Below are 228,868 nucleotides of genomic sequence, written 5' to 3'. Positions count from 1 at the left end.
TCGGCGGCTTTCCAGCGCAAGCAGCTGCTCTACCTGGGGTGCCGGTCCTACGCCAGGTGCCCGGCGGCCACCCGGGCGTCGCCGGAGTTCCACGTCACCTCGGACACCGCGCCGTTCTTCATCGGCCACTCCACCGACGAGTTCATCCCGATGTGGGAGTCACAGGAGTTCGCCGCGACGCTCCGGTCCCACGACGTCCCGGTGACGTTCGTGGCGGTCGAGGGCACGGCGCACTCGATCGCCCAGCTCGACGAGGCGATGAGCCGCCGGGTGGTCACGTTCCTGCGGACGCAGTTGGGCTGACCGCACGGTCGCTCGACGGGCTGGCAGCGCGATCGGCCGACCGGCTGCCGGCGCCGGCGACCGACCGCGTGCCCCGGGTGGGTGCCACCCGGAGTCGGGACTGCCGCTGCCGCGCCCCCGGCCGCAGACTTCGGGGGTGACCGACACCTCGACCCGCCCTGCCCGCGCCGCTGCGACCCGCTGGGACCGCCCGGCGCTGCAGACGTTCGGGGAGCTGCTGCTCGGGCTGTCGTTCGTCGCAGCGGTGGCCTTCGGCGGGTACGCCTCGGTCACCGGGCAGCTGGCCGTCGTGTCGCAGGGCGCCGCCGTGGTGTTCCTCGTGACGCTGACCCTGGTGCTGGTGTCGTGGTTCCGGGCCGTCGAGCGCGAAGAGCGAGCCGAGCGCGTCGTCGTCTCGCCCCTCGCCGCGATCGACGCCGAGTACCGCCGCTAGGCAGCGCCGCCGGATCGCGCCGCCCGTCGCCGCTGTCGTTCCTGCCGGAGCTGCGCGCGTTCCTGGCGTCGCTCAGCGCGCGCCTGTTTGCGGGTCTTCCCCGCGGCGATCCGGTCGTCGTTGCGTTCGCGAGCCCGCTCGACCACGAAGTACAGCGCTGGCAGCACCACGAGCGTCAGCAGCGTCGAGGACACCAGGCCACCGATCACGACCAGTGCCAGCGGCTGCGAGATGAAGCCGGACTTGCCGGTCAGCCCGATCGCCATCGGCAGCAGCGCGAAGATCGTCGCCATCGCCGTCATCAGGATCGGACGGAGGCGTCGGGTGGCCCCCTCGATCAGGGCCTCGCGCACCCGCAACCCGCGCCGTCGGTACTGGTTGACGAGGTCGATGAGCACGATCGCGTTCGTCACGACGATGCCGACGAGCATGAGCAGCCCGATCAGCGACGCGACGCCGATCGGAACACCCGAGGCGATCTGCAGCAGGATCGCGCCCGTCGCCGCGAACGGCACCGACACGAGCAGCAGCAGCGGCTGGAGCAGACTCCGGAACGTCGCGACCATGATCACGTAGACGATCAACACGGCGACCAGCACCGCGAGCCCGAGCTGCGAGAACGCCGACGACTGGCTGGCGGCGACGCCACCGATCGAGGCGGTCGCCCCCTTCGGCAGGTCGAGCTCGTCGACGGCGGTCGTGACGGACTGCACGGCCGCACCGAGGTTCGTCGCGTCCGGCGTCACGGTGATCGTGGCGGTACGGGCCGCGTTCGTCGTGGTGACGGTGGTGGGGCCCTCGGACTCCTCGACCGTGGCGACGTCGGACAGCGGGACCGTGCCGGTGCTCGTCGGCACGTCGAGGGCACGGAGTGCGGCGATGGTCGTCGGCGGCTCCGGGTCGGCGATGTAGACGTCGAGCGTCGCGTCGTCGATCTCGATGCTGCCGGTGTCCCGCGGCGAGACCGCTGCGGCGACGAGGCCACCCACCTGGGTCTCGGTCAGGCCGAGTGACGCGGCCTTCTGGCGGTCGACCCGGACGGCGAGGAACGGCTCCGCGGCGGACAGGTTGCTCGTGGCGCCCGTGGTGTCCGGGACCGACTGCATGGTCCTCAGCACCTGGCGCGACGCCGTCTCGAGCTGTGACTGGGTGGGCGCGGTGACGTCCACCTCGATGTCGCTGCTGCCACCGAACCCACCACCGGAGGACGCGATGGTGACCTCGCCGACGTCCTCGATCGCCCCGATCGTCTTCCGGGCGTCGGCCTGGACCGTCGGCTGGTCGGCCTCGGCGTCGGTCGTCACGGCGTACTGCACCGAGGCGCTGCCGCCCCCGCCGAACGCCGCCTGGATCGACTGGCCGCTCGTGCCGATGGTGGTCTGCACGGTCTCGACGCCGTCGACGTCCTGCAAGGCCCGCTCGACCTTGCGTGCGGACTCGGACTGGACGGCGAGGCTCGAACCGGCCTTCAGGTCCTGCGTGACCGTGAACGTGTTCTGCCCCGAGTCGCCGAGGTAGTTCGTGGTGACGAACGGCAGCGTGGCGGCCGTGCCGCCGAGCACGATCACGGCGAGCAGGATGACGACGACCGGCTTGCGGACGACCCAACGGAGCACCGGCAGGTAGACACGGCGCAGGCGGTCGACCCGGTCGGCGTCGTGCAGGTCCGCGGCGGAGGCGAGCGCACCCTCGGAGCGATCGCGGTCGGCATCGGCAGCCGACGGCGCTGCGTCCACCCCTGCATCCGCTGCCACCGTCGCGTCGCCCGGCTTCGCCTTCGGCGGGCGCAGCCACCAGTACGCCAGCACCGGCACGATCGTGAGCGAGACGAACAGCGACGCGACGAGCGCCAGGGTGACCGTCACGGCGAACGGTCGGAACAGCTCCCCCACGAGTTCGGCGACGAAGGCGACCGGCAGGAACACCGCGACGGTGGTCAGGGTCGAGGCGGTGACGGCACCGGCGACCTCGCGAACGGCGTCCCGCACGGCCTGGCCGCGGTCGACGCCCGGGAGCATGTGCCGCTTGATGTTCTCGATGACGACGATCGAGTCGTCGACGACGCGGCCGATCGCGATCGTCAGGGCGGCCAGCGTGATGATGTTGAGCGTGTACCCGGCGGCGCGCATGCCGATCGCGGCGAGGAGCACCGACGTCGGGATGGAGATCGCGGTGACGAGCGTGGAGCGCCACGACAGCAGGAACACCAGGATGACGAGCACCGCGAAGGCGAGCCCGAGCAGGCCTTCCTCGGCCAGGGAGTCGATCGACTGCTGGATGTAGGGCGCCTGGTCGAAGACGACGGTGAAGCGGGGGTCGCCCTCGATCTTGTCCTCGATCCCGGGCAGGGCGTCGCGAACGGTGTTCGAGACGTCGACGGTGTTCGCTTCCTGCGTCTTCGTGATCGAGATCGTCAGCGCCTGCTGCCCGTCCACACGGCTGATGGAGGTGCGCGGCGACTCGGTGATGGCGACCTTCGCGACGTCGCCCAGGGTGGTGTCCGTCGCCGCGGCCGCGGCCGTCGACCCGTCCGTCGCGGCGTCTCCGGTGGGCGCGGGACCGGCCGCACCCGTGCCGGTACCGGCCGCACCGGCGCCGGTCGCCCCCGTGCCGGTCGCCCCCGTGCCGGTCGCCCCCGTGTCGGTGGCACCCGCAGCCGTGCCGTCACCGGACGTCGCAGTCCCGTCGGCACCGGCGACACCCGACCCGGAGCCGTCCGACCCCGACGAACTCGACGAGCTCGACGAACTCGACGAGCTCGACGAGCTCGACAGCGGCAGGGCGCGGATGTCCTCGAGCGAAGCGATCCGCTCGCCCGTCTGCACCGACAGGGTCGAGCCGTCCTCGGTGATCGTGCCGCCGGGGATCAGGGTGCCGTTGTCGTCGAGCGCGTCTGAGATCGCGGTCTGGCTCAGGCCGCGCGCGGCGAGCTCGTCCGGGTCCGGCGTGATGACGACGCGTCGTCCCGGGTTGCCGAAGACGTCCGCCTGCCGAACACCGTCGAGCTTCTCGAGGTCGGGGATCGCCGAGGCCTGCAGCCGGTCGACGAGCTGCTCCTGGTTGCCGGACGCCGACACGGCGACCTGCAGCACCGGCAGGTCGTCGAAGGAACCGGTGACGATCTGCGTCTGCACCGAGTCGGGCAGCGACAGCGCGTTCACCGCGGTCTGGATCTTGTCCTCGGCGCTGGCCAGGTTCGAGCCGTACTGGAACGACGCCGACACCACGCTCTGCCCGGTCGACGACGTCGCACTGGTCGACTCGAGGTCCGGGACGACCTGGATCGCCTGCTCGATCTTGGTCGAGACGTCGTTCGACACGACCTCCGGCGTGGCTCCGGGGTACGCGCTGACGATCGCGACCTGCGGGAACTCGACACTGGGGATCAGCTCCTGCTTGAGGCTCGAGAGCGCGATGCCGCCGAAGACCGCGACCACGATCGTGACGAGCGCGATGAGGGCCCGGTTGCGCAGGCTGAAGACCGAGAGGAGGTGCACGTCATCGATCCTCGCAGGACCGACCGACGAACGCTCGGCTGGCTGCCAGAACCCGCCGTCGGATCAGGACCGAGGGACCAGGACCCGCCGTCTGATCAGGACCGACGGATCAGGAGCCGCCGAGCACCAGGTACGCCCCGAGCACCGCGACGGTCCCGACCACCCCGGTACCGAGCGCCACCACGCGCCCCACGGGCGACCGTGTGCCGAGCACCCCGATGCCCAGGAGCGCCACCCCGACGACGATCTCGACGACCCAGGTGCCGTGCCCCGTCGTCACGGCGACCTGCAGCAGCCCGCGGATCCCCTCCCCGACGAGCACCGCGGCCGTCACACCGAGCGCCCCCGCGCGCCACCGGGCATCGCGGGACCGCACCGCCACGGCGGCCGCTCCGGCCAGCAGCCCGGCCGGCACCCCGAGCAGCACCCAGGGGTTCGTGATCGACAGCACGTCGGGGAACCCGCGCAGGACCGTCGCGGCCCAGTACCCGACGTGCATGAGCTCGAGGAGCACGACGCCGAGCACCATCGCCAGCGGCAGGGCGACCCGGCCCCCTCGCACTCCGGCCACCAGGCACAGCAGCGCGGCGACGAGGAACCACGGTCCGGCCGAGTTCGACACGGCGGCGAGAGCGGGCACCGCCTGCCCGAACGAGGTCAGGACGCCCGCCAGGAACGCCCCGCTCAGCGCGATGGTGACCCGCACCACGGCGGGGACCGCCGCGGGCGGATCGACGGGCGTCGGCACAGCGGAGGGGGTTCCGGCGGACAGGGTGGCGTTCATGGCACCAGCCTCGCCGGACCCCACCGACGCCGCATCACCCCGAGGAGCGAGAACCCCCGACCGGACCTCACCCCGGAGGATGACCTCTCAGACCACCGCCGCCAACGACCCCCGCACGCCGCTCGACTCGCCGCCCACCCGTTCCCACGACCGCAACAGCACGTCGACCAACCGCCCCCGGTCGGCCGGGGCCATCGTGAACGGCACCCGCAGGAACCGCTCGAACCCGCCGTCCGGCCCGAACACCCCGCCCGAGGCCAGCACCACGCCCTCGGCCCGCGCGGCGAGCACGAGCGCGCTCGACACCGGCCGACCGAGACCCACCCACGTCGTCAACCCGCCCGCCGGTGCCGGGACGTCCCACTCCGGGAGCCGCGCCCGGAGCGCCCCCACGACCGCGTCGCGACCTTCGCGCAGGGATGCACGCCGCGCCTCCAGGACGGCCGCCGTCCGCGGGACCAGCTCGCGCACGACCAGCTGGTCGAGCACGGGGGTGCCGAGGTCGCCCGTCGGGCGGGCGAGTAGCAGCCGCTGCAGCAGCGCCGGATCGGCGCGGATCCAGCCGATCCGCAGCCCGCCCCAGAACACCTTCGCGGCGGAACCGATCATCACGACCGATGCCCCCGACGGGTCCGCCGACGCCAAGGGCGGTGACGGCGATCCGTCGATCCGGAGCTCCCCCATCGTCTCGTCCGCGATGACGATCGTGCCGACCGAGGACGCGACCGACAGCAGGAGCTGGCGGGTCGACGCGGACATGGTCGCACCGGTCGGGTTGTGGAGCTCGGGCATGACGTACGCGACGGAGGGCGCGGTGCGACGCAGCGTCGTCTCGAGCGCGGCGGCGTCCCACCCCGTCCGCGCGTCGACGGGGACGCCGACCAGTCGGCCGCCGACCTCGCGGAAGGCCTCGTGCGCGTGCGGGTAGGTCGGGGACTCGACGAGCACGGCGTCGCCGCGGCGGACGAGCACCCGCGCGAGCAGGGCGATCGCGTGCTGCGCGCCGATCGTGACGATGACCTGGGTGGGCTCGGTCGGCAGTCCGCGCTCGGTGTAGCGCGCGGCGATCGCGGCGCGGAGGCCGGGGTCGCCGACGGTGTCGTAGCCGATCCCGGCGAGCGCCGCCGGGACGTGCCGGACCGCCCGCTCGACCGCCTCGTCGATGCCGGGGGCCGCGTGCAGGGCCGCCTTGCGCAGGTCGAGCAGGCCCCCCTCGACGACCCCGCCCAGGCGTTCGGGGTCGGGCCGGCCGACCAGGTCACGGGGCAGGTGGACCACGCTGCCGGAGCCACGGACGGACACCAGGAACCCGTCGGAGCGCAGCCGGGCGTAGGCGTTCGCGACGGTGGTGCGCGAGACGCCGAGGGCCGCGGCCAGGCCGCGCTCGGCCGGCAGCCGGACACCCTGGGCGACCCGCCCGTCGATGACGAGGACCCGGAGGGCGTCGGCGAGCGCCTCGTACGCGGGGGCGTCGGTGCCGGCGCGCCAGTCGGTCAGCAGGTGGGAGGCGGCGCGGGCACTGATCAGGACAGGGGGCACGGGTCCACGGTAGCGCGATTGGCTCTCGACCAGCAGGCCAATCTCTCGGGACGATGGCCACATGCCCCGCCGCACCGCCCGTACCCTGCGCTTCGTCCAGCTCCTCGTCGGACTGTTCCTCTACGGCGCCTCGACCGCACTGCAGGTCCGCGCGGTGGTCGGTGTGAGCTCGTGGACCGTGCTGACCCAGGGGCTCGAGAACGTCGTGCCGTGGTCGTTCGGCGTCATCACGGTGGTGTCGAGCGGCGTCATCCTGCTGCTGTGGATCCCGCTGCGCCAGAAGCCGGGCATCGGGACGCTGCTGAACGCCCTGGCGATCGGGCCGAGCGCCGACCTGGTGCTCTGGCTCGTGCCGGAGCCGTCCGGACTGCTCGCCCGGATCGCCCTGTTCGCCGCGGGCCTGGCGCTGCTCGCCGTGGCGACGGCGTTCTACATCGGAGCGGGGTTCGGCACTGGCGCGCGTGACGGCCTGATGGTCGGGCTGCACGAGCGCTTCGGCTGGCCGCTCTGGCTCGCGCGCACCCTGGTCGAGGTGTCGGTGGTCATCGTGGGCTGGGTCCTCGGCGGGAACGTCGGCGCCGGCACCGTCATCGCCGCCTTCGCGATCGGCCCGATGGTCCAGCCGCTCATGCCGCACTTCCGCCGGTTCCCGTGGAGCCCCGAGCACACGGCAGCAGCGCCCGCACCGAGCGTCGCCGCACCGGCCCGGGAGGCTCGCCCCACCCCCGACACGCCCGCTTCGTGAGCAGGAACGGTCGGGTCCACGACCCCGGCCCGACCATTCCTGCTCACGATCCCGCGCGACCCCTTGCGGCGGCGCGGAACGCGATATAGCGTGATCAGCACAGACGCGATACATCGCGAGTTCCAGGAGGCAACATGGCGCAGGAGAAGTGGCTCGTCGACGAGCCCAAGGTCATCGACACCGGCATCGTGCGCACCGTGCGTGTCGGCCTCGTCGGCGGGCAGGTGGACGTCGTCGCGCACGACGAACCCACGGCCCGGGTCGAGATCCACAGCGTGTCCGGCAAGCAGATGCTCATCGAGGTCGACGGCGACACCCTCACCGTCGACCACCCCCAGGTCCGGTGGGACGACCCCATCGGGTTCCTGAAGTCCTTCCGCGGCAAGGCCCACGCGGACGTCAGCATCCTGGTCCCCCGCGACGCCGGCATCACGCTCGGTGTCGTCTCGGCCGGTGCGCTGCTGTCCGGCACGAACCGCGGGGCGACGCTCAACACGGTGTCCGGCGACCTGGTCGTCGACGGCGTCGCGGGTGACGTCACGGTCAACGCCGTCTCGGGAGCCACCACGATCCGCGACCTCGACGGCGCGCTCGCGGTGCACACCGTCTCCGGCGACGTCGTGGCCACCGGCGAGATCCCGCGGTTCCAGGCCGACGGCGTCTCGGCCGACGTCGTGCTCGACCTGCACGAGGTCCCCGAGTCCGCCCGCGTCAACACGGTGTCCGGGTCGGTGAGCGTCCGCCTGGCGGACGGCGTCGCCTACAAGTGCACGGTGAACACCGCGACCGGCAAGCTGCAGTTCGACGACGCCGAGATCCGCGGGGTGCGCGGTTCGTACGTCAAGCAGGGCGGCGAGCTGTCCGGCCAGTGGCTCGACCTGCGGGTGAACTCGGTCTCCGGCGACATCGCCGTGCTGCACGCCCCGCCGGTCGCCGAGTCGACACCCCCGACGACGCCGACCACGCCGCCGACCACCCCGACGAACGAGAGCGAGGTGCCCGAATGAGCCCCGTCTTCGCCCACGGCCACCTGCGCCTCTACCTGCTCGTCCTGCTGGCCGACCACCCGATGCACGGCTACGAGCTCATCCAGGCACTCGGCGACCGCTTCGGCGGCACCTACGTGCCGAGCGCCGGCACCGTCTACCCCCGGCTCGCCAAGCTCGAGGACGACGGACTGGTCACGAAGACCGCCGACGGCCGCAAGACCGTCTACGCGATCACGGACGCCGGCCGTGCCGAGCTCGCGGCGCGTGCCGACGAGATCGCCGCGGTCGAGTCCGGCGTGAGCGACTCGGTCAAGTCGTTGGCCGACGGCGTGCGAGCCTCGGTCGGCGAGGCCATGCGGTCGCTCCGTGCCGACCTGGCCGCCGCCGCCGAGAGTCCGGCGACCGGTTCCGCCGAGGAGCCCGTGTCCGTGCCGTCGGACAGCGCCCGCGCCCTGCGCGAGCTCGAGATGGCCCTGTCGTCGTTCCGGCAGCAGGTGCGAGCGGACCTGCGCCGTCGAGCGACCCGCGGGACGCTCGGTGCGGACACCGTGACGCGTCTGCGTGACGGCCTGGAGGCCCTGCGCAAGTCGCTCTGACCGCCGGCGGCCGACAGGCGGTGGCGACCAGGGCCTCCCGGCCGTCGTCCGCACCGTCTGTCGGCCCGCTGCGTGCGGGGGCGCCGCCGACGCATCAGGAAGCCGGCAGCCGTGTCGGCGGGAAGCCGGCGAACGCGTCGGCCGCCGTCAGGTCCTCCCCGCGTTCGACGCGCGCCACGGTGGTGCGCACGGCCGCGAGCTGCCGGGCCAGTCGGTCCCGTTCGTGCTCGAGCCACGTCAGGTGTGCCGTGAGCGCCGCGACGTCGTCGGCCTCGTCGTCGAGTCGTCGGGCGATCTCGGGCAGCCCGAGTCCGAGCCCGCGCAGCAGCAGGATGCGCTGCAACCGGACGAGCGCACGGTCGTCGTAACGCCGGAGCCCGCCCGCGCCGACGGCCGTGGCCGGCAGCAGCCCGACGGCCTCGTAGTGCCGCAGGGTCCGACTGGACACACCGGCGGAACGCGCCATCTCCGTGATGGCGTGGGGAGCTTTCGCAGCTGCGCCGTCCGGGCCTGTCGATGCGCTCATGCTGGCGACTGTAGTGCTTGACGCCGCGTCAACTGCAAAGGGTGTGCGACACCCAGGGTGGAGCGCCCGCAGCCGACCGGGAATGTGCGGCAGGCGAACCGTGTTGACTCGCGCCCGGAACTGAGTAGGTTTGCCGCTCGTGACGAACGAGATCCGGTCGTTGAAAGCGCGACTGATCGGGGATCCCCTCCCCTCCGAGAAGCTCGAAGGACAGCTCCTCCCGAAGCACCTGGCCCTGCCGATCTTCGCGAGTGACCCACTGTCCTCTGTCGCGTACGCGCCGCAGGAACTCCTGATGATCCTGCTGCTCGGCGGCATGGCCTTCCTGACGTTCGCACCGTGGGTCGCCGCACTCGTCGTGCTGCTGCTCGTGGTCGTCGTCGCCTCGTACCGGCAGCTCATCAAGGCGTACCCATCCGGCGGCGGCGACTACGAGGTGGCGCACCGGAACCTCGGCGAGAAGGCCGGGCTGGTCGTCGCGAGTGCGCTGCTCGTCGACTACGTGATGACGGTGGCCGTGTCGGTCGCCTCCGGCGTCGACAACATCATCTCGGCGCTCCCGATGCTCGACCACTTCCGCGTCGAGCTCGCGCTGCTGTTCGTCGTGCTGCTCGCCGCCGCCAACCTGCGCGGTGTGCGGGAGTCGAGCAAGGCGTTCGCGATCCCGACCTACCTGTTCGTGGCGAGCGTCTTCGTGATGGTCGTGACCGGGCTCGTCCGGGTGGCCGCCGGCAACGCCCCGGTCGCCGAGTCCGCGGCCTACACCGTGCAGAACGTCGAGCACACCACGCAGGCGGCGTTCATCCTGCTGCTCCTCCGCGCCTTCGCCTCGGGCTGCTCGGCCCTGACCGGCGTCGAGGCCATCGCCAACGGCGTCCAGGCGTTCCGCCGTCCGAAGATCAAGAACGCGCAGGCCACCCTGGTCGCGATGGGCGGCATCGCGATCGTCCTGTTCGTCGGGCTCATCACCCTGGCGCTCGTGTCGCACGTGCACTACGCCGAGCGCGCCTGCGACCTGCAGGGCTTCGCGAACTGTGCCACCACGCCGCAGCGCTCGCTCATCGCGCAGATCGCAGCGGCGACGTTCGGCAACAACTCGGTGCTGTTCTTCGTGATCCAGGCGACGACGGCCGCGGTCCTGCTCCTCGCGGCGAACACGGCCTTCAACGGGTTCCCGCTGCTCGGCTCGATCCTGGCGCGCGACTCGTACGCCCCGAAGGCGCTGTCGACCCGCGGCGACCGGCTCATCTACTCGAACGGTGTCATCGTCCTGGCCCTCGTCGCCGCGGCGCTGCTCGTGGTCTACCGGTCGAACGTCACGAGCCTGATCCAGCTCTACATCATCGGTGTCTTCGTGTCGTTCACGCTCGGACAGACGGGCATGGTCGTGCACTGGACGCGGCTGCTGCGGGCCGACCGCGACCGCGACGGGGCGCCCGCGGCCGACGGCGAGCCACCCGTGAACCGCGGGCAGGTCGTCCGCTCCCGCACGATCAACGCGATCGGTGCGACCTTCACCCTCGTGGTGCTCGTCATCGTCACGATCACGAAGTTCACCCACGGCGCCTGGCTCGTGTTCCTGATCATGCCGGTGCTGTACGTGCTCATGCTCGGCGTGAACCGCTACTACCGCGACGTCTCGCACGAGATCGAGGCCGACGTCGAGACGAAGTTCGGCGCCACCGGGGACCACGCCATCGTCCTGGTGAACAAGCTGCAGAAGCCCGTGCTCAAGGCGCTCGACTACGCGGTCGCCGCCGAGCACGCGAGCATCGAGGCGGTGCACGTCGCGATCGACGACGCCGAGTCCCAACGCCTGCGCGACCAGTGGGCGGAGTACGGCATCCAGGTGCCACTGACGATCGTGCCGAGCCCGTACCGCGACATCTCGATGCCCCTGATCAAGTACATCAAGGCACACCGGGCCGAGCACGGATCCGAGGTCGTCACCGTCTACACCCCGATCTTCATCGTCGGGCACTGGTGGGAGGGCCTGCTCCACAACCACCGCGGCCGCCGCATCCGCAAGAAGCTGCTGCTCGTGCACGGCGTCACCGTGGCCCTGGTGCCGTGGCTGCTCGACTCGTCCGAGCTGCTGTACGGCCGCCGTTCCCGCCCGCTGCCCGGCCAGGAGCGCCGCGGCGAGCCCGTCCGACCCCCGCTTCGCCGCCCGGCGCAGCCCGGGTCGTCGGCCGAGGCCGCAGCCGAGGACCGCCTCCTCCGGTCCGCCGAGCGCAACAGCATCCAGCCGCGCCGCGCGACCCGTCCGGCCGGCCCCGCCGACGGCGTCGACCCCGCACTCTGCACGGGCGAGATCCACGCCCTCGTGCCCTCCCCGCCGCGACGGGGAGCCGACGAGTCGTAGCATGTGGCCCCATGACCATCAGTGACCTGCGGACGTTCGCCACGTTCGACGGACACGGCGGCAAGGTCTCGAAGCGCGTCGAGGTGCTCGACCACGAGCCGCCGGCCGGCAGCCCGCTCGAAGGACTCGTCGCCGTGCGTGGCGAGCACCCCCTCGGCGCGCGCGACGAGCGCGCCGCCGACGCGTCCGCCGCGCTCTCCCGCGGCGTCCCGAGCGTCGGCTGGGTGGACCCGGCCGCGCTCCGCGACTGGTACCGCCCGGACCGCGTCGTCCTCACCCGGCTCGAGGCGCGGCAGTCCGGCATCGAGCCCGGTGTCTACGCCGATTCCCGTGGGCGCGGTCGCGTCCGGATCGACGGCCTGGAGGCCCACCTCGCCCCCGACGGTCGGCCCGCCTTCCGCGCACTGGCCGGCCCCACCGCCGAGCCCGTCGTCGACGTGCCGCTGCCGACCGACCAGGCCGTCCGCCTGGTGGCGGTGACCGCGGTCGACGAGGGACTCGAGGTCGTCACCGCTCCGGTGTCACCGTTCCTGCAGCCCGGAGAGCACCCGGCGTACGGCGACGACGTGGTCGGGTTGCCGCCACGTCCGGCGAGCGGCCGGGTCCGGGTCACGGCGTCGGTGCTCCTCGACGGCGAGCTGCACGAGGTCGACCGGATCGACGAGCGTGCGGCGACCATCTGGATCCGGCGGGCCGACCGCGTCGTGCCGATCGCCACGAGTGCCGTCGGGCCCGATCTGGTGCGGTACGCGGCGGCGGCCGTCTGAGCCGCTCCGGCGCGGATGCGTGCCGGTGTGCACTGTGCCGCCCCGGTGCAGATGCGGGCCGCTGTGCGCGGCGGACCGCTCTCCCGCTGTGGCGCTTCGGGGGACGCCGCTGCTGCGTGTCGTGACGGGGGTGCGGCGTACCGTCGCGGACATGAGTGACGCAGACCGCGACCAGCAGCAGACCCCGGACGCACCGATCCAGGGCGAGACCCTCGGCGGCCCCCGACCCGACCCCTCCACCGACGCGAGCAAGGACCCCGAGCAGTGGGTCACCGGCGACGAACCGATGACGGGACCGCAGCGCAGCTACCTCGACACCCTGGCCCGTGAAGCCGGCGAGGAGCTCCCCGCTGACCTCACCAAGGCGCAGGCGTCGGAGCACATCGACCGCCTCCAGCAGCAGACCGGCCGCGGCGCCGATTCCTGAGGAGCAGTCCGCCCTTCGGCGGACCGCTGTCTGGGCATGCTCTGGGCATGTTCTGGCGAAGCGCGGTCAGTCCCCTGTTCGAGGATGATCGATGACGCGTCACCGGCTACCTTCGTGGCCATGCGAACGACATCGACCTCCATCGGCCTGACCGCGCTCCGCATCGTCCTCGGGGTGGTGTTCATCGCCCACGGCGCACAGAAGTTCGCCCAGGGCATCCCCAACGTGGTGCAGGGCTTCTCGGGCATGGGCGTCCCCCTCGCCGAGGTCGCAGCACCCCTCGTCGCCGGCCTCGAGCTCGTCGGCGGCATCCTGCTCGTGCTCGGCGTCGCGACCCGCGTCGTCGGTGTGCTCCTGGCCGTCGACATGGTCGTCGCCGGGTTCCTGGCGCACGGCACCTCGGGCTTCTACTCGCAGGACGGCGGGTTCGAGTACGTGCTCGTCCTCGCCGTGGCGTCGCTCGCCGTGGCGCTGACCGGGCCCGGGCGGTTCTCGCTCGACGCCATGGTGCTCAAGTCCTCGCGCCGTCGTCGTGGCGTCGAGGAGCCCCTGCCCGCCTGAGCCGCGCGTTCCAGTCCGTCCGGTGCGAGGTTCCGTCGCCCGTGCGAGCTCAAGAGGCCCGCACCGGGAACGGAACCTCGCACCGTTCATGCGGTCCCTCGCACCGTGCGAGGGACCGCGCGGCCGCTCAGCCCGCCAGCGCGTCCACGACCTGGCGGGCGATGCGTCGGCCAGCCCGGTTCGCACCGATGGTCGACGCCTGGGGCCCGTAGCCGGCCAGGAACAACCGCGGCTCCTCGGTCGACCGGCCGTCCTCGACCACCACCCCGCCCGCCGTGGTCCGCAGGTGCAGCGGTGCGAGGTGCCGCAGGTCGGCGCGGAACCCCGTCGCCCAGATCACGGCGTCGGCGTGCACGTGGGTGCCGCCCGCCGTCACCACGCCGGTCTCGTCCATCCGCGTGAACATCGGCTCGTCGCGCAGCACGCCGCGATCGATGCCGGCACGGATCCGTCGCGACACCGGGACCCCGGTGCCGCTGACGATGCTCGGCAGGACCTCGCCGGCACGGGCGGCGCGGTCCTGTTCGTCGACGGCGGCCACCGCGGACTCGACGTCGAGCGACGCGGTCCCGGCCCAGACCATCGGGCGCCGGGTGAACCACCGTGTCGAACGGGCGACGCCGTCGAGTTCGAGCAGGAACCCGATCGCGCTCGTCCCACCGCCGACCACCACGACGTCCTGACGGGCGAAGTCGGTGGCGCTGCGGTACTCGGTCGTGTCCACCTGACGCCCGCGGAACACGTCGCGCCCCGGGTACCACGGCACGAACGGGGTGCCCCACGTGCCGGACGCGTTCACCACGACCTCGGTACGGATGCGCGTGACGGTGCCGTCGGCGCTCCGGGTCGTGACGCACAGCCCGCCGTCCGCCGGGGCGTCGCGTGCCACGCCGCCGTCGCCGTGGATGCGTGAGACGGACGTCACCGTGACCGGGCGCCGCACCCGCAGGTCGTAGTGCTGCTCGAACCGCCGGTAGTACTCACCGACGACGTCACGCGCGGGTCGTGACCGGTCGGCGTCGTCGAACTCCAGCCCCATCGCGCGCATGCCGGGCAGGTCGTGCACCCGGTGCGCCGCCCCGAGCCGCAGGGCCTCCCACCGGAACTGCCACGCCCCACCGGTGCTCGGCGCACGGTCGAGGATCACCAGGTCGCTGCCGGGGACGAGCCCGAGGCGACGCAGGTGGTATCCCACCGAGAGCCCCGCCTGCCCCGCACCGATCACCACCACGCGGGCGTGCTGGTCGACCGGGGTCTCGAGGGGTTCCTTCATCACTTCGATTCTGCTGTGCGGGCCAGCCGTCGCGCGACGTCCAGATCGAGGTACATGGTAGAGTGATCGGCAGATTTCAAACCACGAACCGTCTGGTTCCCCGAGTGATCCTCCGTCATTCGCCAGGACCGGACCAGAGCCGAACGAGGGGGTCACGCATGGGGCGCGGCCGTCAGAAGGCGAAGCACACCAAGGTCGCCCGCGAGCTGAAGTACTTCAGCCCGCAGACGAACTACGGTGCGCTCGAGCAGGAGCTCTCCGCCGGACAACACTCCGACGAGGACTACGTCGACCGTTGGGCGGACCAGTACGGTCCGGAACCGGCGGAAGACGAAGACGAGTTCGAGACCCAGGCAGACCAGAACAAGTCCGCCTGACCTCTCTCGCAGTGACGCCGCGCAGCCCTCGGGCAGCGCGGCGTTTCCGCGTGCCCGGACACCTGTCGGAGCGCTCGGGTTCCGGCGGCGAGTGGTCACGACTCGCCGCGCGCATGACGCCGAGTGGTCAGGAACCGTCGGTTGCAGGCCCGCCAGGCGACGATTCGTGACCACTCACCGCACGCACCACGGCGCGGCGCGGCGCAGGACGGTGCGACCGCAGCCCCGCCCCGCAGCCGCCGAGCGGGTCAGCCCGCGTAGCTCCCGACGAGCCGGACCGCGCCGCCGTCGACACCCTTCGCGCCCTGCTCGAACCCGGTCAGGTCCCGCGCGGACGTGGCGATCGTGCCGACGGGCCACGTGGGCAGACCGGCGGCACCGAGTGCGGCGATGACCTCGGCAGCGGCACCGGCCGAGACGACGGCGAACATGCCGATGCCCAGGTTCCAGGTGCCCTCGGTGTCCTCGATCGGGGTGCCGGCCATGTCGGCCAGGACCCGGAAGACGGGGAGCGGCTGCCAGGTGGAACGGTCGACCTCGACCCAGGAGCCGACGGGCAGCACGCGCGCCAGGTTCGCGGCGATGCCACCACCGGTCACGTGCGAGAGCGAGTGCACCGCGCCCGGGTGCTGCTCGAGGAGCGCCAGGAGCGGTGCGGTGTACAGGCGGGTCGGCTCGAGCAGGGCTTCGCCGACGGAGACCGCACCGCCGAACCCGACGCCGCTCAGCTCGGGCAGCTGGTCCGTGAAGCCGACGCCGCGCGACGCCAGGATGTGCCGCACGAGCGAGTAGCCGTTGGAGTGCAGGCCCGACGACTCGATCGCCAGGACCACGTCGCCGTCCTGCACCAGGTGCGCGCCGAGCTGCGCGTCGGCTTCGACGACACCCGTCGCCGCACCGGCCACGTCGTAGTCGTCCGGCCCGAGCAGCCCCGGGTGCTCGGCGGTCTCGCCGCCGACCAGGGCGGTGCCGGTCTCCGAGCAGCCGCGGGCGATGCCGGCGACGATGTCGGCGATCCGGCCGGGCACCACGCGACCGCACGCGATGTAGTCGGTCATGAACAGCGGCTTCGCGCCGACCACGACGATGTCGTCGACGACCATGCCGACCAGGTCCTGCCCGATGGTGTCGTGCTTGTCGATCGCCTGCGCGATGGCGACCTTGGTGCCGACGCCGTCGGTGGAGGTCGCGAGCAACGGGTGTGCGAAGTCCTTCAGGAACGAGACGTCGTAGAGCCCGGCGAACCCGCCGACGCCGCCGAGGACCGAGGAGTTGTGGGTGGCCGCGACCGCGGACTTCATGAGCTCGACGGCCAGGTCACCGGCAGCGGTGTCCACTCCGGCTTCGGCGTACGGGTTGGGCATGCGGAGTCCTTCGCGGTGACATGGCAGACTTGTTCGGTACCCCCCGATTCTACTGATCTGGAGCACACCCGCGAATGTGCGGCATCGTCGGCCTTGTTGCGCAGGGCCCAGCCAACCAATCCATCTACGACGCACTGCTCCTCCTGCAGCACCGCGGGCAGGACTCGACGGGCATCGCCACGGTCGAGGGTCACGTGCACCACATGCACAAGACCCGCGGGCACGTGCGCGAGGCGTTCCGCACCCGCGACATGCGTGCCCTCCTCGGCACCATGGGGCTCGGACACGTCCGCTACGCCACCAAGGGCGCCGCGACGAACGAAGAAGAGGCCCAGCCGTTCTACGTGAACGCGCCGTACGGCATCGTCCTCGTCCACAACGGCAACCTCACCAACACGCGGGAACTCACGCGTGAACTGTTCGACATCGACCGTCGGCACCTGAACACGACGAGCGACACCGAGCTCCTGGTGAACGTGCTGGCGCACGAGCTGCAGGGCCAGGTCCGCGGCGCGAACCTCGATCCGGGTCAGGTCTTCGACGCCGTCGAGCGCGTGCACGAGCGGGTCGAGGGCTCCTACGCCACGATCGCGACCATCGCCGGGCACGGACTGCTGGCCTTCCGCGACCCGTTCGGCATCCGCCCGCTGATCCTCGGCCACAAGTTCGACGAGGCCGGGCAGCCGGAGTGGGTCGTCGCGAGTGAGTCGCTCGTGCTCGAGTCCGGCGGCTACGAGATCGTCCGCGACATCGCCCCGGGCGAGGCGGTCTTCATCGAGATGAACGGCCAGATGCACGCCCGCCAGTGCGCGAAGAACCCGCGCCTGGTGCCGTGCTCGTTCGAGTACGTCTACCTGGCACGTCCCGACTCCGTGATGAACGGCATCTCGGTCTACGACGCGCGTCTGCGCCTCGGCAACCGCCTCGCCGACACCATCGAGCAGTACGCGCCGACCGGTGACATCGACGTGGTCATGCCGATCCCGGACTCGAGCCGTCCGGCGGCGATGCAGGTCGCCCGGAAGCTCGGCATCGAGTACCGCGAGGGCTTCTACAAGAACCGCTACGTCGGCCGCACCTTCATCATGCCGGGGCAGGCGGAGCGCAAGCGTTCGGTGCGCCAGAAGCTCAACGCGATGTCGTCCGAGTTCAAGGGCAAGAACATCCTGATCGTCGACGACTCGATCGTCCGTGGCACCACGAGCCGCGAGATCGTCGAGATGGCCCGGGCGGCCGGCGCGAACGAGGTCACGTTCACGAGCGCTGCTCCCCCTGTCCGGTTCCCGCACGTCTACGGCATCAACATGCCGACACGTGCGGAGCTCATCGCGCACGACCGGAAGATCCCGGACATCAACCGAGTGCTCGGCAGCGACCACCTGATCTACCAGGAGGTCGGGGACATGCGGGACGCCATCATCGAGGGCTCGGACGTGACCGACCTCGAGATGAGCTGCTTCACGGGCGAGTACGTCACGGGCACCGTGAGCCCGGAGTACCTGTCCTGGGTCGAGGCGAACCAGCTCAGCTAGGCCGCGCCCGAGGCGCGACCAGCAGACGGACAGGAGGCCCGTGGCGACACCGCCACGGGCCTCCTGTCCATCTGCTGCTCGCGGCTACGGCCGCGGGTCACCGTGGTCGTCGAGCTCGCCGTCGACCGTCTCGGGCGGCAGTTCGACCTCCACGCGCTCCGCCGTCAGGCGGGCCGACCGCCGGGCGTAGACCCGGTCGAACACGACGGCGACGACCGCACCGACGAAGGCGCCGATCGTGACGCCCCACAGGCTGAAGTAGCCGACCAGGCTGCCGAAGCTGGTCTGGTCCCGCTGGCCGCCGAGGTTCATGGTGAGGGCGACCACGACCAGGGTCGCGAGGAACCCGAGCACGGCACCGCCGACGATGAACACGCCGAACTTCGGTGCACGGCGGATGGTGACCTCGTCGGGGCTGGCGACCGCGCTGGGAGCCGGTGCCGGCGTGGGGAGCGGCTGCTCGTCGGGTTGATCGGTGGTGCTCACCCGTCCATTGTCCCCCACTGTGGGACGTCCCGCGGCCTGTGCGCGGCGGTCGTTCCGGGAGAGGATGGTCGCTACTGGTCGGTATCCCAAGCGGAGGAGGTGTGTCGGATGCGTGAACGAACCGCACCCGCTCGCCGACGCCGACCGGCCGCACCCGCCCGCGTGGCCTGGCCCGTCGCGCAGCGCGCGGAAGAGGACCGCGCCGTCTCCGTCGTCGCCGAGCACCGGTGGAGTGTCGCGCTCGTCGGTGCCCCCGGCATCGGCAAGAGCACCGCCGCGGCGCGGGTCACCGACCGCGTCGCCGGTCGCGACGGCACCGGCCGCACGGTCGTCGTGCCGATCACGGCGGTCGCCGCGAGCCGGTCGATGCCCTTCGGCGCCGTCGCCGAGCGCTTCGGCGAGCTGCCCGCGTCCATCTCGGAGCTGTCCGACGACACCGGTGCCGAGCAGCGCTTCCGGGCGATCGAGGACCTCGTCGACCGTGACGTGCTGCTCCGCGTCGACGACGCCGACCACCTCGACGCGATCTCCGCGCGGTACGTCGCGTGGCTGGTCCGCCGACAGGGCGCCCGGCTGGTCCTGACCTGCCGCGACTTCACGGCGCTCCCCGAGCCGCTCCGCGCGCTGTGGCAGGACGACCTGCTCGAGCGCATCGACCTGCAGCCACTCGCGCTGCACGAGACCGCCGCGCTCGTGGCCGAGGCGCTGGGCTCGCCGCTCGAGAACGCTTCAGCCGAGCGCGTCCACCGCGCCACCGCCGGCAATCCGCTGTACCTGCGCGAGGTGGTCCGTGCGGCGCGGGTCTCCGGCGCCCTCGACCACACCGCGACCGGGTGGTACTGGCGCGGGCGGGTGACCGCGTCGGACAGCCTCGCCGACATGTACCGCACGGAACTCGGTTCGCTGCCGGAGGACCTGCGCGACGTCGTCGACATCGTCGCCCTCGCCGACCCCATCCCGCTCGCCCGCCTGCTCGGCCTGGTCAGCGGCGGGGACGTCGACCGGGTCGTCGCGCTCGGCCTGGTCCGGATCGACTCGCTCGAGGACGGCGCCGCGGTCGTCCGGCCGTCGCACCCGCTCGTCGGCGAGGTCATCCGGACGCTGGTGCCGGTCGCCCGACGCACGGCACTCTTCGCCCGCGCGAACGCGTTCCGCACCGACCGTCCCGAGGGCGCACCGCCCGCGGCACGCCTGCGTGCCGCGCTGTGGTCGCTCGAGTGCGGCGTCCTGCCGTCGGTCGACCAGCTGCTCGACGCGGCGCAGGTCGCCGTGCGGCTGCAGGAGCACGAGAGCGGGATCGCCCTGGCCTCGGCGGCGCTCCGCACGACGCTCACGCCGACCGAGCAGGTCACGGCGCACTGCCTCCGCTCGCTCGCGTACTCGTACTCGGACGGCCGTGAGGCCGGCCGCGCCGACGCCGAAGCGGCCTGGGGTGTGGCGAAGCGGCACGTCGGCGACGTCACCGACGAGGCCGTCATCGAAGCGTGCGAGACCCTGGCGAACATCCGTCAGTTCCACGACGACGACGTCGCTGCGGCGGTCGCCCTGGCCGATGCCGCCACACGTCTGGTGGTGTCCGACGAGGCCGTCGAACGGCTGCGGCTGCTGCGGATGGCGCACCAGGGGTGGGGCGGGGACTTCGCCGAGGTCCGAGCCGAGATCGAGCGCAGCGGCATCGTGCACGCCCCGACCATGCCGATGTCGTTCCTCGCCGTCGCACCGTGCGCCGTGATGGCGTTGGCGACCGCCGGCCGACTGGACGACGCGTCCGCGCTCGGTCGCCGTGCCCTGGCCACCGCGGTGGCGCACGTCGAGGCAGCCCCGTGGAGCGTCGGCGAGAACTCCTCCGTCCTGCACCAGGTGCAGATGTGGCGCGGCGACCTGGACGACCTGATCACCGAGGTGCCGGCGGGCCGGTCCAGCCCGTACCTGAAGTACGACTTCACGCTCGAGCTCATCGGCCAGGGCAACCTGGCGATCGCGCAGCGCCGCTGGGACGACGCCGTCGCCGCGTTCTCGGCGGCGTGCGAACGCTACGACATCGCCGACCACGGCGGGTTCGCGGCCTACCCCTGGGCGCGGCTGGCCCTGGCGCTCGCGTACGGCGGACGACCGGAAGAAGCCTCCAACGCGCTCGAACGTGCCCGGACCACGCCCCAGCGGGCGATGCGGATCACCGGCGAACAGGTCGCCGTGTCGATCGCCTGGACCGAGGCCGTGCTCGGCAACCCGGCCGGGCTGCAGCACGCCGACGACATCATCGAACGCAGCACGGCCAACGGCTCGTGGACGCACGTCATGTACGGGTACGCGCTGCACCACGCGGTCGGCATGCTGCAGGGGCGCGACTCGGCGTCCTCGCTCGACCGGATGCGCGAGGCCGCGACCCGCGTCGACGGCCCGCTCGCAGCCGCGGTCATCGAGTACGCCGACGCCGTCCGTGCCGACGACCGGACGCGGGTGATCGCGGCGCAGGGCGTGCTCTCGGCGCACGGCGTCTCGGTGACCGCCGGGCGCTCGAAACCACCGCTGACCAAGCGCGAGTACGAGGTCGCCGAGCTCGCCGCGCAGGGGTTGAGCAACCGGCGGATCGCGGAGTCCCTCGGGCTGTCGACGCGGACGATCGACGCGCACCTGTCGCGCGTCTTCGCGAAGTGGGACCTGCACGCGCGGTCGGAGCTCAGCGAACTGCTCTGAGGTGCTCGGCGTTCGGCATCGGCTGTCGCGCACGCAAGAACGTTGCGGATTGCAGCACGACGCGCCGCTGCGATTGACACGTTGTGTGGAACATCGCGTACCTTGGTGCCTGTCGCCGGGTTCGGACCCGTTCGGGTCGGGTCCGAATCCCGGCGACTTCAAGCTTAGGAACCGGGTCGATGCGGGCGCATCGGTAGGGACTACCTAATTCGCGCGGGGCTTCTCCGCGGATGGCCCCGCCACGTGCGGCCCGGTGCCGGCGGTTCGCCGGGTCAGGCGCCGGGGGCGGGCAGCCGGACCGGCAGGAACGCCGTCAGGTCGGCGCGCGAGCCCGAGGCACTGACGCGCGACTGCGCGACCGCCTCGGCCCAGGTCAGCTCGCCGGACGAGAGTGCCAGCCACGTGGTGGCATCGGTCTCGACCACGTTCGGCGGCGTGCCACGGGTGTGCCGGGGTCCGGGCACGGCCTGGACAGCGGCGAACGGCGGCACCCGCACCTCGACGCTGTTGCCCGGGACCTCGTCCGCCAGGCACTGCAACGTCCACCGCACCGCGGTCGCGACGGCCGGTCGAGCCGTCTCCCCACGACGCACGGCAGCAAGTGCCGCACGCCCGTCGGCGTCCTCGATCCTCCTGGGTGGCATCTCCACAGGCTAGCCCTCGCATCGCGGGCGGCGAGTCGGGCTGGGTAGGGTGATCGGGTGCGAATCCTCGTCCTCGGTTCCGGTGCCCGCGAGCACGCGATCATCACGGCCCTCCTCGCTGAGCATGCGGGTCACGTCATCACGGCAGCGCCCGGCAACGCCGGCATCGCCGCCGACGTCGAGACCGTCTCCCTCGACCCCACGAACGGCGCGCTCGTCGCCGAGTACGCGATCGAGAACGACGTCGAGCTCGTCGTCGTCGGCCCCGAGGCCCCGCTCATCGCCGGTGTGGCCGACCCGGTGCGCACCCGCGGCATCCCGGTGTTCGGGCCGGGCAAGGCCGCCGCGCAGCTCGAGGGCTCGAAGGCGTTCGCCAAGCGGATCATGGGCGAGGCCGGTGTGCCCACCGGGCGTCCGGTCTACGCGGGCACGGCGGACGAAGCCGTCGCCGCGATCGACGAGCTCGGCGCCCCGTACGTGGTCAAGGCCGACGGGCTCGCCGCAGGCAAGGGCGTGCTCGTGACCGACGACCGCCAGGCCGCGATCGACCACGCCACCTACTGGCTCCAGCACGGACACGTCGTGGTCGAGGAGTTCCTCGACGGCGAAGAGGTCTCGTTGTTCTTCCTGAGCGACGGGCACGACGTCCGCGCGCTCAGCCCCGCGCAGGACTACAAGCGCCTGGCCGACGGTGACCTCGGACCGAACACCGGCGGCATGGGCGCGTACTCGCCGCTGCCGTGGCTCGCCGACCGCTGGCCGTCCGAGCAGGCCTTCGTCGACGAGGTCACGGAGCTCGTCGCGCTGCCGACCGTCCGCCGCCTCGAGCACGAGGGCACGCCGTTCGTCGGGCTCCTGTACTGCGGCCTCATCGTCACCGAGCAAGGCGTCCGTGTGATCGAGTTCAACGCTCGCTTCGGCGACCCGGAGACGCAGGTCGTGCTCCCCCGCCTGGCCACGCCGCTCAGCGAGCTCCTGCTGGCCGCCGCCACCGGGCAGCTCGGCGCGGTGCCCGCACCCGTGTTCCACGACGAGGTCGCCGTGACCGTCGTCCTGGCGAGCGAGGGCTACCCGGAGAACCCGCAGACCGGTCGACCGATCACCGGCATCGACGACGCGAACGCCCGCGACGGCGTCTCGGTCGCGCACGCCGCCACCGGCGTCCTCGACGACACGCTCGTGGCCACGGGTGGCCGGGTGCTCAGCGTCGTGGCGACCGGGTCGGACTTCGCCCAGGCCCGCGAGCGTGCCTACGCCGGGCTCGGGGACATCACGCTCGACGGCGCACAGTTCCGCACCGACATCGCCGCGAAGGTCGCGAAGTGACCGCCGCCGCCCCGATCGCCGGCTGGCGGCACGTCTCGTCCGGCAAGGTGCGCGAGCTCTACGTGCCCGAGGGCACCGCCGACCTGGCGAGCGCGTCCGAGCTGCTGCTCGTCGCCTCGGACCGGGTCAGCGCGTACGACTTCGCGCTCGAGCCGCCGATCCCGGGCAAGGGCGAACTGCTGACCCGCCTGTCGCGGTTCTGGTTCACCCAGCTGAGCGACGTCCCGAACCACATCATCGGCCCGTCCTCCGGTGGCACCCCGGTGCCCGCCGACGTCGAGGCACGGTCGATGCACGTCATGCCGCTGAGGATGTTCCCCGTCGAGTGCGTCGTGCGCGGGTACTTGGTCGGCAGTGGCTGGGCCGAGTACCAGGAGACCGGCAGCGTGTGCGGCGTCCCGCTCCCCGCCGGGCTGTCCAACGGTGACCGCCTGCCGGAACCGATCTACACGCCGGCGTACAAGGCAGCCCAGGGCGAGCACGACGAGAACATCTCGTACGAGCAGACCGTCGACCTGGTCGGTGCCGAGACCGCGGCCACCCTGCGCGAGCTCTCGCTGCACGTCTACACCGAGGCCGCGGCCATCGCCCTCGAACGGGACGTCGTGATCGCGGACACGAAGTTCGAGTTCGGGCAGGACGCCACCGGCCGGATCCGCATCGCCGACGAGGTCCTGACGAGCGACTCCAGCCGCTACTGGGACGCCCGCTCCGCCGACCGCACCGACTCGTTCGACAAGCAGATCGTGCGGGACTGGCTCAGCGCGCACTGGGACCGTCAGGGCACGCCACCGGTGCTGCCGGACGAGATCGTCGAGCGCACGGCTGCGCGGTACGCCGAGCTGATCGAGCGCCTCGGCGCCTGACGCCGCGCCCGCCGGCGCCTACCGGTGCTGGCGGTGCTGGCGGCGCCTGTCCAGCGGTCACGACACCCCGCTCCGGTCCAGCGACCGGTCACGAACCGTCGCCCGAGGCCCCGCCAACCGACGGTTCGCGACCACTCGGCGGCCGACGCACGACACGTCGCGACCACTCGCCGCGTGACCCGCCGACGAGCCAGCCGACAGTTCCCGACCGCTCAGGCCTCGACGGACTCGACTGCCTCGACTGCCTCGACGGACTCGCGAGCCACCACGACGACGGTCAGGTCGTCGCCCGGGTCGTGCTCGACGACACGGGCGCGCACCCGCTGCAGGAACGTCTCGACGTCCGGGGACTCCCGGTACAGCGATCCCAGCTCCGACAGCGACGCGAGCGTGGAGTCCCAGAGCTCGAGCGCGCCGTCGGTCACGACGATGAGCACGTCACCGGGCCGGAGCACGAGTGACCCGGCCGCGCGGGGCATCCCGGCGGGGTGCAGCCCGATCGGCAGGTCCGACGACCGCAGGATCCGCTCGGCACCGTCGTCCCGGAGCTGCAGCACGAGCCCGTGTCCGGCGTCGGCGAAGTCGAGTCGCCCGGTGGACGGGGTCAGTCGGCCGTGGAACATCGTCGCGAAGGACTCGGCGCGGCTGAGCTCGGGTGCGACCTGTGCCTCGAGTCCGGCGACGGCGACGCCCGGGTCCTGGTCGCCGCGGGCGAGCAGGCCTCCGCGGATGTTCGCGGCGAGGAGCCCGGCGGACATCCCCTTGCCCATGACGTCCGACACGGTCAGGTGGATCGAGTCCTCGCCGGAACGGTGCCAGTCGTGGAAGTCGCCGGAGACGAGCCCGTGCGGGATCGACATCCCCGTGATCCGGTAGCCGGGAACCTGCACCTCGGCTGGCTGCAGGCCGTTGAGCACGGTGCGCAGGCGGTCCTCGTCGGCTCCGGCGAGCAGTTCACGCTCCGCCCAGATGCCGAGTTCCTGCAGGAGTTCGAGTTCGTCGGCGTCGAGGGTGCGCGGCTCGGGGTCGATCAGGCAGAGGGTGCCGACCTTCAGGTCGTCGTCGCCGGCACGGAGCCCGACGCCGGCGTAGAACCGGACGTTCGGGTCGCCGAGCACCATCGGCAGGTCCGCGTACCGGGCGTCCACGCGGGCGTCCGGGACGACCACGGGCCCCTGCTCGCCCAGGGTCCGTCCGCAGAACGTGTCCTGCAGCGGGATGACCGGGCCGAAGACGGCGTCGCTCTGCTGCGACTTGATCGTCAGCGTGGTCTCGCCCGCCAGGTTGAGGAACGAGCCGGAGACCCCGAGGGCCTCGCGTGCGATCCGGGTGATCCGTTCGAACCGTTCCTCGACCCCGCCGTCGACCACGTCGAGTGCCGCGATCAGCGCGGCTCGCCGGACCGCATCGGCCCCCGTCGGCGCGGGCACGGACATCGCGGTTTCCGGCTGCATGCTCCCACGGTAACGCGCGGAACGGACAGGGCCTGTCCCCAGTCCGGAGGGCGCAGGTCGTCCGGCGCGTCGGCGTACCCTGGTCGTCGTGCTCCGAGTCGTCCCCGCAACCGTCCTCGGCGTGGCCGCGCTCCTGGCCCTCGCCGGCTGTGGCGCCCACGACTCCACCGGCCAGGTGTCGGTCACGGTGTCGTCGAACGCCGCCGACCACCCCTACGAGGTCAAGGTGTTCGCCTCGACCGGCAAGCTCTCCGAGCACCAGCGGGTGTTCCCGGGCGGTACGGCCGACTTCGCGGGCGTTCCCCTCGGCCAGGTCACGGTCCGCGCCGGCGACCTCTGCCCGCAGACGACCAAGGTGTCCGACGGCACGGTCGCGACGGTCACCCTGACGACGACGGGCTGCTGACCCCGCGACTCGCCGGCGACCCCGCACACCGACGGATCGACAGGTCGTCGTCCCCGCCGGTCTCGGAGCGGAAGCCCTCGTCCTCCGCGGTCACGGCGTCGGGACCCGGTCCCACTCGTCGCCGTACCGGGACAGCACCGACCAGCGCGAGACGGGCCACGTGGTCACGAAGGCGCGCCCGACGACGTCGTCGACCGGCACGGTGCCGTGCACGCGTGAGTCGGCGGAGTCGTACCGGTTGTCGCCCATCACCCAGATGCGCCCCTCCGGCACGGTGATCTCGAAGTCCTTCCCGGCGACACGGTCCGACCCGCGTTCGAGCACGACGTAGGGCTCGTCGACCGCGTGCCCGTTCACCGACAGGCGGCCCTCGGCGTCGCAGCACGACACCGTGTCACCCGGCAGGCCGATGACCCGTTTGATCAGGTCGTCGCCCTGGCCCATGCCGAGCCAGCCGCCGGGGTCCTGGAACACCACGACGTCACCACGCTGCAGCGGCACCACCCCGGGCACGAGCTCGTTGACGAGCACCCGGTCCCCGACGAGCAGCGTGTTCTGCATCGAGGCCGAGGGGATGTAGAACGAACGGACCAGGTAGGCCTTGACCAGGAAGGACGCCAGCAGCGCCACGACGACGATGATGACGAGGTCGCGCAGGAACCGCAGGCCCCCGCGCTCCGGCTCGCTCTCGGCGGCGGGTTCGGCGTGCGGTTCGGCGTGGGGGTGCGTGCCGCTCAATGCGTCAGCACCACCTTGACGAGACCGATCACGAACGCCACCGCGGCCAGCACGATCCCGCCCCACAGCCCGAGGAACGTCGGCTGCTTGCCGCTGAACCGCTGCATGAACACGCCCACCAGCCCGATGCGCACGACCAGGATCGCCGTCGCCGCGATCTGCGCCCACTCCGCCGGCAGCCACCCGACCCATGCAGCCGCGTAGAGGACCGCCGGGATCAGCCCCGAGGTCGCGATCGGGTTGGCGTTCCGGACGATCGTCGCGACCGAGTCGCGGCGCGCAGCGCGGTCCTCGGCGGAATCCTCGCCGTCGTCGCCGAGCCCGTGCGCGACCAGGTGCGCGAGCACGTGGGCCAGGTACGTGAGCACCGCGGTCGCCAGGACGGTCGCCACCGCGGCGCCGTGGTGGATCTGCTCCGGGTTCACCGCGATCGCGACGGCGAGCACCGTGATGTTGCCGTAGATGTACGACGACATCCGGTCGCGGACGTGCTCGAGCGGCAGGTCGCGGGGGTCGGGGCGACCGCCGCGGGGTCCGCGCCCCGGTCGGGAGGGCCGTCGTGTGCGTGGCATCCGTCCATCTTGGCCCCCGCGGTCGGCCGTCCGCCGACAGGACACCGGCTGCGATGCTCACGCGGGCGGCCGGTTCCGGCAGACTGGGTGCCGATCGGTGCGACGGAGCGCCGGACAGGAGGCACGCATGACGTCCGCACGACCACTCGCCCTGGTGACCGGGGTGGGCCGCAGAGCCGGCATCGGTGCAGCGCTCGCCACCCGGCTGGCGACCGACGGCTGGGACCTCGCCATCTCGTGGTGGGGGCCCTACGACGACCGCGTGAGCGGCGGGGCGGACCCGGACGGGGTCGAGTCGGTGGTGCAGGAGTGCGAGGCGGCGGGAGCACGGGTGACGCGCCTCCCGGTCGACCTGGAGGACCCGGAGCAGGCGGCCGCACTCGTCGACCGCGCCGAGGCGGAAGCCGGCGCGCCCGTCACCGCGCTCGTCATGTCGCACTGCGAGTCCGTCGACTCCGACCTGCGCACCACCACGGTCGAGTCGTGGGACCGCCACTTCGCCGTGAACGCCCGCGCGCCGTTCCTGCTCGTGCAGGCCTACGCGGCCGGGCTCGAGCGCGCCGGGGACGCCGCACCGCGCAACCGACGCCGGATCGTCGCCCTGACGAGCGACCACATCGCGTACAACCTGCCGTACGGGGCGTCGAAGGGGGCGCTCGACCGGATCGTGTTCGGCGCCGCGAAGGAGCTCGGCAGCCTCGGCGTCAGCGCCAACGTGGTGAACCCGGGTCCGAACGACACCGGCTGGATGTCCGACGAGGTCAAGGGGTGGGCTGTCGAGGGCACGCCGCTCGGCCGGCTCGGACGCCCGTCGGACACCGCCGCGCTCGTCGGGTTCCTCTGCTCGGAACAGGGCGCCTGGGTGAACGGGCAGCTGCTGACGTCCGACGGCGGGATCTCGAACCGCGCCTGATGCACCGGATTGGTTGACGCGTCATCAAATTGGTTGACGCGTCAACCAATCGGGCGCAGACTGGGTGCATGCACACGCACGAACTGCTCGCCGCCGACACCGGGATGGGCGCCGTCACGCTCCGCGTCGCCGACCTCGACGCGATGATCCGGTACTACCGCGACGGCGTGCGGTTGTCGCTGCTCTCCCACGACGGCGGCGTGGCCGTGCTCGGTCGAGGCAGCACGCCGATCGTGGTCCTCGAGCACGCCCCCGCGATGCGGCACGCCGGACCCCGCGAGGCCGGCCTGTTCCACACGGCGATCCTGTTCGACACCCGCGCCGACCTGGCCGCCGCGCTCTACTCGGTCTCCACGCAGTACCCGGCGGGCTTCACCGGCAGTGCCGACCACCTGGTGAGCAACGCCTTCTACTTCACGGATCCCGAGGGCAACGGCGTGGAACTGTACTGGGACCGCGACCGCACCGAGTGGTCGTGGACGCACGGCATGGTCGACATGGACACGAAGTACGTCGACCCGAACGCGTTCCTGCAGTCCCACCTGACGCAGGACGCCCTGGACACCGCCACGGCGCGCCCGGGCAAGGTCGGCCACGTGCACCTGTCCGTCGGCGACGTCGCCACCGCACGCTCCTTCTACGTGGACACCCTCGGCTTCGAGACCACCGCCGGCTTCGGCGAGGCGCTGTTCGTCAGCGCCGGCGGGTACCACCACCACATGGCGATGAACACCTGGAACTCCCGCGGCGCCGGGCGGCGACAGCTCGCACTCGGCCTGGGGCTCGTGCGGATCGAGGTCCCGGGCACCGACGACCTCGGCGCCCTGACCGAGCGCATGCGGCACGGCGGCGTGGAGCTCGCCGACGACGGCCGGACCGTGGCGTTCGACGACCCCTGGGCGAACCGCATCGAGGTGACCACGCCCGCTCGCGGCTGACGCGTCGCGACACGTCGCACTGACCGACCCCACGCGCGGCCGGACCCGCGCGGTGTCGCCCAGCGCGGAACTCGCCACACCGGCCGCCGGACCGGCAGGATGGACCCGTGACTGACGACATCCGGTGGGAGGTGGTCGAGGAGAGCACGCTGTCGCTCCCCGACCACGAAGCGATCGCAGCGCTGCTCGGGCAGGCCTTCCCCGACTGGTCGCACTGGTACGTGGGCGGCCGGAGCTGGTCCGGCATGCAGCCGGAACGCCGGGTGCTCGCGCACGACGCCGACGGGGTCGTCCTGGCCCACGTCGGCATCCGCCGCATGTACATCTCCGTCGGCGGACAGGACGTCCTGGTCGGCGACACCGGCCTGGTCGCCGTCGCACCCCGTCTGCAGGGCACCGGCGTCGGCCGCGAGCTGATGACCCGGACCGCGGCGGTCCTCGAGGGACTCCGCGTCCCCTTCGGGTTCCTCGGCGCGGGCGAGGACCGCATCCCGTTCTACTCGAAGCTCGGCTGGCACGAGTTCCCCGAGGCCGTCGGCACCTTCTCGGCGTTCACGGCCGAGGGCGCGGGCGTCAGCAACACCGAGCAGGGCGGCTGGATGGCGCTGCCGGTGGCAGCGCAGCTCGAGGACTGGCCCGCTGGGCCGATCTGGCTGAACGGCCAGCAGGTCTAGAACCGCTTCAGACCGACGGACGGGAGGCCCGGTACCAGCTGGTACCGGGCCTCCCGTCCGTCAGGTGGTGGAGCGGGGCTTACGCCTCGACCGCGACCTTCTCCGGGTCCTCGTTGGAGCCCGGCGCGCTCGGCGTGACCGCGGCGCGCACGCGCGCACCCAGGTCGGCGTCGACGTTCGTCCAGTAGGCGAACACGCGCTCGCGCAGGTCGTCGCGCGTCACCTTCGAGACGTGGCCGGCGATGTTGCCGACCAGGCGCTCACGGGCGGCGTCGTCCAGGACCTCACGGACGAGCGTGCCGGCCTGGCCGAAGTCGTCGTCCTCCGGGTGCAGGGTCGCGGCGGAACGCTGCAGCGCACCGTCGGACTCCCAGCCCGGGGCGTCGTCGGTCGCGTTCGGGTCGGCGTGCGCACCACCGAGCGAGTTCGGCGCGTACACCGGCACCTCGGACTTCTGGAAGTCGAAGCGCATGCCGCCGTCCTTCGAGTACGAGTGGACCTCGTTCTTCGGGGCGTTCACCGGCAGCTGGGCGTGGTTCGTGCCGACACGGTAGCGGTGGGCGTCCGCGTAGCTGAAGATGCGCGCCAGGAGCATCTTGTCAGGGCTCGCCGCGATGCCGGGCACGAAGTTCGAGGGGGCGAACGTCGCCTGCTCGATCTGCGCGAAGTAGTTCTCCGGGTTGCGGTTGAGCTCCATCGTGCCGACCTCGATGAGGGGGTAGTCCGCGTGCGGCCACACCTTCGTCAGGTCGAACGGGTTGAAGCGGTAGGTCGCGGCGTCCTCGTAGGGCATGACCTGCACCTTGAGGGTCCACCGCGGGAAGTCCTGACGCTCGATCGCGGCGTGCAGGTCGCGGATGTGGAAGTCCGCGTCCTCGCCGGCGATGCGGTCGGCGTCCTCCTGCGTCAGGGTCTTGTGGCCCTGCTCGGTGATGAAGTGGTACTTCACCCAGAAGCGCTCGCCCTCGGCGTTGATCCACTGGTAGGTGTGCGAGCCGAAACCGTCCATCTCGCGCCAGCTCGCCGGCAGGCCGCGGTCGCCCATCAGCCACGTGACCTGGTGCGCCGACTCGGGCGACAGGGTCCAGAAGTCCCACTGCATGTCGTGGTCGCGCAGGTGCGAACCGGGCAGGCGCTTCTGCGAGCGGATGAAGTCGGGGAACTTGATGCCGTCGCGGATGAAGAACACCGGGGTGTTGTTGCCGACCAGGTCGTAGTTGCCCTCGGTCGTGTAGAACTTCAGCGCGAAGCCGCGGGGGTCGCGCCACGTGTCGGGGGAACCCTGCTCACCGGCGACGCTCGAGAACCGGGCGAGCATCTCGGTGGTCTGCCCGGGCTGCAGGAACGCGGCTCGGGTGAAGCGCGAGACGTCCTGCGTGACGGTGAAGGTACCGAAGGCGCCGCCACCCTTGGCGTGCACGACCCGCTCCGGGACACGCTCGCGGTTGAACTGGGCGAGCTTCTCGACCAGGTAGTGGTCGTGCAGCGCGAGGGGGCCGTCGGCCCCGACGCCCATCGAGTGCTCGTCGCTCGAGACGGGTGCGCCGCTGTTGGTCGTGGTGGTCGGGGTGCCGGTCGGCGTGTTCTGGTCGGACACGGTTCCTCCTTGAGGTGGGACGTTGGTTCGGTCAGGGGTGCTCGGGTGGTTCGGGATCCGGCGCGTCGTGCGGCCGGTGCGGTGGGCGGTCGCCGTCAGGCGGGCGCGGGGGCGACGTCCGGGTCGTCGTGCTCCACACCGTCGCGCTCTGCCGCTGCGCAGCGCTCGCAGATGCCCCAGTAGGTGACCTCCGCGGTGGTGACCGCGAAGCCGTGGGTCTCGGACGGCGTCAGGCAGGGCGAGTGGCCGACCGCACAGTCGACGTCCTCGATGGCGCCGCACAGGGTGCAGACGATGTGGTGGTGGTTGTCACCGGTGCGGCGCTCGTACCGCGCGGGGCTGCCGGCCGGTTCGATGCGGCGGACGAGCCCGACGCCGGTCAGGGCGTTCAGCACGCCGTAGACGGCCTGGTGACTCGTGGTCGGCAACTCCACGGCGAGCGCGGTGACGATGTCGTCCGCGGTGGCGTGCGGCATCGAGTCGGTCGCGCGGAGCACCGCGAGTCGCGGGGTCGTGACCCGGAGCCCCGAGGAACGGAGCAGATCGGCGTCGGCGTCCATGCTGAGCCTTTCTTTTGCAGGAATCAAGACAACGTGTTCACTGTACACGAGCTTCTGCTGCCGGCCATCGAAGGACGCATGCTGCTACCGGAATACGAAGTGTCACGATCCGGTCGCGATCCGCGGGGACGCCGCTGGACCGACGATCCGCACGCTAACGTCCGGACATGTCCACGAGCCAGGGTCTGCCTGAACAGGCGAACAGCACCGAGGACGTCCGGGGGATCATCGCGAAGCGGGACCTGGTCGTCGACCTCATCCGGACGGCCTGCGTCGTCCTCGTCGTCATCGTGCACGTCACGATGGTCGGCGTCGCCGCCGACGACCAGGGGGTGCGGGTCACGAGCCCGCTGCAGGAACTCCCCTGGTACGTCGCCGCCACCTGGGTCGGGCAGGTGATGCCGCTGTTCTTCGTGGTCGGCGGGTTCGCGAGCGCCGTCGGCTGGCGCAGCACCGTCGCCCGAGGCGCACCGAGCCCCGCCCGCGACTTCCTGGCCACCCGACTGGTGCGGCTGTTCCGGCCCGCGGTGCCGCTGTTCGTGTTCCTCGCGCTCGGGCTCGGGGTCGCCACGGCCGCGGGGACGCCGCCGGAGCTCCTGGCCGAGGTCGCGTTCGGCATCGGTTCGCCGCTCTGGTTCCTGGCCGCCTACGGCATCACCCAGTGCTGCGTGCCCGTGATGATGCGCCTGCACGAACGAGCACCCTGGGCCACCCTCGCCGTGCTGCTCGTGCTCGCCGGAGCGGTCGACGCCGTCCGCCTGGCCACCGGTGTCGCCGAGGTCGGGCTGCTCAACCTCGGGCCGGTGTGGCTCTTCGCGCAGCAGCTCGGCTTCCTCTGGGCCGACGGCTGGTTCGCTCGCCGGTCGAAGGTGCTCCTGCTGGGCATCGCCGTCGCCGCCTACGCCGTGCTCGTACCGATGACCTCGGTCGGGCTCTGGGCACCCGACATGCTGCAGGACCTCAACCCGCCGATGCTCCCGTTGGCGTTCCTGGCGATCGCGCAGGCCTGCCTGGTCCAGCTCGTGCACGCTCCGCTCTCCCGACTGATGCGCACCCGGGCCGCCCTCGGGGCAGTGTTCGTGCTCGGCCGGGACGGCATGACCATCTACCTGTGGCACCTGCCGCTCTTCATCGCGCTGAACGGCGTCGCCCTGCTCGTCGGACTGCCGTTCCCGACGCCGGGTTCCGGTCCGTGGTGGGCGTCCCGGGTCGTCGCACTCGTGGTGGTGCTCGCCGTCGCGCTCGGGGTGGCCAGGGCTCTGCGCTGGTTCGACCGGCCGCTCCCCCGGCTGTTGCCGTCGGCCGACCGTCCATCGTGGCCGGTCGTCGCGCTCGCCGCCCTCTGCACGATCGGCCCGGCGTTCCTCGTGATGCAGCTGCACCTGTCGTTCGGCGTCGCGCTCGTCGGTGCAGTGGCCGTGCCGATCGGCGTCTGGCTGCTGTCGCGGACCGTCCCGGCACGCGGGGTCGCCCGGATCTGAACCGGTTCTCACCGTCCCAGGGCCAGCCGGGCCCCCGGCGGACGTCGGGCGGACGGAGGATGGCTCCGGCGGCGCGGAGGACGAGCCCGCCTGATCCCCAGGAGGCTCCCCACGCCGTCGACACCCGAGTTCTGGAGCACCTGGCGGTTCGATCCCCTGGCGGCGGTGCTCCTCGTCGTCGCCGCGGTCGCCTACTGCCGGTGGGTCGGCGGCGCGGCGCGACGGGGTGCCCGCTGGCCGTGGTGGCGCACGCTCGCCTTCGCCACGGCGCTCGTGCTGTTCGGCGTCCTGCAGTTCGGCATCGTCGGCGTCGACGACGAGCGGTTGCGCTGGGCCTTCGTCCTGCGGGCCGCCCTGCTGTTCTTCGCGGTCCCCACCTTCGCCGCGCTCGGTGCGCCCGTCGCACTGCTCCGGATCGGCGGCCCGGGTCGCCTCGCGCAGGTCGCCGACGCGGTCATGGGGTCACGTCCGGTGCGCCTGCTCGGCAACGCGATCGTCGCGCCGCTGGTCGCGCTCGCGCTGTTCGCCGTCCTGCTCACCCCGTTCTCGGCGGTGATCCGGGAGTCCCCCGCATGGGCGGCTGTCATCACCGTGGCCGTGCCGGCGCTCGGGTTCGGCCTGCTCGCGCCCCTGTCCGAGGTCGGCGTGCTCGTCTCGTCGACGTTCGCCACGGCCGAGTTCCTGCTGGCGTTCGTCGAGCTGGTCGTCGACGCGGTCCCCGGCATCGTGCTGCGGATCACGAACCACGTGCTCGACGGGTCCCTCGTGCCGGTGGTCGGGCGGGCCTGGTACCCGTCGCCGCTGCAGGACCAGCACCTGGCGGGCGACCTGCTGTGGTTCATCGCCGAGGTGGCGGACATCCCCGTGCTCGTCGCCCTGTTCATCCGGTGGCAGCGGACCGACCGCCGCGAGGCCCGGGCCGTCGACGCCCTGACCGACGAGCAGATGGACGAGCTGACCCGAGCGCACCTGCGGCGCCGCGGCTGAGCGTCGGGACGCCCCTCGTTCCACTTCGTGAGCAGCAATGGTCGGGTCGCCTTCGGGCACCCGACCATTGCTGCTCACGAAGTGCGTTCGTGCCCTACTTCGACGGGGCCCCGGCGGGCTCGGCGTCGGGCTGCGTGGTCACCGAGCCGGTCTGCTGCCACGCGACGGTCTGCTTCGGCTTCGCCAGGAACAGCGCCGCGACGATGGCCACGACGAGCACGATCGCGGGCAGGTAGAGCGACTCACCCATGGCCTTCGAGAACGGCTCGAGCAGGAAGCCCGGCAGCGCGCCGACCTGCTGCTCCGCACCACCGGCCGAGGCCCCACCGGACGACGCCGGGAAGTTCGCGGTGATCCGGGCCTCCATCAGGGCGGCGATGCCGGCCGAACCGAGCACCGCACCGATCTGGCGGGTGGTGTTGTAGACGCCCGAGCCGGCACCGGCCAGCTTCGGCGGCAGGTTGCGCGTCGCCGAGACGGACAGCGGTCCCCACATGCAGGCGTTGGCGAGACCGAGGAGCGCGCTCGGCAGGAGCACCCAGCCCCACTCGGCACCGCTCGACAGCAGGGCGCCGAACCAGAACAGGCCGGCCGAGAAGCAGGCGAGGCCGAACGCGGCGACCCAGCGCGGGTTCCAGCGGTTCAGGTTCTTGCCGACGATCGGGGCCAGTGCCGCCGACAGCACGGCCTGCGGCACGAGGAGCAGCGCGGCCTGGGTGGGCGAGAAGCGCAGGACGTCCTGGGCCCACAGCATGATCGGCAGGGCGAACGACGCGATCGCGACACCGACGGCCGTGATGGCGACGTTGGCCAGGGTGAAGTTGCGGTCGCGGAACAGGCCGAGCGGCAGCAGCGGCTCACCCTTCTGCACGCCCTGCCAGACGACGAACCCGGCGAGCACGACGAGGCCGACGATGATGAGCGCCCAGACCGAGATCGGGCCCGCGATGGTGCCCCAGTCGTAGGTCTCGCCCTCCTGGATGCCGAAGACGAGCAGGAACAGGCCGACCGCGCTCAGCACGATGCCCAGGTAGTCGAAGCGGTGCCCGTGCCGGTCGAACGACGGCACGAAGCGCTGCGCGAGCACGAACGCGACGACACCGACGGGGACGTTCACGAAGAAGATCCACTCCCAGCCGAAGCCGTCGACGAGCAGGCCGCCCACGATCGGGCCGACGAGCGACGCGACACCGGCGACGGCGCCCCAGAGGCCCATCGCTGCGCCGCGGTTCTGCGGCGGGAAGATGCGCGTGATGACCGACATGGTCTGCGGGCTCATCATCGCGGCGCCGAGACCCTGCACGACGCGGGCGACGATCAGCACCTCGATCGAGCCGGCCAGGCCGCACCACAGGCTGGCGAGCGTGAAGACCACGAGGCCGATCTGGTACATGACCTTCGGGCCGAAGCGGTCACCGAGCCGGCCGGTGATGAGCAGCGGCACGGCGTAGGCGAGCAGGTAGGCGCTCGTCACCCAGATCACGGAGTTGATGTCCGCGTCGAGCTCCTGGGCGATGGTGGGGGTGGCGACCGACACGATGGTCGAGTCGACGAGGATCATGAAGAACCCGACGACGAGTGCCCACAGGGCGGGCCACGGCTTCTTCTCGGTCGTCCGCGGAGGCGTGACGGTGGTCATCGAGTGGTTTCCTTGCTGTTCGTGGTGGTGTCTTCGGACGCGGCGGGGGCGTCCCAGGAGATGTGGCCGGCGGCGATCCGGTCGGCCGTGGCGACGAGCCACTCGATCTGCGTCGTGAGGATGGCACGCACGTACGACACGTCGAGCCAGTACCGCTCGGGCAGGTCCTTGGCACGGACGACCCCGAGGATCTCGTCCGCCTCGTCGCGCTGGGCCTGGAGTGCGACGGCCCGTGCCCGGAGGGCGGACTCGGCCTCGTCGACCGACAGGTTCTCGATCTCGGCGACGGCCAGGTGGAAGACGGGGTACTCCTCGGCCGGTTCGGCGATCAGCCGGACGAGCCCGTCGTGCAGGGCCGTCCACCCGTCGTCCGTGATCGCGTAGGTGGTGCGTTCCGGACGGTTGCCCGCCCGGTCGGTCCCCACGACCTCGGCGAGGCCGAGCTCCACCAGGCGGCCGACCTGGTGGTACAGGGTGCCGGGCCGGACCTTGACGTTCCGGCCGTCCCGGCGGTGCGTCATCGTCTGGAACATCTCGTAGGGATGCGTCGGCCCCTCGGCCAGGAGCCCGAGCGCGGCGAACGCGAGTGGCGTGAGCGACGGCACACGTGCCTCCAGTCCGCTTGTTCGTTGTTGACTATTCGAAGTGGAATATACGCATTGGAACATGCATGAGCAACCGCACAGCAACGGCCGGCCAGGAGGCCCGTGGCCGTCCCGGCGTGTCGCGCGCGCCCCGTAGACTGGTCGCGTCCCCCCACCCCTGAAGTGCTGGAGAGAACACGTGCCAACGATCGTCGTCGAGGTCATGCCCAAGGCCGAGATCCTCGACCCCCAGGGGAAGGCCGTGGGCAACGCCCTGGCCCGCCTCGGCAAGGCCGACCTGACCAACGTCCGCATCGGCAAGCGCTTCGAGGTGACCGTCGACGGCCCCGTCGACGACGCCAAGCTCGCCGAGGTCCGTGACATCGCAGCCGACGTCTTCTCGAACGCGGTCATCGAGGACGTCGTGTCCGTGACCGTCGAAGGCCAGTGACCCGGATGCGCATCGGCGTCATCACGTTCCCCGGCTCGCTCGACGACCGCGACGCCCAGCGCGCCGTCCGTCTCGCCGGCGCCGACCCCGTCGCCCTGTGGCACGGGGACCACGACCTGCAGGGCGTCGACGCCATCGTGCTGCCCGGTGGGTTCTCGTACGGCGACTACCTGCGTGCCGGCGCGATCGCCGCGAAGGCCCCGATCATGGCCGAGGTCATCGACGCCGCCGGCAAGGGCATGCCCGTGCTCGGCATCTGCAACGGTTTCCAGATGTTGGCCGAGGCCCGTCTGGTCCCCGGAGCGCACACCCGCAACGCGCACCAGCAGTTCATCCGCCGCGACCAGAAGCTCCGCGTCGAGACCACCGCCACCGCCTGGACCTCCGGCTTCAGCGCCCAGCAGGAGATCACCATCCCGCTGAAGAACGCCGACGGCCGCTTCGTCGCGGACGCCGACACCATCAAGCGCATCGAGGACAACGGCCAGGTCGTGTTCCGCTACGTCGGTGTGAACCCGAACGGCTCCATCGACGACATCGCCGGCGTCTCGAACGAGCGCGGCAACGTCGTCGGCCTCATGCCGCACCCGGAGCACGCGACCGAGGCCGGTTTCGGCCCGGACACCCCCGCTGCGATGGCCTCGGGCACCGACGGCCTGACCTTCTTCACCTCCGTGATCGAGCACGCGCTCGTCAAGTGACAGGGAACAACGACACCGTGACGACACCCGTTCGCCCGAAGCCCGACACCGTGCAGGACGCGGCAGCCACCCCCGACAAGGAGCAGCCGTACGACGCGCTGGGCCTGAAGCCGGACGAGTACGCCCGCATCAAGGAGATCCTCGGCCGCCGCCCCACCTCGGGCGAGCTGGCGATGTACTCGGTGATGTGGAGCGAGCACTGCTCCTACAAGTCCTCGAAGAACTACCTCCGTCAGTTCGGCAAGAAGGTCACGCCGGAGATGACGAAGAACCTGATGGTCGGCATGGGCGAGAACGCCGGAGTCGTCGACGTCGGCAACGGCTGGGCGGTGACCTTCAAGGTCGAGTCGCACAACCACCCGTCCTACGTCGAGCCGTACCAGGGCGCGGCCACCGGTGTCGGCGGCATCGTCCGCGACATCATCTCGATGGGCGCCCGCCCCGTCGCCGTGATGGACCAGCTCCGCTTCGGCGCGATCGACCACGAGGACACCGCACGCGTCGTGCACGGCGTCGTCGGTGGCATCTCGTTCTACGGCAACTGCCTCGGCCTGCCGAACATCGGCGGCGAGACCTACTTCGACCCGGTGTACCAGGGCAACCCGCTGGTCAACGCCCTCGCGGTCGGCGTCCTGCGCCACGAGGACCTGCACCTGGCGAACGCGTCCGGCGCCGGCAACAAGGTCGTCCTGTTCGGTGCCCGTACCGGTGGCGACGGCATCGGCGGCGCGTCGATCCTGGCGTCCGACACCTTCACCGAGGGCGGCCCGACCAAGCGTCCGGCCGTGCAGGTCGGCGACCCCTTCGCCGAGAAGGTCCTGATCGAGTGCTGCCTCGAGCTGTTCCAGAAGGACCTGGTCGAGGGCATCCAGGACCTCGGCGCCGCGGGCATCTCCTGCGCCACCTCGGAGCTCGCGAGCAACGGTGACGGCGGCATGCACATCTCGCTCGACGACGTCCTGCTCCGCGACCCCACGCTCACCGCCGAAGAGATCCTGATGTCGGAGAGCCAGGAGCGCATGATGGCGGTCGTCCGCCCCGACAAGCTCGACGAGTTCCTGAGCGTCGTCGGCAAGTGGGAGGTCGAGACCAGCGTGCTGGGCGAGGTCACCGGCACCGGCCGACTCGTCATCGACTGGCAGGGGCAGGAGATCGTGAACGTCGACCCGCGCACCGTCGCCGTCGACGGCCCGGTCTACGACCGCCCGGTCGCCTACCCGACCTGGATCGACGCGCTGCAGGCCGACACCGCCGCCTCGCTCGACCGGCCGGCCGACGGCCCCGCGCTGAAGGCACAGTTCCTCAGCCTGCTCGGTTCGCCGAACCTGGCGTCGAAGAACTGGGTCACGAACCAGTACGACACCTACGTGCTCGGCAACACCGCGCTGTCCTTCCCCGACGACGGCGGCATGATCCGCGTCGACGAGGAGACGGGGCTCGGTGTCGCCATCGCCACCGACGCCAACGGTCGTTACTGCCAGCTCGACCCGAAGCAGGGTGCACGCCTGGCCCTGGCCGAGGCCTACCGCAACGTCGCCGTCACCGGTGCCGTCCCCGCCGCCGTCACCGACTGCCTGAACTTCGGCTCTCCGGAGAACCCCGAGGTCATGTGGCAGTTCTCCGAGGCGGTCGAGGGCCTGGCCGACGGCTGCATGGAGCTCGGCATCCCGGTCACCGGCGGCAACGTGTCGTTCTACAACCAGACCGGCACGACCCCGATCCACCCGACGCCCGTCGTCGGCGTGCTCGGCATCATCGACGACGTCGCCAAGCGCGTGCCGTCGGGGTGGCAGGACGACGGCCACAACATCTACCTGCTCGGCACCACGAGCCTCGAGCTCGACGGCTCCGCGTGGGCCGGCACCGTGCACGGGCACCTGGGCGGGCGTCCGCCGGCGGTGGACCTCGAGCGCGAGAAGGCCCTCGCCGAGCTGCTGTACGCGGCGTCCGGCGAGCAGCTGCTCACCAGCGCGCACGACCTGGCGGACGGCGGCCTCGGCCAGTCGCTCGCCGAGTCCGTGCTCCGCTTCGGCATCGGCGCACGCGTGGTCCTCGACGAGCTCGAGGCCCGCGACGGCATCGACACCGCGACGGCGCTGTTCTCCGAGTCGACCGGTCGCGTCATCGTGACCGTCCGCCGCGAGGACGACGTGCGGTTCCAGGGCATGTGCGACGGCCGGGGGTTCCCGGTGCTGCGCATCGGCGTGACCGACGCGACGTCGAGCACGCTCGAGGTCCAGGGCGCGTTCGAGGCCACGGTCGACGAGCTGCGCGGCACCCACGCCGCGACGCTGCCTGCCCGCTTCGGCGACGTGATCGTCGAGGACGTCACCGAGGGGTACGTCGGCCGCGGGCCGCTCGACTCCGACGGTGCCTTCTCGCCGCGCACCGACGCCTAGGTCCGGGTCGCCGATGCCGATCGTCACCCTGCCCTTCGCCGAGCTCGTCGACCGGTTCGGCCCCGTGCCGGACGGCATCGAGCTGGACGTCTGGGACGTCGAGTCGCCGTACGGTCGCCCGGACGACGTCGCGATCACGTTCCTGCCGTTCTACTTCGAGGGGCGGCACCGCTGGCAGTTCGTGCACGACCTGCCCGAGCTCCAGCTGCTGCAGCTGCCGAGCGCCGGGTACGAGCACGCCGTCCCGCACGTGCCCGGACACGCGCAGCTGGCGAACGGTCGTGGCATCCACGACGACGAGACCGCCGAGCTCGCCGTCGGCCTCGCGCTGACGTCACTCCGCGAGATCTCGGCGTTCCAGGTCGACCGTGCGAACGGCGTCTGGGACTCCCGCGAGACCCGATCGCTCGCCGACCGCCGGGTGACCGTCGTCGGCTACGGGGCGATCGGGTCCGCGATCGCCACCCGGTTCGAGGCGTTCCGCACCGAGGTGACCGTGGTCGCCCGGACCGCACGCGAGCAGGACGGCCGGCACGTGCACGCGTTCGCTGAGCTGCCCGACCTGGCTCCGATGACCGACGTGCTCGTGCTCATCGCCCCCCTCACCGCCGAGACCGAGCGCCTGGTCGACGCGGAGCTGCTCGCGGCGCTGCCGGACGGCGCCCTCGTGGTGAACGTGGCGCGCGGCAAGGTCGTCGACACCGACGCCCTGGTCGCCGAGCTGCGGTCGGAGCGGCTGTTCGCGGCCCTCGACGTCACCGACCCGGAGCCCCTGCCCGCCGGACACCCGCTGTGGACGACCCCGAACACCGTGCTCACCCCGCACGTCGGCGGCAACACCGACCTGAGCGTGCCGCGGTCGATCGAGCTGATGCGCAAACAGGTCGCCGCGCTGGCCGAGGGTCGCCCGTTCGAGAACCTGATCGAGTTCTGACGAGCGAGCGGAACCGCGGCGTCACTCGAGTCGCAGCGCCATCCCCAGGCTCGGCGCGACGTCCTCGAAGCCGAGGGACCGGTAGAGCCGCTGCCCCGGCGGGTCTCCGACGAGCGTGACGTACGCGCCCGCAGGTGCACGGTCGCGGACGTCCGCCAGCAACCACTCGACGACCCGACGGCCGAGACCCTGCCGCTGGTGTGCGGGATCGGTGGCGATGTCGGCGATGTGGAAGTACCACCCGCCGTCGCCGATCGTGCGACCCATCGCGACGGGCGTGCCGTGCTCGTCCACCACGTGGCACGCCGACCAGCTGCCCGCGATCGCTCCGGCACCCTGGGCGGGGTCCTTCGGGGACAGACCGGAGTCCCGGCGTAGCCGCAGGTAGTCCTCGAGCGGCGGTGCACCGACGATGATGCGGTACTCGGGCTGTTCCTTCCCGGCGGTCACGGTCAGAGCGGGACGACGCAGGTCGGGGTGCCGACCGGGATCTGCGCGACGGCTTCGCCGGGCACGCCCTCGGTGTCGAGCGGCAGCACGGCGACGGCGTCGGACATCTGGTTCGCCACCAGGACGAACCCGGGCACGCGAGCGAAGTGCCGCGGCCAGACCCCACCGCAGGGCACCGACCCGACGACGACGAGCCCGCCGTCACGCGCGTCGAGCACCACGAGCAGGTCCCGCCCGCGCACCGCCACGTACACGCGGCCGGCCTCGTCGACCTCGATGTGGCTGAGCAGCGACTCCCCCACGGCACCGTCGAACGTCGGCGCGGCGGCGATCGTCACGAACGAGCCGGAGTGGTCGCGACGCAGGCGGTGCACGTGCCCGTCGAGTTCACCGGCGACGAGCAGGTCACCGTCGATCCAGGCCATGTGCCTCGGGCCGGCGCCCGGTGTCACGTGGTGCACGCGGAGCGCCTCGATGTCGGGGACCCCGTCGGCCGACACCGACACGCGGAACTCGTGCAGGGCGTCGCCGCCGAGGTCGGCGACGAGCACCGTGCCGTCCGGAGTCGCGATCGACTGGTGGGCGTGCGGGCCGTCCTGGCGGTCTTCGTCGGGACCGGTCGCGTCGGGCAGCACGGCGACCGCGACGGCCTCGGCCGGCACGGAGCGCTGGTCGGCGTCCGCGTGCAGTACCACGCCGTCGCTGGCGGTCACCGAGGCGGCGTGCGACTCGGCCGGGGCGAGGGAGATCGCTGTGACCGTGCCGGAGACGTAGTTCGTGACGACGAGCGCACCCGAGGGGTCGACCCGCACGTGGCACGGGGCGTCTCCGCCGGCGGGGGCGTCCCACAGGTGCTCGAGTGCGCCGCCCTGCAGCCGGAAGGCCGACACTGCGCCGTCGTTCGTCTCGGAGACCGCGTAGACCCGGTCAGCCGAGACCGCCAGGAACGAGGGGTCGTCGAGCACCGCGACGGTCCGAGGCGCCGGAACGGCTTCGACCGGTCCGGCGTCGACCAGCGAGATGCCCGTGGCGTTCCCGCCGCCGGTCGCCGTGTACGACCCGATGAGCAGCGACGGCAGCTCGGCGCTCATTCGTCGCGGCCCGCGATGCGCTCGTGGTGGTGGATGACCTCGGCGACGATGAAGTTGAGGAACTTCTCGGCGAACGCGGGATCGAGGTGGGAGTCGGCGGCGAGCGACCGGAGCCGTGCGACCTGGATCCGTTCGCGGTCCGGGTCGGCGGCCGGCATGCCCGACTCGGCCTTCAGGTGTCCCACGCGCTGCGTGTACTTGAAGCGTTCCGCGAGCATGTGGATCACGGCGGCGTCGATGTTGTCGATGCTCTGCCGGATGCTCCGCAGTTCGGCGACGGCGCTCGCGTCGGCCTCGGGCGGGGTGACGTCGTCGTTCATGGTCCGAGCCTACTGGCGGACGTGCAGCGGAACCCGGCCCGCTGCTGCGAGAATGTGCACATGTCGGTCCTGCTGGTGATCTCGGGTGTCTGCGCGGTCCTCGCGGGCCTCGTCCACGTGTACATCTTCTTCCTCGAATCGGTCATCTGGACCAGTCCGCAGGCACGCCGGATCTTCGGCATCGCTTCCGAGACCGAAGCCGTGGCGACCCGTTCGCTCGCCTTCAACCAGGGCTTCTACAACCTGTTCCTGGCGATCGGGGCGATCCTCGGCGTCGTGCTCGTCCTCGCCGGCAACACCGTGAGCGGCTGGACCCTCGTGGTGTTCTCGACCGCGAGCATGCTCGGTGCCGCGGTGATCCTGCTCGGCACGGGTCGCAAGTACGTCAACTCCGCCTTCAAGCAGGGCACGCTCCCCCTGATCGCGCTGCTCTTCGCGCTGCTGGGCTCCACCGTCGGCGCCTAGCCCACCGCTCCTCCCCCCCCCCCCCCCCGAACTGCGAAAGCGACAGGGTGCCACCGGACATCGGTGGCACCCTGTCGCTTTCGCGGTACTGACCGGCGGAACCGGGCCAGCAGCAACGACCAGCTCTAGCCGAGCTTCTCCTCGAACTGCGCCGGCAGCTTGTCGAGCGCCCACTCGATCGCAGCCGTGGTGCCCATCGAGAACGCGGACGACACGTCCTTGTCGTCGAAGACGATCGCGTGCCCGGCCTCGACCGACGGCACCTTCTGGAACAGCTTGTTCGACGACGCTTCCGACGCGTCGACGTAGATCGGCAGGATGAGCGTCAGGTCGGCGTCGAGCAGGTCGAGGTTCTCGTCGGACAGGTGCACGGAGAACTCCTTGCCGGCCTGCTCGTCGATGGCCTTCGGGATCTCGAAGCCCAGGTTCCGCATGAAGGTCGAACGGCTGTCGGTGGAGGCGTACGCCCCGAAGCCCTCGGAACTGTAGGCACCGACGACGGCCGTCTTGCCCTCGAAGTCCGGGTGCGCCTTGCGTGCTGCGGCGTAGGCGTCGTCGAGGCCCGAGAGCAGCTTCTTGCCCTCGGACTCCTTGCCGAGTGCCTTGGCGATCATGGTCGTCTGCTGCTCGGTCGAGGCGAGGTAGTTCTCGCCGCCCTTCGGGATCGCCACGGTCGGCGCGATCGCGGACAGCTTGTCGTACCGCTCCTTGTCACCCGAGGACTTCACGTCGAGGATCACGTCGGGGTCGAGCTTGAGGATGTCCTCGTAACTCGGCTCGAGCGTCTGGATGATCTTCGGCGACTCGTCGTACGCACCCTTGAGCCACGGACCGACACCGTCGCCACCGAAGGCGAGCCAGTCGCTCGCGCCGACCGGCTGGACGCCGAGCTCGAGCGCGGTCTCGGCGTCGCCCCACCCGAGCGCGACGACGCGCTTGGGCGCCGACTCGATGGTGGTGGTGCCGAGGCCGGTCGTGATCGAGACCGGGAACGCGGCGTCGGACGACCCCGACGACGCCGAGTCGGTCGAGGAGCCGGAGCCGGACGCGCAGCCGGCGAGGACGAGGGACGCTGCGACGACGGCGCCGGCTGCGGCGAGCACGCGTCGGAGACGCAAGGGAGAACGGTTCACGAAGGGTAGCCTAACCTAACGGAGTGCTCAGGAACACGGCTGGCTAGGCTGGGTGACCGTGGCGTTCACCGATCCAGGCCGTACGCACCTCGCGGTGCTCGGCTCCCCCATCGCGCACTCGCTCTCCCCCACGCTCCACGCAGCGGCCTACGACGCGCTCGACCTGCCCTTCACGTACGGAAGGCACGAGGTCGCGTCCGGCGAGCTCGCCGCGTTCGTCGCGGGGCTGGGTCCGGAATGGCGTGGGCTGAGCCTCACGATGCCGCTCAAGCGCGAGGTGCTGCCGCTGCTCGACCGCACCACCCCGCTCGTCGACGAGCTCGGGGTCGCCAACACGGTCGCATTCCGCCACGAGGGCTCGACGATCGTCCGAGCCGGCGCGAACACCGACGTGCAGGGGCTCGTCCGCCCGGTCGAGGCGCTCGGACACCTGCCCGGCGAGGCCACGATCCTGGGCGGCGGAGCCACCGCGGCGAGCGCACTGACCGCTGCCGTCCGGCTCGGGGCGTCGCTCGTCCGGGTGTTCGTCCGTGACACCGCGAAGACGCACGCGCTCGTCGACCTGGCCGTCCGGCTCGGTGTGACGCTCGAGGTGCACCCGCTGACCGAACTCGCCGGCACGCACCACGGGTTCGTCCTGTCGACGCTGCCGGGTGGTGCCGCCGATCCCCTCGAGTTCCGTCCGTCGGGGCCCGACGCCGTGCTGTTCGACGTCGCCTACGAACCGTGGCCCACCGCGGTCGCCAGCCGGTGGACCGAGACCGGGGGCCGCGTGCTGAACGGCCTCGACATGCTCACCGAGCAGGCGATCGGGCAGATCCGGTTCTTCCTGACCGGTGACGAGGACGAGCTGCTCCCCGACGAGGCCGGCGTCCGCCGCGCGATGCGCACCGCGGTCGGCCTGCCGGCGGTCATCGGCCGCTAGCCCCGGAGGCGACGGCGACGACGTCCGTCAGGCGACCACGCCGTCCACGTAGAACCATCGTCCCTGTTCGCGGACGAAGTCGCTCGTCTCCTCGAGCGTGCCGCGCTCGTCGTCGGAACGCCACCACGCGCGGAACGTGACGGTGCCGTGGGAGTCGAACGGGCCTCCCGAGGTGGTCGCCAGCACGTCCAGACGGGTCCAGCGCTGGGACGGGTCCAACTCGAGCCCGGCCGGCCGGGTGCGCGGGTGCCAGGTGAGCAGCAGGTACTCCGGCAGGCCCAGCGCGAAGGCGCTGAAGCGGGAGCGCATGAGCCGTTCCGCGGTCGGTGCCACGGCCCCGGCGTGCAGGGGGCCGCAGCACTCCCCGTAGGGGTTGCCGCTCAGGCAGGGGCAGCGCGTCGCGTCGGTGACCACCGGCGGAACGCTAGTCGACGATGGACAGGGTCACGGTGATGTTGCCGCGGGTGGCGTTCGAGTACGGGCAGATCTCGTGTGCACGCTCGGCCAGGCGCTGCCGCTGCTCCTGCGGGGCGTTCGGGGCGTAGACGTCGAGCTCGACGGCGAGGCCGAAGGCGCCGTTGCCGGCGCCGCCGATGCCGACCTCGGCGGAGACCTCGGCGCCGGTGGTGTCCACCTCGAGCTCCTTGCCGGCGGCGTGCAGGGCACCGAGGAAGCACGCGGCGTACCCGGCGGCGAAGAGCTGCTCGGGGTTCGTGCCCTCGCCGCTGCCGCCCATCTCCTCGGGCGGGCGGGTGTCGAGGTCGAGCCGGTCGTCCTCGCTGCGGACGTGCCCGTCGCGGCCGCCCCCGGTGGCGTGGGCAGCGGCGGTGTAGACGATGTCGAGACTCATGCTCCGAGGCCACCGTGCTCGCCTGGGCGAACCCTGAGCGGCAGCACCACGTCGCGGGTGCGGCGGCTCCGGGCGGGAACGCTCGGGCGTGTCCGGGTGGGGGCTGCGGGGCCGGCGCGCGATGCACGATGCATCGAGTGAGCAGAAGGTGTCGAGTCCCCCGCCCGCACCCGACATCTCCTGCTCACGAACACGAGCGTCCGGGCGCCCTGCACCCCCCACCGGGTAGACATGACGGGTGTTCAAGATCGGCTGGCAGGTGTTCCGGGAGCGGTTCCCCGCACTCATCGGGCCGCGGTACCGCCGTCGTGTCGTGGTCGTCGCCGCCGTCGTCGCAGTGGTCGCCTTCGTCGTGTTCCAGGCGGTCGCGCTGCTCGTCGACGACGGTTCGGTCCCCCTCGCGGTGTGGCTGGTCGCATCGGCGCTGTTCGCAACCGGCGTCGGCGGCATCGTTTCGTGCTTCGTCCCGATCGGCCCGAAGGGGTGGGCGGTCCCGCCGATCCCCGGCATCGGATGGCGCGCACAGGAGGCCGTCGCCCGCTACTACCGCCGCAATCCGCCTCCGGTCGACCCGGAACACCGTGACGCCGTACTCGACCGCATGCCCGAGACCCGCGACCTGATCGTCCGCAACGCGTTCCGGGGCTTCCTGCTGCTCGGCGGTTGGGCCCTGGCGCTCGTCGCGACCGTGGTGGTCAACGTCGCCACCGTGCCGGCCGGCGACGGGCTCGTCGGGCTGTCCGCCTTCTGGATCGTCGTGCCCCTGACCGGCGCCGTCACCGCGATCGGCGGCCTGCGCACCCTCGGCCGCCAGGAGCAGCTCCGCGTCGAGGCCGAAGCGCTCCCGCCGGTTCCCCCGCCCCTGCCACCCCGCGGCCGTCCCGGCGCACGGAGCGGCAGCAAGCTCGCCCTGCCGGAGGAGTGACCCGTGTTCACGCTCGGCTGGCAGGTCTTCCGCCGCCACGTCACGGACGTGCTGGATCCGGCACGCGTCCGTCGCGCTGCCCGGTGGTCCGGGTCCGCGGCGGTGGTCGCGTTGGTCGGCATGGCCGTCCTGGAGGCCCGGGTCGACTGGACGGGGACCACCCCGGTCCGCAGCGCGGTCGCGATGGTGCTGCTGGCGCTCGGCATCGGACTGCTCACCTTCGCGTGCATCCCGACGTGGCAGCCGCCGGACCCCTCGAGCACGATCAACGGTCGGCAGGTGCGGCCCTCGTGGCAACTCGCCGCGCGGGGTGCCGCGCAGCTGTACGTGCAGCGTCGGCCGGTGCCGGTCCTGCCGGAACACCGCGAGATCGTCCGCGCCGACACCGTCCTGCTGCGGCGGGGGCTGATCGGTACGCTCGCCCGGACGGCACCGTTGCTCGGTTCGGGTCTCGTCGCCGTCCTCGGGGCGTTCGTCCTCGGGCCCGCCAGCTGGTTCCACGTGCTCTGGATCGCGGTGTACACGGTCGGGCTGTCGGAGTACGTCGTCCGCCTCGGCCGCTCCGAACGCGCCCGCCTGTCCGCCGAGTCCCTCGAGCCCGCACCCGGGACGTCCGCTCGCCCCATCGAGTGAGCAGAAGACGTCGGGTCGCGCAGTCGCACCCGACGTCTTCTGCTCACTCGGCGAACCGACGAGCCCGAACCGCTCCCGAACCGGCACCCGCACCACTGTCGGCGGCGACGGGCACACTGGGCGCATGTGTGGAAGGTTCGTCGTCTCCGACACCACGGCCGATCTGTTGCCCGAGCTCATGGGCGAGCTCGCCGCCCGGACCGAGCACGTCGACGAGGACACCGGCGAGGTGCACCCCGGCCTCGCCCCGAGCTGGAACGTCGCCCCGACCGACCCCGTGTACGCCGTCCGCCAGCGGCACGGTGAACGGGAGCTGCCGCAGATCAGCTGGGGCTTCGTGCCGAGCTGGGCGAAGGACTTCCAGAAGCAGCGGCCGAAGCCGATCAACGCCCGCATCGAGACGGTCGCGACGAGCGGCATGTTCAAGCGCGCCTTCGCCACGAACCGCTGCATCGTCCCGGCACAGGGGTACTACGAGTGGGTGGTGCGCGAGGACGGCAAGGAACCCCACTTCGTGCACGAACCCGGCGGCGCCCTGGCGATGGCCGGCGTCGTGAGCGCCTGGCCCGACCCCACGAAGCCCGAGGGCGACCCGGACAAGTGGCGGCTGTCGCTCGCGATCATCACCCGTGACGCCCACGTCGCCCCGGGCGAGGTCCACGACCGCATGCCGGCGTTCCTGACGCCCGACGGCTACGACGACTGGCTCGGTGGCGACCTGCACGCCGACGACCTGCTGGCCCTGCTCGACCACGAGTCGCTGACGGTGGCCGCGGGGCTCGAGCAGTACGAGGTCTCCCGCACGGTGAACAGCGTGCGGAACGACGGACCGCAGCTCATCGCGCCCGTCGCGTAGGCGGTCGCGCCCCGCGCGCAGACGGGAGGCCCGGATCACCGCAGCGGGTCTGCTGCGGTGATCCGGGCCTCCAGTCCGGTGCTCCGTTACGGACGTGCGCTGCGGCGGATGCCCGGCACGACGCGGACCGCGATCCGTCGTCGGGTCACCAGGAGCACGCCCGCCAGCACGAGCGCGAGCGCCGCGAGCCCGAGGCCCACCAGCCCGGTCACGCCCGTGAAGGCGAGCTCGGTGCCGTGGACGATCGCGGCGAGCCCGGTCGGGAACGTGACCGTGACGGTCGCGGTGACCGTCTGTCCCGCGCTGTCGGTGACCGCGTAACCGACGAAGGCGGTTCCAGCGAAACCGTCCCGAGGGGTGAAGACGACCCGGCCGTCGCGGACGGTCCACGTGCCCTGGTCGGCGGCGACCACGCGGTCGGTCGGCGTGCCGGACTCCGGGTCGAGCAGGTGCAGCGTGCCCGGCTCGAACGTGGCGCCGCCGGTGGCGGAGTCGTTGTCGAGCGGATCCACGACGACCCGGTGTCCGACGATCCCGGTGGCGGAGTCGTCGGTGGCGACCGCCGCGGCGACCACGGTCATGGTCGCGGTGGCGGTGGCCGTCTGCCCCGAGGCGTCCGTCACCGTGTAGGTGAAGGTGTCCTTGCCGGTGAAGCCGGCGGCCGGGGTGTAGACGTACGCGCCGTTCCGCTGGATCGTCACGGTGCCGTGGGCGGGCTTCCGGCCCGGGGCGGCGGTGAGGCCGGTGCCCTGGTCGTCGGCGAGCAGGCCGTGGCGGGCGTCACGGGCCACGGGCGTGCCGGACACGGTGTGCCCGGAGTCGTCCGCCGCGGCGATGCCGACCGTGATCGTGACGGTGGCGTCGACCTGCTGCTCCATCGAGTCCTGCGCACGGTACGTGACGGTGTCGGTGCCCGAGAAGCCCTTCGACGGGGTGTAGACGAACGTTCCGTCGGCGGCGATCGAAGCCGAGCCGTGACGGGCCTGACCCACCGCGACGACCGTCAGGGCGTCACCGTGGTCGTTGCCGAGCACGCCGTGGCCGGCGACCCGGACCGTCTTGCCGGCCGTGGTCGTGGCCTTGTCGTCCTTCGCGGCCGGAGCGACGTCGATGACGACGCGCGCGAACGCCGCGGTGCCGTCGGCGTCGTTGGCCGAGTAGGTGAACCAGTCACGTCCGGACCAGTTCGCCGTGGGCGTGTAGACGTACGAGCCGTCCTTCTCGAGCGACAGCGTGCCGTTGAACGGCTTCGTCTCCATGGCGGCCCAGAGCCCACGACCGGAGTCGCCGACCAGCACGCCCCTGTCGGCGGCCATGCGCATGCTGCGGTTGGTCGACATGGTGTGCCAGTGGTCGACCGCGGCGACGCCGACGACGACCGTGACCGTCGCGGTCGACGTCCGTCCGGCGCCGTCGGTCACCGTGTACACGAACGTGTCCGCGCCGGAGAAGCCCTTGGCCGGGGTGTAGACGAGTGAGCCGGGCTCGGTGCCCTCGGTCACGGTGCCGTGCTCGGCGCGGCCGTGCGCGGTGACGGTGAGGCCGGCGCCGCGGTCGTTGCCGGTCAGGGTCGCGCCGCTGATCGGCAGCGCGGTGTTCGCCGCGGTGCGCAGGGCGTCGGCGACCGCGGTCGGCGTGACGGTCACGGTGACGGTCGCCGTCGCGCTGCCACCGGTCGGGTCGGTCACCGTGTAGGTGAACGTGTCCGTGCCGGAGAACTCGTCAGCGGGCGTGTACGTGACCGAGCTGGCTCCGGCCGTCGTGCTGCCGGTGGTCGTGGCGGTGCCGTGGCCGGGGTGCGACACCGCGGTGACGGCGAGCGCCGTGCCCGAGTCGTTGCCGGTGACGGCGACGTCGACCGGGGTCGCGGCGCTCGTCGTCGCGGTGTCAGCGGCGGCCTTCGGGGCGACGACGATCGTCACGGTGCCCGTGGTCGTCCCGCCGGAGCCGTCGGTGACCGTGTAGTCGAACCCGTCCGGGCCGGAGTAGCCCGGCTCGGGCTTGTACGTGTACGAGCCGTCCTCGTCGACCGTGACCTCGCCGTGCGAGGGCTTCGTGTGGTCGGTGACCGCCAGGTCGGTGCCCTTCGCACCGTCGAGCAGGCCGGTGCCGGCCGGCACGGTGGTGGTGGCGTCGGCCTCGGCCGAGGTCGACCCACCGCCGGCGACCGGGGTGACGGTGACCGTCACGGTGCCGGTGTTCGTGGCACCCGACGGGTCCGTCACCGTGTAGGTGACGGTGTCCGTGCCGGAGAAGCCGTCCTTCGGCGTGTACGTGACCGTGCCGTCGTCGTTGCGGGTCGCGGTGCCGTTCTTCCCGCCGGTGACGGACACGACGGTCAGGCCGGTGCCGTGGTCGTTGGCCGTCAGGGCGCCGGAGGTGACCGTGGTGCTGCCACCCGCCGCGACGGTGACGGTGTCGGGCTCCGTGCCGGGACGGACCGTGACCGTCACGGTGCCGGTGGCGGTGCGGCCTGCGGGGTCCGTCGCCGTGTAGGTGAAGGTGTCCGTCCCCGAGAAGCCGTCCTTCGGCGTGTACGTGTACGAGCCGTTCGCCGCGAGCTCGACCGTGCCGTGTGCGGGCTGCTGGTCGACGACCGCGGTCAGGCCGGTGCCCCGGTCGTTCGCGAGCACGCCGTCGCCCTTCGCGACGGTCAGCGTCGAGCCGGCCGTGGCGGTGGCGGTGTCGGCCGTGGCGCGGGGGCCGACGACGACCGTGACCGTGCCGGCGGTGGAGCGGCCGGCGGTGTCGGTCACCGTGTAGGTGAAGGTGTCCGTCCCCGAGAAGCCGTCGGCCGGGGTGTAGACGACGTGGCCGGTGGCACGGTCGAGGGTGACGGTGCCGTGAGCGGCGTCACCGTCGCCAGAGCCAGAGCCAGAGCCGGTGCCGGTGCCGGTGCCAGAGCCGGTGCCGGTGCCGGCGGCCCCGCCTGCGGTCACGTCGGTCACGGTCAGCCCCGTGCCCCGGTCGTTGCCGGTCAGGGTGGCGGCGTCGATCGTCAGCGCCTCGTCGGCCCGGGTCGACACCGTGTCGGCCGTCGCGACGGGCCGCACGGTGATCGTGACGGTCGCCGCACCGGTGGTGACACCGCTGCCGTCGGTCACCGTGTAGGCGAACGAGTCGCTGCCGGACGTGCCGGCGGTCGGCGTGTACTCGACCGAGCCGTCCGCTGCGGCGACGGCCGTGCCGTGGGACGGGCCGGTGACGATCGTGGTCTCGAGGTCCGAACCACGGTCGTTGACCTGCACGTCGATCGTCACCGGGGTGCCGGCGTCCGTCGACGCGGAGTCGGCCCCGATGGTCGGGTTGACCGTGATCGAGACGGTCGCGGTGCTCGGCGAACCGGAGCGGTCGACCGCCGTGTACGTGAACGCGTCGGGGCCGGAGTACCCCTCGGTCGGCGTGTACGTGAACGTGCCGGTGGCCTGGTCGAGCGTCAGCGCACCGTGCGAGGGGGACGTGTTCGACGCCACCGTGAGCCCGGTGCCGGAGTCGTTGCCGAGCACGCCGGTCGCCCGGGTGCCGGCGGTGGCCGTGCCGCCCGCGGCGACCTTGACCGTGTCGTCCTGTGCGGCCGGGGCGACCTGCACGGTGACCGTGACGGTGTCGGTCCCGCCGCTGCCGTCGGTCACGGTGTACGTGAAGGAGTCGGTGCCGGAGAACCCGGCGGCGGGCGTGTACGAGTACGAGCCGTCCGGACGCACCGTCGCCGAACCGTGCGCGGGGGTGCTGCTGCCGGTGACCGTCAGGCCGGTGCCCAGGTCGTTCGCCAGCAGGTCGCCGGTCGTCGTCGACCCGGCCGTCGCGGTGACGGCATCGGCCGACGCGGTGGGCAGCACGGTGAGCCGCACGGTCGCGGTGACGGTCGCGCCGGCGCCGTCCGTCGCGGTGTACGTGAAGGAGTCCGGCCCGGAGAAGCCCGTGTCGGCACCGTAGGAGAACGACCCGTCGGGCCCGGTCTTCACGAGACCGTGCGACGGCTGGCCGTGGCCCGTGAGGGTCAGGTCCGACCCGCGGTCGTTCGACAGGACGCCGTCCGCGGCGTTCACCTTCAGCACGGTGCCCGCGTGCACGCTGTACGCGTCGTCGGAGCCCTTCGGTGCGACGGTGACCGTCACGGTGCTGGTGGAGGTCTGCCCGGACGAGTCCTTCGCCGTGTACTGGAACGTGTCCGAGCCGGAGAACCCGCCGGCCGGAGTGTACGTGTAGGAGCCGTCCGCGGCGACCGTGGCGGTGCCGTGCGCCGGCGTGGTGTTCGAGACCACGGACAGGCCGGTCCCCTGGTCGTTCGCGAGAACGCCCGATGCTGCGGGCACCGACAGCGCCGTGCCGGTGGGGGTCGTGGCGGTGTCGCTGCTGGTGGTCACGTGCGTGGCCTTCAGCGTGTTGGTGAACGTGACCAGGACATCCGTACCGTCGGCGGTGGTGGCGGCCGGGAACGTGAAGGTCCCCGCGGTGCCGGAGCCGCTGGCGACGGTCGTGCCGGTCGTCTGGTCGACCGCCTTCCACGTGGTGTCGTAGTTCGCCAGGTCGGTGGTGCCCGCGGCGGTCTGCTCGACCGTGTAGTCCTTGTTCGGCGTCGTCAGGACGGCGCCGGCCTTCTGCGCCTGCACGCCCGTGGCGGAGCCGGTCGTGGTGCCGGAGACGCCCGCGGTCGCCGGGTCGATGCCGCCCCCGCTGATGGCCAGGGTGAACTGGTCGCCGCTGCCCCAGCGCTGGTCGACGCTCGCCGCACCCGTGACGGTGTCGGCGTAGTTGCAGCTCGCCAGGTCACTCGCGGCGTAGTTGCCGACGATGGGGAAGCTGCGGACCTCCTTGCCCGAGGTCGGGTCGAGCTGGTAGATCGTGGTCGTCGCGACGCTGTTGGTCGTCACGGTGTTGGAGACGTAGAGGTAGCCGTCCGACGAGAACGCGATGCCGGGGCTGTTCGTGCTCGCCGGCAGGGTCGCGATCTCGGTGGTGCTCATCGCCGTGGTGCCCGCGGTCGCCGGCACCTGGTCGACGTTGACGCGGTAGACCTTGTTCGCCGCGACGACGAAGAACAGGCCGCGCGAGCTGAACGCGAAGTCACCGTTGGCGTTCGCGGTGTCCGCGGCGTTGCGCTTCGTGAGCCCGTTGATCTGACCGACCTGGCCGAGGTACTTGCCCGTCGACGGGTCGTACGCACCGAGCCACCCGGCGTTGTCGCCGTAGTAGTAGATCCCCGTCACCGGGTTGACCGCGCCCCGGATGACGGTGCGCGTCTTGTCCGTCGCGACCGGGTCGGACGCGACACCGGTCTTCGGGTCGAACTGCCGCAGGGTCGCCGTCTGGTTGTTCGACGCCGCGAACATCGAGACGCCCTCGCGCGAGATGCCGAGACCGTTGTTCGCGCCGGTACCGAGGTTCGTGACGTCGGCGGTCGTCCCCCGTGAGGCCCCGGTGCTGATGTCCACCGCGACGACCTTGCCGGTGCCGTCGATCGCGTACAGCGTCTCCTGCGGGGTGCAGACCATGGCGCCGTCCTTCGTGGCGCTGACGGCCGAGGCCGGCGCGGCCGCGACGACCGCTGATGTGGCGGTCAGCCCGGTGCCCACCAGGAGCGCCGCGCCGAGCACGGCGACGGCGCGCAGGCCGGGTCGGCGGGTGGCACGGGTGCCGACAGGACGGTCCGGACCGTCGGTGGGCACAGCGGTGCCCGGGTTCGTACGCTGCATGATCACTTTCGGGTCGAGACGATGCGGGCGCCGAGACCGACCGGAGGATCAGGGAGAACGGTCGTTGGCGCCAGGTTGATCCTGGCAGTTCCTCGTGTTCGGATGGGGACAGTACGGGTCCCCAATAGGGGGGACCACTCGTTCAGGGGTCACGCCGCAGCCCGGCACGCCACGGCGCTCGACAACCCGCCGCCGCGACCCGTGCGCGCCCCGGGCACACGGAAGAACCCCCGCCGGCAGGCCGGCGGGGGTTCGAGGATCAGCGAGCGATCAGCAGCGGATCACACGGTCGGACGGATCACGTCCGGCAGCAGCACGTGCAGGCGCTCGGCCAGGCGTGCCTTCGCCTCATCGAGGGAGCGGAAGTCTCCGACGTACTCACCGAAGGTGTCGGCGACGAAGAAGTGGGTGCCCTGACGGTCGACGGTGCCGCCGTAGTAGCCGCCGTAGTTCGCGACCCACAGGCCCGTGTCGGCCTGGGCCCACGAGATGCGGACGGGGGCCGCCTGCACGGGAGCCACGACCTGGGCCTCGATCTCGGCGATGACCTCGATCGTCTGGGTGTCCAGGGTCACCTCGGCCTGCTGGCGGTGGGCGACGGTCGTGCTCATGGTCCTGCTCCTTCGTGCGGTGCTGCGTGCTGGGTGGTGCCGGTGGTTCCGGGTGGTGCGGGCGTCGCGGTCGACGCCGGTGGAGCTGGTGTCCGCTGTCGTCACTCGACCGGCCGGATGACCGGCGGGAGCATGACGTGCAGCTGGTCCTCGAGCTTGGTCTGCGCCTCTTCGAGGGACGAGAACTCGCCCACGACGAGCCCGAAGGTGTCGGAGGCCACGTACCGGTCGTCGCGCTTGTCGACGCTGCCGCCGAAGTACCCGCCGTAACCGGCGATCCACTCGCCCTGGTCTTCCTGCACCCAGGTGACCTTGGCGCGCTTGGGGCGCGAGGAGAGCGCTGCGTCGGCCTCGAGGATCGCGATGGTGTCCACGGTGTCGGTGTCGAGGGTGACCTCGGCCTGCGTCGCGTTGTTCACGGTGATGCTCATGTCGCTGTCCTTCACGATCCGGGGTACATCTGCTGACACCAGAACGCTACGAGAAGTACCGAGGGGATCGCCAGCCAGGCCCGTCGATTCACGGGTTTCGTCAATGCCATCCGTCGGGCAGCCCCGGATTTCCGGGCAGGTGCGTCGCACTTCCGGGGTACAGCGCCAGGATCGGGGTACTCGTTTTCCGGATCGCCGCGTTCGGGGGACGAGATGGTTCGGACACCTGCCTGGAGGCGCGACTCGCTAGCGTCGGCACGTGACCTCCGACAAGCCCCGCGTCGACGACCGCGCCCCGGCCACCTGGCGCAGCCGTCGGTTCGCGACGGGGCTGGCGATCGCCTACGGCGTCGCCCTGGCGCTCGTCGGGTTCTGGGGCTCCCCCGTCGACGCTGCAGGGGCCCGGTGGCTCACCCGTGTCCTCGCAGCAGCGCACCGTCACGGCCTGCCGGAGCGCATCGACTACGCCGCCGTGGAGTCCCTGGCGAACGTGGTCTACTTCGTGCCGCTCGGCCTGCTCGTGGTGCTGCTCGCCGGTGCGCGGTGGTGGTGGGCCGCCATCGCCGCGGGGCTCGTCGTCAGCGCGTGCATCGAGACCGGTCAGGCGCTGTTCCTGCCCGCCCGCACCGCGACCATCGACGACGTCGTCGCGAACGGCGTGGGGGCACTCCTGGGCGCGGTTGTGGGTGTGCTGCTGCTCAGCCGGGCGGCTCGACGACGCTGAGGACGATCTCCAGACACGAAGAAGCCCCCGGAGCAGATGCTCCGGGGGCTTCGTTCAGTGTGTCGAGACTCAGACGGACTCGCGCTGGCGACGGACCGAGCCGCGGACCAGCAGGAGGCCACCACCGAGGACGACTGCGCCGCCGGCGACCCAGAGGGCCAGGGCGGAGACGGTCGAACCCGTGAAGGCCAGCGTGCCGTCGGTGCCGGTGCCGGCGCCCGCGCCAGCGGCGGGGACAGCAGCAGCGTCAGCCGGGGCGACGGTGAAGGCCGCGAAGCCGACGACGCCCGAGGTGGCGCCGGTGGCGGTCAGGTTGTAGGTGCCCGAGGCGCCCTGGGGGAACGTGACGTTGACGTCGAGCGAACCATCCGAAGCGGCCGTGTAGGTCTTCGAGACGGTCGTGGTCGGCAGCGCGCCGAGCGTGACCGCACCGGCACCGGTGACCTGGACGTTGACGGTCTCGTTGTCCTGGAACGCGCCCTCGGTGAAGTTCACCGAAGCGGTGCCACCGGCGACGGCGGAGCCGGAGACGGAGACGTCGGAGTCAGGCGTGTAGCCGGCGGCGTTGGCGACGGCCGGCGTGGCGAGCAGTGCGGCGCCAGCCAGCACCACCGCTGCGATGAGCTTCTTCATGAATGGTTCCCCTAAAGATCTGATGATCCAGACCCTGACACCCAGAGCCCGCTGATCCGCCGGTGGTTGACCCCAGCCATGGAAATGGCGGTTGTGATGGCGAAGTTGTCTCAATCTAGCGGAGTTTCCCAGCTTGGTACCAGATCACGTGGATTTTGGTCATTGGTCGACGTGTGTTCACCCGTTCTCTCGGCGAGTCGATGTGTCCCGTCGCGGACACGCCGTAGCTGCTCGCGAGAGAAACCCCAGATGAGAGCCGCTCAGTAGTGTGCGTGCCGCACACTGTGCGGCGGCTCAAGAGGCTTTGGCCCCGGACAGGTTCGTCTACTGCCCCTCGGAGTGGGGGCATTCTTCTGGTTCGCTTTGCGGAGCTTCCGACCTCAGCCAGCGGCGAGTGGCCGCTCGCAATCGAACGTCAGAGGCTTCGCCTCGGCCTGCCGGACGCCAGGGGTCGAGGTCGCCTGCACCGCTGCCTTCGCGTACTTCGCTTCACCCAGGAAGGCGACACGGTAGGTCAGGCTCTCGCCGGGGGCGAGCAGGGTCTGCAGCTGGGCCACGGGGTGCCCGCCGTCGGTTGCCGTCTGCACGGCCGTCGTCTTGCCGTCCTTGGTGGCACCGAGGAAGATCGCGCCCTCAGGTGCGTACGCCGCGAGCAGGGTCTTGATCCTGCCCGGCTCCACGCCGAAGTCCCCACCCCCGGTGACGTACCGCGGCAAGCTCGTCGCGGCGTCGGCCGGTGCCGTGTTCTTCAGGGTGATCTCGACGACCGACGTCGGGCGGCCGTCCTTCCGGCACACCGAGCTGCCGACGGAAACGCTCTTGTCGAGGTAGTAGTCCATTTTCGAGCCGGTGCCGTCGTTCAGGTAGACGACGAACTGGCTCGAGTCGGCGGTCGCCGTCGGCAGCTCGCCGGCGATCGGCGTCCCGCTGATCCGGCGCTGCTCGGCCTTCTCGGCGCTCCAGAGGCGCAGGCGGCCCTCGTCAGCGCTCTGGGTCAGCGCAGACACGAACGCCTTCGTGTCGAACCCGCCCGACGCGACCTTGTCGAACACCGTGCTGGCGGCGGACGCGAAGAACGCGTCCTGCACGACCGGGTCGGGGTACTTCACGTACACGTCGCTCAAGAGCAGCTTGACCGCGTTCTCGGACGTCAGGGTGTCGCCGGTCGGCAGCTGCACGGGACCCGTGGCCCTGAGCAGGTAGCTCAAGGTCACTGGGTCCATGGCGAGCACGCCGTCGACCTGCTGCCCGGATCTCTGCTTCCACATCTCGCGAGCCAGCTTCGCCGATACGTCGAAGCGTGGGGTGAGGGTGACGTCCTGCATGTACTGGCCAGTTATCTCTCCGTAGAGACCACGCGTGTCGGCCGTCAGCGGCAGGACCGGTTGGTCGTAGGGTCCGAAGTCACCGCTCGAAGCCTGCGCTGACAGATGGAGTGCCCCGTCCTTGGCGTCGAGCTCCGCCACCGCGCCAGGTATCCCGCCTCCGGCTCGCAGTTCCGCGTTGTTCTGGAACAGCAGCAGGTAGTTCCGGTCCCCGTCGTGCCCGAGCATCGCCGGCGCGAGCTGCACGATGCGGTTCGCCGCGACCGCCTGGTCGGACGCAGAGGACAACGCGTTCCGCAGCTGTCCCACGGCGGTGGTGACCGGCGACAGCGTCCCACTGGTGTCGATCCGTGCCGCGTCGGCGCGTGCCTGCTGGAGCGTCTTCGTGGCCTCGGCGACCGCCGGCTGCGCGTCCTCGATCGGTTGGAGGTCGATCCTGCCGTTCTTCGGTGCGAACGAGTCCGACCCGAGGCCGTCGATGACGCCGGCGACGGGACTGACGGCGTCGCTGGCGACGTCGTCGACGATCACCGAGACGTCCCGCACGGCCCGCAGGTTGGTCCCGAAGAACGGTACGGACTGTGCCGCGCCCCAGACCGGGTCGCCGGTCAGCGACCGAGCCGACGCGGCCTCGTCCTCGAGGTGCCTCGCGGTCTTCTGCGCTGCGGCGGTGTCACCGCCGGTCAGCTGGGACCGGAGGGTGTCCACGTCCCCGACAGCCCGCTCCAGGTGCCCCTTCGCGAGCATGCCGCGGACACCGACCCAGGCGACGGCGAGGATCAGCAGCAGGACTAGGGCGAGGACGACCCACAGGACGATCCGGGCCCTGGACCCCCGGCGTACTGCAGTGCGTCGCGACTCGGGCTGGTCGGACATGAGGCGATCCTACGGTTCCGTACGTCCCAGACCCCTCACTGACGGACGGAATCCGCGTGTTCGCGGTACCAGTCGATGGTGCTGCGGAGCCCGTCCTCGAGGCCGATCTGCGCCGTCCATCCGGCGTCCGCCAGCTTCGACACGTCGAGCAGCTTCTGCGGGGTCCCGTCCGGCTTCGTCGTGTCCCAGACCGTCTCGCCCTCGAACCCGACGATCTTGCCGATCGTCTCCGCGATCTCCCTGATCGTGACGTCCGACCCGGTACCGACGTTGACCTGGTCAGGGCCGTCGTAGTGCTCCATGAGGTGGAACACCGCAGCCGCCATGTCGTCGACGTGCAGGAACTCACGACGGGGCGACCCGGTCCCCCAGTTCTCGACTGTCGATGCACCGCTGCGAGCGGCTTCGTCGTACCGGCGGATGAGCGCCGGCAGGACATGGGAGCCGGTCGGCGAGAAGTTGTCACCCGGGCCGTAGAGGTTGGTCGGCATGGCCGAGATCCACGGACGGCCGAACTGTCGACGGACGGCCTGCACCTGCAGGATGCCGGCGATCTTGGCGATGGCGTAGGCGTCGTTCGTCGGCTCGAGGTGGCCCGTGAGCAGTGCGTCCTCGTGGATGGGCTGCTCGGCCATCTTCGGGTAGATGCAGGACGAGCCGAGGAACACGAGCCGTTCGACACCGTGCTCCACCGCGGCGTCCATCACGTTGACCTGGATCTGCAGGTTCTCGCTGAGGAAGTCGTGCGGGTAGGTGTTGTTCGCCATGATCCCGCCCACCTTGGCGGCGGCGAGCACGACGTGCTTCGGCTCCTGGTCCGCGAAGAAGGCGAAGACCGCGCCGCGGTCCTTCAGGTCGAGCTCGGACGAGGTCCGTCCGACCACGTCGGTGAAGCCCTCCGACTCGAGCTTGCGCCAGACCGCCGAACCCACCAGGCCGCGGTGTCCCGCGACGTAGACGCGGTCAGCTCGATCGATCGGACCGGGGGTGAAGTCGGTCGTGGTCATCAGGAACCCCAGCTCTCGAGACGGACGGTGTCGATCCAGGGACGGCCCTCGTGCTCAAGGGCGGAGATGTCGGCGTCGACCATGATCCTCGCCAGCTCGGCTGTGTCGACGGTCGCCTCCCAACCGAGCTTCTCCTTGGCCTTCGAAGCGTCACCGACGAGGGCGTCCACCTCGCTCGGTCGCAGGTACCGCTCGTCGAACCGCACGTGGTCTTCCCAGTTCAACCCAGCGTGCGAGAACGCCGTCGTCAGGAAGTCCTTGACCGTGAAGTCACCACCGGTCGCGAGCACGAAGTCGTCCGGTTCGTCGGCCTGCAGCATCCGCCACATGCCCTCGACGTACTCGGCGGCGTACCCCCAGTCGCGGACGGAGTCGAGGTTGCCGAGGTACACGTGGTCCTCCAGGCCGGCCTTGATCCGAGCGACTGCGCGGGTGATCTTCCGGGTGACGAACGTCTCACCGCGACGCGGCGACTCGTGGTTGAACAGGATCCCGTTCACGGCGAACATCCCGTAGGCCTCGCGGTAGTTCCGGGTCACCCAGTAGCTGTAGACCTTCGCGGCGCCGTAGGGAGAACGGGGCCAGAACGGCGTCTCCTCGTTCTGCGGCGGCGGGGTGGCACCGAACATCTCGGAGGAGGACGCCTGGTAGAAGCGCGTGTGGATACCGGACACGCGGACCGCCTCGAGCATGCGCATCGTGCCCACACCCGTCACGTCGCCGGTGTGTTCCGGCTCGTCGAACGACACCCGCACGTGTGACTGCGCGGCGAGGTTGTAGACCTCGTCGGGCTTCAGCTCGCTGAGCAGGCTGACGAGCCGCGCGCCGTCGCCCAGGTCCCCGTAGTGCAGGAACAGCCTGGCGTCCGGGTTGTGCGGGTCCACGTACAGGTGGTCGATCCGCGAGGTGTTGAACGTGGACGCACGACGGATGAGCCCGTGCACCTCGTACCCCTTCCGCAGCAGCAGCTCGGCCAGGTACGACCCGTCCTGTCCGGTGATGCCCGTAATGAGTGCGCGCTTCGTCATGTCTCCCCAGCTCAGGCGCCAGCCCTCGGGGAACCGCCCCGAGACGTGGTTGGACGCAACAATTTTTCAGCATAACGGCTGCTCACGACTCAAGCGGCGGCGAGTTCGGCTCAGGCCGGCCCTCGGAGCTCCAGCTGATCGCCGAAGGGCGCCAACCAAGTCTCGGCGTAGGCGGAAAGCTTTCCGTAGTTGTTGTCCTCAGCGATCACGCGGCGCCCCATCTGCAGCGCGATGAGCATCGCGTGGAGACGATCAGTAACGATTGTTTCCCCTCGCGACAGAAAGCGCACGCCACGCTGAAGGCGCCGTTCCGCCTTCGACATCCAGACGTCTGGCGCGTGTCGGAACACGGACTTGAGCGGCGGAAACTGCTGGGTGCGGTTGGACCACCACCGGTGCCAATCAAGATCCCACGGGTCTGCAGGCCAGTCTGCTCCGTCGGAGAGATGACCAGTCGACTCGCCGTCGTTCCTGACGAGAGTCACCACGTCCGCTACTGGCGCGGGCGCCGGGATCTCGCCGAGCATGTGCACAGCGTCAGGACTGATCACGACTCCGGCCATCATGCCATCCACTGCTCGAGCCGACTGCTGGTCCCGGACAGCCAACCGGGTGTTCGGACGCGCTCCGAACCTCCGCGCAAAATCGGACTTCGAAGTCTCCGAAGAAAAATGAACGGTCTGAGGCTCTTGGATCAGCAACGTTTCCTGATCGAGACCTTCCGCAAGACGGTAGCGATGAAGGTCGGCGTCCGGGTAGAGCCCGCCGATGTTCCCCCCGCCATGGATGGCGACTGGCGTCCTTGTTCTCAGCGTCGCTCGATCCAGAGTCGAACGGCTGCTGACCTTCGTCAGAACGATTCCTGCCTCAGCCCAGAAACTGCGCTGACCCAGAACGATCGCGGAGTCACCGATGTTGGCATGGTCCGGGAAGTCTGTAAGCGTGACTTCCGCAACACCCGTATGCAGCTGTGAAAGGCTCGTCCAGGTCTGCTCGCGCAGCGTTGCAACCGGGTTACTCACACGTGAAGAGTGTCCGAAGCGTGCCCATACTTCAAGGATTCACAGCACAATATCCCCGATCGGTACGCAAAGTGAACGATCCCTGCACAGCTGGGCCTGCAGTGGCGTCACGGGGCACGTCACCCACCGTCTAAGCGTGACCAGGCAGGTCCGCGAGCAACGATCCCCGATCGCGCCCGCCACTGTCAGAGGGACCGCCGTGGCCTCACCCGGAACTCCAGTACCATCACACCGAGTCCGTCCGCAGCACGCCTGAGTAGCACCTGGAAGCCATCGATGCGCTTGTCCGTCCTCATGCCCGCCCGGAATGCCGCCAACACCATCACGGCGAGCCTCAGATCGACCCTTCGCGCGCTTCCGAAGGACGCCGAGGTCCTCGTCCTTGACGACGCAAGCAGCGATCAGACGGCGACAATCGCGAGCGAAATGAAAGATTCGCGGATCAAGGTACTCCGCTCTCCATCCCCATCGGGAGTAGCAGGCGCTTTGAACGTGCTGCTGGCGGACGCTCGCGGCGAGTTCGTAGCAAGAATGGACGCGGACGACATCGTTCTGCCGGGGAGGTTCAAGTACCAGCTGGCTCGATTCAACCGCCCTTTTGACATCATCTTCGGCGGAGTGCTCCACTTCGGCGAACGTGTCAGGATCCCCTACCCCTCACCCCCACTCACCATCGGACCAGAGGCTTTTCCGTCGGCACTGCTGATCGACAATCCAGTCGCACACTCAACGATGATGGCGCGTCGCGGCCTCCTCCTGGAGATCGGTGGCTATCGCAAATGCCTTGCCGAAGACTACGATCTTTGGCTGCGTGCCGCGGCTCGAGGCGCGCGTATTGCCCGTCTCGGGCCACCAGTCACCGCACTGAGAAGGCACGGCAATCAGGTAACGGCGAATAAAGGATGGGCGGAGAAAGCAAGCAGTGAGCCCGAGTGGCAAGAGTCGTACGCAGCACTGGCTGAGGTGACGGGTCAGTTTGCTGGAGATACCGAGCTGCTCACCAAGGTGAACGCGGCGTTGACGATCGGGGAAAAGCGTGCTCTTCTCCTGCCCGGGATCTCGCGCACTATGAACGATCTCAGCGCGCGCGACGCCCTCGCGTTGAAGATCCTGATGAGGCGCGGTCGCTCAGCCCATCGCAACGCGGCGCGGGAACTTTAGCCGGGAGGCCACGCGCTTCGCTACGAGGTGAGCCGGTCGTTCGACGAGCCGGAAGAAGATGTAGGCGACTGCGATAGAAACAGGGATGCAGACGAGCGGCGTCAACCACGCCAGGCCGACTGGCAGGAGCGTCCCGATGGATACCACAATCGGATCGTGCGTGAGGTAAAGGCTGAACGAGATCCTCCCCAACCACTGCACCACTGGTCGTTCCAGGAACGACCGGGCACCCTGCCACCTGACGGCTGCGACAACGACCCCAAGAGCCGAAAGCAGCACGATCGGCAGTGTGACCGCGTCATCAGCGGGGACCGGGGACCCGAGCCACCATGTGCAGGTGATGCCGATGAGGCTCGCTCCCATGATCCATGGCCATCTTCGGTTAGTCGAGGCCTCAGCTTGAGAGAGCACGGGTGCAAGGAGCGCACCGATCAAGAACATCGGAAGGTAAATCAGCAGACCTTTGTCCTCGATCAAGGTTCCGAAAGCACTCAGCGCAATAGCTCCGACTAGGAACGGCAATCTCCATCGCGCGCAACGCAGAGCGATGAAGACGTAGAGAGGGAGCAACACCGAGAACGCTACTTCCCAGCGCAACGACCACAGAGGCGGGTTCAGCCAATCTGGCGAGATCAGTGTCGCATTCCGGACCAGAGCGAAGAGGGAGGGCGCTTGATCATGGTTCTCCATCCACGTCCCGCGTCCAGCGGTGCCCGCACGAGGAACCGCCAGCGACAGGACGAGCGCGAAGAGCACGGCAACGACGACGGGCACGTAGAGCCGAATCAGTCGGGACGGGTAGTACGCCTTCCAGTCGTAACGCCTGCGAAGCGCGGGCAGCGTGAGCACGAGTCCACTCAAGATGAAGAAGACGTAGACCGCTTCGGGGCCTGCCCAGACGAGATGGATTGGGGACGCGACCAACCATGTCAGCGCCGCCGACGGCGGCTTGTCGAAGTAGACATCACCGAGGGGTGCTATCGAGACGAATGAGTGATGGATGAGAACGACCAGAGCAGCAATCCCACGAAGTCCATCTAATGCGCCAATCCTGTTGGCAGACTCTTCCACGGTGCGCGAGCCTACAACTTACCGTCATCAAATGCCAGCGCGACGCTCATCAGATTCTCTCTTTTGCGAGCTGCAGCCTTTGCCCTACGCACACCTCGAGGTTCGAATTCCCGAGGCCAACGACGCTCCTCAAGGCTAGTGGCCAGCAGATGGAGTGACCGTCTCTCTCGAAGGCACAGCCGTTCGCCGGTCGACACCTTCGATCCTTCGCGGTGCGATGGCGAGAATGATCCCGGCCGACCACCAGAATGGCACCGCTCCGAACGGGGATTCGAGGACAACCCCGAGTGACGCGACCGGCAGGATCGCGATGATAGTCATGGCCGCTGTGGCGACGACGTCATCTCGGGCGGCGACACGCAGCCGCCGGAATAGCGTGATCACAAGTGAGAGCACCACCGCCGCAGCAAGTACCAGGCCGACTGCACCCATGCGGGCGTAGATACCGACGAAGTAGTTGTGCGGACTCCGCACGTTGTCGTAGGTCGTGCCCTCGAGGAAGGACAGCGTTCCAGATTCCGTCAGGAAGTCGTTCCCGAATCCGCTGCCGATGATCTGTCGGGACGGGGATCCGTTCGTCCAAGCGATCACCTGCGACCAAACCAATCTTCGGGCATTCTCCGTACCCTTCGCGCTCAACTGGCCCTGCGTGGTGGCCGCTGAGGTATCGATCGTGGCGATGATTCGCTGTCCCGCGCCGGTCAACGGCAAGACAAGCATGAGAACAGCAATGGCAATCGGCACGAGCATCTGGGAGAACAGGCGACGGCCGCTACGAGCAGGAGTGCTCACGTAGAAGATCAGGTAGGCGACGAACATGGAGGCGACGACGCTGATCAACCCAGCACGCGACTGAAGCGAGAAGACGTCGACCAGAGAAACGACGATCGCCAAGATGGACCAGAAACGCTTCGTCGTGCGGAACGCGCGGAGCAAGAACGTTCCAGCCCCGATTCCGAGGATCGCCATGTCGATGTCCGGCCGAATCTGAAAGATCCCCGCAGCGCCGCCCGGAAGCGGGATGCCCGTGAACCCCGTGAAGATCGAAACGGTGGCCCACGCGAGATGGAAGGCCAACGCAACCCTGAAGATACGAGCGGTCCTGTCCCGGGCACTCTTCGTCGAGCGCGCGATCGATGCCGCGCTGACGTAAGCAATGAAGACATAGATGAACGGGGCTGAATCCCGGATCCAGTCGCTCACTGGCTCGCCCTGTGTCAGCGAAAACGCAACTCGGATGATGATGTAGCCGAAGAAGAGGTGCAGGGCGAGCCCGGGCTGGTCACGAGCGAACAGATCGTCGCGCAACTGCTGGCCCCGCATGTGTCGCGAGATGAACCACTGCGCCAGCCCGAGGAACAGAAGAACGTCGGTCAGGAAGAGTGGGGGGACGCCGATGTACGAGCCCCAGCGACTCGCCGCGAGGATCAACGCCACGGCACTCGTACCAACGACGACTCGGGTCGACTGGCGCTGGAAGTCCCCCGAAGCCATGTGGGAAAGCTAGCACGGTCGGTGCATGCATCGGCCTGCTGGTCGGACGTCTCCGCCATCCGACGGAAGCAGCGACGCGACGAGTGCTCTCCCCGCCAGGACTTGCCTCCGGCTCAGAGAGGGGGCATCTCGCTCAACCGAGCTGGCTGAGAGCGCCGAGCGCCGCCCCGAGTGCAACCGTAAGCAAGAAACTCAACCCGACGGCTCGATACGGAGTTGCGCGGCCACAACCGAACGCGAGGAGCACGAGGAGCACGAGTTCCCGGCCGAGGTAGACCCACGCGGCAGATTCGACGCTGTGCGCTGCAGCAACGGCGATCGGAATCGCCAGAACGACGCCCACTGCCTTGATCGGCGTGCCCCAGGCGAGCCTTCCGCGTGCCATCAGAACCGGGGCGAGCGACCAGGTGATCGTCGTCACGAGGATGCTGAGGGAAGCTGGGTAGACGGCATCGAGCGGCTTCGTCCAGGCCGGGCCGAGGAACGGGCGCAGTATGAATTCCGTACCGACGTTGAGCACCACGACCAGAGCGGCCGACAGGAGGGCGGCTCTCACGAGGAGCACGTTGGCCGCACCTCTCACATCGTCGACGCCATCGGCCTTGTCAAGCCGGACCCGGAGCACGTTGGCTGTTGAAGAGGACACCGCGTCGCCCGGGTTCCGTGCCACTGCCATCGCCAGATTGTACGAACCGAGGGCAGCCGTGCCAGCAATCGCGCCGAGCAGAATGCGATCAGCTTGCCCTTGTAACCAACCGAGGATGAAGAATCCGGACGAGTGACGAAACTCCCTGGTGAGGGTAGTGCCTGCACCTAGTGCCTCAACGTGAGCGGGTAAGCCCAGTCGGGCGGCAGCCCGGTGAGCGAGTACCGCAAACAGGAGCTCTGCGAGCAGAACCTGCAGTGACGCAGCCGCGAGGCTGCGCGTGAGAAAAAGCATCGGGACGGACACGACGAGCGAGAGGCCAGACACCAGCAGCTGCAGGTTTGCCAGGCGGCGCCATTCATCGCCCCGCTGTAGGAATCCGAGCGGGATGATCGAGTACGAATTCGCAATTGGCACCGCGACGAGCGGGAGCAGGGCGAAGATCTGGGTGTGCAGGTCTTCGGGGAAGATGAACCAGAGAAGCCCGATGGTGACGAGCATTGCAACGACTCCGCCGATGCTTGCCCATCTCCGGTATTGAACGAGGAATTGGTACGAGGCCCTGTTGGCCAGACTCGGCACAACGACCTGACGGATCGCGCCGTCTAGGGCCGAGTAGTAGAAGGTGAGGACGAGCATCGGCCAGGCGTAGAGTCCGATGACGACCGGCGTCACGTACTGTGCCAGCAACACCATCAACAGGGCGCTGGCAAGCCTCGGAAACACCCGTTCAATGAGCGACCAGATCAGACTGCGCATCGCTTAGCTCGCCGAGACCGAGATCGCAGTGGCCGCTTCGGTCCTGCCGACAGCGCCGACCCACTTCTCCCCGCCGGCTCGGACATTGCGTCGCTCTTCGAAGAACTGCCGAGCGTGGACCCCGTATTGCTGCACTGCTTCGCGATCTGACACGAGCTTCGAGACGGTCGTCGAAATGAGGGATACAGACTCAGGCGGCGCCACCAGCCCGGCGTCCGCTGCGAGGACGTCTCGAGCTGCCTGCCCGGAGCCTGAGCCGAGGTAGAGCACTCCTCGCCCGGATGCCATGGCGGCGTACACCTTCGACGGAACGCACGTGCCCGTCGCGCTCTCGGCGAGTGAGACGACGTGGATGTCGGCAGCTGCGTACGCTGCTTCCAGTTGCGATTCGTCGACAAAACCACCTATCCGGACATTGCTAGCCGGAGTGCCTGCCAAGTACGCGGCGACACGATCGACCTCGCTTCCGGAGCCGTTGATCGAGAGCTCGACATCACGCCGGTCCGCTATAGCCCTCACCAAGGGCAGTAGCGGGTGAAGGTCACGAGCAGAACCTGAGTAGAGGAGCTGCAGCGGGCCACCGCGATCGCCGACCGGCGTTGCAGCTATGTCACGGTGCCACAGCGGGATCGTGCTCACCTTGCCAGCGGTGACCGCGGAGAGAGTGTCTGCCATGCACTCTCCGATCGTGACGACCTTCCCACTGCTTCGGAGCGCTGCGCGCTCAAGGGCAGCTCTGGCCTTCGACAGAGGCCCGCCTTGATCACGCGTCAGTCGGTAGAGGTCCATGACCCAGGCAACATCCGTGACCCGACCACGACTGAGACGTCGTGCTAGGGCTCCGACGAACGGGATCCCCGACGGCACATCTACGGTGATCACGACGCGGATTGCGCGCCTGCGACGCCAGACGAATCTGGCCGCAGATCCGAGAAAACGGATCTCTGACAAGAGACGTCTCGCCTTCGCTGCGGCGTTGCCGCCGGAGAGGACGATTTTCTCTGGGCGGATCGCGATGACAGCGACTCTCTCGCCGCGCCGCCGCAGCTCACCGGCCAAATCATGGACGGCCTTTGCGACTGCGTCGCGCTCGGACGCGGCATACCCGTAGGCAACAACGACGAGGTCGTTGTGAGAGCGGCGCGCTGTGCTCACCGGCGCACGCTCCTCGCTGGGTTCCCGACCACGGTGTCCCCGTCGGGCACGTCCCGGACAACAACCGCGCCAGCTCCGACGTTGGCGCTCCGTCCCACGGTCACCGCGCCAATGATCAGCGCTGCGGCTCCGACATCAACCCCATCGCGTACGAAGGGCGCGCGCTCGCCCGGTCGTTTGTGCCCGATCACGACGCCGTTACGCAGCGTCACTCCCGAACCGATCAGCGCGTGGTCGTTCACCACCAGGCCGGTTCCGTGAAAAATGGTCAGTCCGGGGCCCACCATCGTCTTCGGGCGGAGTTCGATCCCGAGCACGAACTCCGTTGCAAGGCGGTACAAGATCACCGCCGGCAACGATCTCCTCCGCGGTCGAGCGCGGCTCCGCATCAAGAGTTGGCAAACGCGCAGCCCGGTGAGCACGAGTTGTGACTTGACATCACCACGGTTAGCCCGCAGATCGGCGCGCAATGTCCTGCGGAAGCCTGCGAACGACTCGAACGGCAGCAACGCGGCCTGCGCCTCCGCGGTCCCACCGCCCAGAACTAATTCGTCCGTCACCATGCCGCTACTTCCTCACGCTCGAGATAACACGGGCCCAGCCAGCGCGGAATGCGTCTCGCGAATGCTGCTCGTCGAAGGTTCGCCGAGCACCTTCGGCAAGTCGATCCGACGTCGAGGCGTCGCGGGTGATGCTCTGAACAGCGGCGGACACGGAGTCGACGTTAGCCGCCCCGACCAGCCGCCCGTTGAAGTCATCGTCAACGAGCTCGCCGATCGCGCCGAGGTCGGACGCGACAACCGGCACACCGATGCTGAACGCCTCGATAATCGTGAGCGGTTGCGCCTCGAACCGGTACCGAGACGGGAACACCAGCAGCTCCGCCGATGCCAGTGCAGCCCATTTCTCTTCGCCGAAGAGCGGTCCACGGAACACAATCCTGTCGGACAACCCGACTCGAGCGACGCGGTCGCGGAGTGAGGAAGTCACAGCCTCGTCGACCGTCGGGCCGATCAACGAGAACGTCTCCTCGCCGGGGCCAGTGGATATCTCGATCGCCATCTCCACGAAGATGTCAGCACCCTTCTCCTCCAGGAGGTTGGACAGGAAGATGACGTGCCCGCGTCGTCGGGGCGCGCGTCTCGTCGGCGGCGTCTCAACGGTGTTCTTGATGATCGTGATCGACCCCGCGGGGACGAAGTCGACGATGTCGGCCACCAGGGATTCCCCGAGGCAAACAGTGACCTTGCCACCTCCGAGCAATCGGCTCACAAGAAAGCGCCACACTTTGCCGCGCTGTGCAAGTTCCCTGTAACCCCTCGTATGGACGTAGTTGACGGTTGGCACACGGAACAGCCGCAGCAACTCGCCGAGAACGACATCCACGAGGAACGAGAACGGCCGGTTCGTGCAGAAGAACACACAGGCACCTGGGCGTTGGAACAGCGCGATCAGGAGCCGTCCGGCAAGGGCCGGGGCCGCACTGATCTTCCGAAGCGACACTGAGCCGACTTCACCGATGTCCCGACTGAAGCGCCGGTCGACGAGGATGGGCGTCTCCCCGAGCTCGCCGAGTACCTCGAAGAGGATCTTGGTGATCAGTGTCGAGCCGTGCATCGGCGGCGGCACCTGACTGATCACGACGATCCGGCGACCCGACATCATCAGCGGTTCCTGATCACGGCCGCAATGAACACGAAGTTGCCGATGAGGTACCGCCGCCAAAGCCGCTTGGGCTCCGACAAGAGACGGAATACCCACTCCACGCCGAGAGTCGTCATCCATCTCGGCGCTTCACGCTTCGTACCCGCGGTGAAGTCGAACGCAGCGCCGACAGCGCATGCAACAACCGTCAGCGACGTGGCGAGGCGACGGACCTCGAGATCCTGTTTCGGCGTTCCGAGACCGACCCACACGATGTCAGCCCGTGCATCCCGGATCAGCTCATCCTGAGCGATGATTTCTCCCGGCGACATTGGTCGAAAGGGTGGGCTGTACGCCCCGGCGATGACCACCCCGGGGTGCCGAGCCTCCAGATTCCGCTGCAACCTGACCAACAACTCCTCTGACCCACCAAGGAGGAAGTGTCGGACGCGGGACTCCCGGCCCTGATCCATGACGTCGTGAAAGAACTGCGGACCACGAACCTGCCAGAGTCGGTGCTTGGACAGTCGTGTCACCCAGCTGAGCGGTTTGCCGTCGGGGAAGTTGTACGCGTCGCCCGAAAGCGAATCGCGGAACACCCCATCGCTCTGAGCAAGAGCGATCGAATAGGCATTGACGAGATGGACCGCGGCACCGGTCGCCGAATCAGACTGAGCCGCCTGGATCACAGCGGATGCAGCCTCCGCGGGCGTGGCAGCGACGATCGGAAGGCCACCGAGTCGGCGCCGAGGTAGTGATTCCATAACTGGCGCTGCGTGAGCGGTCATGACGACCTTCCTTGTGCGGTGAGGGGGACCAGGACGACATAGCGTGGTCAGTAGGCACCACGCGAAGCGACGACGGCCTTGGCAGTCCGCCAGAGGACCACGAGATCGCCCGTGATCGACCAGTTCTCCACGTAGTACAGATCGAGCCGCACCGAATCCTCCCACGACAGGTCGGAACGACCACTGACCTGCCACAGGCCGGTCATGCCGGGCTTCACCAGGAACCGACGGTGGACGTGTGTGTCGTAGCGAGCGACCTCTCGAGCCAGCGGCGGTCGGGGTCCGACGAGGGACATGCTGCCGGCCAGGACGTTGAACAGCTGCGGCACCTCGTCCAGGCTGTAGCGGCGCATGAAGCCGCCGACCCGGGTGACGCGGGGGTCGTTCCGCATCTTGAACAGGACGTCATTGCCCTCGGCCCGGTCGAGAGCGCTGAGCTCCTGCAGACGTTCCTCGGCGTCGACGACCATCGATCGGAACTTGATCATCCGGAAGGTGCAGCCGTTCAGGCCGACGCGCTCCTGCCGGAAGAAGACCGGACCGGTCGAGGTGGTCTTCACCAGCACGGCGAGCACGAGCAGCAGCGGCGACAGGACGACGACGAGCAGCGCGGCACCGATCAGGTCGAAGGCCCGCTTCGTGTAGAGCTTGCGCCCCGAGTACGTCGGCGTCTCGACGTGGATGAGCGGCAGGCCCTGCACCGGCCGGGTGTGGATGCGGGGACCACCGATGTCGGTCAGGCTCGGCGCGACCACCAGGTGCTGCCGGCCCGGCTCGAGCGACCAGCTGAGTTCGCGGACGCGCTCCGGCGGCAGGTCGTCGGAGCTGGTGATCACGACCGTGTCGGCGCCGGTCTCGCGGAGCGCGGAGCCGACGTCGTCGAAGCCGCCGTGGCTCTGGATGGTCGAACCCGTCAGCAGACCTCGGTGGTTCGTCGACACGACCGCCCCGACCACGCGGTAGCCGGCTTCGGGGGAACGCGCGAGTTCGCGGCCGATGTGCAGCACACTGGCCGGGGACCCGACGAGCAGCACGGTCGCCGAGTACGCGCCCTGCTGACGCTGGGCCACGAGCCACTGGCGCCAGATCCACCGCGACAGCAGGAGGACGAGGATCCCGATCGGGAACGCGATGAGCACGTAGCCACGGGCCAGGTCGACGTGCAACAGGAACGCTGCGATCGCGAGCAGGCCGAACACGCGGACGCTGGAGTCTGCGACCAGGCGGTACTCGGTGCTGCCGACACCGATCACCCGCGCACCGCGGGTGTCGTACAGGGCGAGCGCGCTCATCCACACGACGATCACGACGATGGAGATCGCGGAGTAGCTCAGCCGCAGGTCGGCGGTGTTGGTCGCCAGGTTCGACTCGAGTCCGAGCCAGGCGATCTGCACACCGAAGACGACCCAGATCAGCGCCAGCAGGTCGGTGAAGAGCACGCGGCGCGAGTACGTGCGGCTCCACTCGTCGGTGGCGCCCACGGCGCGCGGTGCGCGGAGCGCGTCCGCTGTCACGAGGACGACCCGGTCACCACGTCGCGCCACCGTCCGACGAGACCCGGACGGTCGTGCCGTCCCACAGCCACACGTCCTGGCCTGCGCGGTCGATGGTGACGGTGTCGTCGGTGTCCGCGCCGTCGGCACAGCCGATCGGCGTGGTCGACGACGAGGGCGTCACGTCCGACGCGGACATGGTCTCGATCTGCACGCCGTCGCACGCTGCTGCGCCGACCCGGGCGAGGGTGTAGTTGCCACCGTCGACGCCGATCGACCGGATGCCGCCCATCGGCACGTCGACCCACGCGGCATCGCCGGTGCGCCACTCGAGCTGGCCGTCGCAGATGACGACCGCGGTCTGCTCACCCTGGAACGCGTCGATCGGGTCGGCGCACGGCGCCTGCTCCGTGCCGCTCGCGAGTACGACGCCGTCGGTGCTGATGCCGGCGCCGGCGGCGCCGGGCGCCCCGGCTTCCCACGTCACGCCGGCGTCGGTGCTGGTCCGCGCCGTCGTGGTGCAGTCGTCGCCGACGCCCGCCAGGATCGAGAGCTCCGCACTGGAGGCCCGGATCGCCATGAGCGATCCGACATCCGTCCCGAGTCCCACCGGGACCCACGTCGCCCCGCCGTCCACGGAGTGCTCCAGCACCGGCCGTGGGCCGCCGCACGACCCACCGGACGCGCGCCACGCCTCCTGGCCGTCGACCGCTGCCAACAGGCGGCGACCCTGCTGCTTGGTCGCAGCGGCGTCTGCGTCGGCAGACGCGCTCGGTCGCGGTGTCTCGCGCCGGTCCGGCGTCCCCGAGAAGGTGGGGATGGGGCCGGCGGGTCCGTTCTCCTCGGGGGCCGTGCGGCCCAGGGCGAGCGCCACGAGCACGACGTCGACGACGATCAGCGCCACCACCACCACGGCGACCAGGATGAGCGTGGTCCGGGGCAGTGCGCGGCCGAGGCTTCGGGTCCCCCGGCGAGTCTTCATGTGGGTGTCCCCGTTCAGCGTCCGGCGCGGCGGAGCACGCCGAGCTTCTTGCCGACCCGCTTCGGCGGGTTGACCGTCGGGGTCGTGTCCTCGTCCTGACCGTAGCCGTACCCGTAGCCGTAGCGTCCGTAGCCGTAGGCGCCGGGGCCCTTGAGCGGCATCTTCGTGATGACGAAGCCGGAGATCGGGGCGCCGACGTTCTCGAGCGTCGCGACGGCGGCGGCCAGCTGGCCCTTCAGCGTCTGCCCCGAGGCGACCGCGACGATCGCGCCGGAGGCCTTCTTGGCCAGGATCGCCGCGTCGGTGACGGGCAGCAGCGGCGGGGCGTCGAACAGCACGTAGTCGAACTGCTGCTCGAGCCGTTCGATCAGGTCCTGCATGGCGCGGGACCCGAGCAGCTCGGACGGGTTCGGCGGGATCGGTCCGGCGGGCAGGACGACGAGCTTGCCGCGACCCCACGGGTGGGCGACGTCCTCCAGGTCGGCGCGGCCGATGAGCACGTCCGTCAGACCGGCGTTGCCCTCAACGTCCATGTACTCGGCAACGCGGGGGCGGCGCAGGTCGGCGTCGATCAGGATGACCCGGAACCCGGCGCTGTCCAGGGCGATCGCCAGGTTCGCGACGGTGGTGCTCTTGCCCTCGGACTGCATCGACGACGTCATGACGAAGGTGCGGGCACCGCTGCCGATGTCGAGGAACTGCAGGTTGGTGCGGAGCGTGCGGAACGACTCGGCACGGGGGCTGCGCGGGTCGACCTGCACGATGAGCGGGCGTTCGGCGGCCTTGGCGTCGAAGGCGATCCCACCCACGACCGGCTTGTCGCTGATCTTCTCGACGTCGAGCTCGGTGCGCACCCGGTTGTCCAGGGTCTCGCGCAGCACGGCGATGCCGACGCCCAGCGCGAGGCCGACGAGCAGCCCGAGCGCGACGTTGACGGGCACGTTCGGGCTGACCGGGACGCTCGGCACGTCGGCCTGCTTCACGCGGGTGAGCTTGACCGTGCTCTTGCCGCTCGCGTCGGTGGCCTCGATGTCCTGCACGACGTTGGTCAGGCTCTGCGAGGTCGCGTTCGCGATGTCGGCGGCCTGCACCGGGTCGGTGCCCTCCACCGAGATGGAGATGAGGGTGGTGCTCGTCGGCGCCGTCGCCGACACCATCGTCGCGAGCTGGTCGGCGTTCATGTCGAGCCCGAGCGACGAGATGACCGGCAGCAGCACGATCGGCGTCGACACCAGGTTCGAGTAGGTCAGCACCCGCTGCTGGGTGAACGTGTTGCCCTGGGCCAGGTCGCTCGCGCTGCCGGACGTCTCCGTGGAGACGAAGACCTGCGCCGATGCCGAGTAGACCGGCTTCTTCAGCAGGGAGAACCCTGCGGCTGCGGCAACTCCCACCAGGGCGAGTACGACGATCAGTACCCATCCCTTGCGGAGCACCGTGATGTAGTCGCGGAGTTCCACGCCTTTGCCTTCCCCGATCATGGCCGTCCCCCGTGGTCCCGACACAGGCGCGCCGGGGTACTCCCAGTGCACGGCATACAAATAGTGCCACAGGAACGAGCACTCCTCGGGGGAAGTCGCCATCCGGCGCGCGGTGTCCTCTACGGTGGCCCCATGCGCTCCGAGTCGGCCATGCCCACCACCGAGCCCAGCGTGCGGCGGCAGCGGGACCTCGTCGTCATCCTCGTCGCACTCGGCGTCGCCGTGATCCTGACCCGGATCGTCGGACAGGTCACCCGGACTGGGGGCATCCCCTCGCCGGTCCTGCAGGTGCTCGCCGCGGACGCCGCCGTGTGGGTGCCGCTCGTCGTCGCGGCCGCCGTGGTGCTCCGTCGGACCCCGCGATCGGCGATGGTGTCGCGGCTGCGGCTCGACCTGGGGATCGTGGTCTTCGCGATCGGCATCGTGATCGTGTGCCGCGCGGTGGACGTCTTCCTGTCGATCGCGTTCACCGGGTCGACCGGGCTGGTCCCCGCACCGTCCCTCGGCACGCCCGACGTCGGGCTGCTGCTCGTGTCGGCGATCGGCATCGTCGTCGTCAGCCCGGTGCTCGAGGAAGTGGTGTTCCGCGGGCTGTTCCAGCGCCGGCTCGCCGCCGAGCTCACGCCCCGCACCCGGTTCCTGGCGGTGGTGGTCACGGCGTTCCTGTTCGCGCTGCTCCACCTGCTGCTCGGCGCTGGTGGCACGTCGCTCGGCGGCTTCCAGGTGTTCGTGACGACGTTCCTGCTCGGCCTGCTCACCGGCACCCTCGTCGCGATGACCGATCGCATCGGCGGCGCGATCCTGGCGCACGTGCTGTTCAACGCGGTCGCGGTCGTCGCCACCTGGCCGCGCTGAACGGTCACGAGCCCACCCCCAGATCGAGGCGACGACGGACTTCCGCAGGCTCGGACCACTAGCCTGCACTGAGCATGACTCGCCCAACCAGCATCGTCGAATCACCCCTCGTCCGTCAGGCTCCGATCAGTGGCCTGCTGGTGGTGTCGGCTGTGCTCACGGTGGTCGTGCCGACGCTCGAGATCACCTCGGCGGAGCTCTTCCTCGCGAGCCTGATCGGTACGGCGGTCGCCACGGTGATGAGCGCGGTCCCCCTCGTCCTGCCCCGCGCCGGAGCGCTCGTGCCGGTGTTGCTGTGCCTGGACTTCGTGACCATCGCGCTGCTGCGCACCGGGACCGGCTCCGGCGCGTCGGTCTTCACCTCGCTCGTGGTGCTGCCCGTCGTCTGGTGGTCGTCGCTCGACGGCCGCCGCAACGTGGTCTTCTCGCTCCTGGGCGTCGCCGCCGTCATCCTCGCCCCCTACGTCCTGACGCCGGACGACGCCCCCGCGGTGAGCGAGCTCGCTCGGCTGACGATCACGGTCGCGGTGTTCGGCACGGTCGCGGTGGTGGTGCACGAGCTCTCGAGACGCGCACGCCGGAGCGTCCGGGTCGCGCAGGACCGCGAGGGCAAGGTCCGCGCCGAGATCGACCGGGCCGCCGCGGTGCAACGATCGCTGCTCCCGACGACGACCGGCCGCATCACCGAGGACGTCGTCGTCGCGGGTGCCTGCCTGCCGGCCCGGAGTGTGGGCGGCGACTTCTTCGACTGGTACCCGACCCCGACCGGTGTCGCGGTGACCCTCGGCGACGTCATGGGGAAGGGCGTCGGCGCGGGTCTGATCGCGGCCGCGGTGCGATCGACCCTGCGCAGTGCCCGGACGGTCGAGGACCCCGCCGAGGCGCTGAAGCGGGCGTCCGACGGCCTGTCCGCGGAGGGCATCGGGCCCGACCTCGCCTTCACCACGCTGTTCCACGCCCGGATCTCCGACGACGGCACGCTCCGTTGGTCGGACGCCGGGCACGGGCTGAGCTTCGTCCTGCGCGCCGACGGAAACGTCGACCGGCTGCGGTCCGGTGACATGCCGCTCGGGCTCGGCATCCGCGAGGAGTGGGCGACGGCGGACGGTGCGCTCGAACCGGGTGACCTGCTCGTCTCGTTCAGCGACGGCGTGCTCGATCTGTACGACGACCTGGACGACACGATCGACTCCGTCGCGGCGATCGCGCGCGCCGGCCGCGACCCGCACGCGGTCGTCCTCGCGCTGTCGGCCCGCGCCGACGAGGTGCCGCACGACGACGACGTCACGGTGATCGCGATCCGCCGGCAGCCGGTCGAGGTGGACACGGAGCGACCGCTCGCGATGCACGCGGACTGACGGCGCGGAACGAGCGCACGGCGACCGTCGAGCGGTGCGGAACGCACGGACACCTGCAGAGATTGGTACGCGCCGCCGCTCGAACCCGAATCGTGCGGCGACGCGTGCAGACGGTGAGCGTCTGCCCTCGGACGCCCTAGCGTCCTCGGTCTGTGGGGAGTGACCAGCCGGGTCACCCCGGCGGCTCAGTGGACCAGGTCGAGGTCCCAGACGGGCGGCACGTAGGCGCGGGACCAGCCCTCGCGCAGACGCGTCACGGCGCGGTCGAAGGCCTCGAGCAGGTCCATCTCCGGCCGCACCATCGACTGCAGCTGCAGTCCCTCGTAGGTCGCGAGCAACTGCTCCGATCCTCGGGCCGGCTCCATCGTCCCGGGCTCCCGCCCGAGCATCACGTCGCGCTCGAGCGCGTGCTGCACGAAGGCGTGGAAACGACGCCACCGGGCGTGCAGCATCGGCGCGAGCGGGTGCTCGGGCGACGCCGCGATGTTCAGCGTCGCCGTCAGGAACCGCATGAGCGACGGGTCGGCCACGTTCGCGGTGACGATCGCACGGAGGAACCGGATGGTGCCGTGCTGCTCGGCCAGGGGCATGAGCGGCACGGTGCGATCCTCGTTCCACCGATCGATGGTGGCGAGCAGCAGGCCGTCCCAGCTCGGGAACGTGCGGTCGACGACGTCGATGGGTACGCCAGCCGCGGCCGCGACGACCTCGGGGGTCACCTCGTGCAGCGGTCGGGAGCGCAGCGCGGTGATCATCCCGTGGATGACCTCGCCACGGAGGGCGGTGTCGTCGAGGACGGGCATCGGCGGCGTTTCGATGTGCATGTATACACCTCACCAGCCCGACGCGCCCGTGCACAGTCCCCCGAACGGGAACGCGCGTTCCCCGGACAGTGCCACGCATGGTCCGGCGCGGTGTCCCCCCACCTGGGGGAAGATGAGCCGCCGTACAGGTTCTAGGGTGGTTTGGTTCGCACCCGAAACGAAAGATCACGTTGCCGCGCCTCCAGTTCCTCACCAGCGTCCCCTTCCTCGCCGCGGCAGCAACGCTCGCCGTCGCCGCCGGCTCAGTGCTCACCCCGAGTCCTGCCCCGACCCCGACAGGGACACCGGCTCCGGTGACAACGCCGACGGCAGCCGTCACCCCTGCTGCGCCGGAGACCGCGGTCGGCAGCACGGCCGCTGCAGCCGCAGCCCCGACGAAGTTGACGTGGACGTACGCCGGCGACTCGATCACCGAGATGCCGAAGTCGTGGATGCGGCAGCTGAAGGACTCGTCGATGACCAACGTCGGCGGCACGGCCATCGGCAGCGCGACGACGACCAAGATCCTCGCCAACACCGCCCACCACGGTGCCGACGTGCTGGTCGTCATGGCCGGCACGAACGACCTGCGCTACCAGCGCAGTTCCGCGTCCATCCTGCAGAACATCGACAAGATCGCCGCGCGGGCCGGCGCCGATCACGTCGTGATCTCGGCGATCGCGCCGTCGAACACCACGAACTACGGCAAGAGCCACATCGACCGCCGCAAGCTCGGCGAGATCCTGAACCGCGACCTGCAGAACCACGCGCTCACCCGCGGTTGGATGTTCGTCGACCCGTGGGCAGCCGACCGCCGGCTCGACGGCGGCTGGCCGTCCTCGCGCACGTACGACGGCGTCCACCCGACGGTCGCGATGTCCAAGAAGGTCTCGGTCCGGATGCAGCAGGCGATCCACATCGCCGCCGAGGGCGCGAAGGGTGCAGCGGGCTAGCACCCGTTCGTGTCGTGAGCCATACTCGCCCCATGCAGTGGGGACGGATGGCACCGGTCGTGGCACTCGTCGTGGTGCTCGGCGGCACCCTGGCGGGCTGTGGCAGCGAGAGCCGGGTGCAGTCGGTCAACGACGACGGCCTGCAGAGCACCGGGTGCACCGACTACGTCCAGCTGGGGACGCCGGCCGAACGCCGCGACGCAGCTGAGCTCGTCGTCGACGCCGACGTCACCAAGACCGACCGCACCGTGGAACCGCAGGGCATCTACCGGGTGTACGAGGCGACGGTCACCGACGTCACGAAGGGCGATGCCGCCGCCCCCGGCGACACGATCCAGGTCATCAGCACCTCGGACCAGTGCGAGACGAGCGGCGAACCGGTCGAGTACCTCTCGGGCGACCCCCTCGCCGACGAGGGCACCTTCCGCCTGTACCTCTCCCACGACGGAGACGACGACGTCTGGCAGCTCGTCGTCCCCGGCGCCGCCGAGCCGCGGCCCGCCGGCTGACACCGGAGCTGCTACGGCTGCTCCGGCACCGTCACGATCCGGTTCTGGTACGCCCACACCACGGCCTGCAGCCGCGACCGCACGCCGAGCTTCGGCAGCATCCGTGCCAGGTGCGACTTCACGGTCGACACCTCGAGCACGAGCGCAGCGGCGATCTCCTCGTTCGACATGCCCTGTGCCAGCAGCAGGAGCACCTCGCGCTCGCGGGCGGTCAGCACGCCGTCGGCCCGGTCGCCGGAGACCGGCTGCAGGCTCCGCCGTGACACGAACTCGCGCAGCACCCGCCGGGTCAGGGCCTGGTCGAGCGTGCCGTTGCCGGCGGCGACCTGCCGCACGGCGTCGACGATGGTGTCCGGCTCGGCGTCCTTGAGCAGGAACCCGGAAGCACCGGCCTCGAGCGCCCCGAACACGTAGTCGTCCAGGTCGAACGTCGTCAGCATGAGCGCGGGGATCGCCGGATCGGCGTCCGGTGCACAGAAGATCCGGGCGAGTTCGATGCCGTTCATCACCGGCATCCGGATGTCCAGGCAGGCGACGTCGGGTCGTGTCTCGCGCGCCAGCGCGAGCGCCTCGCCGCCGTCGGCGGCCACGCCGACCACCTCGATGTCCGGCTCCGCACCGAGGAGCGCGGACACCCCGGCGCGGACCAGGGGCTGGTCGTCCGCGACCAGCACGCGGATCACGCGACCACCCCGGTGCCGTCGGCGGCCTGCGTGGGTGCGGCAGGTGCCTCCCGGCCGAGCGCCAGCTCCACCAGCCATCCGCCGGTCGCGGTCGGGCCGGTCTGGAGGCGCGCCCCGACCAGGTCCGCCCGCTCGCGCATCCCCCGCAGGCCGTTGCCGCCCGAGGGAGAGGTCCCCGCTGCCGGGACGGTGGCCGGTGCGTTCTCCACCCGGATCACCACCCGGGTCGCGTCGCGGTCGTCGATGGTGACGGTGCACGGGGCGGACGGGGCGTGCAGGGCGGCGTTGGCCAGTGCCTCCTGGACGGTGCGGTAGGCGGCGAGCTGCGCGAGCGGGCCGACGCCGTCGGCCAGCGGGCGGTCCCCCGGCAGCACGTCGAGCCGGACGTCGCTGCGGAACCGGGCACGTTCGGCCAGGTCGACGATGCCGGCGACCGTCTCGACGGCGCGCTCGGCTGGGGCGTCGTCGCGGAGCAGGCCGACCAGGCGGCGCAGGTCCTCGAGCACGGCGGTGCTCTGCTCACGGACCTGGCGGGCGCCCTCGTGGGCGCGCTGCGGGTCCGCGTCGATCTGCCGGTCGATGACGGCGGCCATCAGGGCGATGCCTGACAGGTGGTGCGCGGCGATGTCGTGGAGTTCACGGGCCATCGCGGCACGTTCGCGGGACACCGCGGCGTCGACCAGGGCGTCCTGTTCACGGTTCACAGCGCTGGCCTCGGCGGTTCGGGCGACACGGACCTCGCGGCGGGACTGCACCAGCAGAGTGACCAGCAGGGGCAGGCCGACCGCGCCGATCGCCTGCAGCACGCCCTGCCCGAGCGAGCCGGCGAGGCCCGTCGAGAAGTCACCGCGGAAGGCGCCACCGGCGACGGCGGCCAGCACCGCGCTGCCGGCGGCGACGAGCGCACCGGCGAGCAGGAGCGTCGGCCACAGGCGGGCCAGCGGGACGCGGAGTGCGGCGAGGACGACCGCGACGACCACGGGCAGCGCGGTGAGGCCGAACAGGTCGGACGACTGCGGGGCGAGCGCCGCGACCACCACCGGCAGGGCGGCGACCACGATCAGCACGGTGCGCGGCGCGCGACGGGCGGCGAGGAGGGCGGCCGACTGGGCCAGCAGGCCGAGGGCCAGGACGGTCCACGCCAGGGTGAACGGTGCGGGGACACGCAGGGCCAGGGCGGCACCGTCGGGCTCGAGGGCGTCCAGGGGCGGCAGACCGAGCAGCAGCCCGACGGCGACGACGGCCGTGCCGAGGGCGACGAAGACGTCGACGCGGCGGTCGCGCTGTGCGGGGTGGGCCGGCCGCGCGGGCTGCGCTGCCGGCTCGGCCGGTGCGCGCAGCGCGTCGTGCTCAGCGGAGGCCATCGTTGGATCCTACGAGACGGGCGTCACCGGGGACCGGGGCGTCGAGGGGCAGGGCGCGTCGCGCGGGGTCGTAGCCCAGGCGGCCACGGGTCGCGATCAGGAGCACCGCGGCGGCGATCGTCGACATGATCGTCAGGCCGATCATCAGCGTGCCGGCGGTCATGCTCGGGTACATCTCGGGGAACAGCGTCGAGATCGTGTTGTTCACGCCGACGTGCAGCAGCAGGGCCAGGGGCAGGCTCTCGCGGGTCTTGTTGAAGACCTGGATCATCACGACGTTGAAGGTGATGGTGAACAGGGCGAACACGACGGGCTCGCTCCAGTGCGCGTTCGGCCAGCCGCCCCAGTCGCTGAAGTACAGCGGCATGTGCCAGAGCGCCCAGATCGGGCCGAGGATCGCGGCGGCGCCGAGGCCCCCGAAGCGGTGCTGCAGGCGGGGCAGGGCGAAGTCGCGCCAGCCGGGCTCCTCGCTCAGGCCGGTCGAGAACAGCTGGATGATCAGCCCGGGCACGAGCATGGCGAACGCCAGGGCCGAGGGTGCCCGCACGTCACCACCGGCGAAGGGCAGCGCGGACACGACGATCAGGGCCGGCACGACGACGAGCGCCAGTGCGTACCAGTACCAGGCGACCCGCCAGCGGAACAGCCGTCCCACCCAACGGCGGAGCCCCGCGCGACCGTCGGCGACCGCCGTGACGATGAACGCGCTGCCCAACGGGCCGAGGAGCGCCCCGGGCAGGACGCCCGTGAACTGTCCGCTGCCCAGGACCTCGGGGAAGTGGATGTCCCACACGCCCATGCCGTGCGGGGACAGGATGTACGGCACCCACGCGAGCCAGCTCAGGCCGAGTGCCATGGTGAAGAAGGACACGAGCGGGTGCCGGGCGATGAGGCCGCGGACACCCCCTCGGTCACGGGCTGCGGTGCCGGCGGTGGGCCGGACTTCGGTGGTGTTCGTCATGCACACGACGCTAGGAACCAGCGCGCTCGGGAACGACCCGCTTCGGGACGCACCTGCGGGAGTTCCATCGAAGGATGCAAGCGCCGTTCGGTCGGTTCGGCACTCCTGCACACGCCGTCGTCATCGCTCGACGCCGCGTCGTCCGAACCGACGAGCAGCCGCACGACACCGGCGTCTCGCGGGTCCGGTCAGGCGGCGCGCTGGGTGGCCACGTGGGCCAGGACGACGGGGTCCTCGCAGCCGCGGGCGAACCCCAGGATGCGCCGGTCGATGTCCCGCTGCAAGACCAGCACGCCGATCCTCTCGGCGATCGGCGCGAGCCACTGCGGCCGGCAGGTGAAGTTGTAGCGCCAGATCGCGAGGGTGTGCCCGGGCTGCCCCTCCGCCGCTTGGAAGCGCCATCCTCCGCCCATGCGCTCGAAGAACCACGAGCCCTTCGTCATCTTCATCCCCACGTTCGACGGCGGGTGGTACGAGACGTACTCGCTCTCCATCGCCAGCCCGAACCGCTGCACCGTGTACGTCCGGACGCCCTTCGCCGGCACGGACGCGCCGTCCAACAGGTGCTGGCGGCGGATGAAGGGGTCCCACCGCTTCCGGATCGCGCCCTGCGTCTGCGAGACGGCGAAGGCCACCGACGGCTCGACCGGGACGACGCAGCGGGACTCGACGACGGGCATGAGCCATCCTCGCACGTGCACGGTGCTGCGCGCTCCGACCCGTGCGAGCGTCGCCGGACTCGCACCGTGCGGTGCCCCTCGGCCTGTGCGAGCTTGCTCGCTCCGTGCGCCGCTGCAGCCCTGCACCAGGCCGCCGACATCGCACCGGGCGAGCAACCGCGCACCGTGCGCAACGTCAGCGCAGCGTTGCCCGGAGTGCGTCGGCGATGAGCGCGAGCGCCGCACCGAGCTCGTCCGCGACGCGCTGGTGGGTCGCCGTCGAGCGACGGTAGGGGTCGTCCACGTCGTCGTCGGCCGGGTCGGCGGGCGGCGGGACCGTTCCGCGCAGCCGGGCGACGCGCTCGACGAGCTGCTGCGGGGTCGTCACGTCGGCCAGGTCACCGGGCTCGAGGCCGGCGAGCACCCGCGCGAACTGCTTGATCGTGAACGTCCGCTTGGACGCCCGGGGCGCCAGGGAGACGGCGGCTGCACGGTGCGATCGCTCGGCGGTCAGCACCAGGTCGGCGCGCTCGACGATCTCGGCCGTCAGGTACCGCGACCGGTGGGCCGAGGGGTCGCCGCCGAGCCGGACGGACTGCTCGGCCGCGGCAGCGTCCATCGGGGCGCCGTCGTCGGCGATGGTGCCAGCCGACTCGACCACGAACGCGGGAGCGTCCGGGCCGAGTCGTGCCGTCAGGACCTGCGCGCCGAGCGGGGACCGGCAGATGTTGCCGCTGCAGACGAACAGGATCCGCATCGTCACGCTGCGTCGGTGCGCTCGCCGGCGCGCTGGTCGGCACGCTCGTCGTCGCCGAGCAGGTCGTGCCGCACGACGATGGCGTCACGGCCGGGTCCGACACCGATCGCCGAGATCCGTGCGCCGGACATCGCCTCGATCGCCAGGACGTAGTCCTGCGCGTTCTTCGGCAGGTCGTCGAAGGTACGGGCCCCGGTGATGTCCTCGGTCCAGCCGGGGAACTCCTGGTACACCGGCTTCGCGTGGTGGAAGTCGGACTGGTTGACCGGGACCTCGTCGACGCGGACGCCGTCGACCTCGTACGCGACGCACACCGGGATCGTCTCGAGCCCGGTCAGGACGTCGAGCTTGGTGAGCACGAAGTCGGTCACGCCGTTGATGCGCGCCGTGTAGCGGGCGATCGGGGCGTCGTACCAGCCACAGCGGCGCGGGCGACCGGTGGTGGTGCCGAACTCGAAGCCGTTGGCGCGCAGGAACTCACCCGACTCGTCGAACAGCTCGGTCGGGAACGGACCGGCGCCGACGCGGGTCGTGTACGCCTTGACGATGCCGATGATCCGCTCGAGCTTGCCCGGGCCGATGCCCGAACCGGTCGCGGCGCCGCCGGCGGTCGCGGACGACGAGGTGACGAACGGGTAGGTGCCGTGGTCGACGTCGAGCATGGTGGCCTGGCCGGCTTCGAACAGGACGGTCTCGCCGCGCTCGAGCGCCCGGTGGATCTCGAGGGCGGTGTCGGCGACCATCGGGCGCAGGCGCTCGGCGAACGAGAGCAGCGACTCGACGACTTCTTCCGGGTCGATCGCACGGCGGTTGAAGACCTTGACCAGCAGGTGGTTCTTCTGGTCGAGCGCGGCTTCGACCTTCTGCCGCAGGATGTTCTCGTCGAAGATGTCCTGGATCCGGATGCCGACGCGGTTGATCTTGTCGGCGTAGGTCGGGCCGATCCCGCGACCGGTCGTGCCGATCTGGCGCTTGCCCAGGAACCGCTCGGTCACCTTGTCGACGGTGCGGTGGTAGTGCGTGATGACGTGGGCGTTGGCCGACACGAGCAGCTTGGAGACGTCGACGCCGCGGGCGCGCAGGGCATCGAGCTCCTGGAACAGCACCTCGAGGTCGACGACGACGCCGTTGCCGATGATCGGGGTCACGCCGGGCGTCAGGATGCCGGAGGGCAGCAGGTGCAGGGCGTACTTCTCGCCGCCGACGACGACGGTGTGGCCGGCGTTGTTGCCGCCGTTGAACTTCACGACGTAGTCGATGCGGGAGCCGAGGAGGTCGGTGGCCTTCCCCTTGCCCTCGTCGCCCCACTGGGCGCCGATGATGACTGCTGCGGGCATCTGGTTCTCCTCACGTTGGCGGAGGACCGCACACGGCCGTCCGGGCCGGTGGTCCACCCGAGTCTATCGGCTGGTCACCTGCGCGTCACCCGCTGTGACGTCCTGTGGACGGCGGGCCGCTTGTCCACATCCGGCCTCGACAAGGCGGGCGACGCGGCCGACAAGGCGACCGGCGGCGGGCACGGCGACCAGATCGGCAAGGCCGAGGACGCGGCCGACGGCAAGATCGGCAAGTGACGTCCGAGGCGCAACCGGACACGCAGACGGGAGGCGCGGTGCCAGCTGGCACCGCGCCTCCCGTCTGTCGGTCGGTGCGTCCCGAATCGCCCGTCCGACCCCGGATCAGCTCCGGAAGAAGTCCTGGTACGACGGGTCACCGACGGGCTGGGAGTGCCCCGGCTCGGCCAGTCGCTGCTCGATCATGGCCTGGATGACGTCCGGCGGGGTGAGTCCACGACGGCGCCATTCGACCGGGTTGGACCGGAGCTGGTTCAGCGTGTTCTGCATGGGAGCCATGCTGGCACCGCTTCACTAGTTTGTCTAACTACCTGTCCCGAACACGCGTTCGCGGGGTGGGGTACCCGTCCTTCGTGAGCAGAAGAGGTCGGATCCCCGCTCGGGACCCGACCTCTTCTGCTCACCATGTGGCGCGCGGACCGCGCGCACCCTGACCTAGCGGCGCGTGACCTTCGGCGTCGCCCCGGACTTGGCGGTGCCGTCCACGTACCCGGAGGCGTGGGCCGTCACCTGCACGCTGATGCGGTGCCCGACGTCGGATGAGCCGAGCTCGTACTTCGTACCCGTTGCCGACCGGACGACCTTGCCGTCACGCAGCCACTGGTACTTGTAGGTCGCCTTCGTCGTGCTCCACGTGCCGTGCTTCGCGGTGAGGGTCGAGCCGACCTTCGCCGTCCCGCTCACCGTGACCTTGCTCCCCTTCGCCAGCGCGAGCTTCGGCGGGACCACGTTGATGGTCGACGTGTCGGCCTGCTTGCCCGCCGCGTTGTCGAGGTGGAGCAGCAGCACCGTCGCCTTGGTGACACCCGAGGCACGGGTGACCGTGAGCGAGTCGGCGTCGGCGAACAGCACGCCGGGGGTGCCGTCCTGCGAGAACGACAGCTTCGGCTTCGACGGGTCGAACGTGGCCGTCTTCGTCTCGTCCACGACCGAGGAACCGCTGGTGGCGGCACCCGGGGCGTAGGCCGACTCCGTCAGCACGGTGTAGTCGAACTTCTTCGACGAACCGATGGCCTTCGCAGCGACGGTCAGCACCTTCACGGAGCTGTCGAAGGTGTTCACGTCCTGTCCGGGCGCACCGCCGTTGAGCGGCTGGACGTCGACGACGGGGTCGACGTCCGGGTCGTCCAGGGCGGCCTTCGCCAGGTCGACCGTCGTGGCGAACGTGGCGTCCACGGCAGCCGACTTCGCGTTGTACACCAGGAAGTCGGGCTCGCCGTCACGGTCCGTGTCGATGAGGACCTCGACGTTGGTCACGGCTCCCGGGTTCGCGTCCGGACCAGCGGTCTGCACGCCGAACGCCAGGGTTCCCGACGCCTTGTCGTACGACGCACCGTAGGAACGGACGTCGGCCGCCTGCAGCGAACGCGTCGCCGAACCCTCGGGGAACGCCTCGGCCGGGTCGGTGCCGCCGAGCACGAACGGAGCGACGGCGGCGTGGTAGCCGGTCGTCAGTCCGCCCTGGTCGAGCGTGCGGCCCTTGAGCGTCAGCTCGGCCGACTTGCCGGGTCCCGTGAACGAGACCGTGGTGCGGGCCCGCACCGCGCTGACGGGCTTCGGGGCCACGTAGACCCCGAGGCGCATCGGGTTGAGCGAGCTGTCGGTCGGCGCGAACGCCACGATGCCGGAGGCCGCTGCCACGAACTCGCGCTGGTAGCCCTGCTGGACGGCCTCCTGGGTCGGGTCGATGACCCGGCGGAGCTTCGTCGCGTCGGCGACCGAGAACGTCAGCGTGACCGATGCTGTGTCGTTGGCGGGCACCGTGACCTGCTTCGAGCTGAGCGCGAACGTCACGCCCGGCTGCGACACCTGCGGCTGGTACGACACGTCGTACGTGTGCGCCGTGCTGTCGGTGTTGTCGATCTGCAGGGTGCGGGTCTCGCTCGTCCCGCTCGCGACCTCGACGACGCCGAACGACGCGGTGACGAGCTGGTCGTTCTCGGCGCTGCGGACCGTGGTGCCGGCGGTGACCGCCTGCAGCGCGTCCACGCGCCCGGTGCCCTGACGGAGCAGGGTGGCCGAACGGTTGCCGTCCTTCACGTCGTGCGTCGCCGTGTTCATCAGCGCCGCCTTGACCTGCGGGGCGGACCAGGTGGGGTGCGACTGGAACGTCAACGCCGCGATGCCCGCGACGTCCGGCGTGGCCATCGAGGTACCGCTCATCGACATGCGGCCGTCACCGGTGCCGTTGGCCGCCGAGATCACGTTGACCCCGGGGCCGGCGATGTCCGGCTTGACGATGTCGTCGAACGATCCGTGCACACCACGGCTGGTGAACGACGCGAGCGTGTTCACGGCGTCCGCCTCGATGGCGACCTCGAAGCCCTTGAGCTCGTCCGCGAAGCGCACGTGCAGGGTCCCCGCCTTCGCGGTGGCCTGGAGGCTCGCCACGCTCTTCGCGGTCAGCTCGGCACCCGGGATGGTCGCGTTGCCACCGATGCCGGATTCGAACGTGTCGAGCGTGCCCGCCAGCAGGACGCCGACGCCGCCAGCGGCCTCGACGTTGTTGAAGCGCACGAGGGAACCGCACTCGAGCGCGGCGTCCGTCCACTTCAGCCAGACGACCTTGCCCTTGATCTTCGCGGCGTCAGCGGCGCTGAACGCGGCACAGCCGTCGATGTTCGCGGTCGGGACGACGACGTCGCCCTCGACGGGCAGGGTGCCCTTGAAGTTCGACGAGTACTGCGAGCGGTAGGTCTTCGCGACGTCGGCCGGCGCGGTGACCTGGACGCCGTCGTAGAGCGACTGGCCGGTGGCGCTCGCGGCGACGGTGAGCGCACCCTCGGCGTTGCCCGGCGAACCACCGATGTCGGTGAAGTCGTCGGCGTTGCCCGAGGCGATCACGGGGAGCACGCCGCGCGCGGTCAGTGCGTCGATCTTGGCGTTGTCGGGGTCGTCCGGTGCGCCGTAGTCGGAGCCGAGCGACAGGTTCAGGACGTTGATGTCCTTGCCCTCGGTGAGCGCCTGGCCCACCCAGTCGAGCGCGGCACCGGTGACGTCGGTCGAGCCACCGTTGTCACCGAAGACCTTCAGGGCGTACAGGCCGGCCTCGGGCGCGGTGCCCGGACCGATCCACATGTCCTGTACCTGCTGCGTGGTGAGCTTGGTGTAGTCACCGTCGAACTGCTGCTTGTCGGCGGTCAGGCCGTAGCCGGCGATCGAGCCGGACACGTGCGTGCCGTGGTCGCCGCCCTTGCCGTCGATCGGGTTGTCGTCGGGAGCCGGCACCGGGTCGTAGGCGTCCGGGTCCGACGGGTCGGCGTTGTAGGTCGCACCGGCGAAGTCGTACCCGCCGAGGAACTTCGACGCGTCGTACAGGCTGGGGTCCGGGGCGCCGCCGCTCGCGTTCGCCAGGGCCTGCTGGTACGCCTCGGTGGTACCGGGGCCGCCGAAGTCGGCCTGCGTGTAGTCGAGACCGGTGTCGAGGACGGCGACGTTGACGTCCTTGCCGGTGTGGCCGGTCTGCTGCCAGGCGTTGAGCGAGCGCGTGTAGACGTCGCTCGCGGCGTTCTTCGGCGCGACGCCGTCGGCACCGGGCTGGACCAGGCTGGGGTCGACGCCCGAGGGAGCGGCGTCGGCGTTCTCGTTGACCGTCGGCTCGACGATCTTCTTCGGCGTGAGCGGGATGATGCTCTCGACGTCGGAGCGCTCCGCGATCTGCCGGAACGCGTCGACGTCGGCGACGACCGCGACGCCGGGGACGGTGTACTCGGTCGAGTAGAGCTCGGTCGCGTCGGCGTCGGCGCGCTTGACGGCCGACCGCACCGCGGCGACGGTCGACTGGATCGCCTCGACGCGGTTCTTGGCCGCGGAGGACTGGGTCCGCGACTTCGTCAGGTCCCCGCCCTTCGCCTTGGCGTCCACTTCGAGGGCACCCTGGCCGGTCGTGCGCACGAACGCGGCGACGGTCTTCGTCGGCTTGGCGTCACGGAGCGGGGCGGAGAGCTTGAGGTCGGCCACCGAGATCCCGGCCGGAGCTGCGGAGGCCGCGCCCCCGACTGCGAGACCGCCACACGCGAGGGCCGCGACGGCGATGCCGGCGGTCAGGACGCGGGTGAAGCGATGGGGTGTTGGGTTCGGGTCGGTGTTCGGTGTTGCACGGTTCAAAGAGGACACTCCTGGCTCAGTCCGTGGTTCGCATGAGATTCCTGTGAAGCTATGCGTTCGTTCTCAGGGAAGACAGTCCGCACTTTGGGGGACCCCCCTCGTCCGGGGGACGGAACCTGTTAAGTTGCACACGTGTGTGCACGTTATTACGATGGGGTGCGTGACCACCACTGAGCAGCCCTCCCGCGCGCCCCGTCGCGACGCCACGGAGAACCGGGCAGCCCTCCTCGACGCGGCGAAGACGTGCTTGCAGCAGGACCCGGACGCCTCGATCGAGACGATCGCCGCGGCTGCGGGACTCTCGCGCCGTGCGGTGTACGGACACTTCCCCTCGCGCGACGACCTGGTGCGCGAGGTCGTGACCGCCGGCGCCGCCCGGATCGCGGCCGCCATGCCCACCGCTTCGGACCTGCAGGAGCTCCCGCCGGCCGCACGCCTCGCCGCGATCGCGGTGACGCTCTGGACCGAGGTGTCGCACGTCCGCTCGATGGCCAGGGTCGCCGTGCGCAGCCCGTTCGCCGAACCCGTCGCCGAGGTGTTCGCGCCGCTGCGCTCACAGGTGCGCCAGGCGTGCGCGCTCGGGATCGCCGACGGCGCCATGCGGGACGACGTCGACCCCGAGACCCTCGGCCGTCTGGTCGAGGGCGCGTGCATCGCCGTCCTCGACGAGGCGACCCGTTCCGGCACGAGTGACGAGGACGGACGGCGCATGGTGGTGGTGTCGGCGCTCGGCATGGCCGGCATCGACTGGCGCACCGCACTGCTCTCCGAACCCGCTGCTCCCGCTCCCGCCCCGAAGGACCACGCATGACGCTCGAACTCGACCACGTCGGCATCGGCGAGGAGCCCGGCGCACCCCTGCCCGTCGTCTCCGCCGTCGCCGCCCCCGGACGCCCCGGGGTCCTCGCCGTCGAGACCGAGCAGGCACCCGTGCTCGCGTCACTCGTCGCCGGCGGCCGCATGCAGCCCGACACCGGCCGCCTGCTGCTCGACGGCCACGAGGACCCGGCAGCCGTCCGGCGCTCGTTCGCCCTGGTCGACACCCCCGGTGTCGCCGAGCCCTTCCCCGTCATGACCCTGAAGCAGATCGTGCGCGAGGAGCTCGCGTTCGCCGGGCAGCGCCCGAACCGCGAGCACGTCGACACCGTGCTCGACGAGCTCGGCTTGCGGGACTACGTCGACACCGCCGTGCAGCGGGTGCCGACCGTCGTGCGCGTCCGGCTGCTCGTCGAACTCGCCCTGCTGCGCGACGGTGTGGCCGGCATCGTGATCACCTCACCCGAGCGGCACGGCGGCGCCGTCGAGGACTGGTTCCAGGTGATCCGCGACGTCGCACGACGGGGCGTGACCGTGGTCCTCGTGACCTCGAAGGCCGCCGCCACCACCGTCGAGCACCTGCTCGACACCATCGACACGCACGACGACGTCGCGACGCTCGTGACGCCCCAGACCGAGGACCCCGAGGACGTGGCCCGAACCGACGGAAGCGAGCCGCGCCTCCCGGCCGCTCCTTCCGTCACCGAAGCATCCGCAACCGTCCCGACGGAGGCACAGAAGTGACCACCACCTCGCTCGTCCGCGCAGAACTCGCGCGGCTCACCGCGACCCCGCTCGCACGCCTGGCGTTCATCGCGCTGATGATCGTGCCACTGCTGTACGGCGGCGCGTACCTGTGGGCGAACCGCGACCCGTACGCGAAGCTCGACCAGATCCCCGCCGCGATCGTCAACCTCGACGCCGGTGCCACGCTGGACGGCGAGCACGTCGACTACGGCAAGGACGTCACGAAGGAGGCCATCGACGGCGCCGACTTCAAGTGGACGAAGACGAGCGCCGCCGATGCCCGCTCCGGCGTCCGCAACGGCACCTACGACTTCGTCGTCACCATCCCGCACGACTTCTCCGAGCACCTGGTGTCCGCGCAGTCCGACGACCCGACGCAGGCGAAGCTCGTGATGACGACGGCCGACACGAACTCGTACCTGGCGTCGACCATCGCCGAGCAGGCGGGCAAGACCATGCGCACCGCCGTCGCCGAGCGCGTCGGCAAGCAGGCGGCGAAGACCCTGCTCGTCGGACTCGCCGACGTGCGGGACAGCCTCGGCGACGCCGTCGACGGGGCCGACGAGCTCGCGTCCGGAACCGCCAAGGCGGACTCGGGCGCGCACCAGCTCGCCGACGGCACCGGCAAGCTGTCGTCCGGCGCGGCGGAGCTCGCGTCCGGCACGGCCGACCTGCCGTCGCAGACCCAGCAGCTCAACAGCGGGGCGCAGCAGGTGGCTTCGGGGGCGTCGACCCTGGCGTCCGGGCTGGCCAGCGCGCAGCAGCAGACGGCGGCGCTGCCGTCGCAGACGCAGCAGTTGGACAGTGGGGCGCAGCAGCTGCAGTCCGGGCTGCACCAGCTCCGTGACCAGACGGCTTCGCTCCCCTCCGACTCTGCGCGCCTGTCCAGTGGTGCGTCGCAGGTCGCCACCGGGAACGCCACGCTGGCCGACGAGGCCGCACCGTTCATCGCGGGCGTCCAGCAGCTCTCGGCGCAGTCGCCGGAACTCGTCGCGTCACTGAAGCCCGTCGTCCAGGCCTCCACGGTGCTCACCGCGGAACAGAAGACCCAGCTGCTCGCCGGGCTCGACGACCTGCAGGCCGGCAGCACCGAGCTCGGTGCCGGTGCCGGCGACCTGTCCGGCAACCTGCAGAAGCTCAAGACCGGCAGCGCGCAGGTGTCCGCGGGGGCATCGCAGCTCGCCGAGCAGGCTCCGGCGCTGACCAGTGGCATCCAGCAGCTCTCCGACGGCTCCGACACGCTCGCCGCCGGCACCGGCAAGCTCGCCGCGAAGGCTCCGGAGCTGTCGTCCGGCATCGCCACCGCCGCGAACGGTGCTTCGACGCTCGCATCGGGAGCGTCGAAGGTGGCGGACGGCACGTCGAAGCTGGCCTCGGCCGCTCCGACGCTGTCGTCCGGTGCGTCGCAGCTCGCGACCGGTGCGAAGACCGCCGACCAGGGCGCCACGTCGCTCGCATCAGGGCTCGACAAGCTCACGACCGGGTCGTCGAAGCTCGCGTCGTCGCTCGACGAGGGCCGCACGAAGATCCCGGCGTCGAACGCCTCGGAGCGTGCGTCGCAGGCCTCGGTCATCTCCGACCCGGTCAAGGTCGGGGACGACAACGTCGCCGCCGCGTCGAACTACGGTGCCGGTCTCGCACCGTTCTTCATCTCGCTCGCGGCCTGGATCGGCATGTACGCGCTGTTCCTCATCCTCAAGCCGATCTCCAAGCGTGCGATCACGGCGGTGCGGAAGCCCCTCGCGGTTGTGTTCGGCGGCTGGCTGACCCCGGCGCTCCTCGGCCTGGTGCAGATGGTGGCGCTGTTCTTCATCGTGCGCTTCGCCCTCGACCTGAACGTGGTGCACGTCGGCGGCACGATCGGGATCATGGTGCTGGCCTCGGCGACCTTCGCGGCGATCATCATGGCGCTCAACGTGCTGCTCGGATCGGTGGGGCAGTTCCTCGGCCTGGTGCTCATGCTCGTGCAGCTCGTCACGGCCGGCGGGACGTTCCCGTGGCAGACGCTGCCGGGGCCGTTGGCGGCGCTGCACTTCGCGCTGCCGATGACGTACTCGGTCGACGCGATCCGGCAGACGATGTACGGCGGGAACCTCGGCGCCGCGTGGTCGGACGCGGGCGTGCTGCTCTGCTGGCTGCTCGGGGCGCTCCTGGTGTCCTTCGTGGTCACGGCGCGGCAGACCCGCTCCCGCACGCCGCGCGACCTGCGCCCGAGCCTGATCGGGTAGCGGGGCGCCGGGCGCGGGGGCGGGCGCCGGGGCGCTTCGTGAGCAGAAGAGGTCGGGTGACATCAGGTCACCCGACCTCTTCTGCTCACGAAGGACGTTCGCCGAGCGGCTGGTGCACCATCCCGCCGCCGAGGGTGCGCAGGTCGTCGGTCGGCAGGGCAGCACGGGCGTCTGCATCGAGCACCGCGGAGGCGTCGTCGAGGGGGTGGAACCCGATGCGCTCCCCGGCGGACAGGTCAGCCGGCGACCCGGTGTTCCGCGACAGGGCCCAGACCACGTGGTGCCCGGGGTCACGGAGCGCCACGGTCGCGAGCACCAGGCGCGTCAGGTCGTCGGGCGAGGTCCACATGAGCAGCGCCCGGGTCGTCGGCGGCAGCGCACCGAACGCACCGATGCGCGCGGACACGATCGACATCTCGTACCGATCGACGAACAGGCTGCCGAGCAGTTCCATGGCCGCCTTCGTCACGCCGTAGTACGTGTCCGGACGGGGCAGCCGGTCGCCGGTCACGCTCCCAGGCTGGTCGAGGGGTTCGGGCACCAGCCCCACTGCGTGGATCGAACTGGCCTGCACGACCCGGAGCACGCCGGCGGCGGCCGCCCGTTCGAGCACGTTCTTCGTGCCGGTCAGGTTCGCCGCGATCAGATCGTCCCAAGCGGCCTCGGTCGGGATGCCCGCCAGGTGGACCACGGTGTCGACCCCGGCGAGCGCATCGTCCAGCGCTGCCGGGTCGTTCACCGAACCGGGCACGAACCGTTCCCCGGCGCCGATCGGATCGTGGGGCTGCTGTTCGTCGAGCAGCACGAGGTCGTGTCCCGCGGACCGCAGGCGAGGACGCAGGGCGCTCCCGATGCGACCCGCGGCTCCGGTGATGAGCAGCGTCGCCATGCCGGGGACGCTACCCCCGGCGCGCGAGCAGCGACCTCAGCTGTACGACCGCGCCGAACGCCGGGGTGTCGAGGTCGGACTTCGTCCACCGGACGACCGCCCAGCCGAGTCGTTCCATCTCGCGGTAGCGGCGGAGGTCACGGCCCCACTGCTCGGCGTCGGTCCGGTGGTGGTCGCCCTCGTACTCGATGACGATGCGCTGCTCCGGGTAGGCCATGTCGACGCGGCCGACGAACCGATCGACTTCGTCGAGCACGTCGACCTGCAGGTCGGGCTCGGGCAGCCCCGCGCGGACGATCGCCAGTCGTGCCCGGGTCTCCTGGGGCGACCCGGCCCCGACCCGCACGAGCTCGAGCGCGACCCGCAGTCGTCGGACACCCGATCGTGCGCCGGCCAGGGCGACGGCGGCAGCGAGGTCGTCGATCGTCGTCCCACACCGTCGTTCCGTGACGATGGCGTCCCCGAGTACGACGAGCTGGTCGACCGAGAGCACGGCGCCGCAATCCACCCACAGCGCCGCGGGCGTGCTCGTCGGCATCCCCCACCGCTCCGTCACCCGGGCACGGTCCGGTGTGATGCGGTGCCCGACGACCCCGCGGCGTCGCGGTTGTGCGATCGGCACGGGACTCGTGACGTGCACCGGTCCGTCGTCAGCGAACGGGACCGGCAGCTGCCAGAGGACCGCCGCCGAGACGTGACTGATGAACTGCCCGGGAACCAAGACCGGCCGGAACGCCCGGATCCGGTGCACCGGGTCGGGCGGACGGTCACGTTCCCATCGGATCGACCGGGTCGGCCGGATCAGGTCACGCCGTCGGAGACGTTGTCGGGAGACGCCCGCGCGGTCGGCGGCACCGACGTCGAACGTGCGCCCGCGCAGCGGTGTCGGAAGTGGTCGTGCTCGCATGACCACCACGTTCGCGCCCCGCGCCCGCTGCCCGCGCGCCGAACGCGACTTCTGTGCACAACGCGCCCCGGGCCTCCCGTGTGGAGGACCAGGCACGCGCAGATCGTGAGCAGAAATGGTCGGGTCGCCGCCCCGCACCCGACCATTTCTGCTCACGAAGCGAAACCCCCACCTCGCCGCCGCCACCACCCACGACACCGCCCGGCCCATGTCACGTCAACCGCTACGATCGACGCACAGCCAACGGAGGTCGAAGCGCATCATGGGAGACGGCAAGCCCGCGACCATCTACGACGTCGCCGCACGCGCCGGGGTCTCGAAGTCCCTCGTCTCCCTCGTGCTGCAGCGCTCCCCCCGGGTCAGCGACCAGCGCCGGGCAGCCGTGCTCAAGGCCATCCAGGAGCTCGACTACCGCCCCTCGACCGCGGCCGTCTCCCTCGCCGGCACGCGCAGCCGCACCATCGGCGTGGTGCTCGACGACTTCCGCAACCAGTGGTTCGTCGACCTGCTCACCGGCCTGCGCGAGAGCCTGCAGGACCAGGGGCACCGGCTCGTGGTGGCCGACCGGTTCCTCAACACGGGGCTCGATGCCTCTCCGGTCGAGGGCTTCCTGTCGATGCGCGTCGAGGGCATCGTGATCGCCGGCGAACCCACCACCGACCTCGCGATCCCCGCTTCGATGCCGCTCGTCATCGCCGGCGGCCGCGTCGCGATCCCCCGCGCCGACACCGTGGCGAACGACGACCACGCCGGCGGCGGCATCGCGGCGCAGCACCTGCTCGACCTCGGCCACACCCGCCTCGGGTTCGTCGGTGCGAGCTCGGCGGCATCGGCCGAACGCCGGGCCGGGTTCGAGCAGGCTGCCGCGACACGTGCGTCCGTCGTCACGACGGTGCTGCCCGGCGAACCCACCGAAGAGGCCGGTTCCCGCGCCCTCGGCATGCTCCTCGACGAGCACCCGGACGTCACCGCCGTCTTCGCCGCGAACGACGTGATGGCCCTCGGCGCCCTGTCCGAACTCGCCGAACGCGGGTTGCGCGTCCCCGAGGACGTCTCCGTCATCGGCTACGACGACACCCCGGTGGCGGCGATGCGGTACGTCGGCCTGACGAGCATCGACGACCGCAGTGTCGAGATCGGCCGCGGCGCCGGGGAGCGCCTGCTGGCCCGCATCGCCGATCCACGGATCGCCGCCACGGAACTCCTCGTCGAACCCCGCCTGGTCGCGCGCCGCACCACCGCCACGCGCTGACGGCACCCCGGACGGGAGGCCCGTCCCACCTCCGACCCGCCCGCTTCGTGAGCAGGAATGGTCGGGTCCAGAGCCCGTACCCGACCGTTTCTGCTCACGAAGTCGTGCCGGGCGGCTCCGCGTGCTGCACGATCCACGAGTGCATGACGATCGCCGCGGCGGCCGAGGCGTTGATGCTCCGCGTCGACCCGAACTGCGTGATCTCGAGGTGCGCGTCGGCACCGGCGACCGCCTGCTCGGTCAGCCCGGGGCCCTCCTGCCCGAACAGGAACACGCAGCGCTCCGGGATCGTCGCGGTCTCGATGCGCTCGGCACCGGGGGTGTTGTCGATGGCGACGACGGGACGCTGCTCCTCGGCCATCGCGGCGAGGAACGCCTCGACGTCGGGGTGGTAGCGGACGTGCTGGTAGCGGTCGGTGACCATCGCCCCGCGCTTGTTCCACCGGCGTCGCCCGATGATGTGCACGGTGCCGGCCAGGAACGCGTTGGCGCTCCGGACGATCGAGCCGATGTTCAGGTCGTGCTGCCAGTTCTCGATCGCCACGTCGAACGCGTGTCGTCGGGTGTCGAGCTCGGCGACGATCGCGTCCATCGACCAGTACCGGTAGCGGTCGAGCACGTTCCGGGAGTCCCCGGCGGCCAGCAGCTCGGGGTCGAGCCTCGGGTCGTCGGGCCAGGGTTCCGGGTGCGGCCCCACCCCGTTGGTCGTCAGTTCGTGCGACGGTTCGGGCGCAGTGGTCACCCGACCAGCGTACGGCCGGGCGCGGCGTCAGGCGGTGCGGACCCCGTGGGCGATGCGCGACTCGATGCCGGCGATCAGGATGTCGAGGCCGAGCGCGAACCGGTCGTCGTAGGAGTGCTCGCCGAGGATCTCGCCCACCAACCGGTGCCGCTCGGGTCGGCCGGCCTCGGAATCGCCACGTCCGACCTGCACCCCGGCGTGCCCGACCACGAAGTCGTACACGACGAAGAAGGTGTACATCGCCTCGGTCGGCGGCAGCCCGGCGTCCTGCAGAGCACCGACGACCTTCGCCACGACGGCGTCGGACTCGGTCGAGGCGAGCGGGGCGCGCTGGCTGTGCGACTCGAGCACGAGCGGATGAGTCCGCATCAGGTCACGGAACGTCGTGGCGAACGTGCGGACGACGGCGTGCCACTCGTCCGGCCAGACGAAGGTGGCGGTGAACTCGTCGACGGTGCGGCGGACGAGCTCGGCGTGCAGGTCGTCCAGGCCGCCGATCGTCCGGTGCACGGTCATCGGGGCGACCCCGAGCCGCACGCCCAGCGCCCGGAAGGACAGGCGGTCGAGGCCGTCCTCGTTCGCGATCGTCGTGGCGGCGTCGATCACCTGCTCGCGGGACAGCACGTTCGGGCGGCCTCGGCGTCGTCGCGGCGTCACCTCGAGCTCCGTCTCCGACACCGTGGCGGGTCGGGGCGCGGCGGACGGGGTTCCGGGTTCGACGAGCACGAGGGGGCCTCCTTGATTCGGTACGTGTCCCGAAAAGCGTAGAGCAAAAGCCGACCGCGGTTCGGTGTCTCGACCTTCTCGGGTCTCGGAGCAGCGCGCAAGAGCCGCCCCGGGCCTCCCGGCCCTTTCCGAGCCGGCCACGAACAGGCCACGAGCCGTCCACGAGCCGCCCACGAGCCGGGCCTGAGCCCCTGCGCAGTAGGGTGATGGCCATGGCGACCCGAGACGACGTCGAGTGCTGGCTGACCGACATGGACGGCGTGCTCGTCCACGAGAACCAGGCGCTCCCGGGCGCCCCGGAGCTCATCCAGCAGTGGCTCGACGACGGCATTGAGTTCCTCGTGCTGACGAACAACTCGATCTTCACGCCACGCGACCTCAGCGCCCGCCTGCGGAGCTCGGGCCTGCACGTGCCCGAGGAGCGGATCTGGACGAGTGCGCTCGCGACCGCGGACTTCTGCAAGTCGCAGATGCCCGGCGGCTCGGCATTCGTGATCGGTGAGGCCGGCATGACGACCGCCCTGCACGAGGCCGGGTTCATCATGACGGAGACGGCTCCCGACTACGTCGTCGTCGGCGAGACCCGCAACTACTCGTTCGAGGCGATCACCAAGGCCGTCCGGCTCATCCGCGCGGGCGCCCGCTTCATCGTGACGAACCCCGACGCCACCGGCCCGAGCGCCGAGGGGGTCCTGCCGGCCACCGGTGCCATCGCGGCGATGATCGAGAAGGCCACCGGCAAGCAGCCCTACGTGGTCGGCAAGCCGAACCCGATGATGTTCCGCTCCGCGATGAACCGGATCGGCGCGCACTCCGAGAACACCGGCATGATCGGCGACCGCATGGACACCGACGTGCAGGCCGGCATCGAGGCGGGGCTGCACACCGTGCTCGTGATGACGGGCATCAGCGACCAGGCGGAGATCGATCGGTACCCGTTCCGCCCGAGCGAGGTCATCTCCGGCGTGCACGAGCTCGTGCGCACCGAGCCCTTCGAGGTCGAGCTCTAGCCGGAGGCTCGCGACCGCTCGCGACCGCTCGCGACCGCTACCGGGCGTCGACCCCGGCGCCGGAGGCGACCGCGGCACCCGCCGCAGCCGGTTCGTGGGGCGCCCCACGGGCCTCCAGGGCGAAGGCCGCCATCGGCGGCACCGTCCGCCACCGCTTCGCGAGCCGACGGGGGCGGTCGTCGTACCAGGCGATGATCCCGCCCGCCACGATGCCGAACGCGAGCACCCCGAACGAGAACAGCCCGATCAGGCCGAGCAGGGTCAGCTTGCCGAAGTCGCCCGTGTCCGCCGTCGCCGAGAACCCGATCGACCCGAAGTCCCAGAAGGCGTGCAGCAGCACCGGGGCGAGGAGCGACCCGGTCAGCCGACGCGCGACGTACAGCGTCGACCCGAACGACGCCGCGAACACGACCTGGACGAGCGTCGGCCCGATCCCGGCACCGGCGAGCGCGTTGAGCAGGTGCAGCAGCCCGAACAGCGCGCACGACAGGGCCCACACCCCCATCTCCGGCAGCCGCCGCCGCAGCCCCACGAGCAGGGTGCCGCGGGCCATCAGCTCCTCGAAGACCCCGACGAACAGCACCCCGACGGCGAGCAGCACGAAGTAGTGCGCCGGCAGCGCCGTCCAGTCGATCAGGGGCAGCCGGACGACGCACACCACGAGCACGAGGATCGGCGCGAGCATCGTCCACCGCAGCCGTGTCCGGACCGGGTCGACCGTCGCGATCCGCCACCAGCCGAGCGCCGTGACGAACAGGGCGAGTGCCGCGACGGCGATGCCCTCGGGGATGACGAGGGCGTGCACGACGCTGTCGACCGTCTGCCCGAGGGTCGCGTAGTCGTCGCTCGGCCGTGACCGCCAGGCGCTGATCGCCGCGAACACCACGATCGGCGCGAGCCCGAGCAGCAGCGACGGCGGCACCGGCCAACGACGGCGAGGGGCTCGGACGGAGGCGGTGGTGGTCATCTGCTGGTTGTACCAGGCGGGACGTACGATTGGCGGTATGCGCCTGCCATCCCTGTCCACCATGGCAGAGGACTACGTCAAGCTCATCTGGAAGGCCAGCGAGCGCGGCGGACCCGGCTTGGCGACGCGCGACATCGCGGCGTCGCTGAAGGTGTCGGCGTCGACGGTGTCGGGCAACCTCAAGAAGCTCGACCGCGACGGGCTGATCGAGCACACCCCGTACTACGGCGTCGTGCTCACGCCGCTCGGGCAGCAGGTCGCGGTGGCGATGGTCCGGCGGCACCGGCTGATCGAGACGTTCCTGGTGGAGCGGCTCGGCTACTCGTGGGACGAGGTCCACACCGAGGCCGAGGCCCTGGAACACGCCGTGTCGGAGCAGTTCCTCGACCGGGTCGACGCCGACCTCGGCCACCCGACGCACGACCCCCACGGCGACCCGATCCCCGGTGCGGACGGCATCGTGCCGGACTCGCCCGGCACGCTCCTCGGGGCGATCGAGCCCGGTGCGTGCGGCACCGTCGACCGGGTCTCGGACGACGACCCGTCCCTGCTGCGGTACTTCGACGAGCTCGGGGTTGGGCTGGGGACGCACCTGCGGGTGGAGCGGGTGCGGGACTACGCCGGCGTCATCGCCGTGTCGCGGCGGGCGACCGACGGCTCGGAGTCCCTCGTCGACCTGCCGGCCGCGGCGGCGTCGTCCATCTGGCTCGCGCCCGACGGCGACTGACCGCGCTGCGCGCGCTGGTCGGCTCGTCGGCTGCCACGCATGCGTTGGCCGGCCGGTCGAGACACCCCGCTCACGTTCGCTGAGAGGTCGGGAGCCGTCGCCCGGGAGCCCCGCAGCCGACGGTTCGCGACCACTCGGCGCCCAGCGCACGGGGTGTCGTGACCGCACCGCGGCCCGCGAACGCGCGCGGCGTCGGACGGGAGGCCCGGTGCCCCGCCGCCACGCGCCTCCCGTCCGCCGCCCCCATCGGTCACGACACCCCGCTCACCTCCGCCGAGCGGTCACCATCTGTCGCCCGGGAGCCCCGCAACCGACGGTTCACGACCACTCGGCGCCAGCCCACGGGGTTTCGTGACCGCGCGACGCGCCCGCCACACCCCCGCGGCGGCGACGCCTCGCGACCACCCAACGCTCCCGGCCGGGCGCGCCCGCCGGCCCTACCCCTTGACGGAGCGCGTCCGGCCGAGCGCGACCTCGCGCCGAGCCCGTTCGAGGGCGAGCGCAGATGCCGCATCCGGGTCGTGGAGCAGCCGTTCGGTCTCGTGCACGTGCTCCCGGACGGCGTCGGTCCCACGGTCGGCCGCCGCGGCGAGGACCGGTTCGACGACCTCCTCGCCGAGTCCCACCAGGGCACGCGACAGGCTCAGCCGACGCTCGCGGTCCCCGACGCCGAGCTGCACGGCGAGGGTCCGCGCGAGCGACGCCCGCTCGTCGTCCGGCACCAGTGCGACGGCCGTGCGCCACGCCGCGCGGAGCACCTCGTCGTCGCGGTCCTCGAGGAGCGGGCGCACCGCGGGCCACGCGTCCGGGTCCCCGATCTTCGACAGGGTGTGGAGCGCCTGGCTGCGGGCCTGCGGCTCGGGGCGCTCGAGCTCGGGCAGGACGCGGGCCACGACGTCGTCGGCGGGGTGCCGGGTGAGCGCCCACGTCAGCATGTCGCGGACGAAGAAGTCCGGCTCCACGGCGCACTGCGCGACGAGCACCTCGAGGTCCGCGGGGTCCGGGGTGGTCCCCGCGGCCATCACAGCCTGCAGCCGGGCGGAGGATCGCGGGTCGGCGAGGGCATCGCTGAGCGTGGTCATCACCCCATCGAAGCCCCTCGCGCCGGGGCCGTGTCAAGCATCGGGGCATAGCGTCGGGAGACGTGCGGTTCGCTCCCACCGCACCTCCGACCACGAAAGGACCTCCGTATGCCCCGCATCGGTACCAGTGACCTGCACGTGTTCCCCCTCGCCCTCGGCGGCAACGTCTTCGGGTGGACGGCGGACGAGTCGACCTCGCACCAGGTCCTCGACGCCTACACCGCGGCCGGTGGCGACTTCATCGACACCGCGGACGTCTACTCGGCCTGGGCGCCGGGCAACTCGGGCGGCGAGTCCGAGCAGGTCATCGGTTCGTGGCTGCGCGCCTCGGGCAAGCGGGACGACGTCGTCATCGCGACGAAGGGCTCGCAGCACCCGGAGTTCCAGGGCCTCGCTGCGGACACCGTCGCCGCCGCTGCCCGCGCGAGCCTCGAGCGCCTCGGCACCGACCGGATCGACCTGTACTACGCGCACTTCGACGACCAGTCGACCCCGCTCGAGGAGACCGTCCGCGCCTTCGACCAGCTCGTGCAGGACGGCCTGGTCCGCTACACCGCGATCTCGAACTACTCGAAGGACCGCGCCGCGGAGTGGATCCGCATCGCGACCGAGAACGGCCTCGCCCAGCCCGTCGCCATCCAGCCCCACTACAACCTGGTGACGCGCCAGCCGTACGAGGCCGAGATCGCACCGCTCGCGCACGAACACGGCCTCGGCGTCGTGCCGTACTTCTCGCTCGCCGCGGGGTTCCTGACCGGCAAGTACCGCTCGAAGGACGACTTCGCGGGCAAGGACCGCGAGGGCCAGGTGTCCGGCTACTTCACCGACGAGGGGCTCGCCGTCGTGGACGCGCTGTCCTCGATCGCCGACGCACACGGCTCCGAGATCGCGACCGTCGCACTCGCCTGGCTGCAGGCGCAGCCCGACGTCGTCGCACCGATCGCGAGCGCCCGGAACACCGAGCAGCTGCCGGCGCTGCTGGCCTCGGCAGAGCTCGAACTCACCGCCGACGAGCTGCGGACGCTGTCCGACGTGTCGGCGAAGGTGCCAGCGAGCGCCTGACGCCGGCGCATCTCAGCCGATGCGCGTGCATGTTCCGACATCCCACTCGTCGTTCGACGGGTGGGATGTCGTTCGTTGCACACGCATTCGCTGCGTGTGCATGTTCCGACAGACCACCGGTCGATCTCGGGGTGGAACGTCGCAGAACAGGTGTGACCCGCCCCGACCGCCGGACGCCGACGGCCGACCCGCCCCGCCTACGCCCCCGGCGCCAACGACCCGGACAGCGGCTGCCCCGACGACCGCGTCACGAAGCACGAGATGAACCGATCGCCCTGGTCCCACGTCGCCTGGTCGGGCGCGTAGGAACCCTGCACCTGCACGTCGCCCACGGCAGCGGCGGCCGAGGCGTTCAGCGCCGTGTCGGACTGGCACTGGTCGGCGGCCTGGGTCGCCAGGGCCTCGGCGCCCGGGTAGGTGTCGCCCTCGACCGCGAGCCGCGCGGTCAGCTGCCCGATGTGCGGCGTCGCGCAGTCCACCACCGTGAAGGTCTGCGACCACGCGTTCGTGAACGGCGACAGGCACTCCCCTCCGGCCAGGTCGGTCCACGGGTGCTCGCCGGGCAGGGCCGGGGTCGTGGCGAACTGCAGCGTGGCGGACGGTGCTGCGGCGTCACTCGACTGCGAGGCCGACGCCGACGGCGCAGCGCTCGGTGTCGCCGGCGCCGACGAGGCAGCGACCGGCGACTTCGTCGGCACGGCCTGGTCGGCGATGTTGTTGCCGAGGATCCACTTCGACAGCAGGAACACCAGCACGATGAGCACGAGGATCAGCGCGATCGAGCCGTAGATCAGCAGCTGCTTGCCGCGCTTGCCCTCGTTCCGCAGCCGCGCGAAGCCCTCGTTGATGAAGTTGTCGCGGTCGCCGGACTGCCGGTCCGGACCGCCGGCCGGCCGTCCGGCAGCAGCGGGCGCGGAGGCAGCAGCAGGAGCGGCAGCCGCCGCGGGCACGGCAGCCGCCGGCATCATCCGCGTCCCGGTCTCCTCCGGGTCGTAGCCCGTGCCACCGAGCTGCCCGACGGCCTCGGTGCCGAACAGGTCCTTGATGGCGCTCGTGTCGCTGGTCTCGCGGCCGTCCCACTCGGACTGGTCCAGGTCGGCCGGCGCCGCGGCCGGCAGGGACTCCGGCTGCGGACCGGTGTCGTTCCCGCGCAGCCCGAGCACGGCGTCGAGGTCCTGCCCGACCGACGGCGGCAGGTGCGCCGGGTACTCCTGTGCACCGGCGGGTTCGACGAGCGGCGGCGCGGCGGTCGGCGGCGCGGTCGCGTCGGGCTCGGACCACCAGGGCGTGCCGGCAGCCGGCATCGCGGTGGTCGGCGCGTCGGCCTGGAGGCCCTCGGTCGCGTCCGGCACGTCGTCCCCGGCGGACCCACGGGGCGCGTCCACGGCCTCGGTCGCCTCCGACGGAGCACCAGCGGCAGCAGCAGCAGCAGCGGCACCAGCGCCAGCGCCAGCGCCAGCACCAGCACCAGCGCCAGCGCCAGCGCCGGGAGCGGCCGGGGGCACCACCGGCGGCACGGGGACCGCGGGCGGCACCGGGTAGGTCCGCGGCGCCTGCGGCAGCCCGGTGGCCGGGGTGTCGACCTCGCCGGCGACGACCTCGTCCTCGTCGTCCAACTCGTCGGCGAGCGACCAGGACCCGGCGGACAGCGCGGTGGTGTCGAACGAGTCGGTGGTCAGCGTCGCCGGTACCTCGCCGGGCTCGTCGTCGCCGATCGCCCAGTCGAACGGCCGGTCGTGCGCGCCGGTCTGCGTGGGGACCGGCCCGGTGCTGGTGATGCGCAGCAGGTCGGTGAAGGTCGGCGGCTCCTCGGACGGGGGCAGCACGTTCTCGACGCCGACGGGTTGCGGGGCAGCGGGCGCAACGGGCGGCACGGACTCCGGGTGGTTCCCGGTCGCGCGCCCGAGCCAGTCGACGTCGGCGCGGCCCTCGCCGAAGGGGTCCACGCGGCGACGTTCGTCCTCGATGGCCTTCGCCGCGGCGGCACGTTCGTCGCGGTGCGTCTGCGCGGTCGGCAGCACGATCGACGACGGGTGCGGCGCGGTGGAGTCCGGTGGGACGTCAGCGGCGGCCGGGATCCGGTCGTGCAGTGTCGAGCGCTCGTGCTCGACGACGGCGTCGGGGTTCTCGGAGGGGGCGAGCAGCTCGGGCGGCATCGAGATGGCCTGGGTCGCACCGTCGTCGAGCGCCGGAGCCGGAGCGGGCGGCACCGGCTCAGCCGCAGCAGGAGCCGCAGGCGCGGCGTCCTCCGCCTCCCCCTCGGCCACGAACGGCTCGGGCAGCGGTGCGCCCGTCTCGCGGGCGGTGCGCTCGGCCGCACGGCGCTCCCGCCGCGACGGCCAGTCCTCCTCGCCGCGTGGAGCCCCGAAGATGTCCGCAGCGCTGCGGAGACCGTGGAACGGAGCGTCCGATCCGGACGCACGCCGAGCCTCCAGGCCGTCGTCCCCGTCTGCCGGGCCGGCGGTGCCGTCGGGTTCGCGTGCGTCGTCCGGACGCTCCTCGGTCACGCGGTCAGCCCCAGATCAGCCAACCCGATGGCCGCGAAGTAGGGGTAGCCGGCCGCCTCGATCGTCTCCTTGGCACCCGTGTCCCGGTCGACGACGACCGCGACGGCGACGACGATCGCGCCCTCGCGCTCGAGCGCTTCGGCCGCCTTGAGCGGCGAGCCGCCGGTGGTGGAGGTGTCCTCGAGCACGACGACGCGCTTGCCCTTCAGGTCCGGTCCCTCGACCTGCTTGCCGCGGCCGTGGTCCTTCGGCTCCTTGCGGACGACGAAGGCGTCGTAGGTCAGGCCCCGGGCGGCGGCCTGGTGCAGGACGGCGCTGGCGATGGGGTCGGCGCCCATGGTCAGGCCACCGACGGCGGAGACGTCCGGCACCTGCTGCACGAGCTCGGTCATGACCTGCCCGATCAGCGGCGCGACGCGGTGGTCCAGGCTGACCTTCCGCAGGTCGATGTAGTACGTCGCCTTCTTCCCGCTGGTCAGGGTGAAGTCGCCGTGGAACACCGCTTCGGAGGAGATGTACTGGATCAACTGTTCGCGCGCGTCGGTCACAGCGCACAAGGGTAGTCGTTCGGGCCCGCAACGCGCTCCCCCAGCCTGTGGGCCGCGGGGTGCCGGCACCGAGGCGGCCTCGGTACGCTCCGGGGCATGTCCCGAGCACCGCGCCGCCCCGCCGTGGAGCCGGCTCCGTCCGGCGACCGCCGGCCCGGCGCGGTGGCCGTCACGGTCGGACGGGAGGCCCTGGGCGGCCTGGTCGCGCTGGCCCTGGCCGTCATCGCCCTGCGCCACGTCATCGCGACGGAACGGGTGGCGTTGCTCTGGTACGACGGCGACTCGGTGCTGCTGCCGCTCGTCGAGCGCTCGCTGCAGGCCGGCCAGCCGTTCGAGTGGGCGATGTCGCCCGCGCTGTTCTTCTTCCCCGAGCTGCCCGTGTACCTGTTCTGCTCGCTGGTGACCGCGACGCCGCAGCAGGCCCTGGCGCTGAACGGGGCGCTCGTGCTGCTCGCCGTGTACGCGCTGGTGCGGGCGGCCGCGAACGAGCTGATGCCGTCCGCCGGGCGCCCTGCCCGGATCGCGGTGTCGGCGGGGGCACTCGGTCTGGTCACGCTGCTCGTGCTGACGGAGTCGTCGGCGACGGCGACCTCGCTCGAGCTGGCGTCCCTGCTGCTCACCACGACCTACTACTACGGCGCCGTGCTGGCGGTCCTCGGCACCGCGGTGCTCGTGCTGCGGGCGGTGCGCCTCGGCCGGGCGTCGGTGCCCCTGCTCGTGGTGCTCGGACTCGTCGCCGCGTGCACGACCGCGTCGAACCCGCTGTACGTGCCGTGGTCGGCGGCCCCGGTGGTCGTCACCCTCGGGCTCCTGGTGCTGGCACGGCGGGTGCCGTGGCGCCCCGCTGCGCTGCTCGCCGGTGCCGTGACGGTCGGTTCGGTCGTCGGGTACCTGGTGCGGATCCCGCTCCGGCCGTTCGTCTCCCTCGACCCGGCGACGTACGTGCAGCCGTCGCGGGCCGGGGAGACCCTGCGGTTCTTCGCGGCGCTGACCGACAACCGGGCGGGGACGGCACCGGGCGACCTCGGACTCCTGCTGCTGTTCGCCGGGGTGCTCGTCACCGTCGGCGGCACGGTCTGGGCCTGGCGGGTCCGCACCGCACGCACCGTGCTGGTCGCGACGCTGCTGCCCCTGGTGACCGTCGTCGCCGTGTCCGTCGGCGTCGTCGTCGCCGGGTCCGAGACCCCGCGCTACCTGCAGCCGATCGTGACCGCACCGCTGCTCGCACTCGTCGCCGTGGCAGAGCTCACCCGCACCGCGGTCCGCCGCACCCGCGTGCACCGCCCGCACCGCGGGGTCCGAGCGGGGGTGGCGGTCGCGATGGCCGCCGTGCTCGCGACCGGGATCGCAGTGGCCCCCGGCACCGCCCACGCCGTGTCGACCGCGCGGTACCCGGCGGCCGCGTGCCTGGACCGCTGGGCCGACGGACGCCAGGTCACGGGCGTCGGGCAGTTCTGGACGGTCCGGCCCCTCGCGACCTACGCGTCGACGAACGTCGAGTTGCTGCAGGTGCGCGACACCTTCGAGACGTACCCGTGGCTCGTCGACCTCGGTGCCTACCGCGACGCCGACCCGAGCTTCGTGGTGGTCGGGTCGCACGACCTCTGGACCACCGCGGTCGAGGACTCACTCGGCCCCCCGGCGACGATCACCCACTGCACCGGGTTCGACGTCTACGACTACGCCGGCACCGCCGGGCAGGCGATCCTGCGGCGCGACGTCGTCGGGAGCGCCGACGTCATCCGGCGCGACCGCGGCTTCTGATTCACTGCTGAAGTTGTCCACAGCGGCGCGTTGCCGTCCGATGCTCGCTGTACGGATGTATAGGCTCGTGCTCGATGTCTCGTCCCAGCAGCCCCCGCGCCCACCGTGTCCCCGTGCGCCTGCGCCTCGCCGTCACCGGCCTGGCACTCGCGGGCCTCGTCGGCACGGTCATCGCCGACGCTCCGGCGGCCCAGGCAGTCACTTACCCCACGTGGGACGAAGTGAAGTCCGCCCGCGGCAAGGAGTCCGCCAAGCAGGGGCAGATCACCGAGATCCGCGGCATCATCAGCGAGCTCGACGCCAAGGTCGACGCTGCCGAGGCGAAGGCGCAGAAGCTCGGCGACGTGTTCTACAAGGCACAGCGCAAGGCCCAGACCGCCGCCGAGAAGGAACAGCAGCTCCGCGCCGACGCGAAGGACCACGCCGAGGTCGCCGACCAGAGCGCCGCGCAGGCCGGGCAGTTCGCCGCGCAGATGTCCCGCTCCGGTGGCGCCGACGTCACCACATCGGTGATCACCCAGGGCGAGGACGCCAGTGACCTGCTGTACAACCTCGGTGCGCTGAGCAAGCTCTCCGAGCAGGCCGAGCGTGTGCAGGCCGCCGCGAGCGCCGACGCCGCCGTCGCCAGCTCGCTCGAGGCACAGGCCGACCGCGCCGCCGAAGCGCTGGGCGACCTCGCTGCCGAAGCCGAAGACCGCATGCAGGAAGCCCAGGCGGCGTCCGATGCCGTGCAGGCCGCCTACGACGAGCAACAGTCGAACAAGGCCCGACTCGACGCCCAGCTCGCGACCCTGACCTCCGGCCGCGTCCGGACCGAAGCCGAGTTCGCCAAGGGTGAGCGCATCCGCAAGGCGGCGGAGGAGAAGGCAGCTCGCGAAGCCGCAGCACGCGCAGCCGCCGCGCAGCGAGCAGCCGCCGCACAGGCCGCGAACTCCGGCGGGGGCGCTCCGTCGGGCGGCGGCTCGACCGGCAGCAGCGGCTCGGGCGGCGGCGGTTCCGTCGGCGCGGGCTCGGGGACCGGCTGGGTCCGTCCTGCCAGCGGCTACGTGATCAGCCCCTACGGGTACCGCGTGCACCCGATCACCGGCGTCGTGACCATGCACGAGGGCACCGACCTGGCGAGCGGCTGCTACACGCCCATCGTCGCGGCCTCGGCCGGCACCGTCGACTACGTCGGCTGGTACGGCGGCTACGGCAACTACGTCCGCATCAACCACGGCGGCGGGGTGCAGACCGCGTACGGCCACATCGTCGACGGCGGCTTCCGGGTCGCCACCGGGCAGCAGGTCTCCGCGGGGCAGCTCATCGCCCTCGTCGGCTCCACCGGGGCCTCGACCGGCTGCCACAGCCACGTCGAGGTGCACATCAACGGCGCCACCACCGACCCGGTGCCGTTCATGTCCGCCCGAGGGGTCGCCTTCTAGGCGATCGACCCCGGTGGGAACGCCGCGCATCGCCGCGGCAACTTCTCCACACGTCGACGTGGAACTCCACCGTTCGCACTTCCGCTGCTACGGTCCGAATCGTTCGCGGTCGTGTCCTGGGTCGGGTACCGCGCACCGGGCGCAGTCGAAGTCCCCAGCCAGGCGCGCGCCGCCGCGGGCGGGGCGAACCTCGCCTCGTTCCTCGACGGCATCCACGACAGCCGGGGCAGCGCGCCGCGGTCACTGACCGTCCTCGGGCACTCCTACGGGTCCACCACCGCGGCCGAAGCGCCTGTCCCGCGACGCCACCGCACAACAGACCATCGCGAAGATCATCGCGACGGGGAAGCCATGATGAAGACCATGCGACCGATGCTCCGCACCATCACGACTGCAGCCCTGACCCTCGGGCTGCTGTCGGGGTGCACGGCAGGAGGCAACCAGATGCCCACCGACGCAGCCGGCCTCACCCAGGACGAGGTCGCCGAGATGTCCCTGCACCAAGAGTTCGACGCCTACCGCGACCACTACGAACACATGCAACAACTCCTGAAAGCCGCGCAACTCCAGGTCCACGACGGCAAATGGGAGTGGGGCGGCGGCGACGACCTGCCCGGGATCGGCGGAGACGGCGTCGCGCCCTTGCCCGGCTCCGACACCAAGAACAGCTACGACATGAGCACCACACGACTCTGGTCCCCACCCGGCCCCACCGACCAGCAACGCGACCTGCAACCGATGATCGACTACTTCACCGAACAGGGCTGGGACATCGAACACCGCACCATCACCGGCGACGAAGAAGTCTGGGCCACCACCGGCGACGGCTGGCAGATCCAGTACACCGCCCAGGAGAACGGCGACAACCCCATCACCGTCTACAGCGATCCCTTCTGGACCAACGACGCCAACGCGCTCTCGACGGCCATCTACGGACGCTCGACCGTCAAGTTCCCTGATCGGTCCCTCCCCGGCGTCTACCCGAACTTCCCCCAGTGGGACGACCCCGTCGTCAACAAGCCGAAGATCTGAACCGATCGAGCACCACGACGGCTCCGGTTCAGCGCGCCGCAGGTCCCACGTCGTCCACGTCCCCGTTCCAGAGCGCCCGGTACCACGCGGTGCGCTCCGGGTCGTCCGGCAGCCCGTAGGCCCGGTGGAACAGCGGCTCCCACCCGGGTCCGTAGTTCCAGCCGAGCGCCATCGTCGCCACCGCGATGTCGGCCCAGCGGTCCGCGACCCCCATCGCGTCCAGGTCGACGTGCCCGCTCCACCGCCGGTCCGCACCGATGAGGGTGTTCGGCGTACACGGGTCACCGTGACAGACGACGATCCGGTCGGTCGGTGGTTCCGGACCGAGACCGCCCGGGCCGAGCTCGGCGTCGGCGTCGGCGGCAGCCCCGCGTGCGCGATCGAGCCGGTCCGCGGTCGCCCACGTGAACGGGCAGTCGTCGACGGGCAGGGTGTCGTGCAGCGCGCGCAGGCCCTCCCCCACCGCGACCACCGCGGTCCGGGGTTCGTCGTGCCAGCGCGGGTCGACGGCGCTCCACCCGGGCACGGCACGGGTGTGCAGCCAGAGGCCGTCCTCGTCGGTGCCGTGGTCGAGCACCTCCGGCACCCGGGCGTACCGGGACGCCCACGTCAGCCGCGCGGCCTCGCCGCTGATCCACGAACCGTATGCGTGCGGCAGGACCTTCACGAACTCCTCGGCGTGCGCGTCCGGTCCGATGCGGAACGTCGTCCCGCCGATCTCGTTGTGCCAGACGAGGGCGACCTCGCGGCCCCGGGCCACCTCGGTGACCACGCGCGGCACCGGCACGGTCTCGCCCGGCCGGGGCAGTCCACCGATCGAGCGCACCACGGTGACGCTCAGTGCACGCGGTCCGGGCGGGACGACCCCGACCCGCCACGGGCGATCTCGAGCAGCACCGGCAGGCGTTCGCCGAGCAGGGCGTCGAGGTCGGCGACGACGGCCTCGACCCGTTCGGTGATCTCGCGCGGCGCGGCACCCCGGCGCGGACGGACCCGCACCCGGATCGCCCGACCACCACGGACCCGGTAGACGTCGACGGCGAGCGAGCCGACCTGCGGCATCTCGCCGATGGCCGAGGAGAGCGCGTGCTGCACGGCCGTGGACTCGATGCGCACCGAACCGGCGACGCCGTCGGCCGAACCGTCGCTGTCCACGACGGTGCCCTCGCGGCCACCGCCGAGCGTCGTCAGCACGACGAGCGCGAGCACGCCGAGCACGACGCCACCGCCGAGCACGCAGGTCCACGCGAACACCGAGTCGTCACGCGACGCCCCGGTGCCGAGTCCGGCGAGGACATCACCGACCGTGCGCCACCACGAGGCGACGAGGGGCAACCCCTGGGCGGTCTGCACCAGGATCGCCGCCACCCCGGCGACGAGCAGGACGAGCCCGAGCACGACGAGCGCCGTCCGGCCGAGCCCACGGTTCGTGGCGTTCATCCGTCCACCCGCCCGGTCGGCTGCACCCGCACCCGCGCGGCGAGAGCTGGCTGCGCGTCGATCGCGGCGAACTCCCGCTCGACGGCCTCGGTCGCGGCGACCGCGGGGACGTCCACCCCGGCTGCGGGACGGAGCACGACGTCGACCGTGCGACGGCCGACGGTGCCCACGGCGGCGTCGGCGCCCAGACGGGTCGCGGATCGGGCGGCGCGGGCCGCAGCGGAGGCCAGGACCTCGTCGTCGACGACCACTGCGAGCCGGTCGGACGACATCACGTGCCGCGGACGCCGCTGGGGCAGGATCCCCTGCAGCAGGAGGACGAGGCCGATCAGGGCCACGACGGCACCGATGCCGATCACGATGGTGGTGTCGAGGCCGTCCGGAGCGGCGAGCGCGGCGTCGACCACCGCACGGGGGTCGACGCCGAGCACGTTCTGGTCGAGCAGGACGAGTGCGCCGGCGAAGACCGCGGCGGCAGCGAGCACCAGGGCGATGAGCATCGCGACGACGACGGCGCCCGAACGGGAGACGTGGGTCTCGCGGCGCAGCAGGCGGCGGTGGGTGGCGTGGTGGTCGTCGGGCGAGGGGCCGGCGGGGGCGATCGGATCGGCGTTGCCGCCGGCGGGATCGACGGCTGTGGCGGCGGTCACCGGGCCCTCCGTGGGGTGTCCACGACCGACGAGGCGAAGATCACGGTCACGCGGGCGACCTGTCGGCCGGTGATGGTCCGGAAGCGCGCGGCGATCGTGCCGCGAGCGCGGTGCGCCGTGGTGACGACGGGTTCGTCGGGGAGTGCGTGCGAGCCCAGCACCGGCAGGGCGAGCGGGGCGGTGATCTCGACCGCCAGCGCACCGCGACCGTCGTCGGCGACCCGGGCGCGGACCTCCCGGAAGGCCACGCGCAGTGCTTCGGCGGCGACCGCCTGGGCGGTGTGCACCAGCGCGGACGTGCCGATGCGGTCGGAACCGCGGAGCCGGACGCCGCTGTCGCCGGTCGTGGCGACGGCGGCGTCGCTCACGACGAGCTCCGGCGTCCGCGCAGCACGTCCAGCAGGCGGCGGAAGTCGACGTCGCCCGTGACGATGCGGGCGACCAGTGCGCCGACCGCCATGCAGACGGCGACGACGACGAACGCCCAGAACCCGAGCGTCACGGCGACGATCGCGAGCAGGGCGCCGGTGCCCATCCCGACGACGGTGGCGTTCACCGGACTCGACCGTCCCGGGTGTCGGGCTCGTCCGCGACGCCGTTGAGTGCCGGGATGTTCACGTCGTTGATGGCGATGTTGACCTCGGTGACCTCGAGGCCGACGAGCTCGGTGACGGCGTTCGTGACGGCGGCGCGCACCGCCGAGGCGACCTCCATCATCGGCGTCGGGTAGTCGACCACGATGGTCAGGTCGACGGCCACCTGGGTCTCACCGACCTCGACGCGGACGCCCTGGCCGAGCGCGCTGGAGCCGATGGCGTCGCGGATGGCGCCGAACGCCCGCGAGGCGTTGCCGCCGAGTGCGAAGACGCCGGGGACGTCGCGAGCGGCGATGCCCGCGACCTTCGCGACGACCGTGTCGTCGATGATGGTCCTGCCCTTGGCGGTGACCTGCGTCGTGGTGGTGCCGGCGGGCTGGGTGCTCCCGGCCCCGGTGCCGAGCGCTGCCCCGGTCGTGGTCCCGGTCGGGGTCCCGTCAACGCGGTTCGTCGTCGATGCCATTGCTGCCTCCGTGCGATCGATTGCTGGCCTCCAGCGAACACCATCGTGCCGCACGCCGTACAGGCGGCGCACGTGCCGTCCGGTCGCGCAGCCGACCGCGCCGTCAGTCGACACCGGTAGGTTCTTGTTCCATGCGCGTGGCGACCTGGAACGTGAACTCCGTCCGCACCCGAGTGGGTCGGATCGTCGACTGGTTGGTGCGTGAGGACGTCGACGTCCTCGGCATGCAGGAGATCAAGTGCAAGCCGGAGCAGTTCCCGGTCGAGCAGTTCGAGGCCGCGGGGTACCACGTCGAGGCGCACGGCCTGAACCAGTGGAACGGCGTCGCGTTCGCCAGCCGGCTGCCGATGGAGGACGTCACCCGCGACTTCCCCGGCCAGCCCGGGTTCCTGAAGGGCCACGAGGGGCCGGACCTGCCGGTCGAGGCCCGCGCGATCGGCGTCACGGTCGACGGCGTGCGGCTGTGGAGCCTCTACGTGCCGAACGGCCGCGAGCTCGGCGACCCGCACTACACGTACAAGCTCGACTGGCTCGCCCAGCTGGCCGACCGCACCTCGGAGTGGATCCAGGCGTCGCCGGAGACCCCGCTCGCACTGATGGGCGACTGGAACGTCGCACCGCTCGACCAGGACGTCTGGGACATGCGGGTGTTCGAGGGGTCGACCCACGTCAGCGAGCCGGAGCGGGCCGCGTTCCGCGAGTTCGAGGTACGGGGCCTGCAGGACGTCGTCCGCCCGATCGTGCCCGACGGCTACACCTACTGGGACTACAAGCAGCTGCGGTTCCCGCGCAACGAGGGCATGCGCATCGACTTCGTCCTCGGCTCGCAGGCCTTCGCCGACGTCGTCACCGATGCCTCGATCCACCGGAACGAGCGCAAGGGCGACGCCCCGAGCGACCACGTCCCCGTCCTGGTCGACCTCGACCTGGACACGTCGCTCGACGACGACCGCCCGATGATCTTCTGATCGGAGTCGGGTCACCGGTCCGGATCGACGGCGCCCGCCCGGCTCTGTTACGCCCGGCGTCCGCCGTGATTGAGCCGTCCGTCACGCCGACGTAGGTTTCCTGCACCGAACCCCTTCGAGAGCAGGTGAAGCCATGTCCCGCACGACGATCCTTCCCATCCAGCGCCTCATGGCGACCGCAGCCCCCGGTGCGTGGCGCGACGGCATCGTCGTCGAGACCCGCGCAGCCGACGCCGTGGTGCTGTTCCTCGACGGGAGCACCACGCAGCTGCGGGTGGCGGACGCCGACGGCGTCCTGTCGGTCGGCGAGCCGGTCGCCCACCACCCGGTCGCAGAGATCCTCAGCGCCGGCGGTCGACAGACCACCGCACGCGTCGCGTAGCGCGCACGCGTCGCGGAGCGCAGGCGGAGTTGCTCAGGCCGCCATCGAGTCGAGCATCGCCTGGCACTTGGACACCATCTCGTCGCAGGCCATGGCGCAGTAGCGGCACGACTCGTCCATGTCCTGGTGCCGGCGGCACTCGGCGGCACACGCGGTGCCCATCGCGACGACGGCCATGAGCATCGCCGGCATCGCGGCCGTGTCCATCCCCACCGGACGCATCATCATCCGCATGCCGGTGTCCGCGAGCATCGCGGTGTTCGAGCACATCGCGGCGCAGGTGGCCATCTCGCCGCCCATCCGCATGTCGGCCGCGGAGCACATCGTCGCAGCCATCGACGCGGCGTTCATCGCCATCATCGTGTCCTGCATCGTGTCCATGTCCATGTCCATCTCCACGGGCATGTCCGTCATCGACATGTTCTTCATCATCGCCATCGTGTCCATCGCCGGTCTCCTCGTCGTGGTCATCGGTCACGGAGCGGTCCGCCCCGCGTGCCCGCCAGGGTACGCGCGCGCCGTCCGTGCTTCGTGAGCAGTCGTGGTCGGGTCGGCGGACGCGACCCGACCGTTCCTGCTCACCATCCGCAGTGGTCGCCACCACGGCCGGTCGGGAGGCCCGCTGCGCCCCCGCCACGGGCCTCCCGTCCGCCGCGGCGCGCGTCCAGGGCGCGCTACGGGTGCAGCAGGGCGGCGATCGCGACGAGCACGGGCACCGAGCCGAGCGTCGAGATGAGCACGACGTCGCGCGCCACCGGGACCGCTGCCCCGTACCGCTGCGCGTAGTTGAAGACGTTCTGCGCCGCCGGCAGGGCGCCGAGGGTGGTGAGCACGAAGACGTCCTGGTCGCCGAGCCCGAACACGAACCGGGCGAACACGAACGCCACGGCCGGCATCACCACGAGCTTGATCGACGACGCGACGATGACGTCTGTCCGGATCGCAGGGTCCCGCAGCGGGGTCGCACCGTGCAGGCTCATCCCGAACGACAGCAGCACGACGGGCACCGCGGCGGCGCCGACGAGCGAGAACGGCTCCAGTACGGGGTCCGGCAGCGTGATCCCGGTCGCCGAGCACACGAGCCCGACGAGCGAGGCGATGATGATCGGGTTCCGGAACGGCCCGGCGATCCGCCGCCCCCACCCGCCGCCACCCGCGGTCGCAGCGTCCAGGATCGTCAGCGCGATCGGGGCCATCACGACGAGCTGCAGCAGGATCACCGGGACGACCGCGGTCGCCTGGCCGAGCACGTACACGGCCACCGGCAACCCGATGTTGTTCGCGTTGACGTAGCTCGACGCCAGCGCGCCGACGGTGGTCGTGGTGACGGGGCGGCGCAGCACGAAGCGGAACACCGCGGCGGCACCGAGGGCCACCACGGCGGCGCTCAGCAGCGAGACCCAGAGCATCGAGGACAGCAGCGACGCGATGTCGGCGGTCGCGATGGTGTGGAACAACAGGCACGGCATCAGCACGAAGAACGCGAGCCGGCTCATCACGAACTGCGCGTGCGGGCCCAGCAGGCCGATGCGTCCGACGACGTACCCACCGGCGATGATCGCGCCGATGATCGCGAAGCCGGTCAACACGCCACCCATCCCCTCCATCCTGGCACCTGCCGGCGGTGATGTGACGTCACTCAGGTCGGAAATGCGTACGCATCGAATACCGTTGAGCGCACCATGACCTCGACGAACGCCGACACCCTCACCCGGTCCACCGACTCCAGCCAGCCGCTCGTGCCGCTGCTCGAGGAGCGCTGGAGCCCCCGCTCCTACGACGAGACCGCGACGATCTCGGACGACCAGCTCGACGCCGTCCTGGAGGCCGCTCGCTGGGCGCCGTCGGCCATGAACTTCCAGCCCCGCCGCTTCATCGCCGGCCGCCGCGGCACCGAGACGTTCCGGAAGATCAACGAGAACCTGCTCGGCTTCAACGCGGCCTGGGCCTTCCGTGCCAGCGCCCTCATCGTCGGTGTGCTCGAGACCGTGACCGCCGACGGCGAGGAGCGCCCCTTCGCGCAGTACGACCTCGGCCAGTCCCTCGCCGCCCTGACCGTGCAGGCCCACGCCGAGGGGCTCCACGTGCACCAGATGGCGGGCATCGACGCCGCCGGGCTCCGTGCCGCGTTCGACCTGCCCGAGCGGTTCCTGCCGTACACCGTCACGGCCGTCGGCACCGTCGCGCACCCGTCGCAGCTCGACGACAAGGCCGCCGAGCGCGAGGTCGCCCCGCGCACCCGCATCCCGCTCGACGAGGTCGTCCTCGTCAAGGAGTGAGCTCCGGCGGGATCGCCGCCCGCGATCGCCACGACGGCCGCGTCCCTGCGGGAGCGCGGCCGTCGGCGTACCATGACGTGACATGGATCAGCACCAGGACGCCCCACCGGAGATGAACTTCTACACCCGGAAGTGGGTGCGACCGGAGGACCTCAACGCCAACGGCACGCTGTTCGGCGGCAGTCTGCTCCGCTGGATCGACGAGGAGGCCGCGGTCTACGCGATCATCCAGCTCGGCAACGGCAAGGTCGTCACGAAGTACATGTCGGAGATCAACTTCCTGTCGTCGGCGAAGGAGGGCGACATCGTCGAGATCGGCCTCGTCGCCACCCGGTTCGGCCGGACGTCGCTGACCATGCGGGCCGAGGCGCGGAACCTCTTCACGCACCGCAGCATCCTGACGATCGACGAGGTCGTGTTCGTGAACCTCGACGAGGACGGCAACCCCGCCCCGCACGGCTACACGGACATCACCTACGCCCGCGACCGGGTCCCTGCCACGCACCGCGCGTGACCCCGCAGACATCGCGCAGCACCGGGGCACCCGCGTGGTCGCACCCTGCGGGTGGTCGGCGGGCTCTGGCAGGATCGGGGGCATGACCACGCCCCGCCTCGTCGCCTTCGACCTCGACGACACGCTCGCCCCGTCGAAGTCCTCCCTCGATCCCCGCATGCTCGAGACCTTCGCGTCCCTGCTCGAGGTCGTGCCGGTCGCGGTCATCTCCGGCGGCAACTTCACCCAGTTCGAGCAGCAGCTGGTCACCCCGCTCCGGCAGCGCGACGGCCTGACGCTCGACGCCCTGCACCTGCTGCCGACCTGCGGCACCCGGTACTACCGCTGGGAGGACCAGGACTGGGCGCTGCAGTACGCCGAGGACCTCACCGACGAGCAGAAGGACCGCGCCCTCGCCGCGGTCGAGGCCCGTGCGCAGGAAGCCGGGTACTGGGAGTCCGAGACCTGGGGTGCCATCCTCGAGGACCGCGGGTCGCAGATCACGTTCTCCGCCCTCGGCCAGTCCGCCCCGGTGGACGTCAAGAAGCAGTGGGACCCGACCGGCGAGAAGAAGGACCACCTGCGCCGTCTGGTGCAGCAGGACCTGCCTGACCTCGAGGTCCGCTCGGGCGGCTCCACCAGCATCGACATCACCCGCAAGGGCATCGACAAGGCCTACGGCATGCAGCGCCTGGCCGAGATCACCGGCATCGCACTCCACGACATGCTCTTCGTGGGCGACCGGCTCGACCCCGAGGGCAACGACTACCCGGTGAAGGCACTCGGGGTCCCCTGCCACGCGGTGCAGGGCTGGGAGGACACGGACGCGTTCCTGACGGAGCTCATCCCCACCCTGCGCTGAGCGCGCGGCGGACGGGAGGCCCGTGGCGGGCCCGCACCGCGCCTCCTGTCGGTCCGCGGTCGCGTCCAGAACCGCGACCGCGGCCGATCGGTGCGGCCGGCTCAGCCCAGGCTGCGGACGGCCTCGACGAACGCACGGATCTTCGCGGGGTCCTTGACGCCGCGCTCGGACTCGACACCGCTCGACACGTCGACGCCGTCGGGGTCGAGCGCCTCGACCGCGGCGACCACGTTGGCCGGGGTCAGCCCGCCGGCGAGGATCCAGGCCTCGTCCACGCCGTCGATCGTGGCCGGGTCGATCAGCCGACCGCTGCCGGGCACGGCGGCGTCGAGCAGCAGCAGGTCGTGGTCGAACGCGGCGCGCTGCTCGGGCGTCTCGCGCAGGTAGTCCTCGGCCGCGATGGCCCGGATGGTGAAGAAGCCGGCGTCGCGTGCCCGGGCGAAGTCGGACGGGGACTCGCCACCGTGCAGCTGCAGCGTGGTGAGACCGACCTCGGAGGCGATGCCGACGATCTCGTCGATCTTCTGGTCGCGGAAGACCCCGACGGCGTCGACGCCGTCCGGCACCCGCTCGACCAGTTCCTTCGCCAGGTCGGCGGTGACGGTCCGGGGGCTGCCCGCCGCGAAGACGAACCCGACCGCGTCGGCACCCGCGTCGATGGCGGCGTCCACGGTGTCGGGCGTCGACAGGCCACAGATCTTGATCCAGCGCTGGTCGGTCATGCTGTCCATCCTGCCAGGGTGCTCCGGTGCCCGGAGCACCGAGCCGCCGAGCGGGTCAGTGCAGGGCGCCAGCGACGTACGCGGCCACACAGGCCGCGGTGACGCCGAAGGCCGCGAACGACCCGACCAGGACGTTCCGCCGACGCCAGCGACGCACCGCCGAGAACGTGCCGCGCTTGGCGTGCCGGTGGGCGGCGCGGTGCATGCGGTGGTCTCGCTGGTGCTTCACGCGTTCCGGGCCGAGCGGCACCGGGCCGGTGATCTGGGTGGAGCCGCCGCGCAGCGCGTTGGCGATGGCGACCGCCGTCGGCCGGCGCTCCGGGTCGCGCGCGGTCATCCGGCTGAGCAGCTCGCGCCACTCGTCGGCGACGTCGTCCGGGATCTCGGGATCGCGGCGGAGCCGGGCGAGCGCAGCCTCGATGAGGGTGCCCGAGTACTCCTGCTTGCCGGTCAGCGCCTCGAGCAGGACGAGCCCGAGTGAGTACACGTCGGTGGCGAAGCTGATCGGTTCGCCGGCGACCTGCTCCGGGCTGAGGTAGGCGGCGGTGCCGATGACCGTGCCGTCGTTCGTCAGGCGGGAGCCGTCGACGAAGTGGGCGACGCCGAAGTCGGTGAGCTTGACCGTGCGGGCGAACCCGGACGAGCCCTCGTCGCTGATCAGGATGTTGGCGGGCTTGACGTCGCGGTGCACGATGCCGCGTGAGTGCACGTACGCCAGGGCGTCGGCGAGCTGCGCACCGAGGTCGGCCACCTCGTAGTTGTGCAGGGCCCCCTCGGACAGTCGGCGGAGCAGCGTCGTGTCGGCGATGAGCTCCATCACGATGAACCGGTGCGGGCCGTCCTCGAACTCGTGGGTCCCGGCGTCGTACAGCGGGATGAGGCCCGGGTGGGAGAGCATGCTGAGCAGCCGGATCTCGCGTTCCTGACGGACGCGGTCGGCGGTGGTCATCTTGTCCGGGGTCGCGAAGAGCTTCACGGCCACGGCCCGGTACGTGTGCTCGTCACGGGCTTCGTAGACGGATCCCATACCGCCGGTGCCGATGAGCTTCACGAGCCGGTACCGCGCAGCGAGCACGGTGTCCGCCCGCGCGCTGTCCAGCAGGGTCATGGTGTCCGTCGTCCTGTCCGGAGCCCGTGGTTCCGCGGCCGCTGCCGGCGTGTGGGCTCATGGGAAACGGTACGCGTCCGACTCTCGATCCGCATGGCCGTTACGACATCGTGATCGCCGTGGTTCCCTGATTCCCCGGGGATCGGCGGGGTACAGTCCGACCTCCATCACGACGAGGAATCGCGCAAGGAGGACAGCATGGCATTGTCGAAGGGTGACGAGGTGCACTGGAACACCTCGCAGGGCAGGACGACCGGCGCGCTCGTGCGGAAGCGGACGAGCGACTTCGAGTTCGACGGGCAGCACTTCAAGCCGACCGACGACGACCCGTACTGGATCGTCGAGTCGGAGAAGAGCGGCAAGCAGGCCGCCCACAAGGAGTCGGCGCTGACGAAGGCCTGAGGCTCAGTCGCGGGCGGGCTCGGCGCGACGACGACCCCGGGCACCGCCCACGGCAGGGCTGTCGGCGTCGTCGTCGTGGTCGTCGCGGCCGCCCGCACGCCGCTCGGCACGCACACGACGGACCCGACGCACGACGAAGGTCACCACGACCACGGCGATCACGACGTAGAGCACGCGGTCGATCCACTCGGTGTACGCCTCGACCTGGTCGTACTGCGACCCGAACGCGGCACCGAGCAGCACGAGTGCGCTGTTCCAGATGCCGCTCGCGATGATCGTGAACACCGAGAACGTGCCGAGGTGCATGCGGTCGGCGCCGGCCGGCAGCGAGATGAGGCTGCGGACGATCGGGACGAACCGGCCGAAGAACACCGCGCTCTTGCCGTGCCGGTGGAACCAGCCGGCCGCCTTGCGGAAGTCGTCCTCGTCGACCAGGGGCAGCTTGCCGAACCACCGCGTGGTGCGTTCGAACCCGATCTTCGCGCCGAGCCAGTACAGCACGAGCGCCCCGAGGTACGAACCGATCGTCGCCAGCACGAGCACCAGCACGAGGTTCATCTGGCCGGCACCCGCGAGGAACCCGGCCAGCGGCAGGATGACCTCGGACGGGATGGGCGGGAACACCGTCTCGACGAAGAGCATCAGCCCGACGCCCCACTCCCCCAGCGCGTCGATCAGCTGCAGCACCAGGCCGGAGAGCCCGCCGAGGTCCGACGGGGCGGTGGAGTCGCCACTGGCGACGGTCATGGCACGGGCGGTCACGGCAGTCGTCATGCCCCCAGCATCCCTGAACGCCCTGTCAGGACCCGGCACACCCCCTGGGTGTCAGCCGAGTCCCATGTGGGCGGCGCGGACGTGCGCGAGCGACCGGGCGAGCGCGCCCCGGGCGACTGCGTCGCGACCGACGGTCGACGGGGCGAACACCACGGGGTGCCGGAGCAGTGGCGTGACGATCTCGTCGAGCGCGGCGCAGAACACCTCTGCCGCCGGCAGGACCTCACCACCGACGACGACGACCTCGGGGTCGATCGTCGTCACGAGCTGCACGACGCCGGGTGCCACGTCGGCCGCGAACGCACGGACGATCCGGACTGCCGACACCGAGCCCCGGGCCGCCGCCGCGAAGACGGACTCGAGGTCCGTGTCGGACGGGATCCGGGCCTCCAGGCGGGCGGGTGCTTCGGGCCAGCCGGTCGAGGCGATGCCGCCCATCTCGCCGGCCGCGCCGCGCGCACCGCGCGCCAACGAGCCGTCGACCACCAGGGCGGCACCGATCTGCCGACCCATCACCAGGTACAGGCCGTCCCGGACGCCGTGGAACCGCCCCCACCGGGCCTCGGCCGTGGCCGCCAGCTTGGCGTCGTTGTCGAAGAAGGTGGCGACCCCGGGGAAGAGGTCCTGGATCCGGCCGGGCACCCGCCGCTCGACCCACTCCGGCACCGCGACCGTGTAGTCGATCGCGCCGTCGCGGTCGACGACCGCCGGGACCCCGAACGTGGCGCCGAGCACGGGCGCACCACCAGGGGGGCCGCCGACCGCGCCACCGACGGGCGACGTCAGCCGACGGACGACGTCCTGCACGCTCGACCAGGCCTGCTCGGCGTCGGCGAGGTCCGTGTAGCGCTCCTCGACCCGGGCGAGCGTGACGCCGCGCAGGTCCGCGCGCACGCCGACGATCCCGTGCAGGCCGAGGTCCACGCCGAGCACGGAACCGGCCGACGCGTCCGCCGCGAAGCGCTTGGCCCGACGACCGGCCTTGTTCGGGGTCGCGATCGCCTCGGTCTCGGTCACCCACCCCTCGTCGACCAGGTCGGACAGCGCGGCCTCGACCGTGGGGCGGGAGAGGCCGACCGTGCGCCCGAGGTCGGTGACCGTGCGGGAGACGTCGTCGCGCAGGAGCTCGTCGAGGATCGCCCGCGAGTTCATCTGCCGCAGGACGCCCGGGGTCGTCCCGACGGCACCCGCGGTCGTTGACACGGTCTGCTGCACGGCCATAGCCTCCACATTACGAAAGATCATTGAGGAATGGTGGCTCCGACATGCTCGTCCCACGACCGCGCCGCACCGCTCCCGGTGTCGGGGCCTTCGAGATCACCCCGTCGACCCGGATCGCCGCCGACCCGGCGAGCGAGTCCGTCCGACTGTACCTGCAGCAGACCCTGCGGGGATCGACCGGACTGCCGGTGCGGGACGCCCTCGACGACACGGCACCGGGGGCCGGCACGATCGCACTGCGCGTCGCCGACGACCCGTCCCTGCCTGCGGGCCCGACGACACCGGAGGGTGAGCGGGCGGAGTCGTTCCGCCTCACGGTGACGCCGGACGGCATCGACGTCGTCGGCGGCTCGCCCGCCGGGGTCTTCTACGGCGTGCAAGCACTGCTGCAGCTGCTGCCCCCGGACGTGTACCGTCGCGGCCGGGTCGCGACGGGCCCGTGGTCCGTCCCCGCCGTGGTGGTCGAGGACGCTCCCGCCTTCGCCTGGCGCGGCGTGATGCTCGACGTCGCCCGGCACTTCCGCACGAAGCACGAGGTCATGCGGGTGGTCGACCAGCTCGCCGCCCACCGGATCAACCGCCTGCACTTCCACCTCACCGAGGACCAGGGGTGGCGCATCGAGATCCGGAAGTACCCGCGCCTCACCGAGGTCGGGTCCTGGCGTCGGGAGTCCCAGGTCGGCGCGCACGTCCCCGGGCCGGACGGCACACTCGTCACCCCCGGGTTCGACGGCCGCCCGCACGGCGGGTACTACACGCAGGACGACGTCCGCGAGATCGTGGCCTACGCGGCCGACCGGTTCGTCACCGTCGTCCCCGAGATCGAGACCCCCGGGCACGTCCGTGCGGCGCTGGCGGCCTACCCGTCGCTCGGCGTCACGGGCGCACCGGTCGAGGTGTGGACGGAGTGGGGCATCGCCGACGACGTCCTGAACGCCGAGGACGCCACGATCGACTTCTTCAAGGACGTCCTGGACGAGGTCATCGCGCTCTTCCCCTCCGGGTACATCGGCATCGGCGGCGACGAGTGCCCGAAGGTGCAGTGGGAGACCGACCCGCGCACCCAGGAGCGCATCCGCGAGCTCGGACTGCAGGACGAGGAACAGCTGCAGGCCTGGATCATCGGACAGCTCGCCGCACACGTCGAGTCGCACGGCCGACGGGCGTTCGGGTGGGACGAGATCCTCGAGGGCGGCACGCTCGACCCCTCCGCCACCGTGGTCTCGTGGCGTGGGCTGACCGGCGCACGGACCGCCGCCCGCCGCGGGCACGACGTCATCTCGTCGCCGGACGACCAGGTGTACCTCGACTACCGCCAGAGCGACCTGCCGACCGAGCCGATCCCGGTGTCGATCGTGCTCACCGTCGACGACGTCTTCGCCTTCGACCCGGTGCCGTCGGGGCTCACCGACGCCGAGCGCGCCCACGTCATCGGCGGCCAGGGCAACATGTGGACGGAGCACGTCGACACCGCCCGTCGGCTCGACTACCAGCTCTTCCCCCGTGTCGCCGCCCTCGCCGAGGCACTGTGGTCGGCCGACACCACCGGGCCGCGGGACCTCGCCGAGTTCCGCGGGCGCCTGGCCGAGCACACCGCCCGGCTCGAGGCCATGGGCATCGAGTACCGGCACGAGGCCGGCCCGTTCCCGTGGGAGCAGCGACCGGGCGTCCCGGGGCGCCCGCACTCGCGCGAGGAGCGTGCGGCGTACATCGACGCGGTCACGGCGAACATCAGCAAATGATCAATTGACATTTCACATGTGATCGGGTCACGCTGGGGAGGACTTCACGGAGGAGACCCCATGGCACACCGCAGCATCCCCGGCCTCGACGGACTCGACATCGACGCACTGATCGGGGATCGACAGCCCGAGGCCGAGCTCGAGATCACCGTCGACTTCGTCCGGGGCCGGTCGGTGCTGATCACGGGCGCCGGTGGCTCGATCGGCAGCGAACTCTGCCGACAGCTCGTCCGGTTCGAGCCGGCGGAGATCATCATGCTCGACCGCGACGAGACCGCCCTGCAACAGGTGCAGGTCTCCGTGGACGGTCACGGGCTGCTCGACACGAAGAACGTCGTGCTCGCCGACATCCGCGACGCCGACGCCGTCCGCGACATCATGCTGAGCCGCCGCCCCGACGTCGTCTTCCACGCCGCGGCGCTGAAGCACCTGCCGATGCTCGAGCAGTACCCGGACGAAGGCTGGAAGACGAACGTCCTCGGCACCCTGAACGTCCTCCGCGCCGCTGCCGCCGCGGGCGTGGGGACGCTCGTGAACATCTCGACCGACAAGGCCGCGAACCCGACGAGCGTGCTCGGCTCGACCAAGCGCATCGCCGAGCGGTTGACCGCCTGGACCGCCGCCGACACGGGCCACGACTACGTGTCGGTCCGGTTCGGCAACGTCCTCGGCAGCCGTGGCTCGATGCTCCCGCTCTTCGCGGAGCTGATCCGCGCCGGCCGACCCCTCACCGTCACCCACCCGGACGCCACCCGCTACTTCATGTCCATCCCCGAGGCGTGCCACCTCGTGATCCAGTCGGCTGCGATCGCCCACCCGGGCGAGGTCCTCGTGCTCGACATGGGCGCCCCGGTCCGGATCCTCGACATCGCACGGCGCATGCTCCAGGCCACCGGGAGCCCGTCCGACATCGTGTTCACGGGCCTGCGGGCGGGCGAGAAGCTCCACGAGGACCTCATCGGACGCGGCGAGACCGAACGTCGTCCCGTGCACCCGAAGATCACCCACACGTCGGTCGCGCCGATCGCGCCGTGTGACGTCGTCGAGTGCGTCCCCGGTCAGGTCGACCCGTCGGTACTCGCGATGGCCGCCTGACCGACGCACGTCCGGCCCGCAACGCGACCGGACAACGAACGGGAGGCCCGGTGCCAGCTGGCACCGGGCCTCCCGTCCGTCGTGTGCTGCGGTCGACTACGCGGCGACCGGCGCGCGCTGGCCCACCGTCTCGCCGGCCACGGCAGCCTCGCTGCCCGCAGCGGCCTCGTCGACCGGGCGACGACGCACCCACTTCTTCAGGGCGACGAGCACCAGCGCGGACACCACGGTCCCCGCCAGGATCGCGACGACGAACATCAGCACGTCACCGATCGCGAAGAAGACGAAGATCCCGCCGTGGGGTGCTCGCGAGGTCACACCGGCAGCCATCGAGATCGCACCCGTGATCGCGGCCCCGACCATCGACGCCGGGATGACGCGCAGCGGGTCGGCCGCGGCGAACGGGATCGCACCCTCGGAGATGAAGGACGCACCGAGGAGCCACGCGGCCTTGCCGTTCTCGCGCTCCGGCTTCGTGAAGCCCTTGCGGTAGAGCACGGTCGAGGCGAGTGCGAGTGCGAGCGGCGGCACCATGCCGGCCGCCATGACGGCGGCCATGATCTCGAACGGCACCACGTTCGTGGCGGTCCCGGCGCCGAGGCCGGCGACGGCGAACGCGTACGCCACCTTGTTGACCGGACCACCGAGGTCGAACGCCATCATCAGACCGAGGATGATCCCGAGCAGGACGGCGGAGGCACCGGACAGCGAGTTGAGGAACGCGGTGAGCTCGGTCATGACCCAGGCGATCGGGCCGCCGAGCACCAGGAGCATGAGGCCCGAGGCGATGATCGATGCGAACAGCGGGATGATCACGACCGGCATCAGGCCACGCAGCCAGCGCCACGTCGGGATGCGCCCGATCCAGTACGCGGCGGCACCGGCGATGAGGCCACCGACCAGACCACCGAGGAACCCGGCGTTCATGAACACGGCGATCGACCCGGCGACGAAGCCGGGCGCGATGCCGGGTCGGTCGGCCATCGCGTAGGCGATGTAGCCGGCGAGCGCGGCGACGAGGAAGCCGAGCGACACCTGTCCGATCTGGAACGCTGCGGCACCGAGGTAGTAGCCGAGGCCCTCCGCCGGCAGGTTCAACAGGGTCGAGTGGGTCAGCGTCCACGCGGCGTTGCTCATGCCGTCGTCCCCGTGGGTCGACGCGATCTGGTACCCCGACAGCAGGAAGCCGAGCGCGATGAGGAGCCCGCCACCGGCGACGAACGGGATCATGTAGCTGACGCCCGTGAGCAGCCAGCGCTTGAGCGCCTGACCGAAGTGCTCGTTCTTGGCGGTGGACTCGCCCTCGACGGCGGCGCCGCCCTGCACGCGTGCGGCGTGCGGGTCCTCCGAGGCGCGGATGGCCTCGGCGATCATCTCGTCGGGTTCGTCGACACCACGCTTGACGGGTCCGGACACCAGCGGCTTGCCGGCGAACCGACCGCGGTCGCGGACGTCGACGTCGACCGCGAACACGACGGCGTCGGCACGGGCGATGAGCGCCGGGTCGAGGGGCTCGACCTGCGAGGATCCCTGCGTCTCGATGTGCATCTCGGCACCGGCGCGCTGGGCTGCGGCGACGAGGGCGTCGGCCGCCATGTAGGTGTGCGCGATGCCGGTCGGGCAGGCGGTGACGCCGACGAAGACCTTCCGGTCGGCGGCGGGCGCGGTGGCCGGATCGGAGGCACTGCTCGCCTTCCCGACGCCGGCCTCGGCCACTTCGCCGCCCACCTCGTCGTCGACCAACCGGACGATCTCGTCGGCCGTGGTCGCGGCCCGCAACGCGGCCGTGAAGTCGTCACGGATGAGCGCCCGGGCCAGGGTCGAGAGGACCGTCAGGTGGTCCTTGTCCGCCCCTCGGGCACGGCGATCATGAAGACGATGTCGGCGTCGCCGTCCGGAGCACCGAACGGCACCTTCCGGGCCAGGCGCGAGAACGCCAGCGTCGGCTCGGACACCGACGCCGACCGGGCGTGCGGGATGGCGATGCCACCGGGGACGCCCGTTCCGACGCTCGCCTCGCGCTTGACGGCGTCGTCGGCGAGCGTGGCGCCGTCGGCGGCGCGGCCGGTCGCGGCGACGCGGTCGGCGAGCACCCGGATGACGTCGGTCGACGTGGCTCCGAGGTCCTCGTCGAGGCCGACGAGCTGGGCGCTGATGAGGCGCGGACTCGAGTCTGCGGACATGTGCTTGCTCCTTCGCAATGGCGCTGATCGCGCGGTGGTGCAGGTGTTCGTGGGGTCGTCGGGCGGGGTGGGGAGGGGAGGGGATCAGGCGGGTTCGGGGGCCGGGTGCGTGTCGAGCACCCGCACGGAGACCGCCGTCGGGTCGGTGTGGTCGAGTGCCGGCACGTCGCTGCCGGGCAGCGCTGCGGCGGCGGCACCGGTGGCCACGGCCTGGGCGAGACGTTGCTCGGGTGACGCTCCGGCGACCTCGGCGAGCAGGTAGCCGGCGAGCGAGGAGTCCCCCGCGCCGACGGTCGAGCGGGCGACGATCTCGGGTGCGGCGGCGGCGAAGGCCCCCTCGTCGGAGACCAGCACGGCGCCGGCGCTGCCCAGGGTGAGCAAGACCGTACCGACGTTCCTCCGCCGCATCCGCTGGGCTCCGGCGACCGCGGCGTCGAGGTCGCGCTCGTACTCCTCGGGGTCGCCGCCGACGACCTCGGCGAGTTCCTCGGCGTTCGGCTTCACCAGGTCGATCCGTTCGCCCGACTGCAGCAGCGCGGTGAACGGCACTCCGGACGAGTCGACGGCGATCCGGACGTCCGCACCGTGGCGGGCACGGACGGCCCGGACGAGCACGGCGAGTGCGTCGTCGGGCAGACCGGGCGGCAGCGACCCGGCGACCACGACCCAGCGGGCGGCGGGGCCGGTGGCAGTGGCAGCCGCGGTGTCGGCGACCAGCGCGGCGAGGTCGTCGAGGCGACCGGCGAGCGAGGGGCCGGGTTCGTTGAGCTTCGTCGTGGTGCCGGTCGGCTCGGTCACGGTGACGTTCGAGCGGAGGGGCGCCCCGATCGGCAGCGCGGCGGTCGGGATGCCGCGCGTGGCAAGGCCGAGCAGGACCGGGTCGAGCTCGTCGCCGGGCAGGACGGCGACGGTGTCCCCGCCGCTCGCGACGACCACGCGGGAGACGTTGACGCCCTTGCCGCCGGGTTCCGCGGTGGACCGGGTCGCGCGCTGGACGGCGCCGCGCTGGAGCTCACCGGCGAGCTCGATCGTGCGGTCGAGCGACGGGTTCGGGGTGACCGTGACGATGCGGCCGTTCATGCGACGACCACCTCGACGTCGGCGTCGGCGAGCGCACCGGCGAGGTCGGCCGGCGGCTGCTCGTCGGTGACGAGGGTGTCGATCTCGTCCATCCGCGCGAACCGCATGAGGGCCTCGACCCCGTGCTTGGCGGCGTCGGCGAGCACCACCGCCCGACGGGCGGCGAGCACGTACGCGCCCTTCACGGCGGCCTCGTACTCGTCGGGTGTGCTCAGGCCGAAGCCCGCTGACAGGCCGTTCGTGCCGACGAACGCGATGTCGGGCCGGAGGGCGCCGATCTGCTCGACGGTGGCCGTGCCGACCGCGGCGCTCGTGACCCCACGGACCCGTCCGCCGAGCAGGTGCAGCTCGACGTGTTCGCTGTGCTGCAGGGTCGCGGCGATCGGCACCGAGTTGGTGACGACGGTGATCGTCGCGCCGGGCGTGGACGGCTCCCAGCGGGCGAGTTCGGAGGCGACGGCGGCGCACGTCGTGCCGGCGTCGAGGGCGATCGAGCCGGTGAAGGTCGGCGGAACCAGGCGCATGGCGGCCCGGGCGATGGCGGACTTGGCCGAACCGTGCTGCCCCTCGCGTTCGGCGACGGTCAGTTCGACGACGCTCGAGCGCCCGACGGGGACCGCTCCCCCGTGCACGCGGCGCAGGACCCCGGCCGACTCGAGCAGGTCCAGGTCGCGGCGCACGGTCTCGGTCGTGACGTCGAAGTGCTCGGCGAGGTCGGCCACCGAGACGCGGCCCGCGGTCTGCAGCGCCGCGGCGATGGCGTCGTGCCGCTCGGTTGCGTACATGCCCGAACTCCTTCGTTCCGTTGGGTTTCGAGCACTGTACGTCTGGAACCCACAAGAACGCAACCGTTCCGTCATGCAACCAACACGTCCACAGGTGCTGGTCGTCCGAGCGCTACCCCTTCACGGCGCCCGCCGTCATCCCGCTCACCAGCCGGCGCTGCACGACGAGGAAGAAGACCACGACCGGGATCGAGAACAGCACGCTCGCCGCCATCAGCCCACCGAAGTCCGCGCCCTTGTTCGTCGAGAACCCGGCGAGCCAGACCGGCAGCGTGTACATCCCCTGGTCCTTGAGCATCACGTACGCGATCAGGTAGTCGTTCCACGCCGCGATGAACGCGAACACGCTCGTGGCGATGACCCCGGGCATGACGAGCGGGAACAGCACGCTCCACAGGATCCGGAAGGTGCCGGCGCCGTCCACCTTCGCCGCCTCCTCGATCTCGACGGGGACGGCCACGAAGAAGCCGCGCATCACCCAGATCGAGAACGGCAGCACGCTCGCCACGTACGCCAGGATCAGCCCGACGTAACTGTTCAGCAGCCCCATGCTCTGGAACGACAGGAACAGCGGGATGAGCAGTGCGCCCGAGGGGATCATCTGCACGAACAGGATCGCGACCAGGATCGCCCGCCGTCCGCGGAACCGGAACCGCGACAGTGCCGCCGACGCCAGGAACCCGACGACGATCGACAGCAGCACGGCCGCCACCACGACGATCGCGGAGTTCCGCAGGTAGACCAGGAAGCCCTCCTGCGTGAGCGCCCGCGTGAAGTTGTCGAGCGTCGGGTGCAGCGGCGCCCAGATCGGGGTCATCGTGGTGACCTCGTCGGCGGGCTTGAAGGCGGTGTTCACCATCCAGTAGATCGGGAACACCCAGACCAGGCAGAACAGCACGGCGATGGTGTTCGCGACGACGCGTGGCTTGCGCTTGCGCACCCGCACGGGGGCCGGCGCGGACGCGCTGCCCGCACGGGGCACCGTTCTCGAGACGGTCACAGGTCCTCCTCACCGCTGCGGACGAGCCGGCGGATGTAGTAGCTGGTGAGCACCCCGAGGATCAGGGTGGAGATCACGGCGATCGCCGCCCCCTGCCCGTAGGCGTTGGACACGAACGACTGCACGAAGGTCCAGATGCCGAGGGTCAGCGTGGCCTCCTCCGGTCCGCCGCGGGTGAGCAGCCAGATCTGGTTGAAGACGTTGAAGTCCCAGATCACCGACAGGATCGACACGAGCAGCAGCGTCGGCGCGAGTGCCGGCAGCGTGATCGCGCGGTACATCGTCCACACCGATGCCCCGTCGAGCGCACCGGCCTCGTAGTACTCCGGCGCGATCTGGGACTGCGCGGCGTACAGCGTCAGCGCCACGAACGGCACGGCCTGCCAGATGACGAGCGTCAGCACGATCGTGTACGCCTGCCCCGGGTGCGACGCCCAGTTGTCCTGCGTGTGGTCCCCGAACACCCGCAGCTGCGTGATGAGCCAGTTGAGCACGCCGTAGAACGGCTGGAAGAGCCACTGCCACACCAGGCTCGAGGCCACGTTCGGCATCGCCCAGGCCAGCACGAGCACGACGCTGACGATCGTGCGCATCGCGACCCCGAGACGGGTGAGCAGCTGCGCCACTCCCATGCCGATGACGATCGTGCCGAGGACCATCGCACCCGTCACGAGCACGGTGCGCAGGATGACCGGCCAGAAACTCGCGTCGGTGAGCACGCCGGTGTAGTTCGCGAACCCTGCGAACCCGGCCTGCCCGGTGAAGATCGCCCGCAGCCCGTAGTCCTGGAACGAGATGACGACGAGCCGGACGAGCGGGTAGACGACGAGGGCCAGGAGCAGCAGCGCCGCCGGGGCCAGCAGGACGAGCGGCGCCCGCGACCCGACCGGCGAGCGACGACCCGCGATGCGCCCACCTCGACGGGCACCCCGCGACGGCCCCTGAACCGGACCGCCGCCGGCCCGCCCGCCGGTGACCGGCGCGGACTGCTCCGCGTCGGTCACCGGCTCCGCAGTGGACGTCATCGCCTACGGCTGCGCGTTCAGCGCGGTCGTGAGGTGCTTCGAGAACCCCTCGGCGGCCTGCTCCGGCGACTTCCGGCCGGTGGCGACGTCGGCGAACATCGACTGGAACGAGGCGTCACCCTCGATGGTGGCCCAGCCCGGGGTGGCCGGGGTCGGTCGGCTCGTGCCGGCCGCCTCGAAGTACGGCTTGTGCAGCTCGTCGACGTCGCCGGCGACCGCGTCGAGCAGCTCGGTGGAGTTCGGCTCCCAGCCGTCGACCCCGAACACCTGGTCCTGCTGGAACTCCTTCGAGGTCAGGATCTTCAGGTAGTACAGCGCGAGTTCCTGGTTCTGCGCCTTCGCCGGGATCCCGAGGTCGGAGCCACCGAGGAACACCGGTTGGGTCTTCCCCGCGGTCGAGGACGGCATCGGGAACGTGCCGATACGGTCGGCGAGCTCCGGCTTCGCCGTGGTGATCGAGCCGATCTCCCACGCGGACCCGAGGAACGCCGAGGTGTCACCCTGTGCGAAGACGTCGCTCTGCGAGGGCTTGTCGGTGTTGATGTCCTGGGTGGACTTCGCCGAGTACGCGTTCTGGAAGTCCTTCCAGGCGGTCAGCCCCTCGACGGCCTCGGCAGAGTCGAGTGTCCCGGTCCACTTGCCGCTCTCGTCCGTGGCGATCTCGCCACCGGCGTCCCAGACCCACTGCAGGCCGCCGTACCAGTACTGCCCCGGCATGTAGAAGGCGGAGAAGTCACTGGCCGGGTTGGCGGCCTTGACCTTGTCGAGGTCGGCGGTGAGCTCGTCGTAGGTGGTCGGCACGTCGGTCACGCCGGCGTCCTTCCAGACCTGCTTGTCGTAGACCACGGCCCGGTTGCCGGCGAACAGCGGTGCCCCGTAGAGCTTGCCGTCGACGGTGGCGGGGCCCTCGAGCCCGGTGAGCCAGGTCTGGCCGTCCTTGAGTTCGTCGCGGTACGGCGTCAGGTCGGTCAACCCGCCGGCGGCCGCGTAGACCGGCACCTGCGTGTTGCCGAGATCGACGACGTCGGGGGCGTCGCTCTGCGCGAGCGCCGTGGTGAGCTTGGTGGTGATCCCGTCCCACTGCTGGGTCTGGATCTTCACCTTCGCCCCGGTGTCGGCGGTGAACTGCTTGCCGGCGGCGTCGAGCACCTTGTCGCTCAGGTCGCCGTTCATCATCCAGACGGTGATGGTCTTGCCCGTGCCATCGGGCGTGCCGATGGACTTCGTGCCGCCGTCGGAAGCGGCGTTGCTCCCGGCGGAGCACCCGGTGAGGGCGAGCGCGCCTGCGAGGGCGAGCGCACCGAGTGCGGCGAAACGCGTTCGTGTCACGATGACTCCCTTGGTCCGACCTTTATGAAAGGACGTTGCGTATTCGCAATAGAAGACCCTGCTCGGCCCCTTGTCAACCGTTGGATCGGTCCTGGTGACCGCTTTCGATCCGCGTGTTTCCGGGTCATCACGGATGTCGAACAGATCGGTGCAGATGCTTGACCAGGTGGTCATGACCAGGCATGATCTGCGACTCGCGTCCGGCGTCGGGAAGCGACCGCCCGGAGGCCCGGCGCCGGTCCGCCGGACCGGCCCCGGGCCTCCCCTGCGCGCGTCCACCGCACGCGTCAGACGGCCGCCAGGGCGGACGTCGGCGGGATCCGCGCTGCGCGTGCCGCCGGGTAGATCCCGGAGACCCCGCCGATCACGACCGTGGCGCCGAGCCCGCCGACGACGGCCCACACCGGCAGTGCGACCGGCCAGCCTTGCGTGACGGCGAAGACGACCGTCACCGCGACGCCGAGCACGGCGCCGGCGAGCCCGCCGAGGAACGACAGCAGCAACGACTCGACCAGGAACTGGTCGCGGATGCTCCGACGACGTGCGCCGAGCGCCCGACGGACGCCGACCTCGGCACGGCGCTCCAGGACGGTGATCACCATCGTGTTCGCCACACCGATCCCGCCGACGAGCAGCGCGACGCCGCCGATGCCGACGAGCAGCCCGGTGAACGAGTCGTCCGTTGCGTTCTTCGCTGCGAGCGCGTCGGACGGTCTCGTGACCCCCACCTGCTGCGGTGCCCCCGGGCGGATCGCGCCGGCGAGGATGTCCCGGGCCTCGGCCACCCGGGTCGGGTCGACGCGGGTGTACACCGCGGTCGGTGCGCCGTCGAAGCCGAGCTGTCCGGCGAGTCCCCGCGGGACGAAGACCTGGCGGTCCAGGTCAGCGGCCAGCTCGACGGGCTCGAGGACCCCGACGACCTGCACCCACTGCCCGCCGATCCACACGCGGGTGTCGGCGCGGACGCGGTCGACCCCGAGCGACCGCGCGGCCTCGGCGCCGAGGACCACCTGCGGTGCCGCGCCGTGCGCGTCGTCGATCCAGCGTCCGGACGCGAGTCCGCCGCCGAGCACCCCGGGCACGTCACCCCAGGCGGCGAACACCCCGATGCCCTTCGTCTCCGGTGCGGGGACGTGGTCGTTCCGGTACACCGCGGCATCCGGCACCGTCCCGACCGCCGCCGCGGACTCGACCTCCCGCTGCCGCTGGGCCGATCCGAGGGCGGTGGTCGGCAGGGGTTCGGGTGCACCGAACCCCTGCGCCTGGGTGACCGTCAGCACGTTCGTGCCGAGCGCGTCGAGCACCTGGTCGAGCTTCGCCTTGCTCGACGACGAGATCCCCACGACCGCGATCATCGCTGCGATGCCGATCGCGATGCCGAGCGCCGACAGCACGACGCGGCCCGGGCGGGTCCGCAGGCCGAAGACCCCGAGCCGGAGCAGGTCCGCGGGCCTGACGCTCCCCCGGGCCCTCATCGGTGGTCCCGGATCGCCGCGGCGAGTGCAGCCGCACCTGCGGCCGCACCGGCCCCGTCGTCCTGCGAGACGAGACCGTCCCGCATCCGCACCTGCCGTGGCAAGGAGGCGGCGAGCTCCAGGTCGTGCGTGATCACGAGCACGGTGGTCCCCCCGTCGTTGAGCTCGCGGAGCAGGGCGAGGACCGCCGCGCCCGAGGCGGTGTCGAGCGCCCCGGTCGGCTCGTCCGCCAACAGGATCGTCGGGCCACCGACGATCGCCCTGGCGATGGCGACGCGCTGCTTCTCACCCCCGGACAGCTGGTGCGGGCGGTGGTCCACACGGTGCCCGAGGCCGACCCGGCCGAGCGCGTCGACCGCCAGCCGGTGCCGCTCCCGACGGGGGAGGCCCGCGTAGAGCACCCCGTCCGCGACGTTCTCGGCGGCGGTGGCCCCCGTCTGCAGGTGGAAGTGCTGGAAGACGAACCCGATGTGGTCGGCTCGCAGGCGTGACAGCTCGTCGTCCGACATCGTCGCGACGTCGTTGCCGGCGATCGTGACGGTGCCCGACGTGGGTCGGTCGAGGGTCCCCACGATGTTGAGCATCGTGGACTTGCCGGAACCCGACGGCCCGACGACCGCGACGAACTCGCCGGCGACGACCTCGAGCGACACGCCGCGCAGCGCGTGGACGTCCCCGTACGTCTTGACGACGTCACGCAACGCCAGGACCGCGCCGCTCATCCGGGCACCACCACCCGGTCGCCGGCCTCGACGTCCCCGGCGACCGCGATCCTGCCGTCCGCGGAGAACCCGGGGCGCACCGGGACGCGTTCCGTCGTGCCGTCGTGGCGGACCACGTCGACGGCGTACCGGCCGCCGTCCCGGGCGACCAACGCCGTGACCGGGACGGACAGGACACCACGCTCGATGGTGCCCTTCGCGTCGATCTGGGCCGACGCCGCCGTCGGGAGCTTCCGCTTCCCGGCGTCGAACGACACCGAGACCTGCACCTTGGTCGCGCCGTCGTCGCCCGTGACCGGTTCGACGTCCGTCACCCTGCCGGCCATCCGTCCGCCGGCGCCGTTGACCCGGACGTCGACCCGCGTGCCGACCGCGAGCCGCTCGGCATCGCGCTGGGACACGGTCGCCGACACGATGCGCCTCGGACTCGTCACCTGCAGGACGTCGCCGCCGACGGTGCCCGCTCCACCGCCGTCGGCAGCACCCGGGTCGTCACCGCCGGCAGCTCCGAGCCCGGCGGCCCCGGTCGCCCCGCCGCCCGCGCCCGTCGGCTGGCCGAGCCGCCCGCCGACCGAGGCCACCCGGACCGGACCGTCCACGAACGCGATGTCGGACGCGGTCAGCACACCGTCCTCCTCGCGGTCCCGGTCCTCCTGCCACTGTCGGACCGCCCGTTCCGTGCGCGGACCGAACTCGTCGTCGACGGACACGTCGTACCCCAGGGCGGCCAGGTTCTCGTTGAGCTGCCGGACGTCGGCACCGCTGCGGCCGCGTGCCAGGTCGCGCCACAGCGGCACCGCGCCGTACAGCGCCCGGACGGGCTGCTCGTCGACCGCGTACAACGCCCCGTCGCGCTCGATCACGTCGCCGGGGTGCGGCAACCAGGTGATCGTGCCGGGTGCCGCGCCGGGGATCCCGACCGGCGTCCCGTACCCGAGCGCGCCCGCGAAGACCTTCGAGTCCGTCAGGTCACCCCTCGTCACCGGCGCCGTCGTGTCGGGCCGAGCGGTGCCGGACCGGGGACCGGAGGTCGCCGAGGCCGAGTCGCCCGCACGGACACCGACGATCGCCCAGGTCCCTGCGCCCGCTCCGAACACGGCGACCAGGCAGATCCCGGCCACCAGTGCGCGACGCCACGTCGGGCGGCTCACTCCCCCGCTCCGACCACGTCCGAGCCGAAGGCCCGCTCGTTGCAGGTCTTCGCGACCTCCTCGAACGCGGCCTCGTCGTCGGGCCGGTAGGACCGCATGCCGGCCTCGTCGTCGGGGTAGTCCGAGAACCCCTCCTCCCGGATGCACGCCGCAGCCTCGCGGAGCTTGTCGTCGAGGCCCTCCATCGGCTTCGCCTGCACGCCGTCCCCGGCGCCCTTCCCGTCACCGATGCACGTCCCGAGGTCCGCCGTGTACTGGTCCGGGTCGACCCCGTCCGGCACCTGCACCTGCGCGCCACCGTTCCCCGCGGTCGGGTCCGGCATGTCGTAGCCCTTGTCGCGCATGCACTCCGCCAGGTCGGTGCCCTTCGCGTCGACGGCGCTCGAGCCGGCGGCGTCGGTGTCCGAGGTGGTCGGTGAGCACCCGGCGAGGAACCCCGGCAGCAACACGGCTGCGGCGGCCAGAGCGACCAGGGAGCGGGAGCCGCGGACGGTCCCGGAGGGCTTGCGTGTCGTCGTCTGCTTCATCATGCATTCAGCACACCGCCCCGGCTGTTTCGGGCCGCGGGTACATCGGGTTGCACCGGCGAAACACCGATCCGCACCACGAGGCCGCCACCCGGTCGCGCCCGTACCGACAGCCGCCACCCGTGCGCCTGCACGATGGCCGCCACGATGGACAGTCCGAGCCCGCTGTGACGCCGGCCGGTGGGCGTCGGGTCGCGCCGGCAGAAGGGCTCGACCAGGCGGGGAGCCTCGTCGTCGGGCACGACCGGCCCCGAGTTCTCGACGACGACGCCGTCGGACGACGTGGTCACCCGGACGAACCCGCCGGGTCCGTTGTACTCGACGGCGTTCCCGACGAGGTTGACGACCGCCTGCCGCACGAGCGTCGGCTCGCCGTCGACGACCATGCCGGGAGGCCCGTCGAGCGTCTCGTGGGTGAGCGTCACCCCGGCGTCGGTCGCGTCACCCGCCATCGCCGCGACCACCGCGGCGGTCACCTCGTCGACGTGGACGGGCTGGGTCGCTCCGGCGAGCCCGCGATCGGCCTCGGCCAGCACGAGCAAGGACTCGACCAGGTGCTCCGTCCGGCGGTTCTGCTCGAGCAGCTCGTCCCGGACGGTCAGGACCTCGTCGGGGGCTGCGTCGACGGTCAACCCGACCTGCACCGCTGCACGCTGGACGGCGAGCGGGGTGCGGAGCTCGTGCGAGGCCTGCGCGACGAAGCGCCGCTGGCTGGCGAAGGCGGCCTCCAGCCGGTCGAGCAGGTCGTCGACGGTCCGGGACAGTCGCCGGAGTTCGTCGTCGGGGCCGTCGAGGGCGATGCGTTCGTGCAGGTTGGACGCCGAGATCCGGTTCGCGGTCGCGGTGATCCGGTCGATCGGGTGGAGCATCCGTCGGCTGAGCACCCACCCGATGCCGCCCGCCGCGACCCCGGCGACCGCGACGCCGATCGCCGACCACTGCCACTGCTGCACGGCGACGAGCTGGACCACCGCGACCGACGGCGTCCCCGCAGCACCGCCGTCGACCCGGGCCCGCGTCGCCGCCGTGAAGTCCGGCGTCGGGACCGCCGTCCGGAAGGCTGCGGTGTCGAGTCCGGCGCCGACGCCGGCCAGGGACATCACGTTGCTGAAGACCACCACGCCCGCGGCCAACGCCATCGCCGCGAGTGCGAAGGTCACCGCCGTGCGCGTCCGGATGCTCCACGTCCGGGGTCGGCGGGTCACAGCGCGTACCCCTGCCCCGGCACCGTGCGGATCGGGTCCGGGTCGCCGAGCTTCCTCCGGAGCTTCGACATCGTCACCCGCACCGCGGCGGTGAACGGGTCGATGTTCATGTCCCAGACCTTCTCGAGCAGCTCCTCGGCCGCCACGATCCGACCGTCCGCGCGCAGCAGCTCCTCGAGCACGCCGAGCTCCTTGGACGTCAGGTCCAGGGGCCGCCCCTGCCTGGTGGCCATCCGCCGGTTGGTGTCCACGACGATCCCCGAGCGCTCGAGCACGGGCGCGACCGGGGCGACACTGCGTCGACCGAGCGCACGGACGCGGGCCACGAGTTCGGGGAACTCGAACGGCTTCGTCAGGTAGTCGTCGGCTCCGAGCTCCAGGCCGTTCACCCGATCGGTCAGGGACGTCGCCGCGGTCAGCATGAGGATCCTGGTGAGGCTCCCCCGCGCCGCCAGCCGCCGGGCGACCTCGTCGCCGTGCAGTCCGGGGACGTCCCGGTCGAGCACGACGACGTCGTAGTCGTTGACGCCGAGCAGTTCGTCGGCGTCGTCGCCACGGTAGGCGACGTCGACCGCCATGTCCTGCCGGGTCAGCCCCTTCGCGACGAGGTCGGCGAGGGCCCCTTCATCGTCCACCACGAGTACACGCATCCGTACATTGCACGTGATGTTCCAGTGGATGGGCTGGGAGCAGCCGTGCTCGGACTACGCGTCGAACGGCACCTCGCCATGGTCGCTGACGCCCGCGCGCTGCCGGTAGGACAGGTGTCCGCCCAGGTACCCGCCGACACTGACGACGGCGAGTCCCGCGAGACCGAGCACCTTGCCCGCTCCGTGGTTGCCCCGCTTCCGCTGCAGCCAGGACAGCCCGTACAGCGACAGCCCCGCCCAGTTCACGGCCTGGTGCACCCACCCCGTCCGGAGCTGCTCGCGGTCCAGTTCGGACCAGTCGACGTACCCGGCGACCGATGCGCTGCCAGCCGACACCACCCCGACGCCGACGAGGGTCTTCGCGGCCTTCGCGTTGCCCTTCCCGCCGAGCAGGTCGAGCACCGCTGCCGAGATCCAGGCGCCGAGCGGCACCTGCACCATGAGCGGGTGGATCGGGTGGCCGAACGGCGCGCCGTGCAGCAGCTGGCGCAGGGCCTTCGGCTTGGCCAGGGCGTTCACGACGGCACGGTCGATGTCGACGGCTTTGTCGAGCACGCTCGCGTGCTCGACGGCGTCGGTGAGGCGGCGGATCGCGCGGATCTCAGGCATGCCGTGGACGGTAGACGAACGGCCCGTCACCGGTCCCAGGAACCGGTCCCAGGACCCGGCGACGGGCCTCCCGTCCGTCTCGGTGGACTACTCCTCGACGATCTCGGCGAGCTCGAACGGCTCGACCGTCAGGCCGTCGCCATCGGCGGCGACGTCCACCCGGACGGTGTCACCGTCGCGGACGTCACCGGACAGGATGGCGCGGGCCAACCGGTCGTCGATCTGCCGCTGCATCAGGCGACGCAGGGGCCGCGCGCCGTACAGCGGGTCGTACCCGCGCTCCGCCAGCCAGCCGCGTGCCTCGGGGGTGACGGCGAGCTCGAGCCGGCGATCGGTCAGGCGGCGGGCCAGCCGGTCGACGTAGAGCGACACGATCTGACCGAGGTCGTCGGCCGTCAGGGCCTGGAACACCACGATGTCGTCGAGACGGTTGATGAACTCCGGCCGGAACGCCTGCTGCACGAGCTCACGGACCGCTTCTTCCCGCTGCGCGTCGCTCAGGGACAGGTCGGTCATGAACTGCGACCCCAGGTTCGACGTCAGCACGAGGATCGTGTTCCGGAAGTCGACCGTGCGACCCTGGCCGTCGGTCAGTCGCCCGTCGTCGAGGACCTGGAGCAGCACGTCGAACACCTCGGGGTGTGCCTTCTCGATCTCGTCGAGCAGGATCACCGAGTACGGGCGGCGGCGGACCGCCTCGGTGAGCTGTCCACCGGCCTCGTACCCGACGTACCCGGGCGGGGCACCGATCAGGCGGGCCACGGAGTGCTTCTCGCCGTACTCGCTCATGTCGATCCGGACGAGGGCCTTCTCGTCGTCGAACAGGAACTCGGCGAGGGCCTTGGCCAGCTCGGTCTTGCCGACACCCGTCGGGCCGAGGAACAGGAACGAACCGGTCGGACGGTCCGGGTCGGAGATGCCGGCGCGGGTGCGACGCACGGCCTCGGACACGGTGGTCACGGCCGTGCGCTGCCCGATGATCCGGCGGCCGAGCTCGCTCTCGAGGTGCAGGAGCTTCTCGGTCTCACCCTGCAGCAGCCGGCCGAGCGGGATGCCCGTCCACTGCGCGATGACCGCGGCGATGTCCTCGTCGGTGACGCTGTCGTTCACCATCCGGTCGGCACTCTCGGCCTGTTCGGCGGCGGCGAGCTCGGCCTCGATGCGGGGCTTCTCGCCGTACTCGAGCCGGGAGACGAGTTCGTAGTCGGCCTCGCGCTGGGCCCGCTGCGACCGCATGTTCAGATCGTCGAGCCGCTGCTTGAGCTCACCGATGCGGTTCAGGCTCGCACGCTCGGCCTGCCAGCGCTGCTCGAGCTCGGCCAGCCGTTCCTCGCGCGTGTGCAGCTCGTTGCGCAGGGTCTCGAGGCGGGCCTTCGAGGCGTCGTCCTTCTCCTGCTTGAGCGCGAACTCCTCGACCCGCAGACGGTCGACGTTCCGCTTCAGCTCGTCGATCTCGACCGGGCTGGAGTCGATCTCCATGCGCAGCCGGCTCGCAGCCTCGTCGATCAGGTCGATGGCCTTGTCGGGCAGCTGTCGCCCGGAGATGTACCGGTTCGACAGGCTCGCGGCCGCGACGAGGGCGGAGTCGTTGATCGTCACCTTGTGGTGCGCCTCGTAGCGTTCCTTGAGTCCGCGCAGGATCGCCACGGCGTCCTCGACGCTCGGCTCACCCACGTAGACCTGCTGGAAGCGCCGCTCGAGCGCGGCGTCCTTCTCGATGTACTCGCGGTACTCGTCGAGGGTCGTCGCGCCGATGAGCCGGAGCTCACCGCGGGCGAGCATCGGCTTGAGCATGTTCGAGGCCGCCACCGACCCCTCGCCGCCGCCGGCACCCATCAGGGTGTGCAGCTCGTCGATGAACGTGATGACCTGCCCGTCGGAGTCGTTGATCTCCTTGAGCACGGACTTGAGCCGCTCCTCGAACTCGCCGCGGTACTTGGCGCCGGCGATGAGGGCGGAGATGTCGAGCGAGATGAGCCGCTTGTCCTTGAGGGAGTCGGCGACGTCTCCGGCGACGATGCGCTGTGCGAGTCCCTCGACGACGGCGGTCTTGCCGACGCCGGGCTCGCCGATGAGCACGGGGTTGTTCTTGGTGCGGCGCGTGAGCACTTGGGAGACGCGCCGGATCTCGGAGTCGCGTCCGATCACGGGGTCGAGCTTGCCGCTGCGCGCGATCGCCGTGAGGTCGATGCCGTACTGCTCGAGGGCGGTCTTCTGTCGTTCTTGGGAGTCAGGAGCGCCCTGGAGGTTCGCCATGCGTTCCGTCCTTTCGTTGCGGTGGTCCTGGAGTTGAGTCTACTCCACTCAACTTAGGTGCGCTCGACGGTATTCCGGATTCCGACGGCGCAGACGACGGCACCCGCGAGCAGCAGGAGCGCCATCACCACCATGGCCCGGTGCAGCCCGTCGACGCTCACCTCGCCGCCGAGCACCACGCCGGCCAGTGCGACCGTGACGAGTCCGGCGATGCGCGCGACCGCGTTGTTCACGGCCGAACCGGACCCGGCTTCGGACTGCGGCACCGACCCGAGCACCGCGCTCGTCAGGGGCGTGACCATCAGGGCGATGCCCACGCCGATCAGCACCAGCCCCGGGAGCACCGACCACCAGTACCCGGTCGGATCGTCGCCGGCGAGCAGCAGCAGGAGCGCCCCGACCGCGCCCACCGCCGGCCCGGCGGCCATGAACCACCGCGGGCCGAACCGACCCGCCGCGGACCCGACGGCGGTGGAGAGGGCGAGCAGCATGATCGTCGGCGGCAGCGTCGCGAGGCCGGCGAGCCAGGCCGGGAACCGCCACACCTCCTGCAGGAACAGCGTGACGACGAAGAAGACCATGCCGAGCGCCCCGTAGATGGACAGGGTCGCGAGGTTCCCGACCGTGAAGTTCCGCGCCCGGAACAACTCGAGCGGCACGAGCGGCGAACCCGTCGTCCGCGTCACCCGCAGTTCCCACGGCACGAACGCCACGAGTGCGGCGGCACCGAGCACGAGCGCGCCGACCACCACGGGCGCACCCCACCCCAGCCGCTCCTGTTCGATGAGGCCCAGCACGACCCCGCCGACACCCACCACGGCGAGCACGGCCCCGACGACGTCGACGCGCGGGCGGACGGCGGGGTGCACGTCGCCGGTGATGCGCAGGACCAGCGGGATCGTCACGGCGATCGGCACCGCGGTGAGCACGAAGACCCACCGCCACCCGATGCCGTCCACCACGAGCCCGCCGACCACGGGGCCGAGGATCGTGGCCGCACTCGACCACGCCGTCCACGTGCCGATGGCCTTCGCCTGCGCCGCCCCGCGGAACGCCGCGACGATGAGGGCGAGCGCGCTCGGCATGACGAGCGCCCCGCCGACGCCCTGCAGCGCCCGGGCGACGATGAGCACCTCGCCGGTGGGGGCGATCGCGCACACCACGGACGCGATCCCGAAGACCACGAGTCCCCACGTGATGATCCGGACCCGGCCGAACAGGTCGGACAGGCTGCCGGCGACCAGGATGAGCGAGCCGAGCGTGACCAGGTACGCGTCGACGACCCACTGCTGCACGACGAGTCCACCGCCGAGCTCCTGCCGGATCGCGGGGAGTGCGACGTTCACGACGCTCGAGTCGAGCCCGACGACGAACGACGCCAGGATCGCCACCACCAGCACGATCCGCCGGTCGTCCCGGAGGGGCGCGACCCCGTGCGGCGCGGGGACGGGAGCGGGAACGGTCATGTGCTCATCCTGCGGCACGGGGGACCCCGCGGTCGATCCCGCACGACGAAGCCCCCGCGACCGGTGTGGTCGCGGGGGCTGCCGACAGGACGGGGCTGGGTGTCCTAGTTCTGGGAGTAGTGGCGGGAGTCCGCGTTCGGCTGCACCGACGGCTCCGGGTTGACGACCGGCTGCACCGGCGCCGCCGGCCCGGCGGTCGTGTTCTGCACGGTACCGTCCGCGCCCTTGGCCTTCTTCTCGTCGTCCGACATCTCCTTCTTGAAGATGTTGATCGACTGGCCGAGGCCCTTGGCGAGCGCCGGGAGCTTGGTCGCGCCGAACAGCAGGATGACGATCCCGAGGATGATCAGCAGGTGAAGGCCGGTCAGGTTTCCGAGCATCATAACTCCTTGATCTGGAACTGGTCGCCATCCGGTGATCGTCGTCGACCCACGCGGCGGAAGTCCGTGTGCCTCCATCGTAACTCCCCCGCCCCTGGATGCCCAGGCCGGCCCCCGGAACGGACACCGTTCGCACAGGGAAGCACCCCGGTCACCCGAGCACGCGGTCGATGCTCCACAGCACGGGCGCCTCGCGGAGCGCCGGGATGTCTGCCTCGGTCACACCGCCGAGCCGGAACACCACACGCTCGCCGGGCAGCAGCGTCATGAACCCGCGGTCGACCGTTCCACCGACGGCGACCCGGTCCGGCTGCACCAGCAGGTCGCGGACGAGCGAGTCGGCCTCGACGGTCAGGTCCAGGCCACCGTCGACCACCGCGAACGAGGTCCGGTAGCGCGCCGGCTCCCACCGCATCGCGGCGTCGGGACCGGGGGTCCAGACCGCGCGGCGCCAGTCCATGTCGGCGACGATGAGCTCATTGGCCGGGTCGTCGACGACACCGACCGACTCGGGCAGGGCAACGACCGCGACGCCCGCGGACGACAGCCGGACCGGCAGTGACACCTCGGCCAGGATCGTGCCGGCCGTGGTGATCCGGCGCACCCGCACCACGCTGTCGTGCCCGGTGCGGGTCGACCGGACGGCCACCTCGACGGGCGAGGACCCGAAGGCGCCGGGCGAGACCCCCAGCGACAGCGTGTCCGCGAGCTCGCCCAGGTCGGCCGTCTCGCCGACCGCAGCCGATGCACCCGGGTGATCCGGTCCTCCAGTCCGCTCCGCACCCGGCGTCACCGGGACCGACGACACCGGACGGATCGTCAGCAGCACGTCGTCGTACAGGCGGCGGAGTTCGTGCGCGAGCGGCTTCAGCCGCCCCGCCGAGTCGATCGCCGACCACGACGACACCGGCCACAGGTCGTTCAGCTGCCACACCACGACACCCGTGTTGCGCGGCCAGTGCGTGCGCCAGTGCTCGATGCCGGTCGCGATCGCCCGCGCCTGCTGCAGCTGCGTCAGGTAGTGCCACGCGTCGAACGCGGCCGGGTCGACCGCGCCGAAGCGCGGCTCCAGCCCGCGGGCCAGCTTGGCCATCCCGTCGGCCGCCTTCTGGTGGTGGACCACACCGGGCGAGTCGACCCGCAGCGGCGCGTCCATGACCGCGTCGCGCAGCGTGCGCCAGGCGGGCGGCGCCTGCCAGCCGAACTCCGACACGAAGCGCGGCACCGACTCGCGGTAGGCGGTGTCGGGCAGCCGGTTCCAGACGTCCCACGAGTGGTGCGTCTCGTGGTCGACCTCGTTCGCGGGCAGCGACTCGGAGCCAGACCACGGCGACGCGACCGTGTAGAACCGCGACGGGTCGACGGCGTCGACGATGGTCGGCAGCAGGTCGAGGTAGTAGTCGAGTCCCCAGCCCCGATCGCCCAGCTCCGCACCCCAGCCGTCGGCGTCGTGCAACCAGATGTTCTCGTTGTTGCCGTTCCAGACCACCAGCGAGGGGTGGCGGGCGAGGCGGGCGACGTTGTCCCGCGCCTCGGCGATGACCTCGCTGCGGATCGGCTCGACCTCGGGGTAGGCCGAGCACGCGAAGGGGAAGTCCTGCCAGACCAGGAGACCGAGTTCGTCGCAGACCTCGTAGAAGTCGCGCGATTCGTACACTCCGCCACCCCAGACGCGCACGAGGTTCGTGCCGAGGGATGCCGCGGCACCCAGCCGGGACTCCAGTCGCGCGCGGTCGACGCGCGAGACGATGACGTCGTCGGGGATCCAGTTGACGCCCCGGACGTCGATGAGCGTGCCGTTGACGTGTACGGCGAAGGGGCGGCCGATGCCGTCGACCTGGGTCTCGATGCGGGTCGACCGGAACCCGGTGCGGAACGTGTCGCGGTCGAGCACCTCGCCGTCGACGGTCTGCAGCTCGACCACGACGTCGTACTGCGGCTGGGCGCCGTAGCCGCGTGGCCACCAGCGCCGCGCCTCGGGGACCCGCACGGTGACGACCGTCTCGTCGTCCTTCGGGGTCAGCTGCGCGCGGGACCGCTGGCGCGTGGTGCCGCCGTCCTCGGTCTCGCCGCTGACGGTGACGACGAGCACGAGGTCGTCGTCCTCGCCGTCCTGGTCCAGGTCGTTCATTCCCGAGCGCTCGACGGTGATGTGCGCGTCGAGCACGCCCTCACCGGCCTCGACGTCGACGAGCGGGCGGACCTCGCGCAGGCGCGCGGTCGACCACCGCTCGATCGCGACCGGCCGCCACGGGCCGCTCGTGACCGCCGTCAGACCCCAGTCCCAGCCGAAGTTCGACGCCATCTTGCGGACGTACGGGAACGGCTCGTCGTAGGGACCGGGCATGCTGCCGGCCTTCGCGGCGACCCGGCCTGCCTCGCGGTAGGGCGACTCGAACAGGATCTCGAGGTCCTTCGTGGTGCCGCCGGAGCCCGTCTGCACACGGGCGTCGAACCGGTACCGGCGGTGCATGTTGCGGGTCGTGCCCACGACGACGCCGTCCAGGCTGAGCTCCGTGACCGTGTCCAGACCGTCGCAGACCAGGTCGACGCGCTCGTGACCCCGCGGGTCGACGTCGACCGTTCGGCGGTAGGCCCAGTCGGCGCGGCCGACCCACTTCGCGGCCTGCTCGTTCAGGTGGAACGTCGGGTCCGGCAGCAGGCCCTCCCGCTCCAGGTCGGTGTGCACCTGGCCCGGCACCGTCGCCGGGATGGTGCGGCCCGCGACACCGTCCGGCGCGCCGGTTCCTCCGGCCATCGTCACGGTCCAGTCGTCGCGGAGTTCCTCGCGTTCGAGGGTCATGCGGGTCCTTCTCTTCGGCGGCAGGGTTTCCGTCAGCCTCGGTCGGTGCCCCCGGCCGGCGTCCGACCCGCGGCCGGTTCCCACGGCCTGGAGGCGCGGCACCGGTTGCCCGGGCGTCGTCACGTCGCGCGCACGAACGGGTTGCGCTCGCGCGAGGGGTGCTCGGCGATGCTAGTACGGGATGCTTTCGGCAACCTAGGTGGTGACAGGGGCGGGTCGCGCGGGCAGGGTGGGAACGTGATCACCGTCGAACTCGCCAGGTCCCTCCGTGACGCCGGCCTCCGCTGGCACCCCGAGACCGGGGACCGGTTCGTGATCGACAAGCCCGGCATCGACGACGACGTCTACACGGTGTCCGAGATGACCGTCGAACGGCACGACTCCCCCACCGGCACGATCCTCGGCTTCAACGGCACCACCGAGTGGGCGCTCGACTCGGTCACCGCCACCGAGTCGCTCTGGCTGCCCCGTGAGGACCAGCTGCGCGAACTGCTCGGGCCGTCGTTCATCGGGCTGACCCGTGTGCAGGTCGGCGGTCGGGTGGTCTTCACCGTGACGGCGACGATCGGCGGCACCGACCGCAGCTTCGCGTCCGAGGTGCCGGCGATCGCCTACGGACAGGCGCTGCAGGCGTACATCACGGCGGCGCTCGCGTGACGCGAGACTGAACGTTCCCGGAAGGCGCGCTGAGGGACGTTTGGTTGCATGGGGTCATGACCGTTCCGAACATCACCCTGAACGACGGCAAGACCATCCCGCAGCTCGGCTTCGGTGTCTTCCAGATCGACCCCTCCGAGACGAAGGCCGCCACCCTGGCCGCGCTCGAGGTCGGCTACCGCCACATCGACACCGCCGAGATGTACGGCAACGAGAAGGAGGTCGGCGAGGCGATCGCCGAGTCCGGCATCGACCGTTCCGAGATCTTCGTCACCTCCAAGCTGAACAACGGCTTCCACGCCCCCGAGGCTGCGCTGGAGAACGGCAAGAAGTCGGCCGACCTGCTCGGCGGCTACACCGACCTGTTCCTCATCCACTGGCCGCTCCCCACCGTCTCGGACTTCGTCCCGACGTGGAAGGCCCTCGAAACGCTGTACCACGACGGCACCGCCCGCTCGATCGGCGTCTCCAACTTCCAGGCGCACCACCTGCACCGCCTGCGTGCCGAGACCGACGTCCCGCCGTCGGTGAACCAGATCGAGGTGCACCCGTACCTCGTGCAGGACGAGCTCCGCGCCGTCAACCGCGAACTCGGCATCGCCACCGAGGCATGGTCCCCGATCGCGCAGGGCCTGGTCCTGGACGACGAGACGATCACCCGCATCGCGGGCTCGGTCGGCAAGTCCCCGGCACAGGTCGTCCTCCGCTGGCACATCCAGCGCGGTGACATCGTGTTCCCGAAGTCGGTCACCCGTGCCCGGGTCGAGGAGAACTTCGCGATCTTCGACTTCGAGCTCTCCGACGAGGACATGACCGACATCTCCGGCCTCGACAAGGGCCACCGCACCGGTCCGGACCCCGACACGTTCGACTACGTGCCGGCCTGATCGGTCCCGGCACCGCGCCACACGACGAGAGCCGCCCGGGGTCACCCCGGGCGGCTCTCGTCGTCACCGGGAGGTCGCGACCGACGCCGTGACGGTGAACTTCGCGGTCCGCACGACCTGTCGCGTCGGACCCACGAGTCGTTCCAGCACGGGTCGGTACCGCAGGTGGGAGTTCCAGACGCACCACAGTTCCCCGCCGGCCTGGAGGATCGTGGCCGCGTTCCGGAACATGGCTTCGGCAGCGTCGGTGGTCACCGTCGTGTCGGCGTGGAAGGGCGGGTTGCACAGCACCAGCTGGGCGGAACCGCTCCCGAGCTCGTCCCCCGCGTCGGTCTGCACCACGGTCACCCGGTCGCCCACCCCGTTCGCCTCCGCCGTCGCCCGCGTCGACTCGACGGCGATCCGCGACACGTCGGTCGCGACCACCCGGACCGCGGGCCGCCGGAGGGCGACGGCCGCGGCGATCACGCCGTTGCCGCTGCCCAGGTCGACGACGGTCCGGGCACTCGGTACCGCGGCGTCGACCTCGTCGAGCAGGACCCGCGTGCCCTGGTCGAGCGAAGTGCCAGCGAACACGCCGCCGTGGGCGACCAGGGTCATGCCGAGGTCGTCGACGTGCACCGACCTGGGCCACGGGTTCGTGACCGCAGCACGGTTCGCCTGGGCACGCAGCGGGTCCTGCGCGATGAGCAGGCGCGACTTGCCGCGGCCCCGCGACGCGGTGACCTCGCCGAACGACCGACGCAGCACGTCGTTCTGCGACACGTGCATGTACTTCACGTTGCCGCCGCACAGCAGGACGACGTCGGGCGCCGCGAACCGGGCGACGGCTCGGGCGATCTCGTCCAGACGGTCGTGCGACTTCGACAGCCGCAGCACGACGAGCCGGACGTCGCGGAAGGCGTCCTCGAGCGTGTCCGGGTGGTGGAAGCCGCGCAGCCCGAACGTCCCGGCGTTCGCCTCGAGCGCCCGTTGGCCGACGAGCGAGTCCTGCACGACCCGGAGGTTCGACGCGCCGTACTGCGTGATGAGCCCGAGGGTCAGGACGCCGTGACGGTCGTCGACGACCGCCACCTCTCCGGGCTGCCGGAGCGCGTCGCCGTGCACGTGCGGGGCCTCGTCGATGAGGAACCGGTCGGTGCCGTCGATCGCGATGAGGTCCGGGGCGGAGTCGTCGCGGCGGCGGAAGAGGTCGGCGAAGTCGGGCACCGCGTCAGCGTATCCGGGCGTCGCTGCGTCGTGGGCATCGCACTCGGCATGTTCACTGTGTACGTATACGACATGTCAATATTCTGGACATTCCCTACCCAAGGAGCCCCCATGACACCCTCTCCGTTCCGGAGCGCCGCAGTCGCCTGCGGCATCGTCACCGCATCACTCGCCTTCGGCGTCCTGACCCCCGACGTGGCGACCGCCGCGAGCGCGGACGCCCCGACCTCGTCCCGACCGTCCGCGTCCGACGCGGTGTTCGTCCCCGACCTCCCGGTCGACCCCCTGCTCGAGTCCCCCGCCATCTCGAGGATCGAGGACACGTTCGCCGGTTCACGCGCGGTGACGGGGTTCGCGGGGACCGACGACGTGTACCTGCTCGACGGGGACGAGACGGTCAGCCGATGGGCCGGCGGCCAGGGCTTGTTCCTCCTCCGCGCCCTCGACAAGTACCGCGACACGGGTCTCGACCTCGTCCGCGTCCACATCGCAGCCGACGGCACGGCGACACGGACGGAGCGCATCCCGCTCCCGCGCACGCTCCGGGTCGACGGACTGCGGGCGGAGAACCGGTTCGTCCCGGGCCCGAAGCGGTTCGAGGGCACGGCGACCGTCGGCGCGACGATCACCGCGACGGACACCGTCACGGGTACCACGCTCTTCAGGACCGAGGTCCCGTCGGCCCGCTCGGCCGTCGGTACCTGGAGCGCCGAAGCCGACCTGACCGCGGGCGACCACACGATCACCTTCAGCCAGACGCTGCCGGACGGCCGGAAGAGCACGATCGAACGGGTGGTCTTCTCGGAAGGCACCGGTGCGACCCCTGCTGCTCCGCAGGTGCAGCCGTCGGAGCGCCGCCTCGACGGGGACTTCACCCTGTGGGGCGCGGTCGACGACCGGACGGTCGCTGTCGAGGTGCGCGCCGGCAGCGGCACGAGGGTCGGGGAGACACGGGTCGTCGACGGGGAGTTCGTGGCGACGGTCCCGCAGGAGCACCTCGGTGCCACGCTCGAGGTCGTCGGGATCTCCGAGGACGGCTCCGAGTCCCCCGCGACACGGGCCGAACTCCTGCCGCTCGCCGTCGACCCGGACGTCGAGGCGCCGGGTGTCCGCGACGTCAACGTCCTGCCGAACGGATCGATCCAGCTCGTCGGCGACGTCAAGAGGACGGCCGGGCTGCAGGTGCTCGACGGCGATGTCGTCGTCGCGCACATCCGTCCCGACACGGCCGGGTGGAGCTTCACGATCGGCCAGGCGCACACCGGGCGACAACTCGACCTCGTCGCGCTCGCCTTCAACGGGCAGCACTACTCCGCGACGTCCGAACGCCTGGCACTCCCGCGCCTGCTGCAGGTCGACGGCATCCATCAGCAGAACGACTACACGCCCGGCACACGTCGGTTCAGCGGCTCCGCCGAGGCAGGCGCCACGGTCGTCGCGACGGACCAGCACGGCGCGGAGCTCTTCCGTGCCCGGGCGGCACAGACCCGCTCCGGCATCGCCGCGTGGTCGGCGTCCGCCGAGCTGTCCAGCCGCGACGGGTACGAGGTGACCTTCACGCAGACGACGGCCGACGGCCGGACCTCGGTCATGCAGGACATCGCCTTCACCCCCGCGACGGACGAGACCCAGCCGATCGAACCGGCCACGGTGCAGACGACGGCCGTCTCGGCCGGCGCCCTGAACACCTTCACCGGCACCGCCACCCCGAACGCCTCGATCCGCGTCCGCAACGCCTGGGGCACACAGATCGTCCCCGGCACCGTCACCGCGGACGAGGACGGCGACTGGAGCTTCCAGCGCGTCGTCTCCACGGGCGCCACGAAGTTCGACTTCGTCATCGAACAGACACTCGACGGCACCGTCGACACCAGCCGCGTGTTCAGCATCGCGGCGGCGGCAGCCCTCCGGGATGCATCGGTCGCGACGTCGTCGGTCTCCCCGGGCGTCCTGAACACGTTCACCGGCACCGCCACCCCGAACGCCTCGATCCGCGTCCGCAACGCGTGGGGCACACAGATCGTCCCCGGCACCGTCACCGCGGACGAGGACGGCGACTGGAGCTTCCAGCGCGTCGTCTCCACGGGCGCCACGAAGTTCAACTTCGTCATCGAACAGACACTCGACGGCACCGTCGCCACCAGCCGCGTGTTCAGCATCCGCGCATCCTGACGGGGCGGGCCCGGCCGTGGTGCACCTCCCCGGCCGGGCCCGTCGCCGTTTTCAGCTCGTCACGACCGCGCCGCCGCGCGCGAGGTCTACCCGAGCGTTGCCCCAGTCGTTGTCCGACACGTGGAACCGGTTGTCCGGATCTCCGAACCGCACCGCGACCGCCAGCGCGGGTTGCGTCACCGCGAAGGCGTTGTGGTGGATGGATCCGTCGTTCGCACCGGCACGGATGTTCACGCCGACGCGGGTGCCGCTCACACCACGGACGGAGTTGTTCCGGGCGACCGCGGCCGCATTCGAGTGGACGAGGCAGATCGCGTTGTCGACCCTGGACCGCACGCGGTTGCCGTCGAGCACCATGCCATGCGTCAGCTTGACCAGGATGCCTGCTTCGCCGCCGCCTCCGTATCCGGTCACGACGTTCCCGATGACCCGTCCGGTCGCGCGGGGACGCGTCGATCCGATGGTCGTGCCGGCACCGCTGACCAGGATCCCGGAGCCTGCGGGCAGCCCGGGCCCGCGCGTGACGACGTTGTCGGCGATCACCAGGTCGATCGGGGCAACACTCGTCTGCGTCCGGTCGTCGGGGTCCTTCGACGGTACGGCCGCGATGCCCACGCGGCACGCCGTGACGACGTTCCCGCGGATCTCGATGCCCTCGCCGGCATGGGTGTCGATGCCCTCCCACGCCGGGACGCCGCTGACGTGGTTGTCCACGACCCGGACACGCGCCGACCGCCGCGTGACGTCGGGCGTCGCGGTCGCATCCCGGGTCAGCGCGATCCCGTACGAGTTCACGCGACCCCGGGGCTGCCGGACGTCGGACACCCGGTTGCGGTCGATGACCCCGTCCACCACACCGACGCCGAGCACCCCCGCGTACCCGACACGGTCCATCGTCGTCCCGGTCACCCGGAAGTGATCGCAGTACTCGAGGTGGACGCCGTCGTGCGGCAGGTCACGGAACCGACCGCCTCGCACCACGACCCCGCGGAGTGGTGCCAGCCGGTCACCCATGACGGCGATCCCGTGGCCCTCGCCCCCACTCTCGCTGCCGACTCCGCGGATGTCGGCATCGTCGATCTCGACACCGGACGCCGTGACGACCACTGCGGTGGCCGTGGTGACCATCCTGATGCGTCCTTCCTCGGTGAACCGGATGCGGACGGGGCGGTCCACCACGAGACTCCGGGAACGCACCCACTCGCGGTCGATGACGATCGCACCGCCGAGGGGAACGGCCCGCAGCGCGTCCTGCAGGACGTCCTGGTCAGCGTCGTCGGCGGCTCTCGTCGCGGTCGTCCTCCCCACCGCACCCAGGAGCGCAGCTCCACCCGCCAGCGCCGCGGCCGCCGTCAACAGCGTGCGGCGGCGAACGGTGCAGCTGCTCGCAGGGCCACCGCCCGGTGTTCGGCTGCGCATGGCCCCTCCCCGAAGACACTCGACCAGGCGGGGTCGCCGTGGGTCGCCTCCCCACCGTAGGGGCACGAACACCGCTCGTTCGAACACTCCACATGTCGCGGCAGGCCCATCCCGTATCGGCAATGCGCACCATCGTCGATGAAGCTTCACGTCTGATATGTTGCCCGTAGCCGGCAGAGCCGGCCCGGCTCGGCACCTGTCGATCCGGACTCAGTGACGAGGAAGACGAACGCATGACGAGAACACCCCGTTCGATCACGGCAGTCGGTGCCGCAGGGTTGACGGCCCTGACGATCGCTGCTGCCGGCCTGACACCGGCACAGGCCGCATCGACGCACGAGACAGTCCCCACCCTGGTCGGTCCCCTGGTGACGGAGACGTCCGCCTTCGCCGGCGACCCGACGACGCCGACCTTCGGCTCACCGACGGTCGTGGCCGCCGGGCAGGAACTCCCGGCGAACCGCACCCGCACCCTCCAAGCCGCCCGGGCCGCCGCCGTGCGGTGGGTCATCCCCGCCCCCGGCGCGGTCACCACCGTCCGCCCGGTCTCCGCGCCGGAGCTCTGCCTGACGGCCGGCACCGCATCGATCACCAGCTCCTCCCCGGTCACCCTCGAGACGTGCGAGCCCGGGGACGCCAAGCAACGGTTCCGGACGGCTGCGAACTCGGGCTCGAACAACCCCGTCGGCACCGGCCTGCAGTCGACGTACAACCGCGGTTTCCTCGGCCTGTTCAACACGGACGGCGTGATGCGGCTGCAGTCACAGAACGTCGCCGACCGTGTCCCCACGATCGAGGACTTCGTCCCGTCCTTCAGCGCGTCAGTCGCCTCGGTCGACGTCCTGTCCCGCAGCGCGCAGCTCTCCGGCACCGGGACGCCGTCGGCCACCGTGCTGATCGACGGTCGGAACCCGCAGCGGATCGACGCCGACGGGCGGTGGAGCGCACGGGTGACGAACCTGCCGCTCGGCACGAGCACGCTCGCCCTCGAGCAGTACGAGGGCACCGAACGCACCGCCACGGCCGACCTCGACGTCACCGTCACGGCCGCGCCGTTGACGATGGAGACGACCATCGAGCCCGACGAGCGCACCGAACCCGCGACCGCCTTCGGCACGGCACAGCCCGGTGCCGAGGTCCGGCTCTTCGGTCCGACGGGAGCCCAGCTCGGTACGTCCGCCACCGCCGACCCGGACGACGGTTCCTGGAGCATCACGATCCCGGCTCCGGGGACCGGCGGGGTGCTCCGGGTGACGGGGGCGCAGTTCATCGACGGCGCGCGCGACACCGAGCACGAGGTGGAACGTGACGTCGACTACGGCGCAGCGGTCAGCATCAGCACCCCTGAGGACGGCGACGCGCACCGCGGTGGCCCGGTCTCGATGTCGGGCGGTGGAGAGCCGGGATCCTCCGTCGAGGTCCTCGACGTGTCCGGCGACGAGGACCGCGTCGTCGGCCGGAGCGACGAGGGCGTCCTGCCGAGCGGTCGCTGGTTCGTCGAGACGGACGACCTCGACCGCGCCGAGCACGTGCTCCGGGTCGTCCAGCAGTCGAAGGGCGCGAACACCACGGTCGCCGAGGTCACCATCAACCCGGGCGCGACCGGACGCCTGACGCCCGCGCGTCTCTCCGGTCCGGAGACCGTGATCCCCGGGGTCTCGAACCGGTTCTCCGGCACCGGCGAACCGGGGGCGTCGTACCGCGTGCTCAACGCGTCGGGGACGCAGATCGTGCCGGGTACCCGCACGGTCGACGAGGACGGCAACTGGAGCTTCGACCGCGTGGTGACAGCCGGCGCGATCAAGTTCGAGTTCGTGATCGAGCAGACGAAGGACGATCAGGGCCCGGAGACCTCCGACCTGTTCAGCATCGACGCGAACGAGGGCCTCGATCCGATCATCGTCGACACACGCGCGGTCGACCCGGGCGAGGTGAACACGTTCCAGGGCTCCGGTCCGGCCGGCGCGACCATGCGCGTGCTCAACGCCTCGGGGACGCAGATCGTGCCGGGGACGGTCGCGGTGTCCGAGGACGGTGACTGGAGCTTCCAGCGCGCCGTGTCGCGTGGCGCAACGAAGTTCGAGTTCAAGCTCGAGGTCTCGGTGTCCGGCGTGCAGTACACGTCGTCGCTCTACACGGTGTACGCGAACACCCGCTGATCACCGCGCGCACAGTTCGCCCCCGGGATCGGCGATCCCGGGGGCGACGTGTCCGCACAGAGCCGTCAGCGCGGCCCGCGGTAGAGGACGATCTGCGTGTTCCGCTGGGGTCGTGCGCCGGCGCGCAGCGACACCGCAGCCCCCGTCGTCGTCGCCGCGAACACGCGCGCACCGGGACGGTTGATGAGCTGGTCGGCCAACGCCGACTCGAGCTCGCGCACCCGGTCGCGGAGTTCCTTGTTCTCGTTCTCCAGGTCGAGCACCCGCCGGATCCCCTCCAGCGACACCCCCTCGGAGCCGAGGCGCGCGATCTCGCGCAGCTGCGCGACGTCGCGCATGGAGTAGCGGCGGGACCCACCACGGGTGCGCCCCGGCACGACCAGGCCGAGCCGGTCGTACTGGCGCAGCGTCTGCGGGTGCATCTCGGCGAGCTCCGCCGCCACCGCGATCGCGAAGACGGGCGAGTTCTCGTCCATGTCGGTCATGGCGCGTTCCTTTCCGTCGTCCGCGGGGTCCTGGAACCAGTCTGGAGGAACGGTGCGGCTTCCTGACGGAGCCGCACCGTTCCTCCAGACCGGGTCTACTGCTGTGCTGGCGTGACGCTAGTCACGCGCTTTCGCGAGGAGGTCCTCGCGAGGGTTCTCGTCGGGCAGAGCGGCTGCGAGCGCCTCGACGGCCTCGCGCTGCTTGTCCGACAGGTGGGACGGCACCGCGACCTGGACGGTCGCGAGCAGGTCACCCGTGCCGTTCTTGGTCGTGACGCCGCGGCCCTTGACGCGCAGGACGCGACCCGACGGTGTGCCGGGAGCGACCTTGAGCTTCACGGGCGAGCCACCGAGCGTCGGCACCTCGATCGTCGCGCCGAGCGCCGCCTCGGTGAACGTCACGGGGACGTCCACGCGCAGGTTGAGCCCGTCGCGCTCGAAGACCGGGTGCTTGCGCACCGACACCTGGACCACGAGGTCACCGGACTCCCCGCCGTCGGGCGAGGGTTCGCCGCGCCCGCGCAATCGGATCTTCTGCCCGTCCGCGACCCCCGCGGGGATCCGGACGTTCACCGGCCGGCCGTTGCCCTGCGACAGCTTGACGGTGTCACCGGCGATGGCCGTCGTGAAGTCGAGGGTCGTCGACGCCGTGACGTCACGACCCTTCGTCGGCCCGCCGAAGCCGCGGTAGCCGCCGGAGGTCTGACCGAAGCCACCGCCGCCGCCGAACATCCCGCCGAGGACGTCCTCGAACCCCCCGGCACCGCCCGCGCCGCCCTGGCCGAAGCGGACGCGCTGTCCACCGCCGCCCTGCTGCCCGAACATCCCGCCGAAGACGTCCTCGAACCCGCCTTGGCCTCCGCCACCCGCGGTGAAGCGAGCGCCGGACCCCATGGCACGGACCTGGTCGTACTCCTGACGCTGCTCCTTGTCGGAGAGCACCGAGTACGCCTCACTGATCTCCTTGAATCGGTTCTCGGCGGCGGCGTCACCCGGGTTGGAGTCCGGGTGGAACTGCCGCGCGAGCTTCCGGTACGTCTTCTTCAGCTCGGCGTCGGAGGCGTCCTTGGACACGCCGAGGACCTTGTAGAAGTCCTTGTCGAACCAATCCTGACTGGCCATGGATCACCTGCCTTCTTCTGTCGTCGCCACGGGGACCCGGCTCAGGCCGGGACCGCCACCGCGACCTTGGCCGCGCGGAGCACGCGCTCACCGAGCTTGTAGCCCGGCTCGACGACGTCCGCGACGGTCTGTCCGGTGGCGCCCGGTGTGGGGAGCTGGACGATCGCCTCGTGGATGTTCGGGTCGAACGCCTCGCCCTTCTCGCCGATCTGCACGAGCTTGAACTTCTCGAAGCCCCCGCGGATCTTCTGGCCGATGACCTGCATCGGACCCTCGGCGAGGTCACCGTGAGCCTCGGCACGGGTGAGGTCGTCGAGCGCGGGGAGCAGTGCCCGGACGACCTCGGCGATGGCGACCTCGCGGTTGGCCTCGCGGTCACGCTCGACGCGCTTCCGGAAGTTCACCAGCTCGGCCTGCGCACGGAGCATGTCCGCACGCATCTCGGCGACCAGGTCGCGGTCCTCGGTGCTCAGCTTGTCCTCGGCGATGCCGCGGGCGGCGTCGGCGAGCAGGGCCTCGTCCTCCGGGGAGAGGTCGTTCGCCGCGTCCGCAGCCGGGCCCCCGGCGGCGGGGCCGTCCGTCGGCACTTCGACGTCGGGCCCCTCCGCCTCGATGAGGTCCTCGGGCTCCTGCGCGTTGGTGGCGTCGCCTTCGACCTGGGGCTCGCTCTCCTCGGGCACGTTGTCCTTGGGATCCGTCATCGTTACTTCTTGTCCTTGTCGTCCTCGTCGTCCACGACCTCGGCGTCGACGATGTCCTCGTCGTCCGCCTGCGCCTGGCCGTCGGCGGTGGGCTGCTCGCCACCGGCCGCGGCGCCCGCGTCCTGCTGCGAGTAGATCGCCTGACCGAGCTTGCCCTGCGACTCGTTGAGCTTGTCGAAGGCGGTCTTCACGGCGTCGTCGTCCTCGCCCGCGAGTGCGGACTTGAGCGCGTCGACGTCGGCCTGCACTTCGGACTTGACGTCCGCGGGGAGCTTCTCGTCGTTCTCCTTGATGAGCTTCTCGATCGAGTAGACGAGCTGCTCGGCCTGGTTGCGACGCTCGTTGGCCTCGCGACGGGCCTTGTCCTCGGCGGCGTGCTCCTCGGCCTCGCGGACCATGCGCTCGATGTCCTCCTTCGGCAGCGACGAGCCGCCGGAGATGACCATCGACTGCTCCTTGCCCGTGCCCTTGTCCTTCGCGGACACGTGCACGATGCCGTTGGCGTCGATGTCGAACGTGACCTCGACCTGCGGCACACCACGGGGAGCCGGCGCGATGCCGGTGAGCTCGAAGGTGCCGAGCGGCTTGTTGTCGCGGGTGAACTCACGCTCGCCCTGGAAGACCTGGATCGCGACCGACGGCTGGTTGTCGTCAGCGGTCGTGAAGGTCTCGCTCCGCTTGGTCGGGATCGCGGTGTTGCGGTCGATGAGCTTCGTCATCAGGCCGCCCTTGGTCTCGATGCCGAGCGACAGCGGCGTGACGTCGATGAGCAGGACGTCCTTGCGCTCGCCCTTCAGCACGCCGGCCTGCAGCGCGGCGCCCACGGCGACGACCTCGTCCGGGTTGACGCCCTGGTTCGGCGACTTGCCGCCGGTCAGCGACTTGACGACCTCGGCCACGGCGGGCATGCGGGTCGAGCCACCGACGAGCACGACGTGCGCGATGTCGTTGACCGAGACTCCGGCTTCCTTGATGACGTCGTTGAACGGCTTCTTCGTGCGATCGAGCAGGTCGGAGGTCATCTGCTCGAACTGTGCGCGCGAGATGGTCTCGTCGAGGTTCAGCGGGCCGTCGGCGGTGAGCGTCAGGTACGGGAGCTGGATGTTCGCCGACATCTGCGACGAGAGCTCCTTCTTGGCCTGCTCAGCCGCTTCCTTCAGGCGCTGCTTGGCGATCTTGTCCGTGGACAGGTCGACGCCGTGCTCGTCCTTGAACTTCTTGATCAGGTGGTCGACGATGCGCTGGTCCCAGTCGTCACCGCCGAGGCGGTTGTCGCCGGAGGTCGCGCGGACCTGGATCGTGGAGAAGTCGTCGTCCTTGCCCACCTCGAGCAGGGAGACGTCGAACGTGCCGCCACCGAGGTCGAAGACCAGGATGAGCTCGTCTTCCTTGCCCTTGTCGAGCCCGTAGGCCAGCGCGGCCGCGGTCGGCTCGTTGATGATGCGCAGGACGTTGAGGCCGGCGATCTCACCGGCATCCTTCGTGGCCTGGCGCTCGGCGTCGTTGAAGTACGCCGGCACGGTGATGACCGCGTCGGTGACGTCCTCGCCGAGGTACTGCTCGGCGTCGCGCTTCAGCTTGCCGAGGGTCCGGGCCGAGATCTCCTGCGGCGTGTACTTCTTGCCGTCGATCTCGACGGTCCAGTCGGTGCCGATGTGGCGCTTGACGCTGGCGATGGTGCGGTCGACGTTCGTCACGGCCTGGCGCTTCGCGGTCTCGCCGACGAGCACCTCGCCGTCCTTCGTGAACGCCACGATCGACGGCGTGGTGCGCATGCCCTCGGCGTTCGCGATGACGGTGGGCTCACCGCCCTCGAGCACGCTGACGACCGAGTTGGTGGTTCCGAGGTCGATGCCTACTGCACGTCCCATGTGGTGATGCTCCTCTTGCTAGGGGTAAGTCGTTGGACTTGCGTCCGATGGACTCAACTCTACTCGGGACCGCGGCGACGTCAACCCAGGAAGGCAGAAGTTGCGTCGAGCCCACTCAACTCCCAGCAAGTGGCGGTGCGCCCTCATGTGTATTTCACATGATATTCTGGATGTACATGCCGCGGCGCTCGTCGTCGCCCGCGTGCTTCCCTCCCGCACAGCCGCCGTCGCGCGGCTTGTCCTGAAAGATGCACATGTCTCACAAGAAGAGGGCCCTGAAGGCCTTCAAGTCCATGGGCGCGGCCGGGCTGGCCGCCGCCTCCATCGTGTCGGGGTTGTCCTTCGGCGCCTCGGCTGCGTCTGCTCATCAACAGATCAATTCTCGTGAAGGTGCTGCCACCGCAGACACCGGACGCCCGTCTGGGCGCTTCGTGATCAAATCAAACGCTGACGGCAGTTACTGGGCGATCACTGGAGCGAATTACACCACGGGTACTCCTTTTGCGGCGAGGGTGGAAGGGGTGAGTTCAGGTTCGCTCGCCGACGCGAAGTCCCGTGCGACGATGGCTGAGTTCCCCGCCCCAGGCACGTCAGGTCCCATCAAGAACTCGGCAGGTCAGTGCCTCGTATCGAATCCGCTTTACCTGGCATGGGGAGGTTGCGCCGGCGCCCCTAACTATGGCATGTCAAAATCCCTTGAATTCAGTTTGACCACGTGGGGTGGATCGTATATCGCACTTGGACGACAAGGTGGTTTCTCTCTCGCTACCTACGACGAAATCGCTGACTCTGTGCACCGAGCTCTCGTTGTCACTGCGCAGAGGGTCAACAACATCGCCCGAAATGCAGTGGTTTCGGGGACGGCGACACCGAAGGGCACCGTCTCGATCGGCAGCAAGACCGTGAACGTCGATGACAACGGCAAGTGGTCGATGACCGTCGAGGGGCTGCGCGCTGGGGCGAACTCCTTCACTGCCGTGCAGAAGGTCAACAACGTCAAGGTCGATGAGAAGCCGCTGACGGTGACGATCGTGGAGGGTGGCACCGTCGTCGGTGTCGACCAGGGCCCGGTCAACCTGGAACGTGGTGAGAGCACGCAGCTGCCGATGATCGTGCAGAACAACGAGTCGCGCGCGAATTGGAACGGCACCGTCGTCATGAACGCACCGGAGGGCACCACGTTCGACGGGCAGACCCGGATCGACGCGGGCTGGAGGGCAGTCGGGGGCTCAACCTGGAGCCCGATCACATCGATGCCGCTGACCAATGGGCGGCTGTCGAACAACGACAAGACGATCACGTTCGACGCGAAGTGGACCGAGAACCACGGCGCGCCGGAGCAGTACCGGTACATGGTGAACGTCACCGCAGACGAGGATGCTGCTGCGGGGGCGAGCCAGATGGGCTTCGTGTTCGCTGGTGACAGCTCGAAGGGTGACTTCCGTGCCGAGGGGAAGACGACCACCAATCTCGAGGTCGCGCAGCGTGAGCTGACGGCTGCAGTCGACTCGATCGACCACGCCGACGGCAGCGCGGTCCTCACGGGCACGGCGACGCCCGGCGCGACGATCGTCGTCGGCGAGCAGAGCGCGACCGCGAACGACGACGGAGACTGGAGCCTCGAGGTCACCGGCCTGGAGTCGGGCCCGAACAGCCTGCTCGTGGAGCAGAAGATCGGCGACGACACGGTCGACTCGAAGCCGGTCACGGTCACGATCAACGACGCCGCGATCGTCGGGCAGGACGGCGCAGCTGCAACCCTGCAGCGCGGCGAGACGACGAAGGTCGAGGCGCAGTTCCAGACCAAGGGCGACGTGTCCCGTCCGGATGCGCAGGTGACGTTCATCGCGCCCGAGGGCACCACCTTCGCCGAGGGGCAGAACACCATCGAGGGCTCCTACAAGCGGCCCGGTGAGGACTGGACGAACCGTTCCGCCACCCTCACCAACGGCGACCTGTCGATGGACGGCAAGACCTACACCTTCACGTTCAAGCCGACCAGCAGCACGTGGACCCTGCCGGACGCGTCGCTGCTCCGTTGGAGCATCGAGGTCGAGACGCCAGGGGAGATCGCAGACGGAACGCCCTCGATGACGACCACGCTCGCCGGTACGGCGGTCGAGGGGGCGTTCGACACGTCCAGCACCACCGCGACGACCATCGCCGCTCCGCTCACGGCGGCGGTGGACTCCGTGGACGACGACGCGATGTCCGCGGTCGTCTCCGGGACCGCCACGAAGGGTGCCGAGGTCTCCATCGGTGACCAGCGCACCACCGCCGACGAGACGACGGGCGCCTGGAGCATCACTGTCACCGGTCTGGAGGACGGCGACAACGTGCTCACCGTCGTCCAGAAGGTCAACGGCGTCGAGGTCGACCGCAAGACCGTCACCGCCACGGTCGAGCGCGACACCGAGCTCGCGCCGATCACCCTCTCGGGCCCGGCTTCGGTCACTCCGGGGCGCTCGAACACGTTCACCGGCACCGGTGAACCCGGCGCGACCTACCGCGTGCTCAACGTCTCCGGGACGCAGATCGTCCCCGGCACGCTGGACATCGACGAGAACGGCAACTGGACGTTCAACCGGGTCGTCTCCAACGGCGCACCGAACTTCCGCTTCGTGATCGAGCAGACCAAGAACGGCAAGACCACGAAGTCCGAGCTCTTCACGGTCGACGCCACCGCCCTCGCGCCAGTGACCGTCACCACGCCGGCCGCCGTCCGCCCCGGTGTCTCGAACACCTTCACCGGCACCGGTGAGCCCGGCGCGACCTACCGGGTGCTCAACGTCTCCGGGACGCAGATCGTCCCCGGCACGTTCGAGATCGATGCCCAGGGCAACTGGACGTTCAACCGCGTCGTCTCCAACGGCGCGCCGAACTTCCGCTTCGTGATCGAGCAGACCAAGAACGGCCAGACCGAGAAGTCCGAGCTGTTCACGATCAACGCCGCGGCGCTCACCCCGGTGACCGTCACGACGCCGGAACGGGTCACTCCGGGTCGCTCGAACACCTTCACCGGCACCGGTGAGCCCGGCGCGACCTACCGGGTGCTCAACGTCTCCGGCACCCAGATCGTCCCCGGCACGTTCGAGATCGATGCCCAGGGCAACTGGACGTTCAACCGCGTCGTCTCCAACGGCGCGCCGAACTTCCGCTTCGTGATCGAGCAGACCAAGAACGGCCGGACCGAGAAGTCCGAGCTGTTCACGATCAACGCCGCGGATTTCGCTCCGGTGACCGTCGCCAACCGTTCCGTCACCCCCGGTGTCGTGAACACCTTCTCCGGCACCGGTGAGCCCGACGCGAGCTACCGCGTGCTGAACGTCTCCGGCACGCAGATCGTCCCCGGCACGTTCGAGGTGGACGGGCAGGGCAACTGGACCTTCGACCGCGCGGTCTCCCGCGGTGCGACCGAGTTCCGGTTCGCCCTCGAGCTGACCAAGAACGGCAAGACCGAGCGCAGCGAGCTCTTCACGCTGCCGGCCGACACCAAGTAGCACCCCGGCCCCTCCCGTCCACGAGACGGGAGGGGCCTCCCTTCTTCCGCACGGCGTCAGCGCCGAACGAACTCCTCGGAGAGGAAACCCGATGAACACCACGCTCCGCCGCGGCCTCGCCGCAGCATCCATCGCCCTCGTCGCCGCGATCGGCGTCACGGCGTGCAGCCCGTCCGAAGCGAAGGACCCGAAGCCGACGGCCTCGAGCACGACGAAGGCGGCTGAGACCGTCTACAACAAGTGCATCGACGGTGCGGTGCAGCTCTGGGACGAGAACGCCGAGTCCGACGAGACGATCACGACTGACGACTGCGCTGCGGCGAACCTCATCAGCTCCGACCGCACGTACGCGCTCGGCTCGGTCGGGACCATCACCGTCGAGGCCAGCAACGCCACCATCACCGTGTCGTCGACCAAGAAGGTCTTCTTCAGCGGCTCGAACAACACCCTCACCTACAACGGGGAGGCGCCCGAGGTCGACGACCAGGGGAAGGGGAACACCATCACGCCAGCCGGCTGAGTCCGACCGCCGACGGCACCGAGGAGGGGACGGGAGCAGTCTTCCCGTCCCCTCCTACACGCCGTATTGTTCTTTCAGATGTGATGTTTTACACTGGTGCCACATCCCGACCGGAGGCTCCTCTTGAACTACCTCGCCGTCATCCGCGCCCTCCTCTCGGGCTGGTGGATCATCGCCGGTGCAACGCTCCTCGGAGCTGGCGTATCGATCGTCATCACGAGCGTCACCCCGCCCACGTACGAAGCGTCGACCTCCTACTACGTGTCCGTTGCCGGCGACACCTCGGCTTCCGCGGGCGAGATCGCGCAGGGATCGAACGCGGCGCAGCAGAAGATCAAGTCCTACACGCAGCTCGCGACCTCCCCCCGGGTGCTGCAGGGCGTCATCGACGAGCTCGGCCTCGACACCACCCCGGCGGCACTCGCCTCCCGAGTCACGACATCGGTCGACACCGGCACCGTGATCATCCGGATCGCCGTGCAGGACGGGTCCGCCGACGCCGCGGCCAGGATCGCCGAACGGATCGGCAAGAGCCTCGCAGCGGTGGTGCAGCAGATCGAGCCGGCCGGCGCCGACCGGGCGCCGTCCGTCAGACTGGAGGAGGTGACCCCCGCGACCCGTCCGCTGAGCCCCGTCGCCCCGAGGAAGGCCGCAGACCTCACCCTCGGCCTGTTCGGTGGTCTGGCAGTGGGCGCGGCCCTCGCGTTGCTCCGCGCTGCGGTCGACACGCGCGTCCGCTCCGGCGAGGACCTCGACGGCGACGTCCCGCTGGTCGGTGACATCGCATTCGACGCCGATGCCGCCCGGCACCCGCTGATCATCCGAGACGAGGTGAACTCGGCGCGGTCGGAGGCGTTCCGCAGCCTCCGGACGAACATCCAGTTCCTGCGGACCAGTGGGGCACCGACCATCGCCGTCACCAGTGCGCGTCCGTCCGAGGGCAAGACGACCACCACCGCCAACCTCGGGATCGCTCTGAGCAAGAGCGGCATGCGGACGGTCATCGTCGACGCCGACCTCCGCCGCCCGAACGTCGCTGCCGTCATGAACGTCGAGGGCGCCGTCGGGCTCACCGACCTGCTCGTCGGTCGCGTCGAACTCGTCGACGTCCTGCAGGACTGGGGGCTGGACGGCCTCTCGGTCCTGCCCGCCGGCACGATCCCCCCGAACCCGAGCGAACTGATCGGGTCCGAGGCGATGGCGCGCGTCCTCGCCGAGCTGGCCGCCGACCACGACGTCGTCCTGGTCGACACGCCACCGGTCCTCGCCGTCACCGACTCCGCGCTCGTCAGCACGCTCGTGTCCACGACGCTGCTCGTCACCGCCGCCAACCAGACGAAACGGTCCGACGTGCGACTCGCGATCGAGGCGCTGGCGCGCGTCGGCCAGCAGGTCGACGGCGTCGTCCTCACCAAGACCAAGCACAAGGCATCCCGAAGCGCGTACTACCGCTCGGAGTACACGAGCACCCGCACTGCCGAACGATGACGAGGACCCGACCCATGCGATCCCCAAGCCGCAGACGCACCCTCCGTGCGAAGCGCTTCTCCGACATCATCGGCGCTTCGCTCGCGCTCCTCGCACTCGCTCCGGTGCTCGCCGTCGTCGCCGTCCTGGTCGCGGCTCGGCTCGGTCGTCCGGTGCTGTTCCGGCAGCCCCGCCCCGGGCTGCACGGCAAGACGTTCACCATCCTGAAGTTCCGGACGATGCTCGAGCCGGACCCCGTGGCGGGGCTCGTCAGCGACAGCGACCGGCTCACGCCGTTCGGTTCCTTCCTGCGGTCGACGAGCCTCGACGAGCTCCCCAGCCTCTGGAACATCCTGCGGGGCGACATGAGCTTCGTCGGCCCCCGCCCGACCCTCTGCCGCTACCTCGAGCTGTACACCGCCGAGGAGTCACGCCGACACGACGTCCTGCCCGGTCTGACCGGTCTCGCCCAGGTGCGCGGCCGCAACGCGCTCCCGTGGCCCGAGCGACTGCGGTCCGACGTCGAGTACGTCGACACGGTGACGCTCGGCCTGGATCTGCGCATCCTGCTCCGCACGGTCGTCATCGTGCTCCGCCGCGAAGGGATTGCCGCGCCGGGTCACGTCAGCTCCGACGTCTTCGAGGGCACCGCTGCGATGACGGGTCGTTCCCGGTGAGGACCGTCTGGATCGTCAACCACTACGCGCACCACCGCGAGCGGGACGGCCGCGCGACCCGACACCAGCACCTCGCCGCGGGTCTGACCGAGCACGGTTGGCGCACGGTGGTCATCGCCGCCGGCACGGACCACCCCTCCGGCCGCTCCCACCTGCACGGGACGACGCTGCGCGAGCGCTGGACGGGCGACGGGTACGAGTTCTGCTGGCTCCGCGGAGTCGACCACCGTGGCGCTGGAGCCCGCCGAGCGGTCCGTCGCATCGCCGACATCGGCTTGTTCACCGCGCTGCTGCTCCGACCTGCTTCACTCCGAGGGCTCCCCCGACCGGACGTCGTGATCGGTGGATCCTTCCATCCCCTGGCCGCGTGGGGCGCCTCGGTGCTCGCACGACGGATGGACGTGCCGTTCGTCTTCGAACCGCGCGACCTCTGGCCGGAGTCAGCCCTCGGGCTGGCGGGCATGACCGAACGGCACACGGTGGTCCGGCTGCTCCGACGGCTGGAACGGACCGTCGTCCGTCGGGCAGCGCACATCGTCTCCCCGCTCGAGGGCGTCGGCCGGTACTACGCCGACCGCGGTCAGCCCACGCCCTTCACCTGGGTCCCGAACGGTGTCGCGCTCGACGAGCGAGCCGACCAAGCCGACGCACCCGACGAACCCGACACACCCGAAGAGCCCGCCGACGAACCCGACTCCGCACCCGCGCCCGCGCCCGCGCCCGATGACGACCGCTTCACGGTCACCTACATCGGCTCGATGGGGCCGGCGAACGCGCTCGAAGCCGTCCTCGACGGCTTCGACCTCGCCGCCCGCCGGGCCGCCGCGCGCGGCGGCCCACGTCTGGTGCTCCGCATGGTCGGGGACGGATCGGACGTCAGCGCGCTCCGGGAACGCGCGTCGCGCCTCCCGGCCGGCGCCGACGTGATCTGGGACGGACGGGTGCCGCAGGACGATGCCCGCCGCATCGGACGCCGGGCGGACTGCCTGGTCGTCAACATGCACGACCTCCCGCTCTACCGACACGGCGTCTCGATGAACAAGCAGTACGAGTACATGCTGCTCGGCCGCCCGTTGCTCGTCGGAGCACCCGTCACGCTCGAACCCGTGGCCGCCTCGGCCAGCGGCCTGCACGTCCGGCCGGACGACCCCGAGGCGATCGCCGAGGGCATCCTCGCGCTCGCGACGATGCCCGCCGCCGAACGCGAGGCCATGGGTGCCCGCGGCCGCGACCACGTCGTCCGCGAGCACGACTACCGCCGGCTGGCCGGCGTCCTGGCCGGCGTCCTCGACGACACCGTCGCCGCCTGACCCTCCCCTCCCCCGTCCTGTCCTGTCCCGTCCGAGGAACCCCGAGCATGCTCCCCGACATCGTCCACGTCTCCAGCGCCCACCCCTGGGTCGACAACCGCGTCCACCTGCGGGAAGCCAGGGCCGCCGCCGACGCCGGCTACCGCGTCCGGCTCATCGCGGTCGAATCCGACCTCGACGCGCCTCCCACGTCCGTCGAGGTGGTCCGGATCCCCCGGCGTTCCCGGGTCCGGCGCATGGTCGTGTCGACGACGCAGGCGCTCACCCTCGCGCTGCGGTCGCGCGCCCGCGTGGTGCACCTGCACGATCCCGAGCTCATCTGGACCATCCCGGTGCTCCGGCTGGCCGGTCGCACCGTCGTCTACGACGCGCACGAGGACCTGCCCGACCAGGTCTGGGGCAAGGACTACCTGACCCACCGGCAGCGTGCCGTGTTCGCGTTGCTCTCGCACGGGCTGCTCCGCGTGGCCGGGACCGCGAACCGGGTGGTCACCGCCACCGAGTGGACCGGACGCCGGTTCCCGGCGCCGCGCCGGATCGCGATCCACAACTTCCCCTTCGCGCGTCCAGAGGACGACGCCCAGGTCGGCCTGGAGGCGCGGCCCGCCCTGGTCGCGCACGTCGGGGTCCTGAGTCACGACCGCGGGATCGACGTGCTCGCGTCCGTCGTCGAGGAACCGTCGTTCCCGGCGGGATGGCGGATCGGGATGGTCGGGTCGATCGACCGGGCGACGTCGACGGAGCGGTTGCGTGCCGCCGAGGCCACCGGCCGGGCTGTGCACGGTGGCGTCGTCGGCCCGCTGGAAGCGCGCGACCTGCTCCTGCGGGCTCGGATCGGCGTGGTCCCGTTCCGCCGGACGCCCGTCACCGACCAGATCTTCCCGACGAAGCTGTTCGAGTACCTCGCGGCCGGACTCGCGGTCATCGCCACCGACGTGCCTCTGTGGCGGCACCTGTTGCGCGGTGTCGAGTGCGTGACCTTCGTTCCGGCCGACGATCCCACTGCCATCGCGGAGGCGATCCGCCGGTACGCGGACGACCCCGCGCTCCTCGAGCGACACGGGGCCGAGGCCCGGCGGGCCGCCGCACGGTTCAGCTGGGCGCCGGAGGCCGAGCGTCTGGTCGCGATGTACGACGACCTCCTGCCCGGCGTCCGCGCAGCACGACCGACGCCGACGGCAACCCCGTGACGCGGGCGACGATCGACCGCGGCGAGCTCGCCCGTCCGGTGGGACGGGTGATCGGCGTGTTCATCGCGGTCGGACTCCTCGGCCTCACGATGAACTGGATCTCGGCGAACCTCGTCGCGCCGATCTTCTCGTACCTGGGGTACGGCTACGTCCCCGCAACCTGGCAGGCACTGCTCGTCGTCGTCGTGCTGACGACCGGGGTGGCCCTCACGCTCCCCCGGGTGCTCGTCCGCCCGTCGCACGTCGTGCTCTGGACGATCTTCGTCGTGTGCGTCAGCCCGACGATGATCATGAGCATCTCGACCGGGTACGTGTCCACCGCCACGGCGATCGCGCTGAGTGCCGCGGTCGGGACGGCCTTCGCACTGGTCAGCCTCGCCACTCCGAGCGGCGCGACTGCTCCGGCAACCCGGGTCGAGCGGGCGGACGACGTGCTGGTCATCAGTGCGCGACGGATCGACCGTGGCACGCTCACATGGCTGGTGTGCGGCCTCTACTCCCTCGTCACGTACGGCCTGATGGCGGGGACGGTCGGCATCCACATTCGTTTCCTGGCGCTCGACGACATCTACGAGGTGCGTGCCGACTACTCGGCAGACGTCGGGACCGGCGGCGCCCTCGGGTACCTGCTGACCGGTCAGGCGTACGTGATCAACCCGCTGGTCCTCGCGCGGGGCATCTTCCGTCGGCGCCCGTCCATGGTGGTCCTCGCCCTCGCCGGGCAGTTCCTGCTGTACTCGAGCACCGGGTTCAAGGCGGTCCTGTTCTCGTTCATCGCCGTCCTCGGCATGGCCGTGCTGTTCCGGGGTACGAAACCGGCGCGGTCGCTCGCCTTCCTCACTGCGCCCCTCGCGATCATGATCGTCTCCGCGGTCGCCGACGAGGTGCAGGGCGGCATCACCTGGACGTCGGTGTTCACCCGTCGCTTCATGCTGACGCCGGGGCTGCTGTCCTCGGTCTACGTCGACTACTTCTCCGACAACCCCATCGCACGCTACGGGTACTCGTTCCTCAGCCCCTGGATCGAGTACCCGTACGACCTGCCGCCGCCGAAACGGATCTCCGACTACCTGGTGCCCGGGTCGGTGGGCTACGCGAACGCCAACCTGTTCGCCGACGGGTTCGCGAACCTGGGCTGGATCGGGATCTTCGTCGCGGCGGCTGCACTGTTCGTCTGGCTTCGGTTCCTGGACGGTGCGAGCCGGGGGCTCCCGATGCGGGTCGCGGCGATGGCGGTGGTGATGCCGAGCATCATGCTGTCCAACACCTCCATCTTCACGGCGATGCTCTCGCACGGGCTGCTGATGGGGACGCTGATCCTGCTGATCGCCCCGCGCAGTGGCTGGGAGCGGGCCGCGCCCAGACGGCGCCCCACCATCCTGGGCGACGACCGGCTGCGAGCACGATCCCGGGCCGGCCGCCGCTCGGCGCTGGCGGGCGAAGCACCCGCACCCGCGCTGTCACAGGGGCCGGCATCGATGCTGCTCCGCGCGCTGCCGGGGCAGGGCACTGGGCGCCGTGATGCTGCAGCACGTGCACGGACCGCTGGCCGGACCGACCGGCGGAAGGTGCCCGGGCGTCGGGCAGCTCAGCCCTCGCGGACCCGGAGCACCGCGCCGGCACCCGCCACGACCGCGGTCGTCGTCGCGGCCCAGTCGTTGTCCACGAGCACCAGGTCGTTGGCCGTCTGACGGCACAGCACCCCGTAGACGGCACCGCTCTCGACACTGCCCTCGTACCGGTTCCCCACCAGGTGCCCGCGGTTCTCGGTGGCGCGGACGTCGATCGCGACCGATGTGGCCGTGCCCTGTCGCCGCAGCCCCGCGATCCGGTTGCCGACAAGCGTGATGCCGTCGTTCGAGTGGTACAGGGAGAGCCCGCGACGGACTCCACCCGGGCAGTGGTTGTGCGCGACGATCAGATGCCGCGTCAGGTAGACGAGGACGGCCCCGTCGCGGTCACCGTCCCCGTACCCCGACACCGTGTTGCGGAGGACGATGCCGTTCGCCCGTTCGGCGGGGTCACCGACGGTCTCGCCCGCGCCGCGGATGACGATGCCGGACCCGGGGCCGGACGTCGTCCGGCGGACGACGTTGTCGATGACCGAGCAGTCGAGGGGCGCGTACTTCGTGGCGCCGGCGTTCGACTCGTCCTTCGAGGGGACGACGGCGATCCCCACCCGGCAGTTCTCCACGAGGTTGCGGAGGATCGCGATGGACTGCCCGCCGTGGGTGTCGATGCCCTCCCACGCGGGGACGTCGGAGACGTGGTTGTCCGCGATGACGACCCGGGCCGAACGCGGTGCGCCGAGGAGCCCGGTGGTGGTCGCGCGGACGGCTTCGATGCCGTACGAGTTCAGGTAGGGCGCAGGCTGGGTCACCCGGGCGATGCGGTTGCCGCGCACCGTGCCGTCGGTGCACGAGAACATGAGCACTCCTGCGTAGCCGACGTCGGCGATGACGCTGTCCGCGACGGTGAACGCGGCGCAGTGGTCGAGGAGGACACCGTCGTGGGAGAAGTCGCGGATGTCCGCGCCGAGGATCCGCACGTCGTGGAACGGCCGTGTGACGGTGCCGACGACGTGGATCCCCCGACCGAGCCCGGAGTGGTCCGACCCGGAACCACGGAGGACCGCGTCGATGATGGTGACGTCCGACGCACCGACGACGAGCACGTCGATGTCGCGCGTGGTGGAGAGCGATCCGCCGACGAACCGGATCGTCATCGCGCGGTCGATCCGCAGCGGCTCGGACAACACCCAGTGCCGGGTCACGACGAGCACGGCACCCGCGTCGGTGGCCGCGACGGCGTCCTGCAACCGGGCGACCCCGGCGTCGGTCACCATCCGGGCCGTGTCCGCCGGCGCGGGAGTCGAGCGTCCGGACGCGGCGGCCGACCGGGTTCCGGTGGCGAGCAGCGCTGCGGGGATCGCTCCGGCCGCGCCGAACAGCGCACCCCGTCGGCTGACGACCGACCGGGGTGTCGGGAGCGGCGTCACCGCCCGACGGCTTCCGGCATCGGCGGAGCGCCGGACAGCGACCGGTACAGGTCGAGCAGGACGTGCTCTTCGTGGTCCCACCGGAAGCGTTCGAGCACCAGGGCGCGGCCGGCTTCGGCGTGCCGCCGCAGCAGCTCAGGATCGCTGTCGTACCGGCGGAGCGCGGCCACGACGGATTCCGGGTCACCCGGTGGCACCCACGTCGCGCAGTCGGCGCCGTCGAGCAGCTCGCGCCAGAGCGGGACGTCGGTCGCGACGACCGCCAGTCCGGCCGCCAGGTACTCGAACAGCTTGGTGGGGATCGACGCCGCGTAGGCGGGTGTCGGCAGGAGTGGGAGGAGCCCGACGCGGGCGGTCACCAACAGGTCGCGGGCCGCGTGCGGGGCCAGGACGCCCCGGTGGTCGATGCGCCCGGTGTCGACCAGTGCGTCGAACGCACCGCGGTCGACCGCCGAGTCGATCGGACCGGCGGTGACCACGCGCCAGCCGTCCGGGAGCCCGGGTGACGCCGCGACCCCGGTCAGGACGTCGATCCCCCGGTCGCGGCTCATCGAGCCGAGGTAGACGGCCACCTGACCACGAGCAGCGGCTGGCGGGGCGTCGGTGTCCTGGGTACGGAGCCGTGGGACGTTCCGGACCAGGACGGTCCGGTCGGCGCGGAAGCGGCGTGCGATGGTCGGCGTCGCGGCCACCACGGTGCGTGACCGGCGTGCCAGGGCCACTGCGGCGTGCGCCGCCACCGTGCTGCCACGGCGGGCGACGGGGCCGAGGTACTCCTTGCCCCGCACCTGCTCCGGCAGGTCTTCGTGGGCGTCGTACACCACCGTCCGGTGCAGCACCCGCAGGAGCGGGAGCGCCCAGAGCAGTTCGGGGTCGTGCAGGTGCACGATCGGCGCCCGTGACGAGAGTGCCGCCCCGATGACCTGCACCGAGGACACCAGGACCCGTCGCCCGCGATGCCGGGCCGGGATGCGTCGGACGTAGACCCCCGTCTCGGGGTCGGGGAGGTGCCAGTCCGTTTCAGGGCCGGCACCGGCGGCAGCGACGGCGACCAACGCCGTGCGGTACCCGGCACGCGCCGCGCTCGCCGCAGCACGGAGGTGCACTCGGTTGTCGGTCCACGGGTGGGCGCTCGAGACATGGACGATGTCGAACGGGCGGGGTCGAGGGGCCATGCAGCGAAACTACGGGGCGGCCCGGTCCCCGCGCGAGTTATCTACATGTTGCATTCCAGCGGACCGGTCCGCTCACGGCACCACACCGAGCATCTCGTCGTGCTGGCGGGTCGCTCGCACCACGAGCAGCAGGACCGCCGCGTAGGAGACGGTCATCGCCGAGGCGAGCGCGACGAGCACGACCGGCATCGGGGCCCCGAGCACGGAGGGCACGAGCACCGCGGCGGCGCACACCACGAGACGCGATGCGTCCCACGTCAGCTGCGCACCCTGCCGCTGCAGCATCGACAGCACCTGCGTGACCGGCGATGCGGCGACCTGGACCGCGAACGCCGGGACGAGGACCTGCGCGTAGGTGCCGGAGACCGCCCACTCCGCACCGAACACGTTCGAGAACACGGCGGGTCCGAGCAGCACGACGACGAGTACCGCGACCGCACCCGCGGTGGCGAGACGCACGACGAGCCGCAGGACGAGCCGGCGCACCGGATCACCCGACCGGATGCGGAGTCCGAACGCCCCGGCGGCGTACTGCGCGGTGGCGTCGGCGACCATGCCGACCGGAGCACCGAGCACCCGCATCGTGAGGGCGACGAAGCCTGCGGCGACGCTGCCGTGCAGCGCCGCGATGAGCAAGCCGGGCGCCTGCTGGCCGACGACGTTCAGCATCGAGGACCACGGCGTGATGACGAGGAACCGCCGGTGGTGACGGGCGGCGGCCGTGAGCGACCGAGGGGTGGTCCGCTCGGCGTCGCCTCGCCGGAACCGGACCATCCCGAGCACGGCCGCGATCCGGCCCACCGCCAGGCCGCCCACCAACCCGACCGGACCCGCCGCGGCCATCGCCACGTTCCAGACGGACTGGCCGATGCCCTGGCAGGCGTTGCGCACGGCGATGGACCGGTGCTGCTGCCGCCGCGCGAGCACGGCGGAGGCGATCCGTTGCGCCCCCACCGCGACGACCGTCACGGGGACCGTCCACCACAGGTCCTCGAGGGCCGGTGCGGTGAACCACCGTGCCGCGTCGCCGCGGAGGACCCAGGCGACCCCGGCGGTGCCGACGCCGACGATCAGCGTCGAGAACAGACCGAGTGCGACCAGCGCGCTGGTCGTCGCCCGGTCGTGCGCGACGACCAGTGCACGGTCGGTGCCGAGCGTCGCACCGGCTCCGAGGATGCTCGCGACCGCTGTGACGACCGCGAGCGTGCCGAAGTCCGCCGGGGTGTAGAGCCGCGTCAGCAGCGGTGAGATCGCCACGACCAGACCCTGGCCGAGGACCGTGCCGACGAGGATCGTCGCGATCGCCGGGAGCCCCCGTCGTGGCGAGGACCGCACGGCGTCAGGCCACGGGGACCACGGGCGGCGCACCGATCGCGGTCACCGTGGTGGATGCCCACCGTTCGACGTCGAGGACCCGTCGTCCGTCGACGACCGTGCGGACGCCGGGGAGCCGGGACTCGTCCCACGTCGCGTACTCGGCGTGGTCGGCCTGCACGACCGCCGCGTCCACCGGTTCACCGTCGGCGTGGGGCTCGAAGCCGAGACCGCGGAGTTCGACGTCGGAGTACAGGGGGTCGGACACGGTCACCACTGCGCCGTGCGCCCGGAGCGCGTCGACGGTGCCGAAGACCCCGGAGAACGCGGTCTCCTTCACGCCGCCACGGTAGGCGGCACCGAGGACGACGACCCGCTGGCCCCGCAGGTCCCCGTGCAGGCGCCCGAGGAGGTCGACCGCGTGGGCCGGCATCGCGGCGTTCCTGGCACGAGCGGCACGGACGACCGTGGCTTCCGGGTCGTTCCAGAGGTACAGCCGCGGGTACACCGGGATGCAGTGACCGCCGACCGCGATCCCGGGACGGTGGATGTGGCTGTACGACTGGGAGTTGCACGCGTCGATGACCGCGGCGATGTCGATGGACTGCCGTTCGGCGAACCGGGCGAACTCGTTCGCGAGCGCGATGTTGACGTCGCGGTAGGTGGTCTCGGCGAGCTTCGCGAGCTCGGCGGCCTCGGCGGTGTGGAGGTCCCAGACGCCGTTCGGCCGGCCGAGGTCGTCGCGCTCGTCGAACTGCAGCACCGCTTCGTAGAACGCCCGGCCGCGCGCCGAGCCCTGGTCGGAGAGACCACCGACGAGCTTCGGGTAGCGCCGGAGGTCGGCGAACACCCGGCCGGTCAGGACCCGCTCCGGCGAGAAGACGACGTGGAAGTCCTGCCCCTCGAGGAGTCCGGAGCGGGCCTCGAGCCGGGGTGCCCAGCGACCGCGGGTCGTGCCGACCGGCAGCGTCGTCTCGTACGCGACCAGGGTGCCGGGTCGCAGGTGGTCGCCGATCGTGTCGGTGGCTGCGTCCATCCAGCCGAAGTCGGGGATGCCGTCGGCGTCCACGAAGAGGGGCACGACGACCACGACGACGTCGGCGCCGGGGATCGCTGTCGCGGCGTCCGTGGTCGCACGGAGCCGCCCCGCGGGGACGACCTCACGCAGGCCGTCGGCGAGCCCGTGCTCGCCGGGGAACGGCTCGGTCGCGGCGTTCACCGCGTCGACCACCCCGCTCGCGACGTCGAGACCCGTGACGCGGGCACCGGACCGTGCGTACTGGACGGCGAGCGGGAGCCCGATCTTGCCGAGACCGACGACGACGACGTTCATGCTGCTGCTCCTTCGGCGTCCGTACCGAGCTGCACGGTCTGCTGGATCCGCGAGGACTCGAGGACGGCCTCGGCGACGAGCACCGTCCGGAGGCCGTCGCGGAGGGTGACGATGTCCGACGGCCGCCCGAGCACGGCGTCGCGGAACGCCTCGTGCTCGACCAGGAGCGGCTCGCGCTTGCTGATGGCGAACCGGGTGCTGGCCCCCTCGGACACACCCCGGAACGCGGCGACCTGGTCCCACTCGGTCTGGACGGTGCCGTTCTCGTGGAAGGTCAGGTCGGCGGTGAGGGTGTCGGCGACGAACGTGCCGCGGTCACCGGTGACGATCAACAGGCGCTCCTTGTACGGGGTGAGCCAGTTCACGAGGTGCGAGGTCAGCGTGCCGTCGGCCAGGCGACCGGTGACGGTGACGAGGTCTTCGTGGGGGCGCCCGCTCTTGGTCCCCGCGAGCGCACCGACGTGGACGAACGGTGACCGGGCGATCCACGACGTCGAGTCGATGTCGTGCGTGGCGAGGTCCTTCACGACGCCGACGTCCGCGATCCGTGCAGGGAAGGGCCCCTGTCGACGCGTGACGATCTGGTAGACGTCGCCCAGCTCGCCGGCGTCGAGCCGCTGCCGCAGTGCCTGCAACGCCGGGTTGTAGCGCTCGATGTGCCCCACCGCGCCGACGAGTCCGGCGCGGTCGAACGCGCCCACGAGGCGCGCCGCAGCCGGACCGTCGACCGCGACGGGCTTCTCGATCAGGGCGTGCACCCCCGCCGCGGCGAGTTCCAGACCGACGGTCTCGTGGTGCGCCGTGGGCACCGCGACGACCGCGGTGTCGAGGCCGAGCGCGATGAGCTCCCCGACCGACCGGACGACCGGCACGCCCTGGGCGACGTCGCGCTGGTCACCGAGGGCATCGGCGACGCCGACGAGTTCGACCCCCTCGAGCGACCGGAGGACCCGGGCGTGGTGCCGCCCCATCATCCCGAGGCCGATCACCCCGGCCCGCAGCACGCCGCTCATCGTCCGGCCCCGGCGAGGGTGTTGACGGCCTCGACGACCCGGTCGAGCTGCGAGAGCGTGAGGGTCGGGTACACCGGCAGCGCGAGGACCTCGGACGCCGCACGCTCCGTCTCGGGCAGGTCGAGGTCGTGCCCGAACGACGGGAGCCGGTGCACGGGGGTCGGGTAGTAGACGCCGGAGCCGATCCCGAACTCGGAGCGGAGGGCGGCCGCGAAGCCGTCGCGGTCCGAGGGCACCCGTACGACGTACTGGTGGAAGACGTGCTCTGCCCGCGGATCGGTCGTCGGCGTCACCACGCCGTCGAGCTCGCGGCTGAAGTAGGCGGCGTTCGCCTGCCGCTGCGCGGTCCACCCCAGGACCTTGCGGAGCTGCACGCGCCCGATCGCGGCGTGGATGTCGGTCATCCGCGCGTTGAAGCCGATGACCTCGTTCGCGTAGCGCTGCTCCATGCCCTGATTGCGCAGCAGCCGGAGCATGCGGTCGACCGCGGCGTCGCGGGTCGAGACCATGCCCCCTTCGCCGGCGGTCATGTTCTTGGTGGGGTAGAGGCTGAACGCCGCGGCGTCGGACGAACTGCCGACGCGCGTGCCCGCCCACCGGGCTCCGTGCGCCTGCGCAGCGTCCTCGACCACGAGCAGGTCGTGCTCCTCGGCGATGCGCGCGATCGCGGTCATGTCGGCCGGGTGTCCGTAGAGGTGCACCGGCATGACCGCCCGGGTCGCCGGGGTGACCGCAGCGCGGACGGCGACCGGGTCGACGCAGTAGGTCAGGGGATCGATGTCGACGAACACCGGCTCGGCGCCGACGAGTCGGACGGCATTGGCCGTGGCGGCGAAGGTGAACGACGGCACGATGACCTCGTCACCCGGACCGATGCCGAGCGCGACGAGCGCCAGGTGCAGTGCAGCGGTGCCGCTGTTGACCGCGGTGACCGAGGCTCCGGCGACGAGGACGTCGCCGAACTCGCGCTCGAAGGCGGCGACCTCGGGGCCCTGCGCGAGACCACCCCCTTCGAGGACGGCATCGACGGCGCGGCGTTCTTCGAGGCCGATGAGGGGCTTCGCCGCGGGGATGAGTTCGAGTGTGGTGGTCAACGGATCGCCTCGATCGTGTCGGTGGTCTCGGAGTGGAGGAAGCGGTCACCGGTCTCGGTGCAGACCAGCGTGCGGTCGTCGACCTGCGCCAGCCGTCGGCCGGTCCGGCTCACCCAGCCGATGCGGCGCGCGGGGACCCCGGCGACGAGCGCGTGGTCCGGGACGTCGTGGACGACGACGGCGCCGGCCGCGACCATCGCCCACCGGCCGATGCGGATGGGGGCGACGCAGAGCGCCCCGGCCCCGATCGACGCACCGTGCTCGACGACGACGGCCGTGGGCCGCCAGTCGTCGGCGTCCTGCACGGAGCCGTCCGGGTTGATCGCCCGCGGAGTGTTGTCGTTGGTGAGGACGGCACCGGGTCCGATGAAGACTCCGTCGCCGACGACCGCCGGTCCGTAGACGAGAGCCCCGTTCTGGACCTTGCAGCGAGCACCGATGCGGACCCCGGCTCCGATCGTGACGCCGCGACCGACGAGGGTCTCACTGCCGACGGACGCGTGCGCCTCGACGTGGGAGTCGTTCCAGATGCGGGCCCCGGGAGCGACGGCCGCCGAGGGCGACACGACGGCTGCCGGGGCGATGAACGCCGTCGGGAGGGTGGGACTGGGGGTCATGGGTGCGCTTCCGGATCAGGCGCGGCGGGACCTCCGCTGCCCGACCACCATACGATATACCGGTACGAAATATCAAGCGTGATGATCATGAGTGCCAGGGGTTCGCGCCCCCGCCCGGCAGCCGGACGCCGGTAGTGTCGTCCCGTGCGATGGAGTCGAGTGAACTGGCCCTCCGTTGGCTACGTCTCCCTCGAGGACTTCGACGGCCAGCGCGAACACGTGACCCGGTTGCTCGAGGACGCCCCACCCACGGTCGCCGCGCTCCTGACCGTCAAGTGGACCGACTCACGGGTCGAACGCTGGGTCGTGGAGTCCGCCGACGCCGTCGTCGACCCGGACGCCGACGAGGACGACGTGACGACACCCGTCGACCTGCCGGGGCACGGTGTGCCCGACCCGGTCGTCGTGCACGCAGACATCGTGGTGCGCAACGACGAGGTCCTCGACACCTCGGACGGCCTGTGGCGCCGCTGGAACCACGCCAGGGTGTCGCTCCGACTCCGGGAGGCCGTCATCGACCCGCCGGGCATCGACGCCGCAGCACTGCTCGCCGGTGACGCGCACGTCGCCCGGGGCGAGCTCGAGTACCTGAACGAGCACGACGCCTGGGAGCTCCGCCTGCTGATCTCCCCCGTCGGCGAGGTCGCGATCCGGTTCCGGGGCGTCCGGGTGGCGATCCGGAGCGTCGCCGAGAGCGTGTACGCCGGCCTCGAGGCGCGCCCGGCACGCGGCTGGCACGGCCCGGTACCGGACGGCTGGGTCGAGTGGACGACCGAGGTGGTGCGGGCAGCGGCCTCCGGCGACCTCGGCGGACTGCACCTGGCCGACGACGCGAGCGACGTCGACGACGTCGACCCCCGCTGGGGCTTCGCCCCGCTGCACGCCGCCGCGTGGTTCGACCACCCCGAGATGCTCGAGGAACTCCTGCGCCGCGGCGCGACCCTGCAGCTGGAGGACACCGAGGGGCGGACGCCGCTGACGCTGGCGATCGACCGCGACGCGCGACGGGCGGTCGACGTGCTGGTCGCAGCGGGTGCCGACCTGGAGGCCCGTGACGGCGACGGCAACACCCCGATCGTCCGCGCTGCGTGGGGTGGGCACGCCGCGATCGTGCGTGCCCTCGCCACCGCGGGTGCGGACACCAGGGCGCGCGGGTCACGGGGTGCGACGCTGCTGATCGCGGCCGTCGACTCCGGCGACCTCGACACGGTCCGGGTCGTGCTGTCGCTCGACGTCGACCGGGACGCCGTCGACGACGAGGGCTCGACCGCCGCGGACCGCGCGGAGCTGCTCCGCGAGGCGGCCGTCGCCGACCTGCTCGCCGCGGCCTGACCGCGGCCCGCACCACGGCCCGTGCCCCGGTCATGTGCCGGGCGCGCAGAAGCGCGGCGGACGGGAGCAGGGCCTCCCGTCCGCCGCGCGCCTGCGGGGTCGACCGTCCTAGACGGTGACCTGCTCGATGGCGTTCGCCCGCGCGACCCGCCCGTACCAGCGGGCGGAGTCCTTCGGCGTGCGCTCGAAGGTCTCGCGGTCCCACGCGACCAACCCGAACGTCGGGCGGAAGCCCGAGGCCCACTCGTAGTTGTCCAGGAGCGACCAGTGCTGGTAGCCCAGGACCTCGATGCCGTCCTCGATGCAGCGGTGGATGCCCTCGAGGGCACCCTGGGTGTACGCCTGCCGGCGGGAGTCGTCGGCGGTGGCGATGCCGTTCTCGGTGATCATCAGCGGGACGCCGCCGGACAGCTCCCAGGCGCTGCGGAGCCCGTCGGCCGAAGCCTCGGGGTAGAACTCCCAGCCGGTCAGGGTCGTCTCGACGTCGTCCGACACGGGCAGGGGCCCGTCCGGACCGATGAACGTGCGGGTGTAGGCCTGCACCCCCAGGAAGTCGTCGCCGGCGGCCTGCTCGAGGTACCAGTCGTCGCGCGGGTACCCGTACTCGCGGAGCATGGCGTCCGCCCCGGGCTCGCCGGACGACTTGAATGCCTGCGTCGCGATGGTCCACCCCGACCGGAGGCCCGACACCTGTGACAGGACCTCGCGCGACCGCCTGTGGCTGGCAAGCAGGGCGTCGGCGACCCCAAGGTCCGGGTTCGGCAGGCCGAAGGCCACCAGGTTGGCCGCGTCCTCGCCGCCGGCGAGCATCGCCGCGATGTTCGGCTCGTTGATCGTGCACACGTAGCGGACACCGTCCTGCACCACGGGGAGCGCGGCCTCGGTGTAGCGGGCGAACAGGTCGGCGGCGTCGGGTGCCCGCCAGAAGCCGTCGCGTTCGAACCAGCGCGGCACGGTGAAGTGCATGAGGGTGACGATCGGCTCGATGCCGAACTCGTGGCAGGCGTCGACCATGCGGCGGTAGTGATCGACCTCGGCACGGCTGACGAACCCGCGCTCGGGCTCGATGCGGGCCCACTCGATGCTGAACCGGTACGAGTTCAGGCCGAGCTCGGCCGCGATGCGGATGTCCTCGCGGTACCGGTGGTAGCTGTCCGCCGCGTCGCCCGACGGCTCGACGATGGTGGTGTCCGGCTCGTGCTCGTGCACCCACCAGTTGCTGTTGACGTTGTTGCCCTCGATCTGGTGGGCGGCGGTGGCGGCACCCCAGAGGAAGCCGTCGGGGAACTGCAGCGTGGAGATGATGGTGCCTTTCAGTGCTTGTTCGAGTCAGTGCTTGTTCGAGTCAGTGCTGGCTCAGGTCAGTGCTGGCTCAGGAATGCGTCGAAGACGGCGACCGTCCCGAGCGGGTTCTCGACCTGGGGGCCGTGGTAGCTCGCGGGGATGACGACGTACTCGGCACCGGTCTGCTCGGCCATCGCCCGCTGCCACGGGATCGGCCAGGCGTTGTCCCACTCGCCGTGGGCGACGAGGACCGGCAGGCCCGTGGCGCGCAGGGCGTCGGAGGCGTCGGTGTGGTCCTCGAGGATGTGGCCACCGGCGACGACGCTGAGCGGGCTCGTCGCGTCGAAGCGGTCGCGCACCATCCGGACGTCGTCGGGCAGCTCCTCGTCGCGCCGGCCCGCCCAGAGCGGGTTCGTCGAGTCGAACAGCTGCCGGAGGTTCCCGCCGGTGTCGTGCAGGATCGTCAACTCGGCGACCTTGCGGTACGGCCAGCCGTGCGGCCCGGAGCAGAACTGCACGACGTCGCGGAACGCCGTCGGGTCCTGGAGCGCGGCGGCCCGGACGATCACACCGCCGAGCGAGTGCCCGACCAGGTGCACGGGGGCGCCGTCGTCGAGCAGGCGCGCGACCCGGACGACGTCGGCGGCTTCTTCGACGAGGGAGTAGTCCCGCGGCTCGGTCGGCGCGGCCGAGTCGGCCTGACCCCGCCGGCTGATCGCGACCGCGGTCCACCCGGCGTCGCGGAGGACGGGCAGGAAGGTCCGCCAGTCCTCCTTCGAGCCGGTGTAGCCGGGGACGATGAGCACGGTGCCCTTCGACACCCCCTCGGGCACGATCCGGTAGGCCGTCAGCCGCCCGACCGGGACGTCGATCCCGACGACGTCGACGCCGTCCGGGGTGGGCAGGTGCCCGAACGGCGGGACCGTCGGGAAGTCGTGCAGGGTGGTCATGGTCGTCCTTCCACGAGCGTGCGCCGCGGGTTCGGCACGGCGTCGAGGAGGGCGATCGTGTACGGGTCCTGCGGATCCTGCAGCACCTGGGCCGTGTGACCGCGTTCGACGACGGCGCCCTCGTGGAGCACCATGATGTCGTCCGTGATGAGCCGCGCACTCAGCAGGTCGTGCGTGATGTAGAGGAGCGAGACGCCCCACTGCTCGCGGAGGTCCTCGAGCAGCGCGAGCACACCGGCACGCAGCGTCACGTCGAGCATCGAGACCGGTTCGTCGGCGATGATCACCTGCGGGTCGCTCGCGAGCGCCCTGGCGATCACCACGCGCTGCCGCTGCCCGCCGGAGAGCTGGTGCGGGAGCTTCTGCGCGAACTGCTCCACGGGGGTGAGCCCCACCGTCTCGAGCAGCTCGAGCACCCGGCGCCGGGCATCACGGCCGGTCAGGCCGGTGTAGTTCGCGATCGGCCGGGACAGCGTGTACTCGACCGTGTGCAGCGGGTTGAGCGCCGAGTACGGGTCCTGGAACACCATCTGGACCTCGGAGCGCAGGTCTCGCAGGCCGCGCTTGCCGAGGCGGGCGACGTCGAGGTCGCCGAACCGGACGGTGCCGGTGGTCGGCTTCTCGACGCCGGTGAGCAGCTTCGCGATGGTCGACTTGCCCGAACCGGACTGGCCGACCAGGGCGAGCGACTGCCCGGGCTCCAGGGTGAACGACACGTCGCGCACGGCCTGCACCGGCTGCTCGCCGCGGCGGGGTGCCGGGTAGGTCTTCACGATGTGGTCGACGACGATCGGGTTGCGGGCGGCACTGCGCTCGCGGGACCCGACGGTGCTGAACGAGCTGGTGGTCTCCTGCCGGGTGGACGACGGGTCGCGGAGCGATCGATCCGGGAACCCGGGGAGCGAGACGACCTCGGCGCGCGGGTCGGCGTAGTGCGACAGGAGCATCTGCGTGTACTCGTCCTGCGGGTCGCGGAGGATCTCGCGGGAGCCGCCGTCCTCGACGATGCGACCCTCGTGCATGACGAGGACGCGCTCGGTGGCCTCGAGGACGATGCCGAGGTCGTGGCTGATCAGGATCGCCGTGAAGCCCTCGGTGCGCTGGAGCTCGATGATCGTGTCCATCACCGCGTGCTGCACCAGGACGTCGAGCGCCGTCGTCGGCTCGTCGAACACCATGAGCTGCGGTTCGAGCGAGAGCGCCAGGGCGATGGAGACGCGCTGCCGCATGCCGCCGGAGAGCTCCCCGGGGAACCGGGCGAGCATCGAGGCCGGCAGCTTCACCTTCTCGATGAGCTCCTTCATCCGCGCGTCCCAGCGGTCGCGCGGCACGTGGCCGTGTGCCTTGAAGACGTCGATGAAGTGGTTCCGGATGGTGCGCACCGGGTTGAGCGCGTTCATGCCGGACTGCAGCACCATCGCGAAGCCACCCTGCCGCTGCTGGCGCAGGGCTTCGTCGTCGAGGTCGCGGATGTCCTTCCCCGCGAAGACGATGCTGCCGCCGTTCGTCCGTGCCGGCGGCTTCTGCAGCCGGGTCAGCGCGTAGCCGAGCGTCGACTTGCCCGAACCGGACTCGCCGACCAGGCCGACGAACTCACCCTTCCTGAGCTGGAACGACACGTGGTCGACGGCCTGGACGGCCGTCTGGCCGGCCGACTCGTAGACGACCGACAGGTCGCGGACGTCGAGCAGGACATCCTGCGTGGCGCTCGTGGCGTCGGAGGGGAGGCGCGTGGCGGCGCCGGTGGGCGCCTCCAGGCCGTCTGCGGGGTGCGTTTCTGGCGAGCCGCTCATGCGCGCTTCTCCTTACGGGGCCGCGCGCCCTCGCGCAGCCGCGGGTTGGACACGGCGTCGACGCCGAAGTTGATCAGGGTGAGGCTCATCGCGAGCAGCGCGATGCAGAGACCCGGCGCGAACAGCAGGATCCACTGCCCGGTGAGGAGCGCGTTCGAGTTCTGGGCCCAGTAGAGGATCGTGCCCCAGCTGACGATCGACGAGTCGCCGAGCCCGAGGAACTCGAGGCCCGCCTCGGCGAGGATCGCGCTGGTGGCGGCCCCGAAGAAGCTGCCGACGATGAGGCTCGTCATGTTCGGCAGGATCTCGCGGAAGACGATGCGGGTCGCGCCGTCGCCGGAGAACTGGGCGGCGGTGACGAAGTCCCGACCGCGCAGCGACTGCGTCTGCGAGCGGAGCACGCGAGCGCCCCACGCCCATCCGGTCACGACGATGACCGCGATGATCACCGCGATGCCGCCGTTCTGCAGGTACGCAGCGATGACGATCATCAGGGGCAGACCCGGGATGACGAGGAACAGGTTGACGATGAACCCGATGACCTCGGCGATCCAGCCGCGGACGTATCCCCAGCTGAGGCCGATCGCGACGGCGACGAGCGTGGACAGGATGCCCGCGACCGCGCCGACCATGACCGAGATCCGTGCGCCGTAGATGATCTGGGACAGGACGTCCTCGCCGGCGGCGGTGGTGCCCATCCAGTGGTCGGGCGTCGCGTCGGCGGACCGGGCGAAGCCGTTCTGGCTGGCGCCGTACGGGGCCAGGAGCGGGGCGAAGAGCGCGACGAACACGAAGACGCCGAGGATGATGATGCCGATCCGGGCCTTCTTGTTCGACCAGACGACGCCGAACTGGCGGGCCGCGGCGCGGAGCTTGCTCGGGGCGTGCTGTTCTTCTTCTTGCGTGCGGACTGCGACTGTGGCGTCCGGGGTGGTGGTGTTGGTCATCGACGTGCCCCCGGGTGCTCGATGTGGGCGCAGCACGCCGCCTTCGTGGTGTTGTTGGTCATCGACGCGTCCTCGGGTCCAAGACGCCGTACATGACGTCCACGATGAAGTTGGCGATGAGCACCGACACGGTGATCATCAGGAAGAGGGCCTGCATGAGCGGGTAGTCCTGCCCGATCACGGCGTTGAACAGCAGGTAGCCGATGCCTGGGTAGCCGAAGACCTGCTCGACCAGGACGGAACCACCGACCACGCCACCGAGCGCCAGACCGAAGCCGGTCAGGTTCGGCAGGATCGCGTTGCGGGCCGCGTAGCGGATGGCGACGGTTCGTCCGCGGAGGCCGTTGGCCTCGGCGAAGGTCACGTAGTCGTCACCGAGGGTGTTGATCATCGCGTTGCGCATGCCGATGATCCAGCCGCCGAGGCTCGTCACCAGGATCGTGACCGCCGGCAGCACCGCGTGCTGCAGGGCGTCGCCGACGAACGCACCGTTCAGACCCGGGGTCGTCGTGGCGGAGTAGGCGCCCGTGGTCGGGAACCAGTGCAGCACGTAGCCGAGGAAGAACAGCAGCAACAGGGCGGTCCAGAAGTACGGGAACGTCGACATGAAGCTGCCCGACAGGGTGGGGAGCGAGTCGAGCCAGGTGCCGCGCTTCCACGCCGCCGCGACACCGATCAGGGTGCCGAGGACGAACGCCAGGATCGTGACGACCCCGACCAGGATCAGCGTGTAGGGCAGGGCCTTCGACACGAGGTCACCGACGGGCTGCGGGTAGAACGTGTAGCTCGTGCCGAAGTCGAGGGTGATGACCTGGTGCAGGTAGCTGACGTACTGGTCCCAGAGGTTGCCGGTCGGCACCCCGAGCTGGGCCTCGATGGCCTTCTTGGTGGCGTCGGTGACCGGGCCGTTCTGGCTGAGCTTCGCGAGCGCGGCGTCGGCCGGGCTGCCGGGCATCAGGCGCGGGAGCACGAAGTTCAGCGTGACCGCGGCCCAGAGGGTCAGGACGAAGAGGACGAGTTTCTGGAGGATGTACTTCACTTCTGGTCCTCCTGCTGCGCGCCGTCCTGCTCCTGCAGGATCTGCTCGCCGGCGGCGCTGTCGCGCAGACGGAGCTTGGTGAAGATGAGCAGCGGTGCCGAGTCGTAGTTCTGCGGTGCCATGTAGGGGTCCTTCGCGCTGGGCCAGCCGACGAACTTGCCGGTGTTGAACAGGCCCCAGAGCCCGCCGTAGTACATGCCGATGACGGGGAGCTCGTCGTAGACGGTCTGCTGCAGCTGGTCGAGGATCTCCTGCTGCTTCGCGGTGTCCGTCGTCGCCTTGTACTCGTCGAGGAGCTTCTGGGTGTCGGCGTTCTTGTACCGCTCGTAGTTGTTCACGGTCGACTTGCCGACGGGCTGGTAGAACTCGCTGCTGAGCAGGGAGTTGAACGCCTGGTAGACGTCACCGTTGCCCATGCCGCCCATCGCCATGTCGAACGTGCCGTTGTTGATGTTCTGCTGGTACCCGGCGGGCTGCGGCGCCTGGATCGTCACCTTGATGCCGATGGCGGTGAGTTCGCGGCGGACCTCCTGCGCGGCGCGGAGCCAGTCGGAGTACCCGTTCGCGGTCATGATCGTGATGGCGAGCTGCTTGCCGTCCTTGACGACCTTGCCACCCTGCACCGTGTAGCCGGACTTCTCAAGGCTGGCGAGCGCCGCCTTCGTGTCCTGCGTGATCATGCCCTTGTCGGGGATGTCCGGGTTGCGGTAGCGCTCCTGGTTCGGCAGGATCAGGCCGGTCTGACCCGCCGCCGACAGGTTGCCCTCGGACGCGGTCTCGGCGATGGCGTCACGGTCCAGCGCGAGCGAGATGCCCCGGCGGACGTTGACGTCGTTGTACGGCGCCTTCGTGAGGTTCGGGATGAGGCCGATCACACCGCCGGCCGGGAACCACCACTCGTTCGTCTTCGACGCGGCACCCCAGGTGCCCTTGACGTCGGAGATGAACGAGTACGCCCAGTCGTAGCCGCGGGTGACGGTGTCGAGCTGCGTGTTCGTCGCCGGCAGGATGAGGTGCTTGATGGCGATCTTGTCCGCTTGCCAGTACTTCGGGTTCTTGTCCATCGAGTACTGCTGGTCGGTGTAGTTGCCGAGGACGAACGGCCCGGTGCCGACCGGGTTCGGGTCGCGCCAGGTCGTCGGGTCCTTCACGCCGCCCCAGTGGTCCTCGCCGAGGATGTACGTCTGCCCGATGATCGTCAGGCTCGGGACGTCCTCGCTCTTGAGGTGGAAGACGACGTGGTCGCCGTCCTGCTCGATGCTCTTGATGTGCTGCCAGGCGCCCTTGACGTCCATGGCGGGGAACTTCTTGAGCAGGTCGAAGGTGAAGACGACGTCCTTCGCGCTGAACGGCGAACCGTCGGACCACTCGACGCCCGATCGGATCGTCATGTCGATGGTCTTCGCGTCGGGCTGGCTCCACGCGCTGGCGAGCCACGGGTTGCGCTTGCCGTCGAGGGGGTTCACCTCGATGAGGGGCTCGTACATCCACTTGGAGGCCGTGCGGGCGTTCGCGATGTACGGGTTGAAGTTGCGGTCGAACAGCGGGTTGCCGCGGTCCGCGTTGATGAGCATCGTGTCCTTGCCGATGGTGGGATCGGGTTCGGATCGGACCTGGATGCTGCAGCCGGTGGCCACGAGGGCCACTGCGGCGAGGCCGGCGATGGCCGCGACGAGGCGGCCTCGGCGGCGGGGGCCTGGGTCGCGCGTGCCGCGCGTGCGCTGTGGGGGAAGCGTCATTGCTCGGTCGACCTCCATGTCGATTCGGTACCTGCTCAATGTATGCGCTTACATCGCAGCGTGCAAGCGCGGGTGTTGTTTCGCGGGGCGGCACGGTGCGAGGTGTCGTCGGCGCGGGGCGCCGCACGGTGCGAGGGTCGTCGCGCGTGGTGCGAGGTTCCGTCCGTGGTGCGAGGTCGCGAGGCTCGCACCGAACACGGAAGCTCGCACCACACGCCCCTCGCACGGTGCGAGCCGCCGCACGCCTACAGCGCGGGCGGGCAGCTCTCGCGCAGCAGCACCTCGACGGGCAGGCGCACGGCGCGCGGCGGCCCCTCGCGGCGCTCCAGTCGGTCGACGATCGCCTGGACGGCGGCACGCCCGAGGGCCCCCATCGGCTGGTGCACGGTCGTCAGGCGCGGCGCCGAGAACCGCCCGGCGTCGATGCCGTCGAACCCGGTCACGACGAGGTCCTCGGGCACGCGGAGCCCCCTGGCAGCGGCGGCGTCGAGCACCCCGAGCGCGGACTGGTCGTTCGAGCAGACGACGGCGCGCGGGACGTCGTCGGCCAGCAGCGACACCGCGAGCTCCCGCGCACGAGCCCGCCCGAAGTCGCCGTGCACGGTGCGCACCGCCGAGGCCGGCACCCCGTGGTCGGCCAGCGCCGCGCGGAAGCCCGCCGAGCGCTCCATGTCGTCGGGCGAGTCGATCGGGCCCGCGACGTACGCGAGGGACCGGATCCCCAGCCGCCCGATCACGTGCGACGCCAGGGTCCGCATGCCCGCGGCGTTGTCCACGCTCACGGAGTCGAACCCGTGCGAGCGCCGGTCGTCGGCGAGCACCACGACGGGGATGCGGCGGGCGACGTGCTCGAGCAGGTCGTCGGGCACGGTCTGCGCCAGCACTGCGAGCCCGTCGACCCGGCCGGCGACGTCGTTCACGATGACGTCGCGCGACGATCCCCGCCCGGCGGCGACCATGAGCGCGAGCCCCCGCTGCCAGGCCTCGGTCTCGGCACCGCGCAGGACCTCGTCGAAGTACAGGTTGGACGAGAACGGCTGCGTCACGTGGCGCCGGTCGTCGACCACGCGGACGCCGCCGTCGGTGACCAGGTCCGGGCGCTCGTCGGGCACCACGTCGAATCCGGGCAGCAGGAGCCCGACGACGCCGGTGCGCTTGCCGGCGAGGGCCCGGGCGTTGCCGGACGGGACGTAGCCGAGGCTCCGGATCGCCGCCTGCACGCGGTCCCGGGTGCCCTCACGGACGGCGTCGGGCGTGCGGAGCACGCGCGAGACGGTGGCGATGGAGACGCCGGCCGCCGAGGCGACGTCGTAGACCGTGGGAGGTGCGGTGCGCTGGTCGGCCAACCCGTGCCTCCCCTTCGACGTCCGCTGGTGCCGCGCCTCGCGCTGTGCGGCCGGACCATCCTAGGCATGCCCTGTGCCGGGAGTCCTCCACGGGGCACCGGGGACGCTTGCGGGAGAGCGCGGGCCGCGCGACACTGTTCCGACCTCAGTACGTCCCGTGAGGAAGCGCACCAGCGGGCCGCGTGCCCGCACAGAACAGGTTGCCCACACGCAGGGGAAGGACACGACATGTCGCAGTCGACACGTTCCGGGAGCAAGCTCGCACTCCGCGCGAGCCACGACGAGGCCGAGGTGCGCGACGCACTGCTCGAACACACGGGTTCGATCAGCACGTTCGACGACGCCGACGCACCGCAGGAGACGACGGACCTGCGCTAGCGGCTCGCGCCCGGCCTCCCCCGGACACGGCCAGGAGGCCCGGGCCACGCCCGCAGACCGCTCACGTCCGCGGGCACTCAGCCCTCGGTCGCGCCCACGATCGTCATGCCCGCCCCGCGCAGGCGTCGGCGCTCCTGCGCGATCCAGCTGAGGAGCCGGTCGTTCGTGCCGGCCACGTGGGCGGCCACGAGTTCCGCTGCGCGGTCGGCGTCACCGTCGCACACGGCGTCGATGATGGCGCTGTGCTCGTCCCAGGCGGCGTCGCGGGCCTCGGGCGTGCGGACCTCGATCCAGCGCGTGCGCTCGAGCCGCGTCAGGGCATCAGCGATGGCGTCGGTGACGAACCGGTTGCCACCGAGCGCGGCGAGGTCGAGGTGGAACGTCGACCCCATGCGGATGCCGGCTTGCTGGTCGGGGGTGGGACGGAGCGCGTCGAGGTGGCCGCGGACCTCGGCCAGCTGCTCCGGGGTGGCGCGCTGGACGGCCAACCGGACGGCAGCGGGCTCGAGGATGCCGCGGAGTTCGGCGAGCGAGGCGATCTCGTCGAGGTCGATCGGGGTGACCGTCCACGAGCGGCCCTCGTGCAGGATGAGTCCCTCGCGCTCGAGCCGCGACAGTGCGGCGCGGACCGGCGTGCGCGAAGCGTGGAACCGTGCCTCGAGCCCGCGCTCCGAGATGCGCTCCCCCGGTGCGATGTCGAGGGTCAGGATGGCTGCGCGCAGGTTGTCGTAGAGCTGGGCCGTCTGCGACACGGGCGCGGCGTCGGTCGTGTCGGTCACGGCGGACAAGCCTAGCGGCGTGACGGCGGGAATGGTATACCGTTCTGGTATACCAAACAGTTCCGCGATGGAACGACGACGAACGGCCGAGACGACCCATGCCCACGACCGACGCCCCGCCGAGATCGACCACGACGCCGCCGGTCTCCGCCCGCGCCTGGACGATGCTCGCCCTCGGGGTCGCGGCCCAGGCGGCGGGGACGCTCGTCGTGTCCGCGCCGGCGCTCCTCATCCCCCACCTGCTCAGCCGCGGTACGTCCCTGCCGGCCGCCGGGCTGCTCGCCGCTGCTCCGACGTTCGGCATGGTCCTGACGCTCATCGCCTGGGGTGCGATCACCGACCGGTTCGGCGAGCGCGTCGTCATCGCCGGCGGCCTCGTGCTCACCACGCTGGCCGTGGTCGCTGCATGGCTGGCTGCGGGCGACCCGGTGCTGCTCGGGTCGGCGTTCCTGGCCGCCGGCATGACGAGTGCCTCGACGAACGCCGCGAGCGGCCGGGTCGTGGTGGGGTGGTTCCCGAAGGAGCGCCGGGGACTCGCGATGGGCATCCGGCAGATGTCGCAACCGCTCGGGGTGACGCTCGCGGCGGTCACGGTGCCGCAGCTCGCCGAGGGGTCCGGGATCCGCGCGGCCCTGGTCCTGCCGATCGTGCTGTGCGCGGTGCTCGCCGTCTGCTGCGCGATCGGGATCACCGACCCGCCACGCCCGGCCCGGCCCGGGCCACGGTCGCGACGACGATGACCGCCAACCCCTACCGGTCGAGCGGCTTCCTGTGGCGGGTGCACGCGGTCTCGGTCCTGCTCGTCGTGCCGCAGTTCACCCTGTCGACGTACGGGCTGGTCTGGCTCGTGGGCCTCGGCTGGTCGACACCGGCGGCCGGGCTGCTCGTCGGCGCCGCGCAGTTCGTCGGGGCGATCGGCCGGATCCTGGTCGGTGGCTGGAGCGACCGTGCCGGATCGCGCGTCGGGCCCCTGCGCATCGTCGCGGTGAGCGCCGCGGTGGTGATGGCGGTGCTCGCGGTCGTCGACGCGACGCACCTGGCCGGGGGTGCGGTGTTCCTGGTGCTCGCGACGAGTGTGACGGTCGCGGACAACGGGCTGGCCTACACGTCGGTCGCCGAGGCGGCGGGACCGTTCTGGTCGGGCCGGGCACTCGGGGCGCAGAACACCGGGCAGTTCATCGCGGCGAGCGCCGTCGGTCCGGGCATCGGCGCCCTGGTCGGTGCGCTCGGCTTCGCGGCGTCGTTCGGCATCGTGGCGGTGCTCCCGCTGCTGGCGGTCCCGCTGGTGCCCAGCCGCGACCGCTCGCACGACTGACTCCTCGCCCCGTTCGTTCCTTCCCAGGACACGTGCGATGCCTTGCCGGAACGGGCGTACCCGGTCGGAAGAACCGACCAGGTACGCCCGTTTCGACCAGGTACGCCCGTTTCCACCAGGTCAGCTCGCACTCCGGCTCACGCGGGGACCACCGGACCGACCGGCCAGCGGAGCAGCGCGGCCGCGGGGGCTCCTGCGGGCAGGGACGCGGCGTTGACGAGCACGAGCTCCGCATCCGTCAGCACCGCCGCACGGACGAGCGCGCACACGGCGGGGACGGCGGCGATGACCGGCACACCGACGGCCTGCTCCGGCGCGGTCGCGACCCAGGGCGCCCCCGCCAGCGCGAGCAGCGTCCGGTCCCCGACGGCCACCGCGTCGAGCGCGATCGTGGCGCCCTGGGCCTGCTGCAGCGCCTCGACGACCGGCCCGAGACCGGTCACGACCTGGTTGTCGCCGCGGCCGACGTGGGTGCGGAGCGCATCCTCGAGGTCGTGGCGACGAGTGGCGACGACACGGGCGAGCGCGGTCTCGACGTGCTCGACGAACGCCTGCTTCGCTGCCGCGTCCACGCGGGGATCACCGGGGAAGACCGAGACGAGCGCCCGGGTCTCGGCCGAGAACGCCTTCACCAGCAGCTCGCGCGCGGTGACGTCACCGGCGACGACGACCAGACCGGGGCGGATCGTCCGTACGGTCTCGTCGACGGCGGCCGCGGTCTCCGACGAGTTCTGCTTCCAGATCTCCTCGGTGTGCTGCTGCCAGTGCGGCTGCTTCCACCCGGTGCCGGCCTTCGCGTAGTGCAGGGTGTCGTTGCGACCCTGGACCTGCTGCTCGGACGTGTTCCCCGCGACCGGCGCGTGCCCGAGGCGGTAGGCACGGAACGCCCCGCCCTCCTTGCCGGCGTGGACCACCAGGAACGGCAGGTCGACCGGGCGGTGGGCGACGAGCGGCACCAGGTCCGGCACGGCACCGACCCCCACGGACTCCGGTCCGTGCAGGTGCCCGGGCAGGACCTCGCTCAGCACCACGACGTCGTCGTGCACCAGGACGTAGCGCGCGACCGGCGACGGGACGCCCGGCTCCTGCTCGAACTCGGCGGCGACCAGGTCGACGACCGCGTCGGACGCGCCCTGCGCACGGAGGGTCTCCTCGATCCCGCGCAGTCGGAGTGCCGCCTGCCGTCGTGGGTCCTCGACGTTGCCCGAGACGTCGGCGTACGCCCAGGCCCAGGTGCCTCCGCCCTCCAGCCGCTCTCCCAGGATCCGGTGCAGTTCGCTCGTCGCGTTGGTCGACGTCATGGCAGCTCCTCTCGGACGGATGCCGGAGCCGATGAGCCCCGGCGCTCTCACGTGCGACAACACTCCACCCGTCGACCTGCGCTCGTCCGCAGTCGGGAGGGAACACCCAGGCGACCCCGGGCCGGCTCGGACACGGCAACGAGTCGGCCACGAAACCACACCGGCGTTCGGTTCTGTGGTTGGGTGTGGACAACCCCGATCAACGACGAACGGAGTGCGGCAATGGCGCCACGACCACGACCCATCACGAGACGACACCTGTTGGGCTTCGGCCTCGGGACCGCGGCGGCGGGACTCCTCGCCGGCTGTGCGGTCCCGGGCTCGACCAACGTCAACAAGGCGGCCCTCGTGCCCGCCGCTGCCTCGGGTGAGACCGTCCGGCTCACCTACTGGGCCTGGCTCAAGGACCTGCAGAAGGTCTGCGACGTCTGGAACGAGACGCACCCGGACATCCAGGTGACCGCGAACTGGATCCCCGGCGGCAACAGCGGCGGGTACCAGAAGATGTACTCCGCGCTCGCGGCCGGCGGCGGCCCGGACATCGGGCAGGTCGAGCTCCGGCAGATCCCCGAGTTCATGCTCGCGAACGGCCTGGTCGACCTGGCCCGGTACGGCGCGAAGGACTTCGAGTCGAAGTACGACGAGGCCGCATGGGCGCAGGTGTCGTTCGTCGACGGCATCTACGGCATCCCGCAGGACACCGGCCCCATGGGGTTCTACTACCAGACCGCGATCCTCGAGCAGGCCGGCGGCGAACCCCCGACGACGTGGGACGAGTGGCGCGACCTGGCCGACAAGGTCCGGAGCACCGGCAAGCAGAACTACCTCGAGGTGTTCCCGGTCGCCGACGCCTCACCGTTCGCCGCGTACGCACAGCAGGCCGGCGCGCGCTGGTTCACGGTCGACGGCGACGAGTGGGTCGTCGACATGACCGACGACAAGACCCTGATGGTCGCCGACTTCTTCGACGGTGTGATCGACGACGAGCTCGTCGACACGAGTGCCGGTGCGTACTCCCCCGGGTGGTACGCCGCGGCCGCGAGCGGCAAGATCGCCGCGGTCACCAGTGCGAGCTGGGGTGACGCGCTGATCGAGTCGGTGCAGGGCGGCGAGGGCAAGTGGAAGGTCGCCCCGATGCAGAAGTGGGGCGCCGACGGCTTCGGCTCGAGCGCCATCGGCGGTTCGACGGCCGCGGTGCTGGCGAACGCGAAGCACCCGAAGGAGGCGCTCGAGTTCATCACGTGGATGACCACCTCGAAGGAGGGCATCGACGCGATGATCAAGTACTGCGGCATCGGCTGGTCGCCCGCCGTCGACTACATCGGGGCGCAGCGCGAGAAGCCGTCGGAGTGGTTCTCCGGCCAGAACTACAACGAGGACGTCTTCGTGCCGGCCTCGAAGGAACAGAACATCGACTGGTCCTGGTCCCCGGTGACCCAGTCGGCCTTCACCAGCCTGCAGAACCAGTTCCGCCGCAAACTCACCTCGGGCCTGAAGCTCAGTGACGCGGTGGAGCTCGCACAGCGGGAGATCGTCCAGTCCTTCAAGGACAAGGGCCTCAGCGTCAGGACGGCACGATGACCCAGCAGACCACCACCCCACGGTCCGCCGGTCGTCCGGCGGGCGGCAGTCCCGCCTTCCGTACGAGCACGAAGGCCACGAGCGCGCAGAAGCGTGCCCCGTGGATCCTGCTCGCCCCGTTCCTGGCCCTGTTCCTGCTGACGTTCGTGATCCCGATCATCAGCGCACTGTTCCAGTCGTTCACCACCGTCGACCGCGAGGGCCTGTTCGGTGAGGACGGCGTCGTCGGCCGGTTCGCCGGGTTCGACAACTACGCGATCGCCCTGCAGGACAGCGGGTTCGTCGCCTCGATCGGCCGCATGCTGCTCTTCGGCATCGTCCAGGTCCCGGTGATGATCATCGCCTGCACGATCCTCGCGCTGCTGCTCGAGTCGGCGAGCGCCCGCTGGCCGGGCTTCTTCCGGGCGATCTACTTCATGCCGTACGGCGTCCCCGGCGTCATCGCCACGATCCTGTGGTCGTTCCTGTACGTGCCCGGCCTGTCGCCCATCGTGTCGCTGCTGCAGTCGATGGGGTTGCAGCCGGACTTCCTCGGCGCGAACAGCGTGCTGTGGTCGATCGCGAACATCGTCACGTGGACGTACACCGGCTACAACATGCTGATCATCGTGGCGCAGCTGAAGTCCATCCCCGGCGAGGTCTACGAGGCCGCCAAGGTGGACGGCGCGAACGCGTTCCAGGTCGCGTGGCGGATCCAGATCCCGCTCATCGCACCGGCCCTGGTGCTCACGACGGTGTTCTCGATCATCGGCACCCTGCAGCTCTTCGCGGAGCCGCAGATCCTGTCCACGGTCGCCCCCGCGATCGACACCGAGTACACGCCGAACTACGCCGCCTACACGAACGCGTTCGCGTTCAACGAGTACGGCGTCGCGAGTGCGCAGGCGGTCATCATCGCCCTGGCCGCGTTCATCCTGTCGTTCACGTTCCTCGCGCTGACGAACCGTCCGCCGAAGGACGAGCGAGATCGCCGCAAGCGGGCGAAGCGGGACGGCCAGGAGGCGCGGGCCGCGCTCCAGACGCGCGCTGCGGCGGGCAGCACGGGTACTTCCCAAGCCGCACCGGGCCTCCAGGCCAGGTCCGGTCTGCAGAACGGAACGAAGGGGGCGGACGCATGACCAGCGAAGCCATCGAAGCGCCGGCCACGGCGAAGACCGCGGTCCCGGTCGACACCACGTCGATCAGTGCGCACCAGCGCCGCAAGCTCGACCGGTCCCCCCGGTCGCAGATCGTCGTCACGGGGATCCTCGTCGTCGTCGCGCTGTACTTCATCGTCCCGCTGTACTGGGTCGTCATCGCCGCGACGAAGACCACGGGCGCACTGTTCTCGACGAACGGGTTCTGGTTCGGCGGCGAGTTCGCGCTCTGGAGCAACCTGCAGCAGGTGTTCACCTACGACGGCGGCATCTTCGTCCGGTGGATCGCGAACAGCATCCTGTACTCCGGCGTCGGTGCCGTCCTGGCGACCTACTTCGCCGCGGCCGGCGGGTACGCGCTGGCGAAGTACGACTTCCGGGGGCGCCAGTTCGTGTTCGGCACGATCCTCGGCGGTGTGCTCGTGCCGGGGACCGCGACGGCGCTGCCGCTGTTCCTGCTGTTCTCGTCGATGGGCCTGACGGACACGTACTGGAGTGTGCTCATCCCGAGCCTCGTCTCGCCGTTCGGCCTGTTCCTGTGCCGGGTGTACGCCGCGGCGTCGGTGGACACGGCGCTCCTCGAGCAGGCACGCATCGACGGGGCCGGTGAACTGCGGATCTTCCACACCGTGGTGCTCCGGCAGATGACCCCGGCGCTCGTCACCGTGTTCCTGTTCCAGGTGGTCGGGATCTGGAACAACTTCTTCCTGCCCCTCATCATGCTGGCAGACCAGAAGCTGTACCCGATAACACTGGGGCTGAACAACTGGCGCTCGCAGGTCGACCGCCTGCCGGAGTTCTACCAGCTCACCACCGGCGGGGTGCTCGTCTCGGTCATCCCGCTCGTCATCGCCATCATCGTCCTCCAGCGCTTCTGGCGTGGAGGCCTCACGGAAGGATCGGTCAAGGGTTGACCCACTCCGCACTCTCGTCCACCGCACCCGGCTCCGACTCGCGGCTGGCACCCCGTGCCTGGCTGCACACCGACGCCCCGTCCCTGTCGCTGAACGGGGACTGGCGGTTCCGGTGGTCGCCCGTCGCCTCGGTCTCCGAGGACTTCGCGACCGAGGGTGGGGAGGACGACGACCCGGCCTGGGGCGAGCTCCCGGTGCCGTCGCACTGGGTGCTGCACGGCCACGGGGCGCCGAGCTACACGAACCTGCAGTACCCGTTCCCGATCGACCCGCCGCACCCGCCGGAGGAGAACCCGACCGGCGACCACCGCCGCACGTTCGAGCTGCCGTCGTCGTTCGACGGTGCCGCCCGGGTGCTGCTGCGGTTCGACGGGGTCGAGTCGCACTTCCGGGTGTGGCTGAACGGGACACTCGTGGGGTGGTCGACGGGCTCGCGCCTGGCGACCGAGTTCGACGTCACCGAACTGGTGCGCCCGGGGGCGAACGAGCTCGCGGTGCGGGTGCACCAGTGGTCCGCGGCGTCCTACCTGGAGGACCAGGACCAGTGGTGGCTGCCCGTGATCTTCCGTGACGTCACCCTGCTCGCCCGGCCCACGGCGCCGATCGACGACGTGTTCGTGCGCGCTGGATGGCGGGCGACGCTCGGCACGGCTGCCTCGGCGGGCACCGCGGCGTCGGGACGGCCGGAGACGGGGACCGGCACGATCACGTTCCCGACGCTCGACGCGGTGTTCCCGGTGCGGTTCGCGGTGCCCGACCTGGGCGTCGACGTGACCTGGGCCACGGCGGACGACGTCGCGCCGATCGAGGTCGAGGGTGTCGAACCGTGGAGCGCCGAACTGCCGAAGCTGTACGACGCGACGCTGTCGACCGGCGCCGCGGCGGCCGGCGCGGCCGGCGGCTCGGGCGCTTCGGGCGGCTCGGGCGCTTCGGGCGCTTCGGGCGGCTCGGGCGGCGAGACCGTCTCGCTCCGGCTCGGGTTCCGCACCGTGTCGATCGTCGGCGACCGGTTCCTGGTGAACGGTGAGCGCGTGGTGTTCCACGGCGTGAACCGGCACGAGACCCACCCCGTGCGCGGCCGGGTGTTCGACGAGGCGCACGCCCGCGCCGACATGGCGCTGATGAAGCGGAACAACGTCAACGCGATCCGCACCTCGCACTACCCGCCACACCCCCGCGTGCTCGACCTGGCCGACGAGCTCGGGTTCTGGGTGATCCTGGAGTGCGACCTGGAGACCCACGGGTTCCTGTTCACCGACTGGGTGGGCAACCCCTCGGACGACCCGGCGTGGGCCGAGGCCTACCTCGACCGCATCGCCCGCACCGTCGAGCGCGACAAGAACCACGCGTCGATCGTGATGTGGTCGCTCGGCAACGAGTCCGGCACCGGCCGGAACCTCGCGGCGATGTCGCAGTGGGTGCACGACCGCGACGCCGAGCGCCCCGTGCACTACGAGGGCGACTACACGGGCGACTACACGGACGTCTACTCGCGGATGTACCCGACGCTGCAGGAGACCGAGTCGATCGGCGGCGGCACCCCGACGCCCCTGCTCGGCTGCGGCCCGGCCGAGGCCGCTCGGCAGCGGTCGAAGCCGTTCATCCACTGCGAGTACGTGCACGCGATGGGCAACGGCCCCGGGCAGATCGCCGAGTACGAGGCCCTGGTCGACCGGTACCCACGGCTGCACGGCGGGTTCGTGTGGGAGTGGCGGGACCACGGCCTGCTCGCGAAGACGCCCACGGGCGAGGACTACTACGCGTACGGCGGCGACTTCGGCGAGGTCGTGCACGACGGCAACTTCGTGATGGACGGCCTGGTGCTGCCCGACGACACCCCGACGCCGGGGCTCGCCGAGTTCGCCGCCGTCGTGGCCCCGATCCGCCTGGCGGTCTCGGACACGACGGTGCTGGTCGAGAACCGGTACCACTCGGCTTCGACCGCCGGGCTCCGGCTGTGCTGGACCCTGTCGCGGAACGGCGTCGTCGAGGCCTCGGGGCGCCTGGCCGCGGGCATCGTCGCCGCTCGGGAGTCGGCGACGGTCCCGGTGCCCTCGGAGGTGCTCGACGCGGTCACGTCCGAACTCGCACCAGGCGACGAGCTCTGGTTCGACCTGACCGTGGAACTGGCGGGGCCGACCGCGTGGGCGGACACCGGCCACGTCGTCGCACGCACCCAGCGGCTCGTCGCGGCGCGCGCGGCGGACGCACCACGGGCCTCCCGGCAGGGGTGGGACGGCGACCACCTGGGCGAGGGAACGTTCAACGCCCGCGGTGACCTGGTGTCCTGGAAGGACCACGAGGTCGCCGGGCCCCGCCTGGAGCTCTGGCGAGCGCCCACGGACAACGACAGCCTGGCGTCACAGGGCGGCTACGAGACCGCGGACCCGGTGCTCACGCACGGAGTCGGCGACCCGAGCGCTCCCCCGTCGGCGACGCGCTGGCGCGATCGCGGGCTGGACCGGCTGACGCACCGGCTGGTGTCGGTGTCACGCACCGACTCCGGTCTGGAGCAGCGTGTCCGCGTCGCGGCGGCGAACAGCGGGTGGGGGCTGGAGGTCACGCACCGCTGGACCCTGACGTCCGACGGGCTCGTGCTGCAGACCGACGCCGTGCCGTTCGGCGCCTGGGACGTCACCTGGCCGCGGATCGGGGTGCGGTTCGACCTGCCGGCATCGTTGGCCGATGCGGACGCCACCTGGTTCGGGACCGGACCGCTGGAGTCGTACGCCGATTCCTCGCACGCTGCCCGTGTCGGCCGGTTCACCGCGCCGGTGCGATCGCTCGGGGTGGCGTACTCGCGGCCGCAGGAGGCCGGGCACCGGCCCGACCTGCGGGAGCTGTCCGTCGGGCCGTTCACCGTGACCACGGTGGGGTCGCACCGTGCGGGGTTCACGCTGTCGCCGTGGACCGCGCAGCAGATCGACCGTGCCGAGCACCCGTACGAGCTGCCGACGTCCGACCACCTGTACCTGTACCTCGACGCCGCGCAGCACGGACTCGGCAGCCGGGCGTGCGGGCTCGACGTGTTGCCGGAGCACCAGCTCTGGCCGCAGGCGTTCAGTTGGAGCGTGCTGCTGGGCTAGGCGGGCGGCGGCCCCGCAAGCCACCGGTGTCCGCACGTTGCACACCCGCATCCCGCGGCGTGCAGTGCGGACACCGGTGTTCCGCGTGCGGGACCTACGCGCCGGCGGACAGGGCCCGTAGGGCTTCGGGGTCGCTCGCGTTCAGGAAGTCGGTCAGGCGCTCCGGCTCGCCGGGCTCGTCGATCGCCTCGGCGGCACGGCGCAGGGCGAACAGCGCCCGCAGCACGCCTCTGTTCGGTTCGTGCGACCACGGCACCGGACCGACACCGCGCCAGCCGGCCTTGCGCAGGGCATCGAGCCCACGGTGGTACCCGACACGGGCGTACGCGTAGGACTCGAGGGTCGCGCCGCGCGCCCACGCCTCGTCGGCGAGCAGCGCCCACGCCAGGCTCGACGACGGGTAGGACACCACCACGCTGGCGACGGGGGCGTCCGCCTCGATCGCGGCGGTCACGTCCGGCTCGGCGGGCAGCAGGGTCTCGGGGTTCGACGACGGGGTCGGCAACAGGTTCTCCGGCATGCCCCCAGCCTGTCATCCCTTGCGGGTGCCCGCGTCACGGGATTACCGTGGAGGTCACCTCGTCGTCATCGCGGGGCCGCCGGGGCGGGAGACCGACCGGCGGAACGGATGGCGGACACGGGGGTCCCCCGACGGAAGCAGACGGATTGCTGTCGATCACCGGTACCGCTCAGCCCACGCGCTGACACCGTGATCGCGCGCCCCGTCGGGCGCTCCACCGCACCGCGGTGGCCTCGGTGTCGTGCGCCCAGCATCGACACCGGGAGACACCCCCATGCCCACCAGTCCGTCCGTCGTCCTGCACGACGTCACCTTCGCCTGGCCCGACGGCACCGTCGCGCTCGACCACCTCACCGCCGCCTTCGGACATGGCCGGACCGGCCTGGTCGGGAGGAACGGGGCCGGCAAGTCCACGCTGGTCCGGCTCGCGACCGGCCGGCTCCACCCCACGTCGGGCAGCATCGCGACGTCGGGTCCCGTCGACCACCTGCCGCAGCGCCTGGCGACGGGTGCCGACGACACCGTCGCCGACCTGCTCGGCGTCCGGCCCACACTCACCGCGCTCCGGGCCGTCCTGGCCGGCGACGCCACGGCCGCACAGCTGGAGGCAGTCGGCGACGACTGGGACCTCGAGGAACGGGCCGCCGCCGTGCTCGACCGGGTCGGGATCGACGGCGACGACCTCGACCGGCCGGTGTCGACGCTGTCCGGCGGGCAGTCGGTGCTCGTCGCCGTCGCCGGGGTGCGGTTGCGCGCCCGGCCGATCGTGTTCCTGGACGAGCCGACGAACAACCTGGACCGCCGGGCCCGCGGGCTGCTCCGCGACCTGGTCGACGACTGGCGCGGCACGCTCGTGCTCGTCAGCCACGACCGGGAGCTCCTCGAGCACGTCGACGAGACCGTGGAGCTCCGCGCCGGGTCGGTGACGGTCTTCGGCGGGACGTTCAGCGCGTTCGAGGAGCACCTGGCCGTGCAGCAGGCGGCCGTCGAACGCGAGGTCCGCGTCGCCGAGCAGCGGCACCGCACCGAGAAGCGGCAGCGCATCGAGGCGGAGACGAAGATCGCGCGTCGTGCGAAGGCCGGTGCGAAGGCGGGCCGCTCGATGCCGAAGATCCTGGCGAACGAGCAGCGGAAGAAAGCACAGGAGACCGCCGGCCGACTGCGCGTCGGGTACGCGGACGACGAAGCCGCCGCGCTCGCCGCCAAGCGCGAGGCCGAGCTCCGCCTGCGGGACGACGAGTCGATCCACGTCACCCTGCCCGACCCGGACGTGCCGGCGTCACGGCGGATCGCGACCGTCACGGTGCGTGGACGGGACGTGATCGTGCAGGGGCCGGAACGGATCGCCGTCACCGGGGACAACGGCGTCGGCAAGTCCACCCTGCTCGAACAGCTCGTCGGCGACTCCGCTGCCCGGGAGCACCCGCTGCCCGAGACCGCGGCCGTCGCCCACGTCGACCGGATCGCGTACCTGCCGCAACGGAAGGACAGCCTGGACGACACCGCCACGGTGCTCGACAACGTGCGCCGGGACGCCCCGCACGTCCCCGTCGCCGAGGTCCGCAACCGGCTGGCGAAGTTCCTGGTGCGCGGGGACACCGTCGACCGCCCGGCCGGGGACCTGTCCGGCGGGGAGCGGTTCCGGGTGGCGCTGGCGGCCCTGGTGCTCGCCGACCCGCCGCCGCAGCTGCTCGTGCTCGACGAACCGACGAACGACCTCGACCTGACGAGCGTCGACCAGCTCGTCGACGCGCTGCGGGCCTACCGAGGAGCACTCGTCGTGGTGAGCCACGACGAGACGTTCCTGGAGCGGCTGGCGCTCGACGAGCGGATCGAGCTGCGGTGACCGGTAGCCGGGAGCCGGCGTCAGCGCCGTCGGGTCGGTCGGATCGCGAGCGACTCGACGGTGCCGCGCTCCGGCAGGTCGACGACCGTGCGGACTGCGGCGGCCACGTCCTCCGGCGCCAGGTAGTAGGCGGTGTCGTAGGACTCACCGAGCTTCGCCACGAGTTGCCGCTGCATGTCCGAGTCGGTCCGGCCCGGGTGCACGCTCGACACCCGCACGCCGTTCGCCCGTTCTTCTTCGCGCAGGGCGTCGGCGAAGGCCCGCAGCGCGAACTTCGACGCCGCGTACACGCCACCGCCGGGGCCGGAGTGGAACCCGGACCCGCTGTTGATCGGTACGACGATGCCTCGCGCCACCCGCAGTGCCGGCAGCGCCGCCCGGGTGAGCTCGGCGACCGCGAACACGTTCGTCGCGAAGACCTGCTCCCACACCGCTCGCGGGGTGTCGGCGACGGTGGTGCCCTGCTCGACGCCGGCCGAGTGCACGAGCACGTCGAGCCGCTCGGGCAGCGCCGGGACCTCGCCCGCGCCCAGGTCACCGACGAACGGCGCAGCACTCGGCAGCTCCGCGACGAGGGCGTCCACGGCGTCGGCGGTCCGGCCGCCCACGAGCACGTGGTGGGTGCGGCCGAGGTCGGCGGCGATCGCGCGGCCGATGCCGCGGGTGGCTCCGGTCACCAGGGCGACCGGACGGTTCTGGAGCTGGTCTGTCGTCACGTGGGCCAGCCTACGGAAGCCGGGCCGGGCCTCCTGAGCGGTGACGGCGACGACGCAGGACCGTCAGCGCGACGACGGCGGCGACCACGAGTCCTCCGATCGCCGCGACGCCCCACGGCGAGCCGGCGAACGCCGCGACCACGGCCCAGAACACCGCGAGCCCGACGGTCGCGTACAGGAGCGCCCACGCGACGCAGCCCGGCACCATCGCGATCGTGTACCGCCACCAGGCGACCCGCGCCAGCCCGGCTGCGGCGTTCATCACCGTCTGCAGGCCGACCACGACGAAGCTCACCGTCACGACGGGCAACCCCCAGCGGTCGAGCAACGCCGAACCGCGACGGACGGCTGGCGAGCGCAACCAGCCACCCCACCGCGAGCGGGACGCACCCGCCACCGCGAGCCGCGCGACCCAGTACGTGGCCTGCGCGCGGCAGAACACGACCAGGAAGAGCGCGAGGACGAGCCACCGGAACGGGAGCCCCTCGAGGAAGGACGGCACGCTCGCACGGTAGCGCCCCGACCCGGGGACCGACCGTCAGTCGTTGTCGACGCCCTGGCGGATGCGGATGCCCTCCAGCACGTCTTGCGCACGCTTCTCGTCCTGCTTCTCGATCTGGCGGGTGTCGCGCTCGGGGAGCTGGATGTCCTCCTCCGCGCGGATGCCGGCCTGCAGCTCGCGGCCCCGCTCGATCTCGGCGTCGAACTCGGCGCCGAAGAGCAGCGCGTTGTTCGTGATCCAGATCCACAGCAGGAACACGATGACCCCACCGAGCGAGCCGTACGTGGCGTTGTAGTTCGAGAAGTTCCCGACGTAGAACCCGAAGCCGACGCTCGCGATGATCCAGATGAGGAGCGCCAGGATCGACCCGCCGCTGACCCAGGTGAACTTCGGCTGCTTGACGTTCGGCGACCAGTAGTAGAGCACGGCGACGACGATGATCGCGATGACGAGCAGGATCGGCCACTGCACGATCGACAGGACGGTGACGGCCACGTCGCCGAGGCCGATGACGTCGCCGAAGCTGCGGGCGAGCGGCGCGCTCACCAGCACCAGCAGACCGACCACGAGCAGGACGACCGTGGTGACGGTCACGCCGAGCATGGTCGGGCGGAGCTTCCAGATCGGGCGGCCCTCGCGGACGTTGTAGATCCGGTTCATCGCGCGACCGAAGGCGCCGACGTAGCCGGAGGCCGACCAGAGCGCACCGACGATGCCGACGATGAACGTGATGGGAGCAGCGGGCGAGCGGACGAGCCCCTCGACCGGATCCCGGATCAGTTCGACGACCTGCTGCGACCCGATGTTGCCGATGATGTCGAGCAGTGTGTCGATCGTCTTCTTCGGGTCGGACACCAGGCCGAGGATCGACACGACCGCCAGCAGCCCGGGGAACAGCGCGAGCACCGAGTAGTAGGTCAGGCTCGCCGCCAGGTCGGTGCACTGGTCACTCGTGAACTCGCGCAGCGTCTTCTTCAGCGTGTAGACGAGCGTCGGCTTCTTGAGGTCGGTGGGGTTGTCCGGCTTCCGGGCGTCGTCCGGATCCGGCTTCTGCTGTGCGTCGGTCATCGTCTCAGCCCTTCCGCGCCGTGTTCGCCCGCTTCGCGGCCTGCTTCGACCGCTTGACCGCCTGCTTGCGGTTCTTGTCGGCCCGTCGCTGCACCGCCGCGATGCCGACCTGCTGCTTCACGCGGGCGCGGTGCGCCGGGTCCTGCTCGAGGGCTTCCTCGGCCGCCTTGGCCCGCGCCTTCCGGCCCTTCCGGCCTGCCTGGGCCTGCTCCTTCGCCGAGGGGGCGTCGCCGCGCGCACCGAACGGCAGCAGCGCGGTGAACGCCGAGTTCGCCGGCGGCGCGGCCAGGTGCCCGGCGGGGCGGTTCCGCAGCGCGATGCCGAGGACGATCGCCGCGACACCGGTCAGCCCGGTGATGCCCATCGCCACCAGGGGCGTGGGGTCACGGTGCCACCGCTGCTTCGTCTTGGCGACCGCGAGACGGGTGCGGGCGGGCAGGTCCGCGCGTCGCTTCAGCTCCGTCACGGTGTCCGTGATGCCTTCGCGGGTGCGCACGTTGGCGAGTTCGAGCTCGGGCAGACTGTCCTTGGCCATTCCCCATTTCGTACACGTCCCACCCGGGATCGTGCCCAGCAGGCCGCGTCTACCGTGCCGCACATGCTCTTCCGGGACGCCGCCGAGGGGATCCACCGCCTCGAGATCGCACACACCAACACCTACCTCGTCGAAACCGGCGATCGGTTGCTCGTCGTCGATGCGGGGTTGCCCGCCGCGTGGCCGCACCTGCAGCTCGCCGTGCACGACCTCGGGTACACGCCCGACCAGGTCGAGGGGCTCCTGCTCACGCACGGGCACTTCGACCACGTCGGTACCGCCGCACGGATGCACCGCGACTGGGGCACGCCGGTGTTCGTCCACCCGGGCGACCGGCACCTCGCCGCGCACCCGTACTCGTACCGGCCGCAGACGAACCGTGCCGGGTTCGTCGCGCTCCACCCGGGCGGTCTGCGCCCGCTGGGCCGGATGCTCCTGGCCGGAGCGGTCACCGTCGACGGCATCACGGACACCGAACCGCTGGAGAACCGCGCCGACGTGCCGGGCAACCCATGGATCATCGAGACCCCGGGGCACACCGACGGGCACGTGGCACTGCACTTCGCCGACCGCGACGCCGTGATCGCCGGGGATGCGCTCGTCACCTTCGACCCGTACACGGGCGGGATCGGACCCCGGATCGTGGCACCGGCGGCGACGTCCGACGTCGACACGGCGGTCGCGTCGCTGGACCGGCTCGCGGACACCGAGGCGAAGCACGTGCTGCCCGGCCACGGACCGGGCTGGTCGCTCGGTGTGCGGAGTGCCGTCGCGCAGGCGCGGCGGGCGGCTGGCGCCGCCTGACGCGCGGAAGCGACAGATGAGGCGGACCCCACCGGGTCTGGTGCACGAACGCGACAGGGTGCCGCGGACGTTCCGCAGCGCACTGTCGCCTTGGCGGCGGTGGACGCGACCCGAGCCGGCCTGGAGGCGCGGTGCGGGCCCGCCCCGCACCTCCAGGCCGTGGGTGGTCGCGGTCAGGACGGGACGACGACGTCCTCGGGCAGGCCGGACGCCGCGGAGCGGCCGGCAGCCTCCATCAGCGCGAGGCTCCGCAGGTTGTCGCGCCCGCTCGTCTCCGGGGCGGGGCCGCCCTGCACCGATCGCGCGAACGCCTGCAGCCCGCCCTGGCGGTCCGTGTGCGCGAGCACGGGGAGCTCGACCGACTCGGCGACGTCGTCCTGCGTGCGGCGGACGGTGACCCGGTCGCCGTCGACCGCGTTCGGCTCACCGTCGCGGCTCGTGAACCAGAGCTCGCCGTCCTCGCCCTCGATGCTCCACTCGCCGGCCCAGGCGGTGCGCGGGCCGCGGCTCAGCCAGCTGCCGCGGTAGTTGACGACCGTGCCGCCGTCGAGCTCGATGATCATCGAGGCGACCGCTTCGTCCTGGTACTTGCTGTAGGCGGGGTAGCTGGCCTTGGCGAAGACGCGGACGGCCTCTTGTCCGGTGATCATCCGGAGCAGGTCGAAGTGGTGGATCGCCATGTCGTTGATCATCGCGTGCGGGAACCGGTAGTGCGGGTACGTCTCGGCGGGCTGGTCGTTGTCCCACTGCCGGAAGTCGACGTTGATCGCGGAGACCTCGCCGACGACGTCCGCCTCGAGCATCTCCTGCACCACCCGCGGTGCCGGGTACCAGCGGTAGTTCTGGCTGACCTGCAGCACCAGGCCGAGCTCCTCGGCGCGACGGACCGCGGTGACGGCCTCGTCGGTGGTGTTGGCGAACGGCTTCTCGACCAGGACGTGCTTGCCGGCGTCGAGGGCCTCGAGCGCGAGCGGCACGTGCGTCACGGCCGGGGCGGTGATGACGACGGCGTCGGCGTCGACCGCGGCGAGTGCCTCGGTCAGGGACCCGAACGCAGCGGAGGCCGGGAGCCCGAGGTCGGTCCGCACGGCCTCGAGCGTCGGCGCCGACGGGTCGACGATCCCGACCACCTGCACTTCCGACACCTCCGGGATGGCGGTGCGGGCCCAGTTGCCGCCCCACCCTCCGAGACCGACGTGGATGATCCGGACGCTCATGCGCGCACTCCTTCGTGACTGCCGTCGTGGTTGGTGACGCACCACGGACGCCGCGGTGCGTGCGTCCAGTCTGTCAGGCGGCGGCGACGACGGGTGGGCGGGCGGTCGAGGGCCGTCGCCGGCCTCAGTGCGTGAAGGCGTACGCGATGAGCGCCATCGTGACGAGGAAGCCCGCCAGGTAGTTGATCCAGAGGAAGCGCTTCCACCCGGCGTTCGCGGCCTCGGCACCCTGGTCGGTGATGTTCCACCACGGCAGCACGTTGAGCGCGTACGGGATGACGACGATCGCGGCGATCGGACCGGGGAACGCCGAGAACAGCAGCGCGACCCCGGCGACCAGGTAGGCGACGAAGGCCAGGCGGACGGTGGCGCGTGCGCCGATGACGGTCGCGACGGAGCCGATGCCACCGGCCCGGTCGGCCAGGACGTCCTGCACGGCGCCGAACGCGTGCGAGGCCACGCCCCACAGGAAGAACGCGATGCACACGGCGACGAGTTCCGCGGTCCAGTGCGGGCCCGCCAGGGCGAGACCGTAGACCGCCGGCGACACGAAGTGGGTACTCGACGTGAGCGAGTCGAGGAACGGCTTCTCCTTGAACCGCAGGCCCGGGGCAGAGTACGCGATGACCGCGAACACGCTGATCGCCAGGACGAGCCACGACCACGGCCCGTTGCCGCTGACCGCGCCGAGCACCACGAGCGCGACGAGGAAGGGGACGTTCGTGATGACGACGGCCCACAGCGTGGTGCGGTGGACGCTCTTGTCGAGCAGGGCGCCCTCGACACCGCCCTTCCGCGGGTTGCGCAGGTCGGACTCGTAGTCGAAGACGTCGTTGATGCCGTACATCGCCAGGTTGTAGGGCACCAGGAAGTACACGACGCCGACCAGGAACGCGACGAGCGAGAACCCGCCGCCGCCCTCGAGCCCGACCCCGCTGCCGAGCAGGTACGCGGCGCCGAACGGGTAGGCGGTGTTCACCCAGCTGATCGGCCGCGACGACACGAACAGGGCACGCACGGTCGACGGCCTGGAGGCGGTGCTGGCGTTCACTTCATGTCCTCTGCTGGTGCTGGCTCTGCTGGTGCTGGGGTCGGGTCGGGCGCGGGGCGCGCGCCGGTCCGGTCGCGTGCGCCGGTCCGGTCGAACAGGACCCACAGGCTGGGCAGCAGCACGATGGCGGACATCGCGTAGGCGAGGTCCTCGACCGGGATGGCACCGATCTTCGCACCGCTGATGAGCGAGGGGTCGTAGGCGACGATCCGCAGCGTGACGATGACGTTGTCGAACACCATCGTCATCACCAGCAGCGCGATGCCCGCGATCACGGACGTGAGCACCGCGACCCGTCGCCCGACCGTAGGCCGTCGACCCGCCGCACGGGCCCGGCGAGCGGCGACGACCCCGGCGACCACGGCCACGACGGCCGTGACGCCGAAGAACGGCAGGGCCAGGAGCGCGTACGCTCCGGTGCCGTTCACGCGCGCCGCCGATCGGTCGCCCGCTGCACGAGGGGCCGGACGAAGCCGACCAGGTCCATCGTCGAGTAGCAGAGCAGCAGCAGGAAGAAGAGTTCCTCGAGCGGGACCTCGGGCGCCAGGAGCACTCCGGTGAGCAGGTCCTGCGGGCCGATGAAGAAGATGCCGGCGGCGACACCGGCGACGTCCCACACCATGAAGAACGCGACACCGACGACCATCACGGCCGCCGCCCGCCACGGAGCCCGCCAGAAGAACAGCCGGAAGCGGGCGTCCAGCACGGTCATGCCGACCAGGGACACCACCAGGCCGGCGAGGTAGACCCCGGGCATCAGGCTTGCTCGGTCCGGTCCCGCGGGGCCCCGAGGGGCGTCGGCAGCGGCTCGGTGCTCCGGTCGCCGTGGATGCGCTTGAGCAGGACCTCGGCGCTGATCAGGCACATCGGCAGACCGATGCCAGGGATCGTCGAGGCACCGACGTAGTACAGCCCCTCGACCTTCTTCGACGCGTTCTTCTCGCGGAAGAACGCGCTCTGCTTGAGGGTGTGCGCCGGACCGAGCATCGAGCCGTTCCAGGCGTTCAGGTCGTCGGCGAAGTCGCGCGGTCCGATGGTGCGTCGGACCCGGATGCGGTCGCGCAGGTCCGGCACCCCGGCGCGCTCGGCCAGCACGTCGATGGCACGGTCGGCGATCTGCTCGACCTGGTAGTCACCGGCACCGTCGATGCCGCCCTTGCCGATCGACAGGTCGGCGGGCAGGGGCACCAGGATGAACAGGTTGCTGGTGCCGGGCGGGGAGACGCTCGGGTCGGTCTCGGAGGGGGCGCAGACGTAGATCGAGGCGGGGTCCGGCACGTGCCGGTCGTCCCCGAAGATCGCGCCGAAGTTCGCCTTCCAGTCCGCGGTGAACACCAGGGTGTGGTGCAGCAGGCCCGGCGTCGGACCGTCGATGCCGAGGTACACGAGCACCGCGCTCGGGCCCGGGTCGCGCTTCTTCCAGTGGTCGGCGCCGTGGGTGCGGTGCTCACGCTCGAGCAGCTGCATCTCGGTGTGCTGCATGTCGGCGGCGCTGACCACGAGGTCGGCGGGGGCCGTGTGCTGCACACCGTCGCGGTCGCGGTGGACGACCCCGGTGGCGACGCCGTCCTCGACCACGATCCGTTCGACTTTCGCGCCGGCGATGATCTTCGCGCCCTCGGCCCGGGCGACACGCTCGACGGCGGAGATCACCTCGGTGATGCCGCCCTTCGGGTAGAGCACGCCGTCGGCCAGGTCGAGGTGGCTCATCAGGTGGTACATGCTCGGTGCCGCGTACGGGCTCGTACCGAGGAACACCGCCGGGTAGCCGAGGATCTGCCAGAGGCGACGGTCGCGCACGGCGGTCTCGGCGAAGGTGGAGAGCGGCTCGAGCAGCAGGCGCGCGAGCTTGGGCAGACGACGCAGGACGTCGGGTGCGGCGAGCTTCGTGAGGTCCTGGAAGCTCGTGTACAGGAACCGGCGCACGGCCATCGTGTAGGTGTCCTCGGCCGACGCGAGGTACTTCCGCATCCGCTCGCCGGCACCGGGCTCGATGGACTCGAACAGCGCGATGTTGGCCTCGGCGTCGGCTCGCAGGTCGATCGGCTCGTCGTGGCCCTCGCTGTACACGCGGTAGCCGGGGTCGAGCTTCACCAGGTCGAGTTCGGCCTCGGCCGACGTCCCGAGCAGCTGGAAGAAGTGGTCGAAGACCTCGGGCATGAGGTACCACGACGGCCCGGTGTCGAACCGGAACCCGTCCTGCTCCCACGAGCCGGCACGGCCGCCGAGCTGCGTGCGCTGCTCGAGCACCGTCACCGAGAAGCCGTCGCGTGCGAGCAGCGCGGCGGCCGCCAGGCCGCTGATGCCGCCGCCGATGACGACGGCACGACGCGCGGGCACCTTGCGCCGGGTGGTGGTGGCGACCGTCGTCGGTCGGGAGGCGCGTGGCGGGGTCATGAGGAGCCTCCCGGCCGGTGGGTGGTGACGCGCGACCGGAGCGGTGCGCGTCCGGCGAGGACCTGCGCGGCGAGGCGCACCTTCACCGGGTTGGGGACGCGCACGCGCGTCGTGACGAGGCGGCTCGCCGGCGTGCGCGCGAGTCGGTCGTTGAGTTCCTGGAACAGCGCGTGTGCGAGTCCGACCGCGTTGCGGGCGTCGGCCGGCAGCAGCCGGATCGTCCGTGCGGCGTGGTCGAGGTCGGCCTGCACGTCAGCGACCAAGCGGTCCTTCGTGGCCTCGTCGAACGACCGGATGTCGACGCCCGGGAAGTACGAGCGACCGAGCACCTCGAAGTCGGCATGCAGGTCTCGCAGGAAGTTCACCTTCTGGAACGCGGCACCGAGCGCACGCGCGCCGGCGACGAGTTCGGCCTGGTCGAACGTCGGACGACCAGCCCGGTACACGAACGCACGCAGGCACATCAGGCCGACGACCTCGGCGGAGCCGTACACGTACGCGTCGAACGAGGCGTCGTCGTGCTCGGTGCGGTCGAGGTCCATGCGCATCGACGCGAAGAACGGTGCGGTGAGCTCGGCGCCGAAGCCGGTGGCACGGGCGGTGCGGGCGAAGGCGTGGACGACCGGGTTCACCGAGAAGCCGAGTGCGATGGCGCGTTCGGTGTCGGCCTCGAGCTCGTCGAGCACCGTGCGGGCGAGCTCGCGGTCGAGCCCGGCCTCGGTCGCGGGGCCGTCGACGACCTCGTCCGCGACGCGGACCAGGGCGTAGACGTTCCGGATGTGCTCGCGCGTGTCGCGGGCGAGCATGCGGCTCGCCAGGCCGAACGACGTGGAGTACCGGTCGATGACGACCCCCGACGCGGCCTCGGCCGTGGCGTCGTAGAGCTGGAGGCGAGCCGGACGGGATCCGGTCGCCGTGGTGGTGCTGTGGGTCACCGGGCGCGCTCCACGAGTTCGGTCACGAGGGCCTCCAGGCGGTCGGCGAGGTCGTACGGCAGCCGGGCGAGCTCGGCCCGGGCGAGTGCGGTGTGGTCGGCGACGCGTGCTTCCGCGGCGCCGCGCGCACCGCAGGAGACCAGGGTCGCACGGACCTCGTCAGCACGGGCCTCGGTCAGGTCCGGATCACCCAGGTACGGCTCGAGGTCGGGCCAGCAGTCCGTGGTCGCCGCGTACGCGATGAGCATCGTGCGCTTGCCCTCGCGCAGGTCGCCCAGCACGGTCTTGCCGGTCATGGTCTCGTCGCCGAAGACCCCCAGCAGGTCGTCGACGATCTGGTAGGCGATGCCGATCTCTCGGCCGAAGGCCCCGAGGGCGGTGACGATCTCCTCGTCGGCGCCGGCCAGGACGGCACCGGACTGCAGCGGGGCCTCGAACGAGTACACGCTCGTCTTCGCCCGCTCCATCGCCAGGACCTCGTCCACCGTCGGCATCACGCCGAGGGCCAGGTCGACGTCGGTCATCTCGCCGGCGGCGCTGGCGAACACGGCCTCGTCGAGCAGCTCGAGCAGCCGCTCGCGCCGGGTGCCGTCGACGCCCGCGGCCTCGATGAAGCGGGGCGCACCGGCGAGGGCCAGGTCACCGGCGATCACGGCGGCACTCATCCCCCGGTGCTCGGCGGTCGGCAGCGGCAGGCCGCCCGTCGTCCCGTTGTCCCGGAAGGACCCGGCGACGTTCGGCTGCCCACGGCGCGACCAGTCGCGGTCGATGACGTCGTCGTGCACCACGAGTGCGGTGTGCAGGAGTTCGTAGGCCGCGGCGACGTTGGCGGCGGCGTGCACGTCGGTGCCGCCCATGCCGGCGTACGCGGTCATGACCATGCGGGGCCGGAAGCGCTTGCCGCCCATGCTCGCCTTGCGGAGCACGCGCCACAGTTCTTCCGACGGTCGGCCGTAGCGCTCGGCGCGTGCCGACGACACGGCGAAGAAGCGCTCGAGGCAGTCGTCGACGAGCGCGAGGTCGATGTGCGGCACGGTGGTCGCTTCCTCGCTCATTGGCCTAACCTATCGACACAGATGAACGCTTTCCCTGAATCCGTGGTGCTCCTGGCCGACGACCGTACCCCGATCGGGACGGCGGACAAGTTCACGGTGCACACAGCCCACACGCCCCTGCACCTGGCGTTCTCGTGCCACGTCCGGAACACCGACGGTGACGTCCTAGTGACCCGACGAGCACTGTCGAAGAAGACCTGGCCGGGGGTGTGGACGAACACCTTCTGCGGCCACCCCGGGCCGGACGAGTCCTTCGAGGACGCCATCGCCCGTCGGGCCTCCCGCGAGCTCGGCATCACGGTGCGCGACGTCGAGGTCGTGCTGCCGGAGTTCCGGTACCGCGCGGTCGACGCCTCCGGCATCGTGGAGAACGAGGTCTGCCCCGTCTTCCGCGCGGTGACCGACGACACCCCGGCGCCCGCGGACGACGAGGTCGCCGAGTGGGCATGGGTGTCCGAGGACTCTCTCAGGCAGGCCGTCGCCGGCGCGCCGTTCGCCTGGAGCCCGTGGCTCGGGTGGCAGCTCGCCGAGCTCGAGACCGCCGGGCTGCACGTCACGCGCTGACGTTCCTGCGCCAGGCGCCACGGGTTGTCCGACCCCACGCCGCAGGCGTACGCTCGACCGTCGGCAGCGCTCTGGGCGTCGCCACGACGAGACGAGAAGGGCAGGTGAGGCGCGATGTCGGGTGACCATCCTCGATCGGGCCGGCCGCCCGTGTCGGTCGTCGCGCCCGTTCGCTGACCCTGCCCCGCCCCGGATCGCCTCCGGGGCGCCATCGCGCCCGTCTGCTCCCCACCGAAGGAGCACGCACATGGCACTGATCGACAACGCGATCTACGTCCGGGGACGCCGCGTGGAGTCTCCGTCGACCCTGTCGCGCCAGGCTCGTGGCGACCTGACGTGGATCGGGCTGCTCCGGCCCGACCCGCACGAGCTCGAGGCCGTCGCCGCCGAGTTCGACCTGCACGAGAACGCCGTCGAGGACGCCCGCAAGGGACACCAGCGTGCCAAGCTCGAGCGCTACGGCGACACCCTGTTCCTGGTGCTCCGTCCGGCCTGGTTCGACCCGGCCTCGGGCACCGTGGAGTTCGGCGAGGTGCACCTGTTCGTCGGCGACCACTTCGTGGTGAGCGTCCGGCACGCCGCTCGACCCGACCTGGCGGCGCTGCGGGCACAGGTCGAGGCGGACCCGGAGTTCCTGGCCAAGGGGTCCGAGGCGGTGACCGCGGCCGTGCTCGACGAGGTCGTGGACGGCTACGGCCCAGTCGTCCAGGTGCTGCAGGAACAGATCGACGCCATCGAGGACCAGCTGTTCGCCGGACAGGTCGACGCCGGGGTCTCGAAGCGCATCTACCAGCTGCTCAGTGAGGTCCTGGCGTTCCAGCGGGCCACCACCCCGGTGCCGGCGATGGTGACCGGGCTGCTCCGCGGCGCCGACAAGTACGGCGTCGACGACGACGTGCAGCACCGGCTCCGCAACGTGCACGACCACGCGCTCCGGGTCACCGAGCGCGTCGACTCGTTCCGGGCCCTGCTCGAGAACGCCCTGACCCTGCACGCCACCCTGGTGTCGCAGGAGCAGAACGAGGCGATGCGCCGGATGACCAGCGCGAGCCTGGCCCAGGGCGAGGAGAGCCGGCAACTCGCCCGGGCAGCCCACCGCCAGGGCGAGGAGGTCAAGAAGATCTCGTCGTGGGCGGCGATCCTGTTCGCGCCCGGCCTGATCGCCGGTGTCTACGGGATGAACTTCGACCACATGCCCGAGCTGCACTGGCACTACGGGTACCCGGTCGCGATCCTCGGCATGCTCCTGCTGATGGGCGTGCTCTGGGCGATCTTCCGCAAGCGCAACTGGCTCTGAGCGGACGGCGGATCGACGCACAGGTGGCGTCGATCCGCCGGACGTGCATAATGATCTGGCCCGGAATGTGAACGTGCACATCGATGTGCCACGACACCCGGGCGGAAACGAGCAGCAATGGCGTCATCGCGGACACAGCAACCGCGTTCGCCCAGCATCCGTGACGTCGCACGGATCGCGGGCGTCTCGCACCAGACCGTCTCGCGGGTGCTGAACAACTCGGACGCGATCCGGGCCGAGACACGCGACAAGGTCCTGGCGGCCATGGAGCAGCTGCAGTACCGGCCGAACCGGGCTGCACGCGCCCTGGTCACGAGCCGGACCCACACGATCGGCGTCCTGACCGCCCGCCGCGCCCACTACGGCCCCGCCGTGGCACTGCAGGCGATCGAGGACGCCGCGATGCTCCGCGGCTACTCGGTCACGACGGCGAACATCGCCGAGGCGACCGACGCCGCCGTTCGGGAAGGACTCGGGCACCTGCTCGACCTCGACGTCGAGGGCATCGTCGTCATCGCGCCCCAGCAGCGGGTCTTCGACCTGATCGCGGAGCTCGGGATCCGCACCCCCTACGTCACCATGCGCGCCAGCGTCGGCGAGGACCCGACGGCCCTGTGGGTGGACCAGATGGAGGGCGCACGACTCGCGACCGCGCACCTGCTCGACCTGGGGCACGAGTACGTCCGACACATCGCGGGGCCGCAGGACTGGATCGAGGCCGATGCCCGCATGCAGGGGTTCCTACGCGAGATGTCCGACCGCGACATGGCCGTCGCCCCGCCGATCCTGGGCGACTGGACCGCCGACTTCGGCTACCACGCCGGCCGCGAGCTGCTGCGGTGGCGGGACTGCACCGCGATCTTCTGTTCGAACGACCAGATGGCGCTCGGCGTGATGCACGCAGCGCGCTCGTACGGGCTCGACGTCCCGGGCGACCTGTCCGTGGTCGGCTACGACGACATCCCGGAGGCGAAGCACTTCTGGCCGCCGCTCACCACGGTGCAGGTCGACTTCGCCGAGCTCGGGCGTCGCTGTGTGGACCTGCTGCTGCCGAGTGAGGGCGAGCTGCTCCGCCCGATCGACATCGTCCCGCAGCTGGTCGTGCGCGCCTCCACCAGCGCGCCCCGCCCACGCTGACGCACCTCGGGCCGCGCCCGACCCGAGTACCTGCCAGGAACGGGCGTACCTGCCACGAACGTCCGACCCGGTACGCCTGGAAGCGCCAGGTACGCGCGCTCCGACAAGGCGAGCGCGGCCACGGACGCGGCCATCGAACGGACGGGAGGCCCGTGGCGGTCCCGCCACGGGCCTCCCGTCCGCGCATGCGGATCCACGCAACGAAGCGCCCGGTTCCGGGGCCCCTGGCCCCAACCCGGGGGACGTTCCCTCCGGATCACGCACGCCGTTACGAAAACGCGACCAAACCGAATTGACAGCCGCACCGAGGCTGTGCGTAAATTGCCTCCGTCCAGCCGATGTGACCGTTCACATGAGCGTCACACCAGCAGGACACCGGACGCGACAACGAAGTCCACGCAGGCCACCTGCGCCCATTCGCTGCCGCAGCAGAACCACCCGAACAACTGCCGCATCGCAGCGGCAGAAGGAGATGCACTGTGGCGTCAACCCCGATCGACACCGGCCTCGAGACCCGGTCGATCACCGCACCCGAGACGATCCTCGAGATGCGCTCGATCACCAAGGAGTTCCCTGGTGTGAAGGCGCTGTCCGACGTCTCCCTCAGCGTCCGCGCCGGCGAGATCCACGCGATCTGCGGCGAGAACGGCGCCGGCAAGTCGACCCTGATGAAGGTCCTGTCGGGCGTCTACCCGTACGGCACCTACAGCGGCGAGATCGTCTACGAGGGCGAAGAAGTCCGCTTCTCGAACATCAAGCAGTCCGAGCAGGCCGGCATCGTCATCATCCACCAGGAGCTGGCACTCATCCCGGAGCTCTCGATCACCGAGAACCTGTTCCTCGGCAACGAGCCGGGCCGCTTCGGGCGCATCGACTGGACCGCCGCGCAGCTGCGTGCGCAGGACCTGCTCGCCCGCGTCGGCCTGGCCGACGACCCGGACACGCAGATCAAGAACCTCGGTGTCGGCAAGCAGCAGCTCGTCGAGATCGCGAAGGCCCTGCACAAGGACGTCAAGCTCCTGATCCTCGACGAGCCGACCGCCGCGCTCAACGAGAACGACTCGCAGCACCTGCTCGACCTGATCGTCGGGCTGAAGGCCAAGGGCATCGCGAGCATCATCATCAGCCACAAGCTCAACGAGATCGAGCAGATCGCCGACGAGATCACGATCATCCGCGACGGCAAGGCCATCGAGACGCTCAACGTCAAGGCGGACGGCGTCAACGAGGACCGCATCATCCGCGGCATGGTCGGCCGCTCGCTCGAGTCGCGCTTCCCCGACCGCACCCCGAAGATCGGCGAGACCTTCTTCGAGGTCCGCAACTGGACCGTGCAGCACCCGCTCGACTCCTCGCGGCTGGTCTGCAAGGCCTCGAACTTCCACGTCCGCCGCGGTGAGATCGTCGGCTTCGCCGGCCTGATGGGCGCCGGACGCACCGAGCTCGCGATGAGCCTGTTCGGTCGCTCGTACGGCACCTGGCTCGACGGCCAGATCATCAAGGACGGCCGCGAGATCAAGGTCACGAACGTCCAGCAGGCGATCGAGAACGGCCTCGGCTACGTCTCCGAGGACCGCAAGGCGCTCGGCCTGAACCTGCTCGACACCGTGAAGCGCTCGACGGTCGCCGCCGACCTGCAGAAGATCTCGAAGCTCGGTGTCGTCGACTCGCTCGAGGAGTACTCGGTCGCCGAGAAGTACCGCAAGATGCTCCGCACGAAGGTGCCGAGCGTCGAGGACAACGTCGGCAAGCTGTCCGGTGGCAACCAGCAGAAGGTCGTCCTGTCCAAGTGGATGTTCACCGACCCGGACATCCTGATCCTCGACGAGCCCACCCGCGGCATCGACGTGGGCGCCAAGTTCGAGATCTACGGGATCATCCAGCAGCTCGCCGCCGAGGGGAAGGGCATCATCCTCATCTCGTCCGAGCTCCCCGAACTCCTCGGTCTCTCCGACCGGATCTACACCATCTTCGAGGGCCAGATCACCGCTGACCTCCCGGCCGACCAGGCCGATCCCGAATCGCTCATGCGCAGCATGACCTCCGCGCGGAAGGGCGCCACCGCCTCATGAACAACCTGAAACTGCTCTTCGGCAAGGGCAACAGCATCGGCCAGTACGGCATGATCATCGCGCTCATCGTGCTGCTGATCTTCTTCTCGGTCACGACGAACGGGCTCATCCTCGAGCCGACCAACGTCATCAACCTGTTCCTGCAGTACTCCTACATCCTGATCCTGGCGCTCGGCATGGTCATGGTCATCATCGCGGGGCACATCGACCTGTCGGTGGGTTCGGTCGCAGCGGTCGTCGGCATCGTCGTGGCGCAGTCCATGGCCGTGTGGGACTTCCCGGTGTGGGCCGCCATCATCCTGGGTCTCGCGTGCGGTGCCCTGATCGGTGCGTGGCAGGGCTTCTGGGTCGCGTTCGTGAAGGTCCCGGCCTTCATCGTGACGCTGGCCGGTCAGCTCATCTTCCGTGGTGTGAACCAGATCATCGGCAACTCGACGTCGGTCCCCGTCCCGGATGCCTTCACCCCGATCGGCGCCGGCTTCCTCGGTGACTTCGGCCCCGACTTCGGCTTCAGCAACGGCACGCTGCTCATCGGCCTCGTCACAGTCCTCGCGCTCATCATCATCGAGGCCCGGGGCCGTGCCCGCCGTCGGAAGATGCAGGCCGAGGTCCCGCCGCTGTGGGTCTCGATCGTCCGCACCGGCATCCTGGTCGCCGTCACGCTCGTCGCCACGTACCTGTTCGGCGCCGGTCCGGTCGGCACCTCGGTCCCGATCGTCGCGATCATCCTCGGCATCCTGACCATCGTCTACGGCTTCGTCACGAAGAACACGATCTTCGGTCGCCAGGTCTACGCCGTCGGTGGCAACGCCAACGCAGCCGTCCTGTCCGGCGTCTCGGCGCGGCGGGTCAACTTCTTCGTCATGATGAACATGTCCGTCCTCGCCGCGATCGCCGGCATGGTGTTCGTCGCCTACTCCGGCGCCTCGGGCCCCGCGGACGGCACCGGCTGGGAGCTCGACGCGATCGCCGCCGTGTTCGTCGGTGGCGCGGCGGTCGCCGGTGGTGTCGGCACGATCTCCGGCTCGATCATCGGTGGTCTCGTGATGGCGCTGCTGTCGAACGGTCTGCAGCTCATGGGCCTCGAGTCCAACCAGGTGCAGATCATCCGCGGCCTGGTCCTGCTCGTCGCCGTCGCCTTCGACGTCTACTCGAAGTCGCAGGGACGTCCGTCGCTCATCGGGGGCATGATGCGGCAGTTCCAGCGGAAGGACACCGAGCAGAACACGGTGGCCGCCCAGCAGCCGCGGTCCATCGAGGACCAGCCGGACAAGATCACCCTCCCCTAGTCCACCCCTCCCCACAGCGGGGCTCCGGCCCCACACCTCCTCAACGAAGAGAAAGCAATCACATGCGCAAGAAGATCGTCGCCGGCCTCAGCCTGGCGCTCATCGCGGGCCTCGCCCTCAGCGGCTGCTCGGCACGCGGCTCGTCCGACGACGCCGGCAGCACCAGCAGCATCAAGAAGGGCGACCTCATCGGCGTCGCCCTGCCGGCCAAGACCTCGCAGAACTGGGTCCTCGCGGGCGCCGCGTTCAAGAAGTCGATCGAGGACGCCGGCTTCAAGGCCGACATCCAGTACGCCAACGCCGGCAACCCGGTCCCCGACCAGCAGTCGCAGATCTCGGGCATGATCACCAAGGGCGCCAAGGCCGTCATCATCGGTGCCGCCGACGGTTCGCAGCTGACCGCGCAGGTGAAGTCCGCCAAGGACCGTGGCGCCGTCGTCATCGCCTGGGACCGCAACATCCTGAACACGAAGAACGTCGACTACTACGTGGCGTTCAACAACTTCAAGGTCGGCCAGCTCCAGGCCGAGGCGCTGCTCAAGGGCCTCGAGGAGAAGAAGGGCGACAAGCCGTACAACGTCGAGCTCTTCGCCGGTTCGCCGGACGACGCCAACGCGACCGTGTTCTTCAACGGTGCGATGGACGTCCTGCAGCCGAAGATCGACGACGGCACGATCAAGGTCGTCTCCGGTCAGACCACCTTCCAGAAGGTCGTCACGCAGGGCTGGCTCGCGCAGAAGGCCCAGTCGCGCATGACCGACCTGCTCTCGCAGTACTACACGGGTGACACCGAGCTCGACGGCGTCCTGTCGCCGAACGACACCCTCGCCCGTGCGATCCTCACCGCGACCAAGGCCGCCGGCAAGGACAACCCCGTCGTGACGGGCCAGGACTCGGAGACCGCGTCCATCCCGCTCATCATGAAGGGCACGCAGTACTCGACGATCTTCAAGGACACGTCGAAGGAGGCCCAGGCGGCCGTCGACCTCGTCTCCACGCTGTCGAAGGGCGACAAGCCCGACACGACGATGGACAAGACGAACAACTACAACGGCAAGAAGACGGTCCCCGCGATCGAGCTCACGCCGGTCCTGGTCACCAAGGACAACGCCGTCGAGGCCTACAAGGGCAACGACACCCTCGAGGAGCTCGCCAAGAAGGGCTGATCTCCCCAGCACCACGGACGGCCCCGTCTCGCCTCGGCGAGACGGGGCCGTCCTGCGTCGTCCTGAGGCCGGCCACAGGGCGGACGGGAGGCTCGGTGCACGTCGTGGCCGTGCCTCCCGTCCGCCCTGTGGTCCGGTCTACGGCTGAGCGGCGCGCAGCCGCCGAGCCGCCTCGGCCAGGAGCGGCACGTCCGTTCGCGCGGTGCCGAACACGACGGCTCGCGTGGTGTCGAAGTACCGCCGGGTGAGTCGCTCACCCAGGTCCGAGACCCGCGACCACGGGATGCTCGGCTCGCCCGCGGTGACCGCCGCGGGGAGCACGCGGACGACCTCACCGATCTCGACCAGGCGCATCCGGACGGCGTCGTGCACGAGGTCCTCGGGCAACCGGCGGTCGTCGACGTAGCGCAGGATCGCGGCACAGGCCGCGATGACGTCGTCGAGACGATCGCGGACGTCGCGACGGGTGGTCGACCCGCGGGTCACAGGGGCACCGCGGTCCGGACGACCTCGCGGCTCATCCCCGCCGCATCGACCACGTCGACGCGGACACCGAGGAGTCGTTCGGCCGCGTCCTGGATCCGCATGAGCGCGAAGATCCCGAGCCCCGGGTCGAGGTCGATCATCAGGTCGACGTCGCTGCCCGGGCCGTCCTCGCCCCGAGCGACGCTGCCGAAGAGTCGAGGACGGTGCCCGCCGAAGCGCTCGACGATCGCGATGAGCTCCTGCCGCGCGGCGGTGACGCGGTCCCGCAGGGGCGGTGGTTCCTCGACGGGCTGCAGGTCGATGCTGGTCGTGAAGCCCGCGGCGTGGAGCATGCGTTGCAGCGCCGCGAGCGATGGTTCGCGCCGACCGTTCTCGTACGTGCTGATGACGCTCTGCGTGACGCCGGCACGCTGGGCGAGCTGGACCTGGGTCAGTTCGGCGCGCTCACGGGCGTCGCGGATGAGCACCGCGGCCGACAGTGGCTGGGCGGACCGTTGGGGAACAGCGGACATGCTGCAACGATACACAGCATCCAACATTTCGCCTGCCGCCGGAGCGGCACACGCTCAGCGGTGGTCGGAGACGTCCGCCCGGTGGAAGTTCAGCGCCGAGCGCGACGCGGTCGGGCCGCGCTGGCCCTGGTACCGGGACTGGTACTCGGCGGAACCGTAGGGCTTCTCGGCCGGGCTCGACAGCTGGAAGAAGCACAGCTGTCCGATCTTCATCCCCGGCCACAACTTGATGGGCAGCGTCGCCACGTTCGACAGCTCGAGCGTCACGTGCCCGGAGAACCCGGGGTCGATGAAGCCCGCGGTCGAGTGGGTCAGGAGGCCGAGGCGACCGAGCGAGCTCTTGCCCTCGAGCCGTGCGGCGATGTCGTCGGGCAGCGTCACGACCTCGAACGTGGAGCCGAGGACGAACTCGCCCGGGTGCAGCACGAACGCCTCGTCCGGGTCGGTCTCGACCAGGCGGGTCAGGTCGGGCTGGTCCACCGCGGGGTCGATGTGCGGGTACTTGTGGTTGTCGAACAGCCGGAAGAACTTGTCCAGCCGGACGTCGATGCTCGACGGCTGCACGAGCGAGGCGTCGTACGGGTCGAGGCCGATCCGGCCTGCAGCGAGCTGGGCGGTGATGTCGCGGTCGGAGAGCAGCACGGACGAAGCCTAGCGGCAGCGGGCGTCGCGCCGGTATGCTGCCAGGCTGCCCACCACCCGGGCGGGCGGCGTTCGGAGCAGTGATGACCACGTACACCGTCGACGAGATCACGGTGCCCACCTCGATGGACGACGACCCGTCCACCGTCGCGACCTTCGCCGAGTGGCTCGCGGTGTCCGACGGGGCCGGAGCAGCCGTGCACGGGCTGCACGAGTTGGCCTGGACCCCGGAGGAGTACCTGCCGCTGTGCCGCGAGCCGGGAGCGCCGAGCCGACTCGTCGTCGCGCGCGATGACCGCGGCACCGTGGTCGGTGCCGGCTCGTACGACACGAAGCAGGAGCCCGGCACCACCAACTGCTGGCTGTCGGTCGGCGTCGTGCCCGAGCACCAGCGCCGCGGCGTCGGCACGCTGCTCGCCGACCACCTGGAGGCGATGGCCCGTGCTGACGGCCGCACGCAGTGGAAGACCTACGCGGTCTCGCGGCAGGTCGGTCCCGCGTCGGGGCCCGGGTACGTGCAGGCACCGACGGGGTTCGGCGCCGTGCCGGAGGACGAGGCCGGGGTGCGGTTCCTGACCGCCCGCGGCTGGCACTTCGGCCAGGTCAACCGGATCAGCCGGCTCCCGCTGCCCGCCGATGCATCCCTGGTGCGCGGACTGCACGAGCGGGCGTCCGCTGCCGCCGGCCCGGAGTACCGCGTGCACGCCTGGACGGGTCGCACACCGGAGCAGTGGCTCGACGGCATCGCCCTGCTCGAGACCCGGATGAGCACCGACGCGCCCGCCGGGGACATGGAGGAGCCCGAGGACGTCTGGACCGCCGAACGGCTCCGGGAGCACGAGGACGAGCTCGCCCGGGCACCGCGCACCCTGCTCACCGTGGCCGTCGAGCACCTGCCGACGACCACCCTGGCCGGTTTCACGCAGCTGTCCGTGCCGGACGACCCGGCACGGCCGGCACAGCAGTGGGACACCCTGGTGCTCCGGGAGCACCGCGGCCACCGGCTCGGCTGGCTGCTCAAGGTCGTCGGGATCCAGGAACTCGAGCGGCGGTTCCCGGGGCGCCCCTCGGTCATCACGTTCAACGCGGAGGAGAACCGCCACATGCTCGACGTGAACGAGGCCGTCGGGTTCGTCGGCGTCGGCTGCGAGGGCATCTGGGAACGGCGGGTCTGAGGGCGCATCCGAGGGGCCGCCGTCCAGCCGACACGCCTACCATTGGACGGTCATGACCGTCACGTCACCCGAAACCCAGCCCACCGGGTCAGCGCCGGACGCCGCCCCCACCACCGGGCGCTCGTCCACCGTCGCGACGGTCCTCGTCATCGCGATCCCGCTGGCCGTCGCGTGCTCGATCCTCGGGCTGACCGTCACCGGGGCCTTCAGCGCGAGTCAGCAGCTGGTGTCCGCCGGCGAGGTCGTCGAGTACGGCCTGCCGATCGCCCGCGTCGTGCACGACACGATGGCGGCGCTGACCATCGGGCTCCTCATCGTCGCCGCGTTCGCGCTCCCCGCGCAGAAGAAGGACCACGGCGCCCTGTCGAGCGTGCAGCACCGTGCGACCCGGTGGGCTGCTGCGACCGGCGCCGTCTGGTTCCTGGCCGCCGCGGTGAGCATCGTCCTGACCGGCGCGAACACCCTCGGTGTCCCGCTCACCAGCCCGGTGTTCGCCCGCAACTTCATGCTCTTCGCGTTCCAGGTCGAGATCGGCCAGGCGCTCGTGGTGTCGGCTGCCGCGATCCTGGTCGCCACGGTGGTCGCCGCCTTCGCCACCCGGGTGACGACCCTGGCGTTCGCCACCGTGATCGGCCTGTTCGCCCTGCTCCCCCTGGCGCTGTCCGGGCACGCCGCCGGGTCGCTCGAGCACGCGAACGCGGTGAACTCGCTCGCCATCCACCTGGTCGGGGTGTGCGTGTGGGCCGGCGGCCTGGTCGCCGTGGTCCTGCTCCGCACCCGCACCAGGGGCGCGACCGGACGCGTGATCGCCCGGTACTCGACGCTCGCCGGCTGGTCGTTCGGAGCCGTCGCGTTCTCCGGCATCGTCAACGCGTCGCTCCGACTGACCGGCCCGCTCGACCTGGTCACGACCTCGTACGGCTGGCTCATCACCGTCAAGGCGCTCATCCTCGTGCTGCTCGGCGTCGCGGGGATCGTGCAGCGCCGGAAGCTCGTGCCAGGGCTCCTCCGCGCTCCGCTCGACCGCCGCCTGTTCACCCGGTTCGCCCTGGCCGAGATCGTGTTCATGGCCGTGGCCATCGGTGTCTCGGTCGCCGTGTCCCGTTCGCAGCCGCCGATCCCGCAGACCCCGGCGACGGGCGAGGACACCCGCTCCGGCCTGATCGGGTTCCCGTTCCCGCCGGCGCAGACCACGCAGACCTACCTGACCCAGTGGCACATCGACTGGGTGTGGCTCGGCCTGGCCGTCGTCGGGGCCGTCTGGTACCTGCTGGCGGTGCGCAAGCTCCGGAAGCGCGGCGACGCCTGGCCCGTCGGTCGCACCATCGCCTGGCTGCTCGGCTGCGCCCTGTTCATCTGGACGACGTCGGCCGGCCCCGCGGTCTACGGCATGATCCACTTCTCGTCGCACATGCTCCAGCACATGCTGCTGATGATGTTCGTCCCGCTGCCGCTCGTGCTCGGCGGCCCGGTGCTCCTCGCGCTCCGCACCCTGCCGGTCCGGAACGACGGCTCACGCGGCGCCCGCGAGTGGCTCATGCTCTTCGTGCACTCCCGCTGGATGCAGTTCCTCGGCAAGCCCGCCGTCGCGGGGATCATCTTCGCCGGGTCCCTCGTGGTGTTCTACTTCACGCCGGCGTACCAGGCCGCGATGCAGTCGCACGAGTGGCACGTCGCGATGATCATCCACTTCGTCCTGAGCGGCTACCTGTTCTTCTGGGTCTTCGTCGGCGTCGACCCGGGCCCGCAGCGACCGCCGTACCCGATGCTCATCATCACGCTGCTTGCCACCCTGGCGTTCCACGCGTTCTTCGGGGTCGCTGTCATGACGTCGCAGTCGGTGTTCGCGATCGACTGGTTCCACGCACTGGGGCAGACGAACGACGCCGCGCTGCTCGACGACCAGCACACCGGCGGCGGCATCGCCTGGGGTGCATCGGAGCTCCCGATGGTGTTCGTGGCCCTGCTCGTCGTCCGGAACTGGATGCGCTCGGACAAGCGCGACGCGAAGCGCCTGGACCGCAAGGCCGACCGCGACGGTGACGCCGACCTCAAGGCCTACAACGAGCGTCTGGCGGCGATGAGCAAGCGGGACTGACGCGCGGCACCGGCCGCACGGCTGGCACGACCCGGGTCAGTCCCCGTGGACGATGCAGACCGCGTCGAGGTCCATCGCGGCCTCGAGCGCGGCCGAGATCCCCGATTCCCCGTCGGGGCCGGCTGGCGTCACGGTGTCGACCCACCACAGCGGGGTCGCCAGGGTCGGGGCGTCCGGCAGGATCCGCTCGACCTCGTCGGAGGAGTCCACCCGGCGCACGCCGAGCACGGTGATCACCGGGTGGGTGGCGTCCCGGCAGACCTGCATCATCGGGCCGTCGTCGAGCGCCCGGACACCCCAGGTCTCGTCGTGCAGCAGGAGCGCCTCCGCCACCTCGCGCGTCTCCACCGGCTGGCGGCAGAGGATGGTGACGTCACGCGGCACCCTGACCGCCCACCATCCGGTCGTCGCGGACGTGCCCGTCGAGCGTGCCCTCGTCGTGCGCGGGGTCGAGCGGTGCGCCACCGACCAGCTGCAGGAAGCGGTCCTCGTCGATGCGGTCCAGGAACGACTCGAGCGCCTCCCAGCCGTCCTCGAAGCGGACGATCATGCCGCCGTCGTCAGCGGCGTCGGCGTCCGGACGGGCGGCCGATCCGGAGCCGGCTGCGAAGGTCGCTGTCGTGGTGCGCGGTGGCGGCCAGACGCCGTCGCGGTCCAGGAAGCCGGCGGCCTCGGGGCCCACGACGACGGCGAGCGGTGACGGTTCGCCGTGCGAGACGGCCCGCACCAGGTGGTCCGCGTCGCCGCGGCGCTGCATGACCACGCCGAACACGGGGACGACCTGGTCGGCGACCCGCTGCACGGCGTCGAACATGCGGTTGGCCAGGCCCGGGTCGGTGTTCTCCTCGGGCACGGTGAGCACGGCGGACATCGTCTCGACGACGACCCCGCCGACCAGGTGCGCGGTCATCGTCGCGGAGAACCCCTCGCCGACGGCGTACGAGGTGGAGATGCCGGGCGCCTCGTGCTTCGCGTACTGCGTGACGACCCAGCGGTCCCACGGCACGGTGAGCGGTTCGGCGGTGCCCCACCGGGTCGGGCAGGTGCCCACGGTGTGGCACAGCGCCTCGATCGCGGAGCCCATGTCGACGGCACGGCCGGGGTGGTGGCGGAGGGTCAGGTCGATGCTGATCTGTCGCACCGAGTCGGCCGAGACCGGGTGCTCGGGTGACGGCGTGCCCACGAGTTCGGGGCCGCGGTGCACGAAGTCCTCGATGTCCGATGCGGCGACGCCGGTCCGGCCGTCACGCAGTGTGCCGTCGAAGTCCGACACCGCCCACGCGGCGCCGTACGCGCCGAGCGCGTGCCGGAGTGCCGGGGTGATCGCTGCGGCCCGGCCGGTGCGGAGCACGACCGTCCGTCCGGCGTCCGCCGACCGACGGAGCAGCGAGGCGAGCGCGTCGGTCAGCCACACGACGGGCGAGGCGGACTCGACCACGATCGCCGAGCCGACCACGTCGTCGATGAGGGGATGCCTGACCATCCGGGTCCTCCTCGGTTCGGGGCTGGAACTCCCTGGACGGTACACACGGGGACGACACCTGTCCGTCAGGCTCGCACCCTCACAGCGGAGACTCGGGAGGCGCGACACGCGGCCGCGAGACGGCGTACGGTGCGCGGTCGGCTGGCTTCCAGGCGAGAATCCGCTAGGCTTGCCGAGTCCCGTTCTGCGGGGCGCGCGAGTGTAGTTCAATGGTAGAACTCCAGCTTCCCAAGCTGGTAGCGCGGGTTCGATTCCCGTCACTCGCTCCGTCGGACGTACGCTCGCCGCATGTCCTCCTCTCCCGGTTCCCCCGAACACGTGGCACCCGTGGTCGTCATCGGTGGCGGGGTCGTCGGTGCCGCGACCGCGTACGCGCTCACCGCCCGCGGCGAGCGCGTCCTGCTCGTGGAACAGCACGCGCGCGGCCATCACCTCGGTTCCTCGCACGGTGCGACCCGGATCTTCCGGCAGGGCTACGCCGACCCGGAGTACGTCGCGCTGACCACGCGGGCGCTCGAACTGTGGGGAGCACTCGAGGCTGCCGCCGGCGAGGAACTCATCGTCCGTACGGGTGCCGTCGACCACGGTCGACCCGAGGTCGTCGACGCGATCGCCGCCGCCCTCACCGGCGCGGGGATCTCCCACGAGTCGCTCTCGCCGGACCAGGCGGCGGCGCGCTGGCCCGGCATCGCGTTCGAGGGGCACGTGCTGACCCACCCGTCGGCCGGTCGCATCCGCTCCGACCGGACGATCGAGGTGTTCCTCACGTTGGCCGAAGCGACCGGACTCGCGGACCTGCGCTTCGAGACCCGGGTCACCGGGCTCGAGGACCACGGTGACGACGTCACCGTGACGCTGTCCGACGGCAGCGCGGTCCGTACCGCGTCCGTGGTGGCCGCGGTGGGCTCGTGGGCGCCCACGCTGGTCGGCGAGCTGCTCGCCGGACGCGGGGCGGGCCTCCCGGCCATCCGCGTCACCCAGGAGCAGCCGGCCCACTTCCCCAGCCACCTGCCGGACGCGGCCTGGCCGAGCTTCGTGCACTGGGCCGACGGCGACGACGTGTACGGGCTGCTGACGCCGGGTGAGGGCGTGAAGGTCGGGTTCCACGGCACCGGGCCCGTCGTCGACCCGGACCACCGGGACTTCGTGCCCGTGCCGGCCGAGGCCGAGCGACTGCAGGCGTACGTCGCGCGGTACGTGCCGGGGGTCGACGCGACGAAGCCTGAGTTCATCAGCTGCCTGTACGACAACTCCCCCGACGAGGACTTCGTCATCGACCGGGTCGGGCCGCTGACCGTGGCGACGGGGTTCTCCGGGCACGGCTTCAAGTTCGCGCCGCTGCTCGGCGAGATGCTCGCGGACCTCGCGACGGGTGGCGTGCCGCACCCGCGCTTCGCCCTGCCGGAGCCGGTGCCCGCGACCTGACGCACCGACGGGTCCACCGCACGACGGCGTCTCGCGACGGGCCGCTACGGTGGGAGCCGTGCGCATCATCGTGGCTCCGGACTCGTTCAAGGGCACCGCGACGGCGGCGTCGATCGCTGCGGCGGTCCGCGACGGCTGGCTGACCGAGCGGCCCGACGACGACGTGGTTCTCGTCCCGATGGCCGACGGCGGCGAGGGCACGCTCGACGCCTTCGCGACCGCCGTCCCCGGAGCCGTCCGGGTCCCCGTCACCGTCACCGGACCGGGCGGCACGCCGGTCGACACCCACTGGCTGCGGCTGCCCGACGGCCGCGCGGTCGTGGAGCTCGCGGCGACGAGCGGCCTCCCCCTGCTCGACGCACCGATGCCGGACACGGCGACGAGCCGCGGGTTCGGCGAGGCGATCGCCGCCGCGCTCGACGCCGGTGCCACGGAGCTCGTGCTCGGCGTCGGAGGCAGCGCGTCCACCGACGGCGGGCGTCCGGTGCTCGAAGCGCTCGGACTCGACAGTGACGGAGCCGGCACCGACGGCCTCCGGGAACTCCCCCCGCTCGGCGTCACCGTGCTCACCGACGTGACCTCTCCACTGCTCGGTCCGACCGGTGCCGCCGCTGTCTTCGGCCCGCAGAAGGGCATCACGCCCGACCGGGTGGCGTCCGTCGACGACCGGCTCGCCACCTGGGCCGCGCGTTTCCCCGACGTCGACCCGGACACCCCGGGCGCCGGAGCCGCCGGCGGTGTCGGGTTCGGTCTGCTGGTGTGGGGCGCCACGCTCGCCGGCGGGGCCGCGGCCGTCGCCGAGGTCCTCGGGCTCCCGGCACTGCTCGACGGAGCCGATGTGGTGATCAGCGGCGAAGGGTGCTTCGACGGGCAGAGCGCCGTCGGCAAGGTGCCCTCGGTGGTCCGCGACCTGACCGCGGCGCACGCTCCCGGCGCCCGTTCGATGCTCGTCGCCGGCGCGATCGAGGCCCCGCTCGACGACTACGCAGCCGCCGCATCGCTCACCGTGCTCGCGACGCAGACCACCGGCGAGCCCGACGACGCCCTCGCCGACCCGCTGCGCTTCGCGACGATCGCGGGCCAGCGGTTGGCCCGGCTCGTCTGAGCGAACAGGACGACGCGAGCAACGCGGCGGCGCAGTGCCGCGTCGACGCGCCGGGCAGCCGCCGCGACGCGCCCGTCCGCGGGCACAGGGGTGTCCTGGTTGTACCTCCCACCCGGCCTCGCCTGCGCGCAGACTGGTTCCGGGCCGGAACCGGCCCGCGACGAACCACCCCACGAGGAGATCATTGCGCACCGTCAACGCGTACGCGGCACCGTCAGCGACCGAGCCGCTCGTCAAGACCACCATCACCCGTCGTGACGTCGGCCCGAACGACGTCGAGATCGACATCGCCTACGCCGGCATCTGCCACTCGGACATCCACACCGTCCGCGGCGAGTGGGGCCCCATCCAGTACCCGCAGGTCGTCGGCCACGAGATAGTCGGACACGTCTCCGCCGTCGGTGAGAACGTCACCAAGCACCAGGTCGGCGACCGCGTCGGCGTCGGCTGCATGGTGAACTCCTGCGGCGAGTGCGAGAACTGCGTCGCCGGCCAGGAGCAGTACTGCCTCAAGGGCAACATCCAGACCTACGCGGGCGTCGACCCGGCCGACGGCTCGATCACCCAGGGCGGCTACTCGCAGGCCGTCGTGGTGAACGAGGACTTCGTCCTCCGGGTCCCCGAGTCGCTCGACATCGAGAAGGTCGCGCCGCTGCTCTGCGCCGGCATCACCACCTACTCGCCGCTGCACCACTGGAACGCCGGCCCGGGCACCAAGGTCGCCGTCGTCGGCATGGGCGGGCTCGGCCACATGGCCGTCAAGATCGCCGTCGCGCTCGGCGCCGAGGTCACCGTCCTGTCGCAGACCACCTCGAAGCAGGAGGACTCGCTCCGCTACGGCGCGAAGGCCCACTACGCGACGAAGGACCCGGAGACGTTCGAGAAGCTCGCGAACTCCTTCGAGCTCATCATCAACACCGTCTCGGCGAAGATCCCGATGGGCGCCTACCTCGGCCTGCTCAAGGTCGACGGCACGCTCGTCAACGTGGGCGCTCCGTCCGAGCCGCTCGAGGTCCCGGCCTTCGCGCTCATCCCGCGTCGGCTCAGCTGGGCTGGCTCCGCCATCGGCGGCATCCAGGAGACCCAGGAGATGCTCGACTTCTGCGCCGAGCACGGGATCCTGCCGGAGACCGAGCTCATCAGCGCCGACCAGATCAACGAGGCCTACGAGCGCGTGCTGTCCTCGGACGTGCGCTACCGCTTCGTGATCGACGCGGCCACGCTGGCGTAGTCGTCACCACTTGCGAGACGGGAGGCCCGGTACCAGCTGGTACCGGGCCTCCCGTCGTTCTGCCTGCCTGTCCGTCGGACCGTCAGCCGACCTCGTCACCGGACGGCAGCGCGCCGCACCAGTCGACGGAGCCCGCGTCGATGCTCGCCTCGAGCGCACCGGAGGCCGCGTCGACGATGCTCACGAGCTCGCCGGCCGCCGACTTCGTCGCGACCGCGACGAACTGGCTGTTCGGGGACGGGCAGACCGCGGTGACGCTCGCGTCGTCCGGGATCGTCACCGGCAGCCGGGAGGCCCGTCCCCCGTCCACGCGCACGATCCGTGCAGCGATGGTGCCGTCCGACCGCACGTCCCCCAGCACCCGCAGGTACGTGTCGTCGGACAGCTGGGCGATGCGGCCGAGGACGGCCGCATCGGTGCTCGCGGCGGGCGCCTGCAGCGCCGACTTCGACCCGTCGGTCAGGTCCAGCCGCTCGATGCCGGTGCCCGTCTCGACGACGGCCGTGGTGCCGGTGCCGACGAAGCCGTGCAGGTAGGTGGCGCTGCCGAGCCGGACCGGGTCGGCCCGCCCGCTCATGTCGACGAGCACCAGGTCGTCGCTGCCCGTCCGGACCAGCGCGCTCTCGGTGCGCGGTACGTAGGCCCACTGCCCGACCGTCATCGGCACGGCACCGGTCTTCGGCTTGCCGTTCGCCGCGATCGCCGTGGGCATGTGGGTGCCCGTCATGTCGACCGCGTACAGGCCGGTGTTCCGGGACTGCCCGGTCGAGGTGTCGGCGTACTCGAACCCGAACGAGGCACCGTCGTCGGCGACGTGGAGCGCGGTGACGCGGCCCTCGGCGGTCGGCAGGGTGAGGTGTTCGACGGGGGCGTCGGCGTCCTGCACGCCGCCGCTCAGCGCCACGATGTCGACGGACGAGCTGGCGTCCGTGCCGCTCACGACCACCAGGGATCGGCCGAGCCGGGCGTACTCCGAGATCGCCGTGCCCTCGTAGACCGTCGTGGCGCCGCCGGCGTCGAGGGATCGCCGGACGATGCGGTCCTTCGCCCCGGCCTGCCCCGGGACGAGTGCGAGCA

General features: G+C 71.0%; 208 protein-coding genes, 1 tRNA gene and 4 pseudogenes (2 of these 213 running past the window's edge). 88 read left to right on the top strand and 125 right to left on the bottom strand.

Annotated features, from left to right (window positions below; genetic code table 11):
• Positions 1-303 carry the 3' portion of an alpha/beta hydrolase gene (locus Q9R26_RS12830; protein ID WP_182067204.1) on the top strand. The gene continues 714 nt to the left of window position 1, outside the view, so 303 of the gene's 1,017 nt are visible here — the last part of the coding sequence; its start codon lies off the left edge, out of view; its stop codon occupies positions 301-303.
• 136 nt (positions 304-439) lie between these two features.
• Entirely contained in the window at positions 440-736 is a 297-nt protein-coding gene (locus tag Q9R26_RS12825; protein ID WP_182067203.1) for a hypothetical protein, read from the top strand.
• Here the strand turns inward: Q9R26_RS12825 and Q9R26_RS12820 are convergent.
• The 3 genes from Q9R26_RS12820 to Q9R26_RS12810 form a co-directional block, all read right to left on the bottom strand.
• Entirely contained in the window at positions 733-4,233 is a 3,501-nt protein-coding gene (locus Q9R26_RS12820; protein ID WP_311227492.1) for an efflux RND transporter permease subunit, read from the bottom strand. The two genes, Q9R26_RS12825 and Q9R26_RS12820, sit on opposite strands and share 4 nt — an antisense overlap.
• A 109-nt stretch (positions 4,234-4,342) precedes the next feature.
• Positions 4,343-5,017 (bottom strand): DUF6518 family protein, encoded by a 675-nt coding sequence (locus Q9R26_RS12815; protein WP_209133129.1) that lies wholly within the window; start codon positions 5,015-5,017, stop codon positions 4,343-4,345.
• A gap of 87 nt (positions 5,018-5,104) precedes the next feature.
• Positions 5,105-6,556 (bottom strand): PLP-dependent aminotransferase family protein, encoded by a 1,452-nt coding sequence (locus tag Q9R26_RS12810; protein ID WP_311227491.1) that lies wholly within the window; start codon positions 6,554-6,556, stop codon positions 5,105-5,107.
• Positions 6,557-6,617: 61 nt separating this feature from the next.
• On the opposite strand from Q9R26_RS12810, the gene Q9R26_RS12805 reads away from it, so the two are divergent.
• From Q9R26_RS12805 to Q9R26_RS12795, 3 genes are all read left to right on the top strand, one after another.
• Positions 6,618-7,301 carry a hypothetical protein gene (locus Q9R26_RS12805; RefSeq protein ID WP_311227490.1) on the top strand — a complete coding sequence of 228 codons (684 nt, stop codon included), beginning with the start codon at positions 6,618-6,620 and terminating at the stop codon, positions 7,299-7,301.
• A gap of 134 nt (positions 7,302-7,435) precedes the next feature.
• Positions 7,436-8,308, top strand: coding sequence for a DUF4097 family beta strand repeat-containing protein (locus Q9R26_RS12800; RefSeq protein WP_182064702.1), 873 nt, complete (start codon positions 7,436-7,438; stop codon positions 8,306-8,308).
• Positions 8,305-8,886 carry a PadR family transcriptional regulator gene (locus Q9R26_RS12795; RefSeq protein WP_027465044.1) on the top strand — a complete coding sequence of 194 codons (582 nt, stop codon included), beginning with the start codon at positions 8,305-8,307 and terminating at the stop codon, positions 8,884-8,886. Before Q9R26_RS12800 ends, Q9R26_RS12795 begins: the two co-directional genes overlap by 4 nt.
• Positions 8,887-8,980: 94 nt before the next feature.
• On the opposite strand, the gene Q9R26_RS12790 is transcribed toward Q9R26_RS12795, so the two are convergent.
• A complete protein-coding gene (locus Q9R26_RS12790; protein ID WP_182064701.1) occupies positions 8,981-9,412 on the bottom strand; it encodes a MerR family transcriptional regulator in 432 nt (143 codons plus the stop codon).
• 130 nt (positions 9,413-9,542) lie between these two features.
• On the opposite strand from Q9R26_RS12790, the gene Q9R26_RS12785 reads away from it, so the two are divergent.
• The 4 genes from Q9R26_RS12785 (at position 9,543) to Q9R26_RS12770 (ending at position 13,532) form a co-directional block, all read left to right on the top strand.
• Positions 9,543-11,777, top strand: coding sequence for an APC family permease (locus Q9R26_RS12785; RefSeq protein WP_311227489.1), 2,235 nt, complete (start codon positions 9,543-9,545; stop codon positions 11,775-11,777).
• Between the two features lie 11 nt (positions 11,778-11,788).
• Positions 11,789-12,544 (top strand): hypothetical protein, encoded by a 756-nt coding sequence (locus Q9R26_RS12780; protein ID WP_311227488.1) that lies wholly within the window; start codon positions 11,789-11,791, stop codon positions 12,542-12,544.
• 151 nt (positions 12,545-12,695) lie between these two features.
• A complete protein-coding gene (locus Q9R26_RS12775) occupies positions 12,696-12,971 on the top strand; it encodes a DUF3072 domain-containing protein (protein ID WP_017886246.1) in 276 nt (91 codons plus the stop codon).
• 120 nt (positions 12,972-13,091) lie between these two features.
• Positions 13,092-13,532 (top strand): DoxX family protein, encoded by a 441-nt coding sequence (locus tag Q9R26_RS12770; RefSeq protein ID WP_262136928.1) that lies wholly within the window; start codon positions 13,092-13,094, stop codon positions 13,530-13,532.
• Positions 13,533-13,659: 127 nt separating this feature from the next.
• On the opposite strand, the gene Q9R26_RS12765 is transcribed toward Q9R26_RS12770, so the two are convergent.
• The gene (locus Q9R26_RS12765; protein WP_311227487.1) at positions 13,660-14,805 is read right to left on the bottom strand and encodes an NAD(P)-binding domain-containing protein; all 1,146 of its coding nucleotides are present in this window, start codon (positions 14,803-14,805) and stop codon (positions 13,660-13,662) included.
• Between the two features lie 158 nt (positions 14,806-14,963).
• Here Q9R26_RS12765 and Q9R26_RS12760 point away from each other — a divergent pair, with 158 nt between their 5' ends.
• Positions 14,964-15,182 (top strand): DUF3073 domain-containing protein, encoded by a 219-nt coding sequence (locus Q9R26_RS12760; protein WP_182064696.1) that lies wholly within the window; start codon positions 14,964-14,966, stop codon positions 15,180-15,182.
• 248 nt (positions 15,183-15,430) lie between these two features.
• Here Q9R26_RS12760 and purM read toward each other — a convergent pair whose 3' ends face one another.
• The gene (purM, locus tag Q9R26_RS12755; protein WP_209133115.1) at positions 15,431-16,546 is read right to left on the bottom strand and encodes a phosphoribosylformylglycinamidine cyclo-ligase; all 1,116 of its coding nucleotides are present in this window, start codon (positions 16,544-16,546) and stop codon (positions 15,431-15,433) included.
• Positions 16,547-16,620: 74 nt separating this feature from the next.
• Between purM and purF the strand changes: the two genes are divergently transcribed.
• The gene (gene purF / locus Q9R26_RS12750; protein WP_042539088.1) at positions 16,621-18,078 is read left to right on the top strand and encodes an amidophosphoribosyltransferase; all 1,458 of its coding nucleotides are present in this window, start codon (positions 16,621-16,623) and stop codon (positions 18,076-18,078) included.
• 84 nt (positions 18,079-18,162) lie between these two features.
• On the opposite strand, the gene Q9R26_RS12745 is transcribed toward purF, so the two are convergent.
• Entirely contained in the window at positions 18,163-18,564 is a 402-nt protein-coding gene (locus tag Q9R26_RS12745; RefSeq protein ID WP_259580426.1) for a hypothetical protein, read from the bottom strand.
• A gap of 108 nt (positions 18,565-18,672) precedes the next feature.
• Here Q9R26_RS12745 and Q9R26_RS12740 point away from each other — a divergent pair, with 108 nt between their 5' ends.
• On the top strand, positions 18,673-21,261 hold the full coding sequence (locus tag Q9R26_RS12740; protein WP_311227486.1) for a LuxR C-terminal-related transcriptional regulator: 2,589 nt from the start codon (positions 18,673-18,675) through the stop codon (positions 21,259-21,261).
• A 272-nt stretch (positions 21,262-21,533) separates the two neighbouring features.
• Here the strand turns inward: Q9R26_RS12740 and Q9R26_RS12735 are convergent, their stop codons facing one another.
• Positions 21,534-21,905, bottom strand: coding sequence for a sterol carrier family protein (locus Q9R26_RS12735; RefSeq protein WP_111088729.1), 372 nt, complete (start codon positions 21,903-21,905; stop codon positions 21,534-21,536).
• 57 nt (positions 21,906-21,962) lie between these two features.
• On the opposite strand from Q9R26_RS12735, the gene purD reads away from it, so the two are divergent.
• Complete coding sequence (gene purD, locus Q9R26_RS12730; RefSeq protein WP_182064693.1) at positions 21,963-23,231, top strand: phosphoribosylamine--glycine ligase; 1,269 nt, start codon at positions 21,963-21,965, stop codon at positions 23,229-23,231.
• Positions 23,228-24,097, top strand: coding sequence for a phosphoribosylaminoimidazolesuccinocarboxamide synthase (locus Q9R26_RS12725; RefSeq protein WP_311227485.1), 870 nt, complete (start codon positions 23,228-23,230; stop codon positions 24,095-24,097). The genes purD and Q9R26_RS12725 overlap by 4 nt, the downstream gene beginning before the upstream one ends.
• Before the next feature lie 212 nt (positions 24,098-24,309).
• Here Q9R26_RS12725 and Q9R26_RS12720 read toward each other — a convergent pair whose 3' ends face one another.
• The gene (locus Q9R26_RS12720; RefSeq protein WP_311227484.1) at positions 24,310-25,551 is read right to left on the bottom strand and encodes a SpoIIE family protein phosphatase; all 1,242 of its coding nucleotides are present in this window, start codon (positions 25,549-25,551) and stop codon (positions 24,310-24,312) included.
• An 88-nt stretch (positions 25,552-25,639) separates the two neighbouring features.
• Between Q9R26_RS12720 and Q9R26_RS12715 the strand changes: the two genes are divergently transcribed.
• Positions 25,640-25,957 carry a hypothetical protein gene (locus Q9R26_RS12715; protein WP_027465033.1) on the top strand — a complete coding sequence of 106 codons (318 nt, stop codon included), beginning with the start codon at positions 25,640-25,642 and terminating at the stop codon, positions 25,955-25,957.
• A gap of 90 nt (positions 25,958-26,047) precedes the next feature.
• Here the strand turns inward: Q9R26_RS12715 and lepB are convergent, their stop codons facing one another.
• Both lepB and Q9R26_RS12705 read right to left on the bottom strand, forming a co-directional pair.
• A complete protein-coding gene (lepB, locus tag Q9R26_RS12710) occupies positions 26,048-26,695 on the bottom strand; it encodes a signal peptidase I (RefSeq protein ID WP_311227483.1) in 648 nt (215 codons plus the stop codon).
• Positions 26,692-27,267, bottom strand: a complete 576-nt coding sequence (locus tag Q9R26_RS12705) for a hypothetical protein (protein WP_259580415.1) — start codon at positions 27,265-27,267, stop codon at positions 26,692-26,694. Before Q9R26_RS12705 ends, lepB begins: the two co-directional genes overlap by 4 nt.
• A gap of 127 nt (positions 27,268-27,394) precedes the next feature.
• Between Q9R26_RS12705 and Q9R26_RS12700 the strand changes: the two genes are divergently transcribed.
• The 3 genes from Q9R26_RS12700 (at position 27,395) to Q9R26_RS12690 (ending at position 29,792) form a co-directional block, all read left to right on the top strand.
• On the top strand, positions 27,395-28,180 hold the full coding sequence (locus tag Q9R26_RS12700; RefSeq protein ID WP_311227482.1) for an SDR family oxidoreductase: 786 nt from the start codon (positions 27,395-27,397) through the stop codon (positions 28,178-28,180).
• A 68-nt stretch (positions 28,181-28,248) separates the two neighbouring features.
• A complete protein-coding gene (locus Q9R26_RS12695; RefSeq protein ID WP_311227481.1) occupies positions 28,249-29,118 on the top strand; it encodes a VOC family protein in 870 nt (289 codons plus the stop codon).
• 107 nt (positions 29,119-29,225) lie between these two features.
• Positions 29,226-29,792 (top strand): GNAT family N-acetyltransferase, encoded by a 567-nt coding sequence (locus tag Q9R26_RS12690; protein WP_311227480.1) that lies wholly within the window; start codon positions 29,226-29,228, stop codon positions 29,790-29,792.
• Between the two features lie 79 nt (positions 29,793-29,871).
• Here Q9R26_RS12690 and Q9R26_RS12685 read toward each other — a convergent pair whose 3' ends face one another.
• Together Q9R26_RS12685 and Q9R26_RS12680 are read right to left on the bottom strand one after the other, a co-directional pair.
• Positions 29,872-31,389, bottom strand: a complete 1,518-nt coding sequence (locus Q9R26_RS12685; RefSeq protein WP_182064679.1) for a catalase — start codon at positions 31,387-31,389, stop codon at positions 29,872-29,874.
• Between the two features lie 95 nt (positions 31,390-31,484).
• Complete coding sequence (locus Q9R26_RS12680) at positions 31,485-31,949, bottom strand: Fur family transcriptional regulator (RefSeq protein ID WP_182064678.1); 465 nt, start codon at positions 31,947-31,949, stop codon at positions 31,485-31,487.
• A 167-nt stretch (positions 31,950-32,116) separates the two neighbouring features.
• On the opposite strand from Q9R26_RS12680, the gene Q9R26_RS12675 reads away from it, so the two are divergent.
• Together Q9R26_RS12675 and Q9R26_RS12670 are read left to right on the top strand one after the other, a co-directional pair.
• Positions 32,117-33,430: an acyltransferase gene (locus tag Q9R26_RS12675; RefSeq protein ID WP_311227479.1), complete on the top strand. Its 1,314-nt coding sequence runs from the start codon at positions 32,117-32,119 to the stop codon at positions 33,428-33,430.
• A 165-nt stretch (positions 33,431-33,595) separates the two neighbouring features.
• Positions 33,596-34,417 carry a cytochrome c oxidase assembly protein gene (locus Q9R26_RS12670; protein ID WP_209133096.1) on the top strand — a complete coding sequence of 274 codons (822 nt, stop codon included), beginning with the start codon at positions 33,596-33,598 and terminating at the stop codon, positions 34,415-34,417.
• 94 nt (positions 34,418-34,511) lie between these two features.
• Here Q9R26_RS12670 and Q9R26_RS12665 read toward each other — a convergent pair whose 3' ends face one another.
• Entirely contained in the window at positions 34,512-36,056 is a 1,545-nt protein-coding gene (locus tag Q9R26_RS12665; protein WP_311227478.1) for a DHA2 family efflux MFS transporter permease subunit, read from the bottom strand.
• Positions 36,053-36,661, bottom strand: coding sequence for a PadR family transcriptional regulator (locus Q9R26_RS12660; protein ID WP_182064674.1), 609 nt, complete (start codon positions 36,659-36,661; stop codon positions 36,053-36,055). The genes Q9R26_RS12665 and Q9R26_RS12660 overlap by 4 nt, the downstream gene beginning before the upstream one ends.
• A gap of 178 nt (positions 36,662-36,839) precedes the next feature.
• Between Q9R26_RS12660 and purS the strand changes: the two genes are divergently transcribed.
• From purS to Q9R26_RS12640, 4 genes are read left to right on the top strand one after another with little or no spacing between them, the layout of a single operon-like run.
• Positions 36,840-37,091 carry a phosphoribosylformylglycinamidine synthase subunit PurS gene (purS, locus tag Q9R26_RS12655; protein ID WP_017886272.1) on the top strand — a complete coding sequence of 84 codons (252 nt, stop codon included), beginning with the start codon at positions 36,840-36,842 and terminating at the stop codon, positions 37,089-37,091.
• 5 nt (positions 37,092-37,096) lie between these two features.
• A complete protein-coding gene (purQ, locus tag Q9R26_RS12650) occupies positions 37,097-37,792 on the top strand; it encodes a phosphoribosylformylglycinamidine synthase subunit PurQ (RefSeq protein ID WP_027465024.1) in 696 nt (231 codons plus the stop codon).
• Between the two features lie 17 nt (positions 37,793-37,809).
• Positions 37,810-40,191, top strand: coding sequence for a phosphoribosylformylglycinamidine synthase subunit PurL (purL, locus tag Q9R26_RS12645; RefSeq protein WP_259362674.1), 2,382 nt, complete (start codon positions 37,810-37,812; stop codon positions 40,189-40,191).
• A 13-nt stretch (positions 40,192-40,204) separates the two neighbouring features.
• Positions 40,205-41,125 (top strand): 2-hydroxyacid dehydrogenase, encoded by a 921-nt coding sequence (locus tag Q9R26_RS12640; RefSeq protein WP_311227477.1) that lies wholly within the window; start codon positions 40,205-40,207, stop codon positions 41,123-41,125.
• Positions 41,126-41,146: 21 nt separating this feature from the next.
• On the opposite strand, the gene Q9R26_RS12635 is transcribed toward Q9R26_RS12640, so the two are convergent.
• Genes Q9R26_RS12635 through Q9R26_RS12625 form a run of 3 tightly spaced genes read right to left on the bottom strand, consistent with a single transcriptional unit; the run spans position 41,147 to position 42,986 of the window.
• Positions 41,147-41,575 carry a GNAT family N-acetyltransferase gene (locus Q9R26_RS12635; protein WP_262136891.1) on the bottom strand — a complete coding sequence of 143 codons (429 nt, stop codon included), beginning with the start codon at positions 41,573-41,575 and terminating at the stop codon, positions 41,147-41,149.
• Positions 41,576-41,577: 2 nt separating this feature from the next.
• Positions 41,578-42,666 carry a beta-propeller fold lactonase family protein gene (locus tag Q9R26_RS12630; protein WP_311227476.1) on the bottom strand — a complete coding sequence of 363 codons (1,089 nt, stop codon included), beginning with the start codon at positions 42,664-42,666 and terminating at the stop codon, positions 41,578-41,580.
• Positions 42,663-42,986, bottom strand: coding sequence for a chorismate mutase (locus Q9R26_RS12625; RefSeq protein ID WP_182064670.1), 324 nt, complete (start codon positions 42,984-42,986; stop codon positions 42,663-42,665). The genes Q9R26_RS12630 and Q9R26_RS12625 overlap by 4 nt, the downstream gene beginning before the upstream one ends.
• A 60-nt stretch (positions 42,987-43,046) precedes the next feature.
• Between Q9R26_RS12625 and Q9R26_RS12620 the strand changes: the two genes are divergently transcribed.
• The gene (locus Q9R26_RS12620) at positions 43,047-43,451 is read left to right on the top strand and encodes a DUF1304 domain-containing protein (RefSeq protein WP_311227475.1); all 405 of its coding nucleotides are present in this window, start codon (positions 43,047-43,049) and stop codon (positions 43,449-43,451) included.
• Between the two features lie 125 nt (positions 43,452-43,576).
• Here the strand turns inward: Q9R26_RS12620 and Q9R26_RS12615 are convergent, their stop codons facing one another.
• Positions 43,577-44,584 (bottom strand): iron-siderophore ABC transporter substrate-binding protein, encoded by a 1,008-nt coding sequence (locus tag Q9R26_RS12615; RefSeq protein ID WP_259580397.1) that lies wholly within the window; start codon positions 44,582-44,584, stop codon positions 43,577-43,579.
• Positions 44,585-44,642: 58 nt separating this feature from the next.
• On the opposite strand from Q9R26_RS12615, the gene Q9R26_RS12610 reads away from it, so the two are divergent.
• Complete coding sequence (locus tag Q9R26_RS12610; protein ID WP_311227474.1) at positions 44,643-45,509, top strand: shikimate dehydrogenase; 867 nt, start codon at positions 44,643-44,645, stop codon at positions 45,507-45,509.
• A gap of 27 nt (positions 45,510-45,536) precedes the next feature.
• Here the strand turns inward: Q9R26_RS12610 and Q9R26_RS12605 are convergent, their stop codons facing one another.
• Together Q9R26_RS12605 and Q9R26_RS12600 are read right to left on the bottom strand one after the other, a co-directional pair.
• Entirely contained in the window at positions 45,537-45,923 is a 387-nt protein-coding gene (locus Q9R26_RS12605) for a YchJ family protein (RefSeq protein WP_214543859.1), read from the bottom strand.
• A gap of 10 nt (positions 45,924-45,933) precedes the next feature.
• Entirely contained in the window at positions 45,934-46,359 is a 426-nt protein-coding gene (locus Q9R26_RS12600) for an organic hydroperoxide resistance protein (protein WP_311227473.1), read from the bottom strand.
• Positions 46,360-46,597: 238 nt separating this feature from the next.
• Here Q9R26_RS12600 and Q9R26_RS12595 point away from each other — a divergent pair, with 238 nt between their 5' ends.
• The 3 genes from Q9R26_RS12595 (at position 46,598) to Q9R26_RS12585 (ending at position 48,773) form a co-directional block, all read left to right on the top strand.
• The gene (locus Q9R26_RS12595; RefSeq protein ID WP_311227472.1) at positions 46,598-47,284 is read left to right on the top strand and encodes a hypothetical protein; all 687 of its coding nucleotides are present in this window, start codon (positions 46,598-46,600) and stop codon (positions 47,282-47,284) included.
• A gap of 3 nt (positions 47,285-47,287) precedes the next feature.
• The gene (locus Q9R26_RS12590) at positions 47,288-47,917 is read left to right on the top strand and encodes a hypothetical protein (protein WP_311227471.1); all 630 of its coding nucleotides are present in this window, start codon (positions 47,288-47,290) and stop codon (positions 47,915-47,917) included.
• A 124-nt stretch (positions 47,918-48,041) separates the two neighbouring features.
• Positions 48,042-48,773 carry an SOS response-associated peptidase gene (locus tag Q9R26_RS12585; protein WP_111110077.1) on the top strand — a complete coding sequence of 244 codons (732 nt, stop codon included), beginning with the start codon at positions 48,042-48,044 and terminating at the stop codon, positions 48,771-48,773.
• An 86-nt stretch (positions 48,774-48,859) separates the two neighbouring features.
• On the opposite strand, the gene Q9R26_RS12580 is transcribed toward Q9R26_RS12585, so the two are convergent.
• From Q9R26_RS12580 to Q9R26_RS12570, 3 genes are all read right to left on the bottom strand, one after another.
• Positions 48,860-54,469, bottom strand: a complete 5,610-nt coding sequence (locus Q9R26_RS12580; RefSeq protein ID WP_311227541.1) for an Ig-like domain-containing protein — start codon at positions 54,467-54,469, stop codon at positions 48,860-48,862.
• A gap of 281 nt (positions 54,470-54,750) precedes the next feature.
• Positions 54,751-55,080: a hypothetical protein gene (locus Q9R26_RS12575; protein ID WP_247737336.1), complete on the bottom strand. Its 330-nt coding sequence runs from the start codon at positions 55,078-55,080 to the stop codon at positions 54,751-54,753.
• A 101-nt stretch (positions 55,081-55,181) separates the two neighbouring features.
• Positions 55,182-55,511, bottom strand: a complete 330-nt coding sequence (locus Q9R26_RS12570; RefSeq protein WP_071248415.1) for a hypothetical protein — start codon at positions 55,509-55,511, stop codon at positions 55,182-55,184.
• 259 nt (positions 55,512-55,770) lie between these two features.
• Between Q9R26_RS12570 and Q9R26_RS12565 the strand changes: the two genes are divergently transcribed.
• Positions 55,771-56,235: a VanZ family protein gene (locus tag Q9R26_RS12565; protein WP_311227470.1), complete on the top strand. Its 465-nt coding sequence runs from the start codon at positions 55,771-55,773 to the stop codon at positions 56,233-56,235.
• A 69-nt stretch (positions 56,236-56,304) separates the two neighbouring features.
• On the opposite strand, the gene Q9R26_RS12560 is transcribed toward Q9R26_RS12565, so the two are convergent.
• The 5 genes from Q9R26_RS12560 to Q9R26_RS12540 all read right to left on the bottom strand — a co-directional run bounded on the left by Q9R26_RS12560 (position 56,305) and on the right by Q9R26_RS12540 (position 62,126).
• Positions 56,305-56,868 carry a hypothetical protein gene (locus Q9R26_RS12560; protein WP_259580390.1) on the bottom strand — a complete coding sequence of 188 codons (564 nt, stop codon included), beginning with the start codon at positions 56,866-56,868 and terminating at the stop codon, positions 56,305-56,307.
• Between the two features lie 380 nt (positions 56,869-57,248).
• On the bottom strand, positions 57,249-59,069 hold the full coding sequence (locus Q9R26_RS12555; RefSeq protein ID WP_311227469.1) for a DUF4012 domain-containing protein: 1,821 nt from the start codon (positions 59,067-59,069) through the stop codon (positions 57,249-57,251).
• 35 nt (positions 59,070-59,104) lie between these two features.
• Positions 59,105-60,076, bottom strand: a complete 972-nt coding sequence (locus Q9R26_RS12550) for a GDP-L-fucose synthase (protein WP_311227468.1) — start codon at positions 60,074-60,076, stop codon at positions 59,105-59,107.
• A complete protein-coding gene (gene gmd / locus Q9R26_RS12545) occupies positions 60,076-61,104 on the bottom strand; it encodes a GDP-mannose 4,6-dehydratase (RefSeq protein ID WP_182064656.1) in 1,029 nt (342 codons plus the stop codon). Before gmd ends, Q9R26_RS12550 begins: the two co-directional genes overlap by 1 nt.
• 110 nt (positions 61,105-61,214) lie before the next feature.
• Positions 61,215-62,126, bottom strand: coding sequence for a polysaccharide pyruvyl transferase family protein (locus tag Q9R26_RS12540; protein WP_311227467.1), 912 nt, complete (start codon positions 62,124-62,126; stop codon positions 61,215-61,217).
• A gap of 276 nt (positions 62,127-62,402) precedes the next feature.
• On the opposite strand from Q9R26_RS12540, the gene Q9R26_RS12535 reads away from it, so the two are divergent.
• Entirely contained in the window at positions 62,403-63,287 is an 885-nt protein-coding gene (locus tag Q9R26_RS12535) for a glycosyltransferase family A protein (RefSeq protein ID WP_311227466.1), read from the top strand.
• On the opposite strand, the gene Q9R26_RS12530 is transcribed toward Q9R26_RS12535, so the two are convergent.
• From Q9R26_RS12530 to Q9R26_RS12485, 10 genes are all read right to left on the bottom strand, one after another.
• Positions 63,255-64,358 (bottom strand): acyltransferase, encoded by a 1,104-nt coding sequence (locus Q9R26_RS12530; RefSeq protein ID WP_311227465.1) that lies wholly within the window; start codon positions 64,356-64,358, stop codon positions 63,255-63,257. The two genes, Q9R26_RS12535 and Q9R26_RS12530, sit on opposite strands and share 33 nt — an antisense overlap.
• A gap of 135 nt (positions 64,359-64,493) precedes the next feature.
• Positions 64,494-65,795, bottom strand: coding sequence for an O-antigen ligase family protein (locus tag Q9R26_RS12525; RefSeq protein WP_311227464.1), 1,302 nt, complete (start codon positions 65,793-65,795; stop codon positions 64,494-64,496).
• A 190-nt stretch (positions 65,796-65,985) separates the two neighbouring features.
• Positions 65,986-67,257 (bottom strand): oligosaccharide flippase family protein, encoded by a 1,272-nt coding sequence (locus tag Q9R26_RS12520; RefSeq protein ID WP_311227463.1) that lies wholly within the window; start codon positions 67,255-67,257, stop codon positions 65,986-65,988.
• 3 nt (positions 67,258-67,260) lie between these two features.
• Complete coding sequence (locus Q9R26_RS12515) at positions 67,261-68,412, bottom strand: glycosyltransferase (protein ID WP_311227462.1); 1,152 nt, start codon at positions 68,410-68,412, stop codon at positions 67,261-67,263.
• A complete protein-coding gene (locus Q9R26_RS12510; protein WP_311227461.1) occupies positions 68,409-68,975 on the bottom strand; it encodes a serine acetyltransferase in 567 nt (188 codons plus the stop codon). The genes Q9R26_RS12515 and Q9R26_RS12510 overlap by 4 nt, the downstream gene beginning before the upstream one ends.
• 4 nt (positions 68,976-68,979) lie before the next feature.
• Positions 68,980-70,077 carry a glycosyltransferase gene (locus Q9R26_RS12505; protein ID WP_311227460.1) on the bottom strand — a complete coding sequence of 366 codons (1,098 nt, stop codon included), beginning with the start codon at positions 70,075-70,077 and terminating at the stop codon, positions 68,980-68,982.
• Positions 70,077-70,844, bottom strand: a complete 768-nt coding sequence (locus Q9R26_RS12500; protein ID WP_311227459.1) for a WecB/TagA/CpsF family glycosyltransferase — start codon at positions 70,842-70,844, stop codon at positions 70,077-70,079. The genes Q9R26_RS12505 and Q9R26_RS12500 overlap by 1 nt, the downstream gene beginning before the upstream one ends.
• A 47-nt stretch (positions 70,845-70,891) precedes the next feature.
• Positions 70,892-72,358 (bottom strand): sugar transferase, encoded by a 1,467-nt coding sequence (locus tag Q9R26_RS12495; RefSeq protein WP_311227458.1) that lies wholly within the window; start codon positions 72,356-72,358, stop codon positions 70,892-70,894.
• A gap of 13 nt (positions 72,359-72,371) precedes the next feature.
• The gene (locus Q9R26_RS12490; RefSeq protein WP_182064646.1) at positions 72,372-73,319 is read right to left on the bottom strand and encodes a hypothetical protein; all 948 of its coding nucleotides are present in this window, start codon (positions 73,317-73,319) and stop codon (positions 72,372-72,374) included.
• Positions 73,320-73,333: 14 nt separating this feature from the next.
• A complete protein-coding gene (locus tag Q9R26_RS12485; protein WP_262136855.1) occupies positions 73,334-74,776 on the bottom strand; it encodes a polysaccharide biosynthesis tyrosine autokinase in 1,443 nt (480 codons plus the stop codon).
• A 153-nt stretch (positions 74,777-74,929) separates the two neighbouring features.
• Here Q9R26_RS12485 and Q9R26_RS12480 point away from each other — a divergent pair, with 153 nt between their 5' ends.
• Both Q9R26_RS12480 and Q9R26_RS12475 read left to right on the top strand, forming a co-directional pair.
• Positions 74,930-75,652, top strand: coding sequence for a type II CAAX prenyl endopeptidase Rce1 family protein (locus tag Q9R26_RS12480; protein WP_311227457.1), 723 nt, complete (start codon positions 74,930-74,932; stop codon positions 75,650-75,652).
• A 74-nt stretch (positions 75,653-75,726) separates the two neighbouring features.
• Positions 75,727-77,010, top strand: a complete 1,284-nt coding sequence (locus Q9R26_RS12475; protein WP_311227456.1) for a SpoIIE family protein phosphatase — start codon at positions 75,727-75,729, stop codon at positions 77,008-77,010.
• Positions 77,011-77,195: 185 nt separating this feature from the next.
• Here the strand turns inward: Q9R26_RS12475 and Q9R26_RS12470 are convergent, their stop codons facing one another.
• Entirely contained in the window at positions 77,196-77,834 is a 639-nt protein-coding gene (locus Q9R26_RS12470; RefSeq protein ID WP_311227455.1) for a hypothetical protein, read from the bottom strand.
• A 293-nt stretch (positions 77,835-78,127) separates the two neighbouring features.
• Here Q9R26_RS12470 and Q9R26_RS12465 point away from each other — a divergent pair, with 293 nt between their 5' ends.
• Complete coding sequence (locus Q9R26_RS12465; protein ID WP_209133057.1) at positions 78,128-78,766, top strand: GDSL-type esterase/lipase family protein; 639 nt, start codon at positions 78,128-78,130, stop codon at positions 78,764-78,766.
• A 32-nt stretch (positions 78,767-78,798) separates the two neighbouring features.
• On the top strand, positions 78,799-79,275 hold the full coding sequence (locus Q9R26_RS12460; protein ID WP_311227454.1) for a hypothetical protein: 477 nt from the start codon (positions 78,799-78,801) through the stop codon (positions 79,273-79,275).
• Between the two features lie 11 nt (positions 79,276-79,286).
• Here the strand turns inward: Q9R26_RS12460 and Q9R26_RS12455 are convergent, their stop codons facing one another.
• From Q9R26_RS12455 to Q9R26_RS12430, 6 genes are all read right to left on the bottom strand, one after another.
• Complete coding sequence (locus tag Q9R26_RS12455) at positions 79,287-79,958, bottom strand: response regulator transcription factor (RefSeq protein ID WP_110892023.1); 672 nt, start codon at positions 79,956-79,958, stop codon at positions 79,287-79,289.
• On the bottom strand, positions 79,955-81,322 hold the full coding sequence (locus Q9R26_RS12450; protein ID WP_311227453.1) for a histidine kinase: 1,368 nt from the start codon (positions 81,320-81,322) through the stop codon (positions 79,955-79,957). Before Q9R26_RS12450 ends, Q9R26_RS12455 begins: the two co-directional genes overlap by 4 nt.
• Positions 81,309-82,283: a CPBP family intramembrane glutamic endopeptidase gene (locus Q9R26_RS12445; protein ID WP_182064637.1), complete on the bottom strand. Its 975-nt coding sequence runs from the start codon at positions 82,281-82,283 to the stop codon at positions 81,309-81,311. Before Q9R26_RS12445 ends, Q9R26_RS12450 begins: the two co-directional genes overlap by 14 nt.
• Positions 82,284-82,471: 188 nt before the next feature.
• Positions 82,472-82,963, bottom strand: coding sequence for an SRPBCC family protein (locus Q9R26_RS12440; RefSeq protein ID WP_311227452.1), 492 nt, complete (start codon positions 82,961-82,963; stop codon positions 82,472-82,474).
• Between the two features lie 175 nt (positions 82,964-83,138).
• Positions 83,139-83,699 carry a low molecular weight phosphatase family protein gene (locus tag Q9R26_RS12435; RefSeq protein WP_311227540.1) on the bottom strand — a complete coding sequence of 187 codons (561 nt, stop codon included), beginning with the start codon at positions 83,697-83,699 and terminating at the stop codon, positions 83,139-83,141.
• Between the two features lie 2 nt (positions 83,700-83,701).
• Complete coding sequence (locus tag Q9R26_RS12430) at positions 83,702-85,036, bottom strand: adenylosuccinate synthase (protein ID WP_017886319.1); 1,335 nt, start codon at positions 85,034-85,036, stop codon at positions 83,702-83,704.
• Between the two features lie 120 nt (positions 85,037-85,156).
• On the opposite strand from Q9R26_RS12430, the gene Q9R26_RS12425 reads away from it, so the two are divergent.
• A complete protein-coding gene (locus tag Q9R26_RS12425; protein WP_220456581.1) occupies positions 85,157-85,273 on the top strand; it encodes an Rv0909 family putative TA system antitoxin in 117 nt (38 codons plus the stop codon).
• Between the two features lie 105 nt (positions 85,274-85,378).
• Here Q9R26_RS12425 and Q9R26_RS12420 read toward each other — a convergent pair whose 3' ends face one another.
• Together Q9R26_RS12420 and Q9R26_RS12415 are read right to left on the bottom strand one after the other, a co-directional pair.
• On the bottom strand, positions 85,379-85,543 hold the full coding sequence (locus Q9R26_RS12420; protein ID WP_155896763.1) for a hypothetical protein: 165 nt from the start codon (positions 85,541-85,543) through the stop codon (positions 85,379-85,381).
• Between the two features lie 165 nt (positions 85,544-85,708).
• A complete protein-coding gene (locus Q9R26_RS12415; protein WP_311227451.1) occupies positions 85,709-89,380 on the bottom strand; it encodes a S8 family serine peptidase in 3,672 nt (1,223 codons plus the stop codon).
• Between the two features lie 160 nt (positions 89,381-89,540).
• Here Q9R26_RS12415 and Q9R26_RS12410 point away from each other — a divergent pair, with 160 nt between their 5' ends.
• Genes Q9R26_RS12410 through Q9R26_RS12400 form a run of 3 tightly spaced genes read left to right on the top strand, consistent with a single transcriptional unit; the run spans position 89,541 to position 93,171 of the window.
• Positions 89,541-90,191 (top strand): TetR/AcrR family transcriptional regulator, encoded by a 651-nt coding sequence (locus tag Q9R26_RS12410; RefSeq protein ID WP_182064633.1) that lies wholly within the window; start codon positions 89,541-89,543, stop codon positions 90,189-90,191.
• A complete protein-coding gene (locus tag Q9R26_RS12405) occupies positions 90,188-90,940 on the top strand; it encodes a hypothetical protein (protein WP_311227450.1) in 753 nt (250 codons plus the stop codon). Before Q9R26_RS12410 ends, Q9R26_RS12405 begins: the two co-directional genes overlap by 4 nt.
• The gene (locus tag Q9R26_RS12400; RefSeq protein WP_311227449.1) at positions 90,937-93,171 is read left to right on the top strand and encodes a YhgE/Pip domain-containing protein; all 2,235 of its coding nucleotides are present in this window, start codon (positions 90,937-90,939) and stop codon (positions 93,169-93,171) included. The genes Q9R26_RS12405 and Q9R26_RS12400 overlap by 4 nt, the downstream gene beginning before the upstream one ends.
• An 85-nt stretch (positions 93,172-93,256) precedes the next feature.
• On the opposite strand, the gene Q9R26_RS12395 is transcribed toward Q9R26_RS12400, so the two are convergent.
• Positions 93,257-94,060: an NAD(P)-dependent oxidoreductase gene (locus Q9R26_RS12395; RefSeq protein WP_182064630.1), complete on the bottom strand. Its 804-nt coding sequence runs from the start codon at positions 94,058-94,060 to the stop codon at positions 93,257-93,259.
• A 10-nt stretch (positions 94,061-94,070) separates the two neighbouring features.
• On the bottom strand, positions 94,071-94,682 hold the full coding sequence (locus Q9R26_RS12390) for a DUF559 domain-containing protein (protein ID WP_311227448.1): 612 nt from the start codon (positions 94,680-94,682) through the stop codon (positions 94,071-94,073).
• 547 nt (positions 94,683-95,229) lie between these two features.
• Between Q9R26_RS12390 and Q9R26_RS12385 the strand changes: the two genes are divergently transcribed.
• Positions 95,230-96,219: a LacI family DNA-binding transcriptional regulator gene (locus Q9R26_RS12385; protein WP_311227447.1), complete on the top strand. Its 990-nt coding sequence runs from the start codon at positions 95,230-95,232 to the stop codon at positions 96,217-96,219.
• 94 nt (positions 96,220-96,313) lie between these two features.
• On the opposite strand, the gene Q9R26_RS12380 is transcribed toward Q9R26_RS12385, so the two are convergent.
• Positions 96,314-96,961 carry a TrmH family RNA methyltransferase gene (locus Q9R26_RS12380; RefSeq protein ID WP_209133037.1) on the bottom strand — a complete coding sequence of 216 codons (648 nt, stop codon included), beginning with the start codon at positions 96,959-96,961 and terminating at the stop codon, positions 96,314-96,316.
• Between the two features lie 27 nt (positions 96,962-96,988).
• Complete coding sequence (locus tag Q9R26_RS12375; RefSeq protein WP_311227446.1) at positions 96,989-97,687, bottom strand: TetR/AcrR family transcriptional regulator C-terminal domain-containing protein; 699 nt, start codon at positions 97,685-97,687, stop codon at positions 96,989-96,991.
• A gap of 212 nt (positions 97,688-97,899) precedes the next feature.
• Between Q9R26_RS12375 and Q9R26_RS12370 the strand changes: the two genes are divergently transcribed.
• Positions 97,900-98,697: an HAD-IIA family hydrolase gene (locus tag Q9R26_RS12370; protein ID WP_311227445.1), complete on the top strand. Its 798-nt coding sequence runs from the start codon at positions 97,900-97,902 to the stop codon at positions 98,695-98,697.
• 37 nt (positions 98,698-98,734) lie between these two features.
• Here the strand turns inward: Q9R26_RS12370 and Q9R26_RS12365 are convergent, their stop codons facing one another.
• Positions 98,735-99,664, bottom strand: a complete 930-nt coding sequence (locus Q9R26_RS12365; protein ID WP_311227444.1) for a CPBP family intramembrane glutamic endopeptidase — start codon at positions 99,662-99,664, stop codon at positions 98,735-98,737.
• Between the two features lie 37 nt (positions 99,665-99,701).
• On the opposite strand from Q9R26_RS12365, the gene Q9R26_RS12360 reads away from it, so the two are divergent.
• Positions 99,702-100,391 carry a metal-dependent transcriptional regulator gene (locus Q9R26_RS12360; RefSeq protein WP_027464846.1) on the top strand — a complete coding sequence of 230 codons (690 nt, stop codon included), beginning with the start codon at positions 99,702-99,704 and terminating at the stop codon, positions 100,389-100,391.
• Between the two features lie 437 nt (positions 100,392-100,828).
• On the opposite strand, the gene Q9R26_RS12355 is transcribed toward Q9R26_RS12360, so the two are convergent.
• A complete protein-coding gene (locus tag Q9R26_RS12355; RefSeq protein ID WP_311227443.1) occupies positions 100,829-101,473 on the bottom strand; it encodes a HEAT repeat domain-containing protein in 645 nt (214 codons plus the stop codon).
• Positions 101,474-101,581: 108 nt separating this feature from the next.
• Between Q9R26_RS12355 and Q9R26_RS12350 the strand changes: the two genes are divergently transcribed.
• Positions 101,582-102,535, top strand: coding sequence for an aldo/keto reductase (locus tag Q9R26_RS12350; protein WP_311227442.1), 954 nt, complete (start codon positions 101,582-101,584; stop codon positions 102,533-102,535).
• A gap of 197 nt (positions 102,536-102,732) precedes the next feature.
• Here the strand turns inward: Q9R26_RS12350 and Q9R26_RS12345 are convergent, their stop codons facing one another.
• Positions 102,733-105,042, bottom strand: a complete 2,310-nt coding sequence (locus Q9R26_RS12345; RefSeq protein WP_311227441.1) for a septum formation family protein — start codon at positions 105,040-105,042, stop codon at positions 102,733-102,735.
• Positions 105,039-105,590 carry an orotate phosphoribosyltransferase gene (gene pyrE, locus Q9R26_RS12340; protein ID WP_311227440.1) on the bottom strand — a complete coding sequence of 184 codons (552 nt, stop codon included), beginning with the start codon at positions 105,588-105,590 and terminating at the stop codon, positions 105,039-105,041. The genes Q9R26_RS12345 and pyrE overlap by 4 nt, the downstream gene beginning before the upstream one ends.
• Positions 105,591-105,686: 96 nt before the next feature.
• Between pyrE and Q9R26_RS12335 the strand changes: the two genes are divergently transcribed.
• The 4 genes and pseudogenes from Q9R26_RS12335 to Q9R26_RS12325 all read left to right on the top strand — a co-directional run bounded on the left by Q9R26_RS12335 (position 105,687) and on the right by Q9R26_RS12325 (position 109,810).
• Entirely contained in the window at positions 105,687-107,354 is a 1,668-nt protein-coding gene (locus Q9R26_RS12335; RefSeq protein WP_311227439.1) for a hypothetical protein, read from the top strand.
• A gap of 74 nt (positions 107,355-107,428) precedes the next feature.
• Positions 107,429-108,778 (top strand): M23 family metallopeptidase, encoded by a 1,350-nt coding sequence (locus tag Q9R26_RS12330; RefSeq protein ID WP_182064619.1) that lies wholly within the window; start codon positions 107,429-107,431, stop codon positions 108,776-108,778.
• A gap of 3 nt (positions 108,779-108,781) precedes the next feature.
• Positions 108,782-109,057 (top strand): annotated as a pseudogene (locus Q9R26_RS18615) (alpha/beta hydrolase); the annotation flags it as partial.
• Positions 109,058-109,150: 93 nt separating this feature from the next.
• The gene (locus tag Q9R26_RS12325) at positions 109,151-109,810 is read left to right on the top strand and encodes a hypothetical protein (RefSeq protein WP_311227438.1); all 660 of its coding nucleotides are present in this window, start codon (positions 109,151-109,153) and stop codon (positions 109,808-109,810) included.
• A gap of 28 nt (positions 109,811-109,838) precedes the next feature.
• On the opposite strand, the gene Q9R26_RS12320 is transcribed toward Q9R26_RS12325, so the two are convergent.
• The 6 genes from Q9R26_RS12320 to Q9R26_RS12295 are packed head-to-tail and all read right to left on the bottom strand — an operon-like array spanning position 109,839 to position 112,959.
• The gene (locus Q9R26_RS12320) at positions 109,839-110,639 is read right to left on the bottom strand and encodes a phosphotransferase (protein ID WP_396136828.1); all 801 of its coding nucleotides are present in this window, start codon (positions 110,637-110,639) and stop codon (positions 109,839-109,841) included.
• A gap of 8 nt (positions 110,640-110,647) precedes the next feature.
• The gene (locus tag Q9R26_RS12315; RefSeq protein ID WP_225557527.1) at positions 110,648-111,250 is read right to left on the bottom strand and encodes a hypothetical protein; all 603 of its coding nucleotides are present in this window, start codon (positions 111,248-111,250) and stop codon (positions 110,648-110,650) included.
• Complete coding sequence (locus tag Q9R26_RS12310) at positions 111,247-111,900, bottom strand: hypothetical protein (protein ID WP_311227436.1); 654 nt, start codon at positions 111,898-111,900, stop codon at positions 111,247-111,249. The genes Q9R26_RS12315 and Q9R26_RS12310 overlap by 4 nt, the downstream gene beginning before the upstream one ends.
• Positions 111,897-112,268, bottom strand: a complete 372-nt coding sequence (locus Q9R26_RS12305) for a hypothetical protein (RefSeq protein WP_311227435.1) — start codon at positions 112,266-112,268, stop codon at positions 111,897-111,899. Before Q9R26_RS12305 ends, Q9R26_RS12310 begins: the two co-directional genes overlap by 4 nt.
• Positions 112,265-112,456: a DUF2273 domain-containing protein gene (locus tag Q9R26_RS12300; RefSeq protein WP_027464859.1), complete on the bottom strand. Its 192-nt coding sequence runs from the start codon at positions 112,454-112,456 to the stop codon at positions 112,265-112,267. The genes Q9R26_RS12305 and Q9R26_RS12300 overlap by 4 nt, the downstream gene beginning before the upstream one ends.
• Positions 112,453-112,959: an Asp23/Gls24 family envelope stress response protein gene (locus Q9R26_RS12295; protein WP_182064614.1), complete on the bottom strand. Its 507-nt coding sequence runs from the start codon at positions 112,957-112,959 to the stop codon at positions 112,453-112,455. Before Q9R26_RS12295 ends, Q9R26_RS12300 begins: the two co-directional genes overlap by 4 nt.
• Positions 112,960-113,090: 131 nt before the next feature.
• Here Q9R26_RS12295 and Q9R26_RS12290 point away from each other — a divergent pair, with 131 nt between their 5' ends.
• Both Q9R26_RS12290 and Q9R26_RS12285 read left to right on the top strand, forming a co-directional pair.
• Positions 113,091-113,927 (top strand): exodeoxyribonuclease III, encoded by an 837-nt coding sequence (locus tag Q9R26_RS12290; RefSeq protein ID WP_311227434.1) that lies wholly within the window; start codon positions 113,091-113,093, stop codon positions 113,925-113,927.
• A 133-nt stretch (positions 113,928-114,060) separates the two neighbouring features.
• Positions 114,061-114,309: a nuclease gene (locus Q9R26_RS12285; protein ID WP_209133019.1), complete on the top strand. Its 249-nt coding sequence runs from the start codon at positions 114,061-114,063 to the stop codon at positions 114,307-114,309.
• A 33-nt stretch (positions 114,310-114,342) separates the two neighbouring features.
• Here Q9R26_RS12285 and Q9R26_RS12280 read toward each other — a convergent pair whose 3' ends face one another.
• The gene (locus Q9R26_RS12280; protein ID WP_311227433.1) at positions 114,343-114,696 is read right to left on the bottom strand and encodes an aldehyde dehydrogenase; all 354 of its coding nucleotides are present in this window, start codon (positions 114,694-114,696) and stop codon (positions 114,343-114,345) included.
• On the opposite strand from Q9R26_RS12280, the gene Q9R26_RS12275 reads away from it, so the two are divergent.
• A complete protein-coding gene (locus Q9R26_RS12275) occupies positions 114,695-114,844 on the top strand; it encodes a hypothetical protein (RefSeq protein WP_259580353.1) in 150 nt (49 codons plus the stop codon). The two genes, Q9R26_RS12280 and Q9R26_RS12275, sit on opposite strands and share 2 nt — an antisense overlap.
• A gap of 139 nt (positions 114,845-114,983) precedes the next feature.
• On the opposite strand, the gene Q9R26_RS12270 is transcribed toward Q9R26_RS12275, so the two are convergent.
• On the bottom strand, positions 114,984-115,907 hold the full coding sequence (locus tag Q9R26_RS12270) for an AEC family transporter (RefSeq protein ID WP_128781521.1): 924 nt from the start codon (positions 115,905-115,907) through the stop codon (positions 114,984-114,986).
• Positions 115,908-115,991: 84 nt separating this feature from the next.
• Between Q9R26_RS12270 and Q9R26_RS12265 the strand changes: the two genes are divergently transcribed.
• The 3 genes from Q9R26_RS12265 (at position 115,992) to Q9R26_RS12255 (ending at position 117,943) form a co-directional block, all read left to right on the top strand.
• Entirely contained in the window at positions 115,992-116,588 is a 597-nt protein-coding gene (locus Q9R26_RS12265; protein ID WP_311227432.1) for a nitroreductase family protein, read from the top strand.
• A gap of 82 nt (positions 116,589-116,670) precedes the next feature.
• Positions 116,671-117,102: an acyl-CoA thioesterase gene (locus Q9R26_RS12260; protein WP_182064609.1), complete on the top strand. Its 432-nt coding sequence runs from the start codon at positions 116,671-116,673 to the stop codon at positions 117,100-117,102.
• A gap of 82 nt (positions 117,103-117,184) precedes the next feature.
• Entirely contained in the window at positions 117,185-117,943 is a 759-nt protein-coding gene (locus Q9R26_RS12255; RefSeq protein WP_209133016.1) for an HAD-IIB family hydrolase, read from the top strand.
• A gap of 101 nt (positions 117,944-118,044) precedes the next feature.
• On the opposite strand, the gene Q9R26_RS12250 is transcribed toward Q9R26_RS12255, so the two are convergent.
• Both Q9R26_RS12250 and Q9R26_RS12245 read right to left on the bottom strand, forming a co-directional pair.
• A complete protein-coding gene (locus Q9R26_RS12250) occupies positions 118,045-118,665 on the bottom strand; it encodes a phosphoribosylanthranilate isomerase (protein WP_209133014.1) in 621 nt (206 codons plus the stop codon).
• Between the two features lie 55 nt (positions 118,666-118,720).
• On the bottom strand, positions 118,721-119,773 hold the full coding sequence (locus tag Q9R26_RS12245; protein WP_182064606.1) for a serine/threonine-protein kinase: 1,053 nt from the start codon (positions 119,771-119,773) through the stop codon (positions 118,721-118,723).
• A 198-nt stretch (positions 119,774-119,971) separates the two neighbouring features.
• Here Q9R26_RS12245 and Q9R26_RS12240 point away from each other — a divergent pair, with 198 nt between their 5' ends.
• On the top strand, positions 119,972-120,175 hold the full coding sequence (locus tag Q9R26_RS12240) for a DUF2945 domain-containing protein (protein WP_311227431.1): 204 nt from the start codon (positions 119,972-119,974) through the stop codon (positions 120,173-120,175).
• 3 nt (positions 120,176-120,178) lie between these two features.
• Here the strand turns inward: Q9R26_RS12240 and Q9R26_RS12235 are convergent, their stop codons facing one another.
• Together Q9R26_RS12235 and Q9R26_RS12230 are read right to left on the bottom strand one after the other, a co-directional pair.
• The gene (locus Q9R26_RS12235) at positions 120,179-120,949 is read right to left on the bottom strand and encodes a DedA family protein (RefSeq protein WP_311227430.1); all 771 of its coding nucleotides are present in this window, start codon (positions 120,947-120,949) and stop codon (positions 120,179-120,181) included.
• Between the two features lie 51 nt (positions 120,950-121,000).
• A complete protein-coding gene (locus tag Q9R26_RS12230; protein ID WP_311227429.1) occupies positions 121,001-122,164 on the bottom strand; it encodes an ROK family protein in 1,164 nt (387 codons plus the stop codon).
• Between the two features lie 50 nt (positions 122,165-122,214).
• On the opposite strand from Q9R26_RS12230, the gene Q9R26_RS12225 reads away from it, so the two are divergent.
• Both Q9R26_RS12225 and Q9R26_RS12220 read left to right on the top strand, forming a co-directional pair.
• Positions 122,215-123,912: a beta-N-acetylhexosaminidase gene (locus Q9R26_RS12225; protein WP_311227428.1), complete on the top strand. Its 1,698-nt coding sequence runs from the start codon at positions 122,215-122,217 to the stop codon at positions 123,910-123,912.
• 60 nt (positions 123,913-123,972) lie between these two features.
• The gene (locus Q9R26_RS12220) at positions 123,973-125,007 is read left to right on the top strand and encodes a UDP-N-acetylglucosamine 4,6-dehydratase family protein (RefSeq protein WP_396136827.1); all 1,035 of its coding nucleotides are present in this window, start codon (positions 123,973-123,975) and stop codon (positions 125,005-125,007) included.
• Between the two features lie 96 nt (positions 125,008-125,103).
• On the opposite strand, the pseudogene Q9R26_RS12215 reads toward Q9R26_RS12220, so the two are convergent.
• The 17 genes and pseudogenes from Q9R26_RS12215 to Q9R26_RS12135 all read right to left on the bottom strand — a co-directional run bounded on the left by Q9R26_RS12215 (position 125,104) and on the right by Q9R26_RS12135 (position 145,653).
• A pseudogene (locus Q9R26_RS12215) lies at positions 125,104-127,190 on the bottom strand (fructose-specific PTS transporter subunit EIIC).
• A gap of 84 nt (positions 127,191-127,274) precedes the next feature.
• Positions 127,275-128,270, bottom strand: coding sequence for a hexose kinase (locus Q9R26_RS12210; RefSeq protein WP_311227427.1), 996 nt, complete (start codon positions 128,268-128,270; stop codon positions 127,275-127,277).
• Positions 128,267-129,055 (bottom strand): DeoR/GlpR family DNA-binding transcription regulator, encoded by a 789-nt coding sequence (locus tag Q9R26_RS12205; RefSeq protein WP_182064600.1) that lies wholly within the window; start codon positions 129,053-129,055, stop codon positions 128,267-128,269. The genes Q9R26_RS12210 and Q9R26_RS12205 overlap by 4 nt, the downstream gene beginning before the upstream one ends.
• A 112-nt stretch (positions 129,056-129,167) precedes the next feature.
• Positions 129,168-130,055 carry a carbohydrate ABC transporter permease gene (locus Q9R26_RS12200; RefSeq protein ID WP_311227426.1) on the bottom strand — a complete coding sequence of 296 codons (888 nt, stop codon included), beginning with the start codon at positions 130,053-130,055 and terminating at the stop codon, positions 129,168-129,170.
• Positions 130,052-131,080 carry a carbohydrate ABC transporter permease gene (locus Q9R26_RS12195; RefSeq protein WP_209133002.1) on the bottom strand — a complete coding sequence of 343 codons (1,029 nt, stop codon included), beginning with the start codon at positions 131,078-131,080 and terminating at the stop codon, positions 130,052-130,054. Before Q9R26_RS12195 ends, Q9R26_RS12200 begins: the two co-directional genes overlap by 4 nt.
• A gap of 3 nt (positions 131,081-131,083) precedes the next feature.
• Complete coding sequence (locus Q9R26_RS12190; protein WP_262136812.1) at positions 131,084-132,409, bottom strand: sugar ABC transporter substrate-binding protein; 1,326 nt, start codon at positions 132,407-132,409, stop codon at positions 131,084-131,086.
• Positions 132,410-132,696: 287 nt separating this feature from the next.
• Positions 132,697-133,884 (bottom strand): ABC transporter permease, encoded by a 1,188-nt coding sequence (locus tag Q9R26_RS12185; protein ID WP_311227425.1) that lies wholly within the window; start codon positions 133,882-133,884, stop codon positions 132,697-132,699.
• Positions 133,881-134,606, bottom strand: a complete 726-nt coding sequence (locus tag Q9R26_RS12180) for an ABC transporter ATP-binding protein (RefSeq protein ID WP_311227424.1) — start codon at positions 134,604-134,606, stop codon at positions 133,881-133,883. Before Q9R26_RS12180 ends, Q9R26_RS12185 begins: the two co-directional genes overlap by 4 nt.
• A complete protein-coding gene (locus Q9R26_RS12175; RefSeq protein ID WP_311227423.1) occupies positions 134,603-135,757 on the bottom strand; it encodes a peptidoglycan-binding protein in 1,155 nt (384 codons plus the stop codon). The genes Q9R26_RS12180 and Q9R26_RS12175 overlap by 4 nt, the downstream gene beginning before the upstream one ends.
• The gene (locus Q9R26_RS12170) at positions 135,754-136,287 is read right to left on the bottom strand and encodes a hypothetical protein (protein ID WP_311227422.1); all 534 of its coding nucleotides are present in this window, start codon (positions 136,285-136,287) and stop codon (positions 135,754-135,756) included. Before Q9R26_RS12170 ends, Q9R26_RS12175 begins: the two co-directional genes overlap by 4 nt.
• On the bottom strand, positions 136,284-137,444 hold the full coding sequence (locus Q9R26_RS12165; RefSeq protein ID WP_311227421.1) for a HAMP domain-containing sensor histidine kinase: 1,161 nt from the start codon (positions 137,442-137,444) through the stop codon (positions 136,284-136,286). The genes Q9R26_RS12170 and Q9R26_RS12165 overlap by 4 nt, the downstream gene beginning before the upstream one ends.
• Before the next feature lie 41 nt (positions 137,445-137,485).
• Positions 137,486-138,139 carry a response regulator transcription factor gene (locus Q9R26_RS12160; RefSeq protein WP_311227420.1) on the bottom strand — a complete coding sequence of 218 codons (654 nt, stop codon included), beginning with the start codon at positions 138,137-138,139 and terminating at the stop codon, positions 137,486-137,488.
• A 54-nt stretch (positions 138,140-138,193) separates the two neighbouring features.
• A complete protein-coding gene (locus tag Q9R26_RS12155; protein ID WP_311227419.1) occupies positions 138,194-138,748 on the bottom strand; it encodes a DUF2231 domain-containing protein in 555 nt (184 codons plus the stop codon).
• A gap of 87 nt (positions 138,749-138,835) precedes the next feature.
• Positions 138,836-141,004, bottom strand: a complete 2,169-nt coding sequence (locus Q9R26_RS12150; RefSeq protein WP_259580339.1) for an ATP-dependent Clp protease ATP-binding subunit — start codon at positions 141,002-141,004, stop codon at positions 138,836-138,838.
• 53 nt (positions 141,005-141,057) lie between these two features.
• Positions 141,058-142,470 carry an MFS transporter gene (locus Q9R26_RS12145; RefSeq protein WP_311227418.1) on the bottom strand — a complete coding sequence of 471 codons (1,413 nt, stop codon included), beginning with the start codon at positions 142,468-142,470 and terminating at the stop codon, positions 141,058-141,060.
• 104 nt (positions 142,471-142,574) lie between these two features.
• Positions 142,575-142,850, bottom strand: coding sequence for a twin-arginine translocase TatA/TatE family subunit (gene tatA, locus Q9R26_RS12140; RefSeq protein WP_182064710.1), 276 nt, complete (start codon positions 142,848-142,850; stop codon positions 142,575-142,577).
• A gap of 151 nt (positions 142,851-143,001) precedes the next feature.
• On the bottom strand, positions 143,002-145,653 hold the full coding sequence (locus Q9R26_RS12135; protein WP_311227417.1) for a glycosyl hydrolase 2 galactose-binding domain-containing protein: 2,652 nt from the start codon (positions 145,651-145,653) through the stop codon (positions 143,002-143,004).
• Between the two features lie 237 nt (positions 145,654-145,890).
• Between Q9R26_RS12135 and Q9R26_RS12130 the strand changes: the two genes are divergently transcribed.
• Together Q9R26_RS12130 and Q9R26_RS12125 are read left to right on the top strand one after the other, a co-directional pair.
• Positions 145,891-146,310 (top strand): pilus assembly protein CpaE, encoded by a 420-nt coding sequence (locus Q9R26_RS12130; RefSeq protein WP_111056750.1) that lies wholly within the window; start codon positions 145,891-145,893, stop codon positions 146,308-146,310.
• A 56-nt stretch (positions 146,311-146,366) separates the two neighbouring features.
• The gene (locus tag Q9R26_RS12125) at positions 146,367-147,197 is read left to right on the top strand and encodes an aldo/keto reductase (protein WP_311227416.1); all 831 of its coding nucleotides are present in this window, start codon (positions 146,367-146,369) and stop codon (positions 147,195-147,197) included.
• A gap of 63 nt (positions 147,198-147,260) precedes the next feature.
• Here the strand turns inward: Q9R26_RS12125 and Q9R26_RS12120 are convergent, their stop codons facing one another.
• A complete protein-coding gene (locus Q9R26_RS12120) occupies positions 147,261-148,406 on the bottom strand; it encodes a class I SAM-dependent methyltransferase (protein ID WP_182064586.1) in 1,146 nt (381 codons plus the stop codon).
• 111 nt (positions 148,407-148,517) lie between these two features.
• Here Q9R26_RS12120 and Q9R26_RS12115 point away from each other — a divergent pair, with 111 nt between their 5' ends.
• Positions 148,518-150,578: a hypothetical protein gene (locus tag Q9R26_RS12115; protein WP_311227415.1), complete on the top strand. Its 2,061-nt coding sequence runs from the start codon at positions 148,518-148,520 to the stop codon at positions 150,576-150,578.
• Between the two features lie 51 nt (positions 150,579-150,629).
• Here Q9R26_RS12115 and Q9R26_RS12110 read toward each other — a convergent pair whose 3' ends face one another.
• On the bottom strand, positions 150,630-151,886 hold the full coding sequence (locus Q9R26_RS12110; protein ID WP_311227414.1) for a right-handed parallel beta-helix repeat-containing protein: 1,257 nt from the start codon (positions 151,884-151,886) through the stop codon (positions 150,630-150,632).
• 344 nt (positions 151,887-152,230) lie between these two features.
• Here Q9R26_RS12110 and Q9R26_RS12105 point away from each other — a divergent pair, with 344 nt between their 5' ends.
• Positions 152,231-154,156, top strand: a complete 1,926-nt coding sequence (locus Q9R26_RS12105) for a hypothetical protein (protein WP_311227413.1) — start codon at positions 152,231-152,233, stop codon at positions 154,154-154,156.
• 65 nt (positions 154,157-154,221) lie between these two features.
• Here Q9R26_RS12105 and Q9R26_RS12100 read toward each other — a convergent pair whose 3' ends face one another.
• From Q9R26_RS12100 to dnaK, 4 genes are all read right to left on the bottom strand, one after another.
• Entirely contained in the window at positions 154,222-154,632 is a 411-nt protein-coding gene (locus tag Q9R26_RS12100; RefSeq protein WP_182064708.1) for a heat shock protein transcriptional repressor HspR, read from the bottom strand.
• 126 nt (positions 154,633-154,758) lie between these two features.
• Entirely contained in the window at positions 154,759-155,763 is a 1,005-nt protein-coding gene (locus Q9R26_RS12095) for a DnaJ C-terminal domain-containing protein (RefSeq protein WP_311227412.1), read from the bottom strand.
• Positions 155,764-155,804: 41 nt separating this feature from the next.
• Positions 155,805-156,464, bottom strand: a complete 660-nt coding sequence (locus Q9R26_RS12090; RefSeq protein ID WP_259581455.1) for a nucleotide exchange factor GrpE — start codon at positions 156,462-156,464, stop codon at positions 155,805-155,807.
• 2 nt (positions 156,465-156,466) lie between these two features.
• Positions 156,467-158,335 carry a molecular chaperone DnaK gene (gene dnaK, locus Q9R26_RS12085; RefSeq protein ID WP_259581453.1) on the bottom strand — a complete coding sequence of 623 codons (1,869 nt, stop codon included), beginning with the start codon at positions 158,333-158,335 and terminating at the stop codon, positions 156,467-156,469.
• A 902-nt stretch (positions 158,336-159,237) separates the two neighbouring features.
• On the opposite strand from dnaK, the gene Q9R26_RS12080 reads away from it, so the two are divergent.
• From Q9R26_RS12080 to Q9R26_RS12050, 7 genes are all read left to right on the top strand, one after another.
• Complete coding sequence (locus Q9R26_RS12080; RefSeq protein ID WP_311227411.1) at positions 159,238-161,835, top strand: hypothetical protein; 2,598 nt, start codon at positions 159,238-159,240, stop codon at positions 161,833-161,835.
• A gap of 91 nt (positions 161,836-161,926) precedes the next feature.
• Positions 161,927-162,355, top strand: a complete 429-nt coding sequence (locus tag Q9R26_RS12075; protein ID WP_311227410.1) for a DUF3060 domain-containing protein — start codon at positions 161,927-161,929, stop codon at positions 162,353-162,355.
• 123 nt (positions 162,356-162,478) lie between these two features.
• The gene (locus tag Q9R26_RS12070) at positions 162,479-163,843 is read left to right on the top strand and encodes a polysaccharide biosynthesis tyrosine autokinase (protein ID WP_311227409.1); all 1,365 of its coding nucleotides are present in this window, start codon (positions 162,479-162,481) and stop codon (positions 163,841-163,843) included.
• Between the two features lie 14 nt (positions 163,844-163,857).
• Complete coding sequence (locus Q9R26_RS12065) at positions 163,858-164,499, top strand: sugar transferase (RefSeq protein WP_311227408.1); 642 nt, start codon at positions 163,858-163,860, stop codon at positions 164,497-164,499.
• Positions 164,496-165,809, top strand: a complete 1,314-nt coding sequence (locus tag Q9R26_RS12060) for a glycosyltransferase family 4 protein (protein ID WP_311227407.1) — start codon at positions 164,496-164,498, stop codon at positions 165,807-165,809. The genes Q9R26_RS12065 and Q9R26_RS12060 overlap by 4 nt, the downstream gene beginning before the upstream one ends.
• A 47-nt stretch (positions 165,810-165,856) precedes the next feature.
• Positions 165,857-166,999: a glycosyltransferase gene (locus tag Q9R26_RS12055; RefSeq protein WP_311227406.1), complete on the top strand. Its 1,143-nt coding sequence runs from the start codon at positions 165,857-165,859 to the stop codon at positions 166,997-166,999.
• On the top strand, positions 166,996-168,690 hold the full coding sequence (locus tag Q9R26_RS12050) for an O-antigen polymerase (RefSeq protein ID WP_311227405.1): 1,695 nt from the start codon (positions 166,996-166,998) through the stop codon (positions 168,688-168,690). Before Q9R26_RS12055 ends, Q9R26_RS12050 begins: the two co-directional genes overlap by 4 nt.
• Here the strand turns inward: Q9R26_RS12050 and Q9R26_RS12045 are convergent.
• From Q9R26_RS12045 to Q9R26_RS12015, 7 genes are all read right to left on the bottom strand, one after another.
• A complete protein-coding gene (locus tag Q9R26_RS12045) occupies positions 168,588-169,997 on the bottom strand; it encodes a right-handed parallel beta-helix repeat-containing protein (RefSeq protein ID WP_311227404.1) in 1,410 nt (469 codons plus the stop codon). The two genes, Q9R26_RS12050 and Q9R26_RS12045, sit on opposite strands and share 103 nt — an antisense overlap.
• Positions 169,994-171,172, bottom strand: a complete 1,179-nt coding sequence (locus Q9R26_RS12040; protein WP_311227403.1) for a glycosyltransferase — start codon at positions 171,170-171,172, stop codon at positions 169,994-169,996. The genes Q9R26_RS12045 and Q9R26_RS12040 overlap by 4 nt, the downstream gene beginning before the upstream one ends.
• 72 nt (positions 171,173-171,244) lie before the next feature.
• The gene (locus tag Q9R26_RS12035) at positions 171,245-172,507 is read right to left on the bottom strand and encodes an oligosaccharide flippase family protein (protein ID WP_311227402.1); all 1,263 of its coding nucleotides are present in this window, start codon (positions 172,505-172,507) and stop codon (positions 171,245-171,247) included.
• Positions 172,508-172,511: 4 nt separating this feature from the next.
• On the bottom strand, positions 172,512-173,819 hold the full coding sequence (locus Q9R26_RS12030; protein ID WP_311227401.1) for a nucleotide sugar dehydrogenase: 1,308 nt from the start codon (positions 173,817-173,819) through the stop codon (positions 172,512-172,514).
• Entirely contained in the window at positions 173,816-174,832 is a 1,017-nt protein-coding gene (locus Q9R26_RS12025) for a Gfo/Idh/MocA family oxidoreductase (RefSeq protein WP_311227400.1), read from the bottom strand. The genes Q9R26_RS12030 and Q9R26_RS12025 overlap by 4 nt, the downstream gene beginning before the upstream one ends.
• Entirely contained in the window at positions 174,829-175,926 is a 1,098-nt protein-coding gene (locus Q9R26_RS12020) for a DegT/DnrJ/EryC1/StrS family aminotransferase (protein ID WP_311227399.1), read from the bottom strand. Before Q9R26_RS12020 ends, Q9R26_RS12025 begins: the two co-directional genes overlap by 4 nt.
• The gene (locus Q9R26_RS12015) at positions 175,923-176,543 is read right to left on the bottom strand and encodes an acyltransferase (protein WP_311227398.1); all 621 of its coding nucleotides are present in this window, start codon (positions 176,541-176,543) and stop codon (positions 175,923-175,925) included. Before Q9R26_RS12015 ends, Q9R26_RS12020 begins: the two co-directional genes overlap by 4 nt.
• Positions 176,544-176,687: 144 nt before the next feature.
• Here Q9R26_RS12015 and Q9R26_RS12010 point away from each other — a divergent pair, with 144 nt between their 5' ends.
• Entirely contained in the window at positions 176,688-177,875 is a 1,188-nt protein-coding gene (locus Q9R26_RS12010; protein ID WP_311227397.1) for an ankyrin repeat domain-containing protein, read from the top strand.
• Between the two features lie 108 nt (positions 177,876-177,983).
• Here the strand turns inward: Q9R26_RS12010 and Q9R26_RS12005 are convergent, their stop codons facing one another.
• The 7 genes from Q9R26_RS12005 to Q9R26_RS11975 all read right to left on the bottom strand — a co-directional run bounded on the left by Q9R26_RS12005 (position 177,984) and on the right by Q9R26_RS11975 (position 186,973).
• The gene (locus tag Q9R26_RS12005; RefSeq protein ID WP_396136829.1) at positions 177,984-179,180 is read right to left on the bottom strand and encodes a glycoside hydrolase family 1 protein; all 1,197 of its coding nucleotides are present in this window, start codon (positions 179,178-179,180) and stop codon (positions 177,984-177,986) included.
• A gap of 56 nt (positions 179,181-179,236) precedes the next feature.
• Positions 179,237-180,109, bottom strand: a complete 873-nt coding sequence (locus Q9R26_RS12000) for an alpha/beta fold hydrolase (protein ID WP_311227396.1) — start codon at positions 180,107-180,109, stop codon at positions 179,237-179,239.
• Positions 180,106-181,902: an ABC transporter ATP-binding protein gene (locus Q9R26_RS11995; protein ID WP_311227395.1), complete on the bottom strand. Its 1,797-nt coding sequence runs from the start codon at positions 181,900-181,902 to the stop codon at positions 180,106-180,108. Before Q9R26_RS11995 ends, Q9R26_RS12000 begins: the two co-directional genes overlap by 4 nt.
• Positions 181,899-182,849 (bottom strand): ABC transporter permease, encoded by a 951-nt coding sequence (locus tag Q9R26_RS11990; protein WP_182064563.1) that lies wholly within the window; start codon positions 182,847-182,849, stop codon positions 181,899-181,901. The genes Q9R26_RS11995 and Q9R26_RS11990 overlap by 4 nt, the downstream gene beginning before the upstream one ends.
• Positions 182,850-182,907: 58 nt before the next feature.
• Positions 182,908-183,888, bottom strand: coding sequence for an ABC transporter permease (locus Q9R26_RS11985; RefSeq protein WP_111039412.1), 981 nt, complete (start codon positions 183,886-183,888; stop codon positions 182,908-182,910).
• Positions 183,885-185,645, bottom strand: coding sequence for an ABC transporter substrate-binding protein (locus tag Q9R26_RS11980; RefSeq protein ID WP_311227394.1), 1,761 nt, complete (start codon positions 185,643-185,645; stop codon positions 183,885-183,887). Before Q9R26_RS11980 ends, Q9R26_RS11985 begins: the two co-directional genes overlap by 4 nt.
• A 227-nt stretch (positions 185,646-185,872) precedes the next feature.
• Positions 185,873-186,973, bottom strand: coding sequence for a LacI family DNA-binding transcriptional regulator (locus Q9R26_RS11975; protein ID WP_182064562.1), 1,101 nt, complete (start codon positions 186,971-186,973; stop codon positions 185,873-185,875).
• Between the two features lie 228 nt (positions 186,974-187,201).
• Between Q9R26_RS11975 and Q9R26_RS11970 the strand changes: the two genes are divergently transcribed.
• Positions 187,202-187,351, top strand: a complete 150-nt coding sequence (locus Q9R26_RS11970; RefSeq protein ID WP_182064561.1) for a hypothetical protein — start codon at positions 187,202-187,204, stop codon at positions 187,349-187,351.
• Positions 187,352-187,428: 77 nt separating this feature from the next.
• Here the strand turns inward: Q9R26_RS11970 and Q9R26_RS11965 are convergent, their stop codons facing one another.
• Positions 187,429-188,130, bottom strand: a complete 702-nt coding sequence (locus tag Q9R26_RS11965) for a GntR family transcriptional regulator (RefSeq protein ID WP_311227393.1) — start codon at positions 188,128-188,130, stop codon at positions 187,429-187,431.
• Positions 188,131-188,228: 98 nt separating this feature from the next.
• On the opposite strand from Q9R26_RS11965, the pseudogene Q9R26_RS18610 reads away from it, so the two are divergent.
• A pseudogene (locus tag Q9R26_RS18610) lies at positions 188,229-189,445 on the top strand (MFS transporter).
• Between the two features lie 137 nt (positions 189,446-189,582).
• Here the strand turns inward: Q9R26_RS18610 and Q9R26_RS11950 are convergent.
• A complete protein-coding gene (locus tag Q9R26_RS11950) occupies positions 189,583-190,746 on the bottom strand; it encodes a hypothetical protein (RefSeq protein ID WP_311227390.1) in 1,164 nt (387 codons plus the stop codon).
• Between the two features lie 222 nt (positions 190,747-190,968).
• On the opposite strand from Q9R26_RS11950, the gene Q9R26_RS11945 reads away from it, so the two are divergent.
• The 4 genes and pseudogenes from Q9R26_RS11945 (at position 190,969) to Q9R26_RS11930 (ending at position 197,463) form a co-directional block, all read left to right on the top strand.
• Positions 190,969-192,327 (top strand): extracellular solute-binding protein, encoded by a 1,359-nt coding sequence (locus tag Q9R26_RS11945; RefSeq protein ID WP_396136826.1) that lies wholly within the window; start codon positions 190,969-190,971, stop codon positions 192,325-192,327.
• A pseudogene (locus tag Q9R26_RS11940) lies at positions 192,324-193,274 on the top strand (carbohydrate ABC transporter permease); the annotation flags it as partial. The gene Q9R26_RS11945 and the pseudogene Q9R26_RS11940, both read left to right, overlap by 4 nt.
• Positions 193,275-193,441: 167 nt before the next feature.
• A complete protein-coding gene (locus tag Q9R26_RS11935) occupies positions 193,442-194,377 on the top strand; it encodes a carbohydrate ABC transporter permease (RefSeq protein WP_247737329.1) in 936 nt (311 codons plus the stop codon).
• On the top strand, positions 194,374-197,463 hold the full coding sequence (locus tag Q9R26_RS11930; protein WP_311227387.1) for a glycoside hydrolase family 2 TIM barrel-domain containing protein: 3,090 nt from the start codon (positions 194,374-194,376) through the stop codon (positions 197,461-197,463). Before Q9R26_RS11935 ends, Q9R26_RS11930 begins: the two co-directional genes overlap by 4 nt.
• Positions 197,464-197,557: 94 nt before the next feature.
• On the opposite strand, the gene Q9R26_RS11925 is transcribed toward Q9R26_RS11930, so the two are convergent.
• Positions 197,558-197,983, bottom strand: coding sequence for a DUF3151 domain-containing protein (locus tag Q9R26_RS11925; RefSeq protein ID WP_209132953.1), 426 nt, complete (start codon positions 197,981-197,983; stop codon positions 197,558-197,560).
• A gap of 274 nt (positions 197,984-198,257) precedes the next feature.
• On the opposite strand from Q9R26_RS11925, the gene Q9R26_RS11920 reads away from it, so the two are divergent.
• Positions 198,258-199,829: an ABC-F family ATP-binding cassette domain-containing protein gene (locus Q9R26_RS11920; RefSeq protein ID WP_311227386.1), complete on the top strand. Its 1,572-nt coding sequence runs from the start codon at positions 198,258-198,260 to the stop codon at positions 199,827-199,829.
• Positions 199,830-199,849: 20 nt separating this feature from the next.
• On the opposite strand, the gene Q9R26_RS11915 is transcribed toward Q9R26_RS11920, so the two are convergent.
• The 4 genes from Q9R26_RS11915 to Q9R26_RS11900 are packed head-to-tail and all read right to left on the bottom strand — an operon-like array spanning position 199,850 to position 202,650.
• On the bottom strand, positions 199,850-200,545 hold the full coding sequence (locus Q9R26_RS11915; RefSeq protein ID WP_311227385.1) for an SDR family oxidoreductase: 696 nt from the start codon (positions 200,543-200,545) through the stop codon (positions 199,850-199,852).
• Positions 200,546-200,555: 10 nt separating this feature from the next.
• The gene (locus Q9R26_RS11910; protein ID WP_311227384.1) at positions 200,556-201,047 is read right to left on the bottom strand and encodes a VTT domain-containing protein; all 492 of its coding nucleotides are present in this window, start codon (positions 201,045-201,047) and stop codon (positions 200,556-200,558) included.
• Positions 201,048-201,083: 36 nt separating this feature from the next.
• On the bottom strand, positions 201,084-202,115 hold the full coding sequence (locus tag Q9R26_RS11905) for a YihY/virulence factor BrkB family protein (RefSeq protein WP_259581403.1): 1,032 nt from the start codon (positions 202,113-202,115) through the stop codon (positions 201,084-201,086).
• Between the two features lie 4 nt (positions 202,116-202,119).
• Positions 202,120-202,650, bottom strand: coding sequence for a hypothetical protein (locus Q9R26_RS11900; RefSeq protein ID WP_311227383.1), 531 nt, complete (start codon positions 202,648-202,650; stop codon positions 202,120-202,122).
• Positions 202,651-202,713: 63 nt separating this feature from the next.
• Here Q9R26_RS11900 and Q9R26_RS11895 point away from each other — a divergent pair, with 63 nt between their 5' ends.
• On the top strand, positions 202,714-203,454 hold the full coding sequence (locus Q9R26_RS11895) for an MBL fold metallo-hydrolase (protein WP_311227382.1): 741 nt from the start codon (positions 202,714-202,716) through the stop codon (positions 203,452-203,454).
• 173 nt (positions 203,455-203,627) lie between these two features.
• Here the strand turns inward: Q9R26_RS11895 and Q9R26_RS11890 are convergent, their stop codons facing one another.
• From Q9R26_RS11890 to Q9R26_RS11860, 7 genes are all read right to left on the bottom strand, one after another.
• Entirely contained in the window at positions 203,628-204,671 is a 1,044-nt protein-coding gene (locus Q9R26_RS11890; RefSeq protein ID WP_182064547.1) for a Gfo/Idh/MocA family protein, read from the bottom strand.
• A gap of 124 nt (positions 204,672-204,795) precedes the next feature.
• A complete protein-coding gene (locus tag Q9R26_RS11885) occupies positions 204,796-205,722 on the bottom strand; it encodes a prenyltransferase (protein ID WP_311227381.1) in 927 nt (308 codons plus the stop codon).
• Positions 205,719-206,150 (bottom strand): lycopene cyclase domain-containing protein, encoded by a 432-nt coding sequence (locus tag Q9R26_RS11880; protein ID WP_259581396.1) that lies wholly within the window; start codon positions 206,148-206,150, stop codon positions 205,719-205,721. The genes Q9R26_RS11885 and Q9R26_RS11880 overlap by 4 nt, the downstream gene beginning before the upstream one ends.
• Positions 206,147-206,479, bottom strand: coding sequence for a lycopene cyclase domain-containing protein (locus tag Q9R26_RS11875; RefSeq protein ID WP_182064544.1), 333 nt, complete (start codon positions 206,477-206,479; stop codon positions 206,147-206,149). Before Q9R26_RS11875 ends, Q9R26_RS11880 begins: the two co-directional genes overlap by 4 nt.
• The gene (crtI, locus tag Q9R26_RS11870; protein WP_311227380.1) at positions 206,479-208,119 is read right to left on the bottom strand and encodes a phytoene desaturase family protein; all 1,641 of its coding nucleotides are present in this window, start codon (positions 208,117-208,119) and stop codon (positions 206,479-206,481) included. Before crtI ends, Q9R26_RS11875 begins: the two co-directional genes overlap by 1 nt.
• Positions 208,116-209,054, bottom strand: coding sequence for a squalene/phytoene synthase family protein (locus Q9R26_RS11865; protein WP_110858704.1), 939 nt, complete (start codon positions 209,052-209,054; stop codon positions 208,116-208,118). The genes crtI and Q9R26_RS11865 overlap by 4 nt, the downstream gene beginning before the upstream one ends.
• Entirely contained in the window at positions 209,051-210,109 is a 1,059-nt protein-coding gene (locus tag Q9R26_RS11860; protein WP_071404931.1) for a polyprenyl synthetase family protein, read from the bottom strand. Before Q9R26_RS11860 ends, Q9R26_RS11865 begins: the two co-directional genes overlap by 4 nt.
• Before the next feature lie 21 nt (positions 210,110-210,130).
• On the opposite strand from Q9R26_RS11860, the gene idi reads away from it, so the two are divergent.
• The 6 genes from idi to Q9R26_RS11830 all read left to right on the top strand — a co-directional run bounded on the left by idi (position 210,131) and on the right by Q9R26_RS11830 (position 217,634).
• Complete coding sequence (gene idi, locus Q9R26_RS11855; protein WP_071246200.1) at positions 210,131-210,673, top strand: isopentenyl-diphosphate Delta-isomerase; 543 nt, start codon at positions 210,131-210,133, stop codon at positions 210,671-210,673.
• Positions 210,674-210,920: 247 nt separating this feature from the next.
• Complete coding sequence (locus tag Q9R26_RS11850; protein ID WP_311227379.1) at positions 210,921-211,970, top strand: magnesium and cobalt transport protein CorA; 1,050 nt, start codon at positions 210,921-210,923, stop codon at positions 211,968-211,970.
• A gap of 117 nt (positions 211,971-212,087) precedes the next feature.
• On the top strand, positions 212,088-213,107 hold the full coding sequence (locus tag Q9R26_RS11845; protein ID WP_311227378.1) for a LacI family DNA-binding transcriptional regulator: 1,020 nt from the start codon (positions 212,088-212,090) through the stop codon (positions 213,105-213,107).
• A 548-nt stretch (positions 213,108-213,655) separates the two neighbouring features.
• On the top strand, positions 213,656-215,179 hold the full coding sequence (gene mmsA / locus Q9R26_RS11840; RefSeq protein ID WP_311227539.1) for a multiple monosaccharide ABC transporter ATP-binding protein: 1,524 nt from the start codon (positions 213,656-213,658) through the stop codon (positions 215,177-215,179).
• Positions 215,176-216,468 carry a multiple monosaccharide ABC transporter permease gene (gene mmsB, locus Q9R26_RS11835; RefSeq protein WP_110892126.1) on the top strand — a complete coding sequence of 431 codons (1,293 nt, stop codon included), beginning with the start codon at positions 215,176-215,178 and terminating at the stop codon, positions 216,466-216,468. The genes mmsA and mmsB overlap by 4 nt, the downstream gene beginning before the upstream one ends.
• Positions 216,469-216,530: 62 nt before the next feature.
• On the top strand, positions 216,531-217,634 hold the full coding sequence (locus Q9R26_RS11830) for a sugar-binding protein (RefSeq protein ID WP_111039391.1): 1,104 nt from the start codon (positions 216,531-216,533) through the stop codon (positions 217,632-217,634).
• 138 nt (positions 217,635-217,772) lie between these two features.
• Here Q9R26_RS11830 and Q9R26_RS11825 read toward each other — a convergent pair whose 3' ends face one another.
• From Q9R26_RS11825 to dcd, 3 genes are read right to left on the bottom strand one after another with little or no spacing between them, the layout of a single operon-like run.
• Positions 217,773-218,120, bottom strand: a complete 348-nt coding sequence (locus Q9R26_RS11825; RefSeq protein WP_311227377.1) for a HepT-like ribonuclease domain-containing protein — start codon at positions 218,118-218,120, stop codon at positions 217,773-217,775.
• The gene (locus tag Q9R26_RS11820) at positions 218,117-218,632 is read right to left on the bottom strand and encodes a helix-turn-helix domain-containing protein (protein WP_259581382.1); all 516 of its coding nucleotides are present in this window, start codon (positions 218,630-218,632) and stop codon (positions 218,117-218,119) included. Before Q9R26_RS11820 ends, Q9R26_RS11825 begins: the two co-directional genes overlap by 4 nt.
• A 54-nt stretch (positions 218,633-218,686) precedes the next feature.
• Positions 218,687-219,274, bottom strand: a complete 588-nt coding sequence (dcd, locus tag Q9R26_RS11815) for a dCTP deaminase (RefSeq protein ID WP_182064540.1) — start codon at positions 219,272-219,274, stop codon at positions 218,687-218,689.
• An 83-nt stretch (positions 219,275-219,357) separates the two neighbouring features.
• On the opposite strand from dcd, the gene Q9R26_RS11810 reads away from it, so the two are divergent.
• Both Q9R26_RS11810 and Q9R26_RS11805 read left to right on the top strand, forming a co-directional pair.
• The gene (locus Q9R26_RS11810) at positions 219,358-220,449 is read left to right on the top strand and encodes a GNAT family N-acetyltransferase (RefSeq protein ID WP_311227376.1); all 1,092 of its coding nucleotides are present in this window, start codon (positions 219,358-219,360) and stop codon (positions 220,447-220,449) included.
• A gap of 52 nt (positions 220,450-220,501) precedes the next feature.
• A complete protein-coding gene (locus Q9R26_RS11805; protein WP_311227375.1) occupies positions 220,502-222,547 on the top strand; it encodes a cytochrome c oxidase assembly protein in 2,046 nt (681 codons plus the stop codon).
• A gap of 36 nt (positions 222,548-222,583) precedes the next feature.
• On the opposite strand, the gene Q9R26_RS11800 is transcribed toward Q9R26_RS11805, so the two are convergent.
• Positions 222,584-222,880: a hypothetical protein gene (locus Q9R26_RS11800; protein ID WP_311227374.1), complete on the bottom strand. Its 297-nt coding sequence runs from the start codon at positions 222,878-222,880 to the stop codon at positions 222,584-222,586.
• Positions 222,881-222,920: 40 nt separating this feature from the next.
• Positions 222,921-224,030, bottom strand: coding sequence for a DUF6177 family protein (locus Q9R26_RS11795; RefSeq protein WP_071404923.1), 1,110 nt, complete (start codon positions 224,028-224,030; stop codon positions 222,921-222,923).
• 195 nt (positions 224,031-224,225) lie between these two features.
• Between Q9R26_RS11795 and Q9R26_RS11790 the strand changes: the two genes are divergently transcribed.
• From Q9R26_RS11790 to Q9R26_RS11775, 4 genes are all read left to right on the top strand, one after another.
• Positions 224,226-224,296: transfer RNA gene (locus Q9R26_RS11790), tRNA-Gly, on the top strand.
• A 22-nt stretch (positions 224,297-224,318) separates the two neighbouring features.
• Positions 224,319-225,455: an FAD-dependent oxidoreductase gene (locus Q9R26_RS11785; RefSeq protein ID WP_311227373.1), complete on the top strand. Its 1,137-nt coding sequence runs from the start codon at positions 224,319-224,321 to the stop codon at positions 225,453-225,455.
• Between the two features lie 58 nt (positions 225,456-225,513).
• The gene (locus Q9R26_RS11780; protein ID WP_311227372.1) at positions 225,514-226,560 is read left to right on the top strand and encodes a glycerate kinase; all 1,047 of its coding nucleotides are present in this window, start codon (positions 225,514-225,516) and stop codon (positions 226,558-226,560) included.
• Between the two features lie 184 nt (positions 226,561-226,744).
• Positions 226,745-227,791, top strand: coding sequence for an NAD(P)-dependent alcohol dehydrogenase (locus Q9R26_RS11775; RefSeq protein ID WP_182066195.1), 1,047 nt, complete (start codon positions 226,745-226,747; stop codon positions 227,789-227,791).
• An 82-nt stretch (positions 227,792-227,873) separates the two neighbouring features.
• Here the strand turns inward: Q9R26_RS11775 and Q9R26_RS11770 are convergent, their stop codons facing one another.
• Positions 227,874-228,868 carry the 3' portion of a hypothetical protein gene (locus tag Q9R26_RS11770; RefSeq protein WP_311227371.1) on the bottom strand. It continues 457 nt past the right edge of the window, so only the last 995 of its 1,452 coding nucleotides appear in the window; its start codon lies beyond the right edge, outside the window; its stop codon occupies positions 227,874-227,876.

Origin of the sequence: Curtobacterium sp. BRB10 (assembly GCF_031844325.1) — a bacterium.
Classification (GTDB): domain Bacteria; phylum Actinomycetota; class Actinomycetes; order Actinomycetales; family Microbacteriaceae; genus Curtobacterium; species Curtobacterium poinsettiae_A.
The sequence above is the reverse complement of the archived record's forward strand: the minus strand, read 5'-3'. Positions and strand labels throughout refer to the sequence as shown.

Excerpts from the sequence above, each read along its gene's own strand:
- Q9R26_RS11995 (WP_311227395.1), bottom strand. The coding sequence starts at position 181,902 with ATGAGCGGCTCGCCAGAAACGCACCCCGCAGACGGCCTGGAGGCGCCC.
- Q9R26_RS12040 (WP_311227403.1), bottom strand. The coding sequence starts at position 171,172 with ATGGCCCCTCGACCCCGCCCGTTCGACATCGTCCATGTCTCGAGCGCC.
- Q9R26_RS11935 (WP_247737329.1), top strand. The coding sequence starts at position 193,442 with ATGACCAGCGAAGCCATCGAAGCGCCGGCCACGGCGAAGACCGCGGTC.
- Q9R26_RS12265 (WP_311227432.1), top strand. The coding sequence starts at position 115,992 with ATGACCTCGACGAACGCCGACACCCTCACCCGGTCCACCGACTCCAGC.
- Q9R26_RS12025 (WP_311227400.1), bottom strand. The coding sequence starts at position 174,832 with ATGAGCGGCGTGCTGCGGGCCGGGGTGATCGGCCTCGGGATGATGGGG.
- Q9R26_RS11850 (WP_311227379.1), top strand. The coding sequence starts at position 210,921 with ATGGCACTGATCGACAACGCGATCTACGTCCGGGGACGCCGCGTGGAG.
- Q9R26_RS11950 (WP_311227390.1), bottom strand. The coding sequence starts at position 190,746 with ATGACGTCGACCAACGCGACGAGCGAACTGCACCGGATCCTGGGAGAG.
- Q9R26_RS12360 (WP_027464846.1), top strand. The coding sequence starts at position 99,702 with ATGCGCCTGCCATCCCTGTCCACCATGGCAGAGGACTACGTCAAGCTC.
- Q9R26_RS12705 (WP_259580415.1), bottom strand. The coding sequence starts at position 27,267 with ATGCCACGCACACGACGGCCCTCCCGACCGGGGCGCGGACCCCGCGGC.
- Q9R26_RS12420 (WP_155896763.1), bottom strand. The coding sequence starts at position 85,543 with ATGCAGAACACGCTGAACCAGCTCCGGTCCAACCCGGTCGAATGGCGC.
- crtI (WP_311227380.1), bottom strand. The coding sequence starts at position 208,119 with ATGACCCCGCCACGCGCCTCCCGACCGACGACGGTCGCCACCACCACC.
- Q9R26_RS12355 (WP_311227443.1), bottom strand. The coding sequence starts at position 101,473 with ATGACCACGCTCAGCGATGCCCTCGCCGACCCGCGATCCTCCGCCCGG.
- Q9R26_RS12445 (WP_182064637.1), bottom strand. The coding sequence starts at position 82,283 with ATGACGAACACCACCGAAGTCCGGCCCACCGCCGGCACCGCAGCCCGT.
- Q9R26_RS12800 (WP_182064702.1), top strand. The coding sequence starts at position 7,436 with ATGGCGCAGGAGAAGTGGCTCGTCGACGAGCCCAAGGTCATCGACACC.
- Q9R26_RS12245 (WP_182064606.1), bottom strand. The coding sequence starts at position 119,773 with ATGACCCTGCTGGACAGCGCGCGGGCGGACACCGTGCTCGCTGCGCGG.
- Q9R26_RS12285 (WP_209133019.1), top strand. The coding sequence starts at position 114,061 with ATGTCCCGCACGACGATCCTTCCCATCCAGCGCCTCATGGCGACCGCA.
- Q9R26_RS12795 (WP_027465044.1), top strand. The coding sequence starts at position 8,305 with ATGAGCCCCGTCTTCGCCCACGGCCACCTGCGCCTCTACCTGCTCGTC.
- Q9R26_RS12395 (WP_182064630.1), bottom strand. The coding sequence starts at position 94,060 with ATGGCGACGCTGCTCATCACCGGAGCCGCGGGTCGCATCGGGAGCGCC.
- Q9R26_RS12255 (WP_209133016.1), top strand. The coding sequence starts at position 117,185 with ATGACCACGCCCCGCCTCGTCGCCTTCGACCTCGACGACACGCTCGCC.
- Q9R26_RS12470 (WP_311227455.1), bottom strand. The coding sequence starts at position 77,834 with ATGCACATCGAAACGCCGCCGATGCCCGTCCTCGACGACACCGCCCTC.
- Q9R26_RS12435 (WP_311227540.1), bottom strand. The coding sequence starts at position 83,699 with ATGCGGATCCTGTTCGTCTGCAGCGGCAACATCTGCCGGTCCCCGCTC.
- Q9R26_RS12740 (WP_311227486.1), top strand. The coding sequence starts at position 18,673 with ATGCGTGAACGAACCGCACCCGCTCGCCGACGCCGACCGGCCGCACCC.
- Q9R26_RS12790 (WP_182064701.1), bottom strand. The coding sequence starts at position 9,412 with ATGAGCGCATCGACAGGCCCGGACGGCGCAGCTGCGAAAGCTCCCCAC.
- Q9R26_RS12700 (WP_311227482.1), top strand. The coding sequence starts at position 27,395 with ATGACGTCCGCACGACCACTCGCCCTGGTGACCGGGGTGGGCCGCAGA.
- Q9R26_RS12805 (WP_311227490.1), top strand. The coding sequence starts at position 6,618 with ATGCCCCGCCGCACCGCCCGTACCCTGCGCTTCGTCCAGCTCCTCGTC.
- Q9R26_RS12675 (WP_311227479.1), top strand. The coding sequence starts at position 32,117 with ATGTCCACGAGCCAGGGTCTGCCTGAACAGGCGAACAGCACCGAGGAC.
- Q9R26_RS12770 (WP_262136928.1), top strand. The coding sequence starts at position 13,092 with ATGCGAACGACATCGACCTCCATCGGCCTGACCGCGCTCCGCATCGTC.
- Q9R26_RS12275 (WP_259580353.1), top strand. The coding sequence starts at position 114,695 with ATGTCCATCTCCACGGGCATGTCCGTCATCGACATGTTCTTCATCATC.
- Q9R26_RS11890 (WP_182064547.1), bottom strand. The coding sequence starts at position 204,671 with ATGAGCGTCCGGATCATCCACGTCGGTCTCGGAGGGTGGGGCGGCAAC.
- Q9R26_RS11925 (WP_209132953.1), bottom strand. The coding sequence starts at position 197,983 with ATGCCGGAGAACCTGTTGCCGACCCCGTCGTCGAACCCCGAGACCCTG.
- Q9R26_RS12065 (WP_311227408.1), top strand. The coding sequence starts at position 163,858 with ATGCGATCCCCAAGCCGCAGACGCACCCTCCGTGCGAAGCGCTTCTCC.
- Q9R26_RS11860 (WP_071404931.1), bottom strand. The coding sequence starts at position 210,109 with ATGAGCGAGGAAGCGACCACCGTGCCGCACATCGACCTCGCGCTCGTC.
- Q9R26_RS11945 (WP_396136826.1), top strand. The coding sequence starts at position 190,969 with ATGGCGCCACGACCACGACCCATCACGAGACGACACCTGTTGGGCTTC.
- Q9R26_RS12095 (WP_311227412.1), bottom strand. The coding sequence starts at position 155,763 with ATGGCCAGTCAGGATTGGTTCGACAAGGACTTCTACAAGGTCCTCGGC.
- Q9R26_RS12370 (WP_311227445.1), top strand. The coding sequence starts at position 97,900 with ATGGCGACCCGAGACGACGTCGAGTGCTGGCTGACCGACATGGACGGC.
- Q9R26_RS12430 (WP_017886319.1), bottom strand. The coding sequence starts at position 85,036 with ATGCCCGCAGCAGTCATCATCGGCGCCCAGTGGGGCGACGAGGGCAAG.
- Q9R26_RS12480 (WP_311227457.1), top strand. The coding sequence starts at position 74,930 with ATGCGCTCCGAGTCGGCCATGCCCACCACCGAGCCCAGCGTGCGGCGG.
- mmsB (WP_110892126.1), top strand. The coding sequence starts at position 215,176 with ATGAACAACCTGAAACTGCTCTTCGGCAAGGGCAACAGCATCGGCCAG.
- Q9R26_RS12775 (WP_017886246.1), top strand. The coding sequence starts at position 12,696 with ATGAGTGACGCAGACCGCGACCAGCAGCAGACCCCGGACGCACCGATC.
- Q9R26_RS12145 (WP_311227418.1), bottom strand. The coding sequence starts at position 142,470 with ATGACCGTTCCCGCTCCCGTCCCCGCGCCGCACGGGGTCGCGCCCCTC.
- purQ (WP_027465024.1), top strand. The coding sequence starts at position 37,097 with ATGCGCATCGGCGTCATCACGTTCCCCGGCTCGCTCGACGACCGCGAC.
- Q9R26_RS12490 (WP_182064646.1), bottom strand. The coding sequence starts at position 73,319 with ATGAAGACTCGCCGGGGGACCCGAAGCCTCGGCCGCGCACTGCCCCGG.
- purF (WP_042539088.1), top strand. The coding sequence starts at position 16,621 with ATGTGCGGCATCGTCGGCCTTGTTGCGCAGGGCCCAGCCAACCAATCC.
- Q9R26_RS12150 (WP_259580339.1), bottom strand. The coding sequence starts at position 141,004 with ATGGCGAACCTCCAGGGCGCTCCTGACTCCCAAGAACGACAGAAGACC.
- Q9R26_RS12575 (WP_247737336.1), bottom strand. The coding sequence starts at position 55,080 with ATGAGCACGACCGTCGCCCACCGCCAGCAGGCCGAGGTGACCCTGGAC.
- Q9R26_RS12680 (WP_182064678.1), bottom strand. The coding sequence starts at position 31,949 with ATGGACGCCGACGCCGATCTGCTCCGTTCCTCGGGGCTCCGGGTCACG.
- Q9R26_RS12640 (WP_311227477.1), top strand. The coding sequence starts at position 40,205 with ATGCCGATCGTCACCCTGCCCTTCGCCGAGCTCGTCGACCGGTTCGGC.
- Q9R26_RS12055 (WP_311227406.1), top strand. The coding sequence starts at position 165,857 with ATGCTCCCCGACATCGTCCACGTCTCCAGCGCCCACCCCTGGGTCGAC.
- Q9R26_RS11845 (WP_311227378.1), top strand. The coding sequence starts at position 212,088 with ATGGCGTCATCGCGGACACAGCAACCGCGTTCGCCCAGCATCCGTGAC.
- Q9R26_RS12325 (WP_311227438.1), top strand. The coding sequence starts at position 109,151 with ATGCTCCGCACCATCACGACTGCAGCCCTGACCCTCGGGCTGCTGTCG.
- Q9R26_RS12170 (WP_311227422.1), bottom strand. The coding sequence starts at position 136,287 with ATGATGAAGCAGACGACGACACGCAAGCCCTCCGGGACCGTCCGCGGC.
- Q9R26_RS12100 (WP_182064708.1), bottom strand. The coding sequence starts at position 154,632 with ATGGACGAGAACTCGCCCGTCTTCGCGATCGCGGTGGCGGCGGAGCTC.
- mmsA (WP_311227539.1), top strand. The coding sequence starts at position 213,656 with ATGCGCTCGATCACCAAGGAGTTCCCTGGTGTGAAGGCGCTGTCCGAC.
- Q9R26_RS12625 (WP_182064670.1), bottom strand. The coding sequence starts at position 42,986 with ATGAACGACGACGTCACCCCGCCCGAGGCCGACGCGAGCGCCGTCGCC.
- Q9R26_RS12250 (WP_209133014.1), bottom strand. The coding sequence starts at position 118,665 with ATGACCGACCAGCGCTGGATCAAGATCTGTGGCCTGTCGACGCCCGAC.
- Q9R26_RS11830 (WP_111039391.1), top strand. The coding sequence starts at position 216,531 with ATGCGCAAGAAGATCGTCGCCGGCCTCAGCCTGGCGCTCATCGCGGGC.
- Q9R26_RS12510 (WP_311227461.1), bottom strand. The coding sequence starts at position 68,975 with ATGGTGACGGACGAATTAGTTCTGGGCGGTGGGACCGCGGAGGCGCAG.
- Q9R26_RS12555 (WP_311227469.1), bottom strand. The coding sequence starts at position 59,069 with ATGTCCGACCAGCCCGAGTCGCGACGCACTGCAGTACGCCGGGGGTCC.
- Q9R26_RS12205 (WP_182064600.1), bottom strand. The coding sequence starts at position 129,055 with ATGTACGCAACCGAGCGGCACGACGCCATCGCCGCGGCGCTGCAGACC.
- Q9R26_RS12350 (WP_311227442.1), top strand. The coding sequence starts at position 101,582 with ATGCCCCGCATCGGTACCAGTGACCTGCACGTGTTCCCCCTCGCCCTC.
- idi (WP_071246200.1), top strand. The coding sequence starts at position 210,131 with ATGAACGCTTTCCCTGAATCCGTGGTGCTCCTGGCCGACGACCGTACC.
- Q9R26_RS12090 (WP_259581455.1), bottom strand. The coding sequence starts at position 156,464 with ATGACGGATCCCAAGGACAACGTGCCCGAGGAGAGCGAGCCCCAGGTC.
- dnaK (WP_259581453.1), bottom strand. The coding sequence starts at position 158,335 with ATGGGACGTGCAGTAGGCATCGACCTCGGAACCACCAACTCGGTCGTC.
- Q9R26_RS12460 (WP_311227454.1), top strand. The coding sequence starts at position 78,799 with ATGCAGTGGGGACGGATGGCACCGGTCGTGGCACTCGTCGTGGTGCTC.
- Q9R26_RS11875 (WP_182064544.1), bottom strand. The coding sequence starts at position 206,479 with ATGCCCGGGGTCTACCTCGCCGGCCTGGTGGTGTCCCTGGTCGGCATG.
- Q9R26_RS12290 (WP_311227434.1), top strand. The coding sequence starts at position 113,091 with ATGCGCGTGGCGACCTGGAACGTGAACTCCGTCCGCACCCGAGTGGGT.
- Q9R26_RS12500 (WP_311227459.1), bottom strand. The coding sequence starts at position 70,844 with ATGACCGCTCACGCAGCGCCAGTTATGGAATCACTACCTCGGCGCCGA.
- Q9R26_RS12015 (WP_311227398.1), bottom strand. The coding sequence starts at position 176,543 with ATGACCCCCAGTCCCACCCTCCCGACGGCGTTCATCGCCCCGGCAGCC.
- Q9R26_RS12195 (WP_209133002.1), bottom strand. The coding sequence starts at position 131,080 with ATGACGTCCACTGCGGAGCCGGTGACCGACGCGGAGCAGTCCGCGCCG.
- Q9R26_RS12135 (WP_311227417.1), bottom strand. The coding sequence starts at position 145,653 with ATGACCCTCGAACGCGAGGAACTCCGCGACGACTGGACCGTGACGATG.
- Q9R26_RS11920 (WP_311227386.1), top strand. The coding sequence starts at position 198,258 with ATGCCCACCAGTCCGTCCGTCGTCCTGCACGACGTCACCTTCGCCTGG.
- purM (WP_209133115.1), bottom strand. The coding sequence starts at position 16,546 with ATGCCCAACCCGTACGCCGAAGCCGGAGTGGACACCGCTGCCGGTGAC.
- Q9R26_RS12585 (WP_111110077.1), top strand. The coding sequence starts at position 48,042 with ATGTGTGGAAGGTTCGTCGTCTCCGACACCACGGCCGATCTGTTGCCC.
- Q9R26_RS12580 (WP_311227541.1), bottom strand. The coding sequence starts at position 54,469 with ATGCAGCGTACGAACCCGGGCACCGCTGTGCCCACCGACGGTCCGGAC.
- Q9R26_RS12405 (WP_311227450.1), top strand. The coding sequence starts at position 90,188 with ATGACGCTCGAACTCGACCACGTCGGCATCGGCGAGGAGCCCGGCGCA.
- Q9R26_RS12315 (WP_225557527.1), bottom strand. The coding sequence starts at position 111,250 with ATGAACGCCACGAACCGTGGGCTCGGCCGGACGGCGCTCGTCGTGCTC.
- Q9R26_RS12000 (WP_311227396.1), bottom strand. The coding sequence starts at position 180,109 with ATGACCACCCTGCACGACTTCCCGACGGTCCCGCCGTTCGGGCACCTG.
- Q9R26_RS12720 (WP_311227484.1), bottom strand. The coding sequence starts at position 25,551 with ATGCAGCCGGAAACCGCGATGTCCGTGCCCGCGCCGACGGGGGCCGAT.
- Q9R26_RS12075 (WP_311227410.1), top strand. The coding sequence starts at position 161,927 with ATGAACACCACGCTCCGCCGCGGCCTCGCCGCAGCATCCATCGCCCTC.
- Q9R26_RS12365 (WP_311227444.1), bottom strand. The coding sequence starts at position 99,664 with ATGACCACCACCGCCTCCGTCCGAGCCCCTCGCCGTCGTTGGCCGGTG.
- Q9R26_RS11820 (WP_259581382.1), bottom strand. The coding sequence starts at position 218,632 with ATGTCCGCTGTTCCCCAACGGTCCGCCCAGCCACTGTCGGCCGCGGTG.
- Q9R26_RS12180 (WP_311227424.1), bottom strand. The coding sequence starts at position 134,606 with ATGAGCGGCGCGGTCCTGGCGTTGCGTGACGTCGTCAAGACGTACGGG.
- Q9R26_RS11980 (WP_311227394.1), bottom strand. The coding sequence starts at position 185,645 with ATGGAGGTCGACCGAGCAATGACGCTTCCCCCACAGCGCACGCGCGGC.
- Q9R26_RS12295 (WP_182064614.1), bottom strand. The coding sequence starts at position 112,959 with ATGGCATCGACGACGAACCGCGTTGACGGGACCCCGACCGGGACCACG.
- Q9R26_RS12475 (WP_311227456.1), top strand. The coding sequence starts at position 75,727 with ATGACTCGCCCAACCAGCATCGTCGAATCACCCCTCGTCCGTCAGGCT.
- Q9R26_RS12440 (WP_311227452.1), bottom strand. The coding sequence starts at position 82,963 with ATGCCCGTCGTCGAGTCCCGCTGCGTCGTCCCGGTCGAGCCGTCGGTG.
- Q9R26_RS11895 (WP_311227382.1), top strand. The coding sequence starts at position 202,714 with ATGCTCTTCCGGGACGCCGCCGAGGGGATCCACCGCCTCGAGATCGCA.
- Q9R26_RS12450 (WP_311227453.1), bottom strand. The coding sequence starts at position 81,322 with ATGGCCTCCGCTGAGCACGACGCGCTGCGCGCACCGGCCGAGCCGGCA.
- Q9R26_RS12225 (WP_311227428.1), top strand. The coding sequence starts at position 122,215 with ATGCTCGTCCCACGACCGCGCCGCACCGCTCCCGGTGTCGGGGCCTTC.
- Q9R26_RS12760 (WP_182064696.1), top strand. The coding sequence starts at position 14,964 with ATGGGGCGCGGCCGTCAGAAGGCGAAGCACACCAAGGTCGCCCGCGAG.
- Q9R26_RS12235 (WP_311227430.1), bottom strand. The coding sequence starts at position 120,949 with ATGACGACTGCCGTGACCGCCCGTGCCATGACCGTCGCCAGTGGCGAC.
- Q9R26_RS11970 (WP_182064561.1), top strand. The coding sequence starts at position 187,202 with ATGTCGCAGTCGACACGTTCCGGGAGCAAGCTCGCACTCCGCGCGAGC.
- Q9R26_RS11810 (WP_311227376.1), top strand. The coding sequence starts at position 219,358 with ATGACCACGTACACCGTCGACGAGATCACGGTGCCCACCTCGATGGAC.
- Q9R26_RS12210 (WP_311227427.1), bottom strand. The coding sequence starts at position 128,270 with ATGAACGGCCGCATCGTCACGGTCACCCCGAACCCGTCGCTCGACCGC.
- Q9R26_RS12220 (WP_396136827.1), top strand. The coding sequence starts at position 123,973 with ATGGCACACCGCAGCATCCCCGGCCTCGACGGACTCGACATCGACGCA.
- gmd (WP_182064656.1), bottom strand. The coding sequence starts at position 61,104 with ATGACGAAGCGCGCACTCATTACGGGCATCACCGGACAGGACGGGTCG.
- Q9R26_RS12570 (WP_071248415.1), bottom strand. The coding sequence starts at position 55,511 with ATGAGCATCACCGTGAACAACGCGACGCAGGCCGAGGTCACCCTCGAC.
- Q9R26_RS12535 (WP_311227466.1), top strand. The coding sequence starts at position 62,403 with ATGCGCTTGTCCGTCCTCATGCCCGCCCGGAATGCCGCCAACACCATC.
- Q9R26_RS12550 (WP_311227468.1), bottom strand. The coding sequence starts at position 60,076 with ATGACCACGACCGACTTCACCCCCGGTCCGATCGATCGAGCTGACCGC.
- Q9R26_RS12765 (WP_311227487.1), bottom strand. The coding sequence starts at position 14,805 with ATGAAGGAACCCCTCGAGACCCCGGTCGACCAGCACGCCCGCGTGGTG.
- Q9R26_RS12385 (WP_311227447.1), top strand. The coding sequence starts at position 95,230 with ATGGGAGACGGCAAGCCCGCGACCATCTACGACGTCGCCGCACGCGCC.
- Q9R26_RS12665 (WP_311227478.1), bottom strand. The coding sequence starts at position 36,056 with ATGACCACCGTCACGCCTCCGCGGACGACCGAGAAGAAGCCGTGGCCC.
- Q9R26_RS11785 (WP_311227373.1), top strand. The coding sequence starts at position 224,319 with ATGTCCTCCTCTCCCGGTTCCCCCGAACACGTGGCACCCGTGGTCGTC.
- Q9R26_RS12630 (WP_311227476.1), bottom strand. The coding sequence starts at position 42,666 with ATGAGCGCCGAGCTGCCGTCGCTGCTCATCGGGTCGTACACGGCGACC.
- Q9R26_RS12160 (WP_311227420.1), bottom strand. The coding sequence starts at position 138,139 with ATGCGTGTACTCGTGGTGGACGATGAAGGGGCCCTCGCCGACCTCGTC.
- Q9R26_RS12155 (WP_311227419.1), bottom strand. The coding sequence starts at position 138,748 with ATGCCTGAGATCCGCGCGATCCGCCGCCTCACCGACGCCGTCGAGCAC.
- Q9R26_RS12600 (WP_311227473.1), bottom strand. The coding sequence starts at position 46,359 with ATGAGTCTCGACATCGTCTACACCGCCGCTGCCCACGCCACCGGGGGC.
- Q9R26_RS12270 (WP_128781521.1), bottom strand. The coding sequence starts at position 115,907 with ATGGGTGGCGTGTTGACCGGCTTCGCGATCATCGGCGCGATCATCGCC.
- Q9R26_RS12280 (WP_311227433.1), bottom strand. The coding sequence starts at position 114,696 with ATGGACATGGACACGATGCAGGACACGATGATGGCGATGAACGCCGCG.
- Q9R26_RS12240 (WP_311227431.1), top strand. The coding sequence starts at position 119,972 with ATGGCATTGTCGAAGGGTGACGAGGTGCACTGGAACACCTCGCAGGGC.
- Q9R26_RS12105 (WP_311227413.1), top strand. The coding sequence starts at position 152,231 with ATGACGAGAACACCCCGTTCGATCACGGCAGTCGGTGCCGCAGGGTTG.
- tatA (WP_182064710.1), bottom strand. The coding sequence starts at position 142,850 with ATGCTCGGAAACCTGACCGGCCTTCACCTGCTGATCATCCTCGGGATC.
- Q9R26_RS12735 (WP_111088729.1), bottom strand. The coding sequence starts at position 21,905 with ATGCCACCCAGGAGGATCGAGGACGCCGACGGGCGTGCGGCACTTGCT.
- Q9R26_RS12030 (WP_311227401.1), bottom strand. The coding sequence starts at position 173,819 with ATGAACGTCGTCGTCGTCGGTCTCGGCAAGATCGGGCTCCCGCTCGCC.
- Q9R26_RS12560 (WP_259580390.1), bottom strand. The coding sequence starts at position 56,868 with ATGAAGAAGCTCATCGCAGCGGTGGTGCTGGCTGGCGCCGCACTGCTC.
- Q9R26_RS12115 (WP_311227415.1), top strand. The coding sequence starts at position 148,518 with ATGACACCCTCTCCGTTCCGGAGCGCCGCAGTCGCCTGCGGCATCGTC.
- Q9R26_RS12185 (WP_311227425.1), bottom strand. The coding sequence starts at position 133,884 with ATGAGGGCCCGGGGGAGCGTCAGGCCCGCGGACCTGCTCCGGCTCGGG.
- Q9R26_RS11795 (WP_071404923.1), bottom strand. The coding sequence starts at position 224,030 with ATGGTCAGGCATCCCCTCATCGACGACGTGGTCGGCTCGGCGATCGTG.
- Q9R26_RS11805 (WP_311227375.1), top strand. The coding sequence starts at position 220,502 with ATGACCGTCACGTCACCCGAAACCCAGCCCACCGGGTCAGCGCCGGAC.
- Q9R26_RS12620 (WP_311227475.1), top strand. The coding sequence starts at position 43,047 with ATGTCGGTCCTGCTGGTGATCTCGGGTGTCTGCGCGGTCCTCGCGGGC.
- Q9R26_RS12505 (WP_311227460.1), bottom strand. The coding sequence starts at position 70,077 with ATGATGTCGGGTCGCCGGATCGTCGTGATCAGTCAGGTGCCGCCGCCG.
- Q9R26_RS12815 (WP_209133129.1), bottom strand. The coding sequence starts at position 5,017 with ATGAACGCCACCCTGTCCGCCGGAACCCCCTCCGCTGTGCCGACGCCC.
- Q9R26_RS12260 (WP_182064609.1), top strand. The coding sequence starts at position 116,671 with ATGGATCAGCACCAGGACGCCCCACCGGAGATGAACTTCTACACCCGG.
- Q9R26_RS11900 (WP_311227383.1), bottom strand. The coding sequence starts at position 202,650 with ATGGCCAAGGACAGTCTGCCCGAGCTCGAACTCGCCAACGTGCGCACC.
- Q9R26_RS11905 (WP_259581403.1), bottom strand. The coding sequence starts at position 202,115 with ATGACCGACGCACAGCAGAAGCCGGATCCGGACGACGCCCGGAAGCCG.
- Q9R26_RS11990 (WP_182064563.1), bottom strand. The coding sequence starts at position 182,849 with ATGACCAACACCACCACCCCGGACGCCACAGTCGCAGTCCGCACGCAA.
- Q9R26_RS12780 (WP_311227488.1), top strand. The coding sequence starts at position 11,789 with ATGACCATCAGTGACCTGCGGACGTTCGCCACGTTCGACGGACACGGC.
- Q9R26_RS12335 (WP_311227439.1), top strand. The coding sequence starts at position 105,687 with ATGTCCCGAGCACCGCGCCGCCCCGCCGTGGAGCCGGCTCCGTCCGGC.
- Q9R26_RS12330 (WP_182064619.1), top strand. The coding sequence starts at position 107,429 with ATGTCTCGTCCCAGCAGCCCCCGCGCCCACCGTGTCCCCGTGCGCCTG.
- Q9R26_RS12125 (WP_311227416.1), top strand. The coding sequence starts at position 146,367 with ATGACCGTTCCGAACATCACCCTGAACGACGGCAAGACCATCCCGCAG.
- Q9R26_RS12520 (WP_311227463.1), bottom strand. The coding sequence starts at position 67,257 with ATGCGCAGTCTGATCTGGTCGCTCATTGAACGGGTGTTTCCGAGGCTT.
- Q9R26_RS12695 (WP_311227481.1), top strand. The coding sequence starts at position 28,249 with ATGCACACGCACGAACTGCTCGCCGCCGACACCGGGATGGGCGCCGTC.